The 230686-nt window shown below is 52.8% G+C and carries 183 protein-coding genes, 4 tRNA genes, 4 pseudogenes, 1 CRISPR repeat array and 1 other annotated feature (1 of these 193 cut by a window edge); of the genes and pseudogenes, 96 read left to right on the top strand and 95 right to left on the bottom strand.

Translation table 11 applies throughout. The annotated features are described in order from the left end of the window. The 9 genes from X474_RS02680 to X474_RS02645 all read right to left on the bottom strand — a co-directional run. A protein-coding gene (locus X474_RS02680) for an AAA family ATPase (RefSeq protein WP_044346560.1) crosses the window boundary here: on the bottom strand, positions 1 to 2583 show its 5' portion. It extends 516 nt beyond the left edge of the window; only the first 2583 of its 3099 coding nucleotides appear in the window; the start codon lies at positions 2581 to 2583; its stop codon lies beyond the left edge, outside the window. 651 nt (positions 2584 to 3234) lie between these two features. After that, complete coding sequence (locus X474_RS02675) at positions 3235 to 3792, bottom strand: GNAT family N-acetyltransferase (RefSeq protein ID WP_197281935.1); 558 nt, start codon at positions 3790 to 3792, stop codon at positions 3235 to 3237. Next, positions 3789 to 4889 carry a ribosome small subunit-dependent GTPase A gene (rsgA, locus tag X474_RS02670; RefSeq protein ID WP_044346559.1) on the bottom strand — a complete coding sequence of 367 codons (1101 nt, stop codon included), beginning with the start codon at positions 4887 to 4889 and terminating at the stop codon, positions 3789 to 3791. The genes X474_RS02675 and rsgA overlap by 4 nt, the downstream gene beginning before the upstream one ends. A 703-nt stretch (positions 4890 to 5592) precedes the next feature. After that, on the bottom strand, positions 5593 to 5697 hold the full coding sequence (locus tag X474_RS25945) for a MetS family NSS transporter small subunit (protein WP_156360584.1): 105 nt from the start codon (positions 5695 to 5697) through the stop codon (positions 5593 to 5595). Positions 5698 to 5708: 11 nt separating this feature from the next. After that, complete coding sequence (locus X474_RS02665) at positions 5709 to 7196, bottom strand: sodium-dependent transporter (RefSeq protein WP_044346558.1); 1488 nt, start codon at positions 7194 to 7196, stop codon at positions 5709 to 5711. A gap of 967 nt (positions 7197 to 8163) precedes the next feature. After that, positions 8164 to 9372: an aldo/keto reductase gene (locus X474_RS02660; protein ID WP_044346557.1), complete on the bottom strand. Its 1209-nt coding sequence runs from the start codon at positions 9370 to 9372 to the stop codon at positions 8164 to 8166. A gap of 153 nt (positions 9373 to 9525) precedes the next feature. Beyond that, a complete protein-coding gene (locus X474_RS02655) occupies positions 9526 to 10104 on the bottom strand; it encodes a TetR/AcrR family transcriptional regulator (RefSeq protein ID WP_044346556.1) in 579 nt (192 codons plus the stop codon). 945 nt (positions 10105 to 11049) lie between these two features. Continuing rightward, a complete protein-coding gene (locus X474_RS02650) occupies positions 11050 to 17250 on the bottom strand; it encodes a vWA domain-containing protein (protein WP_044346555.1) in 6201 nt (2066 codons plus the stop codon). 397 nt (positions 17251 to 17647) lie between these two features. Beyond that, on the bottom strand, positions 17648 to 19009 hold the full coding sequence (locus X474_RS02645; RefSeq protein WP_197281934.1) for an aminotransferase-like domain-containing protein: 1362 nt from the start codon (positions 19007 to 19009) through the stop codon (positions 17648 to 17650). 227 nt (positions 19010 to 19236) lie between these two features. Between X474_RS02645 and X474_RS02640 the strand changes: the two genes are divergently transcribed. From X474_RS02640 to X474_RS02615, 6 genes are all read left to right on the top strand, one after another. Beyond that, positions 19237 to 20382 (top strand): aminotransferase class V-fold PLP-dependent enzyme, encoded by a 1146-nt coding sequence (locus X474_RS02640; RefSeq protein WP_197281933.1) that lies wholly within the window; start codon positions 19237 to 19239, stop codon positions 20380 to 20382. Between the two features lie 468 nt (positions 20383 to 20850). Beyond that, entirely contained in the window at positions 20851 to 21810 is a 960-nt protein-coding gene (locus X474_RS02635) for a PAS domain-containing protein (RefSeq protein WP_082464091.1), read from the top strand. A gap of 12 nt (positions 21811 to 21822) precedes the next feature. Then, the gene (locus tag X474_RS02630) at positions 21823 to 22698 is read left to right on the top strand and encodes a sigma-54 interaction domain-containing protein (protein WP_269433147.1); all 876 of its coding nucleotides are present in this window, start codon (positions 21823 to 21825) and stop codon (positions 22696 to 22698) included. A 428-nt stretch (positions 22699 to 23126) separates the two neighbouring features. Then, complete coding sequence (locus X474_RS02625; RefSeq protein WP_044346553.1) at positions 23127 to 25691, top strand: molybdopterin dinucleotide binding domain-containing protein; 2565 nt, start codon at positions 23127 to 23129, stop codon at positions 25689 to 25691. A gap of 14 nt (positions 25692 to 25705) precedes the next feature. Beyond that, positions 25706 to 26407, top strand: a complete 702-nt coding sequence (locus X474_RS02620) for a 4Fe-4S dicluster domain-containing protein (RefSeq protein WP_052514771.1) — start codon at positions 25706 to 25708, stop codon at positions 26405 to 26407. 71 nt (positions 26408 to 26478) lie between these two features. Continuing rightward, complete coding sequence (locus X474_RS02615; RefSeq protein ID WP_156360583.1) at positions 26479 to 27150, top strand: TorD/DmsD family molecular chaperone; 672 nt, start codon at positions 26479 to 26481, stop codon at positions 27148 to 27150. Positions 27151 to 27779: 629 nt separating this feature from the next. On the opposite strand, the gene X474_RS02610 is transcribed toward X474_RS02615, so the two are convergent. Then, a complete protein-coding gene (locus X474_RS02610) occupies positions 27780 to 28412 on the bottom strand; it encodes a DUF2867 domain-containing protein (protein WP_052514770.1) in 633 nt (210 codons plus the stop codon). A gap of 247 nt (positions 28413 to 28659) precedes the next feature. After that, positions 28660 to 28857, bottom strand: coding sequence for a transposase (locus tag X474_RS02605; RefSeq protein WP_197281932.1), 198 nt, complete (start codon positions 28855 to 28857; stop codon positions 28660 to 28662). Positions 28858 to 28971: 114 nt separating this feature from the next. Here X474_RS02605 and X474_RS02600 point away from each other — a divergent pair, with 114 nt between their 5' ends. From X474_RS02600 to X474_RS25940, 8 genes are all read left to right on the top strand, one after another. Further along, positions 28972 to 29247: a hypothetical protein gene (locus tag X474_RS02600; protein WP_052514769.1), complete on the top strand. Its 276-nt coding sequence runs from the start codon at positions 28972 to 28974 to the stop codon at positions 29245 to 29247. A 737-nt stretch (positions 29248 to 29984) separates the two neighbouring features. Next, positions 29985 to 31328 (top strand): dicarboxylate/amino acid:cation symporter, encoded by a 1344-nt coding sequence (locus X474_RS02595; RefSeq protein WP_044346550.1) that lies wholly within the window; start codon positions 29985 to 29987, stop codon positions 31326 to 31328. Between the two features lie 49 nt (positions 31329 to 31377). Continuing rightward, positions 31378 to 31593 carry a Rid family hydrolase gene (locus X474_RS27140; RefSeq protein ID WP_353743121.1) on the top strand — a complete coding sequence of 72 codons (216 nt, stop codon included), beginning with the start codon at positions 31378 to 31380 and terminating at the stop codon, positions 31591 to 31593. 130 nt (positions 31594 to 31723) lie between these two features. Beyond that, positions 31724 to 32725 carry a D-cysteate sulfo-lyase gene (cuyA, locus tag X474_RS02585; protein WP_044346549.1) on the top strand — a complete coding sequence of 334 codons (1002 nt, stop codon included), beginning with the start codon at positions 31724 to 31726 and terminating at the stop codon, positions 32723 to 32725. Positions 32726 to 32850: 125 nt separating this feature from the next. Continuing rightward, positions 32851 to 33549 carry a cysteate racemase gene (gene cuyB / locus X474_RS02580; protein ID WP_197281931.1) on the top strand — a complete coding sequence of 233 codons (699 nt, stop codon included), beginning with the start codon at positions 32851 to 32853 and terminating at the stop codon, positions 33547 to 33549. 120 nt (positions 33550 to 33669) lie between these two features. Beyond that, positions 33670 to 35388 (top strand): transporter substrate-binding domain-containing protein, encoded by a 1719-nt coding sequence (locus tag X474_RS02575; protein WP_052514768.1) that lies wholly within the window; start codon positions 33670 to 33672, stop codon positions 35386 to 35388. Beyond that, a complete protein-coding gene (locus tag X474_RS02570) occupies positions 35360 to 36790 on the top strand; it encodes a sigma-54-dependent transcriptional regulator (protein WP_044346547.1) in 1431 nt (476 codons plus the stop codon). The genes X474_RS02575 and X474_RS02570 overlap by 29 nt, the downstream gene beginning before the upstream one ends. Positions 36791 to 37723: 933 nt before the next feature. After that, complete coding sequence (locus X474_RS25940; RefSeq protein ID WP_156360582.1) at positions 37724 to 37900, top strand: hypothetical protein; 177 nt, start codon at positions 37724 to 37726, stop codon at positions 37898 to 37900. Positions 37901 to 38470: 570 nt separating this feature from the next. On the opposite strand, the gene X474_RS02555 is transcribed toward X474_RS25940, so the two are convergent. Next, on the bottom strand, positions 38471 to 39079 hold the full coding sequence (locus X474_RS02555; protein ID WP_044346544.1) for a ZinT/AdcA family metal-binding protein: 609 nt from the start codon (positions 39077 to 39079) through the stop codon (positions 38471 to 38473). Between the two features lie 336 nt (positions 39080 to 39415). Here X474_RS02555 and X474_RS02545 point away from each other — a divergent pair, with 336 nt between their 5' ends. Further along, positions 39416 to 40456 carry a helix-turn-helix domain-containing protein gene (locus X474_RS02545; protein WP_082464087.1) on the top strand — a complete coding sequence of 347 codons (1041 nt, stop codon included), beginning with the start codon at positions 39416 to 39418 and terminating at the stop codon, positions 40454 to 40456. A 59-nt stretch (positions 40457 to 40515) separates the two neighbouring features. On the opposite strand, the gene X474_RS02540 is transcribed toward X474_RS02545, so the two are convergent. From X474_RS02540 to X474_RS25445, 4 genes and pseudogenes are all read right to left on the bottom strand, one after another. After that, positions 40516 to 41172 carry a DUF6064 family protein gene (locus X474_RS02540; protein WP_052514766.1) on the bottom strand — a complete coding sequence of 219 codons (657 nt, stop codon included), beginning with the start codon at positions 41170 to 41172 and terminating at the stop codon, positions 40516 to 40518. Positions 41173 to 41865: 693 nt separating this feature from the next. Continuing rightward, the gene (locus X474_RS02530; protein ID WP_197281930.1) at positions 41866 to 46230 is read right to left on the bottom strand and encodes an autotransporter domain-containing protein; all 4365 of its coding nucleotides are present in this window, start codon (positions 46228 to 46230) and stop codon (positions 41866 to 41868) included. A gap of 690 nt (positions 46231 to 46920) precedes the next feature. After that, positions 46921 to 47613 carry a TetR/AcrR family transcriptional regulator gene (locus X474_RS02525; protein WP_082464086.1) on the bottom strand — a complete coding sequence of 231 codons (693 nt, stop codon included), beginning with the start codon at positions 47611 to 47613 and terminating at the stop codon, positions 46921 to 46923. Positions 47614 to 47870: 257 nt separating this feature from the next. Further along, positions 47871 to 48921, bottom strand: a pseudogene (locus X474_RS25445) (IS3 family transposase). Beyond that, positions 48528 to 48644 (bottom strand) — a sequence feature (AL1L pseudoknot). (Overlaps the previous pseudogene by 117 nt.) Before the next feature lie 77 nt (positions 48922 to 48998). Between X474_RS25445 and X474_RS02505 the strand changes: the two are divergent. Continuing rightward, positions 48999 to 49493 (top strand): MFS transporter, encoded by a 495-nt coding sequence (locus X474_RS02505; protein ID WP_082464085.1) that lies wholly within the window; start codon positions 48999 to 49001, stop codon positions 49491 to 49493. 691 nt (positions 49494 to 50184) lie between these two features. Then, positions 50185 to 51054, top strand: coding sequence for a class I SAM-dependent methyltransferase (locus tag X474_RS02500; RefSeq protein ID WP_044346536.1), 870 nt, complete (start codon positions 50185 to 50187; stop codon positions 51052 to 51054). Between the two features lie 513 nt (positions 51055 to 51567). Here the strand turns inward: X474_RS02500 and X474_RS02495 are convergent. Together X474_RS02495 and X474_RS02490 are read right to left on the bottom strand one after the other, a co-directional pair. Beyond that, a tRNA-Glu gene (locus tag X474_RS02495) sits at positions 51568 to 51645 on the bottom strand. A gap of 9 nt (positions 51646 to 51654) precedes the next feature. After that, positions 51655 to 51730 (bottom strand) — tRNA-Lys (locus X474_RS02490). A gap of 228 nt (positions 51731 to 51958) precedes the next feature. Here X474_RS02490 and X474_RS02485 point away from each other — a divergent pair. The 9 genes from X474_RS02485 (at position 51959) to X474_RS25935 (ending at position 59569) form a co-directional block, all read left to right on the top strand. After that, positions 51959 to 52417: a thioesterase family protein gene (locus tag X474_RS02485; protein WP_156360581.1), complete on the top strand. Its 459-nt coding sequence runs from the start codon at positions 51959 to 51961 to the stop codon at positions 52415 to 52417. After that, positions 52414 to 52764, top strand: a complete 351-nt coding sequence (locus tag X474_RS25440; protein ID WP_044346534.1) for a 4Fe-4S dicluster domain-containing protein — start codon at positions 52414 to 52416, stop codon at positions 52762 to 52764. Before X474_RS02485 ends, X474_RS25440 begins: the two co-directional genes overlap by 4 nt. Further along, a complete protein-coding gene (locus X474_RS02475; protein WP_231688278.1) occupies positions 52757 to 53896 on the top strand; it encodes a 2-oxoacid:acceptor oxidoreductase subunit alpha in 1140 nt (379 codons plus the stop codon). The genes X474_RS25440 and X474_RS02475 overlap by 8 nt, the downstream gene beginning before the upstream one ends. After that, positions 53896 to 54738 carry a 2-oxoacid:ferredoxin oxidoreductase subunit beta gene (locus tag X474_RS02470; protein WP_044346531.1) on the top strand — a complete coding sequence of 281 codons (843 nt, stop codon included), beginning with the start codon at positions 53896 to 53898 and terminating at the stop codon, positions 54736 to 54738. Before X474_RS02475 ends, X474_RS02470 begins: the two co-directional genes overlap by 1 nt. Beyond that, positions 54735 to 55346 (top strand): 2-oxoacid:acceptor oxidoreductase family protein, encoded by a 612-nt coding sequence (locus X474_RS02465; RefSeq protein WP_044346529.1) that lies wholly within the window; start codon positions 54735 to 54737, stop codon positions 55344 to 55346. Before X474_RS02470 ends, X474_RS02465 begins: the two co-directional genes overlap by 4 nt. 610 nt (positions 55347 to 55956) lie before the next feature. Further along, the gene (locus tag X474_RS02460; RefSeq protein ID WP_044346527.1) at positions 55957 to 56709 is read left to right on the top strand and encodes a YkgJ family cysteine cluster protein; all 753 of its coding nucleotides are present in this window, start codon (positions 55957 to 55959) and stop codon (positions 56707 to 56709) included. Beyond that, on the top strand, positions 56709 to 57467 hold the full coding sequence (locus tag X474_RS02455; RefSeq protein WP_052514761.1) for a YkgJ family cysteine cluster protein: 759 nt from the start codon (positions 56709 to 56711) through the stop codon (positions 57465 to 57467). Before X474_RS02460 ends, X474_RS02455 begins: the two co-directional genes overlap by 1 nt. A gap of 239 nt (positions 57468 to 57706) precedes the next feature. Beyond that, positions 57707 to 58843, top strand: coding sequence for a 4Fe-4S dicluster domain-containing protein (locus tag X474_RS02450; RefSeq protein ID WP_044346525.1), 1137 nt, complete (start codon positions 57707 to 57709; stop codon positions 58841 to 58843). Positions 58844 to 59338: 495 nt separating this feature from the next. Continuing rightward, positions 59339 to 59569, top strand: a complete 231-nt coding sequence (locus X474_RS25935) for a hypothetical protein (protein ID WP_156360580.1) — start codon at positions 59339 to 59341, stop codon at positions 59567 to 59569. 405 nt (positions 59570 to 59974) lie between these two features. Here the strand turns inward: X474_RS25935 and sucC are convergent, their stop codons facing one another. After that, on the bottom strand, positions 59975 to 61138 hold the full coding sequence (gene sucC / locus X474_RS02435; RefSeq protein WP_044346520.1) for an ADP-forming succinate--CoA ligase subunit beta: 1164 nt from the start codon (positions 61136 to 61138) through the stop codon (positions 59975 to 59977). A gap of 80 nt (positions 61139 to 61218) precedes the next feature. Then, the gene (locus X474_RS02430) at positions 61219 to 62772 is read right to left on the bottom strand and encodes a thiolase C-terminal domain-containing protein (RefSeq protein WP_052514760.1); all 1554 of its coding nucleotides are present in this window, start codon (positions 62770 to 62772) and stop codon (positions 61219 to 61221) included. Positions 62773 to 63203: 431 nt separating this feature from the next. On the opposite strand from X474_RS02430, the gene ahbA reads away from it, so the two are divergent. Further along, entirely contained in the window at positions 63204 to 63650 is a 447-nt protein-coding gene (gene ahbA, locus X474_RS02420) for a siroheme decarboxylase subunit alpha (protein ID WP_044346517.1), read from the top strand. 145 nt (positions 63651 to 63795) lie between these two features. On the opposite strand, the gene X474_RS02415 is transcribed toward ahbA, so the two are convergent. Genes X474_RS02415 through X474_RS02405 form a run of 3 tightly spaced genes read right to left on the bottom strand, consistent with a single transcriptional unit; the run spans position 63796 to position 68391 of the window. Continuing rightward, positions 63796 to 66351 carry a tetratricopeptide repeat protein gene (locus X474_RS02415; protein ID WP_044346516.1) on the bottom strand — a complete coding sequence of 852 codons (2556 nt, stop codon included), beginning with the start codon at positions 66349 to 66351 and terminating at the stop codon, positions 63796 to 63798. A gap of 21 nt (positions 66352 to 66372) precedes the next feature. Beyond that, on the bottom strand, positions 66373 to 67785 hold the full coding sequence (gene selA, locus X474_RS02410) for an L-seryl-tRNA(Sec) selenium transferase (protein WP_044346515.1): 1413 nt from the start codon (positions 67783 to 67785) through the stop codon (positions 66373 to 66375). 45 nt (positions 67786 to 67830) lie between these two features. After that, positions 67831 to 68391, bottom strand: coding sequence for an NUDIX hydrolase (locus X474_RS02405; protein ID WP_044346513.1), 561 nt, complete (start codon positions 68389 to 68391; stop codon positions 67831 to 67833). A gap of 128 nt (positions 68392 to 68519) precedes the next feature. Here X474_RS02405 and X474_RS02400 point away from each other — a divergent pair, with 128 nt between their 5' ends. Continuing rightward, positions 68520 to 68981 (top strand): chemotaxis protein CheX, encoded by a 462-nt coding sequence (locus X474_RS02400; protein ID WP_044346512.1) that lies wholly within the window; start codon positions 68520 to 68522, stop codon positions 68979 to 68981. A 124-nt stretch (positions 68982 to 69105) separates the two neighbouring features. Here the strand turns inward: X474_RS02400 and X474_RS02395 are convergent, their stop codons facing one another. After that, a complete protein-coding gene (locus X474_RS02395) occupies positions 69106 to 69408 on the bottom strand; it encodes a YggT family protein (protein WP_044346510.1) in 303 nt (100 codons plus the stop codon). A gap of 156 nt (positions 69409 to 69564) precedes the next feature. Between X474_RS02395 and X474_RS02390 the strand changes: the two genes are divergently transcribed. The 3 genes from X474_RS02390 (at position 69565) to X474_RS02380 (ending at position 72443) form a co-directional block, all read left to right on the top strand. Beyond that, a complete protein-coding gene (locus X474_RS02390) occupies positions 69565 to 70278 on the top strand; it encodes a PilZ domain-containing protein (RefSeq protein ID WP_156360579.1) in 714 nt (237 codons plus the stop codon). Between the two features lie 174 nt (positions 70279 to 70452). Then, positions 70453 to 71787 (top strand): glycerate kinase type-2 family protein, encoded by a 1335-nt coding sequence (locus X474_RS02385; protein ID WP_044346508.1) that lies wholly within the window; start codon positions 70453 to 70455, stop codon positions 71785 to 71787. 194 nt (positions 71788 to 71981) lie between these two features. Then, positions 71982 to 72443, top strand: coding sequence for a chemotaxis protein CheX (locus tag X474_RS02380; protein ID WP_044346507.1), 462 nt, complete (start codon positions 71982 to 71984; stop codon positions 72441 to 72443). 88 nt (positions 72444 to 72531) lie between these two features. On the opposite strand, the gene X474_RS02375 is transcribed toward X474_RS02380, so the two are convergent. From X474_RS02375 to X474_RS02340, 8 genes and pseudogenes are all read right to left on the bottom strand, one after another. After that, on the bottom strand, positions 72532 to 73851 hold the full coding sequence (locus X474_RS02375; protein ID WP_044346505.1) for a TRAP transporter large permease: 1320 nt from the start codon (positions 73849 to 73851) through the stop codon (positions 72532 to 72534). Between the two features lie 2 nt (positions 73852 to 73853). Continuing rightward, positions 73854 to 74357, bottom strand: a complete 504-nt coding sequence (locus X474_RS02370; RefSeq protein ID WP_197281929.1) for a TRAP transporter small permease subunit — start codon at positions 74355 to 74357, stop codon at positions 73854 to 73856. Positions 74358 to 74581: 224 nt separating this feature from the next. Then, positions 74582 to 75682: a TRAP transporter substrate-binding protein gene (locus X474_RS02365; RefSeq protein ID WP_044346503.1), complete on the bottom strand. Its 1101-nt coding sequence runs from the start codon at positions 75680 to 75682 to the stop codon at positions 74582 to 74584. Between the two features lie 474 nt (positions 75683 to 76156). Beyond that, entirely contained in the window at positions 76157 to 76630 is a 474-nt protein-coding gene (locus X474_RS02360; RefSeq protein WP_044346501.1) for a hypothetical protein, read from the bottom strand. A gap of 235 nt (positions 76631 to 76865) precedes the next feature. Further along, positions 76866 to 77717: a 3-methyl-2-oxobutanoate hydroxymethyltransferase gene (gene panB, locus X474_RS02355; RefSeq protein ID WP_044346500.1), complete on the bottom strand. Its 852-nt coding sequence runs from the start codon at positions 77715 to 77717 to the stop codon at positions 76866 to 76868. 137 nt (positions 77718 to 77854) lie between these two features. Continuing rightward, positions 77855 to 78256, bottom strand: a pseudogene (locus X474_RS26720) (ketopantoate reductase family protein). Positions 78257 to 78280: 24 nt separating this feature from the next. After that, the gene (locus X474_RS02345) at positions 78281 to 78490 is read right to left on the bottom strand and encodes a hypothetical protein (RefSeq protein ID WP_044346498.1); all 210 of its coding nucleotides are present in this window, start codon (positions 78488 to 78490) and stop codon (positions 78281 to 78283) included. Between the two features lie 133 nt (positions 78491 to 78623). Then, the gene (locus X474_RS02340; RefSeq protein ID WP_156360577.1) at positions 78624 to 78791 is read right to left on the bottom strand and encodes a hypothetical protein; all 168 of its coding nucleotides are present in this window, start codon (positions 78789 to 78791) and stop codon (positions 78624 to 78626) included. A gap of 908 nt (positions 78792 to 79699) precedes the next feature. On the opposite strand from X474_RS02340, the gene X474_RS02330 reads away from it, so the two are divergent. Both X474_RS02330 and X474_RS02325 read left to right on the top strand, forming a co-directional pair. Further along, a complete protein-coding gene (locus X474_RS02330) occupies positions 79700 to 80560 on the top strand; it encodes a bifunctional 5,10-methylenetetrahydrofolate dehydrogenase/5,10-methenyltetrahydrofolate cyclohydrolase (RefSeq protein WP_044346493.1) in 861 nt (286 codons plus the stop codon). 17 nt (positions 80561 to 80577) lie between these two features. After that, on the top strand, positions 80578 to 81213 hold the full coding sequence (locus tag X474_RS02325) for a cyclodeaminase/cyclohydrolase family protein (protein WP_044346492.1): 636 nt from the start codon (positions 80578 to 80580) through the stop codon (positions 81211 to 81213). Positions 81214 to 81295: 82 nt separating this feature from the next. Here the strand turns inward: X474_RS02325 and X474_RS02320 are convergent, their stop codons facing one another. From X474_RS02320 to X474_RS02310, 3 genes are all read right to left on the bottom strand, one after another. Beyond that, on the bottom strand, positions 81296 to 81670 hold the full coding sequence (locus X474_RS02320; RefSeq protein WP_044346491.1) for a RidA family protein: 375 nt from the start codon (positions 81668 to 81670) through the stop codon (positions 81296 to 81298). 244 nt (positions 81671 to 81914) lie between these two features. Continuing rightward, on the bottom strand, positions 81915 to 83822 hold the full coding sequence (gene selB, locus X474_RS02315) for a selenocysteine-specific translation elongation factor (RefSeq protein WP_044346490.1): 1908 nt from the start codon (positions 83820 to 83822) through the stop codon (positions 81915 to 81917). 352 nt (positions 83823 to 84174) lie between these two features. Further along, positions 84175 to 84636, bottom strand: coding sequence for a response regulator (locus X474_RS02310; RefSeq protein WP_044346631.1), 462 nt, complete (start codon positions 84634 to 84636; stop codon positions 84175 to 84177). 357 nt (positions 84637 to 84993) lie between these two features. On the opposite strand from X474_RS02310, the gene ruvX reads away from it, so the two are divergent. From ruvX to X474_RS02285, 5 genes are all read left to right on the top strand, one after another. Then, entirely contained in the window at positions 84994 to 85434 is a 441-nt protein-coding gene (gene ruvX / locus X474_RS02305) for a Holliday junction resolvase RuvX (RefSeq protein ID WP_044346489.1), read from the top strand. Next, positions 85431 to 86441, top strand: a complete 1011-nt coding sequence (gene mltG, locus X474_RS02300; RefSeq protein WP_044346488.1) for an endolytic transglycosylase MltG — start codon at positions 85431 to 85433, stop codon at positions 86439 to 86441. The genes ruvX and mltG overlap by 4 nt, the downstream gene beginning before the upstream one ends. 191 nt (positions 86442 to 86632) lie before the next feature. Beyond that, the gene (locus tag X474_RS02295; RefSeq protein ID WP_044346486.1) at positions 86633 to 87238 is read left to right on the top strand and encodes a TetR/AcrR family transcriptional regulator; all 606 of its coding nucleotides are present in this window, start codon (positions 86633 to 86635) and stop codon (positions 87236 to 87238) included. Between the two features lie 84 nt (positions 87239 to 87322). Further along, positions 87323 to 88093, top strand: a complete 771-nt coding sequence (locus tag X474_RS02290; RefSeq protein ID WP_044346484.1) for an electron transfer flavoprotein subunit beta/FixA family protein — start codon at positions 87323 to 87325, stop codon at positions 88091 to 88093. Positions 88094 to 88154: 61 nt separating this feature from the next. Beyond that, a complete protein-coding gene (locus X474_RS02285) occupies positions 88155 to 89120 on the top strand; it encodes an electron transfer flavoprotein subunit alpha/FixB family protein (protein ID WP_044346482.1) in 966 nt (321 codons plus the stop codon). A gap of 345 nt (positions 89121 to 89465) precedes the next feature. Here X474_RS02285 and X474_RS02280 read toward each other — a convergent pair whose 3' ends face one another. From X474_RS02280 to X474_RS02265, 4 genes are all read right to left on the bottom strand, one after another. Then, positions 89466 to 90104 (bottom strand): hypothetical protein, encoded by a 639-nt coding sequence (locus X474_RS02280; RefSeq protein WP_044346481.1) that lies wholly within the window; start codon positions 90102 to 90104, stop codon positions 89466 to 89468. Next, entirely contained in the window at positions 90091 to 90867 is a 777-nt protein-coding gene (locus tag X474_RS02275) for a glycosyltransferase family 2 protein (RefSeq protein WP_044346480.1), read from the bottom strand. Before X474_RS02275 ends, X474_RS02280 begins: the two co-directional genes overlap by 14 nt. A gap of 88 nt (positions 90868 to 90955) precedes the next feature. Further along, entirely contained in the window at positions 90956 to 91738 is a 783-nt protein-coding gene (locus X474_RS02270) for a polysaccharide deacetylase family protein (RefSeq protein WP_044346479.1), read from the bottom strand. After that, entirely contained in the window at positions 91738 to 92853 is a 1116-nt protein-coding gene (locus X474_RS02265; RefSeq protein ID WP_197281927.1) for a glycosyltransferase family 4 protein, read from the bottom strand. Before X474_RS02265 ends, X474_RS02270 begins: the two co-directional genes overlap by 1 nt. Positions 92854 to 93159: 306 nt before the next feature. Between X474_RS02265 and rnc the strand changes: the two genes are divergently transcribed. The 21 genes from rnc (at position 93160) to ccsB (ending at position 120053) form a co-directional block, all read left to right on the top strand. Continuing rightward, a complete protein-coding gene (gene rnc, locus X474_RS02260; protein ID WP_044346477.1) occupies positions 93160 to 93888 on the top strand; it encodes a ribonuclease III in 729 nt (242 codons plus the stop codon). A 97-nt stretch (positions 93889 to 93985) separates the two neighbouring features. After that, complete coding sequence (locus tag X474_RS02255; RefSeq protein WP_044346476.1) at positions 93986 to 94894, top strand: MBL fold metallo-hydrolase; 909 nt, start codon at positions 93986 to 93988, stop codon at positions 94892 to 94894. A gap of 2 nt (positions 94895 to 94896) precedes the next feature. Further along, the gene (locus X474_RS02250; RefSeq protein WP_044346475.1) at positions 94897 to 95748 is read left to right on the top strand and encodes a LuxR C-terminal-related transcriptional regulator; all 852 of its coding nucleotides are present in this window, start codon (positions 94897 to 94899) and stop codon (positions 95746 to 95748) included. Positions 95749 to 95856: 108 nt separating this feature from the next. After that, positions 95857 to 96051: a hypothetical protein gene (locus tag X474_RS02245; RefSeq protein WP_044346474.1), complete on the top strand. Its 195-nt coding sequence runs from the start codon at positions 95857 to 95859 to the stop codon at positions 96049 to 96051. 442 nt (positions 96052 to 96493) lie between these two features. Further along, positions 96494 to 97576, top strand: a complete 1083-nt coding sequence (gene serC, locus X474_RS02240; RefSeq protein ID WP_044346630.1) for a 3-phosphoserine/phosphohydroxythreonine transaminase — start codon at positions 96494 to 96496, stop codon at positions 97574 to 97576. 411 nt (positions 97577 to 97987) lie between these two features. Continuing rightward, complete coding sequence (locus X474_RS02235) at positions 97988 to 99412, top strand: sigma-54-dependent transcriptional regulator (RefSeq protein WP_044346471.1); 1425 nt, start codon at positions 97988 to 97990, stop codon at positions 99410 to 99412. 265 nt (positions 99413 to 99677) lie between these two features. Continuing rightward, positions 99678 to 101426 carry a sensor histidine kinase gene (locus X474_RS02230; RefSeq protein WP_044346470.1) on the top strand — a complete coding sequence of 583 codons (1749 nt, stop codon included), beginning with the start codon at positions 99678 to 99680 and terminating at the stop codon, positions 101424 to 101426. 30 nt (positions 101427 to 101456) lie between these two features. Next, positions 101457 to 101897 (top strand): response regulator, encoded by a 441-nt coding sequence (locus tag X474_RS02225; protein WP_044346469.1) that lies wholly within the window; start codon positions 101457 to 101459, stop codon positions 101895 to 101897. A 9-nt stretch (positions 101898 to 101906) separates the two neighbouring features. Then, positions 101907 to 102290 carry a response regulator gene (locus X474_RS02220; RefSeq protein WP_044346468.1) on the top strand — a complete coding sequence of 128 codons (384 nt, stop codon included), beginning with the start codon at positions 101907 to 101909 and terminating at the stop codon, positions 102288 to 102290. Positions 102291 to 102400: 110 nt separating this feature from the next. After that, positions 102401 to 103678, top strand: coding sequence for a sulfite exporter TauE/SafE family protein (locus X474_RS02215; RefSeq protein WP_044346467.1), 1278 nt, complete (start codon positions 102401 to 102403; stop codon positions 103676 to 103678). 2 nt (positions 103679 to 103680) lie between these two features. Continuing rightward, a complete protein-coding gene (locus X474_RS02210; RefSeq protein WP_044346465.1) occupies positions 103681 to 104376 on the top strand; it encodes a hypothetical protein in 696 nt (231 codons plus the stop codon). Positions 104377 to 104466: 90 nt separating this feature from the next. Next, positions 104467 to 104892, top strand: a complete 426-nt coding sequence (locus tag X474_RS02205) for a response regulator (protein WP_044346463.1) — start codon at positions 104467 to 104469, stop codon at positions 104890 to 104892. 32 nt (positions 104893 to 104924) lie between these two features. Further along, complete coding sequence (locus tag X474_RS02200; RefSeq protein WP_044346629.1) at positions 104925 to 107534, top strand: PEP/pyruvate-binding domain-containing protein; 2610 nt, start codon at positions 104925 to 104927, stop codon at positions 107532 to 107534. Positions 107535 to 107816: 282 nt separating this feature from the next. Next, positions 107817 to 109115 (top strand): 3-deoxy-D-manno-octulosonic acid transferase, encoded by a 1299-nt coding sequence (locus tag X474_RS02195; RefSeq protein WP_156360576.1) that lies wholly within the window; start codon positions 107817 to 107819, stop codon positions 109113 to 109115. Beyond that, entirely contained in the window at positions 109112 to 110317 is a 1206-nt protein-coding gene (locus X474_RS02190) for a hypothetical protein (RefSeq protein WP_052514758.1), read from the top strand. The genes X474_RS02195 and X474_RS02190 overlap by 4 nt, the downstream gene beginning before the upstream one ends. A 25-nt stretch (positions 110318 to 110342) precedes the next feature. Continuing rightward, positions 110343 to 111515, top strand: a complete 1173-nt coding sequence (carA, locus tag X474_RS02185; protein ID WP_044346461.1) for a glutamine-hydrolyzing carbamoyl-phosphate synthase small subunit — start codon at positions 110343 to 110345, stop codon at positions 111513 to 111515. Between the two features lie 56 nt (positions 111516 to 111571). Continuing rightward, entirely contained in the window at positions 111572 to 114802 is a 3231-nt protein-coding gene (carB, locus tag X474_RS02180; protein ID WP_044346460.1) for a carbamoyl-phosphate synthase large subunit, read from the top strand. A gap of 159 nt (positions 114803 to 114961) precedes the next feature. Next, complete coding sequence (purF, locus tag X474_RS02175; protein WP_044346458.1) at positions 114962 to 116386, top strand: amidophosphoribosyltransferase; 1425 nt, start codon at positions 114962 to 114964, stop codon at positions 116384 to 116386. Next, positions 116387 to 117376, top strand: coding sequence for a KpsF/GutQ family sugar-phosphate isomerase (locus tag X474_RS02170; protein WP_044346457.1), 990 nt, complete (start codon positions 116387 to 116389; stop codon positions 117374 to 117376). A 357-nt stretch (positions 117377 to 117733) separates the two neighbouring features. Next, positions 117734 to 119074 (top strand): cytochrome c biogenesis protein ResB, encoded by a 1341-nt coding sequence (gene resB / locus X474_RS02165; RefSeq protein WP_044346456.1) that lies wholly within the window; start codon positions 117734 to 117736, stop codon positions 119072 to 119074. Between the two features lie 157 nt (positions 119075 to 119231). Continuing rightward, positions 119232 to 120053 carry a c-type cytochrome biogenesis protein CcsB gene (gene ccsB, locus X474_RS02160; protein WP_044346455.1) on the top strand — a complete coding sequence of 274 codons (822 nt, stop codon included), beginning with the start codon at positions 119232 to 119234 and terminating at the stop codon, positions 120051 to 120053. On the opposite strand, the gene X474_RS02155 is transcribed toward ccsB, so the two are convergent. Beyond that, complete coding sequence (locus X474_RS02155) at positions 120010 to 120219, bottom strand: hypothetical protein (protein ID WP_044346454.1); 210 nt, start codon at positions 120217 to 120219, stop codon at positions 120010 to 120012. The genes ccsB and X474_RS02155 overlap by 44 nt on opposite strands. A 219-nt stretch (positions 120220 to 120438) precedes the next feature. Here X474_RS02155 and X474_RS02150 point away from each other — a divergent pair, with 219 nt between their 5' ends. After that, positions 120439 to 121074: an MBL fold metallo-hydrolase gene (locus tag X474_RS02150; protein ID WP_044346453.1), complete on the top strand. Its 636-nt coding sequence runs from the start codon at positions 120439 to 120441 to the stop codon at positions 121072 to 121074. Positions 121075 to 121202: 128 nt separating this feature from the next. Further along, a complete protein-coding gene (locus X474_RS02145) occupies positions 121203 to 121721 on the top strand; it encodes a TlpA family protein disulfide reductase (RefSeq protein WP_044346452.1) in 519 nt (172 codons plus the stop codon). Positions 121722 to 121847: 126 nt separating this feature from the next. On the opposite strand, the gene acs is transcribed toward X474_RS02145, so the two are convergent. Continuing rightward, entirely contained in the window at positions 121848 to 123965 is a 2118-nt protein-coding gene (acs, locus tag X474_RS02140) for an acetate--CoA ligase alpha subunit (RefSeq protein ID WP_044346627.1), read from the bottom strand. A gap of 681 nt (positions 123966 to 124646) precedes the next feature. Continuing rightward, positions 124647 to 125261, bottom strand: coding sequence for a hypothetical protein (locus X474_RS02135; protein ID WP_156360575.1), 615 nt, complete (start codon positions 125259 to 125261; stop codon positions 124647 to 124649). 50 nt (positions 125262 to 125311) lie between these two features. Between X474_RS02135 and X474_RS02130 the strand changes: the two genes are divergently transcribed. The 5 genes from X474_RS02130 (at position 125312) to X474_RS02115 (ending at position 132253) form a co-directional block, all read left to right on the top strand. Next, positions 125312 to 129346 carry a coiled-coil domain-containing protein gene (locus X474_RS02130; protein ID WP_044346450.1) on the top strand — a complete coding sequence of 1345 codons (4035 nt, stop codon included), beginning with the start codon at positions 125312 to 125314 and terminating at the stop codon, positions 129344 to 129346. Between the two features lie 132 nt (positions 129347 to 129478). Then, positions 129479 to 129649 (top strand): hypothetical protein, encoded by a 171-nt coding sequence (locus X474_RS25930; protein ID WP_156360574.1) that lies wholly within the window; start codon positions 129479 to 129481, stop codon positions 129647 to 129649. Between the two features lie 99 nt (positions 129650 to 129748). Then, on the top strand, positions 129749 to 131053 hold the full coding sequence (locus tag X474_RS02125) for a solute carrier family 23 protein (protein WP_044346449.1): 1305 nt from the start codon (positions 129749 to 129751) through the stop codon (positions 131051 to 131053). A 118-nt stretch (positions 131054 to 131171) separates the two neighbouring features. Next, positions 131172 to 131786: a protein-L-isoaspartate(D-aspartate) O-methyltransferase gene (locus tag X474_RS02120; RefSeq protein WP_044346626.1), complete on the top strand. Its 615-nt coding sequence runs from the start codon at positions 131172 to 131174 to the stop codon at positions 131784 to 131786. Then, the gene (locus X474_RS02115) at positions 131774 to 132253 is read left to right on the top strand and encodes a TIGR00725 family protein (RefSeq protein WP_044346448.1); all 480 of its coding nucleotides are present in this window, start codon (positions 131774 to 131776) and stop codon (positions 132251 to 132253) included. The genes X474_RS02120 and X474_RS02115 overlap by 13 nt, the downstream gene beginning before the upstream one ends. 75 nt (positions 132254 to 132328) lie before the next feature. On the opposite strand, the gene X474_RS02110 is transcribed toward X474_RS02115, so the two are convergent. The 3 genes from X474_RS02110 to X474_RS02100 form a co-directional block, all read right to left on the bottom strand. Next, positions 132329 to 133639, bottom strand: a complete 1311-nt coding sequence (locus X474_RS02110) for an amidohydrolase (protein WP_044346447.1) — start codon at positions 133637 to 133639, stop codon at positions 132329 to 132331. Positions 133640 to 133643: 4 nt separating this feature from the next. Then, positions 133644 to 134942, bottom strand: a complete 1299-nt coding sequence (locus X474_RS02105) for an amidohydrolase (protein ID WP_044346446.1) — start codon at positions 134940 to 134942, stop codon at positions 133644 to 133646. 443 nt (positions 134943 to 135385) lie between these two features. Further along, positions 135386 to 136249 carry a 3-hydroxyacyl-CoA dehydrogenase family protein gene (locus X474_RS02100; RefSeq protein WP_044346445.1) on the bottom strand — a complete coding sequence of 288 codons (864 nt, stop codon included), beginning with the start codon at positions 136247 to 136249 and terminating at the stop codon, positions 135386 to 135388. A gap of 382 nt (positions 136250 to 136631) precedes the next feature. Here X474_RS02100 and X474_RS02095 point away from each other — a divergent pair, with 382 nt between their 5' ends. Continuing rightward, positions 136632 to 137285 carry a TIGR04211 family SH3 domain-containing protein gene (locus X474_RS02095; protein WP_044346443.1) on the top strand — a complete coding sequence of 218 codons (654 nt, stop codon included), beginning with the start codon at positions 136632 to 136634 and terminating at the stop codon, positions 137283 to 137285. Next, on the top strand, positions 137285 to 137848 hold the full coding sequence (locus X474_RS02090) for a hypothetical protein (protein WP_044346442.1): 564 nt from the start codon (positions 137285 to 137287) through the stop codon (positions 137846 to 137848). The genes X474_RS02095 and X474_RS02090 overlap by 1 nt, the downstream gene beginning before the upstream one ends. Before the next feature lie 9 nt (positions 137849 to 137857). Here the strand turns inward: X474_RS02090 and X474_RS02085 are convergent, their stop codons facing one another. Beyond that, a complete protein-coding gene (locus X474_RS02085; protein ID WP_044346625.1) occupies positions 137858 to 138298 on the bottom strand; it encodes a DNA polymerase III subunit chi in 441 nt (146 codons plus the stop codon). A gap of 147 nt (positions 138299 to 138445) precedes the next feature. Between X474_RS02085 and X474_RS02080 the strand changes: the two genes are divergently transcribed. The 8 genes from X474_RS02080 to X474_RS02050 all read left to right on the top strand — a co-directional run bounded on the left by X474_RS02080 (position 138446) and on the right by X474_RS02050 (position 144098). Beyond that, a complete protein-coding gene (locus X474_RS02080; RefSeq protein WP_044346441.1) occupies positions 138446 to 138817 on the top strand; it encodes a hypothetical protein in 372 nt (123 codons plus the stop codon). Continuing rightward, a complete protein-coding gene (locus X474_RS02075; protein ID WP_231688277.1) occupies positions 138756 to 139658 on the top strand; it encodes an HDOD domain-containing protein in 903 nt (300 codons plus the stop codon). Before X474_RS02080 ends, X474_RS02075 begins: the two co-directional genes overlap by 62 nt. A 143-nt stretch (positions 139659 to 139801) precedes the next feature. Continuing rightward, the gene (locus X474_RS26995; RefSeq protein WP_044346439.1) at positions 139802 to 140779 is read left to right on the top strand and encodes a DnaJ C-terminal domain-containing protein; all 978 of its coding nucleotides are present in this window, start codon (positions 139802 to 139804) and stop codon (positions 140777 to 140779) included. Between the two features lie 217 nt (positions 140780 to 140996). Beyond that, complete coding sequence (locus X474_RS25925) at positions 140997 to 141137, top strand: hypothetical protein (RefSeq protein ID WP_156360573.1); 141 nt, start codon at positions 140997 to 140999, stop codon at positions 141135 to 141137. A 96-nt stretch (positions 141138 to 141233) separates the two neighbouring features. After that, positions 141234 to 141938 (top strand): MgtC/SapB family protein, encoded by a 705-nt coding sequence (locus tag X474_RS02065; RefSeq protein WP_044346438.1) that lies wholly within the window; start codon positions 141234 to 141236, stop codon positions 141936 to 141938. A gap of 24 nt (positions 141939 to 141962) precedes the next feature. Then, positions 141963 to 142709 (top strand): DUF434 domain-containing protein, encoded by a 747-nt coding sequence (locus tag X474_RS02060; RefSeq protein WP_044346437.1) that lies wholly within the window; start codon positions 141963 to 141965, stop codon positions 142707 to 142709. Continuing rightward, positions 142702 to 143691 carry a hypothetical protein gene (locus X474_RS02055; protein ID WP_044346436.1) on the top strand — a complete coding sequence of 330 codons (990 nt, stop codon included), beginning with the start codon at positions 142702 to 142704 and terminating at the stop codon, positions 143689 to 143691. The genes X474_RS02060 and X474_RS02055 overlap by 8 nt, the downstream gene beginning before the upstream one ends. Continuing rightward, positions 143688 to 144098 (top strand): hypothetical protein, encoded by a 411-nt coding sequence (locus X474_RS02050; RefSeq protein ID WP_044346434.1) that lies wholly within the window; start codon positions 143688 to 143690, stop codon positions 144096 to 144098. The genes X474_RS02055 and X474_RS02050 overlap by 4 nt, the downstream gene beginning before the upstream one ends. A gap of 4 nt (positions 144099 to 144102) precedes the next feature. Here X474_RS02050 and X474_RS02045 read toward each other — a convergent pair whose 3' ends face one another. Beyond that, positions 144103 to 144771 carry a histidine phosphatase family protein gene (locus X474_RS02045; RefSeq protein WP_052514756.1) on the bottom strand — a complete coding sequence of 223 codons (669 nt, stop codon included), beginning with the start codon at positions 144769 to 144771 and terminating at the stop codon, positions 144103 to 144105. Positions 144772 to 144969: 198 nt separating this feature from the next. On the opposite strand from X474_RS02045, the gene X474_RS02040 reads away from it, so the two are divergent. After that, positions 144970 to 145950: a DUF1573 domain-containing protein gene (locus X474_RS02040; protein ID WP_052514755.1), complete on the top strand. Its 981-nt coding sequence runs from the start codon at positions 144970 to 144972 to the stop codon at positions 145948 to 145950. A 637-nt stretch (positions 145951 to 146587) separates the two neighbouring features. Further along, entirely contained in the window at positions 146588 to 147874 is a 1287-nt protein-coding gene (locus tag X474_RS02035; protein WP_197281926.1) for an agmatine deiminase family protein, read from the top strand. 223 nt (positions 147875 to 148097) lie between these two features. Here X474_RS02035 and rpe read toward each other — a convergent pair whose 3' ends face one another. The 12 genes from rpe to X474_RS01975 form a co-directional block, all read right to left on the bottom strand. After that, entirely contained in the window at positions 148098 to 148757 is a 660-nt protein-coding gene (gene rpe, locus X474_RS02030; protein ID WP_044346431.1) for a ribulose-phosphate 3-epimerase, read from the bottom strand. Positions 148758 to 148835: 78 nt separating this feature from the next. Beyond that, positions 148836 to 149768: a calcium/sodium antiporter gene (locus X474_RS02025; RefSeq protein WP_044346430.1), complete on the bottom strand. Its 933-nt coding sequence runs from the start codon at positions 149766 to 149768 to the stop codon at positions 148836 to 148838. A 415-nt stretch (positions 149769 to 150183) separates the two neighbouring features. Beyond that, positions 150184 to 151725 carry an L-piperidine-6-carboxylate dehydrogenase gene (amaB, locus tag X474_RS02020; protein ID WP_044346429.1) on the bottom strand — a complete coding sequence of 514 codons (1542 nt, stop codon included), beginning with the start codon at positions 151723 to 151725 and terminating at the stop codon, positions 150184 to 150186. A gap of 237 nt (positions 151726 to 151962) precedes the next feature. After that, positions 151963 to 153120 carry an iron-containing alcohol dehydrogenase gene (locus X474_RS02015; protein ID WP_044346428.1) on the bottom strand — a complete coding sequence of 386 codons (1158 nt, stop codon included), beginning with the start codon at positions 153118 to 153120 and terminating at the stop codon, positions 151963 to 151965. 67 nt (positions 153121 to 153187) lie between these two features. Further along, positions 153188 to 154156, bottom strand: a complete 969-nt coding sequence (locus tag X474_RS02010; RefSeq protein ID WP_044346427.1) for an ABC transporter ATP-binding protein — start codon at positions 154154 to 154156, stop codon at positions 153188 to 153190. 33 nt (positions 154157 to 154189) lie between these two features. Continuing rightward, positions 154190 to 155209 (bottom strand): ABC transporter ATP-binding protein, encoded by a 1020-nt coding sequence (locus X474_RS02005; RefSeq protein ID WP_231688276.1) that lies wholly within the window; start codon positions 155207 to 155209, stop codon positions 154190 to 154192. After that, positions 155202 to 156068 (bottom strand): nickel transporter permease, encoded by an 867-nt coding sequence (gene nikC, locus X474_RS02000; RefSeq protein WP_044346426.1) that lies wholly within the window; start codon positions 156066 to 156068, stop codon positions 155202 to 155204. The genes X474_RS02005 and nikC overlap by 8 nt, the downstream gene beginning before the upstream one ends. An 8-nt stretch (positions 156069 to 156076) precedes the next feature. Further along, a complete protein-coding gene (locus X474_RS01995) occupies positions 156077 to 156994 on the bottom strand; it encodes an ABC transporter permease (RefSeq protein ID WP_044346425.1) in 918 nt (305 codons plus the stop codon). Between the two features lie 111 nt (positions 156995 to 157105). Further along, positions 157106 to 158623, bottom strand: coding sequence for an ABC transporter substrate-binding protein (locus tag X474_RS01990; protein WP_044346424.1), 1518 nt, complete (start codon positions 158621 to 158623; stop codon positions 157106 to 157108). A 215-nt stretch (positions 158624 to 158838) separates the two neighbouring features. Then, complete coding sequence (locus X474_RS01985) at positions 158839 to 160245, bottom strand: M20 family metallopeptidase (RefSeq protein WP_044346423.1); 1407 nt, start codon at positions 160243 to 160245, stop codon at positions 158839 to 158841. Positions 160246 to 160302: 57 nt separating this feature from the next. Beyond that, positions 160303 to 161091 carry an IclR family transcriptional regulator gene (locus X474_RS01980; protein WP_197281924.1) on the bottom strand — a complete coding sequence of 263 codons (789 nt, stop codon included), beginning with the start codon at positions 161089 to 161091 and terminating at the stop codon, positions 160303 to 160305. Positions 161092 to 161393: 302 nt separating this feature from the next. Then, positions 161394 to 162185, bottom strand: coding sequence for a TrmB family transcriptional regulator (locus X474_RS01975; protein WP_044346421.1), 792 nt, complete (start codon positions 162183 to 162185; stop codon positions 161394 to 161396). Positions 162186 to 162669: 484 nt separating this feature from the next. On the opposite strand from X474_RS01975, the gene X474_RS01970 reads away from it, so the two are divergent. After that, the gene (locus tag X474_RS01970; protein ID WP_082464079.1) at positions 162670 to 163551 is read left to right on the top strand and encodes a DMT family transporter; all 882 of its coding nucleotides are present in this window, start codon (positions 162670 to 162672) and stop codon (positions 163549 to 163551) included. Positions 163552 to 163562: 11 nt separating this feature from the next. On the opposite strand, the gene rsmB is transcribed toward X474_RS01970, so the two are convergent. From rsmB to X474_RS01830, 26 genes are all read right to left on the bottom strand, one after another. Next, positions 163563 to 164897, bottom strand: coding sequence for a 16S rRNA (cytosine(967)-C(5))-methyltransferase RsmB (rsmB, locus tag X474_RS01965; protein ID WP_044346420.1), 1335 nt, complete (start codon positions 164895 to 164897; stop codon positions 163563 to 163565). Beyond that, positions 164897 to 165844, bottom strand: coding sequence for a methionyl-tRNA formyltransferase (gene fmt / locus X474_RS01960; protein ID WP_044346419.1), 948 nt, complete (start codon positions 165842 to 165844; stop codon positions 164897 to 164899). Before fmt ends, rsmB begins: the two co-directional genes overlap by 1 nt. Then, positions 165841 to 166353 (bottom strand): peptide deformylase, encoded by a 513-nt coding sequence (gene def / locus X474_RS01955; RefSeq protein WP_044346418.1) that lies wholly within the window; start codon positions 166351 to 166353, stop codon positions 165841 to 165843. The genes fmt and def overlap by 4 nt, the downstream gene beginning before the upstream one ends. A gap of 246 nt (positions 166354 to 166599) precedes the next feature. Beyond that, a complete protein-coding gene (locus tag X474_RS01950; protein WP_044346417.1) occupies positions 166600 to 167730 on the bottom strand; it encodes a two-component system sensor histidine kinase NtrB in 1131 nt (376 codons plus the stop codon). Between the two features lie 416 nt (positions 167731 to 168146). After that, positions 168147 to 168593 carry a flavodoxin family protein gene (locus X474_RS01940; protein ID WP_044346415.1) on the bottom strand — a complete coding sequence of 149 codons (447 nt, stop codon included), beginning with the start codon at positions 168591 to 168593 and terminating at the stop codon, positions 168147 to 168149. 79 nt (positions 168594 to 168672) lie between these two features. After that, positions 168673 to 168894: a hypothetical protein gene (locus X474_RS01935; protein WP_044346414.1), complete on the bottom strand. Its 222-nt coding sequence runs from the start codon at positions 168892 to 168894 to the stop codon at positions 168673 to 168675. A 361-nt stretch (positions 168895 to 169255) separates the two neighbouring features. Beyond that, positions 169256 to 170707: an acetate--CoA ligase family protein gene (locus tag X474_RS01930; RefSeq protein ID WP_044346413.1), complete on the bottom strand. Its 1452-nt coding sequence runs from the start codon at positions 170705 to 170707 to the stop codon at positions 169256 to 169258. Then, positions 170704 to 171909: a hypothetical protein gene (locus X474_RS01925; RefSeq protein ID WP_044346617.1), complete on the bottom strand. Its 1206-nt coding sequence runs from the start codon at positions 171907 to 171909 to the stop codon at positions 170704 to 170706. The genes X474_RS01930 and X474_RS01925 overlap by 4 nt, the downstream gene beginning before the upstream one ends. 399 nt (positions 171910 to 172308) lie before the next feature. After that, positions 172309 to 173715, bottom strand: coding sequence for a sigma-54-dependent transcriptional regulator (locus tag X474_RS01920; RefSeq protein WP_044346412.1), 1407 nt, complete (start codon positions 173713 to 173715; stop codon positions 172309 to 172311). Further along, complete coding sequence (locus X474_RS01915; protein WP_197281923.1) at positions 173673 to 175421, bottom strand: PAS domain S-box protein; 1749 nt, start codon at positions 175419 to 175421, stop codon at positions 173673 to 173675. The genes X474_RS01920 and X474_RS01915 overlap by 43 nt, the downstream gene beginning before the upstream one ends. Before the next feature lie 347 nt (positions 175422 to 175768). Further along, complete coding sequence (locus X474_RS01910) at positions 175769 to 176002, bottom strand: MoaD/ThiS family protein (RefSeq protein ID WP_044346408.1); 234 nt, start codon at positions 176000 to 176002, stop codon at positions 175769 to 175771. Positions 176003 to 176014: 12 nt separating this feature from the next. Then, the gene (locus X474_RS01905) at positions 176015 to 177850 is read right to left on the bottom strand and encodes an aldehyde ferredoxin oxidoreductase family protein (RefSeq protein WP_044346406.1); all 1836 of its coding nucleotides are present in this window, start codon (positions 177848 to 177850) and stop codon (positions 176015 to 176017) included. A 34-nt stretch (positions 177851 to 177884) separates the two neighbouring features. After that, positions 177885 to 178586: an ABC transporter ATP-binding protein gene (locus X474_RS01900; protein WP_044346405.1), complete on the bottom strand. Its 702-nt coding sequence runs from the start codon at positions 178584 to 178586 to the stop codon at positions 177885 to 177887. Then, entirely contained in the window at positions 178579 to 179313 is a 735-nt protein-coding gene (locus X474_RS01895; RefSeq protein WP_197281942.1) for an ABC transporter ATP-binding protein, read from the bottom strand. The genes X474_RS01900 and X474_RS01895 overlap by 8 nt, the downstream gene beginning before the upstream one ends. Then, positions 179310 to 180281 carry a branched-chain amino acid ABC transporter permease gene (locus X474_RS01890; RefSeq protein ID WP_052514754.1) on the bottom strand — a complete coding sequence of 324 codons (972 nt, stop codon included), beginning with the start codon at positions 180279 to 180281 and terminating at the stop codon, positions 179310 to 179312. The genes X474_RS01895 and X474_RS01890 overlap by 4 nt, the downstream gene beginning before the upstream one ends. Positions 180282 to 180290: 9 nt before the next feature. Continuing rightward, positions 180291 to 181154, bottom strand: a complete 864-nt coding sequence (locus tag X474_RS01885) for a branched-chain amino acid ABC transporter permease (RefSeq protein WP_044346403.1) — start codon at positions 181152 to 181154, stop codon at positions 180291 to 180293. An 80-nt stretch (positions 181155 to 181234) separates the two neighbouring features. Next, positions 181235 to 182428 (bottom strand): ABC transporter substrate-binding protein, encoded by a 1194-nt coding sequence (locus X474_RS01880; RefSeq protein WP_044346402.1) that lies wholly within the window; start codon positions 182426 to 182428, stop codon positions 181235 to 181237. Between the two features lie 69 nt (positions 182429 to 182497). Next, complete coding sequence (locus X474_RS01875; protein WP_044346401.1) at positions 182498 to 183823, bottom strand: aminotransferase family protein; 1326 nt, start codon at positions 183821 to 183823, stop codon at positions 182498 to 182500. Then, positions 183820 to 184653, bottom strand: coding sequence for a beta-keto acid cleavage family enzyme (locus X474_RS01870; RefSeq protein WP_044346400.1), 834 nt, complete (start codon positions 184651 to 184653; stop codon positions 183820 to 183822). The genes X474_RS01875 and X474_RS01870 overlap by 4 nt, the downstream gene beginning before the upstream one ends. Before the next feature lie 81 nt (positions 184654 to 184734). Continuing rightward, a complete protein-coding gene (locus X474_RS01865) occupies positions 184735 to 185526 on the bottom strand; it encodes an IclR family transcriptional regulator (RefSeq protein ID WP_052514753.1) in 792 nt (263 codons plus the stop codon). 299 nt (positions 185527 to 185825) lie between these two features. Further along, the gene (locus X474_RS01855; protein ID WP_044346397.1) at positions 185826 to 186992 is read right to left on the bottom strand and encodes a pyridoxal phosphate-dependent aminotransferase; all 1167 of its coding nucleotides are present in this window, start codon (positions 186990 to 186992) and stop codon (positions 185826 to 185828) included. 5 nt (positions 186993 to 186997) lie between these two features. Then, positions 186998 to 188281: a TRAP transporter large permease gene (locus tag X474_RS01850; protein WP_044346396.1), complete on the bottom strand. Its 1284-nt coding sequence runs from the start codon at positions 188279 to 188281 to the stop codon at positions 186998 to 187000. Further along, positions 188278 to 188853: a TRAP transporter small permease gene (locus X474_RS01845; protein WP_052514752.1), complete on the bottom strand. Its 576-nt coding sequence runs from the start codon at positions 188851 to 188853 to the stop codon at positions 188278 to 188280. Before X474_RS01845 ends, X474_RS01850 begins: the two co-directional genes overlap by 4 nt. A gap of 106 nt (positions 188854 to 188959) precedes the next feature. Further along, positions 188960 to 190045 (bottom strand): TRAP transporter substrate-binding protein, encoded by a 1086-nt coding sequence (locus tag X474_RS01840; protein WP_044346395.1) that lies wholly within the window; start codon positions 190043 to 190045, stop codon positions 188960 to 188962. 382 nt (positions 190046 to 190427) lie between these two features. After that, positions 190428 to 192047: an amidohydrolase gene (locus X474_RS01835; RefSeq protein ID WP_052514751.1), complete on the bottom strand. Its 1620-nt coding sequence runs from the start codon at positions 192045 to 192047 to the stop codon at positions 190428 to 190430. 98 nt (positions 192048 to 192145) lie between these two features. Beyond that, the gene (locus X474_RS01830) at positions 192146 to 193519 is read right to left on the bottom strand and encodes an FAD-binding oxidoreductase (protein WP_044346394.1); all 1374 of its coding nucleotides are present in this window, start codon (positions 193517 to 193519) and stop codon (positions 192146 to 192148) included. A gap of 430 nt (positions 193520 to 193949) precedes the next feature. Here X474_RS01830 and X474_RS01820 point away from each other — a divergent pair, with 430 nt between their 5' ends. Continuing rightward, positions 193950 to 194288, top strand: a complete 339-nt coding sequence (locus tag X474_RS01820; protein ID WP_052514750.1) for a DUF3147 family protein — start codon at positions 193950 to 193952, stop codon at positions 194286 to 194288. Positions 194289 to 194352: 64 nt separating this feature from the next. Further along, positions 194353 to 195221: a CRISPR direct-repeat array (repeat unit 28 nt; unit sequence TTTCTAAGCTGCCTATGCGGCAGTTCAC). A gap of 233 nt (positions 195222 to 195454) precedes the next feature. Here X474_RS01820 and cas6f read toward each other — a convergent pair. The 6 genes from cas6f to cas1f are packed head-to-tail and all read right to left on the bottom strand — an operon-like array spanning position 195455 to position 203687. Further along, positions 195455 to 196018 (bottom strand): type I-F CRISPR-associated endoribonuclease Cas6/Csy4, encoded by a 564-nt coding sequence (gene cas6f, locus X474_RS01815; RefSeq protein WP_044346392.1) that lies wholly within the window; start codon positions 196016 to 196018, stop codon positions 195455 to 195457. Positions 196019 to 196021: 3 nt separating this feature from the next. After that, the gene (gene csy3, locus X474_RS01810; RefSeq protein ID WP_044346391.1) at positions 196022 to 197056 is read right to left on the bottom strand and encodes a type I-F CRISPR-associated protein Csy3; all 1035 of its coding nucleotides are present in this window, start codon (positions 197054 to 197056) and stop codon (positions 196022 to 196024) included. A gap of 24 nt (positions 197057 to 197080) precedes the next feature. Next, positions 197081 to 198028, bottom strand: coding sequence for a type I-F CRISPR-associated protein Csy2 (gene csy2 / locus X474_RS01805; protein WP_044346390.1), 948 nt, complete (start codon positions 198026 to 198028; stop codon positions 197081 to 197083). After that, entirely contained in the window at positions 198021 to 199367 is a 1347-nt protein-coding gene (gene csy1 / locus X474_RS01800; protein ID WP_044346389.1) for a type I-F CRISPR-associated protein Csy1, read from the bottom strand. Before csy1 ends, csy2 begins: the two co-directional genes overlap by 8 nt. 22 nt (positions 199368 to 199389) lie before the next feature. Continuing rightward, positions 199390 to 202713 carry a type I-F CRISPR-associated helicase Cas3f gene (gene cas3f, locus X474_RS01795; protein ID WP_044346388.1) on the bottom strand — a complete coding sequence of 1108 codons (3324 nt, stop codon included), beginning with the start codon at positions 202711 to 202713 and terminating at the stop codon, positions 199390 to 199392. Then, entirely contained in the window at positions 202710 to 203687 is a 978-nt protein-coding gene (gene cas1f, locus X474_RS01790; RefSeq protein WP_044346387.1) for a type I-F CRISPR-associated endonuclease Cas1f, read from the bottom strand. The genes cas3f and cas1f overlap by 4 nt, the downstream gene beginning before the upstream one ends. Before the next feature lie 1095 nt (positions 203688 to 204782). Between cas1f and X474_RS01785 the strand changes: the two genes are divergently transcribed. From X474_RS01785 to X474_RS01770, 5 genes are all read left to right on the top strand, one after another. Next, positions 204783 to 208727, top strand: a complete 3945-nt coding sequence (locus X474_RS01785; protein WP_044346386.1) for an autotransporter domain-containing protein — start codon at positions 204783 to 204785, stop codon at positions 208725 to 208727. A 213-nt stretch (positions 208728 to 208940) separates the two neighbouring features. Then, entirely contained in the window at positions 208941 to 209108 is a 168-nt protein-coding gene (locus tag X474_RS25920; protein WP_156360572.1) for a hypothetical protein, read from the top strand. 123 nt (positions 209109 to 209231) lie between these two features. After that, a complete protein-coding gene (locus tag X474_RS01780) occupies positions 209232 to 210056 on the top strand; it encodes a class I SAM-dependent methyltransferase (RefSeq protein ID WP_044346385.1) in 825 nt (274 codons plus the stop codon). A 245-nt stretch (positions 210057 to 210301) separates the two neighbouring features. Next, complete coding sequence (gene mrcB, locus X474_RS01775; RefSeq protein WP_044346384.1) at positions 210302 to 212590, top strand: penicillin-binding protein 1B; 2289 nt, start codon at positions 210302 to 210304, stop codon at positions 212588 to 212590. Then, positions 212587 to 213066, top strand: a complete 480-nt coding sequence (locus X474_RS01770) for a tetratricopeptide repeat protein (RefSeq protein WP_052514749.1) — start codon at positions 212587 to 212589, stop codon at positions 213064 to 213066. The genes mrcB and X474_RS01770 overlap by 4 nt, the downstream gene beginning before the upstream one ends. 475 nt (positions 213067 to 213541) lie before the next feature. Here X474_RS01770 and X474_RS01765 read toward each other — a convergent pair whose 3' ends face one another. Both X474_RS01765 and X474_RS01760 read right to left on the bottom strand, forming a co-directional pair. After that, positions 213542 to 213988 (bottom strand): hypothetical protein, encoded by a 447-nt coding sequence (locus tag X474_RS01765; protein ID WP_044346383.1) that lies wholly within the window; start codon positions 213986 to 213988, stop codon positions 213542 to 213544. Positions 213989 to 214244: 256 nt separating this feature from the next. Beyond that, positions 214245 to 215380, bottom strand: a pseudogene (locus X474_RS01760) (IS3 family transposase). Positions 215381 to 216335: 955 nt separating this feature from the next. Between X474_RS01760 and X474_RS01750 the strand changes: the two are divergent. Both X474_RS01750 and X474_RS01745 read left to right on the top strand, forming a co-directional pair. Beyond that, positions 216336 to 217775, top strand: coding sequence for a hypothetical protein (locus tag X474_RS01750; RefSeq protein ID WP_156360571.1), 1440 nt, complete (start codon positions 216336 to 216338; stop codon positions 217773 to 217775). A gap of 22 nt (positions 217776 to 217797) precedes the next feature. Continuing rightward, positions 217798 to 218700, top strand: coding sequence for a DNA adenine methylase (locus X474_RS01745; RefSeq protein WP_044346380.1), 903 nt, complete (start codon positions 217798 to 217800; stop codon positions 218698 to 218700). A gap of 435 nt (positions 218701 to 219135) precedes the next feature. Here X474_RS01745 and X474_RS01740 read toward each other — a convergent pair. Next, positions 219136 to 219212, bottom strand: a tRNA-Met gene (locus X474_RS01740). Positions 219213 to 219494: 282 nt separating this feature from the next. Here X474_RS01740 and sucD point away from each other — a divergent pair. Genes sucD through X474_RS01715 form a run of 5 tightly spaced genes read left to right on the top strand, consistent with a single transcriptional unit; the run spans position 219495 to position 223980 of the window. After that, positions 219495 to 220370: a succinate--CoA ligase subunit alpha gene (gene sucD, locus X474_RS01735; RefSeq protein ID WP_044346379.1), complete on the top strand. Its 876-nt coding sequence runs from the start codon at positions 219495 to 219497 to the stop codon at positions 220368 to 220370. A 29-nt stretch (positions 220371 to 220399) separates the two neighbouring features. Beyond that, positions 220400 to 221434, top strand: coding sequence for a glyceraldehyde 3-phosphate dehydrogenase NAD-binding domain-containing protein (locus X474_RS01730; protein WP_044346378.1), 1035 nt, complete (start codon positions 220400 to 220402; stop codon positions 221432 to 221434). 32 nt (positions 221435 to 221466) lie between these two features. Next, positions 221467 to 222042: a GNAT family N-acetyltransferase gene (locus X474_RS01725; protein ID WP_044346377.1), complete on the top strand. Its 576-nt coding sequence runs from the start codon at positions 221467 to 221469 to the stop codon at positions 222040 to 222042. Between the two features lie 24 nt (positions 222043 to 222066). After that, the gene (locus X474_RS01720; protein ID WP_044346376.1) at positions 222067 to 222696 is read left to right on the top strand and encodes a hypothetical protein; all 630 of its coding nucleotides are present in this window, start codon (positions 222067 to 222069) and stop codon (positions 222694 to 222696) included. 12 nt (positions 222697 to 222708) lie between these two features. Continuing rightward, a complete protein-coding gene (locus X474_RS01715; RefSeq protein WP_044346375.1) occupies positions 222709 to 223980 on the top strand; it encodes a glycosyltransferase in 1272 nt (423 codons plus the stop codon). 17 nt (positions 223981 to 223997) lie between these two features. Here the strand turns inward: X474_RS01715 and X474_RS01710 are convergent, their stop codons facing one another. Then, positions 223998 to 224861, bottom strand: a complete 864-nt coding sequence (locus X474_RS01710; RefSeq protein WP_044346374.1) for an HDOD domain-containing protein — start codon at positions 224859 to 224861, stop codon at positions 223998 to 224000. A gap of 377 nt (positions 224862 to 225238) precedes the next feature. Here X474_RS01710 and X474_RS01705 point away from each other — a divergent pair, with 377 nt between their 5' ends. The 4 genes and pseudogenes from X474_RS01705 (at position 225239) to X474_RS25430 (ending at position 230589) form a co-directional block, all read left to right on the top strand. Further along, positions 225239 to 226891, top strand: coding sequence for a putative bifunctional diguanylate cyclase/phosphodiesterase (locus X474_RS01705; RefSeq protein WP_197281921.1), 1653 nt, complete (start codon positions 225239 to 225241; stop codon positions 226889 to 226891). A gap of 93 nt (positions 226892 to 226984) precedes the next feature. Beyond that, positions 226985 to 227070, top strand: a tRNA-Ser gene (locus X474_RS01700). Positions 227071 to 227167: 97 nt separating this feature from the next. Next, complete coding sequence (locus X474_RS01695) at positions 227168 to 229141, top strand: DUF6538 domain-containing protein (protein WP_052514747.1); 1974 nt, start codon at positions 227168 to 227170, stop codon at positions 229139 to 229141. A gap of 479 nt (positions 229142 to 229620) precedes the next feature. Beyond that, a pseudogene (locus X474_RS25430) lies at positions 229621 to 230589 on the top strand (IS481 family transposase). Positions 230590 to 230686 lie beyond the last annotated feature (97 nt).

Here is a 230686-nt window from a genome sequence, read left to right as displayed (position 1 = left end):
GGGCCAGATGCGGTCTATTATTTTTTCCTGGCTTACCGAACGGTCCGGCGTGCGCAAAAGGCAATCCAGCAGCATGCTTTCCTTGCCCGGAACATCGGCCAGATCGATAAAGACATCCGGCGCGTCAAGGCAATAAAGCCTGCCTTCGGCCAGGCTGAGGCGAAGCCTGGGAATGGTTTCTCCGCCGGAAATATAATCCATGCCAAAACGTTTCCTGTAAAGCTTCAGGGCAAATTCAGAGGGCTTCTTTATGTTCTTGAAATAGAGCTCCAAAAGCCTTCTCACCATGAAGCCTTCCCAGTAGAAAAAATGGTAATTTTCCACAGAACCCATTATCTCAAGCATGCTTTTAACATCATCAAGGGCCTCTTTTTCTTTTCCCTCAAGCAGACGGGCATGGGCTCGATAGGCATGGGCCTGGGGCATGAAGTACCTGTCTTCAGCAGCCGCCAGCCTCTTAAGTACAATTTTAAAAACCCGTTCAGCCTTTTTGAATTCTCCTGAAATCCCCCACACACTACCGGCCACCAGATGATTGAGCAGAATAAACAACACCCCCCCAACCCTGGCGCGCAGATGCATGGATCTGGAAACAGCCGCCAAGGCGGCCTCTTTTTTACCCAAAAAGGCATATGCCAGGGCTATGTATTGATGACACTGACTGGCTATATGGTTGGTTTTCTTGACCAGGTCTGAAGCCAACGCCTTATTGGCCAACTCCAGAACCCCGCTGAAATCGCCCTTGGCCATGAGCATATCCATGTCCCAGATATAATAGAAAGCTCCCATGGCCGAATTTTTCACCATGATAGCCTGCTTTTTAAAAAGCTCATCTCTAAGGGACCAATAGTCTAAAAAATAGCCCTTCATCATGGAAAAATTGGTGTAGCTCAAATAGCAGATAAACTTGGTGCTGGGATTTACAGTGGGAGAATTAAGGTAAAGATAATTTTTCTGCTGGCGCAAAAGGGACTCTTTAAGATACCCCCTGGCACTTTTGGTATAGATCCTGGCTACGGTAATACCAAGGGGCACGCTGCCTTCCGAATGCGACCTGAAAATTTCCTCTGCCTTTTCGGCAAATTTATCGGCCAGACCATAATCAGCCATGGTGTAAGTGACACTGAAGCAGATCAGATAAGAGCAGGCTCCGGCCAACATGGCCGTGATTTCCTTTTGCTCTTCTAAAAGGGCAAACAGCTCCATCACACGTTTGGTCACCCTGCGCAGCTTCCAGAGGTTGCCGTGAAACAAAAGCTGATAATTAATCAGCCCCAGACCGGCCAACAGCTCGGCAAGGTTTTCTTTTTTATCCCCGGCCATTTTCCAGGCGGCTTCCAACAATCTTAAGGCCTGTCCGGGGTTTTGATGCAATTTTTCGTTTCCCCATAGGGCCAAAAGCAAAGGCTCCTCATTTACGATATTCTCCGGGAGATGCTTAAGGGCCTGAACCACCAGGGAAAGCCGGTTCATCAACATTAAGTTGGAACCATGGATATAAAGAGCCTTTTTCAATTCGGCAACGTCGCCCGAGCGGGCCAGCAAGTCCAGGGCCTGTCCAAGCTGTCCGTTTCTCAAAAACCATCCAGCGGCCCTTACACAAAACAGACGGCTCCTATTTTCCACAATATTACGCAGGCAGGCCTGTAAGAGATGATGCATGCGGAGAAAATCTGAACCGTCCTGCCTGTGGTTAGTTATAAAACATCCCTTATCATAAAGAGTCTTCAAGGCCCGGCTTGCCGTGTGCAATTCAAGCTCTCCCAAAAGGGCCAGGGGAATATTTTCCAAAAGGGAAACGTCCACCAGGGCATCGGCCTCTTCCGGACTTAAAATACCGAGGCATTGGGAGTTGAAATAATTATCCAGCTCGGAGCCGGGAGCCAAGCCTTGCCGCCTGTCCAGCTCGTTTAGCTCGGTGCGTAAAAGAGAGAGCCCGAACGGCCAGCCTTCTGTAATGGCAAGTAGTTTCCCAGCTTTTTTATTGTCAAGATCCAGACCATAGGCTTGGCGATACAACAAAAGGACCTCGGACTTGTCAAAGGCCAGAGTCTGGTTCGAGATCAAAACAGATTCGTTACGCCTGAAAAGCAGGCCCTGCTCGCCGGGCAATTGGGAGCGGCTGGTTATTATCATGGAAAGGCAGTGACCAAGATGATCAAACAGGAGCCTGAGCCCTTTGAGTGAATGAGGCGCTTTTAAAAGGAGATGAGCATCCTCAAGGAGCAATACGGTTTTTTGCAGAGTCTTCTCAGAGGAAATACTCTTGAGCATCTCAGGCAAAAGAAGCAATAATTCATCCTGGGATGGGCAGGAGCATACAGCCTGGATTATCTCGGTACCGTTCAGGCCGGGGGTGTGCAAGGCAAGATTGGAAAAAAACTTTTCCATGAGGTTGACCAGGGCGGCATCGTTTTTGTCACACTCAACCAGGCAGACGGTCTTATCCAATTGATCGGTCACCTGCCTGGCCAGGGTGGATTTGCCCTGACCGGCCTGAGCCTCGATGAGCAACAGCCTGCGTCTGCCGTCAATGAAAGGCTCACAGAGATTTAAAACCCTTTCCCGCTTCACTTGCCGCATATCAGCTCCACTTTATCCGATCCGCCGGCCTTTGAGAGATACATGCCTGATCAGCTCACAATTTGGGGTCGTTCACCCGGGGTCCCCAAAAATCGCAGATTTTTAGGGGTGGCACCCGGGGTCCCCAAAAATCGCAGATTTTTAGGGGTGGCGCCCGGGGTCCCCAAAAATCGCAGATTTTGGGCACCTGAAAACCCTGTATTGAGTATTTAAGAGCATTATTACTTAATACCATTCCAATTAAGAAAAAAATAAGATTTCAAGGCCAAATTACTCTTGTTTTTATAAACCTTATCTTAAATAAGTTATTCTACTTACGGGAAATAAGAAAAAAGTATGATCAGCCAATAAGATTGATTAATCACGGAGCAAGGAACAACCAAATATCAACCAGACGCCTTGCAAGCTTTGCAAAAACTCATGCAAGGCTACTTAATCGGCTGCCGAAGCAATACAGGCAACCTCTTACAGGTCTTCTGAAAGCCTAATTTACAAGACGCACAAGCGTCCTTTTTTTTAGCGAAACAGGTGAGGCAAGAATGGCCCCTTGCCAAGGCTTGTAATTTCAAGCAATGGCATCCACAAAGCCCGGAAGGCCTTTAGAGGCAAGTTGAAACTGCCGGGCCTGTTCAAGGCCCGGCAGTTTTTTTATCAAGAACTCACGGCAAAGGCCTGGTGAAACAAAACCTCACCTCGGGGCAGTTCACCCTGCAGGCAAAGGGCCATAAAATTCTCTTTGGGAGCATGTTCAAAAGTTAAGCACGATTCCGCCTTGAAACCGAACCTGTCGTAAAACAGGGGATCGCCAACCAGTACGCAGCCCTTACCCTTTATTTGCCGGAGGGCTTGCAGGCCTGCCCGAACGAGTTTGCTTCCGATCCCCTGCCTTTGATATAGAGGAGCAACCGAAACGGGCCCCATGCCGTACCAGGACTGGTCCCTTTCCCCGATAATCACCTTGGAAAAGGCAATGTGCCCGGCTACTTTGCCTTTTTCTTCCGCCACCAGGGATATGGCCAGGTCACCCTGTTCACGCAGGCTCCTGATTATAAGGTGCTCCGTCTGCCTGCTGTAGGGATGATCCTTAAAAGCGGCCCTGGTTATCTCCTCTATTGCCTGATAATCTTCTTGGCTTTCCGGCCTTATCTTCACTTTGCATTCCATGTCATCCAATTTGCCTTGCGCTAAAACCATTGCAATAAGCATCATCGGTATTTCCTGCCTTTCTTGATGCCCCTGACTTTCAGGCTCACCTCTTTCCAGCGCTCCTTTTCCAGGCGGTCAGCGCTTTTTTCCTGTCTTTGCCCCAGAAAATCCATTTCCCGCTTCATCTTGTGATACGCATCCAGGCGGTCTTGCCCCAGCTTTTGATCAGCCACCGCCTCAAGCACCCGGCAGCCGGGTTCATGGGTGTGGGTGCAGTCTGTAAAGCGGCATCCTCCGGCCAGGGCTTCAATCTCCGGAAAGGCGCTTCTGACTCCGTTTTGAGTGTCCCAAAAGGCTATTTCCCTGATACCCGGATTATCGATCACCATGCCGCCTTGGGGCATGAAAACCATGTCCCGGCTGGTGGTGGTGTGCCTGCCCTTGCCCAGGCTTTGGCTCACCTGGCTGGTAGCCTGAATCTCCCTGCCGCTGAGCCGGTTTACCAGGGTGGATTTCCCCGCTCCGGATGAGCCCAAAAGGGCAATGGTTTTGCCTGGTTTTAAATAGTCAGCCACAAGATCCAGGCAGGCCCGGTCGTAAAGGGAGACCAGGAAAACCGGCACGCCAAAGGCAATGCCTTCCACCTCTTCCTTGAATGGTTCAGGGTCTTGTTGAATATCGGCCTTGGTCAGAACAATCGCCGGATTAATCCCGCAGTTATAGATCAAGCTGAGATAACGCTCCATGCGACGCAAATTGAAATCCCGGTCCAATCCGCAGACTATAAATACCGTATCCAGATTGGCGGCAATAACCTGGCCGGTTTGGGCCGCTTCGGTGTTTTTACCCCGGCTGCCGGCCGCTCCACGGGTCAGGGCGTTTCTGCGGGGCAGGACATGGTGGATAACCTTATCCCTCACCAGAACCCAATCACCCGTCACCGGCCTTACGCCGTTTCCCTGATGGGCCATTCTGCCAGCCAGAGTGGCCAGGCACTTTTGCACAGGCCCCCTTATCTGGAACAGGTTTTTGTTGATTCCAATCACCCTGGCGGGAGTCAGGGAGTTATCTTCCTGTAATTCAAAATAGTTTTGAAAATCCTGGTTCCAGCCCAGGCTGACCAGAGAATCATCATTCCAAGAATTGAACTCTGAATTCATTGTTCGCACCCTTGATTATTAACCGGCTTTAGCAATGGCCGAGGCCTCGGGGCTTGGCCCGAAATTAAAACCCCAAACCGATCAAGGAGCGCCTAACCGCAGGCGGTAATTCACCACTGGCGCCTTAATCAAAATAGAGCCCGCAGGTGAACCTGCCCCGGATAAACCAAACCGGTTATGAACTTAAATTAATTTGAAAATTTTAGAGCGAAAGCGAAAGAGTCGCTGAAAAGGAATAGATTCCCTTTACCCAGACTGCGGATACAGCTTGGCTATGGGTTTTAACAGGCTGGAAAGATTAATAAATGGATCTCACACCTTGCAGGGCAAGGCAAAATCAATAATCCACCGGCCGGTCTACCCCTTGGCAGCGATCTTGGCGGCAAGCTCTATTGAAATGCAGAACATCAAAATCTCCTTTGAAATGGTTTAGCCAGGGATAATACCAGAATCTTTGCTAAGAAAAAGGGGAATTAATAGATTTAGCTTAGAAAATGTTTTTCACAAATCGTACATGCCGTGAAACATATCCCAGTAACTGTTTAACTGCACAGTATAAAAAAGCGCGCCCCCCTTTTTCCGGGAAGCGCGTTTTTTTGCTTCACTCCCCCGGTCAAGGGGGAGTTTTTTCAATTGCCCTGTTATTTGTGCATCCGGCAAAAGCTCGGGCATAAGATCCCTGCCCGAGAAGATGAGAAAGGCTTTATTGGGCCTCTTTTTTCTTGATGGCGATTGCGATGCATACCGCAGCCCCGCCCCAGGTGATTCCAAGGCCAACAAGCATCATGAAAATAGCGGAAAATGACATGGAACCCTCCTTTACATACCTTGGGCTGATTTGCCCTTACCCAGGCCAAATTTCTGAATAACCACACCAATCACCAGGATGCCTATAACCGGCGCCCACCCCAGGGAGGCCAAAGCTTCCTGAGGATACTTGCCGTAGGGGACGGTTATGTCTTCAACCAGGTTCATGATGCTGATTATGCCAAGCGCCAAGGGAGTAAGGATCTTAAGGCAATAAATCCACCAGGAGCCCACCGTAAAGTCGCTGATTTTGTTAATGTGTTCCTGGAAGTCAACCAGGCGGCAGAACCAGGCGATGAAAATGATCTCCACCAAGCCACCGGCCAGAACGCCAAAGTTGTTGATAAAGTGGTCCACAATATCGAGAACCAGAAGACCGGCCCGGGTGGTGAATATGATGCTGAAAAGAAAACCGATTAAGCAAAAGACACTCACCGCTTTTTTGCGGTCAAAGTTGAAGCGGTCGGTAAGAGCGGCAACAGAGACCTCACAGATGGAGATCAAGGAGCTCATACCAGCGAAAACCAGGGCCAGGAAGAACAAAGTTCCAAAGAACACCGGCCAGGGAAGGCTGTTGACTGCCTTGGGAATGGTGATAAAGGCCAGCCCCACACCGGAGCTCACCACCTTGTCAATGCCCACACCCTGATGCTGGGCCATGTGCCCCAAAACCGAGAAGACTAAGATACCGCAGAGGATGCTGAAACCACAGTTGGCGAAACCGGTGATAAAGGCGTTGTTTGTGATATCCGATTTCTTGGGCAGGTAGCTGGAATAGGTGATCATAATGGCAAAGCCGATGCTCAGGGAAAAAAAGATCTGACCATAGGCGGCAATCCATACATTGATGTCTGTCAGCTTGGAAAAGTCCGGCTTGAACATCCAGTTCACCCCCTCAAGGGATCCGGGCAGGGTGACGGCCCTCACGGTGATGATGATCACCATGACAAACAAAAGAGGCATAAGGATCTTGGAGGCGATCTCAATTCCCCTTTTGACGCCCTTGAACAAAACAACCCAGCATATGGCCCAGGCGGCCAACACAGAGGCAAAAACCGGCCAGCGAATACCGGCGGGATTCAAAGGAGAATCCGAGAGCTCAAGATAAGTCTTAAAGAAATAGGCGCCGGTGTCCGCACCCCACCCCTGATTAAAGGCAAGGAGAAAATAAGAAATGGACCAGCCGACTACCGCCACATAGTAAATGCAAATGGTAAAGGAGACCAGAATCTGCCACCAGCCCAGCCACTCCCAACGCTTGGAAAGGCGGGAAAAAATCTGATAAGCAGAGCCTCTTATCTTGTGGCCCATGCCGAATTCCAAAATCAGAAAAGGGATTCCGGCTGTAAGCATGGCAAAGAGATATGGAACAAAAAAGGCCCCTCCGCCGTTATCGTAAGCCACATAGGGAAAGCGCCAGATATTGCCTAACCCGATAGCTGATCCAATGGCTGCAAGCACAAAACCCGTACGGGTTCCCCATTGCTCTCGTTTCTCCATTTATATGATCCTTATAATATTGGGTTAATATACCAAGATAATTCCAGACATAATATAGGAATAATCTTATCGTTAAACTCTTCAATATTTTTATTTATTATAGTACTTTAAATCGACGATTTCTTAACTGTCAATAAAACCAAAACCCTACCAACCAAATTATAAAAGTTGTAAAATTTGATTATTGGTGACCAAACTGGGTCTGACGGCGGACCTCCCAATCCGCTTAAGACCCGTAATATTACCGGCTAATTCAAAACTGAACAGCCTAAAACTGCCCTATTTTTAAAACGGAGAAGATGAATAATTTGAATGGTGGGATCGTTTTATTGAATAGATATCAAAGGATTAAGCTATGTATATACAACTTATTATAAATATTAATATAAAAATAATCCCTTTTCAAAATATCTATACCATATCCGCCTTATTTTCCGACAATCTTACTCATTTTTAAAATCAAAAAGCTATATTGAGTTTGGTTTTTCAAGGAAGCCGGTCAAGACAGGAAGTCATAGTTTACTTTTTAGATAAAATATGTAGTGCATAGTAGTATATTACTATCTTTAATACGGTTTTGAAATTCAACCATCAACTACGCACCCAAAACAAACAAATCTATTTTGCCTAATCTTAATGGGGTTAACAGGGCTGGCAGATATTTTTCCCAGGAGAAATCCAGTAATAAAACAACAAAATAAATACTGAGCTCAGTTTTATCATCAAAAAGCAACTAGCCCGAAAGAGACGCAGACCTAATCAGCACACGATTTCGTGGGTCGTCACCCGGGATCCCAAAAATCTCCGATTTTAGGAGTGTACTCGGGGTCCCCAAAATCTCCGATTTTAGGGGTGTTAAATACGCATGGCCATAAGCCGTACCGGAACCAATTTTTTTGATTTTTCCGGCACGGCTTATTCATATAGTGGTTAAAAAACAACAACAAAACAGCTCCAGCCGATCGGTTCAGCGGCTTTGTTTTTTCCTGGTCTTCATCATCCGTCTGCCGAGCCAGATCATGGGTTTTGCCAAGGCCCCCTCCATATCTCCGCTAACTTCCTTAAGCAACTCCGGAATTGGCAGGTTTTGGGGGCATTTTTCCAGGCATTTGCCGCACTGGACGCATTGAGAGGCCAGGGAGGTTTTTTCCGTCACCATCCCGCCATTCTGGAACAGATACATCATCCTGGCCGATTTATCCTTAAAGGCATGCTTTGAATTGTAAAAATCAAAGCAGCTCGGGATATTGACCCCTGCCGGGCAAGGCATGCAATACTGGCATCCAGTGCAGCCGACCTTCATGACCCGCCTGTATTCATCGGCAACTTCCCGAACCAGGTCCAACTCCTGTTCCGATAAAAAATCCGGGCGCATCTCATCAGCCAGCCGGATATTCCTTTGGATATGCTGATCATCATTCATTCCCGAAAGGACCACCGTAGCCTCAGGCTGATTCCAGACCCAGGATAGAGACCATTCGGCTGGCGATTGCTTGCGTTTTGCCCTGTTCCAGATTTTCTGCACCAAAGGAGGCGGGGTTTTGGCCAGGTTCCCCCCGCGCAAAGGCTCCATGATCATCACGGCCATATCCTTGGAAGCCGCGTAGTGAAGCCCCGCAGTGCCTGCCTGGTTTTGGGTGTCCATGAAGTTGTACTGAATCTGGCAAAAGGTCCAGTCATAGTCATCGACAATTTGGTTGAAATCCCCGGAGAGCCCGTGAAAAGAGAACCCGGCGTTTAGAATTTTGCCCTGGCTTAAGGCTTCCTCTAAAAATTCCATAACCCCGTGTTCTTTGGAGCTCTCCCACAATCCTCCGTTTAAGGCGTGAACCAGATAATAATCAATTCGATCGGTCTTTAATTTGCCTAACTGTTCATCCAGGATTTTGTGCATGCCTTCTTTGGAATGAGTCATCCAGTGGGGCAATTTGGTGGCCAGCTTGACCTGGTCACGGCAGTTATTTTGGGAAAAAACCTTACCCACAAAGGATTCCCCTCTGTTGTTGTGATAGGGGTAGGCGGTGTCAAAATAGTTCACCCCCTGTTCAAGGGCGTAAAGCATCTGCCTTTCCGCCGGTTTTTGATCAATGCCTCCCATCTTGCTGGGAAGCCTCATGCACCCGTAACCCAGGATGGAAAGCTTATCTCCGTTTTTAGGCACCTCACGGTATTGCATCTTAAAAACTCCCTGACAAGGTCATGGCTTGTAAAACGGGTCACTTGTCCGTTACAGCCTCTAAAAAAGACCCATGAGCCTGGATCCGGCGCTTGGTCTATACTTATAATCGAACGTTCGTTATTAAAAGTAACAAAAAAATTTTGCTCTTGCCTAAAGCTTTATGGCATCCCAGGCCATGTCAAAGGCCAATTCAAGCTTTTGTTCATCCATCTCCATATCCATATCCAGACAAAAACGGGGATTGGCCAACTGGGAAAGAGGCTTGAAAATAAAGGCCGCAATGATGAATATATCCACATCCTTGATGATTTTCTGCCGAATGCCCGCATTGATCACATTTATAAAGGGGGTGTACTCTTTTTCTATGAGATTCTTATCTACAAGGGAGCTGTAAGGAGAATTGGAAAACTGCTCCATATAGTCATAAGCTTCCCGATTGTTTGAAATATATTCAAATACACAGTACCAGACGTTTTTTATGATGTCCCTTATGGGAAGGCTCCGGTCAAAACCCTCAAGAAGGGCTCCGGCCAGCCCCAGCTTAAGCTCCACATAGGTTGAAACCAGAAGATCTTCCTTGTTCTCAAAAAACACATACAAGGTGGAAGGGGAGACCCCGGCCTCTCTGGCGATTTTGGATACAGAGCTGGCGGCAAACCCTATCTCATTGACAAGTTTCACGGTTGCCTTGAAAAGGGCCTGTCTTTTTTGTTCGTCCTTGGTTCTCATGCCCCTAAAAATAAAACGATCATTCGATTATGTCAAGTACTGTTTGGGGCCCCGGTCTGAAATCTTTACAGGCGGGTTGCACCGCATCGGACACGCCCCCCCATGTCCTGTCATTAAGAAAAAAGCCTTGCGTATCTAAGGTTCAAAGTTAATGTCATTCAGCTATTTTCAGCGAGACAAATTAAGCGTACAGTAAAAATCACTTAGAGCTGATTTTGGTAATCACCCTTCAGGGGCCTTGCAAAGAGTCTCGATAGTCTTTGGGCCTCAGACCGCAGAGCCCGCTTACGGGCAATAAAGAGGAGATTACGATATGCTCGCCAGGTTTTGTTTTTTAGTGTGCTTCCTTTCCTTTTGCCTTATTTTCCAGCCACCCTGTGCCTTATCGGCAGATCCCACCCCACCCTCCGGCCAGGAAGAATCAGGAGAAGACATCGGTACAGTGCCCTTGGTTCCACCGGAAGAATTTGAAAATACGAAAAATGCCTGAAAGCAAACAGGGCGATATGCGACAAGGACTACGCGCAATGTCAAAAAGAGCAGCAGTCAGCGAGCCCTCATCCCGGTTTCAGCTATTGCCTGCAACAAAAACTAAGCTGCCTGAATACATGCAAATCGGATTACAAGGCCTGCAAAAGTGATTGCACTCAAAACTACACACCCGGTTGTTCAAAAGCTTGCAGAAAAACAAGAAGAGCCTGTGACCAAAAATGTGAAAAAGAAGGAAACGACTGCACCCTGGCGGCCGTGGGGCTCAAACCGGTCAATCAACCCAGGATCAATTGCAGGCAGAGATGGGAAGATTGTAAAAAAATAGCTGAAGACCTGTGTAAAAAGGTTCCCACCAATCCGGGAAAAAGAAGATAAAAAGCAGGGGAATCGGGACGCTCCGATTCCCCTGCTCTAGCGGTCTAACCAAAAGGCTGTCTTTGCGCCCTCTTTTACTTAACGCATATGGGCGGTTTCCTTGGCAGCCTTGAAATAAAGGGTCACTGCGTCACCAAAGCCGTTGGCAAATCCCAGCACGCTTTTTACGCCGTCACCTTTAAAATCACCTCCAGCCAGGGAATAACTCATTCCCTTGGCCAGGCCCGCGCCCCTGGCAAAATCACCGTTTATGCAGCCGCTCATGCCCAGGCCTATATCGATAGTGCCCGAGACCATCTCGGCATCGCTCATACCGTCCTTAAGCCCCTTCATGGCGCTGACCGTGCTGACCCCGCAGGCAATAAGGCCCGCGATCTGCTCCGCCCTTTCCAGGACCTTGTCATAGTCTTCCACATTCAGGCTCACAGCCGCTACGGTAAGCTCACTGAGCCCCATGCCCGAGAAAAAGCCCACTGCATATTGAGCGCCTTCTCTGATCAGGGTGTCGATTATTTTGTTCTCGGTCATGGCCCCATGCATGCCGTTGGGCAGCATTGAAACCGTTTCATAGGTCTTGGGGTCCACCTCCAGCCAAATGGGCCTGCCGTCATTTTTAAGGGGATAAAGCCAGACATTTTTGCTCTTTTTCAAACGGGCGATAATGGCGGAATCCGTACCCCGCTCTTTTAAGAGCTTTATCATATGCTTGTTTTTCCCGGGCATGATGATGGCGATCTTTTGCCCCTCAACTCTGAACCACTGATCCATCAGGCTTTGCGCGCCGGGGGTTACAGCCGCCTCGGCCTGAGCATTGACAAAGCCGCTGCCCGCCTTAAAGGCCCGAACCTGGTTTTTATTGCCATAAACATCAGCAGCCGCGCGACAAAGATCCAAAGAGCTGATCAGTTTGCCTTCCGGGGTCTTTTCCATCATGGCCAGGATGATCCTGGGGGACTTGTTGCGGGCAGCCGAGACCTTTAAACCCGCCTTGAGTCCAGCCTCGGCCCTGCTCTGCATGCCCAGGAAAGAATAGATCTTGGCCCGGTTGGCCCATTGCAAACGGGAAAAGCCGGAGATCTTATCTATGTTGGCCAGGCGTCGTTTTTGCTCGGCTTGTAATACAGCCAGGGCCTTTTCCGGCAGGTCCGGGGCGGCAAAGCTCACAGTCAGAAAAACGTCTTCCACCTTTTGGCCGGTCTTGAACTTGAAAGTCAGGGGGTCCGGGCTGCCCTTTAAGTCGCTTAATTTAACAACCAATTTTTTGGGAATGATCTTGTTTTTAATTTTACTGTCAGTCGTTTTCACACCTTGGGGGGTGGAAGAATAAGCCCGTACCACCTTGTTGCCCCTTTGGTCCCTGGCCAGGGCGAACCAGAAATCCAAGGGCATGTTGGCGGCATGCCGACTGGAGTAGGATTTTGAAAGCAGTTTAAGCTTTTTCCCCTTTTTCCCGGATGAACCGCTCAAGGCGGAGCCCATGGAGCCCATCTGGGTTACTTTGCCCGCAGGTGCGTCTTCATAATAAAGGGTAAGCGTCACATCGCTGTTAAAGCTGCCCGGAAGGGATATCTTCTTTGGCTTATCGGTTTTAAGCAGCCCGGCCAACTCGTCGGAAGGCTTAAGAAAAGGAAGCACAATATCCCTGTCCTCACCCTTTTCCCGCCATTTCAGGTAAAGGGCCTTTTTATGACGCAGGGGCACACCCTTGGCCCTTTGGACAAGTTCTTTTTTACCGGCGCTGGTCAGGGGATAATAACCGGCCTCCACCTCAACATTCTTGCGCCTGATATAGGGAGTCAAAAAGGCGAGCCAGTCGTACTCGCTGCCCCAGCCCTGGGTAAAGACTGCTTCAGCCGAATAAATCATGCGTTCGTGATAAGCAGGCACCCAGTCCACACCGGCCAGGGCCTTGACCGCCGCGTCAAAATCCTTGATTTCACCGATAACCCGGCCGCCGCTTAGGCTCACAGGCAAGGGCGGCACATCCCGGGCCGGCTCCTGCTCCTGCTCAAGGGAATAAATCTTCTTGGCAACAGACCGGTTCAGCTTGGCCTGGTTTAATTTCTCCTGCCGCACCTTGGCCAAAAGGTTTTTAAGCTTTTGATCCACTGCCTGGCCCTTGACCTCAAGCCTCTTTGCCATCAAGTATGAATCTGGTTTTTTCAGCCCGGGCGCCTTGGCAGGATTCACCTTACATTTAAGGTCATTGAATATAGGCGAGATAAGATAGACATCACCTTTGGTGTCGACCTTTGCCGGATCAAACAAAAGCAGGCAGCGCCTTTTATCACCGTCTTTCACCAATCCGTCGCAGCCAAGCAGGCGGTTGGCGGATTCGGAACCGGCAAAAGAAAACTTCCTTGAATTGTCTGTTGCCGCCTTGGAGCCCGCAAAGCCGCCCAAACCCTTTTTTTGGGCCGCATTGCCCATGACCTTGGTGCTTCTGCCCCGAAAATTTTGGGTCGGCGCATTGGACAGGGCCAGGAAATTCCTCATACGGGTGGCGCTGCCGTCTTCCTTATCCTTCAAGGTCAGGTCCACCAAAAGTCTTTTCCGGTTGCGGCCGTCAAGGCGCTTGGTTGTGATCACCTTGTTTATGGTGAGGGTAATGCCCTTAGCCTTGCCAGTGGCCAAGACGGTATCCGCCTTTACCGGGCCCTTTTCAGCCTCTTTGCCCAGGGCAATGCGCTTATCCTTTCCCTTTAGCTCCACCACCAGTTCCATAGGTGCGTTTTTCAGGGCCTCGGGCACCTGGAAAACCAGACGGAAACTGTTTTTAGAGCCCGGAGCCAAGGAAATGCTGTCATAGATGCCCAGGGGCGCTTGGGCGCTCAGCTCATGGGGAGCGATGACCCAGTCGCCCTTTTGGGTTTTGATATGCAGGGAAAAACGCTTGCCCGGATCGAGCTTTAACAGGGCGTTGACACGGCTCACCAGTTCCAGGCCCAGCACTTCAAACACACTGTCTGGAGGGGCTTTAACTCCCATTAATTCCGGGCGAGCCTCCCTGGCTGTCACCTTGAGGCTGAAGGCTTGGGACAATTTGGCCGGGGCCTTGGCAGGCAAGGCTGCCAGATCTTTTTGGCCGTGCTCCATCACCCCTATGAGGGGGAGGTCAATATGCCCGTAATCCTTGTCATAAAAATGCAGGGAAAGGGCCTTTATGTTTTCGTTGGGAATGTCAAAGGCCAAAACACCTTTCTTATGGCCGCCGCCGGGGATATCCAGGGTTTGGGAGTCGATCTCGGTCAAAGGCTCTTCCAAAGCCCAGGTAATGGGGTGAAAGGGAATTTCATGGGTGTTGTTAACCCTGATGAACAGGTGGTTCTTAAGGCCGGGAATACGATAAGTGGGTATGGCCTTTTTGGTCTTAAGCCGGTCGTTATTGGTTTCAAGCCAGCCGCTGGGGTGATTGGAGCCGTCATCCAGCACAACAACCTTCTGACTGGGCAGGATATTGGCCAAGTCCAGATCCAGCACCAGAAACTGCCTGTCTCGGGCAGTGCCCATGCCCTTAAGCCGGTCAAAAAGCACGGCTCGGGAAAGCTCCATGCGCATGGCCCGGTTGGCTGCGAAAACCGGCTTTTCATCCCGGTTGACAAGGGAAATAATTTTCTTGACCCGAACCTCCTTCAGGGGGAGGTCATCGCCGTATATGCTTGCCGCGGCGGTTTGGTTGTAGCTCTTGCGATCCACATCCAGGGGCTGGATGGTGTAACTGATATCCTTGATTTTGTTTTTTTCCGCGGAGACCAAAACCGGCATATCCACCTTTTTATGGCCCACTGCCGCAAAAAGGCGTCCGGTTTTGGCGTCGCGACGGTTGAAACGCACCTCAACTGTGTTGGAAACGGCTTTTTTCCCGTCTTTGTCCTTTTTTATTTGCTCGGTAAGGGCGAGCACCCTGTCCCGGATCTTATTCGCGTCCGAGCTGACAAAGGCCTCCCCGCCGCTCAATTTGGCCAGGCCGCCAAGCGCCTTCACCACCTTGGGGCTTTCCCACATGCCGAGCCAGAAGCATTGCACCCCGGCCTCTTTAAGGGCCATGAGGTTGGCGTTAAGCTCTTTTTTCTGGTCCTCCGTAAAATTAAAGGCATCGCCTGCGGCATCTGTCACAAAGACCAGATAGCGCCGGGAAGAGGGAAGCACCAGGCTCAGGGCCAGGGAGCGTTTCACCGCGCCCAAGATATCCGTGCCGCCGCCTATCTTTATCTTGCCGATTCCGGCCAGCATCCTGGACTTGTCCCTGGTGATCACCTGCGGGGTCTTCAACTCATGGGAAAAGGTGCTGAGCTGCATGAAGGTGTTGTCACCCAGGCCCTGAACACTCTTGGCCAGCATTTCCTTAAGCTGCTCAAAACGATAGCCGCAACCCTCACAATCCTTTTTCATGGTGCGGCGCAGATCCATGGACCCGCTTACGTCAACCATGAAATTAACCACCGGTTGGGAGCCTTGCGTGGTCCTTTCACCGCGCTTAAAGGTAATGCGAAAGGCGGAAGACAGGTTGCTGGCAATATCGGCGAATATGGCGGCCAATTTTTCCTTGCTCTCACCCTGGTAATAGGTGGTTTTGGTGAGCCGGGCCATGGCCTGCAAGGTTGCGGTGTCGGCCTTTTTGCCAAAGGCAATGGGGTATATCGGCAGGTTGGTTCCCTGCACGCTTTTCATCATCTGGTTGAAATCGGCCTTGGATCCACGGGCCGTGTCATTGTAGTTGGCGTCCTTGCCGTCGGTGAACAGCACCACACTGGCCCGGGACTTTCCCTTTAACAGTTTTTGGGCCTCAATTACCGAGTCATAAAGGGCCGTGGCTCCGTTTGCCTTGATTCGGCGCAATTTCTTGATTAACTGATCCCGGTCCTTTGCCTTTACAGGCTTCACCTTGGTGTCGAAATCCACCAATGTGATATTTGCATCAGGGGGCAGAAGCTTGATAAAGGCCTCCACGCTTTCCAGAGCCTGCTTCATGGTTCTTTTCATGGAGCCTGAGGAATCCAAGAGGATCACCAGGTTGATTGGTTCGGACAAACGCTCGACCGACTCCACCTGGCCTGCGATGCCGCCCGCCTCAAAAACCGAAAAATCCTCCTTTACCGGCTCAAGGCCCTTGACCAGATTGGAAAGGGAGATATCCACCCCGGCCTTATCCTTGCCCAGGGGGTTAACTTCATACACGGCCATGCGGCTTGCCGCGCCTCTTTGGCCGTTCTTTTGCGGTTTCATCTCGCTCAAGGCCAGGGGCCAGTTCACGGTCGTCATATGGTTGGCCAAAACCGGAACCAAATTGGTGCGCAGGTTGTTTATGGCAAAGGAGTAATATCCGTTGTTCAACCAGTAAATCGCATCGCCGTCGGGCAGGAGATCTCCGGTGGGCTGGTAGCTTCCGCCGATATATCCCTTGGATTCCAGGTCCGGCAGATCGGCGAGGGCGTTTTTGAGCTTGAACACCCCCGGTTTGGGCGACAGCTCCCCCAACTGAGGAATCGTATAGTCACTTTTGCGCAGGGTTATCCTGACCTTGGTTTTTTTCTTGGCTTTTATGGGTTTAACCGTAAAGATATGCGGTGCGCGGTAGGGGTCCAGGTCGTAGATGCCGTATTTTTTATAAAACCCGGCATCAACATCCAGCGCGGTTTTATAGCGTATCCGGGGCGAGGCGTCTTCCAGATCGTTTTGAGCGCTGACCTTCACGCCCCGGCCTTCCAGGATTTCAATATCCAGGGTGTAGTAATGCCTGCCGTCAAAATCAGCCCTGAAAACCAGTTCTTTTGGCATATCAGGCCTGGCGGGATCAAACCCCACCTCCGCGCTTAAACCGGGAGCCAGCCTGGTTTCTACATATAGAAAGAGGCGAATCTCCTTGTTGCGGTTTTTCACCAGCTCCAGCCAGGCGGTGCGGTTGGGATGGGCCTGATCTATTATCCTGGCCAAAACCAACTGCTTATCGGCAAAAAGAACCTCACCGCCCAGCTTGTCCGTCTCTTGCAGAACCTTGGCTATGGCCGCGTCCCTGGCCTTGTTATCTGCATATTTGGTGCGCAGGTCCCACCTTACGCCATACCACTTTATGGACTGTTCCCGGCCGGAAACATCTTTATAGTTCAGGGTTCCTTTGCTGTTCTCCAAATGAGAGGCAACCCTATAGCCGCCAAGCCCCAAAGCACCATAGGGTGGTATGGCCCCAGTCTTGGCAAGGCTGGTTTCCGGTGCAAACAGCAACATGGCAAGCAGGGTGATCTTAAGCGCAATCCTAAACACACAGAGGTGGGTCTTCATTTTTTCGCTTTCTGATTTTTAGGGCTTGAACCTGAATTGCACCGGCAACACCCATATTACGGGCGCTTTTGCGGTGAATTCTCATTAAGCACCAATAGAGGTGACAGCCTGGATTTGAAGTCTACAGTCACTTCAAATCCAGGTTGTCAGACCGAATAAGCGCGGAAACCCAAACAAGCATCTTTTACTAAAGACAAACTGTTCAAAAAAATTTTACAGAAAAAATAAGCCCGGGCATCTCTTTTATTGATCTGACCTTTGGATATTGTAGTCCTTGCTCTGCCCGGAATACACTATTTGAACTTTATTCAATGTTTTTAGACTGTGTTTAATAGGTGGTGTTACCTGTGTTTGGCCCAAAAAATATAAAGTGATGGCCTATCATCGCCTCACGGCTTCACAGCCTGTCCGACTTAGGTTGCAGCTCCTTTATAATTAGCCGTATCCTTTGCAGGGCCGCTTCCATGGTCCGGCGATTGCGAGGCGCACCAATACAGAGCCTTATTCCCGCAGGTGTTTTGCCTGAGTTTTGGTCGGCCGCAAACTGGCCGATCGGCGAGGCCAGAACCTGAGCTTCGGCCAGGGCCTCAATCACCCAGGCGGTGCGAACCGTCGGCAAAAGCGGCAATACAACGTGCATGCTGCGCGGATCGGTTATCACCTTCATTCCATCAAAAACCCGGCGCACAATGGCTTGGCGCTTGAAGACCTCCCGGCGCTTGGCTTCGACAACAGTTTCATATTGCCCGTTTTCAATCAGCCTGGTCGCCACAGACCCCATCAAAGGGGTGGACATCCAGACCGAAGCACGTTGGGCCTTATCTACATGACTTGCCATCTTGGTTGGGGCGAGGAGATAACAGACTCTCAGGCCGGGCGCCCAACTTTTGGATAATGTACGAGTATAAAAAACCTGTTCAGGAGCCAATTCCGAAAGCGAAGTGGGTGGATTTTCCAGCAGAAAGCCGTATGCGTCGTCCTCAACGGCAAAGACCTTCCGCTTCCTTAAAACAGCGGCGATTTCCTTTCTGCGCTCAAGCGGCATGGTGATCGAGGTCGGGTTCTGGATATTGGGCATGCAGAAAAGGGCGCGAATCGGGGTCTTTTGAAAAAGCCGATCAAGAGACTCGGGACAGATGCCCTGGGCATCGCCTTCCACTTCCACAACCTCCAGCCGCAATAATTCGCATACCAGGCGTACAAGCGGATAGGTGTAAGGCTCCACGGCAACGATCTGCCCGGGATGACAGCAGGCCAACAAGGCCAACATCAATGCATGCTGCCCCCCACAACAAATCGTCAGCCCTTCGTGGCCGGGCAATTTGGCATCACGCTCGGCATTCAGCCATTTCCATACGGCTCGCCGATCATATTCCGCGCCTGCGTTTTTCCTGTATTCGAGAACATCGCAGTCCCCGTCACTTATGGTTTCTTGCACCGCCCTGGCAAAGATTGCCTCCTGCTCCGGTAAAACAAGATGGTTTCGGCTGAAATCAACCAGACCCTGCGACGGACTGGACAAAGCGAACTCAACCGCCCGGGCGTCTGCATTCATCCGAACAAAAGTGCCGCGCCCGACTTCTCCCACGGTCAGCCCCATGGCATCCAGTTCGGCAAAAACCCTGGTGGCGGTCCCCAATGACAATCCGTGTTCAGAGGCCAATTGCCTGTGCGTCGGCAGACGGTCTCCGGGTTTCAGCCTTCCGGTGCGGATATCCTCGGCCAATTTGGCTACGATTTGGCGAAACTTGCTGCGCAAGGTCATTCCTTTCGATGGTTTCTTTTGCCTCCAGTTTGATACATACAACACTTTGCATCAATTATGGGATCTGATTTTCTTGATTTTGAAATAGTAATTTAGAGTATTTAAGAAATAAAATTGTCATATATACAATGTTTTTATTGACTTATCCTATTCAGTGCAATTACTGTTTTGTATCAAAAAAAGCCCAAGGAGCTTATCTTTCCTTTTGCTTGGAGGGTATTTTGGCCAACATTGAATCACAAAGAAATCTATTCGATATCCCGCCGGATATTTCCTACTTCAACTGCGCTTACAATTCGCCCCTGCTGGTTAAGGCCGGTGATGCTTTGGTCAAGGGCGCATTGTCCAAACGCCACCCATGGGATCGCAAGCCCAATGATTTTTTCGATGATGCGGAGAAATTCCGCAAGCTCACCGCCAAGGCCTTGGGGGGAAATCCGGAGTGCTTTGCAGTGGTGCCTTCGGCCAGCTATGGCTTGACTGCGGCAGCCCGCATTCTTGAGGACCACATGGGCAAGGGCGATGAGATTATTGTGCTGGAGGAGGCTTTTTCATCCAATTACCTGCCCTGGCTGAGGCTAAGCCAGGTAACTGGCGCGCGCATGGTCGTGGCCAAAACGCCAACCGATCTGAACTGGACCCAGGCTGTGCTTGACCGGATAACTCCCCAAACCAAGCTCATTGCGGTCTGCAACTGCCATTGGACCAACGGGGCTTTGTTGGATCTGGTGGAGATCAAAAAAGCCGCGCAAGTGATGGATGCCTATCTGACCTTGGATGTCACCCAATCCCTTGGCGCAATGCCTTTGGATTTTGAAGCTGTGCGGCCTGACTTTGCCGTAGCCTCAGGTTATAAATGGCTGCTTTTCCCCTATGGACTGAGTCTGTTTTATGCGGACCCGAAGTGGCACCATGCCAGGCCTCTTGAGGAAACCTGGATCAACCGTGATGGAGCGGAAATCTTTGAAAAACTTACCAACTACTCGGACGTTTACAAACCCGGAGCACGACGCTTTGAAATGGGGCAGAAATGCATTCCGTCCCTGCTTCCCGGCGGGCTGGTTGCGCTTGAGCAGCTGGGCGGTTGGGGCGTTGCCAATATCGCCGCTTCCCTGGAAGAGATCAACGACAGAATCGCTTTAGCTCTCCAGGAAATAGGGTTGACACCGATCCCCAAAAAGCATCGCAGCCCCCACATTCTGGGAGTCTCTTCGGACCAAGGCCTGCCGGATGAACTCATCCCCCAGCTGGCATCAAAAAACATCTTCATAAGCCGCCGCGGCAGCAGTCTTCGCTTTGCGCCGCATCTGTATATAAATGAAAACGATCTTGATCGATTGTTTGAGACCCTCAAAGCTGTTTTTTGATAAAAAAGCAGGGCTCCCCACCTGGCGAAAAGAATATGGGCTTCACCCTGCCTGACTGAAAGCGATCAAAGCGCAAATCTCGCAAGAGATTTGCGCTTTGATCGTTCATAAAGTCCTTCCGCACTTGGCCAGATGTCAGTTGGCAAAAACTTATTTTTGTCAACTGGTTAGAATTACGTGCTTTAAAAGGATATCTGTTCGGCGGACGATAATTCTGGGTGCCTGAAAATCTCGAATTCGGAGGATATTTTCCTGCCCCGCCCTCAGGCTGCTTGTCAACAGACTGAGAGGTATTTACTTGGCTTCCGTGAATAATGCTTATGATGAACCGCTCTTGAGCAGCACAAGCCAAAGACCGGTTGACAGGAGATGTTTAGTTGTTGAAAATAATATTGTGAAAAATAGCGCACACATGAAAAGGGACAACTTTTTTGTGCAACATGTCCCGGATTATGACGGCGGTGATGCATGTATACTAATGGTGGTGATGCTGCGGATTCGGCAAATGGTCCTGATATGAAGGCATCTCCGGTGGCTGACAAGGCGACCGGTTGCAAACTGAAGAACCGGACTTTTCGAAGTGTCTTCGAAAACACCGGAACCGGAACGATCCTCATCGAAGATGACATGACCATCTCCTTGGCCAACGGCGGCTTTGAAGCCATCACCGGCTTGCCCCGCAGCATGGTCGAAGACCGGATGAAACTTTTCGATTTCGTCCATCCGGACGACAGGGAGCGGCTGAGGCAATACCACCTGGGACGCCGCCTGAGCCGACAGGTTCCCATTGATTATCAATGCCGCATAACCAGCCCTGAGTATGGGCTGCGCCACATGGCCGTGCGGGCCCAACTGATTTCCGGCACCAGCCGGAGCGTTGTGTCTTTCATGGACATTACGGATCTGGTCTGCTCCAAGCAGGCCTTGGAGCGCAGCGAGCAGAGGCTGACCGCCCTGATGGACAACCTGCCGGGCATGGCCTACCGATACGTGGTCGACGGGCAGTATGCTCTTGAGTTTGCCAGCAGGGGTTGTTTCCGGCTGACCGGCTACCGGCAGGAACAATTGACCGGAGGAAAAGGCCCCAGCTATGCGGACCTGATTCATTCCGATGAACGCAACACGGTTCTCGCCACAGTGGAAAGCGCGTTGCGGGTGGAAAAATCGTTTCAGGTGACCTACCGCATCCGGACCGCCGGGGGTGATGAAAAATGGGTTTGGGAAAAGGGGGGTGGCGCCTATTCCAAGCAAGGTGATCTTGTGGCCGTGGAAGGTTTCGTGACCGATTTCACCCAGCACAAGGAAATGGAGCAGGAACTGCGCAGGCGGGAAGCTCAGTTAAGGAGTGAAAACGAACTGTTGCGCTCTCCGGAGGCCGGAGTTTTAACCTTTGGTGATCTGGTCGGAAAAAGTGAGCCGATGCGCTAGGTTTACCGCCTCATCCAGCAGTCGGCCGACATGGATGCAGCCGTGGTTATCTACGGCGAATCAGGCACCGGAAAGGAATTGGCCGCCCGCCATATTCACCGTTTGAGCCCTCGCTCAGGGGGACGGTTTGTGCCTGTAAACTGCGGGGCGGTTCCCGAGGCCATCTTTGAGAGCGAATTTTTCGGCTATAAAAAGGGAGCCTTCAGCGGAGCGGAAAAAAACACCGAAGGTTATCTGGATGTGGCTGACGGCGGAACCCTGTTTTTGGACGAAGTGGGGGAAATCAGCCTCAGCGGGCAGGTAAAGCTGCTTCGGGTAATCGATGGCAGAGGCTATACCCCGGTGGGCGGACGCCGGGAGAAGCACCCGAACCTGCGCATCATTGCCGCCACTAACAAAGATTTAAAAAAGTTGGTTGAAAACGGTGATATGCGAGAGGATTTCTTTTTCCGGATTCATGTTTTTCCCATCACCATGCCGCCTTTGAGGGATAGGAAGGAAGACATACCCATTTTGATCGACTGGCTTATCCGTTCCAGCGGTTTTCCCGCCGCACCTCCCCCCGGCGGAGACGCCCTGCGCCGTCTGTTGGCTTATGACTGGCCGGGCAATGTCAGGGAGCTGCAAAACATCATCCACCGCTACATGAGCACCCGGAACCTCGATTTTTTAAGTACCAATGATAGGCCGGCGCCTGCGCCGGCCGAGGATCCGCCCACCCCCGGTCAAGAGGCCCAGACACTGCGTGCGGCGGTGCACGAGTTTGAACGCCGCTACATCCGCAGGATCCTTGACCGGCACCACTGGCATCGTGCAAAGGTGGCCAAGATACTGGGTGTGGACCGCCGGACCCTGTTGCGCAAAATCCGAACCCTTGGCATAGACTGACCTGGCCACGGCGAGCCTCTCAGAGGCCCGCCTTAAAGCCCCTTGTCCCATCGCACCAGCCTCGAGGGTGCCTGTAACACCTGCCCGCCAAGGATGCGTCTATTGGGGACTTTTTTGTCCTGTTTCTCTATATTCAATTAAAATCCCATGGTTATGATGCACACCTCTCCCTGACGGGACTTTTTTGTCCCGTCCTCCCTGCTCCAGCTTTCTGGACAAAATCCCAAGATAGAGAACATTTAATAAAATCAAATAGTTAAAATAATGGCATATGCCTTGCTATTACATTTGTATGACCGGTTCGCAAAATGGATAGCGGGCTCCGGATGCAAAGGAGATCGGCGGTAGGTCGGATTCAAAATCCGCCAACAGGACCCCGCACCAAGAAACGGCAACGGAATAGACCCAATTTAAACAGGAGTGACGCAATGGATATTTCAAGGCGTAGATTCATCACGGCGGGAGCTGCCGGCCTGGTGCTGTCTTCGGGATTTCCCTTTCGGAACCTGAGGGCCGCGTGGGCGTTTGGCGAACATCCCCAAGAAAAGCTTCCGTATCGGATCACCAAAAAAATACCTCAGGTCTGCGCCAGGGCATGTGAGGCTGATTGCGCCTACAACGTGGTGATGGCGGTGGATCCGGCCACAGGCCTGGAGCGGGCGATCACCCTGGAGGGACGTCCGGAAGACCCGGTCTCCCGGGGGAAATACTGTATCAAGGGGCTGGGGTTCGTTGATTCCATCTACAACCCCGACCGGCTCATGGTCACCCTCAAGCGCACCAATCCCAAACGGGGCATCAATGAAGATCCCGGCTGGGTGGTCATGAAGACCGAGACCGCGGTGAACGAATTCATCGACCGGCTGAAAAAATATAAACCCGAAGAAATGGTCATGTGCTCACCCGGCGACCCTTATACAAACCGGCTGGCCCAGTCAATGGGAGTGACCCGGGCCGACCAGCGCACCGAATGCTTTGGAACCCACTACTACATCAACTGCCTGACCGTGACCAACCCGCCTAATGCCGTGTATTCCAGCACCTATACACCGAGCCACCATATCGCGGGCTATGATTTCATTGATTCAAAATACGAAATCTGGTTCGGGTTTGATTCCTTTTCCAAGGTGGGCAAGGCCGGGGTGCTGAACCACTTGGCGGAAAGCAAGGCCAAGAAGTGCAAGCGGGTCATGTTCAACCCCCTCAGAACAACCCTTGCCGATTCCTTTGCAAGTGAACAGTATGATATCCGCCCGGGGACCGATCTGTCCGTGGCCTTGGCCATGATCCGGATCATCGTGGGGGAAAAGCTCTATAACCGTCAATTCATGACAAAATCTTCCGACGCACCCGCCCTGATAGATGAGAAAACCGGTCTTCATCTGGAATCGGACGACGGACGCTGGCTGGCCTGGTCAATATCAGGCAAAAAGGCCATGAACATAGACGAATGCAAAGACCCGGCTTTGGAGGGCGGGCCCTACACCTTCACCCTTAAGGGTAAAAGGGTCACAGCCCGGCCGGTGCTCGCGCATCTGCTGAAGGGTGCTGAAGGCTGCACTCCCGAATGGGCGGAAGGCATCAGCGGGGTTCCGGCGGCCGACACAGCCCGTATCGCCAGGGAATTTGCAGCGGCGGCCCCCCGGGCGTTTGTCCCGGCGCTCAAACGCGATGCGGCCGGGCCCAATTACGCCAACTCATGGAAATTGCGTCACTGCATCAACATCATGAATTTCCTGACCGGGGCCATGGACCATGAAGGCGGAGTGCTGCTTCTGCACGATGTCAAGATTCCCTGGCTGGATGATGTCGCCCCCTTGCGCAAGCCCTATCCGCCCCAGCCGAAGAACCCGGCCGACGGACGAAACAACTTCCCGGTAACCTGGGACATTTACAAAAACAAGGACTTTTCCGCCCCGGGCCATTACGGAACCTTGGGCTACCAACTGTACAACGGCGTCCAGACCAAGGTGGTTTTTTTCCGAAATCCCCACCGGGGGCTCTTCGCCATGATCCAGCCCCAGATGCTGGAAGCAGCTTTGGAAAAAATGGAGCTGGTGGCGGACTGGAACCTTTATTTGGATGATCTGGGCTACTGGTGCGACTATGTCTTTGCGGCGGGTCACCAGTACGAGGGGGGCAAGCTCGATCTTCGCCTCTACTACCCCAAATATCCCTGCCTGGTCGGCGGTTCCGCAGTTCAGAAATCGCCCGGCGACCAGATCGGATGGGGGACCCTTGCCAAGAAAATCGGCCTGGAGCTGGCCCCTGACTATTGGACCACCGACGGCAGCCGCGATCCGGCCAAACTGATCAAGGACACCCGCTCCGATGAGGCGGTCAAGGCGGTTGGCGCGGCCTCCAGTTACAAGGAATTCATGGAAAAGGGCGGGTTCTGGATCGACAAGTCCAAGCCCTATGAAAACTACGGCAACATCACTAAGCTCAGCTTTGGAGCGCCCCATGGCCGGGTCCGGATCTATGTGGATGAATTCGTAAAGGCCGGATACGACCCCACCCCGCGTTGGACCGAACGCTGGCACCAGCCCGAGGGAGAATACAAGTTCTCCCTGCTCGTAACCCGCGCTCCCTGGATAATGCATGCCGATCCCAATTTCATAAACAACCCGATCCTGAAAATTCTGACCGAGCGCAACTTCATGGACTGCGTCTGGATCCATCCGGAAAGTGCAAAAAAAGCCGGTATAGCGGAAGGAGACAAGGTCCTCCTGGAGAACAATCCCAAGTTTATGACCCAGCTGCCAAGACCGGTTTTAGCCAAGGCCCATCTCACCGAAAGGGTGAGCCGAAACTGCGTGCTGACCTTCCACGGCATCGGGCACCGGGCCAAAAACCTGAGATATGGCGGCAAGGGCTGGGGGTATCGGGACGGGGATCTGGTGCCTCAGAAAAACCCCAAGCTTGTCAAGAAATACGACGCCACCGGTATGGGCTGGGTCGAAGACGTCCACGTGAAAATCAGTAAAGCATAGGCAGGAGGCTACTGATGAAAGAATACGCCATATTACTCGACAGCACTTACTGCACGGGTTGCAATACATGCATGTACAAGTGCATCCAGGAAAACCGGCTCGAGGACCCGGCTTCCCGCGGGCTTTTTCGCACCTGGGTGCAAATCAATGATCACGGCCTCTACCATCACCGGTGCATGCATTGCTCGGACCCGGCCTGTGTGGCGGCCTGCAAGGAAGCCTGTGGTGACAAGCCGGCCCTCACCAAGTCGGCCTACGGACCGGTTCTTTACGATGCCAAGTTGTGCATAGGCTGCGGTGGATGTGAGGATTCCTGTCCGTTTGAAGTTCCGCATCTAGACGATGCGACCAACAAGATGGTCAAGTGCAGCATGTGCGCCCACCGGATTCAAGAGGGGCGTGTGCCCGCCTGCGTGGAAGCCTGTCCCACCAACGCCATGGTCTTCGGCGAATACAGGGACATTTTAGCCAAGGCGACCGAACGGGCCAAGGCCCAGAAGCTCAAAATATACGGCCTCAAGGAAAACGGCGGGGGACACTTCCTGGTGCTGGCTCCCGAGCCGATCCAGGCCGGATACCCCAAGGTGGCCCTTAGCCCGGTGAAGGGCAAGCAGGTTGCAGGCCTTGAGGTCAAGACGCCTGCCCTGCTCGCCCTGGGCATAGGAGGATTGAAAAAATTCAGCGACAGGCGGAACCGGATCGAAACTGAGGAATAAATAACACCCCCGGCGATTCAGTCTCCGGCAAGGAGCTGAACCCCGAGGGCGGCAAGTGAAAGGTTTTGGGAATGGATGCCGTTTGTGAGCGGATAGAAATGGTGGATGCCGGTATCAGAGGCAATCTATACAACGGATTATCCCGCGCGCTCAATTATCCGGATGCGGACCTGGTGGCTGATCTGTGCTCCGGCAGCTATTGCTCCTTCATGGCCGAAGCTATAAAGGAGCTTGGAATGGACGCCCTGGCCGCCCGGACTATGGCCCTTGGCAAGTGCTATTCCGAATCGGATCTTTCGGCCGCCGAGCAGTTGCTGCGGCTTGAGCGGGAGTACACACGGATGTGCTTTTCGTCCAAACCGCGCCAGGTATATCTTTTTGAGTCGGTCTATAAGGAAGGCAAGCTGCTCCAAGAGTCAACCTTTCAGATCGCACGCCTTTATTACGATGCCGGTTTGAAGGTCGAGGAGCATTTCCAGCTGCCCCCGGATCACATCGCCGTGGAGCTGGAATTCATGGCATATCTCTGCTTTCATGAAGCCAAAAGCAACGGAAATAATGACAAGGAACGGAAACAGTATGCCAACAGCCTTCAGCGGATCGTTCTGGAGAGTCACCTGGGCCCCTTTTCCCGCGCAGTGGGAGAAAAGCTAGCAGAACATGCCGATAGTGAATTTTACCGGCTCGTGGCCCGCACCTTAAAGGAGCTTTTTGCCCAACCCCAGGGTTATGCCGGGGCATGAAAACAAACGGCTGTTAAAAGTGTTCCCGGCAAAGGCGGAATAAGTTTGGACAAAATGCAGGCCTGAATGGGTCTTATTCAACCCGGACAAACTTCCGTGGGGGAAGGCCTAAAGGCTTGCTTATTGGAATGGATCGGACAAAAAAAGTTCGCGCGATCATCGGACAGCCGGGGGAGGGTCACCCTTTCCGGGTCACGGCGCCTCCCCCACGCTTCACTTAATGCCGTATCAGGCTTAATCGTGCTCGGGCTTGGTCTGGGAGTTTGGGGCTGCTATGGCTTGTGGGGAAGAGCCGGAAGAAACCCACCATTGGGTTGGGATATGTGAAGCTGTTGATGGTGGTTGGAGCGGTGGTGGGGGTGGACACCGCTTCTCCTGGTGTTTTGCGTGGGGCGAAGCAATGTATATCCCTTGGGGGCTGTCATATGCCTAGCTACTTTACTAGTCATGATTCAGCACCTCCAGGAAGTGCCATCGCTTTGATAAATAACTTTGGAATTATCCTCAATCTTGGGTGTAATTAATTAGTTGGGCGAAAGACTTTATAGGGTTTTATCCGATGCCATATTATCTTAAGCCTTACTGACTTTCTCTGAAACAAAGGAACCGCCCCACTTAAAACCGAAAAACTATTCGGTCACATTTCGTGCTTCCCAATGTTCCATGCACTTTCTAAAAATATAGGGATAGACTATGAAATGACGGAATGGTCGGATGCAGCGCATGTAAAACGCACTTAGAATGGTCCGATGCTTAATGTAGACCGCGAGGCGGATCTTCCACTTCCCTTCCCCAGAGGGAGACCAAGCATAATGCATTAATGTATGCTCGGTGGAATTGGAGAGTTCGTGGAGCGTTTCGTCAGCAAAGGTATACACCGGTCTGAAGTCCATAAAGTCTTGCGTTGAAATGTCCATCGCCCGTTCCGGCGTGTCCTTCTCAAGATCGCTTTCCTGCAAACGATCCCGAAGGCTCTTTTCCCGGCAGCCAGGGATAGGATAATTATGCAAATTATTATCAATGCCGAATAAAGTCCCGAAAAACTTTCGCACCTTGAATAGCATTCCAGTCAAGGAGTTATCAAAAATACCCTTCATCATAGGCTCAATGGCGGATTTTTGAAACAAATGCAAATCGACCCCGTCGTTTACACCGAATTCGTAAGGGAACTCCCAGGTATCCTCAAGTAAAAAATCGGAAGCCAAAGAACGGACTCTCCAGTTGAATTTGGTGTGCGTAGAAGCCGCAGCAGTAAAATCCATAGTTGTTTCCTTGTATTATAATAGGGCGTTACTCCGAAATTATGCGGCAGTCGCAGCTCTACCTATTCCATGAGGCCCCTTGTAGCTTTGGTAGCCACGGACGTGTATGCCGATAAGGCCCTGAAACCACCTCTTTGCTTTACTTGCCGATAATTGTGTTGAAAACCGGGAAGTGATGTCTATCCCACCATTTTTTGCGCATAGTATTCCACTCTCAATCCCCCTGTCAATCCTTAGGGGTTACGTTTCAGCCAGTTCCAAGAGCCGCCCTGAATTGATAGGCCAATGGAAACGACGAGGCCACGTGGACCCACCAGCGGCGGCCATGGTAAGAAATGCGCAATGCGGCTTTGACGATTCTGCGGATCAACCATTCCATGGAACGTTTGACCTCCTCGCCCTTCAAATGAAACTCCCTGATAATATGCAGCAGGTTGTAGGCCAAGACCCCCATTTTTAGCCGGGCTTGGTTGGCTTAAAAATACGGTTTTCAAGGGTAAAATCGGCATACATTTGCTTGAGCTTTCGATTTTCCTCCGCAAGCTTTTTAAGCCGTTTGATGCGCAAGGTCGTAGTTACGGCTATATACCCCAAGCCCAGGGCCAGAAAGCCTCGCCTTGAAAACAAGGTCTACCCTTTTTTGTTAGGGGATATGGTCATTGATCGGCCCAGGCATGTGAAGCGCGCCGATATCGCTTACATTCCCATGCGCCGGGGCTTCATTTATCTGGTTGCGGTAATGGACCGGTGCTCGCGTCGGGTGCCTTCCCGGCGTGTTTCCAACACACTGGAAACGGATTTTTTCGTGGCGGCCTTGATCGGTAAAAATCTTTAGTTGGTTTTATATTTTCAAGAAGGAGGTCGGATAAAACATTTTGATGTTTTTAGAAGATTTTCGAAATTTATTATCCGGCTCAAGGCGCCCACAGTCAACAAGCAAAAACCTCCGTCAATTATGATGAGCTCAGTCAAATTTTTAATGTGACAGCATGGCGCTTTGCCGGGATTTTGCGAGCCTCTTTCAGGGATAAACAGGAAAAGAAGTTTAAAAATCGTAAACGCTAAGTAAAAAAGTGGTTACTAAAAAACAAACCATGGCTTTTCCCATTAATCTCTGCTCCCTTAAATCACACTATTGTTACAGACTTTGGTACTATTTTTTCATGTGATGTAAATTATAAAAATTGATAAAATTTAATGTATTATTTAAAATCTCGAAGGAATTTTCATTACATCAGCTCCCCCCTATAACCAACAGAAGGTTATAACCTGGAATAAATTTAACAAAAAGCCTTTATTGTCAATGAGTTTGTTGACATCTACTGTTTAGAAACCGCCTAAAAGTTATACCCCTTTTTTTACTTTTCGCCCCCTCTATTCGCTATAAATTATTAATTTTATTATATTTTTTTGAGCAAGTTAATTTTGGCACTAAGTTTGCTGTTCTAGCTCATAGTTTTTTTGTGGTGTTTGCTTTTTCCGCTTCAGTAGTGATGGTTAACAGTTTGGGATAACAAGAAAAAATCCTACACCAGCTACATGTGATTTTTAAAATTAAAAAGAGGAAGAAAAATGGCAAAACAAAAACCAAAAGAAAAATCAGGCCTCATGGGTTGGTATTTCCATACCAGCTTACTACTTAGAATTTTTACCGCTCTCATTCTTGGTGCTGTCGCCGGTATAGTTATTGGTCCGGAGATCCAGTGGGTTAAACCTTTAGGAGATATTTTTGTAAGACTGCTGAAGATGATTGTAATGCCGGTGGTTTTGTTTACACTGGTAGTCGGATCGGCCAGCATTCATCCTTCCCGATTAGGCCGAATCGGATTGAAATCTTTGCTGCTCTATGTCTTTACATCTGCGCTTGCAGTAGGTATCGGGGTTTTGTTTGCCAACCTCTTTTCTCCCGGACAGGGTCTTCAGTTGGCCTCCTCTGCCGATATGACGGGAAAAGCATTAAATGCCCCCTCACTTATCGATACATTTTTAAATATCATCCCCACCAACCCGTTTAACGCGATCTCCTCAGGTAAAATTTTGCCAACTATTCTGGTTGCAATAATATTCGGGATGGGCGTCTCCCATTTGCGCGAAAGTAAAGATGAGCGGATTAAAAAGGCAGCCAACACCGTATTCTCCCTTTTTGAAGGCGGTGCTGAAGTCATGTACAAGGTCGTGGGCTGGGTTCTGGAGTATGCACCGGTAGGGGTTTTTGCATTGATTGCCGTTGTGTTCGGAAAACAGGGAGCACAGGCATTCGGACCATTGGCCATTGTCACCATAACGGTTTATTGTGCATTTATTTTTCATGCCTTCTTGGTATACGGAGGCATGCTCGCTTTCTATCGCATTAATTTTTTCAAATTTCTTCTTAATGCCAGGGCCGCCATTGTTACAGCTTTCGTGACCCGCTCTTCCGGAGGGACCCTGCCGGTGTCCATGGAAGTAGCTGAAGAAAAGCTCGGCGTATCCAAAAGTGTATATTCCTTTTCTCTGCCGTTAGGTGCCACGCTCAACATGGATGGAGCCGCAATTTATCAAGGTGTTTGCGCTATTTTTGTCGGCCTTGCCATTGGCCTCCCCCTCACCTTCAGCCAGCAGATGACAGTTATCGTAACCGCAGTATTGGCTTCCATCGGCTCTGCAGGTGTTCCCGGCGCCGGGGCAATCATGCTTCTGATGGTTCTTGAGTCTGTGGGGTTGAAAATCGAGGCAGGTTCTGCAGTTGCAGCAGCCTATGCAATGATTCTGGGTGTCGATGCACTTCTCGACATGGGAAGGACCGCTCTCAATGTCACCGGCGACCTTACTGTCACCTGCGTTGTTGCCAAGACGGAAGGCGAATTGAATGAACAAGCATGGGTCAACGGTGATGAACTGAAAACCGCATCTTTTTCAACAGATACGGTAGAGTAGCAAACTCATTATCCATAACCACAGGATAAAAACATGACCCAGGCAGACCATTTCTACCGAGAGAGCCCAAGCCGCCATGGAACCTTATTCCCAGGCAATTGTGAATCGGGGGTTTGTTTTACCCATTGCCCCTTTGATGGGAAAAATACCGGAAAACGACATTGAAAAGCGGGCTCACATTGTTTTGAAAAATTTGGCCGCAATTGCCAAAACAGCAAACACCAGCCTGTGGAAAGCTGTAAAGACGACGGTTTTTTATAACTGATATTTCAAATTTCCAAACGGTCAACTCCGTTTATAGCTAATGCCTTAAAGGACCATTTACGGTGCGGACATTGAAACCGAAGACGTTTTAGAACGTTTAACCTACAACATAACATTTAAGGAATTAAAAAATGAATTACACACAATTTCCCAGACGCAATTACCTTCAAGGCCCAACCCCGATAGAAGAAATGCCCGCTTTAAGCCGGGTTCTGGGCGGCGAAGTCAATCTCTACATAAAAAGAGACGATCTGCTGCCCGGCTCCGCAGGGGGCAACAAAACACGTAAACTTGAATTCTGCATTGCCGACGCCATGGAGAAAGGGGCGGACACCATCATCACGTGTGGGGCCGTCCAATCCAACCATTGCCGCCTGACCGCATCATGGTCTGCAAAAGAAGGTTTGGATTGTCATCTGGTTTTAGAAGAACGCGTTAAAGGGTCTTATAAAAAAGAGGCGTCAGGCAATAATTTTCTGTTTGAACTACTGGGCGTCAAAACCATTGAAGTTGTCCCAGGCGGTTCTGACATGATGGCGGAAATGGAGAAAAAGGCCCAAGAACTCAAAGCGGCTGGTAGAAGCCCTTATATCATTCCCGGCGGCGCATCCAATGCCATTGGCGCCACAGGTTATGCCGTATGTGCCGAAGAAACGGTGAATCAGTTAAACGATATGCGTTTGAGCATTGACCATATTGTTGTCCCTTCAGGGTCCGCAGGCACCCATGCCGGTATGGTGGTCGGTATGACTGGTGTTAACGGCAATATCCCCATCAGCGGCATGAACGTTTCCCGGCCAAAGGATGTCCAGGAAGAAATCGTTCACAAGCTGGCCGTGAAAACAGCAGAGCGGCTGCATGTCAAAGGCGGTGTGGAAAGGCAAGACATAGTCTGCTATGGGGATTATGTCGGCCCCGGCTATTCTCTTCCCACCGACGCCATGGTGGAAGCGGTCAAACTGTTTGCAAATCACGAGGCCATTCTCCTGGACCCGGTTTACTCTGGTAAAGCTGCTGCCGGGCTCATTGATCTGGTGCGCAAAGGGGTATTTCCCAAGGACAGCAACGTGTTGTTCCTGCACACCGGAGGTTCTCCCGCCCTTTACGCTTATCTGGACACCTTTAGGAAATAAAGGTCGATAAATCTAAGATCCATGCAAATACGCCTGATACCCGGATGGACCCGTCATCTGACAATTCCAGTTAACATCCGTCCGGGTATCAGGATGAATTGCTCCCAGACAGGAGAATGGAAAAAATGGAAGAAAAAATCGCAGGTATTATCGGGGGCATGGGACCTGAAGCAACGGTTGATCTCATGCAGCGGATTATCCGGCTGACTCCGGCTGATGATGATATCGACCATGTCAGGTGTATCGTGGACAACAATCCCAAAGTACCTTCACGAATCAAAGCCATTGTTGAAGGCTGCGGTGAAAGCCCTGCTCCTGAGATGGCGGATATGGCCAGACGTCTTGCAATATGGGGAGCAGATTTTCTGGCCATTCCTTGTAATACGGCCCATTTTTACTGGGATACCGTTCAGGCTGCCGTGGATATTCCTGTCATCAACCTTATTGATCTGGTGGTTTGCGCAGTAAAAGAAAAGCGGCGTCCATGTAAAAAAGTAGGGGTGCTTGCCTCTACGGCCGTATTAATGACCGGGCTGTATGAAAAAAGATTCAAGAAAGAGGGGATAGATGTTGTCTACCCGGAAGCCGATGAACAAAAGGCACTGCTAAATGTAATTAAGGCGGTGAAGGCGGGAGATCCTTCATCTAATGTTGCCGAAAAATTCAAAGCCATTTGCCAGGGAATTCGGTCTCGGGAAGTTGATGTATTGATAATTGCCTGCACTGAGTTAAGCGTTATTTCCGCCGGAAACATGGGATGCGAGGTTGTGGATGCAGCCGAAGTTCTGGCAGCCCACATTGTTAAAAAAAGTAAAGAGGGGTAGGGTTGATTGAAATTTTAGTTATCCTTTATACACAAAGGGCAAAAGGTTGGCTGCCAGCACTGAATCTTGCATAGTGATCAGAACCGGGGATAGTGACTTGCAAAAAAAGTAAAAGGTAAAATGGCCAAGATCAAACGACTAAGTTTTGGGGTAATCCTATCCGTTTTATTTCTTTTTTCTTGTCCTGCTTTTGCTGAAATAAAAACATCGCATATCAGAACCATCACCGTTGGGGGTGATTTCTATTACCCTCCCTATGAATTTTTAGATGATGATGGGCGCCCCACCGGATATGCTGTGGAACTTACCAAAGCCATTGCTGAAGTAATGGGAATAAAAGTTAAAATTCGCTTGGGGCCCTGGGGTAAAATGCGAAAGGAGCTTGAGGAAGGCAAGGTCGACGCACTTCAGGGCATGGTCTACACCGACGAAAGGCAAAAAAACTACGATTTCACGCCCCCCCACGCCATCATTCATCAATCCATTTTCCACAGAAAAGGGGACGCCCCTGCCCCGGATATGCAATCTCTGAGTGGAAAGGAAGTTATCATCCAGAATAAGGGGTCAATTCACGATACATTTTTAAACAGCGGAATGAATGTCACCCTCATCCCTACTGACACCCATGCTTCGGCGTTAAGGTTGCTGGCATCCGGTAAACATGACTATGCGGTGGTAGCCAACCTTCCTGGTCAGTATTTAGGGAAAAAGCTGCAACTTTCCAACCTGGTCATGTCCGGAACTCCCATTAAAAGCTTCCGATACTGTTATGCCGTAAAAAAAGGAAATGTTGAACTTTTAGCCCTTTTAAATGAGGGACTATCTATCCTGAAGAATACAGGTAGGCATCAAAAAATTTATGAAAAATGGTTCGGAGTATACGAACCCAAAACCATTGCCTGGACGTTGATAATCAAAACCAGCCTTGTGGTCATCATACCGCTGGTTTTGATTCTAGCTGGAGTGATGTACTGGAACCGTACATTGAAAAGGGAAGTGGCCATTCGAACCAATGAAATATACCAGCAGCAGCAACAGCTTATCCAGGCAGACAAGATGTCGACCTTGGGGATCATGGCCTCGGGGGTGGCCCACGAAATCAACAATCCCAACAGCCTTGTGCTGCTCAACACCCCTATCATTAAGGATGCCTTTGAGGATATGCTTCCTGTCATGGATGAGTATTACCGGTACCATCCCGAATTTACTCTGGCCGGTTTGGATTACGACCGGCTCAGGGATGAATTGCCCGAAATAATTTCCGAGATGCTGGCAGGGGCCAAGAGAATCAAAGGGATTGTCGAAGACTTGAAAGATTACAGCAGGATTGAAGACACCAAAGACATGGCCCCCATAGACATAAACAATATCATCGACACCAGTATCCGTTTAGTGGAAAGCCATCTTAAAAAGGCAACCGATAATTTTAAATTCATCCGTGGAAAAGAGTTGAAACCTGTAATGTGCAACATACAGAGGATTGAACAGGTTATCGTCAACCTTCTCATGAATGCCTGTCAGGCGCTTACTTCAAGGCAGCAGTCCGTTATTATCAGTTCTTATAATTCCAGGGATGGCGCCAGTGTTATAGTCCAAATCCAAGATCAGGGAGCGGGCATTGCGCCGGAACATATCGGGCATCTGACCGACCCTTTTTTTACTACAAAACGAAACTCCGGCGGAACAGGTTTGGGACTTTCTGTATCTGCCAATATCGTCAAGGAGCACTCAGGCACTTTAACTTTTGAATCCAATGCGGGAAGGGGCTCCAATGTGCGCCTTTCCATACCTGTGAAGGAGTATCCTGTCAGTGAAAAAAAAGTTATATCCTGCATTTAAAATCCTGCTTGTGGATGACGAACCGCCCTTCCTCAGGAGCCTGAGTCTCACACTGGAAAGGCTCGGTGGAATCAATAATGTTGCGTTATGTCAAGACAGCCGGAAAGTTCCTGAAATTATAGATCAAGGTGGAATTGGGCTTATTATCCTGGATCTGAATATGCCCGGCCTTTCCGGCAGGGACATACTTGAAATCATCAGCCGTGACTACCCCGAGATCGGGGTCATCATCATCAGCGGCATCAACCTGATCGAAAATGCTGTGGAATGCGTGAAGCTGGGGGCGATTAATTACTATGTAAAGACCACGGAGGAAGACCGTCTGGTCAGGGGGATATCAAGGGCCATTCAATTCATTGAAATGCAGCAAGCCCACCAGGAAATCCGCAAACGCCTTTTGGGAAAATCCCTGGACCACCCGGAAGTTTTCAGGCGAATCGTGACAAATGACAAAGCCATGAAATCCATTTTTCAATACATTGAATCCGTAGCCCCTAGTTCCCAACCGATTCTCATTACAGGAGAAAGCGGGGTAGGCAAGGAACTGATCGCAAAAGCCTGCCACGAACTGAGCGGCGATGACGGCCCCCTTGTGTGCGTGAATGTGGCAGGCCTGGACGACACAATTTTTTCAGACACTCTTTTCGGCCATGTGCCCGGAGCCTATACCAGCGCTAACCACCATCGGGTGGGTATGATCGAAAAGGCGGCGGGAGGAACCTTGTTCCTTGATGAAATCGGAGACTTAAGCATTCCTTCTCAGATTAAACTCCTGCGCCTTCTACAAAATGGAGAATATTACCCACTGGGCAGCGATAAACCCAAAAGGCTTAAATCAAGAATCATTGTAGCCACTCATCAGGATTTAGAAAAGAAAGAGGCTGTCGGAGAGTTTCGAAAAGATTTTTATTACAGGCTGTATACCCATCATGTAGACATTCCTCCCCTGCGTAATAGAAAAGGTGACATCCAAGTCCTCCTAAATCATTTCATGGAGCAGGCCAGCAAGGCCATTAATAAAAAAATTCCCACTTATCCAAAAGAGTTGCCGACCCTTTTATCAAACTACAACTTCCCGGGGAATATCAGACAGCTTCAATCCATGGTTTTTGATGCCGTAAGCACCCACAAAGGCGGGGTGCTCTCACTGGATTCTTTTAAAAAAAAGATGGGGAAAATGACTTATCCCGTTAATCTACCAATCGACGAAAAGGAAGACCGCAAGTGTGTGTTCAGCCAATCTGAGCCGCTTCCCAATATTCGCAAAGTTACAGACATGCTTGTACTTGAAGCCATGCATCGTGCGAAAGGAAACCAGTCGATTGCCTGCCGTCTGATTGGTATTTCCCAGCCGGCCCTCAGCAAAAGATTGAAAAAGCTCGGCCAGGCCGGGAATAGATAATGACACTGTGAAAAATAGGCTTATTAACCTTAACAAATTCATTGAACAAACTGAGCGTATACGCTTTGATGGGTGAGGGTCACTCGAAATATGGCAAACCGGCTTAGGCAAAATCAAAGATCTGGCCGCAATCTCTGGAGTCAGATTTTGGCTTTCAAAATAAGTAAGTTGCGACCACTTTTTTATTAAAAAACTATATCGTCTTGGAACGCCCCATGAGCACCGGCATTTCTATTTTTGGGGGATTGGAATCATTCCAATCGCCTTGAAAAATCGGAATACCAATTGATGACTGGATATTTAATAAAATAGTTGATACTTTCTTCTGGATTGCCCGGAAATTGCCTGTTCTGGGGCATGATTATTTGATCTATTATCGGTACATCATTAATTAATTTAAGACGATTGATCAGGTCATTTTCAATTTTCTTCAATCGCGGGATACAACATTAGGGCCTGAAAACTGAATCCCTGACTCCACGCCATATGCCACAAATGAAGATGCCAACAAAAGCAAGACTGAAATTAACTGGCCATACCAGAAAATCAATGCCGCCAACCTATACATGAAAACAGCTGGATTCCGCCTTTCTCCCTGGCGGGTGGCCCGAAGCCGGTAGGCAGGATCACTTGCCAGCATATCCTGCTTTTTGTAAGTTTATATCCCGCTCTGCGCCCCTGTCTTTATGCGTTTTTTGTCACAATGTATATGGAAGAAGGAAAGGCTATTCAACCATATTATCCCCAATGACTCACAGCTCAGTTCCCACCCAAAAGAACCGATGATCGAAAATTATCAAGATAAGCAAACGCCTTTTGTGCTAAAGCTAGCTGTGGCGAATCGCTTCGATTTGCAAACACTTGTATTGCCTTACCTGAAAAATGGTTTGCCCGAAGTTTCATTCTGATAATCAAGTTAAGGCTGAAATACACATGTTCAACCGACTGGGTCTGTTTCTGATACTGCTGATTACATTCATGGCCAATTGCCCAATCAATCCCTCGTTGAGCCAAGCCGCCGACTTTCTGGGCGAGGGTGCCCAAGGCGGCGGAAACAACATTACCATCAAGGTGGGCGACACGGTGGGCTCCTGCGTCGTCGGCAGCTAAAACCAGACAAACGGCAGCGGAAAACACTTAAGCAGGGTGGACACTATCTAAGGTTCTTACAATACAGGGGCGGACGCACAGGACGGCAACAACCTTCAGCGGATTGTTCTGGAGAGTCACCTGGGCCCCTTTTCCCGCGCAGTGGGAGAAAAGCTAGCAGAACATGCCGATAGCGAATTTTACCGGCTCGTGGCCCGCACCTTAAAGGAGCTTTTTGCCCAACCCCAGGGTCATGCCGGGGCATGAAAACAAACGGTTGTTAAAAGTGTTCCCGGCAAAGACGGAATAAGTTTGGACAAAATGCAGGCCAGAATGGGTCTTGCTCAACCCGGGCAAACTGCCGCAGAAGGAACCCGAAGGGTTTGCATATTAAAATGGGATCTGGGCAGCCGGGGAAGGATCACCCTTTCCCGGCTGCCACAACCACCGGGCATGCGCTTGCCGCAGGCTCAAATTTTCCGCCCTGAATGCAAATTGTTTTATAAGATCCCAACCTCACCTGGTCCGCTCACAGACCCATGAGTTCCGGACCGGGCGGGACTTGCTTGCGTGTGGTTTTGGTTCATCGGGTCACGGCAGAAGGCGCGCCAAGAGTTTAGGATCCGTTCCCTTTCTAAACTCCTTGACATCAACATTAAGTGGCAAAAAAGTGGGCCACCAATACTCGATTTCAGGGCCGATAATCGCCTTGAAAGATTTATTGGAATACCTGAAGTGGAAATGAGGGACCCCTTTGTTATGTTGGTGGGGTTTCATCATCAAAAGGAATTTATAAGGGGCATCCTTGGTGTCGGCCGTGAATCCATGCCAGGAAAATTTCATCTTGCCGTAGGAGTCGGATTTTTCACCGGCATATGTGTAGGCTCTGGTAAGGGGTGAGGATGCTTTATCCAAAGGATAAAAGGTGATGGAATTGCCCTTGATCTTAATTTTGCCAAAGTCCGTGCGGAAAGTGCGGGCAAGGTGGGCTTTGACTTGCTCTGAAGTATAGGATTTACCTTTTACGGCGGCTGCTTTTGCCGTGTCCCGGTAAAGGGGCTGCATATCCGGATGCCGGATCAAGGTGATCCGCGAGATGTATTCCCCCTGCCAGGGGGAGAGATCTGTCACCAAAGTAGCGGCAACAGCGGTGGCGGATATCAAAAGTAAGCTCAAAAGTAAAAGAATAACGCGTTTCATGTTTTCCTCCATTTAGTCAGGCCGGGCCTCTCGGAAAAGCGGGAACCGAGAGTTCGGGATAAGGCCGATTTCAAGCGGCGGCCTTGCCCGAAGAGGCCTGTTTGGATCTAAGGCTCATTACAACCAACCCTGGCTGTTCTCAAACCGGTTTTTCTTTTCAATTGCTGATTCTGGGCGAAAAAAAGACAGATCATACCAATCCGTGAAAATTCTTTTGCATCTGCTGAAAAAACAACCGTCGATCTTTTTGTTTTTACAAAAACAATAATATAATTACGATTCAAACAGTTTCCGGCCGCGCCCGCCCTGGCGAGGCCCAAAACAGGTGGAATCAGCATGGCGTCTTCTTCAGCTTATGGTGTTCTCATGGCCCCCTCCGGACCCGGGGGAGCGCTGACTTCTATTCACCCGGCAGAACGGTCCGGCAACAGCATAACCTGGCGTCTACCCCCGGAGCTGGGAAGCGGGCATTTCAAAACCGAATGCCTGCCCTATGGGCTGACAATGACCATCAGCCGGTGCAGACTGAATAACGGACTATATGCCCGGCTTATGGACGACACAGACGACCTGGCCCTGGTATTCACCCTCAGGGGCCGATCCCTGAATATTAATTCTTATTTTAAGCAGGGCGTTGAAATGGAAGCCGGATTCAACTGCCTCTGCTGGTTTCCGGACCCGGAAACAGTGCGCCAGGCCCCCAAAGGGGAGTGCCTCGAAGCCGTTGCCCTCACCATTCCCCTGGACAGGCTCGCATGCTCGGGCCTGATCGAACCCACCACCCATAGCCTCTGGGAAACACTGAAAAAACCTCGGGAACGCCAAGATGCCTTCTGCTTTGTAAAAAACATCAATTCCCCGGCCATGGATTATGCTTTAACCCAAATCCTGCAATGCCGTTATCAGGGGCAGGCAAGGCGGCTTTTCCTGGAAGCCAAGGCCCTTGAACTGTTTGCCCTGAAATTGAACATGCTGACTGAAGCGCCCGGGCAGGTGGAGGGCGTGAGCGGCCAGCTAATGCAAAACATCCTGGCTTGCAGGGATCTATTGCTCAAAGACCCGCGGAACCCTCCTTCCATCCATGATCTGGCCCGGGCCGCAGGCATGTCGCACCCCAGGCTGATCAAGTATTTCAAAATTGTTTTCGGCTGCTCTCCCTTTGAACTGCTGCGCCAAAAACGGCTGGAATGGAGCCTGGAACTGGTGGCGGCAGATGATTTGAGCCTGACTGAGATCGCCTATGCAGCCGGATATGCCAATTCAAGTCATTTTTCAAAGGCTTTTCTGGACTATTATGGAATTCAGCCCAGCCGCTACAGAAAGGAAACAGCCGGGAATCCTTTCTATTCACTCCCAAGCCCCGAGTCCGCCGCCTGACCCGCAATTCTTAATCCAAGGGATGCCATCCGGCTCGGGCCGGAATACAGGCTCCCGAATCAGGCCGGTCTTGCGGTGTTGGCGATCTTCCTGTTTTTTAGCAAAATCGCGACAGTGCAGCTTATGCCTGTGATCAGTTCAATCGAATCTGCCATCACTCCAAGCTTAAGGACCGCAATCATCCCGGTAAGGGACCAGAGAAAGGGAATAAAAATCAGAACGGGCCGGATCAAGGTCCGGGTCGACAGTAAATACCCGAATGTAAATATGGTTAAGGGGCATGGCTCCGGAAAGACCGGGGCCGCGGGAAAAGTATGCCCGGTAATATTGCCCACAATGGGATAAATAAAAATAGCCGTGAACATCAACGCCAGACCGGCCTTTCCGGAAAGGCCATAGCCAATGCCAAAATCCGGCGGCTTTTTGGCGCAGGCGGCATGGATAAGCAGCAATGCCTGAATCGGAAACAAAAGGCCTTGTAGCGAATAAAGCACTGGCGACAGCCCAGCCGCCTCATAGGTAAACAATACGAGCCCATTCCAGGCCCAGAGAAAGGCAAGGATCAAAAGCGAAATCCTGGATCTTTGATGATAGCTGCCAAAAAACAAGGCTATCACCGCAAACCCGAGCCCAAAGCCCAGGTAAGGAAAAAACTGCACTTGCGAGTGATACATTTCAAACATGGCGAAAAAGGGATTTTGCGCAGGAATATCCATGATTCTTTCCTTTTGCTGTTCAGGGACCTGTTATTACAGTGGTTTCAAATGGCCCGATCAATTAACAACCCATTTTAAAACTTCCCTGGCGCAGTGCTTTTATCCCATGAAAATTCATTTACATTTCGTGAAAAAACCGGACGGGTGCGGCCAAGGGAACAAGGTAAAGCATGAAGCCGTCATGGGCTTTCCGGGCGCATTTCTCTGGCCGCAAAGGGAATCTGCCAATGGCTGGAACGATTGACTGAAACTGAAATAGAGGAATCCTGCGGTGTGCTCCATAGACATACTTATCAATTTGGTCGAAAGCTTTTTCTCCTTTCCCCTCAGGCCATCAACAGTCCGGAAAACAGGCAACTCCATGGAAGCCCGGTTGACGTCCTTGGTGCTTGATAAAGTTTTCGCCCTTTATCTAAAAGACCCCTGGCGGGCAAAACGAACAAAGCGCAAATCCCGCAAGAGATTTGCGCTTTGTGAATTGACCTGGCGTCCCTGTTCTGAACACTCTCTAAATTTGGCAGACAGGTTTAATTGTCCAGCCATGAATGGTGACCAGGTGAGAGGCATCCGTTCTCAGCGGCTGCCATCCGTATTGTCAGAAAAACCATAGAATATTATAATTATTACCAAGGCATGCAATGGCAAACCTCACACATGATGCTGATAAGCCACATACGAAGCTAAAACCCGCCGTCACCAACTGATCTTCAGGCCGGCGCTAAGCGTCTGGGCGTTATAGTCGTCGGCATAGGTTAAGCTGTAGTCGGCAAAGAGATCCAAACCGGGGCGCATGGCGAGTGAAACGCCTGCCTCTATAAGCGCAAGGTCGGATAAAAACTCCGCGCCGGATACATTGAAAGGCGCCGAGCCGCAGCCCATGAATGACGCATCCAAAGAGGGGCGGTCGTCGCCTAGGCGGTGTTGCCAGGAGATTCCCAGCCTGGGGAGCAGTTCCCAATCACCGGCTTGGATGATCCGGGTGGCGCTCAGGCCCAGGCTGAACATGGTTGAGTCCGTGTCGCGGTCGGCGATGTCCAATCCCAGCCAGCCCGCGCCGCTTTCGCTGAAGCCTTCTTCCGCCAGATGCTGATAATCCAGACCGGCCACCGGCTCCAGAAGCCATTTTTCCACCCGCAACTGATAGCCCAGAGCCAAGCCCGCGTCATAGAGATCGGCATCGAAATCTCCCTTGGCATCGGCGGAAAAACCGCCGAAGTTCATGGGCCTGGTGGCGCTGTTTGCAAAACGGGAATAGGAAATCGTGACAATGCCGAAAAAATCTTCGAACCCGGCGCGGGCGTAGAGCCCGGTGTGCATGGCCTCCATGTCGCCGTCATAGCTGCCGCCGCTCCAGGAAAGATCCGTGCGCGTGGCTCCGGCGGCCAGGCCCAGCACCAGCCAGTTGTCTATAATGTAGTCCGCGCCAATGGCCGCGCCGCCGGTGGTCTGGCCCCGGCCCAGGTAGCCGCCGGTTTCGGTTTGATCGGCCCACAGGCCCATGGCCCGGCCCCACATGCCCCAGCCCCGGGGCATCTGCCCGGAGGTCGCACCCAGCTGAGTGACCTCGGACGCGGCCAGTTGCACCAGGCCGTCTGAATCCCGGGCCGCGGCCAGGGAGTATGCCTTGCGCCGCCCCAGCTTGCGCAGGCGGCGGGTCATGGCCCTATCGAACAATGCCCCGGTGTTCAGCGAGGCCGCGCTGAAGGCGGTGTACATCTCGGGATTCAGCGCGTTGACGATTTGGCCGATCTGGTCCGCTGTCAGGTCGAAGTCCATGGAGAGCAGGAGCTTTTCCATGTTGCCCGAGGCCAGGGGAACCAGTTTGTCCAGGCCACGGCCGGTGTCCATGGCGCCGCCGGTGACAAAAGACCCATAGGATTTGCGGTTGATCACGAGATTCAGGCCTTCGCCGGTGTTGGCCTGGTCGAGGCTGAGGACGGCTGAATTTAGCTGGCTGTCGATGGTGTCGAAAAATCCGCTTACCCCACCATCGGCCTTGATAATACTCCAGAAAAAGCCGTCGGTGTACAGCGCCCTTGGGATAGCGGTGGAGACGGCGCCGCCGTTTATGGTGATGCGGCCTGATATGTTCAACAGGTCGCACAGGCCGGTGCTTTCCAGTTCCGCCACCAGGGTCGAGCCCGGCTCGAACACCACCGAGCTTGCCACGTTCAAGGTGCCGATGGAATTGCCCGGGCTCAGTATGCCGGTGTTCTGTATATCGGCATGAATAGTGCCGGAGCCGCCCAGGAAGCCGGAGTTGTCCAGCCTGGCCGTGGTAAGCGTGCCGTTGACCACCATTCTGCCGAAGTTGTCCGTGCCGCCGTGGACAGTGGCCGTGCCCGAGATGACGGCCTCACCGGAGTTGTTCAAGCTGCCCGCGCTCAAAGAGCCCCCCACATTCAAATAATTGGAATTTACAACCGGGCCTCTTATGGCGGCGCTTCCGCTCAGGTAGGCAGTGCCGGAGTTGTTCAGGCTGCCCGCGCTCAAGGAACCACTTGATCCCACGGTCAGACCGCCCGGGTTGCTCACCGCGCCGTTTATAACGGTAGATCCGTTGATGGTGGCAGTGCCTGGGTTATCCAGGCTGGCCGCATGCAAAGAAGCGCCCGAGGCCACATTCAGGCTGCCGGAATTGCTCGCCGCGCCGCTTATCTCGGCAGAGCCGTTTATGATGGTAGTGGCGGAGTTATCCAGGCTGGCCCCGCTCAAGGAACCACTTGCTCCCACGGTCAGACCGCCCGGGTTGCTCACAGCGCCGTCTATAACGGTCGCGCCGTTAATGGTGGCAGTGCCTGAGTTATCCAGGCTGGCCCCGCTCAAGGAACCACTTGATCCCACGGTCAGGCCGCCGGGGTTGGTCACAGCGCCGTCTATAACGGTAGAGCCGTTGATAGTGGCAGTGCCTGAGTTATCCAGGCTGGCCCCGCTCAAGGAACCACTTGATCCCACGGTCAAGCCGCCGGGGTTGGTCACAGCGCCGTCTATAACGGTAGAACCGTTGATGGTGGCAGTGCCCAGGTTATCCAGGCTGGGTGCGCTCAAGAAACCGCCCGGTCCAACGGTCAAGTCGCCGGGATTTACCAACGCGCCGCTTATCTCGGCGGTGCCGTTTATGTTGACCGTGCCGGAAGTGATTGCCAAAGCGCCCGCGTTAAGGGTGCCAACCACGGTCAGGGTGCCGCCGTTGACCTGGGCGGTGTCCCCTCCCAGGTCCCAGTCGCCGTTCAAGGTGAGGTTGTGGGTGGCGTTCACCGCGTCATTCTCAAAGTTGATCACCCTGGGGTGGTTCCGGATCCAGGCGCCGCCGGAGTAGATTATGGTGTCGTTGCCGCTGCCGCCGTCTATGTTGCCGCCCACCGTTTCAGGGCCGCTCTGCATGGTCACGGTGTCGTTGCCGTCCGCGGCCAGAATGCTGCCGCCCACGCTGCCGGAGTTGGTTATATTGTCATCCCCGCCGCTGGAGCCCGCGCCAATGTTTTTGCTGCCATATATATTAGTTGCCACGGTGCCGCTGTTTATTATGGTGTTGCCGCCGCCGCTGGTGTTGTCGCCTATGTTGCGGGTGCCGACAATTTCAAGCAGCACCGTGCCGTTGTTGATTATGGTGTTGCCGCCGCCGCTGCTGTAGTCGCCTTCGTTGTGGCTGCCGTTAAGGTAGGTGGTGGTGCCGGCGTTGTATATGGTGTTCCCGCCGCCGTTGCTGTAGTCGCCTTCGTTATGGCTGCCGTTAAGGTAGGTGGTGGTGCCGGCGTTGTATATGGTGTTGCTGCCGCCGTTGCTGTAGTCGCCTTCATTGTGGCTGCCTGTAATTTGGTCGGTCACGGTTCCATAGTTGTATATGGCGTTGGAGCCACCGCTGCTTTTTTCAGCTTCGGTAACGCCGCCTCCATAGTTATGGCTGCCATATATGCTATCCCCGACCGTGCCGCCGGAGTAGTTGTATATGGTGTTGGAGCCGCCGCTGGAGCTTGCCCCCTGGTTTTGAGAACCGTAGATGTAGTTCAGCACGCTGCCGAAGTTATGGATTGTATTGTCGCCTCCGTTTGCGTAAAGTTCAAAGTTGCGGCTGCCATAGATATTGCTGCCATCTCCCGCTACCGCACTGCCATCACCAACAATACCATAGTTGTATAGGGTGTTGGAGCCTCCCGAAGCATACTCAGTCCTATTGTAATTGCCATACAGGTCGTCGCCGATGGTGGCAAAATTGTAGACGGTGTTGAAGCCGAAGTAGGCTCTGGAGGTATTGGATACGGCATAAATATCACTAGTAATGGTGCCGTAGTTGTATATTACATTTGATCCGCCGTAGTGGTGGTCAAATTTGGTGGTATCTCCATAAATGAACCTGGCTGTGCCGTAATTATAAATGGTATTGAAGCCGCCGGAGCTGTAATTACCCAAATTTCTGCTGCCGTATATAGAGTCAACCGAATGATAGTTGTTTATAGTGTTCGACCCGCCGGAGCTGTAATTACCCACATTTCTGCTGCCGTATATATAGTCCGCCGAATGATAGTTGTTTATAGTGTTCGACCCGCCGGAGCTGAAATTACCTATATTTCTGCTGCCGGATATAGAAGAGTTAGCCGAATGATAGTTGTTTATAGTGTTCGACCCGCCGGAGCTGTAGTCTCCGTGGTTATAGCTGCCGTATATATAGCTAACCGAATGATAGTTGTATATGGTGTTTGAGCCTCCGGAGCTGTATTTTCCGCGGTTAAAGCTGCCATCTATGCTCCAAGCAACCGTGTCATTGTTGTATATGGTGTTTGATCCGCCGGAGCTGTAATCCAAGTCGTTATAGCTGGCGTAAATATGTTCTATATCACCAGAGTTTGTTATACGGTTGCCGTTGCTGCTGGCGCCTTTGTAGCCCCCCGTAACCGTGCCATTGTTTATAAAGGTATCGCTGCCGCCCTGGGTCATGTCCACATCGCCGTTTACGGTGGCTCCGACATTGTTGGTGAACTGGTCGTCGCCCGCGCTGCCCAGCCAGTCGCCCGCCCCGGAGTAGTCATAGGGGTTGCCAGAGTCCGGGTTGGCGCCCACCTCGGCTTGGGATGCGCAGGGGAAGGCTAATAATAAAAATATAACGATAAATGGTAACGCTTTGATTGGGGGGTTGGGTGAAGATAAAAAGCTGGGAAAACAAGATGTAAAATGGCTGCGCAGAACATGGAATCCGGCGGAAAGTAGAATTATAACTTCCATTATCAGTAAATCCAGTATAGTCAAGTAATAGAATTATTGCCGACCTGTTTAGAATAGCCCCAGGCAGAAATCATTGGAGACAGACGGAAGTATCTACCTAAGTTCGAAATAGAGTCTAAATTCAACTGTGAACAGAGTCAACATTTAAATCCAAATTAAATACTAGTAGGATAAAGGGGTATCCTGCTTATAAAAAATACATAAAGCCATCTAATTTTCCCGGAAGCTGGACCAAAAGCGGCAAGCGCGGTCGCGGGAACGCGCTCCGGCACGGCGCGGGGATTCTATAACAAGGAATCAACTGAATGTGTGAGAATTGCTTAAAAATCAAACAAGGTGCATTTGGGCGGGCATGGGTCAGCAAAAATTCACCTGGTCGCCGCGAGTGCTCGAACAACCATGAATTTAACCCTGTCGCCCGGGCGGGCTCCTGATGCACCGGCAGGTCGGGACCTGCTCAAAAATTTAACCAGACAAAAGCAGCCAATGTTTCTACTGTTGAACTACGTTTGGGTTAACGCGGCCTGGTCATGTGGCGTCTGAATCAGCCGGTTTGGGTGCAAGGCCTTGCAGAAGCGCCTCAACCATCTGGTCCAGGACGAGCCCGGCTTTTTTTTGCAGCGTGCCCGCCTTGTCGGTGGTCATGATCGGCACCCCTTGTTCTTGTTCATCGGTTTGCAGTTGGCCGTCCACCAGCAGCCTGGCCAAGCCGTGCATGCCGGCCCACAGGATGTTGGCTAAGACCTGGGGGTCGCCCTGTCGTATTACTCCCTGTTTTTGGCATTGCAATACCGTTGCCCCTAGAACCAGGTTGGAACGGTGCACCGCGGCCCTAAGGGAGGGTTTGCGGGCCTGACCGGCCAGCTCGGAGCTGAACATCAAACGGAACATATTGGGAAATTCCTGGGCAAAGTGTACATAGGCCCTGCCCAAGGCTGCCATGGTGGTCTGGGCGTCGGGCCCGGCCTCTTCCACGATTTTACCGTATCTATCGGCGATGGCGTTGAATCCGTCTTCGGCCACGGCACACAACAAATCATGCTTGTTGTCAAAGTGGCGGTAAGCCGCGGTGCGGGACACGCCCAGGGCCTGGCCCAGGCCCCTCATCGTCACGGCTGAGACGCCCTTTTTACCAATAATATTAAGGGCCTCAGAGATAAGCGCCTGGCGCAGAGCACCATGATGATATGTTTTTGTTTTGGGCATAATGATTCGACACATTTATCATGCTTCCAAAGTTAACCAATCCAACCTTGGAAGGTTCTATAATTACCACAAAATTTAAATTATACGCTTTTATTAAGAGACCGCCCTCACGAAAGCGCAACCAGCATGGATGCGGCCTTGACATAATCTTACCCATCAAAAACGGACAATCATCTAAGCGGCATAGTGTGATCCCGAGAGGCGCCCTCCCCTCTGGCGAAAAGGTTTAAAATTGAACCGCCCCGGGAAATCCGGAGAGGTTTTTGTTTGAGTCAGGCCACCATGGTCTGACCCTGTTTATCCTGATAATACATATATTCCATCTCGGCAAGCGGGACATTTCCGATTGGCTCCAACAAGCACCGGTTGTTGGAGCCAATCCACCCAAGCCAGAGTGGCGAATTCCACGGCCTGGCGATGCTTCCAGGGGCCTTGTTTGTTGATCACTTCAGTGCCGATAACCGATTCGGCCATGGCGTTGTCAGCGCTAAGGGGCAGGTCTGTTTTGAGCGAATTTGATAGCCACCAGCCCACTATCATGCGGGCAAATAAATCGATGATAAAGGCCACGTAGGCGAAGGCAAGCCAGATCGAAACATAGGTGAGATCGGCGATCCACAGCTCATTGGGACGCTCGGCCGTTAAGTTGCGCCGGACCAAGTCGGTCGGACAAAAAGCGTCATCTTCCGGCCTCGTGGTCCTAACCTTCATGCCCCTCACTGCACCGGTCAGACCCATTACTCCACCGTACACCGGGCCACTTCTATTTCATCACGAAGAAGCAGGCGCCATGCCTTGCGCGCTCCATAAACCCGGAAGTTATCATTCCACACCCGGCGTATCTCAGTGCACAGATAGGCATCCCGCTTGGCCCTTTTCGGCAGGCGCTTAAGATAGGCCTGTCTGGCCTTGTGCTCATAGTAGACCGGCGGGGCGATCGGCAGCATCGCGCAGATCGGCTCGACCCCGTGGACCTGGCGTTGATTGTCGATAAAGGAAACCATCACTTCCGTAGGCGGTCGAGCTCCGCCTGGGCGAAAAACGCCGACGCTTGGCGCAGTATCTCATTGGCCCGCCGTAGCTCACGGTTCTCACGTTTCAGTTGCTTGAGCTTTTCACGCTCTGATGTTGTCAGACCGGCGCGAAGACCCTGATCACGCTCGGCTTGCCTCACCCAGCGTCGCAGGATCTCGCAGGTGCAACCCACTTGGGAGCTATCGAACTGATGGCTGACCACTGCGTGCCGTACTCCTCCTGGTGCTCAAGCACCATACGTACAGCGCGATCCTTCACCTCTTTGGGATATCTCTTGCCTTGTTCCATGACCCCATCCTCTCAAACTCTGAGGTCTCCGGCAATACCGGGGCGGTTCATACTTCTATATCTGCCTTGTCGTCGGTATGCTGGTATCCAAATTAACAACACAGAAAATGATTGATGCTGGCAAGCATCGTGTGCTGGTCTATGCCAGTTTAGTGATTTCAATTTCAACAATGACCAGCTATGCATTTCTGACAACTGGAATACATTTACTTATTGCTGCATTACTTTTTGGGGTTGGCTATGGTATTTTACAGCCGCTTTTTCAAGCTTTTGTTTCGGGAACAACCTCGATCCCAAAACGCGGAGTGGCAAATACAACCTATTTGCTGTCTTATGATATTGGTATCGGGATCGGTACCCTCATGATGGGCTACCTGCAAGAAACCATCGGGCTGTCGATCGGATTTGCTTTAACTGCGGTAGCATACGTAATCGGAGGGTTCATTTACGCAGCATATGTGGATCGTTATTATATTGAGTTAAAATGCAATCCCGGTGTTCATAGCGGTCGTTCTGATTTATTGTCACAATACCTCAAACGGATTATCTGCCAGACGAGGGGCTTGAGTTGACACCTTGTCAGAATTAGAGGGGTGATTTATTTCCTGGATTAACGCCAAGTTATCCAAAATAAGGAGAATTAAATGACCACCCAAAAAAAACTGATCAAACGCAAAAGCGACAAATATGTCTATCGTTGAAGGGCAGAACACCTAAGCCGTTGGATTTGACTGGCTATAGTAGTGTTTTTCCATCCCCCCAAGAAAAAACAGGCATTTCTTCCCAAAACCGCCTTGACCGTGTTCGGTAAGATAGACATCCCCGGCCTTTCAGGACACGAGCGTCTCAAAACTTATCCTTACTACAAAAAAAGCTAATCCACCGCCACGACCACATAGAGAATCATACTTATGATAACGGCCACCATCAGTATGTCCTCAAGGCGGCCCAACCCGATTCACCCACTACCGGCTCAACTATAATCGTCTCTGGCTGCTCAACCACGGTCGGGTTACTTGTGCATTGGGCTGGCTGCAATCATCTGTTCAAGAAGAGAAAAAATATTATAATCTATTTCACCCACTAGTATATGGTATAAAGTATGCATAAACCATTAAATAAAAGGGGGGATGCTATACGCGAAGTGGTGAATTTAAAACCAAGATGATCAGTAGTAAACAAGACTAATTCGCGGTTTGAGCGGCAGAAACTTGCATTGCTTTGCTCAGGCAGGCCCCACAAAACTAAAGGCGCGGGGGAACAATGGAAGTTCTGTCACCGATACTGCGCTGCCCTGATTGTCTAAGCAGCGATTTAGCCGTAGCCACCGACCGATTTGTTTGTGATAAGTGTCACCGGAATATAAAGTATATTGACAAAATCCTCGACGCCCGCCCTAAATCCCGCATCCGTTTACCTCTATTGTATGAAGATAAACACTATTTGAAATGGCAAAACATGTGGAGGGAGGGACACGACTATTCTTACAGATCCAGTGGTCCGCTGAGTTGGATTCAAATGGCTGGTCATCGGATTATTAGCAATTGGAGGCATGGTCAGTCCAGCAATTGGCTGCTCGATATCGGCTGTGGAGATGGAGCTCATCTTGATTTTTGTGGCGATGTTGAAACCTATATCGGACTCGATATGGATATGGAGACCCTCAAATCGTTTTCCATCCGTGAAAAAAGCGGCCCCGGTGATCATTTTGCAGTAAGGGGAGACGCCTACAACCTGCCCTTTGATAATAATATTTTTGATACCATCATTTCCGTTTACAATTTAGAGCATCTCGCTTTTCTCGATCTATGTTTGGAAGAAGTGTGCCGGGTTCTCACGGATTATGGCAGCTTTTATATAAGCATTCCCAATGAGGGCGGTCTGGCATGGGGCGCTGGTAGATGGCTGAGCTCCAAAAAGCATTTTGATTCCCTGAGCCTAAATTATGATCGCTTGATCGAGATTGAACACATCAATTGTATCTGGCAAATCGAAAAGGCCGTAAAGCGATATTTCAAATCTATTAAAATACATCGCTTTCCGCTGAGAGTTCACAGCAGGCATCTTAACTTGATAACTACATTGCATTGCCAAAAGCGGTTATTTAATTCGAGCCTAAATAATCTGGGTTAAAAAATAGGGGGCTCACAAAGGGTGCCAGGTTGCTGGTGCCTTTTTCGGTATTCCCCTTATAAAAAAAGCTTATCCACCGCCACGACCACATAAAGAGCCACAGCCGCAATCATTGTCCAGAAAACGGTCCAGTCCATACCTTTTCCCCTTCTACTACCAGCTTGATGAGCATGGCGAGAACACCACCGCCCGGCAGCGTGCTCACAGGCTGCCGGTTGGATATCAAAAGAAGGTCAAGGACGGGTGGAAGGAATACCCTGGCCTTTGCCAGCAGGCCGGGGTTGAACCGTGTTGAGCCGTTCGGTTATCAAGATATCCGGCATTCAATGGCCAGGTACTTGAATGACGTTCAAAAAATGGGGATCAAACGGGTTCAGTAGATACTGAGGCGCCAGAGGCAGACCACTACCGAGATATATTTAGAAGGAAATTACACTGACGCAAGGCCCGATATTGAGCTGCTTGCTCAAAAAAATAGGCTAGCCAAAAGCGGCTAGCCTATTGATATCTATTTGGCGTCCCCAACGGGATTTGAACCCGTGTCGCCGGCGTGAAAGGCCGGTGTCCTGGACCTGGCTAGACGATGGGGACTTATTTTGTTGGTGGGCCGTGCGTGGCTCGAACACGCGACTCTCTGCTTAAAAGGCAGATACTCTACCAACTGAGTTAACGGCCCAACCGGTTAGGATTTGGTTTCTTACCATGACCTTTGGGGGGTGTCAAGAACCCAAGTACTTTCTTTTTATACACCTTTATTTTAGTAGACAATTTTGTTTTTGGGTAGAAAAACTACGCATCTTGTCCTTGCAGGGCTCCAGGGGGAACGCTAAACTAGGAGGACCGTGAAGTTGAGCGGAAGAAATTGGTTTTGGATCTGTTTTTACTCCATGTTTCGGTGCAAAATATGGAGAAAGAAAGGCATGCGGCCCGAATGGAGGACCGGATGGGGACCAACGCTTCGATTCGACCCGGACTAAAAGGAAAGGCCCGAGCCCTGGTGCGACAAGAGGACTTGGCATCCTCCTTTGGCAACCCTGGTGTGGAGGTTTTATCCTCCATGACTTTAATGACCCTCCTGGAAAAGGCTTCTTTGGCCTGCGTGGAGGTTTTTTTGCATCCGGACCAAATGTGCGTGGGATCCCGCATGGAGATGGACCACCTGGCCCCCACCCCGGAGGGCTTTACCGTGACCGCTTCGGCGGAATTGGTCGAAACCAAGGGCAGCAAGCTTGTTTTTAACGTCAGCGCCCAGGATGGGCGGGATCAGGTGGCGCACGGGGTCCATGTGCGTTTTCTGGTTGACCGCGCCAAATTCCTGGATTCCGTGGCGGCCAAAAAAGCCGCCCAGGGAGGCGAAAATTGAGCGCCAAGAAAGCCTCGGCCAAAGGAGACAAGGTCGAGAGCAAAGTGAGTCTGTACCACGCTTGGTGCAAGCGTTGCGGCAACTGTGTGGCATTCTGTCCCAGAAAGGTGCTTGAGTCCGATGAGTGGGGTTATCCCTATCAGGCTCAGCCCGAGCGCTGCATTGCCTGCGGCTTGTGCGAAAAGCTGTGTCCAGACTTCGCCATCACTGTGGGGAAACCCACAGATGGCGAAAAAGAAAAGAAAAATGCGCCCTCACCCGGCACACCCGGCTCGAATGTGAGCCCAAACCACAGTCCTGAAAGGCTGGCCCCCATGGCGGCCGATGGGGAGGAGAACGGTGCCTAAAAGGCAGCAAGCCCGTTTGATGCAGGGCAACGAGGCCATCGCCTATGGAGCCCTGGCCGCAGGGTGTGACTTTTTCGCGGGCTACCCAATCACCCCTGCCAGCGAGATTACCGAGATCATGAGCCGGGAATTGCCTAAAAAAGGCAATCCCTTTATTCAAATGGAAGATGAAATCGCCAGTGTGGGATGTTGCCTGGGGGCCTCACTCACCGGGCGCAAGGCAATGACCGCCACCAGCGGCCCGGGCTTCTCCCTGATGCAGGAAAACCTGGGTTACGGCTGTATTGCCGAGATTCCCATGGTGCTTGTGAACGTGATGAGGGCCGGCCCCAGCACCGGGCTGCCCACCAACGTGGCCCAGGGCGATGTGCAACAGGCCCGTTGGGGCACCCACGGCGATCATCCGGCTATCGTGCTCTGCCCCTCCAGCGTGGCCGAGTCCTATGAGCTGACTGTCTTGGCATTTAACCATGCCGAACGCTACCGCACTCCGGTTATCCTGCTCTCCGACGAGACCGTGGCCCACATGAGGGAAAAGGTCTCCCTGCCGAAGGACAAGGATATTGAGATCATAAACCGCCGCCAGCCCACCGTGCCGCCGGACTGGTACACACCGTACAAAACCGACGGTTCATTGATCCCGAGGCTGGCCGACTTAGGCGAAGGCTACCGCTACCATGTCACCGGCCTGGTGCATGACGAGCGGGGCTTCCCCACCCGCAGGGTAGACGAAGTAGAACCATTCTATAATAGGATGTTCGAAAAAATCAGCCGCCACTTCAAGGATCTGCAATACACCAAATCCTACTCCATGGAAGATGCGGACCTGGCGATCATTGCCTATGGCTGCACCGCCAGGAGCGCCAGGGCGGCTGTGCGCATGGCGCGCGAACGGGGCATCAAGGTGGGGCTGTTGCAGCTCCTTAGCCTGTGGCCTTTCCCCCGCCAGGCGGTTGAAATGGCTCTTGAAGGCAAAAAAGCGGTGATTGTTCCCGAGTTGAACATGGGTCAGATGGCCCGTGAGGTCAAGAGAGTCAACGCCGGTCGCACCAGCGTTTACCGGCACAGCAAGATGGACGGGACCATGATCACCCCCGATGAGATCCTTAGCCGTATGCGGGAGGTGCTGTAATGGCGGCTTTACCTACAGATAAGCCGGTCTACAAGTGGTTGCGGCACGACAAGAAGTTCCCCCACGTCTGGTGCCCGGGCTGCGGCCTGGGGATCCTCTTGGGCTCCTTGGTGCGCGCCTTGGATATGACAGAACTCACTAAAGACGAGGTGGCCCTGGTCTCCGGCATTGGCTGCACCGGCAGAATGCCGGTCTATGTGGATGTGGGCAGCGTACACACCACCCACGGCAGGGCGCTCACCTTTGCCACCGGCATCCACCTGGGCAATCCCAAACTGAACGTGATCACCATCATGGGCGACGGCGACGCCACGGCCATCGGCGGAAACCACCTGATCCACGCGGCCAGGCGCAACCTGAACATCACCGCGGTGATCGTAAACAACTCCAACTACGGCATGACCGGCGGACAGTACAGCCCCACCACGCCCATGGGCGCCAAGGCGACCACCGCCCGCTACGGACATATTGAACCGGCCTTTGACATCTGCGCCCTTACCGCCACGGCGGGTGCTTCTTTTGTGGCCCGCTCCACCGTGTTCCATGTCAACCAGTTGGACAAGCTCCTGGCCCAGGCCTTTACCCATTCGGGATTTTCAGTGGTTGAGGTCTTGAGCCCCTGCCACACCAACTTTGGCCGTCAGAACAAACTGGGCAGCCAGATTGATATGCTTAAATCCTTTAAAAAGCGCGGGGTCAAGTTGGAGCGCTATAACGAGCTCCCCGAAGCCAAAAAGAAAGAATCCTTTGCCACAGGCGTTTTGGTTGACCGCGAGCAGGAAACCTATTGGGACGCCTTTCAAAGGATCTGCGAAAAGGCGGGCAAGGAGGGCAAAAAATGACGGCTCAAGGCAAAAACACCTTGCCCCAGCCAAGGGTCGAAGTCCGTCTGGCAGGCAGCGGCGGCCAGGGACTGATCCTGGCGGGACTGGTGCTGGCCGAGGCATGCGGCCTTTATGACGGGCGCAAAGTCGCCATGGTGCAGTCCTACGGCCCTGAAGCCAGGGGCGGAGCCAGCAAGGCCGAGGTCATCATAAGCGACGAGGATATAGATTATCCCCTGTGCAACCGGGTGGATCTGCTCCTGGCCCTTACCCAGCAGTCGGCAGACACCTATTGCTGGGATTTGAATCCTGCAGCCTGGATGATCGTGGACGCCGACCTGGTGACCCATCCCCCCAGCAGCCGGGCCATCAAGTTGCCCTTTACGGCCATGGCCAGGGACAAGCTTAAAAAGCCCATGGTGGCCAATGTCATCGCCTTGGGCGCCATCTGCGAGCTTACAGACCTGGTAAGCAGAAAATCCCTGGAAAAAGCCCTTATGGCCAGGGTTCCCAAAGGCACCGAGGCGCTCAACAAAAAGGCGCTCAGCCTTGGGGCCAAAATGGCCAAGGATTATGCCGAGATCGCCGAACCGGAAATGCCCGAACCCAGTGCAGCGGATATCTGACAACCGCACACTCATAATCTGCAAGCCCGGACCAAGGGCCCAGGCAGAGTCCTGACCCAAAAACGCCCACCATTTCTTTAAGGAATGGTGGGCGTTTTTTTATTTGGTGTTTTGCCCCCAATCGTGCATTATGCCCCTACCTGGTTTGTGAAATAGTGCAATCTTCATGATACGCGAAAGGTTGCCTTTCTCTAATGGGCTTGCGAACAGAGACAAAGTCCTGGCATGTGAATTGACCCTAGCGATAAAGGCTGGTATAAGCCTTAGCATGTGCAAAAAAGTACTAACGGCTTACAGATAAAGCCCTCCCGGGTTTTGTGAAAGGTAAGCCGGTAAAGTGTAATCTTACTAACTTATTAAAATTATTAATAATATTAACACTAACACCGAAATGACCCGTCATTCGGGGTCCCCAAAACTCGTAGAGTTTCAGGGGTGTTCATTCGGGGTCCCCAAAACTCGTAGAGTTTCAGGGGCCGTTAGGGAGGCCCAAAAACTTGAATTTTTGGGTATATCATTAACCCGCAACAGGCTTGTTTGTAAACGAACCTGCACTAAGTCTCTAATCCCCTGCCTTCAAAAAGGGGCAAGGGAAGGTCGAGGATGGATCATGACACAAGAGAAAAAGGCTCTAACACTTGAAGATCATTTCTGTTTTGCCTGTCACAGCGGCCTTGAATGCTATACTTCCTGTTGCCGGGATGTGAATATCTTTCTCACCCCCAATGATGTCATCCGCATGAAAACCGCCCTTGAAATGACCTCCACCGAATTCTTGAAAAAATACACCGATGTGGTGGTGGTCCCTGATCGGCACCTTCCCCTGGTGCAGCTCCGCATGAATACCGAGGACAACAACAAATGCTTTTTTGTTCGCCCTCACGGCTGTCTCATCTATGCCCACCGCCCCTGGGCCTGCCGCATGTTCCCCCTGGATGAGGCGGGAGCCGGCGGTTTCAGTGTAATTGCCACCGGTGACCGCTGTCATGGTCTGGTCAAGGGCGACGACTGGCAGGTAAAGTCCTGGCTTAAAGACCAGGGGGCCACCCAGTCCAAGGAATCCGACGGAAGCTATGACGCCCTGGCCGCCCATGAATTCATGCGCAAACTGGATATTGAAAACCAGCAAATTCTGAACATGATCATCACTGCGCTCTATGATGTAGACGGCTTCAGAAAGCTGATCTTTGAATCCAGCTTCCTGGATAAATTCGAACTGGACCAGGAAAGAATAGATATCTGTAGAACCGAAGACGTGGCCATGTTGGACCTGGGCTTTGATTGGGTTAAATTCGGGCTGTTGGGCCAAAAAACCCTCACGGTCAAAGAAAGCGCCATCAAGGCGGCCAAGGAAGCCGGCTAGTGCTGCCGGACAAACGGGACAAAAGATTCAGCGAGCTGGGAGAAGATGGTTTCACCTTTGCCTGCAATCCCCAGGTCTCCTGTTTCAACCAATGCTGCCGCAGGCTGAATCTGGTGCTCACGCCCTATGATATTTTGCGTCTGCGCACTCACCTTGGCATCTCCTCGGATGAGTTTCTGGAAAGATACGCGGACGTGGAGCCAGGGCAAAACGGCTGGCCTCAGGTGAAGCTCAAAATGAACCGGGACGCAGAGGGGCTCTGCCCCTTTGTTTCCCTGGAAAAAGGCTGCACAGTTTATCAAGACAGGCCCGGAGCCTGTCGCACCTACCCCCTGGGGCGCGCCACCAGAAAGCAATATGACGACTCTCTCGAGGAATCATTCTTTCTGGTCAGGGAAGATCATTGCCAAGGCTTTTTAAAAGGGGCAAAATGGTCCCCGGAGACCTGGACCAAGGACCAGGGTCTTGAGACCTATAATCAGGTGAACGATCTCTTCCTGCCCCTTATCACCCGTCAGCCGGTGGATGCAGACAGTGAGGTGATAGCCAAAAAGATGCGCATGTTCTTTCTGGCCTGTTACCGGCTGGAGGCCTTCCGCGCGCTGGCCAGCCAAGGCAGGATGACCCAACTTTTCGATATCGAGCCTGAACGCATGCAGGCCATTGGTGAAGACGATCTGGAACTCCTGAAATTCGGTTTTGATTGGCTCAAATTCTCCCTGTTTGGTGAGCCGACCATGCGTCTGAAGGACGCCTAGCCGTTTGCAGACACCGGTTTCAAGGCCGGGAAGCTTTTTTTAAAAAGACCTCTCGGCTTAGTTAATAGATGGACAAACTTGATTTTTTCCGAGGTCGTGGTTTATGCTTGATTAATTTTTCACAAAGTCTTATAAAGTGAGGACCGAAAACCAAAGATACCGAGGGAGACACTTAGATCCAGCGGAATATAGGGGTCTTTTTCGGGTCTTTCGTGCCTGATCAGATTAGGAGAGATGGGATGAGCGCAAAGGTATATCCGAATCTGCTGAAAGAGCTGAAGGAATTTGGCTTGGAGGATGCGGGCAACTGTTATCACTGCGGTAACTGTACGGGTGTGTGTCCCCTGTCCACCGAAGATACACCATTTCCCCGCAAAATCGTGCGATACGCCCAACTGGGCCTTAAAGACAAAATTCTGGAATCGCCCGAACCCTGGCTTTGCTACTATTGCGGCGAGTGTTCGGACCTCTGCCCCAGGGGAGCGGACCCGGGTGAGACCATGATGGTTATGCGCAGGTACCTCACCTCCCAATACGACTGGACCGGGTTTGCCAAAAAATTCTACACCTCTGAAATCTTCGAGATCATGGCCGTCTCTATTGTGGCCATTTTAGTGGGCCTGGGCTTTGTCTTTTTTGCCAACTGGGGAGCCTCCCATGATGTGGTGCAGCTAAACACCTTTGCGCCCAACTGGATCATTGAAATCCTGGACTGGATCATGGCCGTGGTCTTAAGTGCGGTCCTTTTAAGCAACGTATACCGATGCGCTCAAATGGTGACCAAAGGAGAGCTTAAAAAGATTCCCATAAGTTTATATCTGGCCAAGGCCAAGGACCTTTTGATCCACACCGTGACCCAAAAGCAGTTTTCCAAATGCGAAGACCGCAAACAGTGGATCATTCACCTTTTGATCATGACCGGTTACAGTTCGGTCTTTTTGATGGTGGTGGTGGGGCTGCGCTGGTTCCAGCGTGATTCCGTGATAGACCCCGAGTGGCCCACCATAAGCGTTCTTATGACCATAGTCGGCTACTATGCCACCGCGGCGATCATGTACGGCACCACCTACGCCCTTATCGGACGCATCAAAAAAAGCAAAGCGCCCTATAAGAACTCCCACGGCACAGACTGGATGTTTTTGGCATTGTTGCAACTAACCACCCTAACCGGCATCCTGGTCCACGCCTTTATCTTCCTGGGTTGGGCATTGCCGGTATACATCATCTATGTCATCCACCTGATGGTGGCCATACCCATGCTGGTCCTGGAAGTGCCCTTTGCCAAATGGGCTCACCTGGCCTATCGCCCGGTAGTGCTCTTTTTGACTCAGGTGCAAAAAGAATACGCCGAACAAAAAAAGCAAAGCCAAGCCTAGCTGTTTGAATGGCAGACAGGGATGCCACGAGGCGGCCTAAAAAGGCCGCCTCGTTTAGCTTGCTGACAAAGTCCTCCTGGACATTGTCAGAGGCCACTTGGCAAAAACGCGGTTTTGCCAAGTGGCTCGAATTACTCGTCTTAAGAAATCCTCGCAATTCGGCGGGCCGTCCATGGCCCGCGTTCAGGCTGTTTGTCAACAGCCTGACGAGGCGGCCTAAAAAGGCCGCCTCGTTCTTATTTACCGCATCTTAAAAAAACGTGTGGTACATCCCCCCTGAATTGAAATGATATAAAAATTAAAAATTTATTATCATTAGCATTTTTATTTATCAATTGCCTTTGGTTGCGCGGCTCCATTGGAACCGGTAAAAACCTTGCCTCCAAATCCAGCGCTAAAATCGCCTATCAGGCGCCAAAGGTTAGCGATATTACGGAAATATTCCAAAAAAGTACAGATAAGGCTCCCAGGGAAACCATTTATGGCGGGCTTATAATGCCAGACAAAATAAACGGTAAAATGCCGGCGATTGTAATAACGCATGCCTCGGGCGGGGTTTTCCCCTGGCGGGAATTGGCCATGGCTGAAAAACTGAATAAAAATCAGATAGTCGCCTTTATACCTTATAGTTTTGAGGCCAGGGGAATTGCCAATACCAACCAGACAGCGGGAACCGACATTACCTTTGGCATGCGCCTGGCCGACGCATTCAACGCCTTGAAATGACTCGACACCCGCCCTGATATTGATGCCGGTAAAATCAGTATTATGGGTTATTCAAGCGGGGGAGTGGCATCTCTTTTAAGCGGTGAGAGGGCCATAATCAATAATCTTTCCCCTAAGGGTTTATCATTTGTCTCCCACGTCAATATTTACACAACCACCATTATTATTTTTAAAGATTCTCAACCCAACCAAGCCCCGATGCTCTTTTTAGTGGGGGAAAAAGACGATATATGTCTGAAGTCACGGAATTTTTCAAAAAAAGCCTGGCAAAATAAAGTGGGCGTCTCCCATGAATTAACGCCTTGGCCTAACCCCGATTAAAAATAAAAAAGAGCCGTCCCTTTTTTGACACGGGACGGCTCTTTTCAAATCCTGTTTCAGGCCCTTAAGGCTCTGAATTCTCTTTTACCCGTTAACCACCTCGGCCACCTTGTCCGCGGCCTCGCTCATGGTTCCGGCGGTGGTGAAGTCGAGCCCGCTTTCATCCAGAATGCGGCGGCCTTCTTCATGATTGGTGCCTTCCAGGCGCACCACCAAAGGCACCTTCACATCCATCTTCTTGGCTGCCGCCACCACGCCCGCGGCCAGAGTGTCGCAGCGTAGGATGCCGCCGAAAATGTTAATGAGAATTGCCTTTACATTGGGATCGCCTAAGATGATCTCAAATCCCCGGCTCACCATCTCTTCATTGGCTCCGCCGCCTGCGTCCAAGAAGTTGGCAGGTTCGGCCCCGGCCATTTTGATCACATCCATGGTTGCCATGGCCAGGCCGGCGCCGTTCACCATGGTGCCCACATTGCCTTGCAGGCGGATGTAGTTAAGGCCGTAGCTCTTGGCCTTAAGCTCCAGGGGATCGGTCTCCAGGGGGTCTTTCAGCTCGGCGATCTCCGCGTGCCTGAAAAGGGCGGAATCGTCAAAATTGATCTTGGCGTCCAAGGCAATTAGATCCCCGGCCTTGGTGACCACCAGGGGGTTGATCTCCACCAGGGAGGTCTCTTTTTCCCAGGCCAGGGTGGCCAGGGACTGAATCAACTTAGCCCCCTGCTTAAGGGCCTCTCCGCTTAATCCGCAGCCAAACAAAAGCTTGCGTCCCTGATAGGCCCACAGGGGAAGTCCGGGTTGAATATGGGTGGTGAATATCTTCTCGGGGGTCTTCTCGGCCACGGCTTCGATATCCATGCCGCCCGCCGGAGAAGCCATAACCAGGAGTTTTTCAGCACTCCTGTCCAGCACCACGGCCAGATAAAGCTCCCGGTCGATATCTGTGGCTTTTTCCACATAGACCTTGCGCACCAGCTTGCCCTCACCCCCGGTCTGGTGGGTGACAAGCTTCATGCCGATCATCTTTTCGGCCGCGTCCCTGGCCTCCTCGGCATTTTTAACCACCTTGACGCCGCCGGCCTTGCCTCGACCACCGGCATGAACCTGGGCCTTGACCACAACCGGGCCGCCACCCAGGGACTTGGCAACCTCATAGGCCTCGTCCGCACTGGTGGCAATTCCGCCTTCTGGCACCGGAATGCCGAAGCTCCTCATCAACTCCTTGGCCTGATACTCATGTACGTTCATGGTGTGTATCCTCGAATGTTCATTAAGAGAATGGAGTTTGGCAAGTTTATACCAGCATCCCCCGGGCTTCAACCCAGTCTTTATTCGGCTTGCCTCTCCTTGTCACGGTTTATGCGCCTGCGCTTGAATCTGCGGGCCAAAACAGGCAGGCTTCGCCACAGATCGCGAGCCTTGAGCCAGGGCACGGCCAGATCGCTCACAGCTCTTGCCTGGTAAAATCCCTTTTGCAGCTCCAGCACCACCTTGCCACCCAAAACCGGGTTTTCCCCGGCCTTGAGATGGGCCAACGAGCCCCACCCCGCCTTGGTTCGCACCAGGCCCAGTCTTAAGGGGGCCTCAAAGCCCTCGGGAGGGTTGTGCAACACAGTATGCGAAAGCAGCCTGCCGTGAGCCTGGCCGGGCGGCGGTTCAGGCCTGGCCCGAGTCAAGGGAGCCAGGGCAGGGGCAAAACTGGGCTGCCAGGGGCCTTCCTCGTCTATTTCCCTGGCAGCCAGGGTCAATATGCTCACCAGGTTATTGTTCCCCAATCCACCTATGGACTGGGTGAGGGCCACCTGGGGTTTGAAACCAAGCCGTTGCGGCTTTTCCACCTCTCCTGTAAGCAGCCAGCAGGCCTCAACCACCTGGGCCAGGCCCGACGCGCCCACCGGATGCCCCCTGGCCTTCAGCCCCCCTGAGCAGTTGATGGGTATCTCGCCGCCCACACTGGTGCGGCCTTCCAAGGCTGCCTCCAATCCCCCACCGGGAGGAAAAAAGCCCAGGTCTTCAGAGCCTATCACCTCAAACATGGTAAAGGCGTCGTGCACCTCTGCGAAATCCACCTCCTGGGGATTTATGCGGGCCATGGCATAGGCCCTCATGGCAGCCTGGCGAGTGGAGTTGAAGCTGGTGAGGCTGCCCCTTCGGGTTACTGCCGATGAGTCTGTGGCATGTCCCACCCCGGCCAGCCTGACCGCCCCCTTTTCCCGGCTCAAAACAACCGCCGCCGCCCCGTCAGTGATGGGGGCGCAATCATACAGGCAAAGCGGGTCGGCCACCTTGCGGGAGCTGAAATATTTCTCGGGCGTTATCTCTTTCCGGAACTGGGCATAGGGATTAAGCGCGCCCCTGGCGTGGTTTTTCATGGCAACCATGCACAAACCTTCCAGGAGCCGCTCTTCGGCCATGCCGTGGGCCTCGGCATAGGCCCTGGCTATGAGCCCTGCCAAACCGGGCATGGAAGCCCCGTACCGGCGTTCACCCTTATCTATGACCTGGGCCAAAAGCCGGGTGGCGGCCTTGGTGGAAAGGCCTGTCATCTTCTCACCCGCCACCACCAGAACATTGGTACAGTACCCGCTGGCCACCGCAAAAAAGGCGCTCTCCAGGGCCCCGGCCCCGGTGGAGCTGGCGGTCTCCACCCTGGAGCTGGCCGCACCGCTTATATTCAGGCGATCGGCCAAAGACACGGACAGGTTGCCGTCACCGGTAAAGCCTTCCGGGTTCATCACACCAAGGTATACGGCGTCCAGCTCTTTAACCCCGGCCTGATCCATGGCCCCTTTCGCAGCTGCGGCCAGGAGATCAACCAATGACTCCCTGGATCTGCCAAAAGGGGTCAGGGCAGCACCGGCTACATAGACCGGTTGAGGCATGGATAAACACCTCCTTTAAGAATCAAAGCCATAAACTTTGCGAGCCAAGCGGTTTTGCCTTCACTATAGGACATAAAACACCAAAAGACCAAGGTTCATCTCAGATGTCATCCATAAAACCTTACCCATGGCAACCTGTTGATCTGTAAAGTAAAATAAATATTTTACCCACTTCTGAAAAAAGAAGAGGCAATTTATCAGGCAGTTTGGGCGAAGCGGTTTTCTATTGAGCGGGGAGTTTGGCCCGCAAAACAAAAAACTTTGCAACCCGTTAAGGTTGGCTTGCGGAAACCAGGGTCATGGGGCATGCTTGGGTAATGAAAAAGGGCTTAGGTCCCGGCATCTGGCCCGGGGACGCCCTGTTAATTATATTCCGGCCTTGGCCCTTAAAAAAGCCGACAACCCAGGGGAAGCCAGGAAAGAAATAAAAAATGGATCAGACTGACAAGGCTATCTTACGCGAGGTGCAATCCAACCTGCCCATATCTGAAACGCCTTTTCTAGATTTGGGGCAAAAACTTGGGCTTAGTGAAGAAGAAGTGCTGTCCCGGCTGGCAGGCCTTAAAAAAAGCGGTGTAATCAGGCGGATCGGCGGCAATTTCCAGAGTTCCCGACTGGGTTTCACCTCCACCCTGTGCGCGGCCAAGGTGCCTTCTGAAAAACTGGACCAGTTCGTGGAAGCGGTGAACGCCTATGATGAAGTGACCCACAACTACTTGAGAGACCACGAATTCAATGTCTGGTTCACCTTTATCGCGCCTTCCATGGATTATATTGAAAAATCCCTCAAGGCCCTGGCCGAGAAAACCGGGGTTAAGGATATTTATTCCTTCCCCTCCAAAAAACTTTTTAAAATCCAGGTGGACTTCAAGGTCTGAAGGGCTGTTTGACAGCCAGGGCCGCCCCGGAATTAAAAATATCCGCTATAAGCTATTTTCTCAGTCAGCTGAATTTGGCGCGCCCGGCCATTTGCTTGCGGGCAGCCCACCTGATTTTGGCAAAGGCGATATCTCGGGGCCGGCCTTAACAATCATCAGCCAACTTTTCAAGGCCGGTCTTGGCAGCCTCCAGTTGGGGTTCCAGGGAAAGGGCCCTTTCATATTCCTTGCGGGCCAGTTTCAGGTCTCCCCGCAAGGCCTCCAGGTCAGCCCTTTGCACTGCCATATAAGGGTCTTTCCCATATTGGGAAACAGCCTCTTTCAATAGGCCGGAGGCTTCGTCCAAACGGTCCAGGGAGACCAGGGCGCGGGCCCAGACCCTTTGATGCCGAGCGCTCTCGGGTTCCAGGGTGGAAGCCCGCTTGGCCAGGGAGAGGGCGATTTCCAGGTTGGCCTTGCGGTCCAGGTAAAGGCCCGCCAGGCTGGAAAGGGCCTGGGCGTCGTTGCCGTTGGCCTTGACTGCCCGATTGAACGCCTCTTCCGCCTCTTGCAAATGCCCGGCCGCGGCCAGGGCCTCGCCCAAACGGCGGTGCACGGCCTGACGGCAGCCCGGACTCTTGACCGCGCTCTTGAAATTTTCCAGCGCCTCTTGCAGCCTGCCCTGAGTCTGGGCCAGGCAGCCAAGCTGGAAAAGGGTGTCTCCATGTCCCGGATTGATCTCCAGGCTCTTTTCCAGATTGCCCCTGGCCTGCTCCAGTTTACCCTGACTCATCAGGGCATAGCCCAGGTTGTAATAGGCCATGAAATCTTCCGGCGCGGCGGCCAAGGCCTTTTCAAAGCATTCCAGCGCCTTCTGAGCCTGGCCCAGATGCCCGTAGCACACCCCCAGGGAGTTCAGAACATTCACCTCCGAGGGGTCCAGTATCAGGGCCTTTTCATATTCAACCACAGCCTCTGATATGCGGCCCTGGCTGAAAAGGGTGTCCCCGCTTATGTTCAGACTCACCGCGTCAAAGACAACTACGCAAAACGGCTCTAAAAAGCCGGCGTGCACCAAGGCTTTGGAGGCGCAGTCCATGATCTCCCAGGCCTCAAACCCCGGACAGGGGGCATAGGAAACCCCGGCCCGCAAGGGACGCTCCATGGCCTCTCCCACCTTGCCTATTATCTCCTGCACCTGTTCCCTGGCCTTATCAGCGCTCATATCCGGGAAGATAAGCCCCAAGGTGTCAGGGGCAAAACGACCGGCATGACAATCTTGGGGCAGGTCCTGCTTTACAGCCTCGGCCAGGGCGCTGACCAATGAATCCGCGCCGACCACCCCGCAAACCTCGCGCATGCCCTCCAGGCCCTCCAGCTGTATGAGCGCCACGGCAAAACGCTCATTAATATCGCATACTGCCCGATAGAGAGCCAAAAAGGAACGGTGCCCGGAAAGGCCGGTCACCTCGTCCAAGACCACCTTTATCTTGTGCTTGCCAAGGCTGAGCACTGTCTCGGGCCTGGCTTCCAGGGCGTCACTGCTCTTTTGGCCCAACCTCTGAAGCCGGTCACCGGAACGCAGGCTGAAGGTCGGGTCCAACAGGGCCGTGACCTCGGCCACGGAATGGTTTTCCCCCACCTTCACAACCAGGATTTCGGCCTTGGCCAGCACAGGGTCTTTTCCCGAACGCAGGCCTCCGGGCAACACCTGGAAACGCTCTCCGTCGGTCAACCCGTGAATGCGGCCCAAATCCACCAACACCCGGTTCATGGGCAAAATCTCAAGCAACCTGCCTGCCTTTTCCACAATCTCGCCAAAAAAGAGAATCTCGTCCCTTTCCAGGCGCGATGCCACAGCCAGGGCCCGAACCGCCCTGGCCTTCAGCACAGCCGCGGCCTCCAGGGCGAGCCCCCCGCCTTCCCATGATCCGGAATCCACAGCCGCGGCCCCGAGCCTGAGCCTGGCCCGCCAGGGCTCCCTTGCCGGAGTGGCAAGATCCAGGGCCTCCACAGCCCTTTGCAAGAGCAAGGCGGCATCCCTGCCGGTGGCGTCGCCTCCTTCCAAAAGCACATAAAAGGTGGCTCCGCTTCGGGCCGCGGCCAGGGCCTGGGGCAGGGTTTCCTTTATCTTCTTGGCCACGCTCACCACAACCTTGTCCCCAAAGAGCCTGCCGTAGCGCTCCCGCAACAGGTTGATCCCGGCCAATTCCACGGCCAAGAGGCAATAACCCTTTTCACCCTGCTCCTGATCCAGGGCCGGTCTTTCAACGGAACGGGAGGGGGAGAGATTGGAAAGGGCATTGGTGAGCGCCTCGTCCAGGGCGAATTCATTGGCCAGACCGGTTATGGGATCGGTCTCCGCCAAAAGGCGCAGGCGCACCATCTCCAGGGAGGCGTCCATCAGCGAAGCTAAAAAACCGTTTACTGCAGGATGCAGCTGCTCCGCCGTCACCTGCCAGGCCACCACCAGGGCCAGCACCTGGCCTCCTTCAATAAGGGGGACAACCAGTCTGGCCCCTTTTTCATCATAAACCGCCTTGCCCTTGGCCGCGGCTCGGGCCAAGGGGTCCGGAGAGGAGGCATCCGCGTTGGGCGGCATCATCAGGTCCACCCTGCCCACAGACAGGGCCCGTCTGAACAAAGGCTTGAAGGTCTCTTCAAACCTGAACAGATCATCGGAACTCAGACTGTCCTTGACGCCCTGAATTTTCGTGACCAAGGCTTCCCCTCCCCTGTTTTTTTATTCGGCGGATTGCTGAACCGCCTGTTTGACTGCCTCGACGATGATATTCGCATCCCCTTTTTGCAGGGTGCGTACGTCCAAAAGAACCCGGCCGTCTTCCAGACGGCAGATAACAGGCTTGCTAAAGGCCCTGAAATGGGATTCCAGCCTGGTGGCGCTGAGACCCTTTACTCTGACCCTCACCAACTTGGTCCGGGGCTCGGCCAGGGGCAGGGCCCCTCCGCCCACCCGGCTGACACCATTTTCAGTCACAGCCTCCACTTCGTCCAGGTTCAGATTGTTGATGCGGCGGGCCAAAGCGGCGGCCCGGGCGGTCAACTCCCTGTAGGTGGATGAAATCATCCTCAAGGTAGGTATTTCAGCCAGGGCCTTGCTCTGATCCCGGTAGAGTTCAAGGGTGGCCTCCAGGGCGGCCAGGGTGAATTTATCTATGCGAAAGGCCCGGTTCACCGGATTCTTCTTGAGTTTTTCCACCAGGTTTTTATCACCCAGAATAATACCGGCCTGGGGCCCGCCCAAAAGCTTGTCTCCACTAAAGGTGACAATATCCGCCCCCTGTTTAAGTGAATCCAGCACCGTGGGTTCGGTGGGAAGGCCCAAGGTGGCAAAATCCACCAGGCAGCCGGAGCCCAGGTCCTCCATCACCGGCAGATCGTAGCGCTGTCCCAGCTCCTTGAGCTCGCTCAGAGGCACCTCTTTATGAAAACCAACGATGGCAAAGTTGCTGGTGTGAACCTTCAGCAAAAGACCGGTCTCTTCGGTTATGGCGTTCTCATAGTCGTGGAGGTGAGTTTTATTGGTTGCGCCCACAGCCTTTAAGATAGCTCCGCTTCTGGCCATAACATCCGGAATGCGAAAAGAACCGCCTATCTCAACCATCTGCCCCCGGCTCAAGACAACCTCTTTGCCGACCGCCAGGGTCTGCAGGGCCAGATAAACCGCGGCTGCGTTGTTGTTAACCACAAGCGCCGCCTCGGCGCCGGTGAGTTCCTTTAAAATGCCTTCCACATGGCTGTAACGGCTGCCCCTTTTGCCTTTTTCCAGGTCATATTCCAGGTTGCTGTAAGAAATATTAAGCGCAAGCAGCCTTTTCAAGGCGCTTTCCGCCAAAAGTGAGCGCCCCAGATTGGTATGAACCACAACACCGGTGGCATTCACCACTTCCCTTAAACTGGGACGGGCCAGTTCCCTGGCCTTTTGAGCGGATTTGTCAGCCACAGCCTCCAGGGCAAGATCCTCCGGAGCAAGGCCCTTATCAGCCAAAATGACGTTTCGCAGTTCATCCAGATGCTCTCGCACCGCCTTTAGCAAAATCACCTTGGGCAGTTCCTTCAGCATGGCTGTCATTAAAGGATGGTCCAACACCTGGTCTACTTTGGGCAAGGCGGATAAGAGTTTCTGGTCTTTCATATTTATTTAACCTCACATAAATCGGTTTCTTTCCCACAAGACTTACTACACAGCGGGTTCAACAGGCAAGCTTCCGGGATATTTAAGCCAGTAGAGGGCCAGGGCTGAGACCACCAGGCTATGGTCGATCCGGCCTTGACTTACCAATTCCGGAAGGTTCTGCAAGGGTTCTTTCTGCACTTCTATCTGTTCGGTGTCTTCGGGTCTGGCCTCACCCTCCTGCCAGGCGTCAAGAGCCAAAAAGGTGTAACAGCGGTTGTCAAACAAAGCCGGGTTGGGATTCACTGAACCCAATTTTAACCAGTTGTCTGATACAAACCCTGTTTCTTCCTTAAGCTCCCTGGCGGCGGCCTTTTCAGGCGACTCGCCGGGATCGACCATTCCGCCGGGTATTTCCAAGGTTTCAGCGCAGATACCGTGTCTCCACTGGTTAATCAGAACAACTTTACCATCTTGGGTTACAGCCAGGACATTGACCCAGTCCGGCGCATGCAGGGCCACGTAGTCGGCAGGTTCGGCGCCGGGAAGCCTGCGGACCACATTCTCCACTGTAAGAACAGGGTTTTCATATACCAACTTTGAACCCAAATTTTGCCATTTTTGCAATACTAACCCCCTTAAGCAGACCGATGCCCTTGTATTGTTGGTTTTGAGATGCTAATTCTTTTATTATAAAAAAGTTCAATTATCAGAGAATCATAGTTGATTATGATCTCCGGCCGAGGAAACATCACATGAAAGTCGAATACATCAATCCCTTTCTGGATGCAACCATCAAAGTGCTTAAAACCATGGCCTTTACCGAGGCCACGGCGGGAAAGCCCTATGTCAAGAAGGCTGATGAAGCCAAAGGAGATGTCACCGGCATCATAGGCATAACAGGGGACGTGGGAGGATCCTTGTCAATAACCTTCACTGCCGACTGCATCTGCAATATTGTCTCAAACATGTTTGGTGAAACCATCAAAGAGGTCAACGACGAAGTCAAAGACGCGGTGGGCGAACTTACCAACATGATCTCCGGCGACGCCAGAAGGGTGCTTGATGACATTGGCCTGAAACTGGTGGCGGCCATACCTTCGGTTATCAGCGGAAAAAACCACTCCATCAAACACATGGTGAAAGGACCGGTGATAGCCATCCCTTTCAGCACCCAAGCAGGTAATTTTACGGTTGAAGTGACCTTTAACCAATAGGCAAAGGCGGTCTTTTAAAGACCGCCTTTGGCGCACCGAATCAATTTTTCCCGGGTTCTTGCGGCAGCCGGTTCAACTGAAAACCGGCTTTGAGGGATAAACGAACCTCAATCCTGAAACAAGACTACTGTAAAGGCCCCAGCGCCTGACCTATAAGCAGGTTCTGCAGTCCGCCGATCAATACATGCTGCACAAAAATGATCACGAAAATCAGGATCATGGGTGCGATGTCTATCCCGCCGAAAAAAGTGGGGATAAAACGCCTGATACGATAAAAAACCGGTTCCGTGACCCCGTAAAGAAAACGTACAATGGGGTTGGAAGGATCCGGATTGACCCAGGTTATCACCGCCGAGGCAATCACGATCCACATATAGGCGTTTAATATCATGCTCAGGAAATCAAGTATTCTGATGAAAAAAACCATTAACCTGCACCTTCTCAAGAAAACCTTGCGGTTTTTATTTATTTAATTACAACCATGACTCAGCCGGGTTTTTTTGCAAAAGGCTGAAAAGCATTTATCAAAAAAGTGGCACCTTCAAAAAAGAAAAATAAGACACGCGGACTGCCAAAGCAAGAGGTGCTGAAAAGTGTTTGTCTGCGCCCCGGCCGACAGGTTGATATAGTTGTAGCAATTGATCTGGAAAAAAACTATATCGACACCAGGCCCAGCATCCTCCATGACCTGCATCCCTCGGGCCGCCTTATACTTGGGCAGACCGCCCCGCCGCTTGCCCAAAGGTATATAGGCCGGGAAATCGAGGTCACTTTTCTGGCCAAATACAACCTGGAGCCGGGCGGCGTATGGGTCAGGGTGGGGTATAAAACCCAGCTTTTAGGGATTTTTGAAAATTACCGTTTATCCCAAACCCTTACAGAACCCGTACTGGTGGTGGACCAGCCACAAACCCTTGAACAGTCTACCTTAAGGCTGGACTTTCGCCTAGTTCCGCCGATGGATCAGGATCTGCACCTCTACCTCTGGCCGGAGCAGATAGAACTGACCATTGTTGATATTTCCCTGGGCGGAGTGCGCTTTTCTCATGATCGTACAATGGCCTTTGAACTCAAGCAAAGGATTTCGGTCTGCATAGAGAGTGAAGGCTGGTCACTTGTCAGCGATGCCGAGGTGGTTAGGACCCAAAACCTCCAGGAAGCCGGAAAACCAAACCTTTACCACACGGCAATTCACTTTGAGGACCTGGACCAGGCCAGGAGAAAACAGCTTTCCGAGGTTTTGCATCGTTTATTGCGCTTCAGGCTGGCCCACCGCTCTGGTATGCTTGAAAAATAAAATCCTGTCTATCCGGCGAGGTGTACACCTTAAGCAAAACGCGCCGCATCGCATGCGCATAAACAGCCGGGCAATATGCCAAACCCGAGTTGCCAAAAGAAGATGCAGCCCTTTGCAAAACCAAATCAAAGGCGCCTTGCCCCTTGACCCTAAACCTCCAGTCAGGAACAAAAAATGAGCAAAAAAGATCTTCGTAAAGACGCCAAAATGATCCTGGATTCAGCCTTGGAAGCGGTAAACCCCTATAACGCCGTAAAAAAGGCGATCCAACTCAATGGTTCCATACTGAAGGTTCAAGACCGCGAAATAGACCTGGACAATTTTGACCGGATTGTGGCCGTGGGAGCGGGCAAGGCCGGGGCGCCCATGGCAAGTGCGCTGGAGGATATTCTGGGCGACCGCCTGAAAAGAGGTTTGGTGGTGGTGAAAGACGGGCATCTAAGCCCCACCAGGCTGATTAAAGTAACTGAGGCCAGCCACCCGGTTCCCGATGCACGGGGGGTGGAGGCGGGCAACCGTATAGCCGAGCTGCTCACAGAGTACGCAGGGCCCAATACGCTCGTGTTTTCCCTGATCTCCGGCGGGGGCAGCGCGCTTTTGGTCAGCCCGGCAGAGGGGATAACCCTTTCCGACAAGCAAAAGACCACCAGCCTTCTTCTGGCCTGCGGCGCCGATATTGTTGAGATTAACACCATACGGAAACACTTGAGCAAGTTAAAGGGAGGCGGCCTGGCCAGCCTGGCCACCCCGTCCCGGGTTGTGAGTCTGATAATAAGCGACGTGGTCGGCGACCGGCTGGATTCAATCGCCTCCGGCCCCACGGTCGCGGATCACTCCACCTGGCAGGACTGCCGGGAGATTCTGACTAAATACGATATCTACGGCCAGGTCCCAGAGGTGGTCAGAAAGCGCATTGAAAAGGGGCTGGCAGGTGAGCTTCCGGAAACTCCCAAACCCGGGGACACTATCCTGAAAAAGGTGGGCACCTTTATTATTGCCAACAACAGAGGCGCGTTGAGTCATGCCAAGGCCAAGGCCGGGGAGCTGGGTTATAAGACCCTTGTCTTGAGTTCCACCATAGAGGGAGAAACCAAGGAGATCGCCCGCATGCACACCGCCATTGCCAGAGAGATAGTAGAGGCCGACCAACCCCTCTCCCCTCCCTGCGCGGTGATCACCGGCGGCGAAACCACGGTCAATTTAGGAGATTCCACGGGTAAGGGCGGGCGTAACCAGGAGTTCGCCCTGGCCGCGGCCCTTGAGATTGCAGGATTAAACAATCTGCTCGTTTTAAGCGCCGGTACGGACGGAACCGATGGCCCCACAGACGCGGCCGGAGCCTGGGCGGACGGGGAGACGGTTGAAAGAGCCCTTGCAAAGGGTATGAAGCCAGCCGAATACCTGGCCGAGCATGACGCCTATAATTTCTTCGCCCCTTTAAAAGACCTGGTCATAACCGGCCCCACCAAGACAAATGTCATGGACATCAGGTTAATGTTAATTGCTTGAAAGGAAAAGAAAACTTTTAAAACCCGGCTTAATCCACCTTGATGACCAAACTGGTTTTTGAAAGTTACTCCTTTACACCACAAATTCTCGGGATATATAAACTTATTTGTGAATCAAGTTTCAGTTCCTTCTTGATCTGAGTTAACCCTGCAGTTGAGCCGCCCCATGCGCTTAATCTCTGATGAGGTGATAAAGTGGACGTCAGATATATCAACCCCTTTTTAAGCGGAGCCATGGAAGTGCTGAACACCATGGGAGGGGTTAGCCTTCAGCCAGGCAAACCCTACATCAAAAAAAATGCCAAAGCCATGGGCGATGTTTCCGGAATCATAGGCATCTCAGGCGAGGCGGTGGGCTCGCTTTCGGTCTCTTTCACCTTTGGCCTGATCAAGGCAGTCATGAAAAACATGCTGGGTGATGATATCACCCAGGTAGACGACGATGTCAGGGACGCAGTCGGCGAGATCACCAATATGATTTCAGGATCAGCCCGTAGAGTGCTGAGCGACGAAGGACTTAGCTTAAAGGCCGGCATCCCTTCCATTGTGGACGGCAAGGATCACACCATCAAGCATCTGGTCTCCAACCCCACCCTGGTGATCCCCTTTGACAGCCCGGACGGCAAAGTGGTGGTTGAGGTCTGTATGGATTCCTAAAGGCCGCCCAAGCGCCAAATCAATTTCTCAGGCATAAAAAAACCCTTCGGCCAAGGCCGAAGGGTTTTTTGTTTAAAGCACATAAAGCTTATTTAAAAAGCACTCCCGGCAGCCAGGTGCAAAGTTCCGGGAAAACCACCACCAGCATCATGCCCGTAAGCTGAATAGCCACAAAAGGTATGATGCCTTTGTAAATCTGAGTTGTTTGAACTTCCGGCGGGCAAACCCCTTTTAGATAGAACAGGGCAAATCCAAAGGGAGGGGTTAAGAACGAAGTCTGGAAGTTGAGGCAAACCAGGATGCAGAACCACATGGGGTTTATACCCAGGTGGTCAACAATAGGCGCCAGGATAGGCATGATGATGAATGTGATTTCAATGAAGTCCAGGAAGAAGCCCAACACGAAAAGGACTCCCATAACCAGAATCATCACGCCCCACACTCCACCGCCAAAACTGCTCACAAAATGCTTTAAAGCGGCATCACCGCCTAAGAAGCGGAAGACCAGGCCAAAAGTGGTTGCGCCCAGAAGAATGAGAAAGGCCATGGAGGTGAACCGGGTGGTTTGACGCATCACATCCTTTAATACGTCAAGGCTCATTCTTCCCCGGACAACAGTCAGAAGCATGGCTCCCAGGGCGCCCACACTGGCCGCCTCGGTCGGAGAAGCAACACCCAAAAAGATGGAGCCGAGCACGGTGAGAATCAAACCGGCGGGAGGCAAAAGCGCCTTGAACACTCGGACAGTCAACTCCTTGGGAGTAATGCTGGCCATCTCTTCATCACTGAGCCCCGGGGCCGACTCAGGGTGACGCCAGGAGTAAATTAAAATATAGGCAATGTAAAGCCCCACCAACATCAAACCGGGGATTACGGCGCCCATGAAGAGCTCCCCCACGGAAATGCCCATGATGTCCCCTAAAATAACCAGGGAGATGGAAGGGGGAATAATCTGGCCCAGGGTGCTGGCCGCACAGATGGTTCCTGTTGCCAGCTCTGTGGAGTATTTCCGTTTCAACATCAGGGGAAGGGAGATCACGCCCATGGTGACGACGGTGGCTCCCATGATTCCGGTGGAAGCTGCCAACATGGCTCCCACCACCACCACGGATACCGCCACACCGCCCCTGATACGGCCAAACAAAAGGGCCATGGTGTCCAGAAGGTCTTCAGCCAAACCGGAGCGATCTAAAAACACACCCATGAAGATGAATAACGGCACGGCAACCAGGGTGAAGCTGCTCATCCTTCCCCATATACGCATGGGCAACAGGGTGAAGAAATCCAGTCCAAAACCCAGCAATCCGAAAACCAGGGCCAGGCCGCCCAGGGTGAAGGCCACCGGATAACCGATCATAATGAATACGGCCAGGGCCACAAACATGAGAAAAGGCAGAAACTCGGCCATGACTATTTCTCCCCTTTCTTGATAATCTGTATATTTTTAATGATTTCGCTAAGACCCTGCATTCCGACAAAAACAAAGGTCACAGGTATTACGGTCTTCAGGATATAACGTCCGGGCAGTCCGCCGGGGTCGCTGGAACCTTCCAGCATAGCCCAGGAATCATGAACAAACGGTATGGAGGCCCAAACCACAAGCACGCTGTAGGGCAAAAGGAATAAAAGCGTACCGAATATATCTACCAAGGCCCTGGTGGTTGGTTTGTATTTTGCGTAAAAAATATCCACCCTCACGTGGCCGTCATGGAGCAAAGTCCAGGCGCCGGCCAGCATGAAGTTGGCCGCGAACAAATGCCATTCCGCCTCCTGAATCCAGATGGAACCGGCCTTGAATATGTAGCGCATCAGCACATCATAGACTGTCACCAGAACCATGATCAGGGTCAGCCAGGAAACGGCATTGCCCACCTTCTCACTGAAGGCATCTATGAATCTGACAAAAGATTGCACTTTAAAACTCTTTTCTTGAGAAGCAGGGGAATGCCTCTGTCTCAAAAGCGACGGCCCATTAATCAAAAAAAACCCCAGACCAGCCAAGGCCCGGGGCCTGAGCCACCGCCATGATAAAGGACCGGCAGGCATATTTAAAAAACCTTTGCGGCCCAATGCAACAAACAAGGGGTCTGCCGCAAAAGGCGAAAGACCCCTTGTTATCAGCTCAGTTCAGACCGGCATCAGCCTTTTTGGGCCAGCCTCAAGGCATCGATAAAGGCGTATTCGGAATGATCCATCCAGTACTCGTACCTGGAGCGGAAGTCTGTGATTGAATCATAGACCCTCTTGAATTTAGCGCTCTTTTTGCTCTCTTCAGCCATTACTTCTTCGGTGATGGTGTAGAGCTGTTTCATGACGTCATCAGGGAACTTGCGCAGCTTCACGCCGTCATTGTCCACCAATTCCTTCAAAGCCTTGCCGTTTTTGGCGTCAGCCTCGGCCAAAGACCAGCTCACGCTCTCGGCGCAGGCGGTCTGGACCATCATCTTGAGGTCTTCGGGAAGTTCATTCCAGGCTTTCAAGTTGACCACAAAAGGCACTGTGGTGGCTGCTTCATGCCAGGCCGGATAGTAGTAGTACTTGGCTGCCTGCTGCAGTCCCAGGCGCTGGTCATACATGGGGGAAACCCACTCCGTGGCGTCGATGACCCCGCGCTCCAAGGCGGTGTAGACCTCGGAACCAGGCAAGTTGACCACGTTGACGCCGGCCTTGGCCATGACCTTTCCGGCCAGGCCGGGGATGCGCATCTTAAGGCCCTTGAGATCGGCCAAGCTTTTAATTTCCTTACGGAACCATCCACCCATCTGAGTGCCTGTGGAGAGCATCATAATGGGGTGCATGTTAAAGGGTTTGTAAAACTCTTCAAAAAGCTTCATTCCGCCGCCGGAAATGAGCCAGGCCATTTTGCCGCGGTGGGGCATGCCAAAGGGATAGTCTGAATAGAACTGGGTCTCAGGGGACTTGCCGGCATACCAATAAGGGGCTGTGGAACCACACTGAACCGCCATACCCTGGCTCACGGCGTCGAAAACCTCCATGGCTCCAACCAATTCGCCGGCGGCAAAGACATCAATTTTGAGGCGGCCACTAGTCATCTGCTCCAGCTTTTTGGCAAGCCTTTCGCAGCTGTCCTGCAGGATAGGGTATTTCGGAGGCCAACTGGTGACCATTTTCCAGTGGAAAGTATCTTTGGCTGAGGCTTTGGTGGTTCCCAAGGCTGTAGCTGCGCAGGCTCCCGCTGCTCCCATAGCCACCTTGCCCAGAAAATCGCGTCTTTGCATTTGGTACTCCCAAGTTTTTAATAAGCAAAAAAATGATACACTGTCTCAAGTAATGAGAGTATGATCATCCTTGCAATGGGAGTCAAGTGTAATTATGGCAGAAATTTATATTTAGTTTCGCAAAATTGTTAGGTTTTTTATTTCTTTTTACTAAAGAAGCAATAACTGAAAAGTAATTACTTTAGTATAAAATTAGATATGTTTCTTTTATCCAGATCATTTTTTTAAATTTCTAAAATTTATTAATATCTAAAATAAAAACATCAATCACTCCGGGGTAATAACCGATAAAATTTTTATTAAACCAGTTGTCATGGAGTCTATCTTTTATTTTGCCATTAATTTTATTGAAAAATACTGACAATAAAGAAACTACTTGAGACTACTTTGCTTAAAAAAAGGCGAGCCTTAACGACTCGCCCAACTCGCCGATAAAATCGACTGCTCATTAATAAGTAGCCACAAACATCTCAGCTATTTCATTTTTATCTGTCCCACATACCAGTACCCATCTTTTTTTATCAACTTAACCGGCACTTTTGACAAACGTTTGGCCATTCCTTCCGCCATGGCAACAAGCATATCTTTCTGCAGTTTATTTTCTGCTTTCGGCGCCATAAAACCAATCAAGGCCTTTTTAAGTTTATCCTTGTCAAATAAAACATTTACAACCGCAGCATCGTCATCGATCTTTTCATTCTCCACTTTTGTAAATGCCTTGCCCATGCATATCATACAGCTTTTCTGGTTTTTTGAGAAACCAGATATTTTACTTCTGGCTTCGGGTAGATAAAAATCGCCTAATTTTTCAAAATCCCCTTCTGCCAGACAAGCGAACATCTTTTCAACCTTTACAGCCGGAGAATCGGAAGTTCCGCAGCCTGTGGAAAGCAAGGTGACAAGCAAAAGAAAAATTATGGCCGGTAAAACGGACCTTTTTAATTTCATAACCCTTCTCCATTAATTGAAATAGTTTTACATATAAGATTGAAACCTAGACGTTTGAGAGGCCTTTGAAGTGACAAAAAAATAGGAGCAAAGCAGTCGCAATGATTTACTCGGTAAGCGATTTGAAATTCTATAGCGGTATAGAAAGACTGGAAGAAAAAAACCGGCAAGGACATAAAAATCCTTGCCGGTTATAGAAACGAACCTGCCCAGGCCAAGGGCAAGTTTTTATTTCTTAGTCTTTGAGTCTGGCTTTCACCTGCTCCAGGGCCTCGTCACTGATGGTGAAGGAATTCTCGGGTCCGGGGAAGGTCCCCTCCATCACCTCGGTGCGGTAGTTCTTGAGGGCGTCCAGGATAAAAGGCCTGATCTGGGCGTATTTTCTGACAAACCTGGGGGTGAACTTGTCGAACAGGCCCAGCATGTCGTGGGTTACCAGAACCTGGCCGTCCACATCCGGACCGGCGCCGATGCCGATCACCGGGATCTTCACGGTCTCGGCGATGATCTTGGAAACCTTGTGCGGCACTGCTTCCACGATCAGGGAAAAGCAACCTGCTGCTTCCAAAGCCTTGGCGTCTTCAATGATCTGGTAGGCGCTCTCGGCGTTCCTTCCCTGGGCCTTGAATCCACCCAAGGCGCTGGCGGTCTGGGGGGTCAGGCCAATGTGACCCTGCACCGGGATGCCGGCCTTGACAATGGCCTCCACCGTGGGGGCAAAGTCAACTCCGCCTTCCAGCTTCACGCAGTCACAGCCGCCTTCTTTCATCAGGCGTCCGGCATTGATCACAGCGTCGCGGATGGAGGTGTTGTAGCTCATGAAAGGCATGTCACCGACCACAAAGGCGCTCTTGCAGCCGCGCATGACAGCTTTGATGTGATGGATCATCTCGTCCATGGTGACCTGGCTGGTGCCGTCAAGGCCCATAACCACCATGCCCAGGCTATCGCCGACCAAGACGATATCCACCTCGGCCAGATCCATGATCTGTCCAAAGGGATAGTCATAGGCGGTGAGCATAACAAGTTTGCGTCCGTCTTTTTTGGCCTGTTGCAAATCCATTATGGTGACTTTTTTGCGGCTCATGTGCTTGACTCCTAAAATATTACAAGCTTTTGGGGAGAAACTCCCCGGACATACTTCCCTTTTCCGGTCTTTGAACCAGAGTTGGGAAGTACTTTACCGAAGGAAGTCCCTTTCGCCAAACTAATTGTCTTTGTCAACTATTTTTTTTGCGTGAATTTTCGATTTTTACGCTCAAGGCTCAACACAAGTTGTGTTAACCATCGATTTACCGGAGCAGACATCCCCAGGCGCCTGGCCTGACTCTCCTTCACACCGTTTATGATCTCAACCTCTGTCCGCTTGTTATTGGCAAGATCCTGCAGCATGGAGCTTAAGTTGTCTTTGGTTTTACGGGCCACCTCTTTCACGGCCTCTGCCATATCATTATAAAGGAAATTAATTCCAAGGCGACCAGCAACTTAAGTTGCCTCTTCCACAGCCAGTTTGATTAAAGCCCTGGCCCGGAGGATATACAAAGGCCTGCCGTTGGGAACCTCAAAAAGAGCGGTCAACGGAAAAATCCCCATATTTATCACCAGTTTGGTCCAGACAAGGTCCATTACTGAATCCGAGAGATTCACACTTCAAACCTGCCCCTTGGTAAATTCCTGCCAATGCCTCGCAAAGACCGGCAGACCCACCCGGCTGAAATGGGCCCAGATTGGTGAGGGGCAGGCCCCGCCGTGACGCACCTTGCCCTCTGCCAACAGGGTGCCCCCTCCCAAAACCCTTTCCGGCCCCAGAGCCCCGGCCAGGGTCTCCAAGTTGCCGGCACCGTTCCGCAGGGCAGGCAAAAGGGCTTACCCGGGATATATTCTTTAAGCTCCCCGGTGCCCAAGTCCGGGAAACCACCTTGGGAAAGGCTTGTCTCACCCCTGAATGGTCCTTAAAAATAATTCCCTTTTCCAAAAGCCTGGCCGCACGGTCCTAATTGTGATCCCAAAGGGCTAGATCCTGACCTGTCAAGGAAAGCCCGACCACCCACAAAAGCCCCGCTACGCCAGGGCCCATAGCAGCCATGCGCATGATTTTCCAGCTGATCCGGATGAACCAGACCCTACAGGACAGAAAAGTCCGGCCCTGCCTCCACGTCATGCCGAAACTCCCCAAACCAAAATCCAGGTGAGTCGCCAGGTGTAAACCGCCCATTTCGGTGGGCCGTCAGGCCTTTTCCAGGCAGCCTGACGGTCAATTAAAAGGGGTAAAGGCCACAGACAAAAGAGGCTTTTGCCATGATCCCCTCCTTATTTGATTGTGACGAGCCTTGGCCCGGGTCTCAACAAAAGCGGCCGGTCTGATCCCGCTCCAGCTGTGGGTGCGGGTCAACTGCCCATACATTGAAACAAAACCGGGTCTGCCGCCTCTGGTCGGCCCAGAATGCCATACAGGCTTTTTATATCAAGCCTATAATTACCATCTGTATTTAGGAAAAATTTCAGACCCCATGTTCGTCAATTGTTCAAAATCTTTTTCCATAAGATGGAATTACCTGCCCGCTCAAGGGCAAGCTTAAATTAAAAATAATTTAGACCAGTTAAACAAACATAAACCATTTAAATTTGCTATTGTGGGCTTTCTTATCAAGTCAAACCAAAACAAGCACGGCTTTTGGCTGGCAAAAGCTTGTGATATATAGACCAACAAACAAGTCTCGGCTAAAGACAAAATACAGCCTTTCACCCGGCAGGGACCCGAGCCTTGGCGGACCCTTCTGGTATTTATTCGGAATATTTACCAGTAAATCCCTTAGCCAACGCGGTCTTTACTTTCTGCCAGGTTTAAAAGGGGCGAGACTGCTTTCCCATTACCCCAGTTTTTGGGGGAGGCGCGGGTTTTTAAAACGGATTCCCGCGTTTTCAAAAAAACATTGACAGGTTGCCTGAGCTGTGATGTTTTGAGATGCGCCGGTAAATCCGGCGCTTTCAAACACAAGGATAATCCAGGATTCCCTGGCTGGCCTTTTCAAGGCAGCTATTAGCCAAGTTACAGGAAAGGAGAGGGGCATGGCAGCGGAACTTATCAAAGGTTTGCCCATAGCCAAACAGATTCGGGAAGAGATCACCAAAAACGTAGAGGGGCTTAAGGCCAAAAACGTATCGCCGAAACTGGCGGTTCTTTTGGTGGGTGATGACGAGGCCAGTGTGGTCTACGCCCAGTCCAAGCAAAAGGTGGGCGGAAACCTGGGCATTGAAGTGGATTTGAAAGTCATGCCCGCCGACACCGAAGAATCGGTGATCTTGGATCAGATCAAGGCCTGGAACGAAGACAAGGACACCCACGGCATTTTAGTGGAACTGCCCTTGCCCAAGCACATCACCAAAGAAGCCGTAATGGAAGCCATCGACCCCAAAAAGGACGTTGACGGCGTTCATCCGGTTAACCGCGGCTACCTCATGGGCGGCCAGGAGCACCTGGCCCTGATCCCGGCCACTCCCCTGGCCTGCGTGGCCCTGGCCGAAAGGGCGGGCATTGAGCTTAGCGGTAAAAAGGTCACCCTGGTCGGCAGGGGCGACACAGTGGGGCGTCCCCTGGCCAGCCTCTTGATCAAGAGAAACGCCACCATCACCGTGTGCCACACCAGAACCGTGGACCTGCCCGGTGAATGCCAAAATGGCGAAATCGTGGTCGCCGCCGCCGGATTCGCCGGCTTGGTGAAAAAAGAAATGATCAAGCCCGGCACCGTGGTGATCGACGCGGGCATCAACCCCACCCCTGACGGAAAATCCATCTGCGGCGACGCGGCCCCCGATGTGGCCGATGTGGCCGGTGTCATGACTCCGGTTCCCGGCGGCGTGGGCTCGCTCACCACCACCATCATCATGGAAAACCTGCTCAAGGCCGTTAAACTGCAGGGCCTGGCCTAGGAAAAAAGGAGACAACTATGTCAGACCGCGTATATGGCAAGACAGTCAATGAATTCATAGCCGAAGCCATGAGTTCCAGCCCCACGCCCGGCGGCGGCAATGTCTCGGCCGTGGTGGCCACCTTGGGCGCTTCCATGGTCTGCATGGTCGCCAACCTGACCATAGGTAAAAAAGCCTATGTCGAGTTTGAGGACCAGGCCAAGGAACAGGTCGCTAAACTAAGCGAGATCATTGAGCGCTTGAAAAAGCTGACCAACGATGACATGGAGGCCTTTGACCAGTACATGGCCGTTTTCCGCATGCCCAAGTCCACGGACGAGGAGAAAAAGGCCCGGGCCGAGGCCATGCAGGCCGCAGCCAAAAACGCCACCAACGTGCCTTTGGATATTTGCAAGACCTGCGCCGAAATCGTGAAAGAGGCCGCCAAGCTGGCCCCCTATGGCAACAAAATGGCCATCAGCGATGTGGGTGTGGGCGCCATGGTGGCTGAGACCGCCCTTAGAAGCGCCATGCTCAGCGTGGACATCAACCTCCCCTCCATCAAAGACCAGGACTTTGTTGCCCAGGTCAAGGCCGAAAGAGCCAGACTTTTTGTGGAGGCCGAAGAAAACAAACTGCTGGCCCTGGCTGACGTTAAAAAACGCATGGGCTAAGCATCTTTTTGTCCGAAGGTGAAAACGGCCGCTCCTTTATGGAAAAAGGAGCGGCCGTTTTTTATTAACAAGGCTTTTTCTGTTAGGCCTCTGCAATAGCCTCGATCTCAACCAGACCGCCCAAGGGCAAGTTGGCCACCTGGAAGGCTGAACGGGCGGGCGGGATTTCCTTGAAGAAGGTGGCATACACCTCGTTCACTGCCGCGAAATCCTTAATGTCAGCCAAAAAAACTGTGGTCTTGACCACTTTATCCAGGCTGGAGCCGGCCTCGGCCAGGATGTTTCCCATGTTGGTCAAAAGGGTCTTGGTCTGTTCCTGCACATCACCCTCCACCTTGCCGGTCTCGGGATTGATGGCCAGCTGGCCGGAGCAGAAAACGAAACCATTGGATTTAACGGCCTGGGAGTAGGGTCCGATAGCCGCAGGGGCCTTATCAGTCTTGATCTGTTCTTTCATCTGAAAATACCTTTCCTTATCTGGTCCGGCAAAACCGCCAGGGCCTTGTTTTAATTATTCCTTGCGGGCCTTCAGCGCCCAACGAAGAAGAAGCGTTCCGTATGGTTAAACTTTTTTCCACACAGTTATTGCATACTGGGTATATAGACGTGAAAGCAAGTCTTTGCCAGCAACAATTTTGCCAAACACGCATCATCCCCCAAGCCACCGGCAATGGAAAATCAAATCCAACCTTTTTGATTGCTCAGCTTCTTTTGCGCAATATACGCTCTTCTCCCACCCGCATGGTGAACAGGCTGGTGTCAAAGTACTCCAAAAGGGGAATCAGATATTTACGGGAAAGCCCGGTGAGATCCTTGAATTCGGGGGTGGTGATCCGCTCGTTTTCCTTCAAATAATCACCCAAACGGGTTTTAATCTCATTTAAGGATTCATGGTGGTAATAAAGGTCTTCCTTCACCTTCACCAACACGCCTTCATCCACCATATGGCGCAACAATTCCTTGGCGTGCTTAAGGTCGTCGCCCTCCACCACCTCTCTGGGTCTGGGCGGAGTAAAGCCGCCTTTTTCAATGGCGTTGAGCAACTTTTTCTTCAAGGCCTCTTCATCCTCGGCCAGGCGAACCTCATGGCCAGGCAGGCGCAATATATCTTTTTCCGCCTTTAAGGTGTTCCCATCAGTCATTTTTTTCAAAATGTAATTAAAGAGCTTGGGTGAAATATCCCGGCCGAGGCGCTGCTTAAGCTCTTCCTTGGAAATGCCGGGTTTAAGGGGATTCAGATGATGATACTCACCGACCATGTTTTCTGCGTTCTCAATCAGCCCGGCTAAGACCTTGGCTTCCAAGAACACCCCGTTTTCCTTGTCGAAACGCACCAGCTCCTGTTTGGAGAGCATATCGGACAACAAATTATTCAAAACCTTGGAGCCAAGATTGGTCAAGGGCAGAAGCTCCTTTAAACTCATTCCCTTGGCCTCGGCCAAACGCACATGCACGATTATGCGGTCTTTGGGGTCGCCGGAACGCAAGGTCTCCAGGTCGGCCATCACCACGGGCTGGTTGCGTTTGTGACGACCGGGATGGGGATGCAGGATATGACCGCCCGCAATGGTGGTTACAGGCGAATAGGAACGCAAAACCAGGCGGTCGCCTGCGGCCACGGCCACCATATTCTCCAGCCTGAGCTGACAAAGCACCTTTTCACCGGCGGCCATCTCATCCCTGTCCAGAAGCATTATTCGGCCCATGATCTCACTGGAGCCGGTATGAAACCTGATCGGGGCCCTGTGTTTCAATGGCCTTTGCATATCTTCCAGAGCAGTCAGCTCCACATCAACCCATAGAGAAGGAGTAAGAACCCCGCTTTGGCTAAGTACGTCACCCCGGTTCAGATCGCTTTTGCCAAGCCCCTGCAGGTTAATGGCGGTGCGCTGCCCCCGGCGGGCGATCTCCACCTCTTCATTGTGCACCTGAACGCCCCTGACCTTGGCCTTGACCCCCTGGGGCATGACCTCGATTTCCTGGCCCAGCTCAACCTTGCCGTCAACCACGGTGCCGGTGACCACGGTGCCGAAACCCTTCATGGTAAAGACCCGGTCCACAGGCAAACGGAAAGGCCCCTGGGCCGAGCGTTCGGTCATCTCCCCGGCCAGCCGGTCCAGTTCCGCCTTTAATTCATCCAGACCCTGGCCCGTGGTGGAGGATACGGGCAGCACGTTGGCCCCTTCCAGAAAGGTTCCTTCCAGATACTCGTTCACGTCTTCGGTGACCAGCTCCAGCCATTCCTCATCCACCATATCCACTTTGGTGAGGACAACCAGGCCCTTTTCCACCCCCAAAAGAGAGCATATGTCCATATGCTCCCTGGTCTGAGGCATCACGCCTTCATCAGCGGCAATGATAAGCGCCACCATATCTATTCCCGCAGCCCCCGCCACCATGTTCTTGACGAACTTTTCATGACCCGGAACGTCAACTATGCCCAGGCGCTGACCTGAGGGAAGATCCAGATAGGCAAAACCCAATTCAATGGTAATGCCCCTTTTCTTCTCCTCTTTGAGTCGGTCTGTCTCAATTCCGGTAAGGGCCTTTATAAGGGTTGTCTTGCCGTGGTCAATATGGCCGGCCGTTCCCAGGACGATCTGCTTCATGAATTAATTTCCTTATGTATTCGGGGCGCATGAATTTACAAGTCTTTTACTGCTCGGGCAAGGTGTCCCAAATTGCCTTGCGGCCTTTCGGACCTCTTGACCAGACAAATATATGGCTCTGAGGCAAGCCTAGTCAAGCATAGCGCTTTTTACAGCCGATGCGGAATGGGAATAGATCACCTTTCCGGCTGATAATGCAAAATCACGCAAAGGGATTCCGTCTTCCCCTCAAGCGAAGCGAAATTAAGATCAAACGGAAGTGAAAAGAATAAAGCTTCGCCCTAAACACCTTTCCCCGGTTACAGGGAAGCTCTTTTTTGAGCGGTAATTAAAGGGGCGGCTATGGAAAAAATCAGTCCCGGGACTCGAGCCTCTTGACATCGGCGGCAAAATCCGGGTCCTGCATCAGCTTCTGGGCAAAAGAAATGTATTTACTGGCAATGGCCCTGATGGCCAGTTGCAGGGCATAGCGCCTTACCGGTTTTTCAAAGAGATGGTTCACCCCGGTGGTGATGCACAGGTCAACCACATCGTCACTGGCCTGACCGGTGATGACCACTGTATCCTGCGGGGCCATGGGGTAATGCAACTTAATCTCGTTTATAAAGTCAAAGGCGCTTTTGTCGTTTAAAAAAACGTCCAGAATAAAAATAGCCACGCTGGTGTCCCGCTCAAAACAATAGGTGCGGGCCTCTAAAAAATCCGTAAAGGTATGAACGCTTCCCCAATCATAGAAAGAGGTGACGATCTCCTTTAAGACCCGGCACACAATGGGATCATCATCCAGGATTATCACATCCAGATACTGGGCCATGATTTGCACACTCCCCGCCCTCTGAACAAGGGCACTTGGCGGAAAAACCGGTTAAGCAGCCCAAGGCCGGTTCCTGAACAGGCCCAAAATCAGGGCCATAGTCAAAGTCTGCAACCTGTTAGTTAAAATTTTAGCATGGTTATCCCGTCTGTATAAGGGGTTATATAATTTAGCACTCAAACGGTAACCTTTTCCGTTGATGACGCCTCCTTGAAGAAGGGCGCAACTTTCACCGAAAACGCCCTCAAACAAAGGGCATTACCGAAATCACCTGGCTTTCGACCTATTTTTCAGATAGATATGAATTTGAAAATTTCACAACTTGTCGCCTGGAAATGAAATCATCATAATAGCCTAATGCCTCTGCAAACCAAAACCCGCATACTGGCCCTCGACTACGGCAAAAGCCGTATAGGAGTGGCAATCAGCGATGAAACCGCCTCAATTGCCCTGCCCCTTTGCGTTCTGCCCCAAATAAACCGAGACAAGGACCTCAAGGCCATCAGGGGCCTGATCTTGGAACACGAAGTGGCGCTGATCGTCATGGGCCTGCCCAAGCGCTCGGAGAGTGAACTGGGCCCGGCTGCCGAGCATATTATGCGTTTTGGCAAGAGGCTGGAGCGTTTCTGTGGCCTGCCCCTTGAATTCATAGATGAATTTGAGACCACTGTGGAAGCGGAGCAGGTGCTTTTAGAGGCGGATGTTTCCCGCCAAAAAAGGCGCCAGGCAGTGGATAAGCTGGCTGCCCAAGTGATTCTCAAACGCTACCTGGATGCCCATAAGGAACCTGAAGCGTGAAAAAGAAACTGCTCGTCCCCCTGATTATCCTGACCTTATTGCTATTGGCCGTTTTTGCTTTTCTGATAGCCAAGCCCTTGATCCTGGATCATAGATGCGGCACTGAAAAAACCGAAATAATCGTGGAGGTGCCCCAGGGGCTCGGCATCAGCGCCATTGCCAAATTACTTGAGGAAAAAAAGGTCACAGACTCGGCCAGCCTGTTTGTCATAGCCGCCAGGCTAAGCAATCAGGCAGGGTCCTTAAAGGCCGGTGAATACTCCTTAAGCCCGCATTTTACCAATCGCCGGATTCTAGAGGCCCTCACTCGGGGCAAGGTGCGGTTGCATCAGCTAATCATACCCGAAGGCTTTAATTTAAAGCAAATCAAGGCTCGCCTGGCCGCCTCGGGGGTGATCAATATGACCGGAGCCGACAATCTCTTTACCGACCCGGAATTCATTGCCGCCCTGGGCATCCGGGCTCCCAGCCTGGAGGGTTTTTTGTTTCCGGACACCTATCTCTTGCCCAAGGGGGTCAAGGCCAGGCAGGTCCTCACCATTATGGTCAAGCGTTTCACGGCCAAATGGAACAAACTCGCCCAAAAGGGAAATGCTTCCGGCCTCTCCCGCCTCCAGGTTGTCACCCTGGCCAGCATAATAGAAAAAGAAGCCAGACTCCCGGAGGAAAGAAAACTGATTTCAAGCGTTTACCACAACCGCTTGAAAAAGGGCATGCGCCTGCAGGCAGACCCCACGGTGATCTACGGCATACCCGATTTCAAAGGTACGCTCACAAAAAAGGATCTGGAATATCCCTCGCCCTTTAACACCTATCTGCACAGGGGTCTGCCGCCCGGCCCCATCTGTTCCCCAGGCCAGGCAAGCCTGGCAGCGGCCCTGGAACCCGCCAAGACTAAATCCATCTATTTTGTAGCGAAAGGCGACGGCAGCCATTACTTCAGCAGTAACTACCGCGAGCATAGAAAGGCCGTACGCAAACTGCGCAGGTATCGGAAAAACCATTGATTACACTCTATGTAATCGCAGATCAGGAACAAGGTTTTTCTTGCCATTTTTTACGGCCTCGGGTTATAGTGCCAACCTTGGCAAGGGTGAAAAAGCCGTTGACAGATACTTTATGGCGTGCTAGTGATTTGAATGAATAGTCATTCATTATAACCAGCCAACTCACCCTTTTAAAACGGGATTGAAAGCCCTTGAGCCAATCATCCAAGAAAAACAGTGATAAACATCGTAGAATCATCCAGGCGGCGCTGAAAGTATTTGCCAGAAACGGGTTTTACAACTCCAAGGTCAGCGAGATAGCCCGGGCAGCCAAGGTGGCCGACGGAACTATCTATCTGTACTTTCAAAATAAAGACGATATTCTGATAAGCCTGTTTGAAGAAGAGATGGCCGCCATCTTACAAAAAGTCCGCCTGGCGATGAGCGACTATGATGATCCGGTGGAAAAACTGAAACAATTTGCCTTGAACCACCTGCGTCTGGTGGAAGAACACAAGGAATTGGCTGAAATTATTCAGGTTGAGATACGTCAGTCTTCCAAATTCATGAAGGAATACAAGGTTATCCAATTTGGAGAATACCTTAATCTTATCAGCGACATAGTCAAGGAAGGGCAGGGAAAGGGCGTTTTCAGGCAGGATGTAAAGCCGGGAATCTTCAAAAGGGCCTTTTTCGGAGCCTTGGACGAAATGAGCAGATATTGGGTGCTGTCTCCGGTTAAGAAATATTCCATAGAGACAGCGGCAACTGAAATTAGTTCCTATTTCTTAGATGGAGTTCTATTGGTTCGGAACTAATACGTGTCGCCACCGACCGCCCACGGTTGCGATAACACAAGTAGTTCCCTCCAACGTAGCAGAAACAGGAAGGAGGAGCTCACCGTGAACATAGTGGTGTGCATAAAGCAAGTACCGGACACCGAAACTCAAATCAAGATCGCCTCAGACGGCAAAAACATTGACGCCTCGGACATCAAGTGGGTGATGAATCCCTATGACGAATTCGGCGTGGAAGAAGCCTTGCGCATTAAGGAAGCCCAAGGCGGCGAAGTAACGGTTGTGGGCGTAGGCCCCAAACGGGTCACAGAGGCTTTGCGCACCGCCCTGGCCATGGGCGCCGACAAGGCCGTTTTAGTGGAAGACGATGATATCTACGGCGCAGACCCCGTGGGTGTAGCCAAGATATTGGCCAAGGCGGTTGAACCCTTGAATCCGGACCTCATTTTCTTTGGCCAGAGGGCGGTGGATGATGACTGCGGCCTGGCCGGAGCAGCCTTGGCCGAGTTCATGGACCTGCCCCAGATGGCCGTGATCAACAAGCTTACCGTGGAAGACGGCAAGGCAGTGGCCACCAGGCCGGTGGAAGGCCAGACCCTGACCCTGGAGGCTTCCCTGCCTGCGGTGGTTACCGCCCAAAAGGGCCTGAATGAACCCAGGTACGCCAGCCTGCCGGGCATTATGAAAGCAAAGAAAAAACCTTTTGAGACCAAGACCCTTGCGGACCTCGGCATGGAAAGGGATGACAAAATAGAAGTCATCGCCCTGAGCCCGCCGCCTGAGCGTGCGGCAGGCCGCGCCATTGAGGGTGAGACTCCCCAAGAGCTGGCCGCCGGATTGGCCAAGGCCCTGCGGGAAGAGGCCAAGGTCATTTAACAGGTTTTTTTGTTTTCCTGAAAAGGGATCGCACCTTTCGCCCGGAAGGAGTTTATATAAAATGGCAGATGTTTGGGTTATAGCCGAGCACAGGGACGGCGAGTTCCGTAAAGTAACGTTTGAGGCTGCCGGAGCCGCGCAAAAGATAGCCGCTGATCTGGGCGGCGAAGTCGCGGCCGTGGTCTTGGGCCAGGGTATGGCCGATAAAGCCAAAGAACTGGGTAAATACGGCGTGGCCAAAGTTTTCCATGCGGATAACGAGGCCTTTGCCCAATACACCACAGACGCCTACAGCCTGGCCTTGGCCGGGATCATCAAGGAAAAAGCCCCCAAGGCAGTGCTTTTCGGGGCCTCCATGCAGGGTAAGGACCTGGCCGGACGCCTGGCCGCCAAACTGGACGCAGGCGTGGCCGTGGACTGCACCGCCATCAAAGTTGAAGACGGCAATCTGATAGCCACCCGCCCCATGTATGCGGGCAAGGTCTATGCGGACGTAAGGATCGCAAGCGACCTGCAGATAGCGTCATTGCGCCCCAATGTCTTTGAAATAGCCGAAACAGGCGGCGAAGCGGTGGTTGAAGAATTCAGCGCCGAAGTCGCCGAGATCAAAGCCCAGTGCACCAAAGTGGAAAAAGAAGAAGAAGGCAAGGTGGATCTTACCGAGGCCACCATTATTGTCAGCGGCGGCAGGGGCATGAAGGATTCGGACAACTTCGCCATCCTGGAAGAGCTGGCCTCCCTTTTGAACGCCGCTGTGGGCGCTTCCCGTTCCGCGGTGGACGCGGGTTGGCGTCCCCATGGCGACCAGGTGGGACAGACCGGCAAGGTTGTCACCCCCAACCTCTATATTGCCTGCGGCATCTCGGGAGCCATCCAGCACCTGGCGGGCATGGGTTCCTCCAAGGTCATCGTGGCCATCAACAAAGACCCGGACGCACCGATTCACCAGAAAGCCGACTTCTCTGTAGTTGGCGACCTGTTTGACGTAGTCCCGGCCCTGACCGAGGAATGCAAAAGCGCCGGCTAGAAAAGCTTCGACCAAACAACCAGGCCGTTCCCTTAAAAAAGGGACGGCCTTTTCTTTTTAAAATCCATTCCCCTGCCCATACCTCCGCTCAAATGGGCCTGGATGGCCTTTGAGCTTCCCTCCCCCGGACCTGAAAAAACAAAATCCCCAATTCGAATCCGCCACACGTCTTTACCACCGCTCTTCCCGGATCCCCAAAGTGCTCAAAATTCCAGTGGGTAATCTTGCCGTTCTCTGAAGTGCCTTGACATTTCAGGGTGCTCTTACGGGGTCCCCGGAAAATCGCAGATTTTTGGGGATGTACTTACGCGGGGTCCCCGAAAATCTTTGATTTTGGGGGTGTGCCTAAGGTCCCTCCACCCTGATGGGTGTCACAACAGTGTGGCTCTTTTTGCCCAATAAATCCCGAATAATGGTCTCCACTTTGTATTCTCCGGGCGGCAGGCCCGAAAGGCTGTAGGTAAAGGTAAGGGGATAACGGTCTGGAAACTGGGCTGTCTCGCCTTCAAAACGGCCCACAGTGCGGCGGCCGCTGACCACCCTGCCCCAGGCATCGACCATATTGAAATCCGCCACCAGGCGGTAGCGATACTTGCCGGTGTTTTTATCCTCTTTGACCACAAACCCCACAGGCTCCAGATAAAGAATAAGTGGTTCGCCGGGGCGGAAGACGTTATCCACCCGGGGGATGAAGCGGCCATAGCCCGCGGGCTGGGCAGCGACCAGATGCACGTTCACCGCTGTAAAGGGAAACCTGCGCCAGGCCTCGGCCGTGGCCTTGCGCAAAGCGGCCAGGGTGGCCGCCGGTTCCTTGGCCAAAAGGTGTTTTTTGGCTTCCTCAATATATTTTTCAAAGCCGTCCACTGGGCTTAAATTCCGGGCGTACCCAAAAACGGAAAAGCTGCAAAGCAAGAAAAATACAAGGCATATAATTGCGCAGATGCGGCTGAGCGGAGCGAAAAAACTTGAGCTACTCAGTTTCATGTTTTTGGGCCCCTCCTTTTTTCATCTCCCACAATCTGGTGTATTTGGTGAGGGTGTAAAGAGATTCCATGCGCGCGGCCAGATAGCCCTGAAAACCGTCCAAAAAACCTCCGCGCAAGAGGTACCGGTTGAAAAAGCTCCAAAACCCGTGAAACCAGGCGTCCAGGGGGGTGGTCTTTTTACCGGAAAGATGCATCTGACGGGCAGCCTGTTCACTGTAGGTCTGCATGCGGCTTATATACTCACCCACCGTGTCATAGGAGTAGTGCTCCACATAACCCGGCAACCTGCCCACCTTGCCTTGGACCTCAAGCCTTTCATGGACCTGGCGCTTGGCCCAGCCGCCCTTTCCCCTTTGAAACAGCCTTAAGTGATGCTCCGGAAAAAAACCGCCGTGCCTTAAAAAGCGGCCAAAGAAAAAGACCTTAAAAGCCAGCTCATAGCCTGCGTATTCTCCTGTTTTATCCTGCTTCAGGGAATTCAGGGAAGCGGCCAGTTCCGGATCGACCAGTTCGTCGGCATCCAGAAAAACAATCCAGTCGCCGGTGCACATATCCATGGCGGCGTTTCGCTGGTCTGCGTAACCAGTCCAATCCCTGGACCGAACCTTGGCGCCCGCCTCCTTTAAAACGGCCAGGCTGTTGTCGGTAGAACCGGAGTCCACAGCCACCACTTCATCGGCAAAGGCCGAAACCGATTCCAGCCAGGCAGGCAGGTTTTCCTCTTCATTTCTACAGATCAGGGCAGCGCTCAACCCGGGCATGGCAGGTCATCTCCTATGCTTGCTTAAATTAAGCCTTTGGGAACCTTTTTTTAGCATCCGCCAGGAAAAAATCTTTGGCAAGATCAAATCATAAACGGCTTTTAGCCCGGGAAAGCTTGATGCGGAAGTCCAGGCTGTCGTCAGCCCTTTTCACTATTATTCTGGGAAGTTCAAAGGGAGGAGTCGCTGACCCGGCTTTCCCCGGCCTGGTGGTGCAGGCTAAGTCGAATCCAGCCTCCCTTGCCATATCCGCGGCTTTTTGATTATAGGCCCCAAAGGGATAGCTGAAAACACGGGCAGGGCTCCCCAAAAGACGGGTAAGGTCCTTTTGACAGCCTTTTATCTGCTCCGCCAGTTCGGCCTCATCTAAAGTGGTGAGATTCAAGTGATCCCTGGTGTGGCCGCCAAACTCGACCCCCTGATCAGCCAAATCCAGCACCTGTTCCCTGGAGAGCATGGCCTCTTGGGGCTCCCCCTTGCCCAGGTCCCAGCGGTTGGATCCGCCTATCTCTTTGGTAACCAGAAAAACCGTGGCGCTCATGCCCCGCTTTTTTAAAAGGGGCCAGGCATTGGTGAGGAAATTGTCATAGCCGTCGTCGAAACTGATCACGCAAGGTTTGGCAGGGGCATCAGCAGAAAGGGCCCGGCTTAAGGTGACCGCCTGAAAACCGGCTTTTTGAATGATATCCAACTGCCGGGCAAAACAACGGGGAGATACCCTCAATTTGGGCAGGGGGGTGCCATTCAGTTCATCGGTAATGTGATGATACATGAAGATGGGCACACCCTTTAAAGCGGGCCGCCACCAGGTGTAACGGGCTGAAAAACCCAATCCGGCCAGGGCGGCCGCCGTCCAGATCAGGCCCTGCATCAGGCGTCTTCCCGTTTCTTGACGCCGAGATCGGCATAGACCTTTTCTGTTGCGTCGAGCATGACTTTCTTGGAATGTTTTTTCATTACCAGCTCCCGGCCCGCCCGGCCCAGGGAAGCGCGCAGGTCCGGATCATCCAGGAGCCTTGAGACCCCGGCCAAAAGGGAGTCACTGCTGCCCGGTTCAACCAAAAGGCCCGTCTTTTCATTGAGCACCACCTGGGCCACGTCACCTGCGTCAGCCGCAACCACAGCCTTTTGACAGGCAAACTGCTGTAAAACCGCCTGGGGCACTCCTTCCGCCTTATCACTGGCCAAAACACAGACCGTGCACAAGGGCAGAATGCGCTCCACGTCGTTTCTGTGACCGGTCATTATTGCTGCCGGGCGCAGGCCCTTATCATCAAGGTAACCGTTAATCCGTTTCCAGCCCGGACCGTCGCCCACAATCAAAAAGCGGGTGTCAGGCCTTTGGGCCAGCAGGTCCCTGGCCATGGCGCAGAAAAGGTCGTGCCTTTTCCAGCTCCTTAGAACCGCCACCATGGCAACCACATTCCGCCCAGGCTCAAGCCCCAGCTCGCGGGCCAATTCAGGGTCCGGCTCTCGCGGGGCAAAACGCTTGGCGTCAACACCGGTGGGCACGGACGTGACCCTTTCCGGAGGCAGGCCGTAGTCCTCCACCAGATGGCGGCGGATGCTCACTCCGGTGGTGGTCACCGCCTGGGGCAGTTTATAAACAATATTCAAGGGGTTTTTACTTACCGGAACACTCAGGTGACGGGTGCGCACACATTTTATACCGGCCAGTCTGGCCGCAAAACCGCCCAGCCAGGAATCCACCGAGGAATGGGTGTGGATGATATCAATCCCCTTGGCTTTTATCAGGGCCACCAGTTTGGCCAGGGCGTTTATATCCCAAGGGCCTTTCATGGCTATGGGATGAAACACAAGCCCCGACTCCTGGGCCCTTTTGCGCAACTTGCCTTCCGGGCAACCGGCCAATTCCACCTCATGGCCTCTTTCAGCCATTCCCAGGCATTCATCCAGTATGCGGATCTCCTGCCCGCCCCAACCATTGGACCATTCGGTGTGTAATATCTTGTAAAATGATGACATATTGCCTTTTTTCTGATAAATCCGCGCAACCGCCCCAGGAGACCGTTGACATCGAAGCATTGGCCGCTGATACTTTGGCCAGGCCGGTTTTAAAGCCCGGCCGGTAATTTTAAACCGAAAAGCAGCCCTTTTTTGGCTTAATCGGGGCATGAAAGCCTCTGCAAGCGGTAAAAAGGTGCTGTAATTTAATAACATCAAACCCGGTGACCGCAAGCCCATAATAATGGAGGCATAAAGCTTCTCGGTTGCCCGTGTTTTCGTCCTCCCGGCTGGCCAAGTCCACACAGCCGGGTAAATGGAGGCCTGATGGACGACGAACGACAAGAGGAACTGGAAGAGTTGGCAGCTCTTTTGGGGCATAAATTCAATGACCTGGAACTACTCGCAACCGCCATGCATCATTCTTCCTATGTGCATGAGCACGCAGACCTGAACCTCGAATCCAACGAGCGCCTTGAATTCCTGGGCGATGCCGTGCTGGAACTCTGTGTAACCGAAATGCTTTACCAGAGGTTTCCCGCTGCATCAGAAGGCAGACTCAGCAAAGCCAGGGCCAGCATGGTCAATGAACATCGCCTGGCCGCAATTGCCCGTTCACTCAATCTGGGCGGCTTTCTACTCCTCGGAAGGGGAGAAGAGATACAAAGCGGCTCCAACAAGCCGAGCATTTTGGCCGACGCCCTGGAAGCTGTTCTGGCTGCAACCTACCTGGATGGGGGCCTTGAAGTCACTGACGCTATAATCACAAGGCTCCTTGGCCCCTATGCCGAAGGAGCCATAGCCAAAGCCCCGCAAAAGGACTTCAAGACCCGCATCCAGGAATTTGTACAGGAAGAGCTGCACGTCACTCCACGCTATCAGCTTCTGGAAACCCAGGGCCCTGACCATGATAAGACCTTCAGGGTGGCCCTTTCCATTAAAAGTGAGCGCGTGGCCAGGGGAGTGGGCAAATCCAAAAAGGAAGCCGAGCAAAATGCAGCCCGCAGATGCCTTGAGCTCATAGAAAAAGAAGGAACGGATTTCCTGGCGAAGTAGGCAACCATCCCGGAGCCTTTACCAAAAGGCTCCGGGATCTCCTTTTTTCTGCAGGCTTTTTTAAAAACAACCTTTAGGAATATCCAGGGGATAAAAGGTGATCATAAGCAGCACAGGCAAGGTATGTCCGGGTTTCCATGTATTGGGACACAGCGCCACCCCTTCTTATCTGGCGGAGGCTGAGACCCCGGCCCTGTTTGACGCGGGCTTCACCTGTCTGGGACCTGCCTATGAAGAAGACATAAAAAAAATCCTCGGCCCCCAAAAACCGGGGATCATTTTTCTCACTCATGTGCATTTCGACCATTGCGGGGCGGTAAGCTACCTCAAAAAAGTCTTTCCCGGACTTAAGGTCGCAGCCTCCCAAAGGGCCGCGGAGATCATGTCCCGGCCCGGCGCAATAAAACTCATGACCAAACTGAATGAAAACGCCACCCTGGAAGTGGAGAAATGGCATCCCGGACTGGGCCGGGATATTGCCTTTCTGCCTTTTCAGGTCGATATGGTTCTTAGTGAGGGAGACGAAGTCAAACTGGGTCGGAATACAACTGTAAAGGTTTTGTACACCCCTGGGCATACCTGGGATTTCTTGAGCTTTCACCTGAAGGAAAAAGATATCCTCATAAGCTCCGAAGCCACCGGCTGCGCAGACGCCACCGGCTACATAGTCACGGAATTTTTGGTGAACCACGCCAAATATCTGGAGAATATAAAAAGAGCGGTTGCCTTGAAGCCCAAAATGCTGTGTCAGGGCCACAGGCGGGTTTACACTGATGAAGATGTAGGCGAATTTTTAAAGGAATCGGAAAAAGCGGCCCTGGACTACAAAAAATGGGTGGATCGGCTTCTATTGGAGCAACAGGGGAATATCAAAAAAGTAATGGAGCAGGTCAAGGCAGCGGAATATGACCCCTGCCCCCAGCCCAAGCAGCCTGAGCCTGCCTATCTTTTAAACCTTGAGGCCAGGGTAAGCCACCTTGCCCGGGAACTGGGTTTTGAACCTTGAGCATGGAATCCATTGATAAAAGTATTCTGGACTCTATAAGCGCCCATGTGGCCATATTGGACAAAAGCGGCCGCATTCTCCAGACCAACCGGGCCTGGAATGATTTTCACCTCAAAAACGCCCCCAAAGGAGCGGTGCAAACTCCGGACATGAACTACCTTGCCGTCTGCGAAAGCGCCACCGGGCCGGGAGCGGAAAAGGCCCGTGAGGTGGCATTGGGCATAAAATCCGTGGCCCGGGAAGAGATAGATGAATTTGAGCTGCAATACGACTGTCACGGCAGCGGAGTCAAACGCTGGTTCAACCTGAGAGTGACCAGGCTCAATGCTCCGGGGCAGCCCAGGCTGGTGGTGAGCCACGAAAACATCACCCAAATTAAGACAGCGGAAGAAAAAATCCTGCAAAGGGAGGTAATGCTCAAAGATCAGGCCCAAAAACTGGAGCAGGCCAACTCGGCACTGACTTTCTTGCTGGATCAAATCAAAAAAGAGCGCTCAGAGCTGGAAGAAAAGGTGATGGCCCAGATCAAACACCTTGCCCTTCCCTACCTCAACAAGCTGGCAAGCTCAGACCTCAGCCCCGAGCAAAAAGCCCTGGCCCGGGCCGCCGTGGAAAACTTAAAAGAGATTACCAGCCCTTTTGCCCGCTCCCTTTCCTCGCGTTTCCTGGGGCTTACCCCCACCGAAATCCAGGTCGCCGGACTGATCAAGGAAGGACAAACCAGTAAGGAAATTGCCGAAGCCCTTAACACCTCCCCACGTACAGTGGATTTTCACCGCGCCAACCTGCGGCGCAAACTGGGGCTTAAAGACCGCGCCCAAAACCTGCGCACTTATCTCCTCTCCCTTGCCTAATACCAGTTTTTACCTGTTATTTTACCGTCAATTTACTGGTTTTTTCTTTAGGCTCTGATCTGGCAAAATTTAAATCTATAAGATCAGAAAACCAAAAAGGAGGACCATATGCATTGCACTCTGGCCAAAATAGACGAATCGTCTTTGGAACAAATTAAAAACCTGGAAAAAAAGACCGGAAAAGTCGTGTTGGCTTATGCCTGCCAGCAGGCCAACGCCGCAAATTTAAGCGCTGACCAGGTCAGCGAACTTCAAGGGCTGGAGAAAAAACTGGGCATGACCCTGGTGGCCCTGGACGCTTAGGTTAAACAACTAAAAATCCACTATTATCGCCGGTTTTACCCCCTTTTCCCCCTAACGGGCGGGGCAGGGGTTTAACCGGCTTTTCTCTTTCTTTTACTGGAATTAGCAAGTTTAGGGTGGACTTCTTTATTTAATAGGGGTAGTTGATAGTATCCGGTTGCGGCATTTGGAATGCCCGTATCCGCACAGGTAAGGCCTGTTTTGGAAAGCAAAAGGATGCGTCTCGCGTCCTTAGCTTGCTCACAAAGTCCTCCTGGACTTTGTGAGATGCCAGTTGGCAAAAACGTGGTTTTGCCAACTGGATCGAATTACTCGCCTTATGAAAGGCTCGCAATTCGGCGGGCCGTCCATGGCCCGCGTACAGGTTGTTTGGCAACAGCCTTGGGACGCGTTTCGCGTCCCTTTTGGGTTCATTTTTTTTTTGCTTTCAAGGGATATTGTCATGAGCACACGCGTATTCAATTTCAATCCCGGCCCCGCCACCTTGCCTTTGCAGGTCCTGGAAAAAGTCCAGGCGGAAATGCTCGACTACAAAGGCACTGGAATGTCCATAACTGAAATCAGCCACCGCTCACCCGAGTTCGACGCTGTAGTAAATTCTGCAGTAGCCCGGGTTAAGCGTCTTTTGGGCCTTTCAGACGACTTTACCGTGCTCTTTTTACAAGGTGGAGCCTCCCAGCAGTTTTATCAGATTCCCATGAACTTGTGTCAGGGCAAGAAACCGGCCTATATCAACACCGGCACTTGGTCCACCAAAGCTATCAAAGAAGCCCAGATCCTGGGTAAGGACCCTGTGGTTCTCGCCTCTTCCGAAGATAAGGGTTTCTCATATATTCCCAAAGAATATGAAGTGCCCAAGGATGCGGCTTATCTGCATTTCACCACCAACAACACCATCAAGGGCACCCAGTTTCACACCTTCCCCAAGGCGGATGTGCCCGTGATCGCCGACATGAGCTCGGATATCATGTCCAGGCCCTTTGACCCCAAACCCTTTGGCCTGTTCTACGCAGGCGCCCAGAAAAACTTAGGCCCTGCCGGTGTCTGCCTTACGGTGATCAGAAACGATATGTTGGAAAGGGTGCCCGAGGACATCCCCACCCTTTTACGCTACACCACCCAGGCCTCCAAAAACTCCATGGCCAACACCTGCCCCTGCTTTGCCATTTACCTGCTTGAGCTGGTCCTGGCCTGGTTGGAAGAGGAAGTAGGCGGGCTTGAAAAAGCCGAAGCCAGGAATCAGAAAAAGGCGGGCACCGTATATGACGCCTTTGATAAGAGCGGCGGTTTCTATAAAGCCACAGCAGCTCCCGAGGATCGCTCCCTGATGAACGTGACCTTCCGCCTGGCCAATGAGGACTTGGAACCGGTCTTTATCAAAGAAGCCGCGGAACAGGGGCTTAAGGGCCTCAAGGGTCACCGCTCGGTGGGCGGCTGCCGCGCCTCCATCTATAACGCCATGCCCCAGGCAGGCGCCGACGCCCTGGCCGACTTTATGGCCGACTTTGCCGCCAAAAACGGCTGACAGGGGCGTAGCGTCGGGGTGGTTAGAACTTCCCCGACCCGCTTGACAGGCTTCTTGCAGGCGGCCTTATGACACCGGAAAAATAACGCACCATGAAAAACCCCGGCTTTTTTAGGTAAAAGCCGGGGTTTTTCTCTTTGGGCCCTTTATTCTCACAAAGCCAACCATCTCCCAATACCCAGTATTACCGGCTTTTTAAGCAAAGAAGATCCCCTAATGCTCTGTTTTTGCCTCCTATTCCCTTGGTAAAAGTGATTGAGAATTTTTTCATTTAGCGTTGTTTCACCCAACTCCATTAATGGTATAAAAGAAACTGATCAAATTAAAACAAAGCTCGACTAGTTAAGTATGGATCCGAGCCCGTTTCCCTAGCGGCGGGCGAAGACAGTCTTTTTCACCAAGGAGGGCCGCATGGCCAGAATCCTGGTCGTTGACCCGGATGACCGCAGCCAAAAGAAGCTGGAAAGGCTTCTGTTTGACCATGGCCACAGGGTCTTCACTACTGATTCCGGCGAGTCGGCAGCCGAGATGATGGCCGAGCGTCGCTTTGATCTGGTGATAATGGCCCAGAACCTGCCCGGGAAAAAGGGTTTAAGCGCCTTTGACGACCTGCACCGGATGGACCCGAAACTGCCGGTGATCATAACCAGCCGTCACGGGACCACCGACGAGGCTATCGAAGCTGCCAAGCTGGGGGTTTTTGACTATGTCCTCACCCCCATACCCCAAAAGGAAATCCTAAACCTGACCAGGCAGGCGCTTGAGGCCGGGGAGTTCTCCCGCACCCAGGTGAGCATGGATCAGGGCCCGGCTTCCCTGAACCAGGTTGCCCTGGTGGGGCGCTCCAAGCCCATGCAGGAGATCTACAAATCCATTGGCCGGGCAGCCCCCACAGACGCCACCGTACTTGTCAGGGGAGAATCCGGAACAGGCAAGGAACTGGTGGCCAGGGCCCTTTATCAGCATTCCACCCGGGAGGGCAGGCCCTTTATGGTGGTCAACTGCGTGGCCATACCGGAGACGCTTTTGGAAAGTGAACTCTTTGGCTATGAAAAAGGGGCCTTTACCGGAGCAACCACCAGACGTCTCGGCAAGATGGAACACGCCAGCGGGGGTACTGTTTTTCTTGATGAAATAGGAGACATGCCTTCGGGCATACAGGCCAAGATACTCAGGCTTTTACAAGACCGCACCATAGAAAGGCTGGGCGGGCAAAACCCCATTCCCGTGGATGTGCGCATCATAGCCGCAACCAACCGGGATCTGGAAACGGCCATGAAGGAAGGGCGTTTCAGGGAAGACCTTTATTATCGCCTCAATGTGGTCTCCATAAACCTGCCCCCTTTGCGCAAACGCCCGGACGACATCCCCATCTTAAGTGAATATTTCCTGGCCCGTTTTTCCGCTTCCCTGGGGGTGAGAAATCCGGGGATCACCAAAGACGCGGTGGCTCTTTTGTGCGGCCACTCCTGGCCGGGAAACGTGCGTGAACTGGCCAATGTCCTGGAAAAATGCCTTATTTTCAGCCAAGGCCGCACCATAGGCGAGGAAGATGTAAAGGGCCTGGCCCTGGGAGATCCGGCGGGCAAGGGAGTCCCGGTGGGTTGCGACGAGGCGGTGCGCAACTGGGCCAGATGGAGCATGGCAGCCGGGGAGGGCAATCTGCTGACCCAGATGACCGACCATGTGGGTAAACTCATTGTGGCCGAAGCGCTTAAGATCACCGGAGGCAACCGCACCAAGGCATCCAAGCTTCTGGGAGTCTCCAGACCCACGCTTTTGGCCAAAATGTCAAAATACGGTTTACGCGATGAGACCTATGTCATCATGGATTGATAACACATTTGACACCGGTGTAAAAAAAACAGACACCATTTTTGCAAACACCCACCCGCATCCCGACTCGATGAAAGCTATCTCCCGGGCAGATCACACCCGAGACAACTTACGCAAATCAGTAACGTTTTTTAAGCGTTACCCTGGATATGAGCCGATATTCGCCCCCGACAGGGGGATTCAGGCACAACCGTTGCAAATGTTTTCCACAGAGCCGGAAGCTTGTTTTCAAACCCGGCTGCTTTGGAGGTTTTGATAAACAATCATGTTCTCAGACACCGAAAAAGCCAGGAGCGCCGTCGCCCCTTTGAGGAGGAACCTGGTCCTCATAGTGGTGGTGGTCTCCCTGATTCCCTTGGCCCTGACCGGCTTTATCATGCTGGAGGAGTTTGGCAAAGCCTATAAGGCCAAGGTTTTTGATCACCTGCGAGAGCTGGTGCAGAAGCACAGCCACAGCATAGATTTATTTTTAAACGACCGTTTGGCCAACATAAGGGTTTTGTCCCGCTCCTCGGCTCCGGAAAACCTGGCCAACAGCACTTTCCTCAGGCAAAAGCTGGGGCTGATGCGCGAAGAATACGGCGCGGTTTTTGTGGATCTGGGGCTGGTTGACACCAAGGGAATACAGGTGGCCTATGCCGGGCCCTTCAACCTAACCTTGGCCGACTATTCCCAGGCTGCCTGGTTTAAGGAAGCCCTTGGCAATGAGCTTTATATTTCCGATGTTTTTGCGGGTTTAAGGGGCACCCCCCACTTTATCGTGGCGGTGCATAAAAAATGGGGCAACAAAACCTACTTATTGAAGGCCAGCATTGATTTCGAGGCCTTTAACGCCCTGGTGGCCAACATAAGACTGGGGGAGACCGGATTCGCCTTTATCCTGGACCGGCAGGGAGAATTTCAGACCAAGCCCCGCTTTGAAGTTATTTTAAACCGGGGGCCGTACAACGACTTATTAAAGGGCAAACTTAACCCGGAGCGCATCCCCGTGGTATTGAGGCCGGATGCCTTTGGACAGGAATCCATCTTTGCCATGGCTGCCCTCAAGGGGGGAGAGTGGGTGCTTTGTCTGCAACAGGAAGCGCAAGATGCCTTCACCCATCTGCAGTCGGCCAGAAGAATGGCCCTTTACATCTTCCTGATAAGCGGCGTTATCGTCATTCTGGTTTCTTTTCTGCTCTCCCGAAAGGTGTTGGAACATATTCACCAGGCCCAGGATCAAAAGGCGGTAATGAGCCGCTCGGTCATTGAGGCCGGGAGGCTGGCCTCCATCGGCGAGCTGGCCGCGGGCATTGCCCATGAAATAAACAACCCGGTGGCGATAATGGTGGAAGAAGCGGGTTGGATTGAAGACCTTTTAAGCGACGGATATGAAAACCAGGCCGAAAACATGGACGAGATAAAGCGGGCAGTGGGGCAGATCCGCACCCAGGGGGACCGCTGCAAGGAGATCACCCACAAACTTTTGAGTTTTGCCCGCAAAACAGACCCCGCCCCCAGCCAGGTGCAGGTTAACCTGCTGGTGGAGGAAGTATTGGGGTTATTGACCCAAAAGACCCGCTACGCAAACGTAAAGCTGGAGACTTACCTGGCCCAGGGGCTTCCGCCCGTGATGGCCTCACCGGCCGAATTGCAGCAGGTGCTTTTGAATCTGGTAAATAACGCTGTGGATGCCATAGGTCCCGGCGGCGGATATGTAACAGTGCGAACCTCTCACCAAGACGGTCAGGTGCTGATGGAGGTGGAAGACACGGGTGAAGGCATCCCCGAGGCCAATCTGCCCAGGATATTCGATCCCTTTTTCACCACCAAGCCGGTGGGCCAGGGAACCGGATTAGGACTTTCGATCTGTTATGGAATAGTAAATAAATTAGGGGGCACCCTGAGCCTTCGCAGCAATGTCGGGCAAGGCACTTCCTTTACGGTGAATCTTCCCGCCCATGGCGGGGAAGCGGCAACCGAGGAAGACAAAACCGGAAAAAAAGCCCCCACTTATTCCCCTCGCCAGGCGTGAGGGAGACCCTGACTTAATGGAGGTATCGCAATGGTTAAGCCTTCAGTTCTACTTGTCGATGACGAGGCCCCTTTTGTTGAAACCATGGCCAAACGCCTGGACAAAAGGGGAGTAAGTGTAAGTGTGGCCTTAAGCGGCCCCGAAGCGCTCAAAATCATCGACGACGGCGGACCCAGCAAGATAGACGTTGTGATCCTGGACGTCAAAATGCCAGGTATGGACGGACTGGAGACTCTGGCCGCCATAAAGGCCGAGCACCCCACCCTGGAAGTTATCATGCTGACCGGCCACGCCACGGTGGAAAGCGCCATTGAGGGCATGAAAAGAGGTGCCTTTGACTACCTCATGAAGCCCTGTGACATGGAGGTTCTTATCTCCAAAGTGGAAGAGGCCTGCCGGAAAAAACGTCTGCACGAGGCCAAAATACTGGAAGCCCGCGCCCAGATGATCGCCCTGAGACGCGGCGACTAGAGGTATTACATGACCGCCTTAGCAAAAAAGATACGGTTGCTCTTGGTGGACGATGAAGACGGATATTTAGAGGTTCTTTCCAAGCGCCTGAACAAGCGCAACCTGAACGTTACAGCCATCAACAACGGGGCCGAGGCAATCCAGGCCCTAAGAAAAAACGACTATGACGTGGCTGTGGTGGACCTCAAAATGGAGGACATGGATGGCATAGAGGTTCTCAAGATATTCAAAAAAATGGATCCTTCCCTTGAAGTCATCATCCTGACCGGTCATGGCTCAGAGCAGGCGGCCAGGGAAGGGATCAACATGGGAGCCTTTGACTACCTTACCAAGCCCTGTGATTTAAAGGTGCTCTTGGAAAGGATCGAGGCGGCCATGCAAGCCAAAAATTAATAAAGCGGCCCTCCCCAAGGCGCCAGGGGCGGGTCCGGTTTGAGCCATTACAACGTAAAACGGGTTAAATCCCGTAAGAACGCCCTAGCTATATCTGGAGGTGAGTGGATATGAGTTTCTTCAAGCAGTGGGGCCAGTTCATGATGGCAGGAGCCAGGGCCCACGCCAAATGGGAGTTGGATGTCTCCCGCACCATTACAGGAGACAAAAAGCGCCTGGCCATTCTGGGACTGTTAATCATACCCATTATCATAGGCGGGGTCGCCTTTGCAGACCCCATTGTGGACAACCTGCCCGACGTGCTGGGAGGTAAAAAGGCATATAGCCCGGCCTTTTATTCCCTGGGCATCTTTTTAGCTTCCATTTTGATCGGCTTGGGCGCCGGCCTGATTACCGGCTGCATCGGCGCCGGCGGCGGTTTCATCATCGCCCCCGCCCTGATGAGCGCCGGCATCAAAGGCATCCTGGCAGTGGGCACCGACCTTTTCCACATCTTTGCCAAGGCCATCATGGGGAGTGTGATCCACCGCAAACTCGGCAATGTCAGCGTGTCTTTGGCTCTTATCTTCTTGATTGGAGCCATTGGCGGGGCCACCACCGGCGGTGTTATCAACCGGACCCTTTATGAAATCAACCCGGTTTTAAGCGATGCCTTTATTACAACCATCTATGTTCTGATGCTGGGCCTTTTGGGAGCCTATGCTCTACAGGACTTTTTAAAGGCCCGCAAATCCGGCGACTCGGGTTCGGCCCACGGCGGCGGTGAAGGCGCCGAGCTTGGCAACCTTCCCCAGAAACTTCAGGGCATGAACATCCCCCCCATGGTCACCTTTGACCAGAACCTGGTCCCCGGAGGACGCCGCATTTCAGCGATATTTCTTGTAGCCAGTGGTTTTCTGGTGGGCTTTGCCGCGGCCATCATGGGTGTGGGAGGCGGATTCCTGACTTTCCCCATCTTTGTATATGTGTTAGGCGTTTCCTCCATGACCACAGTCGGCACGGACATCTTCCAGATTGTCTTTACCGCGGGTTACGCGGCTGTGAGCCAGTACGCTATCTACGGCTTTATCTTCTACACCTTGGCCATGGGCATGCTTCTGGGTTCCCTTTTGGGCATCCAGATCGGGGCCATGGTCACCAAGGTAGTGCCCGGAATCACCATCAGGGGCTTTTACGCCATGGCGGTTCTGGCCGGTTTCGTAAACCGCATCTTTGCCCTGCCGGGCAAACTGGGCGAAATGGAGATGATAAGCATCAGCAAAGGCACTGCCGCCACCCTTGACTCCATTGGCGTATGGGCCTTTTTCGTGGTCATCGCCATGTTCGGAATCTGGGTCATAGGCACCTTTGTGGCTCACATCAAAAACCTGCGCGGGGTGGAGGTGTGATCATGGCGGCACGCAATAACAAAAAGAAATTAATCCTCGGCTTTGCCATGCTGGTTGCCTTTGCAGTGGTGCTTTTCGGCCTGTTCACGCCTCTGTTCAATGGTCATAACGGATTGGAATACTTAGACGCCCTGTACAACTCAATCTCCAAGGCCTCGGCCTATTACATCCCGCAAGTCAAAAAGGAAAGCCAGGCCTTCAGCGGCAAGGAAATCAACCTCACCCTTAAAATGGGTAACGAAAACCAGGCCATGAGAACCGCCATGCTGCTCGAGGCTTCCGGCGGCCAGGTGACCAGGGAAGCCGAGACAGTAAAATTCAAAGGGGATTTCGGGGCTGTTTTAGCATCTTGCATAACCGACTCGGACAATATGTTCCACAACAAGGGTAAAGAGCTCGAAACGCGCTACAATAAAAACGGAAAGCTAATGCTCTATGCCTGGTGGGCCACCTTAAAAGAAGTGATCAAGGACTTCAACCGCCAAAAGCAGTTTACCAATGCCAAATTCACCGGCACGCTTCAGAAAAAAGTGGTGGAATGCGCCTATAACTACTATGGAATAACCCCTCAGAATATTGGGGACCGCTGGGGTATTGTGCTCTTCTCCCTGATATTCTATGTGGTGTACACGGTATGGTATGGTTATGCTGTGATGTTCTTATTTGAAGGAGCCGGATTCCAACTGGAAGCCCATTAAGCCTAAATTTCTATCAAACAAATCACCTTTTCCGCCGACCGGGGCAACTGGTCGGCGGAAAAGGCGCTTTTCGAAAAAAAGAGTGCAAAAGTGCAAGGCATCAATCTCCTGGTAGTGGATGATGAAAAGGATTTCATTGAACCCCTTTCCAAACGCCTCACCCTGCGCAAAATCAATGTGCTCACCGCTCACAGCGGGGAAAAGGCCCTGGAAATCCTTGCGGACCAGTCTGTGGATGTGGTGCTCCTGGATGTGATGATGCCGGGAATGGACGGCATTGAAACCATCCGAGCCATGAAAAAAGCCCATCCCCTTTTGGAGGTGATCCTGCTTACCGGTCATGCCAGCCTGGAGGCCTCTATTCAGGGCATGGCCCTGGGCGCTTTTGATTATCTCTTAAAACCGGTGGCCCTGGATGAGCTGGTCTACAAGATAGAAGACGCCTATCGCAAACGATGCCTTCAAGAGGACAAGATCAATTGCCTTAGGGCCAAGGCCAAAAAGACCGAGCCCTAGTGGGTTCAAAGAGGATCGGCTGTGATTTTTCCATGAAAAACCTTTTGCTGAAACTGGGCTCCATTATTCCGGGCCTGAAAAAAACATCATCAGGCCCCGGTCTCAGCCAAGAAGAACTCACCGCCGAATTCCGTTCCCGTTACCACAATTTCAAACTGCTTCTGGCGGCCAACAACAAGGCCTTGGAGCTGATGGCCGAGCTGGAATCCGCCCTGGTCGGAGACCGCGTCTATGGCATGAGCTTTATCCGCGGGGTCTGCACCAGCCTGGGTGTAAACGTTTTTCAGATGATCAATCTGATGAACGAACTGGCCCCGGAAAAATACCAGGTGCTTTTCGAGCGCCACCAGGAGATCCAAAAGGCCATAAACCAGATTCTGGCCCCCAAGCTTCCCTCGGAACAAGGTGAATTGATACTCGACCTGGATCAAGTCACCAAAAATGAAGCTCACCTGGTGGGCAACAAAATGGCCAACTTAGGCGAGGTCAGAAACCGTATCGCCATACCCACTCCGCCGGGTTTTTGCCTTACAGCCCGGGCTTTTCACTTTTTCCTTTCAAAGAACAACCTGATCGCGGAAATAGACCGGCTTTTGCAGAGCGCTGTCCTGGAACGCATGGACGACCTGTTCAAACTTAGTTCTCAAATTCAGCAAAAAATCGTAAAAGCACCGGTTCCGGAGGAGATGACCCGTCAGATAGAAGATGCCTACGCCCGCCTGGAGAAACAGGCAGGCAAGGGAGTCACCGTCTCCCTGCGCTCCAGCGCCCTGGGCGAGGATTCGGCCAAGGCCTCTTTTGCCGGACAATACGCCAGCCACTTAAATGTCAGCCCCCAACACATCCTGGACACCTACAAGGAAGTGGTGGCCAGTAAATACACCCCCCAGGCCATGCATTATCGCCTGATGAGGGGAATCAGGGATTCGGACGTGGCCATGTGCGTGGGTTGCCTGACCATGGTCGACGCCAAAAGCGGAGGGGTGGTTTATACGGCCAACCCCCTTAAGGACGGGGACGACGCTATCCAGATAAACGCCACCCTGGGCCTGCCCCGCTCCGTGGTCGACGGCAGAACCCAGGCGGATTTGTTTGTAGTCGAAAGAGGCGAATCCCTTACCATCAAAGAAGAAAGCATCGTCCAGAAAGACACCGCCTATGTCTGCTATCCCGAAGAAGGAATCTGCCGCCTCACCCCCACCGGTGACGAGGCCAAGGCCCCCTCGTTGACAGAAAAACAGGTGCTCGACATTGCCCAGAAATCCCTGACCATGGAAAAACACTATGGCTCATATCAGGATGTGGAATGGGCCTATGACCATGAGGGCAATCTCTTTATCCTGCAAACCAGGCCCCTGGGTCAGTCGGAAGAACCGGAAAAACCAAAACAGGAAGTGCCTGTCAAGGCTGAACCTTGGATAAAGGACGGGCTCAAAATAAGTCCCGGTTCGGCCTTTGGCCCGGTTTATTGGGTGCGAAAGAACAGCGACGCCATGCGCTTTCCGGACCAGGCCGTTCTGGTGGTTGAGCAGCCCTCCCCCAGGTGGGCTGCGCTGTTGGGCAGAGCGGTGGCCGTGCTTTCCGGAACCGGCGGCATGGCCGGTCACCTGGCCACCGTGGCCAGGGAATACCGCCTGCCCGGTGTCTTCAACCTCAAAGATGAACTGGACAAACTGGAAAACGGCATTGAGATAACTGTGGATGCGGATCAAGGCCGGATCTTTAAGGGCCTGGTTGAGGAGGTGCTTCAGAACACAGAGCGCCGCCAATCGCTTATTCAGGGCAGCCCGGTCCATAAAACCCTGGAAAAGGCCTTAAAGCTGATCACCCCCCTTAACCTGCTGGACCCGGATTCCCTGGCCTTTAAGGGGGCCAACTGCCAAACCTTCCATGACCTCACCAGATTCTGCCATGAAAAATCAGTGCAGGAGATGTTCAACTTCAACAAGGAAGACCAGTTCGCCGCCAAAGCCAGTAAACAATTGCACTACAAGGTTCCCATGCAGTGGTGGATCATTAACCTGGATGACGGCTTTAAAGAGGAGGTCAACGGAAAATATGTAAAGCTTGACCAGATAGCCTGCACCCCGCTTCTGGCCCTTTGGGAAGGCATGGTGGCCATTCCCTGGCAAGGCCCCCCTGCGGTGAGCGGCAAGGGCTTTGCCTCTGTGATGTTCCAGGCCACCACCAACCCGGCTCTGGCCACACCTTTCAAGACCTCCTTTTCCAACAAGAACTATTTCATGATCTCCAGGTATTTCATGAACCTGCAATCCCGTTTCGGTTTCCATTTCGCCACGGTGGAGGCCATGGCCGGTCCCCGGCTCATGGAAAACTATCTCAGCTTTGCCTTTAAGGGCGGAGCGGCAGACCTTAAAAGAAAACACGCCAGGGTGCAGTTTTTGGCTGAAATCTTAGATGAGTTGGATTTCAGGGTCTCTATAAAGGAAGACACCGCCCAGGCCAGGGTGGAGCAAATCTCCCTTGAGGATATGGAGATGAGGCTGAGGGTGGTGGGATACCTCTTAATGCACACCAGGCAACTGGACATGGTCATGACCGACCCCAAGGCGGTAACTCATTACCGAAACAAGATGAATAGCGATATAGAGAAAATCAACCGGCAATTTAAGTCTCACTAAACCATTGTTCTGCTTGAGAAAGAAAAAACAGCATTTTTTATTTTTCATTCCCTTTCAGTCCGGGGGAGATTTGCATATTCAGTCGGAAAGCTGTAAAGTATCCCGTCAAATAATCGCCCGGTTCTCCAGAGAAATCCCTCACGCCAAAGCCGTGGGGGCGATTTGTGTAAAGGCCCGGGTGATAAAGTACTCCCATGCTCGGCCCGGCCGTTTCCCCAGGGCCCGGGAGAACATACTCTTAAGGCCAGGGCCTTGTGGGGCTGGCTCATCTTGGCATCCAAAATGAATCCATCATTTTTACTATATAATCTGGCTGCTCTAAGCGGTGCGGCCCTCTTGCCTCCAGTCTGGCTGGCCAGTCGTTTAAGCGGACGCTTCAACGAATTCTGGCCCAGAATCGGGCTTTACAGCGCGCTTCCCCCAGCCCAGCCCGGCCCCAGAGTCTGGTTGCAGGCGGTGAGCGTGGGGGAAGTGGCCGTGGCCAAGGCCTTAGCCGATGAACTCCTGCAAAAGATCCCCAACTTAAACCTCACCATAACCAGCAGCACACCCAAGGGGTTGGAAGAAGCGACAAAAGTGCTTGGCGACCGGGCGGTTATCGCGCCCTTTCCCCTGGACCTGCCCTGGGCCGTGGCAGCCGCCTGCCGCAAGATCAGGCCCCATGTCTATGCTTCCCTTGAAACCGAGATATGGCCCAACCTGCTCACCTGGCTTAAAAACCGGGGCGCAACTTCCCTCATGCTGAACGGCCGCTTAAGCCCCCGCAGCCTACCGGGCTACCAAAAGGCCGGACCACTCATGACCTACAGCCTGGGGCACTTCAAACGCCTTAGCATGATCACCGAAAAAGACGCCGAAAGGATTATAAGCCTGGGGGCCGACCCAGAGGCGGTTACCGTGGACGGTAATGCCAAATACGCAGGACTTCTGGATAAAGTAGACACCGACAAAGTGAATGACCTGAAACGGGTCTTTAATTTGGAAAAAGCCCCTTTACTGGTGGCCGGTTCGGTGCGTTCGGGAGAGGAAACACCGGTTATAAGCGCTTTTAAAGCGGTTTTGGCAAAACATCCCCAGGCGGTTTTGGCTATTGCCCCCAGGCACCTGGAAAATTCAGCCAAATGGAGCGCTGCGGCCAGGGCGGCCGACCTTTCAGTGGAACTCTGGTCCGGGCTCTCCCCCGAAACCCCGCGCAACCCTGAGACAAAGGTGGTGGTGGTTGATGCCATGGGGCTTTTATTCTCCCTCTACGGCCTGGCCAAGGCTGCGTTTGTGGGGGCCAGCCTGGTGAAGCTCGGCGGGCAAAACCCCATGGAGGCGGCTGTCTGGGGGGTGCCGGTCTGCTATGGGCCGGATATGGACGATTTTACTGATGCGGCCCGGGCCCTGGAAGAGGCGGGAGCTTCTCAAATGGTGGAGAATCGGGAGCAACTGGCCCAAACCTGGAACCAGTGGCTGAACAACGAAATTTCCCGACCCGGCCAGGCCGGGGCCCAGGTGGTGGCCCGCTGGTCCGGCGCCGCTTCCAAGGCGGCCCAGATCATACAAAGCGAACTGTTAAATCAAGGTGTATATAGATGAAAATCCGGGATTTTAAAAACCCTCCACAAGTCAACACAGAAGATCTTTCAAAGCTTGAAGTAAGACTGAGTGAAGAAACCCTCCAGGCAGTGGATCACGCGGCCCAAACCTGGATAAAACGTAAAAAAAACAATGAAAAGGTTGTGGTGGCCACTGGATCCGGCCCCAATGTGCACGAAGGAGTCACCACCCTTTTGGCTGAGCTGGTCCGCCTGGACCTGGTGGACGGCATCCTCACCTCCAGCGCGGTGGTGGGCCACGAAATGGCCGGAGCCCTGGAAAGGGTGCGCAGGGTGGATGGAGTTTTATTGGGCTACCCGGCCGAGGTGTTGCCCACAGACGGCAAGGTCGAGGCCGCCCTGGCGCCGGAACAAGATCTGGCCATGATGCAAAAATACGTGCCCCTGGACATGGAGCTGTACCGGCGCTATCTCGAGACCCCGGGCAACGAAATTACCAAGGTGGCAGGCAACCTAGCCTATCCCACCGGTTATTTTATTGAAAAAATGGCCCGTCATCTGGAGGTCAAGGCCAGGGCCAAGGGGGTTCCCTTGGAAGAAGTGGCCGGACTGGCCGCGGACCCGCGCACCATGTTGGGGGCCTGCGCCCGAAAGGGGCGTCCCTGCCTGGTGACCGTGCCCCAGCTCATCGGCAGCGGTCAGGTGGGTCTTGCCATCGGCGACAGTATATGCCTTACAAACCGCTGCTCCAGAATTGCCCACACCCTTTCCCAGGCCGGGCTTATAATAGAAAGTGGCGTTGCCCTGACCCAGGAAATCCATGACGGTCCCTTTGAGCTCTACACGGGTCATGGGCACTGGTCCAGGGAGATGGGCATACAAACCTACACCCTGGCTGAAAAATCCCTGGTCCGCATTGACCTGGACCCTGCCCTGAAACAGGTCTGGGAAAAAGAACGGCAGAGCCAGGATGTGGGAGAAGCCATTGACAAGGGAAAACCCAAGGCTGTTTCCATGGGGGTTCCCTTCCGTATGGAGATGAGCGGATTTGCCCGTCTGCCCGGCTCCTTGCCGGTCCTGGGCGACCTGGGCGTAGTCTGGCCCCTTTTGGCGGATCGGGTGGCCCGTGGCCTGGGGATAGAGCTTGGCTTCAGAAGCTACAAACAGGGCACTGAACTGGGCGAAGCTATCCGCTCCTATATTGTGAATGAAATCAGGCCCATTAATCCTGAAATTGACTGATAAACTGGCTGAAGGAGTCTCAAGCATGGCCAGAAAAGCACTGCTTGCCTTGGAAGACGGTTCCCTGTTTCCCTGCCGCACCTTTGCCGGATCCGGGGAGGTTAAGGCCGAAGTATGTTTCAACACCAGCATGACCGGATATCAGGAGGTGCTTACAGACCCTTCTTATAAAGGTCAGATGGTGACCATGACCTACCCCCTTATCGGCAACTACGGGGTTAACCAGGAAGATGTGGAGAGCGTGGCCGTTCAGGTGAGCGCATTTCTGGTCAAGGAATATTGCCCTCTACCGAGCAACTTCCGAGCCACCGCCAGCCTGGCCCAATACCTGGAAGAGGCCGGGGTGATGGGGGTGGAGGCCCTGGACACGCGCATGCTCACCAAGCACCTGCGCACCAAAGGCGCCATGCAGGCGGTGCTTTCCACGGAAGACCTGGACCCGGAAAGCCTGGTGAAAAAGGCGGGTCAGGGGCCGGGAATGGTGGGAGTGGACCTGGTCCAGGAGGTCTCCTGCGCCAGGCCCTATATCTGGGAGGAGAACCGTATAGGAGAGGTTCTAGCTCCCGGAGAAAAACTCACCCGGGAATTTGCCTTCAAGGATGCGGGCACCAAACCCAAAGTGGTGGTTATTGACTGCGGGGTCAAATTCAACATCCTGAGAAGGCTGACCCACAGGGACTTTCACCTGGTGGTGGTTCCGGCCAAGACCAGGGCCGAAGAGATTCTCGCCCTTGAGCCCGATGGCGTGTTTCTCAGCAACGGCCCCGGTGATCCCGCAGCAGTGACCTATGTGGTGGAAACCGTAAAACAGCTCATGGGCAAAACCCCCATCTTCGGCATCTGCCTGGGGCATCAGATGATCGGCCAGGCCCTGGGGGGAAGCACATTCAAACTCAAATTCGGACACCGGGGGGCAAACCAGCCGGTCAAGGACCTGGCCACCGGCAAGGTGGAAATCACTAGTCAGAACCATGGGTTTTGCGTGGATGCTAAAACCATTACCGACCCGGATGTCATGGTGAGCCACCTTAATCTCAATGACCACACCCTGGAAGGGCTCTGTCACAAAGAGTTGCCGGTCTTCTGCGTGCAATATCACCCCGAAGCCAGCCCGGGCCCCCATGATTCAGACTATTTATTTGACCGCTTCCGAAAAATGATGCGGACCGGCAAGCCGCCTGTGGTGGATGCAGCCTGAAAAAGGCGCTAACAGGACAAAATTTTGTCAAAAACCCTGAAGGCAAGTGTTGAGTTATGCCTAAACGCGAAGACCTCAAAAAAATCATGATCATCGGCAGCGGGCCCATTGTCATTTCCCAGGCCTGCGAATTTGACTACTCCGGCGTACAGGCGGTCAAGGCGCTTAAGGAGGAAGGGATTGAGGTTGTATTGATCAACTCCAACCCGGCCACCATCATGACCGACCCTGAGATGGCCCACCGCACCTATGTGGAACCCATTACTCCCGAATTTGTGGCCGAAGTCCTGAAAAAAGAGCGGCCCGACGCGCTTTTGCCCACCTTGGGGGGCCAGACAGCCCTGAACACCGCTCTGCAGGTGGCTGAAACCGGACTTTTGGAAAGACTCGGTGTGGAGATGATCGGGGCCTCGCCCGCGGTCATACAAAAGGCGGAAAGCCGCGAACTTTTCCGCAAGGCCATGGAAAATATCGGCCTCAGGGTGCCCCAAAGCGCCATCTGCCGCAACCTGGAAGATGTGCGGCAGGCAGGCGCTGATCTGGGCTTCCCCCTGGTGGTGCGTCCCGCCTTCACTCTGGGCGGCACCGGCGGCGGTGTGGTCTATAACATGGAAGACTTGGAAAATATAGCCTCCCAGGGCCTTGACGCCTCCCTAACCACAGAGGTCATGGTGGAGGAATCCATCTTGGGGTGGAAGGAATTTGAGCTGGAGGTGATGCGGGACAAAAACGACAATGTGGTGATTGTCTGTTCCATTGAAAACTTGGACCCCATGGGCATTCACACCGGCGACAGCATCACCGTGGCCCCGGCCCAGACCCTGACCGACCGCGAATACCAAAAGATGAGGGACGCGGCCATCGCCATCATGCGCGAGATCGGGGTTGAGACAGGCGGCAGCAATGTGCAGTTTGCGGTAAACCCGGCAGACGGCGAGCTGGTGGTGATTGAGATGAACCCCAGGGTCAGCCGCTCCTCCGCCCTGGCCAGCAAGGCCACCGGCTTCCCCATTGCCAAACTGGCCGCCAAGCTGGCCATTGGCTACACCTTGGATGAATTGGCCAATGACATCACCCGTGAGACCATGGCCAGCTTTGAGCCCACTATCGACTATTGCGTGGTAAAGGCCCCACGCTGGGCCTTTGAAAAATTCCCCGGCGCAGAGGACATCCTGGGCACGGCCATGAAATCCGTAGGCGAAACCATGGCCATTGGCCGCACCTTCAAGGAATCCCTGCAAAAGGCCCTGCGCGGTCTGGAAATTGACCGGGCCGGGCTTTTGGGCGACGGCAAAGACCCTCAAGATTTCAACAACCTGCACCAAAAACTCACCACCCCCAACAGCCTGCGCATCTTCTGGGTGGCCGTGGCCTTGAAACAAGGGATGGGGGCCGATGAGATCCACAGGCTTACGGGAATTGACCCCTGGTTCTTGTATCACATTGAAAAACTGGTGGAGTTTCAATCCGAGCTGGAACGGACAGGAGCTGAACTGGGGCTTGAAGGCCTTTCCGAAGAGACGCTCCGCCAGGCCAAGGAATGGGGTTTTTCGGATCAGCAGCTTGCCATGGCCCTGGGCTGCGAAGCTTCGGCCGTGCGCTCGCGCCGTAAAGAACTTCAGATCAATCACACCTTCAAGCTGGTCGACACCTGCGCGGCGGAATTCGAGGCCTATACACCTTATTTTTATTCCACCTATGAGTCGGAAGACGAATGCCGCCCGAACAGCAAGAAAAAGGTGATGATCCTGGGCGGCGGCCCCAACCGCATAGGCCAGGGGATCGAGTTTGACTACTGCTGCGTGCACGCCTCCTTTGCCCTGGCCGAACTGGGCATCGAGTCAATCATGGTCAACTCAAACCCGGAGACCGTCTCCACGGACTATGACACCAGCGACAAGCTCTATTTCGAGCCCCTTACCATTGAAGACGTGCTTAACATCATAGAAAGCGAAAAGCCCGACGGCATCATAGTCCAGTTCGGAGGCCAGACACCCTTGAACCTGGCGGTGCCCCTGGAAAAGACAGGCGCCCCCATCCTGGGCACCTCCCCGGATGCCATTGACCGGGCCGAGGACAGGGACCGGTTCAGCGAACTTTTGAAGATGTTGGGCTTAAGGCAGCCGGATAACGGCACCGCCTTCAGCGAAGATCAGGCAGTAACGATCGCCGAACGCATAGGTTATCCGGTGGTGGTGCGCCCCTCTTATGTACTTGGCGGCCGGGCCATGGAGATAGTCTTTGACCAGAAATCCCTGGTTCGCTACATGCACACCGCGGTTCAGGTAAGCGGCGACCACCCGGTCCTGATAGATAAATTCCTGGAAGACGCAGTGGAAATCGATGTGGACGCGGTGAGTGACGGCACAGACTGCGTGGTGGCCGGAATCATGGAGCACATCGAGGAAGCCGGGGTTCACTCCGGCGACTCGGCCTGTGTGCTGCCTCCCCATAACCTGAAGCCCGACATGGTGGAAGAGATCAAAAAAGCCACCCGGGATCTGGCCTTTGAGCTGGGGGTCAAGGGGCTTATGAACATCCAATTCGCCATTAAGGACGAGCTGCTCTACCTCCTGGAGGTAAACCCCAGGGCCAGCCGCACGGTTCCCTTTGTCTCCAAGGCCACGGGCGTGCCCTGGGCCAAGGTGGCCACCAAGGTCATGACCGGCTTGAGCCTTGCCGAACAGAAAATAACCGAGACTCCCTGGCCCAAACACATTTCGGTAAAAGAAGCGGTCTTCCCCTTTGTGCGCTTCACCGGCGTGGACCCGGTCCTGGGACCGGAAATGCGCTCCACCGGCGAGGTCATGGGCATAGATTCAGACCTGGGCATGGCCTTTGCCAAGAGCCAGATCGCAGCAGGCCAAAAGCTCCCCATCGGCGGACATGTCTTTTTAAGTGTAAAAGATGCGGATAAACCAAAGTTAGCGCCTTTGGCCACCCAGTTTCACCGCCTGGGCTTTACCATTTTGGCCACCAAGGGCACTGCGGAGCTTTTATTCAACCAGGGCATCCCCTGCATGCCGGTCTACAAGGTCAGCGACGGCCAAAGGCCTCATGTGGTGGACTTGATGATCAACCGCCAGGTGGATCTGGTCATCAACACCCCCGGCGGCAAGGACCCTCATAAAGACGCCTATAATATCAGGCGCACCGCGGTGGAAAGAGGCCTCCCCTATGTGACCAACATGTCTGCGGCCGAGGCCACGGTGCAGGCGGTGGAGGCGCTTATCAAAAGCGACAACCTGAGTGTAACGGCCTTGCAGGATTACCAAAGTGACGGATAATGGATAATAAAAACCTGAATAGTTTTTTGGGCTCCACCCGGAAAAACCAAGCCGTGCATCCAGTAATAACTGGACTCTTGAGCTTTTGGTGATTATTTTGGTGGCGAAAACGAGTTTTTTCTCATTTTATAAAAGCCACCGTTTTTTACAGGAAAGACTATGTGCAATCTTCTTAAAGAAGAGTCTTCATATGACAGCCCCAAAGAATACTGTGGAATCTTTGGGGTTTTCGGCCACCAGGATGCGGCCAGACTCACCTACTACGGCCTTTACGCCCTGCAGCACCGCGGGCAGGAATCTGCCGGCATAGCTGTATCCGACGGAGAAAACGTCACTGAAAAAAGAGGCATGGGCCTGGTGCCGGACGTATTCCAGGAAAGGGATCTGAATCGTCTCAAGGGCCACGTTGCCTGTGGGCATGTGCGCTACTCCACCACCGGCTCCTCGGTGCTGGCCAATGTGCAGCCTTTTATTATCCACTTTGCCGGGCATACCGTATGTCTGGGCCATAACGGCAACCTGGTCAACGCAGCCGAGCTGAAAAGACGCCTGGAAAGGGAAGGCAGCATCTTCCAGACCACCATGGACTCGGAAGTGGTGATGCATCTTTTGACCAGGAATATCCATATGGGCTTTGAAGACGGCCTGGTCGACTCCTTAAAGCAGCTGCAAGGCGCCTTTGGCTTTTTGTTCATGACCGAAGACACCCTGGTGGCGGCAAGAGACCCCCACGGCCTGCGCCCTTTGTGCATAGGCGTTTTGGAGGGCGGCGGCTATGTGGTGGCCAGCGAAACCTGCGCCCTGGACCTTATCGACGCCACCTACCTGCGCCAGGTTGAACCGGGCGAGGTGGTCTTTATAAATAAAAAGGGCTTGAGAAGCGTCAAACCCTTCCCCCAAAAGCCCACCCGGCAGTGTATTTTCGAGTTTGTGTATTTCGCCAGGCCGGACTCCGTGGTCTATGATCAGACGGTCTATGAAGTGCGCAAGCGTCAGGGGGCCCAGCTGGCCAAGGAATATCCCCACCTGAAAGGTGATCTGGTGATGCCCTTTCCGGACAGCGGCAACTACGCCGCCCTGGGTTTCGCGGCGGCCAGCAACCTGCCTTTTGAGATGGGCATGATAAGAAACCACTATGTGGGGCGCACCTTTATCCAGCCCACCCAGGATATGCGCAGCTTTGGGGTGAGGGTGAAACTTAACCCGGTGCGCGAGTTGATCAAAGGTAAAAAGGTGATCATTGTGGAGGACTCCATTATCCGGGGCACCACCACAGTGGGCAGGGTCAAAAACATCCGCGACGCAGGAGCCACCGAGGTTCACATGGTGGTTTCCTGTCCTCCCCACCGCTTCCCCTGCCACTATGGCATAGACTTTTCCACCAAGGGTGAACTCATAGCCAGCAAGCACAGTGTAGACGAAATCGCAACCCTGCTGGGACTTGATTCACTGAACTATCTCTCTCTGGAAGGACTTCTGGAGAGCAGCCGAACCGATCACGGGGGCTTCTGCACCGCCTGTTTTGACGGTAAATACCCTGTGCCGGTTGGTGAAAACCAAGGCAAATTCTGTTTGGAGAAATAATTGACCGATATATTGGCAACCGCCCGCAACGTCCTCACCATTGAGGCTGACGGCGTAAGAGGGCTTATCGACCGCCTGGGCCCGGACTTTATCAAGGCAACGGAAATGATCCTTGAGTCCCAGGGCAAGGTAATAACCACAGGCATCGGCAAAAGCGGTATTGTGGCCAGAAAAATCATGGCCACCTTAAACAGCACCGGCACCACCAGCCTTTTTCTGCATCCAGTGGAAGCCCTGCACGGCGACTTGGGCATGGTGGATAAAAACGACGTAATTTTAGCCCTTTCCAACAGCGGCGAGACCGCCGAACTTTTGGATCTCATTCCGGCTCTCAAAGACGGCGGGGCAAAAATCGTGGCGCTCACCGGAAACACCCACTCCACCCTGGCCAGGGTCGCGGACGCGGTTCTGGATTGCCATGTGGAGCGGGAAGCCTGCCCCCTGGGCCTGGCCCCCACCACCAGCACCACCGCCACATTGGCCATGGGAGACGCCTTAAGCGTTGTTTTGATTGAAAAACGGCGCTTTAATGCCGAGGACTTCCGACGCAGGCATCCCGGCGGCCATCTCGGCGACCGGCTCAGCCTCAAGGTGAGCCAGGTGATGGAGCCCATGGCCAGCTCTCCCACAGCCGGGCCCAATGATCACCTGACCCAAGCCATCAAAATCATGGACAAAGGTGATATCGGCACTGTGCTGATTCAGGATCAAGGCTATCTCAAGGGCATCTTTACGGACGGCGACCTGCGCAGGCTGATCTTATCCGGCGGCACTGTGGAAAACACCATGGTCTACGAAGTTATGACCGCAGACCCCTTCCGCCTGCATCCGGAAACCATGGCAGCAGACGCCCTGCACCTTATGGAAGAGAAACTGATCAGCGCGCTCCCGATTGTGGACCACGAAGACAAGCTCTTGGGCATTGTCCACCTGCACGATCTTCTGGGACGTGGTCAGGTAAGCTTCAATTCCCTTACCTACAGGGACTGAAAAAACAGGGATCTGTTCCCGGGCCGGCTCCAGGCAATCTGTCTGCGAACCAAGGGCGCCGGCTTAAGCGGCTCCTGCTTAGGGCGCCCAAAGACCTTTGTTTTTCGGATTGGTGTATAAAACGGCCTGTGAACCCGTAAGGCGTTCTCAAGGTGTGTGTTAAGCCGCTTGGCAAAAAGCCGAGTCCTTGCCAAGCGGCATACGCCGTATTAAAGGCAGACTTTGTCAGCAAGCTGAAATGCCTGACTTATACAGGCCCCTGCCTTGCCATATTGAAAGCTCCATGGTAGGGTTTTTCTTCAGCTATTGGGACAGGCCTTTGCCTTCAACCTGTCTAAAGGGTCATAAGGAATCTTGGTGAAAGGCAAAAATTCATCTGCCATGCAAAAATTCTGGAACTTTCTGGCCTCAGTCAAACTGAGCTTCTTTCTGCTTTTGATTCTGGCGGCCATGTCGATTCTGGGAACCGTCATCCCCCAGAATGAGCACGCCTCAGTCTATATCAACCACTTTGGGCAAGCCCACGGCGGATTCATCCTGGCGCTCGGCTTGGATGACATGTACCACACCAGCTGGTTTCTCACCCTTATGGCCGCATTAGGAGCCAACCTGGTGGTTTGTTCCCTGGACCGTCTACCCAAAACACTTAAAATAATAAAAAAAGATCCCAATGAAGAGATCAACCGCAAGCGTAAGGCAGATGAAACTTTAAGCATAGAGGCGGGAGCGCAGGAGACTGCGGAAAAGGCTGCCGCCCTGCTCAAGGTCAAGCTGGGCAAGGTTTTTCAAAACACCCGGCCCGAAGACCAGGCCCGGTTGCTTTTTGCCCAAAAAGGAGCCTGGTCCAGGTTTGGCGTATATGGGGTGCATTTCAGCATTCTGATTATCTTCGCCGGTGCGGTGGTGGGAAGCATCTGGGGCTTTTCCGGCCGGGTCAACATAAGCCAGGGCGCGACGGTATCGAGCATCTCCCTGAATAACGGCAAACCCCACAAGCTTGGTTTTTCAGTGCGGCTCGATAAAACCCAGACCACTTATTATCAGAAACACAAGAACATGCCGAGTGAATATCGCTCGGACGTGACCTTTTTAAAAAAAGACCAAGAGGCGGCAAACGCCGTACTCAGGGTCAACCATCCGGCTGAATTCGAGGGTATTGTTTTCTACCTCTCCACCATAGGAGAGTCTCCCCAAAAGCTTCTGGTCAAATTCACCCGAGACGGCAAGACCCAAGAAGTCAGCCTCCTGCACAGAAGATGGACCGACCTGCCCGGTGGGGGCAAGGCCGGGGTGATGGAGTTCAGAAAGCATATTCATATGGGCAAAATGTACTCGGGCCCCTTTGCCCGCATTGCCTATCTTCCCGGAAACAATGAAAAACCCGTGGTATTGCCCGCCTTCAAGGGCAAGGGCATGCCCTCGAAGGGACCGGTTGAATTCGATATTGTCGAAGCCAAAACCGCTCCTTACAGCGGGTTTTCGGTAAAATACGATCCCGGCGTCTGGTTCATATGGGTGGGCTGTACTCTGATGGTTTTGGGTTTTTTTGTCACCTTCTACAGCTCGCACAAAAAAATGTGGATCAGGGTTATTCCCAAAGGGGACGATTCCTGCCGGGTGGAGATATGCGCCTCAGCCAACAAAAATAAAATCGGAGTGAAAAGGCTGGCCCAGAAACTTGCCCAAGCCCTCAAGTAGGCAAATTGTATCCGCGAAAAAGCGGAGATAAACCGGCCGCCAACTGTTTTCCAGACAGGCTGCCGCCGGTTGTCGAATTAACCAACTAAGCTGAAACACGGCTCTTTCCGCTCCAAGGGCAGAAGGGCCCGTTAAGATCAATAGGAGATTTGCCCACGTGGAAACTATCAGTTACCAACTGCTCGCGCCGGTGACCTTCGCCTATCTGGGCGCAGCGGTGATTTACCTTTGCTACTTGGTCATGAAAAGAGAAACACTGGGCAAAACCGCCACAGCCCTGGCCTGGATCATCTTCCTGGCCCACACTGTGGCCATAGCCACACGCTGGCTGGCATCCCATGACCTTGGCGTAGGGCACGCACCTTTCTCAGACCTCTTCGAATCACTGGTATTTTTTGGATGGACCCTGACCCTGATCTATCTGGTCATAGAATGGCGGACCGGCATGAAGCGCCTGGGGGCCTTTGCCATGCCGCTTGCCTTTTTCGCCATGCTATATGCACTTAAGCTGGACCCCACCATTAAGCCGCTTTTACCGGCCCTTAAATCAAACTGGCTCATAGCCCATGTAATCACCTGTTTCCTGGGCTATGCCGCCTTTGGCATTTCCTTTGCCATTGCGGTGATGTTTTTCATGACCGGTCAGCAAAAAAACCCAAATACGCCCAAGGCGCTTCTCTTGGACGACCTGATCCACCAGACCGTGGTTCTGGGCTTTATAATGCTCACTGCGGGCATTGTCACAGGCTCCATCTGGGCCAACTCGGCCTGGGGCTCCTATTGGTCCTGGGACCCCAAGGAGACCTGGTCCTTGATAACCTGGCTCTTTTATGCGGCCATGCTGCATTCCAGATTCATGAAGGGCTGGCAGGGAAAAAGGCTGGCTGTCTTTTCCATAGTGGGGTTCTGCGTGGTTCTGTTCACCTACTTTGGGGTCAATCTTCTTCTTTCCGGCCTGCATTCATATGCCACCGGTTAAGGGGCAGATGACAGACCGGGGCCTTGCAAAGGGCGGCAGGACTTTTCACCACCTTGCTATAACGCTTTAAAAGAGCCAGCCTCTGGCGTACAGGCAGGCTGAAATACAGCCTTGAACACATCAGGCCGGCCAGAATTTCCCTTTTTGGATTTGCAGCCCAGGTCATTTCAAGCCTCTTTTGGTGCATTGATTGGAATTTAAAAGCCTTAGTTAAATAATCGGTGTTTTCAAGCCGGCCCTTAAGTAAAAAAACTAAAAGGCCCGCCCTTTTCCCCGGTTGACTCGAAACAAAGGCTCTGTTAGGAGTAGAGAACCTCGGTTAATGGGCCTTCTCAGGCCCGGCTAAGCCCTTTATAAATCTCAAATGTTTTGGGGGAGACGCCAAATGAAGATTATCCAGATGTTGGTTGGCCAAATGGCTGTCTACGCTTACCTGATCGGCTGTGAGAAAACCGGCAAGGCCGTGGTCATAGACCCGGCAGGCAATGAAGAACAGATCACGGCCAAGGCCAAAGACGAGGGGCTGACCATAGTCAAAATCTTAAACACCCATGGCCATGCGGACCACACCTGCGGCAACGCACTGATGAAAAAACTCACCAATGCGCCCATTTTGGTTCACGAGGCAGACGCGCCCAACCTGCAAAGTGCGCATAACGCCGAATTCACCCGCATGCTGGGAGCCGAAGTCACCCCGGAGGCGGACGAGACCTTTAAACACAACGACTTTATCGAGGTCGGGGAAGAAGTAAAGCTGAAGGTGATCCACACTCCCGGCCACACCCCCGGCTGTGTGTGTTTTTTCACGCCTGGCCATGTATTCACCGGCGACACCCTTTTTGTGGGCGCGGTGGGCAGAACAGACCTGCCCGGCGGCTCCTTTGACCAGATGTTCAAATCCATTCAGGAAAACATCCTCACCCTGCCGGATGAAACAGTGGTATGGCCGGGACATAACTACGGCCCTTACCCCAAATCCACAGTGGCCGCCGAGAGGCAAACCAACCCGTTCCTTCGCTAAAGCGATAAAGCCCGAGGTTTTAATCAAAAGCCTCGGGCTTGGCCAAGAAAGCTGGTTTTGCTAAAATCTCTTCATAACCCCTGCCTTTTGCGGGAGCCATAACAAACACACCCCCCTAAGGGACCGACATGAAAAAACTGCTGATTTTAACACTTGGAATTTGTCTGCTGACTTTTTGCGGAATCCGGGGGCAAAACGCCCAGGCCCTGGTCAAGGAGGGAAAAGCCCTTCCCGAAATATCATTGCCGGACACCGAGGGGCAGACCCACAACTTAATTGAACTTACCAAAGACAAGGTGAGCCTGATTGTCTACTGGTCTGTTTCCTGCCCCCATTGTCGGGTGGAGATGCCCAAGATGCTTAACCTGGCCAAACAGCTCACCGGCAATCCCTTCACCTTGATCATGGTCAATGCAGACGGGCCGGAGATGAAAGGCGCAGCCCTTAAGATGGCAGAATTCTACGGAATTCCCCAGCCTTTGCTTCTGGATAACGGACCCAGAGACACCATGCCCCTGGCCGATGCCTTTGATCTGGTGGCCACTCCCAGCATCCTGGTCTTGGACCGCCGGGGCAAGATGATACATGCCCAGGAGGTCGAAGCCGATATGGATAAGCTGAAAGAGGCCATTATCCAGGCATTTTAATCCAACTTGACTGAACCAAAAAAACCGGCCGCCTTTTGCACAGAAAAGGCGGCCGGTTTTTATATGCCGTAACCACCCGGAACCTGTGACAATTCCGGGTAGTGTCTGTAACCTTCTAAGGAATTATTATTTCTTTTTCAGCATCACGCGGCAGTCGGCCACAGCGCAGCCCTTGCCTTCGGGGTAGACGATCAAGGGGTTGATATCCAACTCGTTGATCTCCGGGTTTTCAGCCAGCATCTGGGAAACCCTCAGGATGCAGTCTTTCACAGCGGCAATATCGGAACGGGGGTTGCCGCGCACGCCTTCCAGGATCTTGTAGGACTTCACGCCCTTGATCATGGCTTCGGCGCTGGATTCCCACATGGGGGCCAGGCGGAAGGAAACGTCCTTGAAGACCTCCACCAGGGTGCCGCCCAGGCCGAACATCACGATGGGGCCCATCTGGTCGCGGGAACCGCCGATGATAACCTCGACGCCCTTACCGGCCATCTGCTCCATGTAGACACCCTGAATCTCGGCATCGGGGTTGTAATTCTTGGCGTTGGCCAGGATCTCGGCATAAGCGGCCTTGGCCTCTTCCAGGTTGTTGATCCCCACCTTCACGCCGCCGGCATCGGATTTGTGAATGATCTGGGGAGAAACAATCTTCATGACCAGCGGGAAGCCCACTTCCTTGGCGGCTTTTTCCAGCTCGGACTCGTCTTTGGCCAGCTTGTTCTTCAAGATCGGCAGGCCGTAGCAGGAGAGCAGGGTGTTGGCCTCGTGCTGGTGCATCACATGCTCTTCTTCTTTGCCCATGGAGTCCATGATCATGTTGTGACCCAGCTCGCAGTTGGCCTGCACGTGCTTGCTCTTGCGGCCCTCGGCCTCCAGCTTGGCTCTCCAGTTGGCCATGGCCGCCATGGAGCGGACCGCGGCTTCGGGGAAGATGTAGTTGGGAATGCCGTTTTTCTGCAGATATTCCGCACCTTCGCTCACATCCACGATACCCATGAAGGAGCAAAGCACCGGCTTGTCGGTGTTCTTGGCCACCGCAGGCACGATCTCGGCGGTTTCGAGGATATCGGTCATGGCCTGGGGAGTCAGGATCACGATTGCGCCGTCCACATTGTCGTCTTCCAGCACGTCGGCCACGGCAGCCTTGTAACGCTCGTGGGTGGCGTCACCGATAACGTCCACCGGGTTGTTCAAGGAAGCGGTGGGGGGCAGGTGCTCGGCCAGCCTTTTCTTGGTTTCGTCAGAGAACTGGGCCAGCTGAAGGCCGTGGCGCACGGCCGCGTCGGTGGCCATGATGCCGGGGCCGCCGGCGTTGGTCACGATGGCGATCCTTTTGCCCTTGGGCGGAGTCTGGGCGCTGAAGGCCTGGGCATAATGGAACAGCTCGCCAATACCCTCAACGCGCTGGATGCCGCTCTGCATGAAGACCGCGTCATAGGCGGCCTCGGAACCGGCCAGGGAGCCGGTGTGGCTGCTGGCGGCCTTGGCGCCCTCGGGGGAGGTGCCGCTCTTAAGGGCCAGCATGGGTTTCTTGGCTTTCCAGGCGATCTCCCTGGAAATCTCGATAAAGCGCTGACCGTCGCTGATGTCTTCCAGGTACATGAGGATGACCTGGGTGTCGTCGTCGTCGCGCAGGTATTCTAAAAGGTCGCACTCAGTGACGTCGGCCTTGTTGCCAAAGCTGATGAACTTGGAGAAGCCGATGTTGCGGCCCGCGGCCACGTCCAGAACCGAGGTGCACAGGGCGCCGGACTGGGAGATAAAGGCTATGTTGCCTTTCTTGGGGATCTGGTTGGAGAAACTGGCGTTCATGCTCACTGCGGGATTGGTGTTCATCACGCCCAGGCAGTTGGGGCCCACCAGGCGGATGCCCTTTTCCTTGGCGACCCTGGCCAGATCCTTTTCCATCTGCACGCCTTCGCCGCCGATCTCTTTAAAGCCGGCAGTGATGACCACGGCGCCCGTGGCGCCTTTTTCCGCGGCCTGCTCCATGGTGGGAATGACGGCGCCGGCGGGGATGACCATCACGACCATTTCCACCTGGTCAGGGATATCCAACAGGGATTTATAGGCTTTTACGCCCATTATCGAAGGGGATTTCGGGTTAACAGGGTAGAGTACGCCCTGGTAACCCCCGGTAATAAGATTGCTGAATACAGACTGTCCCACACTGCCGGGACGGTTGGTAGCCCCTACCACCGCAATGGACTTGGGGCTGACTATGCTTTCAATTCCTTTTAACATGTTTTCCTCGCAGGTGTGTTTGTTCTTGCTTGGGCCCCAACCCAAAAGGGCCTTTTGCGGGATAAAATTCCTTTTCCTCTATAGTGCCGCGCGCTCAACCTGAAAAGTCCAGGCCAGGAGCATATAACCGGAGTAACGTTCCGGATTAATCTGGCTGTTCTACCTTTAACGAAACAGCAGGACCTTGCGTTTTTCCCCAATAAGCCCAAAAAATGCGAAGACGGGCAAACTTGGATCTGCTCGTTCTTGACCTTTGGCGGTTGTTCCAAAAGAAAAGACGTATAGTACCGTCCAATTCCCGCAACTGAATTGTTTTGGATGAATGCTTACGCATTTGTAAAAGATGGGAAAATATACGGTAAGAGGCTTTTATCTCCTTTGACTGGGCGTGAAGGTAAAAAAAACAAAATGACTGCTTTTCAAAACCTGATATTAGCCAACAAACCACTTTCAAGGCTCTGCTTAAGTGTCGTTATTTAATTGTCACCATACTCCTGCAAGGTTGGTTTCCAGGACGAAAACCCCTTGCAGTGCGCCTTAGCGCTATTCCATACTGTTACTCGCTAATTTACACCCCCCTATGATTTTTTCCACAAACCAAGGGGGGTTCCTGGTTTTTTTTTGCTGCAATATCCCAGTTTTAACATCTGGTCTTAGTAGAGATAGGTGTTTTTTAAGACCCTATTGCGGCAGGTTTGCCGCATCGGAGCGTGTTTTTCCCGTCAGGTAAAGCACAATCACTGCCGCAGGGGGAATATCTTTCTTCATAGGATTTTCAGAATAAAAATTATCTAATTTATGGGCCAATTGCTGAAGAGTTAATCCCTTTAACTTTTCCAGGGATTTCTCTGTGGTTTTTGGGGCTACCCGGGCATATTGCAGGGCATCGATCACGCCTCTTAAATAGGAAATTTTTAACAGGTTGCCCTGTTCGGAATTCTCCAAATGAGGCCAGGCGTCGGCTGACAAAAGACGCAGTTGTTCCGTTTTTTCTACAGGATTAATAATGAAGCCCTGCTTTGCCCAAACCGAATTGGAAAAACATAATGCAAGCAGAAGCGAGATACTTAAAGCCAAACAAACCGGCCCAATAACCGTCTTCCGATAACCTGTAAATCTCCGGCAAGAACAAGAACCGCTAGGCCTTTTTTTTCGCGGACTCAATTCGAAGAATTCCGTCAAACCAAAATAAATTAAAATCTTATGTAATCTTGACAAGTTCACGATGAATAATAAAAGGGCTGATTTTTGCGATACACTGTTTGGGCAATCCACAAACCTTACCTCTGAGGCCATTTTCATGGTATCCTTTCTAACATGCTCAGATAATGGATAATTATATTCACATGCAGCAGATAAAAAGCAGCATAAACCATCTCGTCCAAGAGAGCGAGGCCTTCGCAAGTCGGCTGGGCAATTTCCCGGAATTCTCCGGGAACAGCTCCCGCGCCGACCTTGCGTCTGTCAGGGTGCAGGGTTTGAGCCTTGAATCCTGGGTGGAAAAGCTCTGGCCGGACCTGAACCTCTGCGAATCCCCGACTCTGGATCAGGGCCTGTTTAATAAACAAGCCAGTGATCTGGCCCAAAAAATATCAGACAGCCAAGTTGAAATCCAAAAGGCCGAACTCAAGGCGGATAAGGATCAGTCCGGGCTTCAGGGGGAGCTGAATCAGGCGCGTGAAAAACTCGCCCAAGCAGAAAAAAGGCTGAAGGGCCTGGCCGATGAGTTGGAATCCTGCCGCAACCAGGCGCTTTTAAGCCAAAAGACACAAGCCAAACTGATCTTTGAAAAGCAAGCCCTGGACCAATGGCTCAAGGGCCTTCGCCCCAAGGGACTTACAGGTTTCATGGACGCCTCGGGCGCGGAGGTGAAATCCGCTGCCATAAAACAGGCCACCAGCCGGCAAAAAACCCTGATCCAAAAAGCCGCCCAGCATAACGAGCGGCAAAAAACAATCAAATTCAATCTTACCCAAATCAGGCGAGATCTGGACCATGCCCGGCGGGACCGGGAAAAGGCCGAATCTCTGGTTTTTGATATAAGAGTCAGGCAAAAAAAACTTTCGGCCAGGATCGGGCAGGAAGAAAAAGACCGTGCCCAAAAAACAGCCCGACTCAAGCCTCATCAAATAAAGCTGGATGCCATAAACCGGTTTAAAACCACTCACGGCAGACTGGTCAACCGCTTAAGCCTGGAACTGGCGCCCTTTATCACCCACGCGGAGCCGGAACCGACCCTTTCGCCCTTAAACGGCCTGGAAAACTGTATTCAGGCAGGAGACTTGGCCTTTCAAAGGCTTGATCGGCTGCATAACCTTCTCCTCAGGCTGGGAGCCCACCTAAAAAGCGATACAGACCTGGTGCCGGAGCTGCTGAAGACCCAGCGCAAGCTGAACAAGGAGATAAATAAACAAACCGACGAGCTTACCGAACTTCTGGCCAATCTCCAGGATGCAGTTTCCGAAACACCTGACAGAAATCAATATACCGCTCTTCTCTCCACTCTCATGGCCAGGATGGAGAGGCTTTTGCCTCAGGCCAGGGAGACTCAAAGGGATCTGGACCAACTGAGGCTTCGCCTTTCCCGCAACCTGGAACGTGGGCGCAACTGGCAAAAAACCTGGCGTCAGTCCGGCAAGGAGGAAAGGGCTCAACTTGACCAGGCCAGGGCCATGGTGGAAGAGCTGAAGCAGGAAAGCGCCTCCACCGCCGAGGTTGCCGATCTCTTGGCCGGGCAGGCAGGCCAGGCGCTGACGGCCTTGAAGCCGCTGTTTTTAAGGGAACTGTTGCCGAGTCTGGCAGGAATTATCCAGAAGATATCCTCCCTTAACACAAGATCCGGCAGCCTTGAAGAACATGCCCGAGAGCTGGCCGAACGCATCCCCCAGCCCAGGGGCGGCAACCTGGCCAAGACCCCCCTTGCCTTAAAACCCCACTCGGCCGCCTTACGCCGTTTAAGTGGAAAAAACATATTACTGGAGGAACTGGAGGCCGCCCTGGACACGGCCCGCCGCTGGTGGGAAACAACCAGCGGAGAAATGATGCGGGCCATCATCCAGCCTCTTCAGGAAAAAACCAGAAAGCTGGATACAGACCTGAATCAGGTAAGCCTGGAAAAAACCAGGCTGGAGAAGGAAAAGCGGCATAAAGAAGAAGAATCCCTCCGGCTTTCCCGCCAGTTAACCGAAAAGACCGGCCAGGCGGAAAAGGCCCACCAGGAGCTTACCAGGACTCGCAGCCTTGCCCAAAACCAGGAACAGGATTTAAGGCAATACCAGGCGCAGGTCAAAAACCTCACAGAAAAACACAGGCAGACATCGACCGCCCTGAACCAGAATCTTGAGCTCACCGAACGTTTGCAGGAAAAACTGGTCTCCACCGGCCAAAGGGCCAAATATCTGGACCAGAGACTTAAATCCGTAGAGACCGACTATAGCCAAACCGCATCGCGGCTTTCGGAAAACCAGGCTCTTTCCCGTGACCTGGAGGAGCGCCTTTCAAGGGCGGGCCGCCTGGCCGAGGATCTGGCTGACCGACTGGACCAAAGCCGCCGACTTTCCAAGGCTCTTAAGTCCAAGCTGTTGGAAAAGCATCACAATCTGCGCCATGCCAACCAGGAGCTAAAGGAACTTGATTATCTGCGCACCTATTCCGCTGAGCAGGATGATCTCCTGGCCCAGACCAGGGCCGAGCTTGAAGCGGCCAGGTTAGAGCAGCAAGAGGCAAAGAAGAGCCTTATCCAGGCAGAGATAGCCCGGGAGGAGAGTTTAAAAGAGCTGGCCAGGGAGAGATCGGCCCGGGCCAGGGAGGCCCTGGACCTTTTGGGCGGCAAGGCCCTGGCTGTTGAGCTGGCGGCTTCGGAGAGCGAGGCCGGGCGCTGGGTGAATCTGGCCCAGGATCTGGCTCTGGCCCTGGTCTTGAATGGTCAGGCCCATGAGGAGCAAACCGCCCGGCTGAGGGAGCAACTGAACCGGCTCGCCACCGAGGCGGCCCAATTAAAGCGCCAACTAAGCCAGGTCTCAGGTCTGGTAAATCGCACTCCGCTCGCCGATTCCGCGGTTGGGGTGAGGGTTACGCCCCTGGATCCCGACCAGATCTACCAGGCCGTGACCAGACTGGGCCGGGCCAGGGAAAGTTTGCGGCGCATAGGGCGCTCCACCCTGGGCCACTGGGCCTTGATAGCCGCCCTTACCTCGAGCCTGGTGCTGGTTCCCCCCAGCGCGCCGAGCAAGGCCACCAGAAGCGAGACCCCCATTACCGAGCCCAAGCCCCTGACCCGCTCCATTGTCCAGAAGATAGACCAAGCCCCCCAGTTCCAGGTGCCGGTCAGCACCCGTATTCTGGACGGCCCCCTGGGCCGGGGATCACTCACCCTGGATCTTCTGCCGATCAAGGACCAGGCCACGCCTTTGCCTCCGGCGGTCAAAACCCTGCTTAATGAAACCGCAGGCAAATCAGGCCTGAGCCCCAAGGTGCTTATGACCAGCGCCCGGGCTATTTACGCGGGCCAGGAGGTGGTGGATGCCAATGTACTTGGCGAAATCACGACCATTGCCAACAATCTGGCCGAGCGCCATCCACTTATATTCAGAGAGCTGGCCCGAAAGGGGCTGCCGGCCAACACAGCCGACCTGACCACCCTGACGCCTCTGGTGGAAAAAGGGCAGCATCTTTTCATGGACCGCCTTTATCGTGAGTACCGCTCCCTGGGGTTCAGCCCGGAGGAGGCCCTGGGAGCCTTGGCGGCCAATGAACGGGCCATAGCCAACCTCAAGAAATTGCAGCCCCTGCCGGGAAAAATCTCCGGCAAGGTCACACCCTTGAGTTCCGTGGAACAACTCAAGCTGGGGCCCTTTTTAAAGCGCATGGTTCCCTACATAGAAAGCAGGCTCAAGATATTTCTGCGCCAGAGGGGCATGGTCTTTTCCGGCGATATCAAGCGCTATGCCAACAACCTGGCCTTTGACATGTATTGCGCGGCCAAAAGGTTCGAGGTTCCCCTCACCTTTTTGCTCTCCATCGCCCACCAGGAAACCTGGTATGCCAATGTGCTAGGCGACCAGAACCGCTCGGCCAGTCCCTTCCAGATATTTGAACCCACCAGAAAACTCATCAGGATATCCATGAAAGAGGCCGGTTTTGTAGCCCCGCCCGCAGGCATAAAACTGGAAAGACATCTGACCATGGCCACCTACATGGCGGCTTTTCATGTCAGAGAGCTCATGGCCGGAGCCGTCAAAAAAACAGCCCTCAGCCTCAGAGGCAAAGTAGACTCCAACCGGGTCATGCTGCGCTACAACGGCTCCAAGGCCTATATCGAGCAGGTGGCCCTGCGCCAGAAACAGCTCTCCAAATTCATGCGTTCTAAAAAAGACACTTGAGAGAAGCCGCCTGTCTTTGCAGATTGACCAAACCCCAACAAGCATGCTAGGACAAAAAGGGTTTCCAGCCTTGGCTGGAAAAACCTGTCTGGGTGAATCAAACCCGGAAGACCCATCAGTGGAGGAGCTTTGATGAACCGGGATGCAAAAGACCAAAAACCGCAAAATGAGATGGACACCACCGGCGAACTCTGGGACTCAATTGCCGAGGACCTCTTAACCCAGGGGGCTCCCTGCCAGGAAACAATTGAAAAGCTGGTGGACAAGGCCTGCCGCCAGCCCCAGGCGGGAAAGAAAAAATAAAGTAAAGGGGGGGATGGATAAGAGAATCTCAAAAAAGATTCGGCTTATCTTTCTTTTAGAAAGTCAGGCCACACTCCCGTCCGGAAAAAGAATCCTGATTTGGCTGAAACAGAAAAAAGCGCCCTCGCCTCTTTGGACCAATGGCCCAAGCCGGGTGAGATGCTGGTCTTGTCCCTGCAATGGCTGGTGGTTATCATGCCCGGCATCCTGGTCCTGGGCAAGGTGATAGCCACGGCCCAGGGCCTGGATTCACAGGAGAGCGTCTCTTTTTTACAGCGCCTGCTGTTGGTTATGGGGCTGGTCCAGGCAGTGCAGATCAGCAAGGGCCATAAACTGCCCGGAGTGGTGGGGCCTTCGGCTGTTTTACTGGTCGGCATTTTGAGCACCCTCTCAAGCGGAGTGGGAGCGGTTTACGGAGCCATGGCAGCAGCAGCCCTGCTCACTTCCCTGGTGGGATTAAGCGGCCTGGCCGCCAGACTCAGCAAGCTCTTCACCCGCCCCATCCTGGCCTCCACCCTGGTCTTGATCGCAGTCACCCTTTCTCCGGCCATGCGGGATCAGCTCTTCAGTCAGGCCACCAAAGGCGGCCCCATGATCTCCTTTGCCTTTGGCTTTCCCTTGTGTTGCGCCATGCTCTGGGGGCAATACCGCCTGAAAGGCCTTTTATCCTCGGCCAGCCTTTTATTGGGAGTTATTCTGGGCTCAATTCTTTATCACCTGTCACCCCTCTCAGATGCTCCTTTGCCCTCCATCCTGGCCGCTCCTCTGGCAGGCCTGCCGACCCTGCCCGGTCACGGCCTCATTTTTGACCCATCGGTCATACTTTCCTTTTGCCTCTGCTACCTGGCTCTTATCAGCAATGAACTGGCCGCGGTAGAAGCCACCGGCGAAGTCTGCCGGGCCACAGCCATGCCGGGCCGTCTTAACCGGGCGCTGGTCACCGGTGGTCTGGGAGGCATTCTGGCAGGCCTTTTGGGGGTCCCCGGGCCTGTAACCTATTCAGTGAGTCCGGCTGTGGTCATGGCCAGCCGCGCCAAGAGCCAATGGCCCCTTTTACCGGTGGCCCTGGCCCTTTGCCTGATGGCCTTTTTCCCGGTGGGCTTGAGTTTGTTTGCTCTCACCCCCGAACCTGTGGTGGGCGCGGTTATGCTCTACCTCATGGCAGGTACGGTCTTTGCCGCCATAAACATCCTCACCGGATCCAACGGTCCGCCCAAATGGCGGGAGGGGGTTGTGGTGGGCCTGGCCATGGTGGTGGGGCTTATGGTGGCCTATCTGCCTCCTGAGATTAAGCAATCTCTGCCCCCTTCACTGCGGCCGATTCTGGCCAATGGTTTTGTGGTGGGCCTGGTCTCGGCCCTTTTTCTGGAACACCTGATTTTTCGTGACAAAAAAAGAAGGTAAAAACATTTTATACTGTCTCCTCCGGCCCGTCATTTTCAGCGAGTCCTGGTATTATTTGCGCCAGGGAGGTTTTGTGGTGAGTCTGATTGCAAATGATTACAGTGTGCGCAGAAGACGCATGGTGGAAGAACAGATAGTCCGTCGGGGAATAAAGGACCAAAGACTCCTTAAAGTGATGAAGGAGATCCCCCGCCATTTCTTTGTGGACGAGGCCCTGGCTGTCCAGGCCTATGGTGATCACCCCGTGAACATTGGCCAAGGGCAGACCATAAGCCAGCCTTATATCGTTGCCCTGATGACCCATTCCCTGGGTTTATTGGGCAATGAAAATGTCCTGGAGATAGGCACCGGCTCCGGCTACCAGACCGCTGTTCTGGCCAAGTTGGTGGACTGGGTTTATTCCATTGAGCGCATAACCGAACTCTCCAGAAGGGCCCAGACCGTACTGGAGAAACTGAAAATTTTCAATGTCAACCTTACTGTGGGTGACGGCACCAAGGGCTGGCCGGAAAACGGCCCCTATGACGCCATTATCGTAACCGCCGGAGCGCCGGTTCTGCCCCAGGACCTGACCTCCCAACTGGCCCAGGGCGGCAGACTGGTTATTCCGGTGGGTGACCGTCATTTACAGACTCTTTTGCGCATAACCAGGAAAGGCGGCAAGCTGATCAAGGAAGAACTGGGAGGCTGTCGCTTTGTGGACTTGATTGGAGAATACGGATGGAGAAGATAGCAAAAGCGCGCCTGATAAGTGTGATCGGAGCGGGCAGCGAGGCCGCCGGGGCAGATGAAGCGGCCTGTGAAACAGCCCGTCAGGTGGGGCGGCTTTTGGCTGAAAAGGGCTGGGGAGTGGTCTGCGGCGGTTTAAAGGGAATCATGCGGGCCGTTTGCCAAGGGGCCAGTGAAGCCGGCGGCCTTACCGTGGGGATCATCCCGAGCACTGATGCGGCAGATGCCAACCCGTATTGCAAGGTGGTTGTACCCACAGGCATGGGCCAGGCCAGGAACCTTTTGGTGGTTCTTTCCGGCAAGGGAGCCATTGCCATCACCGGCAAGGGCGGAACCCTAAGCGAGATCGGCCATGCCCTTAAAGAGGGTAAACCGGTTGTAAGCCTTATGAGCTGGGATTTCCCGGGTGTCACCCGAGCCGCCGACGCGGAAGACGCCGTGGAAAAAATCCTGGCCGCCGTGGAAAAATAAAACAGGCTCCGGGGAAAGAGCAAAGCCGCCGTTTTCACGGCGGCTTGCTATAAAAAATTTTACTTTATCAACAGTTTATCCCTTGGCCACCTTTTGGGCCATTTCCCTCACCTTGGCCATGACTTCAGGCAGATCCACAGTCAGAATCTCGCCGTCCTTTACCACCTGACGACCGTTTACCAGAACCTGACGCACATCACTTCGCCTGGCCTGGTAGGCCAAGGTGGAGGCGGGATCGTGGCTCGGGGTTAAGTGCGGGGCCTTATGATCCAAGATCACCAGGTCGGCCGCATATCCCGGCAACAAAGAGCCGCAGACCTCGCCCAGGCCCATGGCCCGGGCCGAGCCGTTCATGGCCATGCCGCAGGCCTGAGCCGCGCTCAAGGCGGCCGGATCGGCATGGGTGAGCTTGGCCAGGCGGGCGGCAGTGCCTATCTCGCCGATCATATCCAAATCATTGTTCGAGGCCGCGCCGTCTGTGCCGAGACCTGCCGTGATCCCGCAGGAAAGCCAGTCACCCACCCGAGCCTGTCCCGAGGCCAGTTTAAGGTTGGATTCCGGGCAATGCACCAGGGCGACCTGATTTTCAGCCAAAAGTTCAAGCTCGCCTTTATCCAGCCACACTCCATGGGCTCCCAGGCTCAAGGATTTCAAAAGCCCCAACTTCTCAAGATGCCTCACCGGTGAAAGGTGGTACTTTTCCCGGACCTGCTCCACCTCGGCCCTGGTTTCGGAAAGATGGGTAAACCAAAGGCAACCCGCATCCTGCGCCAGCCCGGCCGCTGCCTCCAGGGTTTCGGGCGAGCAGGTGTAGATGCTGTGAGCAAAAAGCGCGGGCGTTATCAAGGGGTCCACCCCTTGCCAGGCCCGGACATAATCCCCCACAATCTTGATTTTCCGGGAAGGATCGGAAATGCCGGGAGCCGGAAAGTCAATCACCGCATGCCCCAGAACCGCCCTCATGCCAGCCTCTTGATAGGCCCTGGCCACTCCGTTCATGCAGAAATAGGAATCCTGCACGCAGGTAACTCCGGCCAGGAGCATCTCAGAGGCGGCCAAAAGGGTGCCGAGGTGGGTTGTCTCATCTGTGATCCATTTGGCTTCTGCCGGAAACATCACCTCAAAGAGCCATTTTTCCAGGGGCAGGTCGTCACTCAATCCCCTGAAAAGCACCATGGGGCCATGGCAGTGCCCATTGACCAGGCCTGGCATGATCAGCCCGCCCTCTGCGTCTATCTCCCTTTGGCCCGCAGTCCGGGACTCGTCCTCGCCACCGCAGAACAGAACCTTGCCTTGGCTTATCTCCACCCTGCCCCTGGGCCAGAACTTATCCGGCGCGGCCCACAAGGGACCGCCCTTGACCACCAGGTCACATTTATCAGTCATAACTTTACCCCCTAAGACCGACGGCGTATTCCAGTGCCTTGGCCGTGATCTCCGCCTCGTCCAGTTCAGTGAATTTCCTGTCCTGCATAAGCACCTTGCCGTGACAAACGGTATGCCTGACATCGGACCCCCTGGCCACATAGATCAACTGACTCACCGGATTGTACATGGGAGTCATGTGCGGGGTGTCCGTATCCACCACAATCAGATCGGCCAAGGCGCCGGGTTCTATGCGGCCCAGATCGTCATGCCCAAAGACCCTGCCCCCCAAACTGGTGGCCAAGGAAAGCACCTTCTCCGCCGGAGCGGCTGTGGGGTCCAGTTTGTGGGCCTTATGCAGCTTGGCGCAGGAATCCATTTCGCCCAAAAGATCCAGGTCGTTGTTGCTGGCGCAACCATCGGTGCCAAGGCCCACGGCCACTCCCCGGGCCAGCATCTCATCCAGGGGCGCAACGCCGCTGGCCAGCTTCATGTTCGATTCCGGGCAATGGGCCACCCTCACCCCGGCCTCGGCCAAAAGCTCTATCTCCTGATGATTCAAATCCACCCCGTGATCTATCCAAAGCCTGTTATTCACCAGGCCCAGGCCCTTAAGGTGCTCCAGGGGGCGCTTGCCGTATTTTTCCACTATGCCCTGGGTCTCAACCTTGGTCTCGGCCAAATGGATATTCATATCCGCGTCCAGGTCTCCGCAGATTTGACCGGCCTTTTCCAAAAGCGGGGGCGAGCAGGTGTAGGTGGCATGGGGCATTACCGCACCGGTAATGCGGGGGTGATCCTTATAATTCCGAATCAGTTCACGGGTCAGGGCGAAACCGTTTTCCAGCTCGCCATAAGAAGGAGAGGGAAAATCATAAATAACCTCACCGATCACGGCCCTGAGACCGGCCTGATCAGCAGCCCTGGCCGCCTGGGGGGCAAAAAGGTACATGTCGCAGAAACTGGTGACCCCGTTTCTGATCATTTCCAGGGCCGCCAGCATGGAGCCCCAATAGACCGCCTCGGCTGTCAGATTTTGCTCAGCAGGGAAAATATGATCCGTAAGCCAGGTCTCCAAAGGCAGGTCGTCGGCCAGGCCGCGCAATAGGGTCATGGCCGCATGGGTGTGGCTGTTTATAAGCCCCGGCAGGATAAGCCCGCCCCCGGCGTCCAACTCCCGGCTTGCCCCATCTGCCGGCTGATCCTTTTCCGGTCCGCACCAGGCGATGCGCCCCTCTGAGATCAAGACACTGCCTTTTTCAATCTGAGTGCCATGCCGATCCATGGTCAAAATAGCGCCGTTTTTTACTAAGAGGTCATGCATACGGTTACTTCTCCTGCTAATGAAAACACCCTTACGGGTCATTGAATCCAGGGGGATCCACCATGCGGTGTAGGGGATAAAGCCTTTCTTGATTTTTCCCTTTCCTAATTTAACAAAAATGGATTTGTATAAATTCTAAATATTACATAGAGCGGCATTAAATGTAATTTTACCGGGCTCTCCTCCCCCTTTGCCCTCAAAAATTTCGCAGTTGAGTGTGGAGCCAAGGGTCCCCGGAACTCTCGGATTTTGAAGGCTTTTACTCTAAATTTTTCAAGGAAACAAGACCTGTTGGAGGAGCATGACCCGGCTGAAGGCGTCATTCAAAAATATGCTCCCAACCCGGAAAAAATGAAGCGGCTTATCCTCAAGGGGCAGGTTCAGGTGCGGCGGGTTGATCGGCGGCGGGCCCTTTTTTAAAGGCCCGCCGGATTTAAAAAAGGCTATTTTTTGTAATCGTACCAACCCTTGCCGGTCTTGCGGCCCAGGTTGCCTGAGCGCACCGTGTTTTTAAGCAGGGTGGGAGAAACCCATTTCAGTTCCTTGTTCAGTTCATCATAGAAATAGTCGGCCACGAACTTGCAGATGTCGATGCCTGTAAAATCCATCAGCTCAAAGGGGCCCATGGGATAATTCAAGCCCAGTTTCAAGGCCTTGTCCACATCTTCCCTGGAGGCCACGCCCTCTTCCACCAGCTTGACCGCCTCCAGCATATGGGGGATCATCAGCCGATTCACGATAAAGCCCGGGCTGTCCACCTTGACCTCAACCGTTTCTTTTCCCATCTTCTGAGCCAGCTCGCTGGTCACCTTAACCGCCTCGTCACTGGTGGCATAGCCTCTTATGATCTCCACCAGCTTCATAAGGGGAACCGGGTTGAAGAAATGCATGCCAACCACCTTTTCGGGACGCTTGGTGGCGGCCGCGATAAGGGTTATGGACATGGAGCTTGTGTTGGTGGCCAAAATCACCTCGGGCCGGCAGACCTCGTCCAACTCGGAAAACACCTTTTTCTTGAGATCCAAGTCTTCTATAACCGCCTCAACAATAAAGTCCGCCTCGGCCAGGTCGGAGACCTCGGTGGTTCCCTTGATACGGGAAAGGACATCCTGTTTTTGCTCTTCAGTGACCTTGCCGCGCTCAACCCCCTTGGAGAGGAATTTGTTTATGGAAGCCAGGCCGCGCTCGACAAACTCTTCCTTGATATCGCGCATAATAACATTAGCCCCGATCTGGGAGGCCAGTTGGGCGATGCCGTTGCCCATGGTCCCGGCGCCAACAACTCCGATTGTCTTGATCTCGCTCATGATTCCTCCTTCGCAAAAACGGTTGTGAATCTTTCTCAAAAACCATTAGTAAGGCCGGGTGTTTTCAGCACCCTTAGGCCTCCATTGCACACAAGATCGGAATCCTCCGGTGAGGGGATCGGAGAAAGGCAGTCCCTTAGACGGTTGCCTACATGCTCATAGCATTACGATAAAAAAAGGTCAAATCCAGTTGAATAACCGGAGTACGGGGAAATCAAAACAACAAGCCGGGAACTTTCAAATCAAGTTAAACTAACCAATAAAAGCATTGATTTACAGATTATTGCCCTTTTAGACGCCAATTGACTATAATCTTTCAGTCTGTTAATTTTGCCACATAACATCTGTTACCAACCCTCTGAGCCTCAAGGAGTCTTTAGGCATGTTCCACTGCCGCACGGCGCTTTTAACCATTGTCGCCCTTTTTCTTTTGAACCTTCCCGCTTTGGCCGGGGAAACTCAATACATAACCGACCAGCTCAAAGTAACGGTGAGAACCGGCCCCAGCCTGGAAAATAAAATTGTGCATGTGCTTTCTTCGGGCGATATGGTGGTCATGGTTGAAAAGGGTGAAAAGGGCTGGGCCAAGGTCCGGCTGCCCGACGGCACCGAAGGCTGGATGAAGTATCAGTACCTGCAAACCGAGCAGACTGCAGGCCTCAAGCTAAAGGCCCTGAACCCCGAAGATAAAGAGGACCTTACCACCCGGTTGACCGAGCTTACCCAGGCCAACCAGGAACTCACCAACCAACTTGCCGAAGCGGAAAAACAAGAGGCCGAGACCAAGGAAAAGCTGGAGGCCCTGACCGTCAAGTCCCAGGGCGTGCTTGACCTGCAAAAGGCCCATGAAAACTTAAAGCAGGAATTCAAGGCCCAAACCGCCAAAATTGACGAAATGACGACCGAGGTGGATTCCATTAAATTCAGCAGTAACCTGCAGTGGTTTTTAGCCGGGGCGGGGGTGCTTATCCTGGGCTGGCTCATAGGCTTGGCCATGGGAAAACGAAAAAAACGCTATTCCTCAAACATCTACTGATGAAAAAAATAAAGCCGGTTACTCTTATACTGCTGGCCTTGATCATCGCCTTGGCCCCCTTGCCCTGCCATGGGGGCCAGGCCGAAATATGCGCTGTCTTACTCCAAAAAACCACCCTTAAAGACCTGCAGGGCAGGGTCAAAACAGAACTCCCCGCCTTCACCCCCTTAAAATTGATCGCTCCCAAAGGCCCCGACCTTCATGTAATCAGTCCTGCGGCGGAAAAGGGCAGACCGCGGGAAGGTTATATACCTGCGTCTTCGGCTGTCTTGGTTCCGGGCCGAGCCTCAAGCCATAAAAAACGCCTGCTCAGAATAAAAAAAACGATCCTGCCGCAAAAGGAAAAAATCCGCCTGGCCAAGGGCATTATCAGAAAAGGCGACACCTTTCCCCTGGTGGAGATGGCCTGGGGCAAACCCCAACGGTCTTTTATGGTTAACTATTTTTCGGATGAAGAGCACTATGTTTATTTCAGGCCCGAGGGAAAGGTTCTTCTGCGCTTTAAAGGCGGATTTCTTTCTCCGCCCCTGCCGGAAAAACACTCTGACAAAGCCAAGCCTTGAAGATTTGATTTAATTCAGGTGAGTTGTGTGCATAAGCTGCATGCCGCTGTTTTTCAACTCGCGATAACGGTCGCGGGCTTTTTTCAGTTCCGGGCCGTCTTCGGCGGGTACAAACTGAATGACATGCTTAAAACCGCCGGTAAAGGGAAGTTCCGGGATATAAAGCGAGATCAAAATTTCGGCCTGGTTGCGATTGGAAGCTTCCCCAAAACAGATAAGCACCGGCTCTTGTTCCGCACCTTCTTCGGTCATAAGGCCATGGGGAACAAAAGACACCGGGTCAAACTCCCACAACAGCCGGTCCATCTCCCTGGCCTGGGTTTCATCGGCGCACAAGATAAGAACCCTTTCACCCCCGGCCTGGAGAGAGGCGGCGAGCCTGGCGCAGGCCTTTTCCGGGGCTAGCCCCACTTTTGCCAGATTCACAAACTCATGCCGAACCGCATCCATCACAAACAAACACCTCTTTGTCTTAAAATTACCTTAGCAGATCATAGCACAGCCCGGCCTCCTTACAACCCCGTCTTGTTAGCTTATCCGGGGTTTGCTAAATTAATTAAAGGGATAAACCATAGACGCTAAACAAAAGGCAAGGGCATGATCAAGGTATCCATAAAAAACCTGAAACCGGGGCACACCCTGGCCAGGGATGTGGTTCGCCCGGACGGGGTGACGCTTATTCCGGCGGGAAAAAAACTGGGCGCATCAGAAATCCGCCTTTTGGAAAGGCTGGATATTCAGTTTGTCCTCATTGAGGGTGAGGCCTTTACAGACGCAGGGGAAAGGGAAAGATACCTGAGCCGGGAAAAGAAAGCGCTTGAGCTTCGTTTCTCCAGGGTGGAAAACGACTCCATCCTCATGGCCATTAAGGAAATTTTCCGTAAAAACCTGAGGCAAAGAATTTTTGATGAAGACACCTTTGCCCAGGCTCCCTCTTCCGGGAAAGGCAGGCCGGGTCATGACGGTTGAGACCAGGGATGCCAAAAAACGGATTCAGTTTTTGAAAAGTCTGCCCACCCTACCCGGCATGCTGGATCAGATCAGCCGGGCCGTGGAATCCCACCGCTTTTCCGCCTCTGATATTGGCAAGCTCATCAGCAAGGACCAGGTTCTCACCGCCAAGGTGTTGAAACTGGCCAACAGTGCGTTTTACGGTTTTTCCCGCAAGGTGGGATCATTGACCCAGGCCCTGGTGCTTTTGGGTTTTGAAGTGATAAAGGGGCTTATCCTCACCTCGGCTGTGTTTGAGATGATGAAAAAAAAACAGTTGGGCCTTTGGGAGCATTCCCTGGCCGTGGCCCTGACCACCGGCCTGGTGGCTGAGATGAGCCCCGCCATAAAAGAACGCAGGGAAGAAATAGCCCTGGCAGGCCTTTTACACGACCTGGGCAAGGTGGTGATCCAGATTCAACTTCCCCATGACGCCGAATCAGTAGCCGAGTTGATTGAAGTGGAGGACATGGGAACCGGGCGGGCCGAAGAGGAAGTGTTGGGCTTTAATCACTGTCAGGCCGGAATGTGGCTGGCTGAAAGCTGGAAACTTCCCCTTGAGTTGACTGAACCGATTCGCTGGCATCACACCCCCCTTGAAGCGCCGAATGCCTCCCTGGCCGCGGCAGCGGTGCATCTGGCCGATATCCTGGTGAAGGGTTACGGGTTTACCACCTCGGAAAGCGTGTATGTGCCCCCCTTGCAAAAGCAGGCCCTAAAACATCTGGGGCTGAATTTGAAAGCCATTGAAACCGTGATAAAAATGATGCCCGAAAAACTGGGGCCGGATGTGACCGACTCCAGCCTGGCCCCTTTTTGAGTAGCCAACTAGGCAACAACACGTTTTTTTCTAAAATCCGGCTTTCTTGACACTATCAGGGGAGAGACTTATATTGAATCCCAGAGCAAGATGTTAAGCATTTACCACTGAATCATTAAACTTTTTTTATCGAGTAGGCACTTATGGCGGAAGACTATTACAAAACTCTGGGTCTGGAAAAATCTGCAAGCCCCACTGAAATCAAAAAGGCCTACCGTAAGCTGGCAATGAAATATCACCCTGACCGCAACAAGGGTGACAAGGCGGCCGAAGAAAAATTCAAGGCTGTGAACGAGGCCTACGCCGTCTTGAGTGATGAACAGAAACGCAAGCAATACGACGCCTTTGGCAGCCAGGGATTTAAGCAGCGCTTCAGCCAGGACGATATTTACCAGGGAAGCGATATAGCAGATATCCTGCGCGAAATGGGTTTGGGTGGGTTTTCCCGCTTTTTCTCGGGCAGGGGAGGCCCTCAGCCCGGCGGCGGCGGCGGTTTCAGGACCTACACCTTCACCGGACAGGGGCCGGGCCAGGCCCAAGGCGGAACCCAGGGGTTTGACTTTTCCCAGGGCTTTGGCGACGCAACAGCCCAACCCATGAAGGGAACAGACCTGATTTATGAGCTGCCGGTAAGCCTGGAAGAGGTGTTTCACGGAGCCAACAAGATGGTCTCCTACCGCAGGGGCGGAAAAATGGAGCGGGTCAGCGTCAAGATACCCGCGGGCATAGCCACGGGCCAGAAGCTGAGGCTCGGCGGCAAGGGAGAGCCCGGACCGGCAGGGGCCCAACCGGGGGACCTTTTGATCCGGGTGAGGGTGCTTGAGCACAGCTCCTACAAAAGGGAGGGCGACGACCTGGAATATGAAAAGGAAATCAATTTCAGCCAGGCCGCCTTGGGAGACAAGGTGGAAGTAACCACACTTGGCAACAACAACCTCTCGATCAAGGTGCCCAAGGGAGCCCAGAACGGCTCCAGGTTGCGACTCAAGGGTCAGGGGCTGCCCCGGTTCAAGGGTTCGGGCCGAGGGGATCTTTACGTGAAACTAAAGGTGAAAATCCCCAAAAAGTTGAACTCCAGGCAAAAGGAACTCCTGCAGGAGCTGGCCAAAGAAGGGCTTTAAGCCAAAAGCCGTTAATCCCGTTCATTTTGTGATCAGCCCCGGCAGCAGCCGGGGTTATAGCTTGCTGACAAAGTCCTCCTGGACTTTGTCAGATGCCAGTTGGCAAAAACGTGGTTTTGCCAACTGGCTCGAATAACTCGCCTTAGGAAAGGCTCGCAATTCGGCGGGCCGTCATTCGGGGTCCCAGAAAAATTTAAGATTTTTCAGGGGTGTGTCCATGGCCCGCATTCAGGTTGTTTATCAACAACCTGAGCCCCGGCAACAGCCGGGGCTTTTATTATTTAGCCGGAATGTCATGAAGCGGCTCCGTGCAAAAGGCCATAAAAACAAGGCAAGTAAAATCAAGACAAGACCTTAAGGGGCCAGGCCGGGTAAAATAACCATTATCGGGGGTCATACTATACTCCGTTTTAATTAGGTATAAACCAGGCGGCTCCCGGTAAGGCGGCGAAAGATGTTTACCCAAATACCCTCCCAAGAATTGATCATGATCGGCCGCATTGCCCTGGCCACCATCTTAGGCCTCTTTATCGGCCTGGAACGGGAACGCCACAGCAGGGCGGCGGGCTTGCGCACCTGCATGATGGTTGCCATGGCCGGAGCCTTGGTGATGAGTCTTTCCATATACTTAGGCACCAGCTTTTCCCCGTTTGGCGAGGAATCGGTGTTTCGCATCGACCCTGCCAGGCTGCCCTCCTATGCCCTGGCGGGCATGGGTTTTCTGGGGGCGGGAGCCATAATCCAGGGCAAACGTTCGGCGATCGGCATCACCACGGCCGCAGCCATGTGGACCTGCACCGGAGTGGGACTGGCGGTGGGAGCCGGACTTTACCTGCCTTCCATTGCTGCGGTGTTATTGACCATTTTGGCCCTCACCATCATGCGGCGCCTGGAGCTTTTAATTACCAGGTCCCAGTTTGTCACCCTTACCGTGGAGACCGAAGGCACAGACCCGGACGACCTTATCCACGAACTCTTCAAGGAGTACAGGGCCAACCTTAACTTCACCGGCCGGGAACGCTGCCTTGAAAGCAACCGGGTGATCTTCACCTATTCCCTGGCTATAACCTCCGGCCGCAAATGGCAGGGAATGCTGAAGAGCCTGGAGGAAATGCCCAAGGTGCTCTGCTACAGTTGGCAGCAGTCAGAGGTGCCCTAACCTGAAAAAAGCGGCTTAAGAACCATGAACAGGGAAAACCCGCCAAGGCGGCCGGAGTTCAGGCCGGTAGATAAAGACCTGGATAAGGCGGCAAGAGATTTACGTTTTTTATTATCCAGGGGCTATCCCAGGGAACGGGTCTTGACCCTGGTGGGAGACCGCTATACCCTAACCCGCCATGACAGGCACATTTTAAGGCGGGGCGTCTTTGCCCCCTTGGCGGCCCGAGCCAGAAAGGCGAGGCTTATCGGCCTTGACCGCTTGGCCGGCGCCAGAGTGGGGGTGGATGGCCACAACCTGTTAATAACCCTGGAGACCGCTCTCAAAGGTGGACGGCTCATTTTGGGCGACGACGGGGTTGTGCGCGATATTGCCGGGGTGGGCAGCTCCCATAAACCGGGAGAACTCACCCTGTTAGCGGCTCAGCTCATGCTCGCGGCCCTGTCCGGGGCCTCGGCCGTATATATCTGGCTCGACAGCCCGCTGAAAAAAAGCGGGGAGCTGGCCGGAAATTTACGCCGCATGCTTGCCAGAAACGGCATGACCGGAGACGCCCGGGCAGTGCCGGTGCCGGAAAAAGAACTTTTTAAGCACAAAGGACCGGTTGCCACCAGTGATTCGGTTTTACTGGACCAGGTGGACCAGCCGACAGACCCTGTGGGCGACCTGATCCAAAACCCTGAAAAAATTCTGACCCAAGCCGACCTTTCCCCGGAGTTAACGGCAAGGTTCTTGGCTCTTCGCTTGGAGGTATTTTTACCTGATGAATGAACCCCCCACCCCCAAATCCAAGGCCCTGGGCCTGTTTTCAGGCGGCCTGGATTCCATACTGGCCTGTCTGGTTTTGAGAAGGGCCGGCGTGTATGTGGAGGCTGTAACCTATACTTCTCCCTTTTTCGACGCCCAGGCGGCCCGGGCCTCGGCCAAAGCCAACCGGATTCCCCTTAATGTGGTGGATATATCTGAGGAACACCTGGAAAAGGTTGTTAAAAATCCCCGCTACGGCTATGGCTCCCATATGAACCCATGCATAGACTGTCACGCCTTTATGCTGGAAAAGGCCTGCCTTATCCTGGAGGAAAAGGGGTTTGATTTCCTGTTCACCGGTGAGGTGATGGGACAACGGCCCATGAGCCAGAACAAACAGTCCCTGGCCACAGTGGCCAAAATGAGCGGATGCAAAGACAAGATCCTAAGGCCCCTTTCCGCCAAGCTGCTGCCCGCCTCGCCCATGGAGAACCAGGGCCTGGTGGATCGGGAAATGCTGCTCGACCTTTCCGGCCGGGGGCGCAAGCCCCAGATTGCCTTGGCCGAGGAGTTTGGAGTCACCTCCTACCCCGCCCCGGCCGGAGGCTGTCTACTCACGGAACCGGGTTTTTCAAACCGGCTCAAGGATCTTTTTGAACACACCCCCCAGGTGGGGGCCGATGAAATCCGCTCCCTTAAACACGGCAGGCACTTACGCCTTTCGCCTGAGGCCAAGCTCATGGTGGGGCGCAACCAGGCCGAAAACCAGATCATGGAAAAACTGCCCGAATCAGGCGCAGTGAAAATGCACGCCTTCAGCAACCCTGGCCCCCTGGGGCTTTACTGGGGACCCGAACAAGGGCAGGAAATGGACTTGGCCCTGGCGATTGTGGCTGGTTATGGAAAATTCAAACCAGGGGAAAAGGTGCGCATGTTTATTGAAGGCAAGGAGCCCAGGGAAGTGACCCCCTTGCACCGCCGCAAGGTTCAAGGACTTTTACTTTGAGGATAACTTTTGAATCAGACCGCCTGATCCGGGCCTCCGGGCCCGAGGTCTGGGCTGTCTTCATGGAGCAGGTGGGACTTTCAGGCCTGGACCCCGGCCTGGCCGGTACAGGTTTCTTAACCTTTGCCCCCCTGGGATTCAATCTCAGGGTAAAGGCCCGGATCAAAAGCCTTGTCCCCGGTGAATCCCTTGTATTGGAGGGCAGGTGCCTGGGCATAAACACCACCCAGAGCTTCAGTCTCATTGCAAAGAAAAAAGGGACCTTAATGGTCTTTCAAGAAGAACTCAGCGGCTGGCCCCTGGCCCTGACCGCTGTTTTCACAGACCTTAAGGGCCAGGGCAGGCTTAATCAGGCCTGGCTGGCCCGCCTGGCCGGGTTGGCGGAAAAACCCACCCCATCTCCCTGATGGCTCAGTTTTTTTTCTGATTCTCCACGGACTGGTTGAAACTGCGCAACACAGGTATGCCGTCGTCAAAGATATCTATCACATTCAGACAGGCAAACCCCTGATCCAGGCGAAAGAGGTTTTCCAAAGGCACACCCAAAAGTTCGCAGAGAATCACCCGGTTCACCCCGGCATGCCCCACGAGGCAGATGTTTTCATGATTGTGTTTCTCAATCATTCGCCAAAAGGCAGGCATCACCCGTCCCACAAGATCCTCGATAGACTCTCCCTCTTGTATGCGGTATCCGGTCAAGTTGTTCATCCGTTCTTCCAACTCACCGGGATATTTTCGCTTTATTTCCGAAAGGGTCAGGCCTTCCCAGTTCCCCAGGTGCAGTTCCCTGAAATCCCGGTTCTGTTCCGTTCTTGGTCTGGGCTTTTGCCGCTTGGCTATGGCATCTGCCATTAACATTGATCGTTGCAGGTCACTGGTGTAGATGGCGGCCAGCTTGTGAGTGGACATATAAGAGGCCACCGGCGGAATCTGCTCCCTGCCGGCCCTGGTAAGGGGCACATCCGTATGCCCCCAGACCTTGCCGTCTGTCCAGCCGGTTACTTCCGGATGACGCCAAAGATAAACCCTGGTGCTCACCATTTCCGGAAAAGCCGACTTTCCTCTTCTGCGAATTGCCATTAAACGCCTCCTGGACGCAAAACCCGGTCCGTGCTATTTTTCAAAGGTGTATTTTCATTTTCTCAAGGGGAGCTGCCCTAAGAGTTTTGAATAACGCCGGTATCCCTAAAACAATTATAATAGGTTCGTCGCCGTTATGAGCTGGGAACCTTTTTTCCAAAGGCTCTTAGTCAACCATAATCACCCGAAGGAGTTAAGATGTCCAGGCTGGTTTACGTAATGCTCGTTCTGGCTGCGTTTTTCTCGCTTTTTGTCGGAGCGCCGACTCAGGCAGCCAAGGGACCGGATATTCAATTCGACCAGACTGAATGGTCTTTCAACCAATTGAAAGAAGGGCAAAAGGTCAAGGCGGAATTCACCTTTACCAATAAAGGCGATATGAACCTTATCATAGACAAGGTCAGCCCTTCCTGCTCCTGCACCGTGCCGAGTTTTGACCGGGTGGTCAAACCGGGAGAAAAAGGCGCGGTTGTGATCGACCTGGACACTGAAGGCATAACCGGAGCCTTTCGCAAGACAGCGGTTGTGGCCACCAACGACGCCTCCAAACCCTTTGTCACCCTGGTGATGATAGGCGAAACCCAATCCCGCATTAAAGTTGACAAGGGACGCCGAATCAAGGTCTCGGGCTGCCTGGGCGCCGATGTGAGCACCACCGCCACCCTCACGGACCCGGACGGAAAAAACATCCTGATCGCGGGGATTGAAAACCCCATGTCAGACTACCTGGAGGCAAGTTTAAAGGCCCATCCCGGCGGCAAGGCCTACACCCTGACCCTGAGGGTTATAGCCGACTCGCCGATTAATTTTGCCGGTCCCATTTTCTTCAAGGTGCCGGGCCAGGGCAAGATAAGCCTTTATGTGGTGGCCGAGGTGAGGGGGCCCTTTGCGGTTCAGCCCCATGAGGTCTATTTCGGAGGCCTCACCCAGAACGGCTACGCCCCCACCAGGACCATCCTGGTGCGCAAGGACTGTGCTGAAAAACTGGTCCTGCAAAACCTTGAATACAACAAAGACCTGTTCGAAATCAAAGAGACCTGGCAGAAAAAAGACGCCAAGCTGCTTTTGGAGGTCAAGCCTTTAATGGACAAGCTGGCCAAGGGCCCTTTTCAGGAGACTATCTCCATCCAGGCCGAGGGCAAAGCCTTTGCCGTACATTTAAGGGGCGTGGTGCGCTAGTCATCTTTACACCAAGGCAGGGTTAATTTAGCTTGCTGACAAAGTCCTCCTGGACTTTGTCAGAGGCCACTTGGCAAAAACGCGGTTTTGCCAAGTGGCTAGAATTACTCGTCTTAAGAAAGCCTCGCAATTCGGCGGGCCGTCATTCGGGGCCCCCGAAAAACTTAAGATTTTTCAGGGGTGTGTCCATGGCCCGCGTTCAGGCTGTTTATCAACAGCCTGATTGCTCCCATTATTTAGAAAAAATACGGCTTTACAATTTACAGAACCACACAACTATTGAAAAACCTTCAAACCTTCCCCCCAAATAGCGGTGCAACCTGATTCATTACAGAGGTCCAGTCTCGTGGGCCTCTTTTTTATCCGGCATTCAAAATTAATTGAAAAACTCAAAATTAATCGATCTCTTTTTAGCCTCTTTAAAAGCCATCCCTATTCCTCTTGATATCAATACAGCTTAACAAGTCACAAGTAATTTTATTTCAAAAAATGTGTTTAATTTCGGGGCATTTCACCGCCCATGTCAAGGCCGTTTGAATAGCCAGGGCTTTACGGCCTTGACACGGGCCGCCAAATGCCTTATCCACGGAAATTCAAACACCCCATTTTGAACTCTTATCCAAAATAAAGGATGCCCATGTTTGGAAAATTAAAAACCATTTCGCTAGCGGTTTTATTTTTGTTGATTTGCCTGCCGTGGACAATCCACGCAGAGGAGAATGGCATGTGGAGATTTCCCGGTGAGTTTGAGCCTCATAAGGCTGTTTGGATGGGGTGGCTCAGCAAGGAATATGTCAAAGGACATAAAACCGATTCAGCCCTATTGGAAGTGGTCAAGGCTTTAGCCCCCACGGTAAATGTCCGTATATGCGTGCCTGATGACACCCAAAAAAACCATGTTCGGAAAATACTGGCCGGCACGCAACTTCCCATGGATAAAATATCATTTTACCTAATCCCGTTTACCTCGCTCTATTGGCGGGATTTTGGCCCTATTTTTACGGTGAATGAGACCGGTGGAAAAAGTATCGCGGATTTCAATTTCAATCTGTGGGGCTACCATTCCGACACCCATCCACATGCGCGAATGATGGAAAAAATAGACCGCACTGTAGCCGAATCCATGGGCCTGCCCAGCCGCATGACACGCTTGGTCAGCGAAGGAGGGGCGCGTGAGCTGAATGGAAAAGGCACGATTATTCTAACCGAAGCCTGTGAATTCCAACGCAATCCCAACCTGTCTCGCGAGGACTTGGAATCCGAAATGACCCGGATGCTCGGTGTGACCAACTTTATCTGGCTTAAGCAGGGAACAGTTGACGACGACCCCATGAACCAAAGCTCACTGCCTGGTCCGGGCGGTGTCGGCAGGTCATACAGAAGTGGTTCGGCCAATAACCACACTGACGAATATTGTCGTTTTATTGCACCGGATACAGTGCTTCTGGCTGAAGTATCAAAGGAAGAAGCAGCCAAAGGGCCAGTGGAAAGGGAAAATCGGCGCCGGATGGAAGAAAACTACGCCATCTTGAAAAAATCCACAGATCAAGACGGCAACCGGTTAAAAATTATCCGTATTCCAATTCCAGATCCCATCTATGTAAAAGCGCAACCTACGGACGAAGCCTATTTGGTTCAGCAATCCTCGCCTAACTATCGAGACGGCACGGTTCTCCCTCACGGCAGCCCGGTGCTGCTGGTTCCGGCATTGAGCTACTGCAATTTTTTGATTTCCAATGATGTTGTCGTGACTCAGAAGTATTGGAAAAAAGGCATGCCGGAATCCATCAAGAAAAAAGACGAAGCTGCACTGGCCGTATTACAAAAGGCATTCCCAAACCGAAAAATTGTTCCCGTCCACAGCCTGCCGATCAACTTGGGCGGCGGGGGAATTCATTGCTCCACCCAACAACAGCCTGAATAAGGGAATCACAACTAACGAAATCTGCTCACCTTTAAAGTCAAACAACAAAAAAGGGGCAAACCGGGTCTTTTGGCCCCGGTCTGTCCCTTTTTTCGTATTGATGCTGTTAGAAAGGCGGGTGGTTCCCGGGCCTTGGCCGGATATCCAAGACCTTAATACCTGTATTAGTTATGCCAACCAGGAAATCCCCGGCCAACACCCATTCGCCTCTGATGTTTAAAAATTACACCCCGGCTGCGTTCCGCATCTCTTCCATGGCGGCCTGGTAGCCGTCTTTATGGCCAAATACGCCTGTACCCGAGACAAAAACCGTGGCCCCGGCCAGGGCGGGGTCTTTTATGGTCTCGGCCGTTATGCCCCCGTCCACCTGGATCGGTACACTAAGGGAGCGCGCATCCAGCATCTCTTTTATGGCCTTGATCTTGGCAATGGATGAGGGGATGAATTTCTGCCCGCCAAAACCGGGGTTCACGCTCATCACCAGGATCATGTCCACCATATCCAGGACATACTCAATGGCAGCGGGAGAGGTGGCCGGATTCAAAACCACACAGGATTTCTTGCCCAGCTCTTTTATACGCCCCAGGCTGCGATGCAAATGGGTGCAAACCTCTGCGTGCACGCCAATGAAATCAGCCCCTGCCTTGGCATAATCCTCCAGATACTCATCCGGGTTGTCGATCATGAGGTGCACGTCCAGGGGAAGGTCCGTGACCTGCCTGACCGCCTTTACAATCGGCGGCCCCAGGGTGAGGTTCGGCACAAAATGGCCGTCCATCACATCCACATGTATATAATCAGCCCCGGCCCGGCTCACAGCCTTAACCTCTTCACCCAGGCGGGCAAAATCAGCCGAAAGAATGGAAGGACATATCTTGACCATGGCATCCTCGCTTTTTTTCCGAACAAATCTTCATTATGCAGCCAGGGGACCATTTAAGCGGGCCGGGTGATCAACCCTTTATTGCACTCCGCACAACCTGGCAATGTAGACCACGAAAACCAAGAGAAAAATAACTCCAACCTGTTTGGAGAGCATCTCTTTTTGCACAAAAAACCATAAAAGCAGGCTCGCCGCCAGCATAAAAGGCAAACCGGTTGAGACCACGCTCGGGCTCACCGGCAAGGGGGATATCAAAGCGGGCACACCGGCCACCAAAAAGGTGTTGCAGATATTGGAGCCCACCACGTTTCCCACACTCAGGTCATCAAAGCCCTTTTTGGCCGCAGTCAGAGTGACGACCAACTCCGGCAGGCTGGATCCCACCGCAACCACAGTCAGGGCCAGGCGGGAGGTGTCGCTCAAACCCAGAAGGTCTGTAATCTTGATCACCGCCTGGACCGTATAGTCAGCGCCCAGGTAAATCGCCGCCCCGCTGGCCACCAGCCAGACCGGCACAGTCCATTTCAGCTTTTCGGTTCGGTCCCTTTTTGACTCCTCACGCTGACGGCGCACAATGGAGACCGTGAAAACCAGGTACATGGAAAACAGGGCTCCGCCTTCCACCCTGCCTATAGTGCCGTCCATGGCCATGATCGTAAGGATCAGGGCCGAGGCCATCATAACCGGCAGATCGCTGCCCAGCATCTGGGAAGATACATTCACTCCCCTGAAGGCCAGAGCCGCCGCGCCCAGAATAAAGGTGATATTGGCCAGGTTTGACCCAACCACGGTTCCGGCCACAAATTCTCCTGCCTGGTTAAAAACCGCAGACAGGCTGGCCGCCAATTCGGGAAGAGAGGTGCCCAGGGCGACCAAGGTGACACCTATAATCAGGTCTGAAATTCCCAGAACCCGGGCGATGTGGGCGGCCTTTTCCACAAAGATATCCGCGCCCTTTATTAAAACCGCCAGGGCTGCCGCCAGCACCAGGGACCAAAGCAATAAGTCCATATTGCACGCATTTTCAAATCAGAAACAATTTCACATTATACGGCAAAAGAGCTATTGCCGAAAAGCTCCACCGCGTCCACACAGCACCAGCTCCCTTGATCTTTCAAACCAAGGGAGCTGGTTACATTATACGGATGAAGTTGACAAGGCGCAGCCTTAATCCGAGAGCCATGTACGGTGCATCAATACACCGGGCATCCTGATGTTTCGGCAAAAACGTGGTCTTGCCAGAGCATTAAAATTGCCTGTCTGTTTCGCTCTCAATTTAGGGGCCGTTATAGGGCCCCCGAAAAATCACAGGTTTTTCGGGGGCGTGTTCATGGCCGGCTTCAGGCCTTTTGAATTGCAACCAACAAAAGCCTCTTCCAACTATTTAAACTGACTGCACATTCTTGATTATCAACCAACGGCGGCCTCAATCCAGGTCAAAGGAAATTCCCTGAGCCAGGGGCATCTCCGAACTGTAGTTGATGGTGTTGGTCTGTCTGCGCATATAGGCGCGCCAGGCGTCTGAACCGCTTTCCCTGCCTCCGCCGGTGTCTTTTTCCCCGCCAAAGGCCCCGCCTATCTCAGCCCCGCTGGTGCCGATATTGACGTTGGCAATGCCGCAATCGCTGCCCGCGTGAGACAAAAAGGCCTCGCTGTATTTGAGGGAAGTGGTGAAAACCGCAGATGACAGACCCTGATCAACCCCGTTATGCAGTTCCAGGGCCTGATCAAATTCATCGTAGCCCACAATATAGAGAATCGGGGCAAAGGTCTCGTCCCGCATTACGGCAAGGTCCTTGGGAGCTTCCACCAAGGTGGGTTCAACATAAAACCCGCCTTCCAGGCCCGTTACCGAGGCCAGGCCGCCGCCGTAGATGATCTTGCCGCCGCCTTCCTTGACCCTCTTCAAGGCGGCCATCATATCGTCCACCGCCTTTTGGTCGACCAAAGGCCCCATTAGCACGCCTTCTTCCAGGGGGTTTCCTATGGGCACCTGAGCGTAGGCCTTGGCCAGGGTGCCTATGAACTTATCCTTGACCGAGTTATGCACGATTATGCGCCTGGTTGAGGTGCAGCGCTGGCCCGCTGTCCCCACCGCACCGAACAGAGTGGCCCTTATGGCCATATCCAGGTCCGCGTCTTCGGTTACTATAATCGCGTTGTTTCCGCCCAGCTCCAAAAGGCTCCTGCCCAGGCGGGCGGCCACGGCCTGCCCCACCTTGCGCCCCATAGCGCAACTGCCGGTGGCGCTGATCAAAGGCAGCCTTTTGTCGTTGATCATCTTTTCACCCACCTGGCTGCCCTTGCCTATCGCCAGGTTGAAAACGCCTTTCAGCCCATGGGCATCCAGCACAGGGGCCAGAATATTCATAATCGCAACCGCGGTGAGCGGAGTTTTGGAGCTGGGCTTCCACAGCACCGTGTCTCCGCAGACCCCGGCGATGAGGCTGTTCCAGGACCACACCGCCACCGGAAAGTTAAAGGCCGTGACAAGGCCCAGAACCCCCAGGGGGTGCCATTGTTCATACATGCGGTGGCCGGGGCGTTCACTGTGCATGGTGAGCCCGTAGAGCTGCCGGGAAAGACCTTGGGCAAAGTCGGCGATGTCTATCATCTCCTGGACTTCCCCCATGCCTTCCACCTTGATTTTGCCCATTTCAAGGCTGACCAGCTCTCCCAAGGGCTCCTTGAAGCGCCTCAGTTCATAGCCTATATCCCTCACCACCAGCCCCCTTTGGGGAGCAGGAGTGAGCCGCCATTTTATAAAGGCCTCCTGGGCGGCCTCAACCACCTTTTCATAGTCTTTTTCATTGGCCTGTTTAACAGAGGCAATGGCCTTGCCGTCTATGGGCGAGTAGGATATCAGCTCTTCGCCGCCGGTTTCGAGCCAGCCTGCCTCACCTCCGACCGAAGCCCCGCTGTTGACCTCTTTTATTCCCAATTTCTTAAGAAAGTCGTACACAAGCATCCTCCTTATTCCAGGCCGTAAGGCTCATTGCCGTTTTTAAACAAGGTGTTTTCAGGGCCCCCCGGCCTTGAAACCCGGTGCGATTTGATATGCCCGGGGAGCTGTTTGTTAAAAAGCCGTTAAACAAGTATAGGCCAAATGGGGCCTTGCTTAAACCCTTGGCAGGCTAAAAGCAAAAGCTCCGGCCTGCCTCAATGCATAGCAACCCAATCCGGAACTTGGCAAGACAAATCAACCTCAGGCCAAGGCGTTGTAAAGGGCCTCGATTTCCTTGGCATCGGCCTTTCTGGGGTTGCAGGTGGTGGAAAACTGGGGAAAAACATCATCCACCATCTGAGGATTCAGCTCAAAATTCTTGATCCCCGCTTCCCGATAATTTTTAGGCAGCCCGATTTCCCGGAAAAGGTCCTTCACCGCCTTCACCGACAAGTCGGCGGCGTCGGCTTGGGCCAGATTATCAATGCCGTGGCCCAGGGCCCTGGCGATATTGGCAAATTTATATTGGGCCTCAGACAGGTTGAACTCCATGATAACAGGCAGGTAAAGGGCGCAGGCCAGACCGTGGCCGAGGTGGAAATAAGACCCCAAAGGCTCGCCCATGGAATGGGCCAGGCCCAATCCGCCGTTGCTGAATGCCTGACCGGCCAGACAACTGGCCAATAGCATTTTCAGCCCCGCCTCCCGGTTCCGGGAATCAGCCACAAAATCCGCCAGATTTTTGCCGATCATCTCTATGGCCGCGATGGCCAGGGCATCGGTTATGGGATTTGAATTCAGGGAAACATAGGCCTCCACCGCATGGGTCAAGGCGTCTGCTCCCGTTTCCGCCGCCACCGATGCGGGAATGCCCGCGATCAACTCTGGATCCAGCACCGCTCCCAAGGGGGCCAGATGCTCTCCCCTGATCGCCATTTTCTCTTTTTTCACAGTATCTGTGATCACACTCACCCTGGTGACCTCGGAACCGGTCCCGGCAGTGGTGGGTATGGCGTATAGTGGTGCGATCGGCCCTTCCACCGGTTTTCCGTCTCCATATTCCCGCAAGGGAACTTCTGAAACCATGCGCACGGCCAGGCCCTTGGCCGCATCCAGGGAGCTGCCGCCTCCCAGTCCGATCACCGCACCGGCCCCTTTTTGCCTGGTAAAGGCAAGGGCCTCTTCCACCACCTCGACCGGAGGGTCGCTGACCACGTCAGAGAAAACCACAAAACGCCTGCCCGCCTTTTCCAGGGCCGTAGTCACTTTATTCAACAGGGCGGTCCGGGCAATGCCCTGGTCCGTCATCAGGGTGTAGACCTGGTCATCGGGAAATTGTTCCACAAAATCGTTCAGGGAACCAGGGCCAAAAAGTATGCGTCCGGGGCTTAAGTGCTGTCGGACAATATCTGCGCTCATTATTCTTCCTCCTCAGGATCTTAGGCCTTTTGCCAAGCTATCCATCCAACTTGCGGCACCTTATGTTTTAACACAAATGGCAGTGAACCAAGTGACCCGAAGAAACACTGACCCCAAAAGGCTCTTGTTCCCTGCACTCGGGCATGCACTCGGGGCAGCGGGGATGAAAGCTGCATCCCTTGGGCGGATTAAGGGGGCTGGGTATCTCCCCAACCAGGGGAATAGCCTTGAGCTCATATTCCGGATCAGCCACCGGTACGGCGGATAAAAGAGACTTTGTGTAGGGATGCCTGGGGTTTCGGAATAACTCCCCGGTGGGAGCCGACTCCACGATCCGGCCCAGGTACATCACGGCCACCTGGTCGCAGATATGCTCCACCACCGAAAGATCATGGGAAATAAACAGATAGGTGAGCCCCATCTCCTCCTGAAGATCGGCCAGGAGATTCAGGATCTGGGCCTGGATAGAGACATCCAGGGCCGAAACCGGCTCATCGAGCACAATGAAATCAGGATCAGGGGCCAGGGCCCGGGCAATACCTATGCGCTGCCTTTGGCCGCCGCTGAACTCATGGGGATATCTGCGGGCCTGTTCCCGGGAGATGCCCACCTTTTTCAGGAGTTCAAGGGCCCTTTCTTCGCGGCGGCCTCCCTTGTAAAGGACATGGGTCAAAAGGGGCTGGGACACAATGTGGTCCACCCTCATTCTGGGATTTAAGGAGGCGTAAGGGTCTTGATACACGGCCTGTATGCGCCTTCTGAAGTTCTTGAGACTCTTTCCGCTGATAGCGGCGATATCCTCGCCCAAAAAACGCACTTCACCGTCGGTGGGGTCCAGCACCCTTAAGATCACCTTGCCGGTGGTGGATTTGCCGCAGCCCGACTCGCCCACCAGGCCGAAGGTGCGGCCCTTTTCTATGCCAAAGGAAACCCGGTCCACCGCCTTTATCCAGGATTTTCCCTGTCTACTGAAGAATCCCTCGCGATGGGGGAAATATTTTTTAAGACCGCTAACCTGTAAAACCGTTTCAGACATGGCCGGAAACTCTTTCCCTGGACAACCGGATTATTAAATTCCAAGGGCCGGGCCGGGTTTGAAACACCTGACCAGGCGGCCTTTTTCGACTTCGGAAATAGGTGGCAAAGAGATCCCGCATTTTTCCACTCTTATGGAACAGCGTGGGAAAAAACGACAGCCCGAAGGAGGGTTCAGAAGATTCGGCGGCTGTCCTTTTATGGCAAAGAGCCGCTCTTTTTTGCGGCCCAGCCTGGGGACCGAGGCAATCAACCCCTGGGTGTAGGGATGCAAGGGAGATTTAAATATGCTTTTCACATCCGCCTGTTCCACTATCATGCCGCCGTACATCACCGCCACCTTGGTGCAGAGTCCGGCCACCACCCCCAGATCGTGGGTGATGAAAATTATGGCTGTGCGGGTTTTCGCCTGAAGCTCCTTCAAAAGCTTGAGTATCTGGGCCTGGATCGTCACATCCAGGGCAGTGGTGGGCTCATCGGCAATGATAAGGTCGGGCATGCAGGAAAGGCACATGGCTATCATGGCCCTTTGCTTCATGCCCCCGCTGAACTGGTGGGGATACTGTTTCAAGCGTCTCAAGGGAGAAGGAATGCGCACCATCTTAAACATCTCAATCACCCGGTCCCTTAATTTCCCGCCTTTTAACCCCTGATGCAGAATAAGGGGCTCTGAGAGTTGATTTTCCAGGTTAAACACAGGGTTAAGGGATGTCATCGGGTCCTGGGGAATCATGGTCAATTGGCTTCCCCTGAGGCTTCTCATCTGGTCTTCGCTTTTTTCAAGCAGATCTTCTCCCTTAAACCAGATATTGCCCCCCACCACCTTGCCCGCGGGTTTCGGCACCAGTCCCAGCACTGAAAGCGAGGTTATGGTCTTGCCGCTGCCGGACTCGCCGACCAGGCCCAGGATCTCCCCCTGATCCACCTCCAGGCTCACCCGGTCCACAGCCCGCACCACGCCCTTGGGGGTGAAGAAGCAGGTTTCCAAGTTTTCAACCTTTAAAAGAACGTCTCTTGCCAATTCAGCCACCTTGCCCTTTTTGGTTTTAAGCACCCTGCATCTTTCTTTTGCGCTTGGGGTCCAGAATATCCCGCAGCCAGTCACCAAAGAGATTGGTCCCCAGAACGACCAGCATTATCGCCACCCCGGGGAAGGTGGCCAATTGCCAGGAAACCGAAAGATAGGCCCTGCCGTCTGCCAGCATGCCTCCCCAGGTGGGGGACGGCGGCTGCACGCCGAGCCCCAGAAAGCTCAGCGCCCCCTCAAAAATGATCATGCGGCCCATATCCAAAGTGGCCATGACGATTATGGTGTTAACCACATTCGGCAGGATGTGAAAAAAAAGAATCCGGGGCATGGAACAGCCGTCAACCACGGCCAGCTCCACGAATTCCTCATGCTTGACGCTTAAGACCTCACTTCTCACCAGGCGGGCATAGGTGGCCCAGTTGCACACCGCCAGAACTATGATGATGTTTTTGGTGCTTGGTCCCAGGGCTCCTATAATGGCGATGGCCATTAAAATAAACGGCATGGCCAGCTGCATATCCGTGAGGCGCATGATCAGGTTTTCCACCCAGCCTCCCAGATAACCGGCCAAGAGCCCCAGGGCCGTCCCCAGAATAAGAGCAAGGGCAACCGAGGCCACCCCCACCACCAAAGAAACCCGGGCTCCGTGGATCAGGCGGCTTAGAACATCCCTGCCCATGTTGTCTGTACCCAAAAGAAATTCCGGACTGCCTCCTGTTTCCCAGGCCGGGGGAAGGAGGGTTTGCCTAAGGTCCTGACTCACCGGATCATGGGGTGCGATAAAGGGCGAAAAGGCCGCGGTAAAGACAAACAGGAATAGAATCAGCCCTCCGGCCACGGGGAAATGACGCAACTTATTGATTTTTCCAATAACCGTGGACATCTGTCACCTTAGTTGTAGGTAATGCGCGGATCGATGAAGGAATAAAGGATATCGACCAGAAGATTGATAAGAATGAAAAACAAAGACATCAAAAACACTGCGGCCTGAACCACCGGAAAATCACTGGTTTGGATGGCCCCGATCGCCAGCCTGCCCATGCCGGGCCAGGCAAAAATGGTCTCCGTAACCACGGCTCCGCCCAAAAGACGCCCCATGAACAGGGACACGATAGTTATCACCGGCACCAGGGCGTTTTTAAGGGCGTGTTTCAAGACCACGGACTTTTCGTGAACCCCTTTTATGCGGGCGGTGCGGATATAGTCCTTATCCAGCACATCCAGCATGGCCGAACGGGTTAGCCGCATAATGGCGGCCAGGGCGTAAAAACCCAGGGTGGCCGCGGGCATTATGAGGTGTTCCCAGCCTCCCCTGCCGGAGATCGGAAGCAGCTTGAGCTTCACCCCAAAGAACAAAATGGCCATGATCCCCAACCAAAAGCCAGGAGCAGCCTGCCCGGAAAGGGCCAGCACCCTTAAAACGCGGTCCAGAACCGAATATGGCTTTACGGCCGAGGCAATACCAAGGGGTATGGCAAACAAAACCGCAAAAAAAATCGCGGCCAGGGAAAGCTCCACCGTGGCGGGCAGATGCTCCCAGACCAGTTCAAAGGCAGGGGTCTGCATCTGTAGCGATTGGCCGAAATCGCCTTGCACCGCCTTTTCGACAAAACGGAAATACTGCACCATAAGGGGCTGGTCCAGGCCTATTTCATGGCGAAGGGCCAGTTGCTCCTCTTTGCTGAATTCGTCATCCACCAAAAGCGCAGCCGGATCACCCAGGACATTGGTGATCACAAAAATTACCAGGGTTATCCCCAAAAGCATTAAAACCGATTGAAAAAGCCGGTTTAAAATGTATCGCACCATGAGCGCCGTCCATGCCCACCGTCAGGAAAAACTCATTTTTATAAGCTTAAAGCACCCTGCCGGGAGGCCTCCGCCCGGCAGGACCGGGCAGAGCCTGTTAAAATCGGAAAATCAGCGGACCGTTACCTGATTCAAGTCAAAAAAATCATCGGAACGGGCCTTGAAACCGGCAACCTTGTCTGAAACTCCATACACATTCACCAGGTTGAACAAAAAAAGCATGGGGCATTTTTCATGAGTGATCCTCTGGATCTCATGGGCTGTCTGATAGCGCTTTTCACGGTTCAGCTCAGAACGCATCTTGGCCACCATCTCATCCATGCCCGGATAGGTGAAATACGAGTAAGTTGCATTTGAAAGCAGGAAGTTAACCATGGAGTCCTGGTCCGCATAGGCATAGCCGAAGCCGATCAGGGCGATTCCCTTCATTTTGTGTTTGATATAGGTGCGGAAGTATTTCTGGGTCTCCATGACCTTGAGTTTGGCCTTTATCCCCACCTGGGAGAGCTGGTCGGCTATGGCCTGGGCCACTTCCTTGTCCATGGGGTAACGGCCGCTGGGGGAATAGACATTGAGTTCAAACCCGTCGGCATAACCCGCCTTTTTCAAAAGCTCCATCGCCTTGGCCGGATTATATTCATAAGGGGCTATGGACTTGTCCACTCCGGCCACTGTGGGAGGGGCGGGCAGGCCCACCGGGTTTCCCAGACCGCTCATAATGCCGCTTATGATCCCCATTTTATCAATCGCATAGTTGAGGGCCTGGCGCACCAGGGGATTTTTCAACTCTTCCACATCCCTGGTGTTCATCACCATGAAAAGGGTCCTTGAAGCAGGCACCTTTTGTATGTTCAGGTTGGGGTCTTTTTCCAATTGGGGAATCAAAAAAGGCGCCACATGGGTGGCGATCTGAATGCCGCCGGCCCTGAGTTCCGCCATGCGGGCCGCCATCTCCGGAATAGGCCTTATAACCACCCTTTTCACCTTGGGCGCTCCCAGGTAATAGTCGGGATTGGCCTCCAGAACCATTCGATCCTTCCTGGACCAGCTCACAAATTTAAAGGGACCCGTGCCCATGGCTGTCTTGGCAAAGGGGTTTTTACCGTTTTCCTGAACCCATTTTTTAGAGACCACCCTCACGAAAAAGGCCACCCGATTTGGCAAAAGGGAATCCGGGGACTTGGTTATGATGTCAAAGGTATGATCATCTATGACCTTAACTTCCTTGAAGTTGGCATAACGGGTGCGGAAACGGCATTTGTTGGCAGGATCCTGGATGCGTTCAACCGTGAACTTCACATCCTCGGCCAACACGGGATAGCCGTTATGGAATTTGGCGTCTTTGCGCAGATGAAAACGCCAGGTGTTGTCATCTATGATCTCCCATTTTTCCGCCAGGGACGGAGTCAGTTCTCCGTTGGGTCCAAAGGAAATCGGTGCGTCATAAAGCAAACGGCTTACGATCAGACCGTAGGTGACCCAGGCCTTCATGGGGTCCAGAGAAGAGGTCTCGGCCTCGGTGCCTATCACCAACTCCCCCTTGGGCCCTGCCGAGGCGGCCTGTCCCTGCCCCACAAGGAAGAGGCCTGCAATTAAAAGACAGATGCATAACCTGAAGATGCGAACCATTGGAACCCTCCTTTAGTAGGGTGTTGAAAACGCCCTGTTATGCGAGCCATGGAAACACCCCAAAAATGCCAAAGCATTTTAGAATGATGGCCCGCCATATCGCCCAGACTTAGAAAGTAAGCGATATGAGCAAGTTGAAAAAGCCAAGGACGGCTTTTTCAACACCCCGTTAATACTGACTTTAGGCTCTGAATCCCCCCATTTTCCGTTTCCCGTTAAGCCTGGCTTTCCCCCAGATCCCAGAACAGCCCGGCCATTATGCCCAGGGCCTCGCGGTACACCGAAGCCAGGAGATGCTCATTGGGTGCGTGCTGGGAGCAGCCGGGATAGGAATGGGGAATCCAGACCGTGGGCATGCCCAAGGTATCGGTGAAAACGTCATTGGGCAGTGAACCGCCCACATTGGGCAGGAAAACGGGATTTTTGCCGGTTGTTTTTCGCACCGAGGCCATGGTGAGCCGGGCCCAGGGATTATCAGGGTCCAGCCTGGTGGCCTGGCAGATGCCCTGGCCATGGCTGGCGGTCAGGGTGTCATCAGAAGTGGGTTTTACCAAAACCCGCTCAAAGCCGTTTTTATCAAGGCGCCTGCGCACCGCCGGTATGAACTCTTCCGGCCTCTTGCCCTTTACGAAACGAATCTGCAAGCGGGCGAACGCCTTAGGCGGTATGGCGTGAACCGGTCTGGCCGGGTTTCCGGTCTCAAAGGCCAACACCTCCAGGGCGTTAAAGGCAAAGACCTTCTCCGCCTGGGTTAATCCGGGTTCTCCCCAGGACGGATCCTGGGCCGGACCGTCCACCCCCAGATCTTTCACCTCGGCCAGCACCTCCCTGTCTCTGGGAGAAATGGAGTCCGGCCTCATTTCCGGAACCTGTATCACCCCGTTTTTATCGATCAAACAGGAAACTGCATTGGCCAGTATGGTGCCGGGATTAGCCAGGAGGCCGCCCCAGTTTCCCGAATGGTGGCCTCCCTCGCGTAGGTCCACGATAAGGTCGAAATTCAAAAGCCCCCTGGTGCCGCCGCAGAGCATGGGCTGTTCCGGCTTTAACCTGGGGCCGTCGCTGCCGATCAGCACATCGGCCGCCAGGTAGTTTTTTTCTTTTTCGCAGACCGCATAAAGCCCCGGAGATCCCATCTCCTCGCCCATGTCGATCAAGACCTTTAAATTAAAGCCCAGCCTTCCCCGGGCCTTGAGCACCGCTTCCAGGGCGGTGAAGTTAAGGGCGTGCTGGCCCTTGTTGTCCACCGCGCCCCGGCCGTACCAGCGGTCTCCCCTTTTGGTGAGCCGCCAGGGGCTCAAGCCCTCTTCCCATTGATCATCCAACCCCCGGACCACATCCCCATGGCCATAGGTCAGGATGGTGTCAAGGCCCGGGTCTTCCATCCTTTGAGCGGCCAGCATGGGCAGGCGGGGCAGGACCGGGTTATCCAGTATGCGGCACTCAAATCCCAGCCTTTTGAGATTGGGGATCATCTCATCTTCCAGATAAGACCTGATCTCCTTTTCCCTGGCAGGATTTTGACTTTCCGTGGGCAGGGCAACCCTTTTGGCCAGAAGTTCAAAAAATTCTCCACTATCAAAAAACGCCTGTGCATTTAAAATGGCTTTTTCTCTACTCACCAAAAACCTCCCCGGGGCGCAACAATCCCAAGCTCAGAACAAACCAGATAATCCTTATCAACTGCGGTCGGCCAGATTCATGCGTTCAGGCGCGCAGCCGTAAAGGCTCGATATCTCAGAAGCCGTCTCCATGACCTGGCGGCTCAGCCCATCGACTTTGGCGGGGTCTTTAAGCCGCTCGGGAATGGAAAAGAGGCTCACCGCACCGCAGACTTCTCCGTTTTGCTTGAAAAAAGGCGCGGCCAGGCCCATGCCGCCGGTGACCAGCTCTTCATTTTCCAGGGCATAGCCCCTTTGCCTGACCCTCGTCAGCTCATTTTTCAGCCCCTCAAGGTCGGTGATGGTTTTTGGCGTGTTCTGGGTGAGTTCAGCCTGCTCCAAAAAGGCCGCCAGGTCTTCCGGGTTCAAACTGGATAAAATGGCCTTGCCCAGGGCAGAGGCATGGGCAGGGAGTTTGGGCCCCAAAAGCCCGAACACAACCGGCCTGGCCTGGGGAAAGCTGGAAGAATGCACCAACTCCACATCATGGCCGTCCCAAAGCGCCAGATGACTGGTCATGGCTGTTTTGCGGGAAAGGTAGCGGGCAGGCCCGGCCGCCTTTTGATGGATATCCACTATATCCGGCTGAATCATGGCAAACTCGAACAGCTTCAAACCCAGGCAATACTTTTTGGTGGACGGATCCTTTTTCAGCATTCCCGCCTTGACCAGGGTGGTGGCCATTTGATGGGCCGCTGATTTGGACATATCCATTTTTTGAGCGATCAGGCTTATTCCCAGCCAAGTCTCCTGCCTGGAAAACAGCTTCAGCAGGTTCACCGCCCTTTCAACAGATTTGACGCTCACCATCCCTCCAGATTTGTTCGTTATTACAAAACTTATTTTTATGATAACGAACATAACTTTTTTCTCTGTCTTTTGTCAAGCAAAAACCAAGCATGGGGATTGGCTAACCAGTTAAACCGGTTTAAGGCATCAAGGGTTCGGGTGCACTGAAAACCGGCAAAAACCGGTCTTAACCAGGCAACCCAAAAAACAGCAAAAGACCCGGACGACAGGCTGATAAATCAGCAATTTGCCGGTTAAGTGGCAGTATTAATTTAAGAAAATAAAAAAAGAATATTAATGAAAGGCAAACCTGTGTTATATCAGTCGTCTGCTTTTATCAACTGATAAACGGCCTGTTCTTCAGGTGTGAGAAACTCATTGCAGTCATAAAGCTTGTAAAGATAATAGTGGTAAAAATCGTGGCGCACACTGTCCCGGCTGGTGCTGACAAACCAATAATTCCTGGTCCAGTTCACCAGGGGATCGACATGGGAAGAAAGAGGGAAATTGCCGACCAGAGCTTCTTTGCGGTCGGCAATTATATCTATGATTCTGCCGCCCAAAACCTTAATCAGACGTTCGCTTTCCGGGTGCTCCACTTGGATGGCAAACCGTTTGCCGGGCCTTCCCAGCGACACATAGCGCAGGGCCACTCCCCTTTGTTCGGCCTGTTCCAGCTCCGGGTCCAGCACCTCTCCCTCAACCGGAGTCAGGCGGATATACAGCTCTTTTTGAGCACTTTTTATCATTTGCCTGGCCTTGATCAGGATATGATCCTTGCCCTTTATGGTCCAGACATAGTCATAACCGGCCCCTTTAGCGGTATTATTGGCCAGGTGGTCCTCAACTGTCTTGATATTCTCTTGAAAACCGGATTTAAGCCTTTTCAAAAGCTCACGGGGAGGCAAGGGCGCGAAAAGCCCCTCCTGAATCTCCACCACCAGGCCCTTGCCCGCCATCTTACGCAGCACGTCATAGATTTTGGAGCGAGGTACTGCGCAGTTCCTGCTTAAGGTGGAACCGTTTGTGGGATTATCATTCAACAGGGCAAGATAGCAGTTTATCTCGTACTTGGTGAATCCCAGGGATTTAAGGCTTTCAAAGACTCCCAATAAAACATCTTTCTTGGGATTGAATGAGGCTGTCTGGCCTGCAATCTTAAATTAATTAACCGATTCAGGCGGTCCCCCCACCCGGCCAGACAGCCATGTTTGATACCACTAAGGTAGCAACAATTTACGCCCTCAATTGATGCCAAGTCAACGTTTTTTTCAAAGGATGATATTTTTTGTAACAATTATTCCAATTAGTTACTAAATTGACAGTTTTAGTCCTGTTCCGAAAACCGTAAAAGCGTTTCTTTCAATACTATGAACAAGGCTTAAAACAGGCCCGTAAACTAATTTTCAGATACTTTTCCACTTTTTCCATTAACTGTTTTCTGCAAACGGATTTCTCCAATGCCCTTGTTTTTCATTTCCCTTGACTGAAAAAAAAGTAAAGGATACTTTGCCAATTCGGGAGCGTTGCATGGTGCGTCCTGCACCTCGCGGCGGCCTCAATTCAGTAACCTGTCTATCTGCAAGGGAAAGCTAATTGAACACCAAAGCCCTCAAAGCAGACTCGCTCTTGCTTATCACCGCCATGATCTGGGGCGCGGCCTTTGTGGCCCAAAGAATGGGCATGGATCATGTGGGGCCGTTCACCTTTAACGGGGTGCGCTTTGCCCTGGGGGCCCTGGCCTTGTGGCCCTTGATTCTAAAGAAACCGGGGCGTCTGACCTGGGGCGGGGATCTGCCGGTGTTTTTCCAAAAAAGACCCGTTCTCTGGGGAGGAGCCCTGACCGGGGCGGTGCTTTTCTTTGGCGCCACCTTTCAACAGGTGGGACTGGTCTACACAACCGCGGGAAAAGCCGCCTTTATCACCGGCCTTTACGTGATTCTGGTGCCGCTGGTCGGGCTTTTCTGGGGTTACAGACTGGCCTGGGGAGGCTGGGTGGGGGCTTTTCTGGCCCTTTTGGGCCTTTACTTTTTAAGTGTCACCGAGGAGCTTACCCTTTCCCCAGGCGATCTTTTGGAGTTATTAGGCTCTTTTTTCTGGGCCGGTCATGTGTTGATTCTGGGTTGGCTCTCACCCAGGATTGATGTGCTGCGCTTGGCTGCGGCCCAGTATGTGGCCTGCGCCATATTGAGCCTGGCCACCGCTCTCTGGTTGGAGCCCATCACTATCCAGGGATTGACGGGGGCGGCAGTCCCGATTTTATACGGTGGCATCATGAGTGTGGGAGTGGCCTACACCCTGCAGGTGGTGGCCCAAAGAGAAGCCCCCCCTGCCCATGCTGCCATAATCCTGAGCCTGGAGACGGTCTTTGCCGCCCTGACCGGCTGGTTGATCCTGGATGAAGTGCTTTCGGCTCGCTCCCTTTTGGGCTGCGTGCTTATGTTCGCGGGCATGCTGTTTGCCCAGCTGAAATCATAACACCCTTTAAATCAAGCTTTTTTCCTGAGCCTGGCCGCAAAAAAGGCATCGCTTTTCTGGCGATGGGGCATGGTCCGGAAAAAGCCGTCTTTGGTCCAGCAATCCTTTGTGTACTCGTCCGGTGCGGGCTCAAGAGAAAACTCGGGGTGGCTTTGTAAAAAGGATTCTATCACCTCTTTATTTTCTTCTGGCATCATGGTGCAGGTGCAGTAAAGGGCCGCGCCGCCGGGACAAAGCATTTCCGCCGCCTTGACCAGAATTTCGGACTGGAGTAGGGCCAGGCGTTTGGGATCTTGGCTTGATCTGCGCCACCTGAGGTCGGGCCTGCGCCCGATCACCCCCAGGCCGGAGCAGGGTGCGTCTATGAGTATGCGGTCATAGAGCATTTGCTTGGCATCGAGCTTATCCGCCTCCGCTTTCAGCACCCGCGCGTTTTTCACCCCCAACCTGGCCAGGTTTTCCTTAAGGGCCTTTACCCGACCGGCGGAAGGGTCCACACAGACAAGCTGCCCCTGGTTTTTCATCAACTCGGCCAAGTGGCCGGATTTTCCGCCTGCCCCTGCACAGAGATCCAAGACCCGCATACCCGGCTCCACCCCCAAAAGCCTGGTCACACAGGTGGCGGCCGGGTCCTGGGCCTGCCAAAAGCCCTCGTCAAAGCCCGGCAGGCTCATCACCCCGCCCTTAAGGCCCTTAAGCACCAATACTTGCGGGTCCAAGGTGTGAGAGGTTATTTCCTTGGCATGATCCGCCAAAAGCCCGGTCAGAACCTGGGGAGAGGTTTTAAGGGTGTTGGCCCTGATGGTGGGCGCGGGTTTTTCCTGGTTGGCTTCGCACCAGCTTTGCGCCTCTTGTTCACCCCAAAGGCTCACCAGCTCGTTGACCAGCCACAAGGGATGGGAATAACGAACACTTAACCATTGATTTAAGTTGGTTTCGGAATTTGGCAGCTTGACCTTTTTTCTGCCCCTGTCCAGCCCCCGCAGACAGGCGTTGACCAGGCCTTTGGCCTTTTTGGCCGGGCCCTTTTTGGCCAGCTCCACATAGGCGTTCACCGAAGCAAAGGTGGGAGTTGACAGAAACTCCTGTTCATAGGCTCCCAGGCGCAGAATTAAAAGCACCGGCAGATCGAGACTTTCCAAAGATTGGCGCAAAAAAGGCTTGAGCAGGTGGTCCAGGTAAAGCCGGTTGCGTAAAACCCCATAGACCAGATTGGTGGCCAGGGCCCTGTCCCGCGGCTGGGCCTTGGCATGGGCGGCCAGATTCCGGTTAAGCACGGTCTCCAGGCGCTGGGGGGTTTTTTCAAGTCTTAGCAGGGTGTCAAAGGCCAGGCGGCGAGGTTCCATTATTCTCCCAGGCAAAAGCCCTGTTTGTCACGCAGACCGTGGATAAAATTGCGGGCCTCCATGCGGCGTTTACCGGCCGCCTGGACCTGGCCCAGACCCAAGGCCCCTTGGCCGCAGGCCACCCAGAGCATATCGGGCCTCTCCATCTGGGGAGGCAATACAGTGCCGGGTTTAGCCTTGTGGTCAAAGTCGCTCAAACAGGTGGGGGCAAAAAGCCTTAACTGTTTTTGGTTCAGGCTGGTAAAGGCGGAGGGCCAGGGGTCCATTCCCCTGACTTGTCGGTCAAGTTCCTCGGCGCTTTTATTCCAGTCCAGAAGCCCGTCTGTTTTTTTCATTACAGGCGCATAAGTGGCCTTGCCGCCATCCTGGGGCGTCCACGTTGCCTCGCCTTTCCAAAGGGCTTCCAAAGTACGGGGCAAAAGATCGGCAGCCAGGGCCGAAAGTCTGTCGGCCAGGCTTCCCGCAGTCTCCTGCATATCTATAATCAGCTCTTCCTGCATGATGATATGGCCTGTGTCCATGCCCTGGTCCATCATCATGGCCGTCACTCCCGTAGTATCAAAACCCTGGATTATGGCCTGGTTAATGGGAGACGCCCCCCTTAAAAGGGGTAAAAGCGAGGTATGCAGGTTCACACAGCCCAAGGGAAAGATATCAAGTATCTCCTTGGGGAGGATCTGGCCCATGGCCATAACTACACAGGCCTGGGCGTCAAGGCTCTTAAGCTCTTCTTTAAGGGCGGCAATCCTCTCGGGCTGAAGCACCAAAAATCCCAGGTCATCAGCCTGGGCCGCAACCGGGCAGCGCCTTACTTTCTTACCCCTGCCGGCAGGGCGGTCGGGCTGGGTGACCACGCCCTTAACCTGCCAACCTGCTTTGGAAGCGGCGGTCAAAGTCGGGCAGGCAATATCCGGAGTGCCCATGAAAACCAGGGTCTTTGCTCTCATGCATCACCCTTTTTCATCTTTTTCAAGCGGCGCTTTTTATATAAAGAACGCTTCAGGGAACTTACATAATCTATGATCACCGTGCCTTCCAGGTGATCTATTTCATGCTGCAGGCAGGTGGCCAGCATGCCCTCCGCCTCCAGGCGAATCTTTTTACCCTCTTCATTCAGGGCCTCGACCACAACCTTGGCGGCCCGGGGCACCTCAACCGCATAATCCGGCACCGAAAGACAGCCCTCCTCAATGCAGGAGCTGCCCTCTTTGGAGACTATGGTGGGGTTGAACAGGCACGCAGCCTCGGCCGCATCCTCGCCGGGGTTTAAGTCAACCACTATCAAACGGATGGAACGGCCAACCTGGGGTGCGGCCAAACCGATTCCCGGAGCCTCGAACATGGTGTCGACCATATCATGGGCCAGGGTGATGAGTTCATCGTTTATCTCGACCACATCTTCGCACTTTTTGGCCAGCACGGGATCAGGATAAGTATAAATAGGAATAACAGCCATCTTGGCTCTCCATCATTAAATCATAAAGCCGGTTCACAACCAATGGCCCCAAAGGGCGCATCCTGCCAACAAAAACCTTATCTTACTGGTTATATCCGGCTATTTCGACTTTTCACGAAATCAAGGCCCTTAAAAAAAGGCTTAACAGCCCCATATGGAATTAAAAATCGGGGAAGAAGCCAATCGTTTCAAAAGCATTCATTGTACTAGTAATATAACCACCCGGGTCAGGGGTTCAAGCCCGTCTCAGGATTCATTTCCCTGTTTGGGCCTGGCAGGCAGGGCCACCAGCACGGTTGTGCCCTCTCCCACCTGGCTCACGACCTTGATCTTGCCGCCGTGATCCCTGATTATACGGCGGGCCAGGGGTAAACCCAGGCCCGTTCCCTGTTTTTTGGTGGTGAAAAAAGGAGTGAAAAGCTCTTTTTGGTGTTCTTCGGGTATGCCGTGGCCATTATCCCGGACCTCGAGGATAACCCCGCCCCTGGGCCAGGGAGCGACCTCTACCTCCACCTTGGGTTCCTCTTTGGCGCAGGCCTGCACCGCATTGTTAACCAGATTGATCAGAACCTGGCGTAAACGGTTTTTGTCGGCCATAACCTTTGGCACGCCCTTGTTGCATAAAAGGCTCAATCCGTTGGCGGCTTCTCCCAGTGAGGGCGTCATCAGCTCCAACACCTGGGCAGACTCCTGACACATATCCAATTCTTCAAACTGATAACGGTAGGGTCTGGAAAGGTCGCTGATTTCATTTAGCAGACTCTCCAGGCGGCCCACCTCTTCCAGGACTATCTCCAGCTTTCGCTTGCCTTTTTCACTTATATTCGGCTCCCTGGTCACTTGTCTGGTAAAGCCGCCGATCAGGGCCAAAGGCGTTTTTATCTCATGGCTCACCGTGGCCACCATCTTGCCCACCGCGGCCAGGGCCTCGGCCTCCTGCACCCTTTGGGTCAGTGAGCGTTCCGCACTCAGATCCCGCATTATGGCGGTGAAAAGCATGCGCCCGTTTTCCGACACCCCGCCGCTCAAGCTGATGGAAACCGGAATTTTGGCACCGTCGCGTTTTTCAATCGTCACCTCGGCCACAGTGCCCATCATGCGCGGGTGGCCGGTTCTCAAATATTTATTCAAAAATTTACGATGTTGTTCCCGGTATTCTTGAGGTATCAGGATATTTAAATCGCCGCCCATGATTTCGCTGCGCTGATAGCCAAACAGCTTTTCCGCCGCTTTATTCATAAAGACAACTTCGTGGTTCTCATTTATGGAGACCACTGCGTCATCCGCTGTCTCTATGATCCTGCGGTACTTGTCCAACTCCAGGGCCATGGCCTTGAAATCGGTTATGCTATTTGGATCACCGGCGCTTTTAGTCATGAACTGGCCTCATTGGGGCGGGCGTGCACTGGGGAAGCCTCTTAAAAAAAGGCCCCCCGGCCCGGACCGCACATGGCCCGAAAGACCACAAAAAGCCATCTTTTTCATGTGGCCCAAGCCTGCCCGGTTTCAAGGGCAGGGCAAATTAAAAACCAAAGGCTCTGTTTATGGACGAAATAAAATCGGCCTTTTTTTACAAAAGCCTTCAGTTTTTCCCAAACCTCTTAGTCTTTTTCTAGCATGACACTTGATTTTGGGCAAGGGGCGGGAATAAGCCGAATCTAAGCCCACGGGCCGTAAACTTCACCGAACCCCTCAAAAAACTTACTTGTTACTATTATAAAAACAAGGGCGCAAAAAGGTGGGAAAAAACCGGAAGGCCCTTTAAGAGAAGCCTTCCGGCATTTATCAAAAAATCAGACGGGGAGTTTGACGCCTATGGATTTGCCATAGTCCTGCCCTGATTTAATGGCGTCGGGATTGTCGATATCACCTTCCAATATATTTAAGGAGCCCAACTCGGTCATATCCATCTTGTAAACAAACTGCATGGTGTCGAAAATGTATTTGGGCGCGTCGCCGCTGTGGGTGTAGGAGCCAAAGGAGCCTCCCACCTTGCCCACCAGGTTTAAGTTTTCAGCCTTGAACAAAAACTGTTTCATGCCGCCGGTCATGTCCCTGTGATAGGTGGGGCAGCCGAATACATAGGCATCATATCCTTCCATGGCTTCGGCATCTTTGATATCACTTATTTTTTTCAATACCGGCTCATGGCCGCTCATGCGCAGACCTTCCGCTATGTACCCGGCCACTTTCTCGGTGTTGCCCGTACGGCTGGTATAAGCTACAAGAACCTTTCTCACTTGGCCCCCTCCTTGTTTTCAGGGTTTTTGTTTTTATCCGTTGCTTCCGATTAGAAATAAAGGCCCTTTCGGCCGGGAATCAATGCTCCTCCGGCCATTTTTCGACCAGCCTTTCCTCTAACAGAAAGCAGAATCTGTCCGTCTTTATCTCCTTACCGGTCACCGGACACTTAAGGGTCACCTTATGTTCCGTCACCTCTTTGACCAGCCAGTCACCTCGGCGCGGGCCCCTGGTGAGGTTGATCTTCTGCCCGGCTTTTAACTCAAAGGGTTCAAAATAAAAGACCCATTGCTTATCCATATCAAACCTACTTGCTAATAAGAATTATTACTAGAGTAACCTTATTAGTAGTTTTACCCAAGACATTTGTCTAAAAGAAAAATAATTTTTAGTGGAGCTTCCTATTTCACGATAGCTTAAGCGATACCATAGAGCAAGTAGGCTATTTAACCATCAAACATTATCAATAAATAATTGCTTGCATAAAGACAGGGTGCGAGGAATTGCCTGAAATGGAAAAACAAGCCCATTGGCAAATCCGCGTTTTTGCCAATGGGCTTTTCCTGAAAAGTTGGGCAGGCCGGACCCCATGATAGAGGTCCGACTTTGCCCTTGGGTCTCCCCCCGATCAGTCGACCCTTTTAACTTTTAATTTCTTTTGTTATGAAGCCTTCTTCACCTCTTTGGCCTTTTCCTGAAAGCTCTCCTGGATCTTGGCATAGCGGCGCAGGGCCACCATGGCGTCGACTGCCTGCTCGGCCCAACGATAAGCCGGTATGCCGGCCTCGCGCAGGCGCAGGATATCCCGGTCGCACTCGGCCCCGCCCTGAAGCTGGGCAATGATGGGCTTGTTCAGGTAGCCGAAGCTCTTCTTGAGATCCAAGACCGCATCCGTGATCGCCGCCACATCGGTGATCGCCGTGGGGCAGGTGGATACCATGACGCCATCCACATTGGGATCACGGATCGCCTGTTTCAAGGCGCCCTGATATTGGATATGGTTGGCCGTGCCCGCGATATCCACCGGGTTCAAAGGAGAACCAAAGGCGGGCATGTAGGCCCTGATGCGCTGGGCCAGATCAGGAGATATATCCTTCAGCTCGCGCATGGGCATGCCGCTTCTTTCGAAGTGATCGCAGGTAAGCAACCCGCTGCCGCCGCCGTTTGTGATCATCACCACATTGTCGCCCCGCAAAGGAGGCATCATGCCCAAGGCAAGGGAGATATCCAAAAACTGCTGCCAGGTGGTGGCCCGGATTGCGCAGGCCTGCTTAAAGATCCGGTCGTAGTGGCTGTCGCCCGGTCCGGCCTCGCTGGCGGTGTGGGCCATGGCAGCCTTCACGCCGATCTCGCTTCCGCCGACCTTAATCGCCACCACCGGCTTATTGGGAGCAACCTGACGGCTGGCCTCGATAAAGGCCTCTTCACTGTCCAGGCCCTCGATATAGACCGAAACGCACTTGGAGTTGGGGTCCTTGCCCGCATAAGCCACAAATTCACTGAAGTCCACATCCGCCTTGTTGCCCAGGCCCACAAAGAAACTCATGCCAAAACGGGTGGTCTGGGAGGTTCCCAGGGCGGCCAGCAGGTTGGCGCCGGACTGGGAGATCATGGCCACGGGGCCGGCCACGGGCAGATAGGGAATAAAGCCGCAGTTGAAGTTGGAATAGGGGCTCCCCATGCCGAGGAGGTTGGGGCCGATCAAGGGCAGCTTGTTGTCCCGGCAGTACTGGGTCAGGCGGTCCTGCAGATCACCCCTGCCCACTTCCTTGAAACCGGAAGAGGCCACGGTGACCAGCTTGACCTTTTTCCTTACGCAGCTTTCCAGGATAAACTTGATCAAGTGAGAAGGCACCGCCACAAAAGCGAGATCCACTTCCATATCATCGGGAATGGCATCCACTGTGGGATAGGCCTTGAGCCCGTGCACCGTATCGGCCCTGGGGTTTACCGGCACAATGCGGCCCTTGAAGTTCCAGTCCTTAAGCCCTTGAATTACTTGATAACCGACCTTGCCCGGGTAACGGGAGGCACCCACCACCGCAATGGTCCTGGGATTCAAAGCGTACTTCAGGCTCTCAACAACATAGTCGCGCACTTTGGTGGTTTTCACTTCTGCACCTCCCGGTTCCCCGTGAAGTTCAACAGGAAATCATCGGTGAACACGCACTCTTCCCAAAAATTGTGCTGATCGTCCAGACGGCAGACCCAGCGGCGAAACTGACGGGTGACGTCTGTCTCCTTGATCTCCTCAACCTCGCCGTATTCCTGGATCTTGGCCCTCAAGGCTTCCACATCCGTGGTCTGGTTGCAGGCCCAAAGCCCGATGTCATAGAAGCTGTCGGTGTATTCCCAGACAGAATCAAAGTCTTTTTCCTGGGCCAGTTGATCAACGATTTCGGCTTTTCTGTGGCAGGGGGTGATCTGGAACAGGCGCACCACAAACATGCGGTAGGTCAGGCCCAGCTTTTGCCAGTTGGTGAACACCAAAGGCACCAGGATGCGTTTTTGCTCGATGATGCTCTTAATGCCGGCGAGCATGTCTTTTTCGTCAAAACCGGAGATATCGGCCAGGGCCTTGAAGTTGAAGTAATCTTCCACAGGCCGTTTCTTGTTGATCGCCGCCAGGATCTTGATGTCTGTGGCGTCAAGCTTGTCCTGCACCTTGGCCAGCTTATCCATATGCTCTTTGGACCAGAAGAATTCCCGGTACATCTCGCCCGGTGAATCCCACATATTCATGGAGCTTTCGCGCACATCCCGCCTCACAGGGCAAAGGTGCACGAAATCCACCTCGGGCCGGTTCTTCCAGGGCTCGATTACGTCGGCCAGAAGGTTGTCCAAAACCCTCATGTGGTCGCCGTTGTAATAGTCAAAGTCACCGCCGGTGGTCTCAAAACCGGTGCAGATGGGATCTTTGTCCTGGTACCAGTCGGTGAACTCTTTTTTCACCTCCGGCGGAGTGCCTTCCTTTAATTTGACCAGCCAGTAATAAAGGCCCCAGCCATAGACCTGGGTGGCCGGGTTCATGACAAGCATGATCAGGTGGTCGTGGTACATACGCTGGATGCGCGAGTCCAACTCCGCCTTGGGGATCTTGGTTTCCTTGGCAAGCCAGTCCAGATTAAAGACGTCGCTTTTCAACTGGTAGGCGGATTTGGCGATGTTGTAAGCCGCCATCTCCGGGGCATCCAGGGGTACAATCCCCGGTTCCAAAAAGGCTATGCCCCGGGGGGCAAAACGGTATTTGCCCAACCACTTTTGGCAGTCCGGTCCGCCCAGTTCATAGGGAATCGAATCAGGTTTATTTGCCATTACTCGCTCCTTTGCTTGGTCCAAAACCATTACACCGAAGGTAAAAACCTGGTGGAAGCTTGAGACACCCTGACCGGCGATCTTATATCCCAAGGCGCAAGGCCCAATGCCCCGGCCCGAAAAAGAACGCCCGGTCTGGCCCTGGATATATACAAGGGCCGTGCCAGGCTCAAAAAGCCCCAAGTAAGTTATCTTTTCTTATTAATTACGGAGAGTTGGAGATAGGGTCGAAAAGTATACCAAAACTGTTTAAATGCGTGGATTTTACGCCTTGTACAGGCCGGAAATCATAACTATCTGTAAGCACGGCTAAAAAAGTAATGCGTGCTTTACACGCATATGCGTGAAAAGCACGCATCCAACCGGCGGAGAAAACCGCCTTATTTTTTTTCACCACCATCAGGCATTGATATCCAGGGCCTTGAGATAATGGGTCAGGGAATGACGGGATATACCCAAAAGTTCGGCAGCCTGTTTTTTGGTGGCCCCCCTGGCCAGGGCCTCCTTTATCAAGGTGGCGGTGAGCTGGTTCAAGGTTTCTTTCAAGTTGAGCCCATCCTCGGGAAAACGCACCTCAATAAGGGACTGATCTGTCTGGGTTACCGGGGAAAGATCAAACGAAGCCAATGACTTGGGTCCCAGGGCCACATGGTTGATCACGTCATAGCTGCTGGCCTCCAAAAGGCTGCGCTCCAGCACATTGCGCATCTCGCGCACATTGCCGGGCCAGTGGTAGCGCTCAAGAGAACCTAAGGCCTCGGGCCCCAGGCGGGGTACATTTTTTAAATCCATCTCATGGGCCAGGCGCATCAGAAGCTCCTTGGCCAGGATGGTTATATCGCTGGTGCGCCTGCGCAAGGGCGGCATATTTATGACCAGTACATTCAAACGGTAGTAAAGGTCCTGGCGAAACTTCTTTTCCTGGACCAGCTCTTCCAGATCCTGGTTGGTGGCGGCGATAATGCGTGCGTTCACCTTGATATTGGTCTCGCTGCCCAGCCTGCGCACCACCTGGGTGTCCAGAAAGGTCAGGAGCTTGGCCTGCAGGGCCAGGTCCATATCCCCTATTTCATCCAGTAAAAGGGTGCCCTGGTCCGCCATCTCCAAAAGCCCCCTTTTGCGCCCCTGGCTGCCGGTGAAGGCTCCGGGTTCATAACCAAAGAGCTCTGACTCCACCAAGGAAGGCGCTATGGAAGCACAGTTTATCTCAAAAAAAGGCCCATCCGCCCGGCCTGAATGCTCGTGAATCCAGCGGGAAAGGTGGTTCTTGCCGGTGCCGCTCTCCCCGGTGAGCAAAACCGTGGCGTCACTGTCCGTGGCCCGGTGGGCCTCGTCCGCCACCATGCGGAAGGCAGGGGAGCGGTACTGCTCGATTGTGATCTCCGAAGATCCCGGCAAGAGCCTGGATTTCCGCCTCAGCTCCTCCACCTCTTCGGTGAGCCGCCTGGCTTTCATGGCGTTTTGCAGGGAAACCAAAAGGACATCCGGCTCCACCGGTTTGGTGAGGTATTCAAAAGCCCCCAGCCTGGTGCTCTCCACCGCGGTTTGGATGGAACCGTGGGCGGTCATCATAATATACTGGGCATGGGGATAGGTTTGCTTGAGCTCCCGCATAAGCTCGACCCCGTCCGTGTCGGGCAGGCGGATATCCAAGACCATTACATCGGGATAAAAAAGGGCTGCCTTTTGCCGGGCCTCTTCACCGGTGAGAGCGGTTTTTGTATCATATCCCTCTGAATCAAGCAGCTTTTTCAGAAAACTGATCAGATGCTGTTCATCGTCCACCAGAAGTACGGTACCTTGCATTTACTCACCTCGGGTTCAAGCATTGCCGCATAGTAATTCAGGTTGTAGCGCTGGTAAACCGGGCAGTCCATGCAGTCGCGCAGGCCGCCCAGGCCAAAGGAGCATTCAGCCTTGTGCTTGAGCCAGCACAGGTCGTTGTCCGCCACCTGACAGTTGTGGCAGGCGTCTTTTTTCTCCGGCAGTATGGTGTAACAGGGCGGCCGGTCCCCCACCGGCAGATATGCGGTGAACGAGGCCCCGCTTCCGGCCTCGCTGGCAACCTGCAGCACTCCGCCCTGGGCCTCTATGATGTCATGGGCAATGGAAAGCCCCAGGCCGGTCCCCTTATTTTTGGTGGTGAAAAAAGGCAGGAAGACCTGGTCCAACTGATCCCTGGGGATGCCAGGCCCATTATCGGAAACAGACAAAGCCACCACCTGGCCCGGGAAACCGGTGAAGAGCTGGTCGATCTCCCCATCGCTCATAAGGCAACTGGATACTCTCACCACTCCGCCGGGCTCAAGCACATCAAAGGCGTTTATCACCAGGTTGCCGAAAAAACGGCGAAAGGCCTTGGTGTCAAAACTGATCACAATGGGCTCGTCCGGGTTATCCATCTCAAGCCGCACCTTCTGGGCCCTGCCCAGAGGCTCAAATGAAATGGCCACTTCCTGGACCAGGTTCTGCAACACAACCGCTTTGGTCTGGAAATGGTCTATGGCCGCCGCGCTGAGCAATCCCGAGACCAGTTGGTTCACGTTCCGGATTTCGCTCACCACAGTGTCCAAGATCACCCGGTTTTCATCATTGGCGTTAAGCCCCCGGTTGATCAACTCCAGTCCGGTGCGGATCGTGGCCAGGGGATTTTTGATCTCATGGTTGAGTCTTGCGGCCAACTCGCCCACATAGGCCATTTGTTCGGCCCTGGTGCGCCTCTCTTCTGTACGTCTTAAGTTTTCCTCGGTGCGTTTGCTTTCGGTTATGTCTGTGATAAAGCCTTCCAGATGCTTTAAGCGGCCTTCGGTGTCAAACACCCCGCCTCCCTGTTCCCAGACCCAACATTCGTTTTTGTTTTTTTGCTGGATGCGATACTCCAGCCGCCAGGGCCTCTGGTTGCCGAGGCATTGGTTTATCACCCTGTGCACCCTGCCCCGGTCATCGGGATGAATCAGGCCGGCATAGGAAACAAAACGCCTTTCTATAAGGTCTTCAGGTAAAAAGCCGGTCAAATCCTTAACCCCCGCGCTGACAAAAAGCATGCTGTCATGATCCCGGCGGCAGCGATAGACCATCCCGGGCAAATTACTGATTAAATTTACAAATTTACGCTCATTATCCCTAAGTTCCTCTTCCGCCATCTTACGCTCGGTAATATCGTAAAAGGCTAAAAAGACACAGGGCCCATTCTGCCAGTAAACCTTTTCCATGGAGAGCAATACAGGTATGCACTCGCCCTGACGGTCTTTGAAAAGGGTCTCGTGCTGCTCCGGGGTCTTGAGCCCCCTTAAATTGTCCTGGAATTTACGTAAGGTTTCGGCCCGTTGGCCAGGAAAGACAAGCGAACTCAGCTCAAGGTTAAAAAGCTCTTCCTTGGCATAATTCAAAATACGCCCGGCTGGAGGATTGGCGTAAATGATCCGGGCATTTACATCAGCCACCAACATGCCTTCAATGGAGCTTTCCACCAAGGCCCGGTAGTTTGAACCAAAGGAAGCAAAATCCTGCATCACAAGGCCCCTCCCCCCGGTCTTTGCCGAAATCATTTAAGAAATCTTTGGCGCTGAACAATCAATCAGAGCCCGAAGCAACCTGTCTTACCAGAGAAACCGATGTTTCAATTTGCAAAGACCTGCTAAAGCCTTACAACAAGCTTGGTTCGGGCACAAGGGTCTGCCCATAAAAACCTGCGGATATTAAGAGACTAAAGTGAATAGCTGATCAGGGCCTTTTCAGGGGCGACGCCCCGGCCGGGACGGCTGTTTCAACCCCGCTTTCCCAAGCCAAAAAAACCGGGCGCGGAATCTGGTCCGCGCCCGGCGCCGTCAGCTTACAGGCAATCTACTCCCAGGCTTTGTCAGCCGCCTTCCAAAGGCGGGAACACAGTCAAAAGATCATCCTGGGACAATTCCCTTTCAGGTTCGACCACCCTGCCGTTTAGCAGGGCAACCTTTTTTTCCTCAGGCTTTATACCCAAAGCGGCAAAGGCTGCCCCAACCGTGGCCCCGGGAGGCAATTCAAGGCCAAAGGGCTGCTCCTTTTGGGGCGCCCTGTCCTTGAAAGTCAGCAGAAGTTTAACCTTTATCAGCATAGACAACACATCTCAGGCCAGCCCCAGTTGGCCCAGCTTCTCCGGGCTGGGAACCCCGTCCTGGGTCCAGCCCCTTAGGGTGTAAAACTCGGTCAGCATCTCTTCCAGGCGACAGACCATGCCCTTGGCCGGGCCTTCGGGCACAGGCTCGGAAAGCATGCGCGGGGGCAGGGTGTCCTGGGCCCTCTTAAAACCGGCCCGGTTCAAAAACACCCTTTCCGCGTTAAATATGCGCTCCCCGGCCCGGCAGACCTCATCCATAGAATAATCCAAGCCAGTGGCCGCATTCAAAAGGTCTTTTATTCCTTCGGGCTTAATGGTCTCATCGGGGAGCACAAAGTTCCTCACCGAAAAAAACACGCAAACCCCGGCCGCGTCTATGACGCAAAAGACATCCTGCCAATCCTTGATCAACTGGGGCTTTCCCTTGATGCTCAAGGGGTCCACCAATTTAGGCACCCCCAGGATCTCGATATAGGCCGGATCTCCCCGCATGTGAGAAGCGCCTATGGGGCTGGTGGCATAGGCCAGGCCCATGCCCTGCTCCCCCCTGGGGTCGTATCCGGCAAACTCCTGGCCCTTGGCCACCATGGCAAATTCAGGATGCCCGTAATGGGTGGCCAGGCGCAAGGATCCCAGCCCCAGGAGCCTGCCAAAGCCCTTTCGCTCGCCGGTCAGGCGGGTCAGCTCCACTATGGCCGGGGCGTCGCCGAACTTAAGCTCCCGGTTCAAGCCCACATCCTCGGCCGGAATCAGGCCCTTTTCACTCATCTCCATGGCGCAGGCAATGGTGGCCCCCATGGTTATGGTGTCCATCCCCATTTCGTTGCAGATGTAATTGGCCTTGGTCACAGCGGCCAGGTCATCCACCCCGCAGTCGCTGCCAAAGGCATAAATGGTTTCATATTCAGGGCCTTCACCCTCACCGGCATAAGGGCCGTCCGGCACCTTGGTGCCCCTGCCGCAGGCTATGGGGCAGGCATGGCAGGCCTTGGCCTGGGTCAGATAGGTGTCGGTAAGGGCCTCGCCGCCCACACTGTCCCATTTTTCAAACTGGCCGAACTGAAAATTTCTGGTGGGAAAAACTCCGACGTTCTGGGTGCCCACAGCGGTGATGGGGGTGCCCCACTTTCTCAGGGGAACCGGGCCGCCTGCAAAGGATTCTTTAAACCCCTTTACAAAACCTTTGGCCAGCTCCTTGAAGCCCTCGGGATCGGCCAGATCGACCTTGCCGCTTCCCTTAACCACCACGGCCTTCAGATTTTTCGAGCCCATCACGGCACCCACCCCGGAGCGCCCGGCGGCCCGGTGCTTATCGTTCATTACAGAGGCAAAAAGCACTCCGTTCTCACCGGCAGGGCCGATCAGGGTGGTTCTGGCCTTTAACAGGGTCTCTTTTTTGAGCACTTCGTCGGCCTGGGGGACCTCCATTCCCCAAATATGGCTTGCGTCCCTTAACTCGGTTTTTTGATCCTCAATCCAAAGATAAACCGGCTTTGTCGCCCTGCCGGTAAACAGAATTGCGTCCCAACCCGCTTTTTTCAGCTCACTCGGGAAATGCCCCCCTGAGTTGGAACAGGTTATGGCTCCGGTCAAGGGGGATTTGGTCATGATCATATATCTGGCCCCGGTGGGGGCGGTGGTGCCGGTCAAGGGGCCTGTGGCCATTATCAGCTCATTTTCCGGGCTCAAAGGGTCCACCAGGGGGTCGACCCGATCCAAAAGCAGTTTTATACCGAGCCCCCTGCCGCCGATATAGTCCCGGGCCAGCTTTGGATCCAGGGGCAAGGTTTCAAGCTCCCCCCCGGTCAAATCCACCAGCAATATCTTTCCGCACCAACCCTTCATTTAAACGTCTCCTTTTGCCTGGCCGGGGCCAGGCCTACAGGCCCAGATAGGCCTCTTTCAAGCCCGGGTCTGCCAGCAGATCGGCCGAAGCTCCCTGCCTTGAAAGGCTTCCGGTCTCCAGGAGATAGGCATAGCTTGTGTTCCTCAAAGCCATCTCCACCGACTGCTCCACCAAAAGCATGGTGGTTCTTTGCCTGACCTTCTCCAAAACCCGGTAGATCTCCTGCACAATCACGGGAGCCAGGCCCAGGGAAAGTTCATCCAGGATCAAAAGTACGGGCCTGGACATAAGGGCCCGGCCTATGGACAACATCTGCTGTTCTCCGCCGGAAAGGGTCCCTGCCCTTTGGTCCAGGCGCTCTTTTAAAACCGGAAACAGGCTCAAGACCTCTTCCATGGTCTGGTCCAGCATTTTGCGGCCCCTGGGCAGAAAGGCCCCCATCATGAGGTTGTCCTGCACATTCATATCCGCGAACATGCGCCTTCCCTCAGGCACCACAGCCACGCCCAGGCGGCTGATTACATGGGGCGGCTGGTTCTGGATCTCCTCGCCGTTTAACAGCACCTTGCCGCTCGTGGCCTTGAGCAGACCGGTTATGGTCCTTATGAGGCTGGATTTTCCGGCCCCGTTGGCCCCCAGAACCGCCACAGACGAACCCTGGGGCACTTCAAGGGATATGCCGCGTAAAACCCGGTTCTCTCCTATGCTTGCCTTTAAGTCTTTTACCTCAAGCATCGGCCTGCTCCCCCAGATAGGCCTCTATCACCGCCGGGTCCTGACAGACCACACCCGGCTCGCCCTGACAGATGAGTCGGCCCATATCCAGCACCAAAACCCTTTCGCATACGCTCATGATCGCACCCATGATGTGTTCGATCCAGACCACTGTCATCTCGTATTCATCCCTAATGGACTTGATCAGCTTCAACGCATCCTGCATCTCCATGGTGTTCAAGCCCCCCAGAACCTCATCCAAAAGAATCAACCTGGGTCCGGCCGCCAGGGCGCGGGCCAACTCCAGGCGCTTTTTATCAATGAGATTAAGGCTTTCGGCCAGCCATGCCTCTTTTCCGGCCAGGCCGGTTACCCCTAATAGCCGGGCGGACTCCTGTTGCCTTGCCTTGCCTTTTAAATTCGGCTGATTCTCCAGTAGAGGCACATATACATTTTCCAGGCAGGTCATGCGTCCAAAGGGTCTGGTCACCTGAAAAGTGCGGGATATACCGGCCTTGCAGGCCAGATCCGGCCTCAGGCCGGTGATCTCCCTGCCGTCCCATAAAACAGAGCCCCTGTCCATCTGAATTGCGCCGGTGATCAGATTGAAGAGAGTGGTCTTGCCCGCGCCGTTGGGCCCGATAAGCCCCAGGATCTCCCCCTGCTCCACCCTGAAACTCACCTCGCTTATGGCCTGCACCCCTCCGAAACGTTTACAGGCGTCTTTGATTTCCAAGAGGCTCATCATTCACCCCCCTTTGCTCCGGCCTTTTTCCACCAGTCGCCGACCAGCCCCACCAGGCCCTGGGGCGCAAAACGGGCAAACAAAAGAGCCACGCAGCCAAAAACCAAAATGTGATATTTGTCGCTGAAATGCCTTACGAATTCGCTTAAGACCTCCAGTAGAAGCGCTCCCACCACAGGCCCGGCCAAAGTGCCCAGACCGCCGATTACCGCCATGGCCAGCACATGGAACATGAGGTCCAGGGAAGGGATGTGAGGGGTTATCAAAAGCAGGTAATGGCCATAAATTGAACCGGCCAGCCCTGCCATGGCCCCTGAGATCACAAAGGCAAAGACCCTGGCCCTGGTTACGTTGACGCCCAGGGAGCGGGCCGCGGTCTCATCGTTTAAAACCGCCCTGAACTTAAGCCCCATATCGGAGTTGACCAGCCAGGCGATCAACCCCACCATGGCCACGGCCACCGCAAGCATCAGGTAAAAGGCGGTGATCTTGGAATAAGGGCCGATAATAAAGGGGACCTTGAGCCCCATGGTGCCCCTGGTGATCTCATATTCGTTTTGGATCACAATACGCACTATCTCGGAGAACCCCAGGGTGGTTAGAGAGAGGTAAATCCCGCCCATGCGGATGCACAGGGCTCCCAGGGCCAGGGAAAGCAGCGCGGCCATGGCCACGCCCAAAGGCAGGCCCAAAAGGGGATGCAGCCCAAGTTTGGCCGAGAGTATGCCCGAGGTGTAGCAGCCGATCCCGGCAAAGGCGGCATGGGCAAAGGAGACCTGTCCCGTATAGCCCGCCAAAAGGTTCCAGGAAGAGGCCATCATCACATAAAACAAGCCCATTATGGCGCTGTTGAGCCAATACGGCCCCAGGGTCAGGGGCAGAAGGGCAAACACCGCCAGACAGACAAGCCAGGGGGTGAACCCCGTCAAGGCCGGCTTGTTCCCACTTCCTATAGTTGTCGCTGCCTGCATGCTCACCCCCTAGATTTGTTTCTGGCCAAAGAAGCCGGTGGGCCGGAAAAAGAGCACCAAGATCAGAATCACGAACCCGAACAGGTGCTTGTATCCGCTGGAGAGGTAGCCGACCCCCAGGTTCTCCACAATGCCCAGGAGTATGCCGCCCACAATACAGCCGGAGAAAGAGCCGAGCCCGCCCAGAATCATCACCACAAAGGCGGTTAGCGAGACACCCACCCCCACTGTGGGGGTCACCGGAAAGACCGGGGTCAGGATCACGCCCGCCAAGGCGGCCAGCACGCAGCCCAGGCCAAAGGAGAGCATATTCACCCTGGCGGTGTTAACCCCCAGCATGGATGCCATTTCCCTGTCCATGGCCACGCTCCTTATCACCCGGCCCAGCCAGGTCTTGTGCATGACGACCATGAAAAGGGCTATCAATACGGCTGATGCGGCAAAGGAAACCAGCCTTTGATTGCCGTAATAGAAAAGCCCGAACAGGTTACTGGCCCCGCTTACCCAGTTCGGAGGCTTGCTCGGGAAGGGGCCAAAGATAACCAGATAGGCATTTTGCAGAATTATGTAAAGAATAAAGGTAATTATAAGAGAATACAGTTCGTCGCCGTAAGTGGGGCGGATCAAAGTGCGCTCCACCGCGAGGCCCACGAAAAAAACCAGAATCACGGCAATCAGCATGGAGGATATGGGGTCCAGACCGGCTCCCTGGGCAAACAGGGCGCTGAAATATCCGGCCAGTACATAGAACTCGCCATGGGCAAAATTGATAATACCCATGATGCCCACAATCAGGGTGACGCCGAGCGCGGCCAGGGCATAGGTGGTTCCCATAACCACCCCGTTGGTCAAATAGAGCAGCAGGTCTTCCATGGACCTGTCTTCCTTTCCTTGGCGTTAGGGTGGCCGGGAGGCCGCCTTTAAGGCGATCCTCCCGGTTTTTCATATTTTTTTTACTTCTTAAGATCGCCGGTCTTGCCCGAAAGGGGATAGACCACCACCTGTTTTTTGTCCTGCCACTGGATGATCAGCATGGGCGGCTGCCACTGGTGATAGGCATAGGAGCCCTTTTCAGTGCCGAATTTCACCATGCCCGAAGATACTTCCAGGTTGGTCTTTTCCAAAGCGCTGACCAGCTTGTCGCCGTCTGTGGATTTGGCCCTCTTCAAGGCGTCTGCCGCGATCAAAATCACATCGTAGATGGAGCGGGATTTGTAATCCGTGGGAGCCTTGCCGAATTTCTTGCGATAGGCCTGGTCAAAATCCTTGGCCACCTTTGTGAGCATCACCTTTTCGTGCATGCGGGAGACAAACAGCTCCAGGTTGCCGTATTTACCCACAGTGTCCCAGAACTGGGGCCACAGGGAAGGAGGACCCGCGCCTTCCAGCAAAAGGGCCTGGCCGGGAATCATGCCTACTTCACCGGCCTGGGCGATCAGGTAATGCACGCCAAAGCCATAGACAAAGGCCAGGATCAGGTCCGGCTTGAATTTCTTGACCTTGTTCAGCTCGGCATAGTGGTCCTGGCTCTTGCGCTCGGTGATTATGGTCATGAACTCAATGCCGGCCTTTTTCAAAGCCACCTCGGCCAGGTCCTTGATGCCCATGCCCCAGTCGGTGTTCTCGGCAAAGATCGCCACTTTTTTGAACTTGTAGTCCTTGACAAAGCCGATGATGTTTTCGTTCACCACACCGCTGTTGCAGGGACCGGCCCTGAAGACATAGGGGTAGTTTTTCTTGGTGATGTCGTCATGCCAGGCCTCGGCAATGATCAACGGCACTTTGTAGCGGTTGGCCACATCGATCTCAGCCAGGGCGGCGGAGCTGTGGGACTCGCCGAGCACCATGGCGACTTTGTCCTTGGTGATCAGTTTTTCAATGCCGCTGGCCGCCTTGGCCGGGTCTCCGGCCGTGTCCTCAAACACAACCTCAACCTTTTTACCCAAAAGACCGCCACCGGCGTTGATCTTCTCCAGGGCCAGCTCAATGCCCTCTTCAAAGGCCGTGCCCGTGGCGGCTGCGCCGCCGGTGCGCGGACCCACCACCCCGATCTTGACCGTATCCGCGGCCAGGGCCACGCCAGCCATGCCCCAGGCAGCCACGGAAATCACAGCCAAAAGACACAATACTTTTTTAAGCCTGTTCACGTTCCCTCCTTTTCCAACAGGTAAAACCTTGGATAATCGAGGGATCAGATCCCTCGCCCCCTCTTTTGCCTATACTCCCAGCACATGGTTCAAGGCCCCTTTGAGGGCTGAAACCAGCATATCCATCTCCGGTTCATTGATTACAAAAGGCGGGGCCACCACCAGGCCCTCGCCGTCCTTGCCCGCCAGACCCAGGGATTTGTAAAGGATCACCCCATCTGAAAAAAGCTTTTCCCAGACCATTTCCAAAACCAGGGCGGAACGGTCAAAGGGCTTTAAGGTTTCCTTTTCCTTGACCAGCTCCACGCCCCACATCATGCCCAGGCCCCGGATATCTCCGACATGTGGGTGATCACTTAAGGCGTGCTCAAGCTTGGCCCCCAGGATCTCTCCCTTGTCCCGGGCCCTTTGCACCAGATCCTCATTTTCCAGAATCTTCACTGCGGCCAGGCCAGCGGCAGCGCAGGCCGGGTGATGGGAAAAGGTGCCCCCATGCACAAAACCGCCTGTTTCCACCACTAGGCTGTAATGCTCTTCCTGCACCCCCACGGCCGAAAGAGGCAGGGCGCCTCCGCTTAAGCCCTTGCCCAGGGTGACCAGATCAGGCGATATGCCGTAATGTTCACTGGCAAACCACTTGCCGGTGCGCCCCATTCCACTCATCACCTCGTCCAGAATTAAAAGCACCCCGTAACGATCGCAGATCTCCCTGATCTTGGGCCAATAACCTTTTGGCGGCGGATAAACCGCCAGGGTGGCCCCGCTCACCGTCTCGCCGAGAAAGGCGGAAACCGTCTCCGGTCCCAAATTCAGGATCTCCTCTTCCAGGGCCTCGGCGCACCTTAAGCCGCAGGATTCGGGTTCAAGCCCATAGGAGCAGCGCAGGCAATAGGGCGGCGGTATGTGAATTGAATCCTTGAACATGGGCGCAAAAGGCGTGCGAAAAGAGGTGCGCCCCGTGGCGGCCAGGGCCCCCAGGCTGAGCCCGTGATACGAGCGCCACCTTGAAATCAGCCTGTGCCTGGACTCTTCGCCCCTGGCCAACTGAATCTGTCTGGCCAGCTTGATCGCCGTCTCCACGGCTTCCGACCCGGTGGTCATAAAATAAAACCGGCTGATTCCCAAAGGCGCATGGGCGGCCAGGGAGGTCGCCAAGTCCTCCACCACCTGGGTGGTGAACATGGTGGGATGAAAATAATAGCCCTGGCTGAGCTGCTCCATCACAGCCCGGGCTATTTCAGGCCGGGCATGGCCCAGGTTCACCACCACGGCCCCGCCCGAGGCATCCAGATAGCGGCGGCCGTAATTATCCAAAATAGTCACCCCTTCGGCGCTTTGAGCGGAAGGCAACAGACCGCTTGGCTTCCTGTGAAAAACATGCCCCGGACGGATCATGACCCGCCCCCTTTTCCGGGCTTAAGGCCCAGAATATCCCTGGCCTGGTCAGGCGTGGCCACCTCACGCCCTAAAATGCGGCTTATCTCCACAATTCGTTTGATCAGCCCGGCATTGGTGGCCAGTTCACCCTTTTTGAAATAAATGTTGTCTTCCAAGCCAACCCGCACATGGCCGCCCATCAAGATGGCATGCACAGCCATGGGAAGCTGGGCCGCCGCCACACCGCTGACACTCCAGGTGGAGCCTTTTGGTAAAAACCCGGTGAGATGAACCAGATGCTCTATGCGGGCGGGCATGGCCCCTTTGAGCCCCATGACAAAATTAAAGTGCAAGGGGCTTCGCAAAAGGCCTTTTTCCCTTAATGCCAAGGCGTTATGAAGCATGGCCAGGTCAAAGACCTCGATCTCCGGCTTGATATCCAATTTCAGCATTTCCCCCGCCAGGGCCTCGATGAGATCAGGGGGGTTCACATAGGCGCTATTGGGAAAATTCACACTACCCGTGGAAAGCGAGGCCATCTCCCCTCCGACCGAAAGGCGCTGCAAGCGGCTGGCAGTATCCGACCCGGCCCTGCCGCCGGTGGATATCTGCATGATCATTTTGGCCTTTCCCTTAAGCGCATCCACAACCTCTTTAAAACGCCTGGGATCGTCTGAGGGGTTTTCCTGTTCATCCCTGGTGTGTATATGCAGGATAGATGCACCGGCCTCTTCGCAGGCCAGGGCGTCTTTGGCTATTTCTTCCGTGGTCACCGGCACATGGGGGGTCTGTTTTTTCTTTGGAACCGATCCCGTAGGAGCTATGGTTATAATAAGTTTTTCGCTCATTTCATCCTCGGCAATACAGGTTTCTGATTTCAAATTTATCTATGATTTAAAATAGTTAGCCTACTGAAATGAAAAAGTCCCTTATGTTTGACCTGTCTTCATGGAGCTTAAGGCCCTTTGGATCTCACGGGCCGTGGCCATGGCCAAAGGCGCCAGCCTTTCCACCAGATCCCGGCGGCTGACTCTCCTGGTGGGCACAGCGATATTAAGGGCGGCCAGGGCGTGACCCTCCGAATCCTTGATCGGAACCGCCACACTCCTAAGCCCCACGGAAAGCTCTTCGTCGTTCACCGAATAACCCTGTTTGCGCACCCGTCCCAATTCTTTTAAAAACTCCCGTTCATTTTTAAGGGTGCGATGGGTTATGCGGTTGAATTCATAACCATCCAAGATCCTGTCCAGCTCATCTTTGTTCAAAAAAGCCAAAAGGGATTTGCCCATGGAGGTGCAATGCAAGGGCAGCCTGGAACCCAGCTGCAGGTCAAAAGGCAGGATGCGTCCGGTGTTATTGATCCGGACCAGGTACATGAGCTCGTTTCCCTGCAATATGGAAAGGTTGACCGTCTCTCCGGTCTGCTGAGCCAATTTTTCCAGGTAGTGTTGCGCCACCTGTCGCCAGCCCAGGCTCGATATGGAGGCATTGCCCAGGTAAAGCAGTTTGGGGGTGAGCAGAAAACGCCGTTGCCGATCGCGGATGATAAAGCCAAGTTCACTCAAGGTGAAGCAGATGCGGGTCACAGTGGCATTGTTGGTGCCTGCCCGCCGGGAAAGCTCGGCCAGGGGCAAGGGCTCGCCCGACTTGGCCAGGGTCTCCAGCACATGCATTCCCTTGGCCAGGGATTTTAAAAAGTAGCGTGCATGATCCGCGCTCACTATTCTCTCCCCAGCAATAAATAGTTTACACATGGCGAAAATATATTTTACTATGCGCAGATCATAATACGTATTAACCCCTCAAGTCAATAGGAGATAAAAAGACCATTCCGGAAAACCAATTTCAAAGCAGGCTTTGATCTTTGAAATGGCTCGCTTGGATTGGTTTTAATTTTTTGAATTATTCGTTTCAGGGTTGAAAAAAAGAAACTTGCAAAAAGCTCCAGGTTTTTAAGCAAACCGGCCAGGGGCCCTTTGGAAAGCACCCTGACCGGTTTGTAATTAAACCTGATTTCCCGTTACTTAAGGGCCTTGCAAAAATCAGCCATCTTTTCCAAAGCCAGGGTGAGGTCTTTTTCACTTACTGTGCAGGCCAGGCGCACGCAATCAGTGCCGGAGGGGCCAAACCCGCTGCCCGGAACCACAACCACCTGCTTTTTATCCAAAAGCTCAAGGCTGAAAGCCAGGGTGTCGTCTGTCAGTTCCTTTATTGAGGGGAAGATATAAAACGATCCCGCAGGCTTGTGAACCTTGACCCCATCCATGGCGCTCAAGGCCTCATAGGCTATATCGCGCCTTTTTTCAAAGGCCCGGGATATCTCGAGCCAGGTCTCCTCAGGCTGGTTCAAGGCGGCCAGGCCCGCCCTCTGGCTGACCGAACTGGGGCAGGAGGTGTAGAAGGTGGTCACCTTGAGCACGCCCGCTATCAGCTCCTTGGGTCCAAAGACCCAGCCCAAACGCCAGCCGGTCATGGCAAAGGCCTTGCTGAAAGAGCCAATCACCAAAGTTCGTTCCGCCATGCCCGGTCTGTTGTAAATGGAATCATGCTTTTGGTTGTCAAACACAAACCGGTCGTAGACTTCATCTGAAATGACCAGCAGGTCATGTTTTTTCACCAGCTCGGCGATCTGATCCAGGTCTTCTTTCGGGATCATGGCCCCGGTGGGGTTGTTGGGGCTGTTAAGTAAAATCGCCTTGGTTTTGGGGGTGATGCGGCGCTCTATCTCCTCGGGCTTTACGGTAAAGCCGTCTTCAAAAGTGGTGCGCGCATTCACCATGACCCCGTCTGAAAGCGCTATCATGGCCTTGTAGGCCGGGAAATAGGGCTCCGGAACAATGATCTCGTCGCCCGGATCAAATATGGCGCGAAAACTGCCCACCAAAGCCCCCATGCCGCCTACGGTGAGCATGATATTCTCACGCTTGAGCTCGCCGCCGTAATTAGGGTTGAGGTAAGCGGTCAAGGCGTCGAGCAGTTCGGGCTGTCCCTGACTGGCGGTGTAGTGGGTATAACCGGCCAGGGCGTCTTCCAGGGCGGACTGACTTACCGGAGCAGGAGTGTGAAAATCCGGTTCGCCGATGCCCAGGGAAATCACATTCTCATATTCCGTGGCCTTGGTGAACATCTCCCTGATGGGAGAGGGCTCGACCTGGCGCACAGTGCGGCAAAGTTTCTTTTCCTGCATATTTATCACCTCATGTAGCCCAACCAGGTGGGAATGGCCAGGATGATGCCCGGCACATAGGTCACCAGCAAAAGCACCCCGAATTCAAGTGCCAGAAATGGAAGCACGGCTTTGGTTATGCGGGAAAGGCTGAGCCCGGTCACCCCGCAGACCACAAACAGGCACACCCCCAAAGGCGGAGTCAAAAGCCCCACCACAATATTCAAAACCATCACCAGGCCGAAATGCAAGGGCTGAATTCCCACAGCCGTGGCCACGGCCAAAAGCGTGGGAGCCAGAATAATGATGGCCGCCCCGCCTTCAAGGAACATGCCGATAAAGATCAAAAACAGGTTTATGAAAAGCAGGATCATATAGGGGTTTTTGGTGATCTTGAGCATGACATCGGCGATCTGCTGGGGAATCTGCTCGGCTGTGAGCACCCAGGCGAAGATGTTGGCCATGCCGATGATCAAAAGCAATACCGCTGTGGTGACCCCTGAATTGATGAATATCTCGGGCAGGTCTTTTAGCTTAAGTTCCTTGAATACAAAGATTCCCAGGAGAAAGGCATAAAAAACCGCCACAGCCGCGGCCTCGGTGGCTGTAAAGATTCCGCCCAAGATGCCGCCAAGAATGATTATGGGAGCCAAAAGCGCGGGAAAGGCCCTGACAAAGGACTTGACTGATTGACTGAACCCCATCCAGCCTTCTTCCCTGGGAAAGCCCCGGCGCACAGCCAGATACCAGGAGTAGGCCATCATGGTGAATCCCAGCAAAAAGCCGGGGACCACGCCCGCGGCAAAGAGCCCGCCAATGGAAAGGCCCGTGGTCACGCCCATGATCACCATAAAAATGGAAGGCGGAATAATGGGGCCCATAGTTGAAGAAGCGGCGGTTACCGCGGCCGAAAACCCGGCGGGATAGCCTTTTTTGGTCATGCCCGGCACCAGGATTGTGCCCATGGCGGCCGCGTCCGCCACTGCGGATCCGCTTATGCCGCCAAAAAACATGGAAGCCACGATATTGGTGTGGGCCAGGCCGCCGGGGATGCGCCCCACCAGGGCATGGGCAAAGTCAATGAGCCTTTGGGTGGTGCCGCCTTTATTCATAAGCTCACCGGCCAGCACAAAAAAGGGAACAGCCATCAAGGGAAAGCTGTCCACCCCGGTAAAGGTGCGCTGGGCCAGGACCAGAAGCGGCACATCCATCATCCAAAGGGCGGTGAGGCTGGTTATACCCAGGCAAAATGCCACAGGTATGCCCAAGGCCAGGGTAACCAGAAAAACAATTCCTAAAATAGTTATCATTTGGCTTCCTCCCCAGTCTGGCAGGAATCCCCGGTCTTGGAGCCTTCCAAAGTGGCGGCGGCCAGATTGGCCCGGGAACCGGCCGGGGTGGGCCAGCGGTCCTCCAGCATATCGGCGAAAATATCCAGAATCATCATCAAAGCGCCGATCGGAACCGCGGCATAGGGAAAGAGCATGGGAATCTCCAGCGCCGGAGACAGCTGGTCATAGTTAAACACAGCCAGCTCCACGCCCTGCCAAAACAAAAAGAACAAAAAGGTTCCGATGGTCACCTGCACCAGGGGCACGATAAAGCGGTCATAGCTGTTTTCCGGCAAACGCTCCACCAAAACCCTGACCCCGATGTGACGGCCCTGGCGCAGTGCAACCACCGCGCCCAGAGCGCCCATCCAGACCATAAGGTAACGGGCCGCTTCCTCGGACCAGGAGATGGATTCATCCACCACATAGCGGAAAAACACCTGCACCAAAATGAGGATGGTCATGGAGAGCCCCAGGACCAGGAGCATTTTCTTGCAGAACCGGACCTGACCGTTGGCCAGGCGGTTTATATAAAAGGAAAGGTTTTTCATTTAATTTACCCTGGAGGCCTTTTGCCTCGGCCCTGGCAAAAACAAAGGGGAAGGGGTGGCCTTGAACACCACCCCCTGCCCCCGAATTCAGCAGACCAATAAGGCCTTATTTAATTTTCTTGTAAAGTTCCTGGGCCTTGTCAATGTGCTGTTGCACAATGGCGTCGGCCTTGTCGCCCACCTTGACCTCTGCGACCTTGGCAGCCTCTAAAGCTCCGTCGACCCATTCCTTGCCGATCTTGCCCTGGATAAACTCCAACCCGGCGGGCTGGGCCAGTTTGCGGAACTGGGCCAGTTCCTCAGGCGTGGGCTTGTAGACCTGCATACCCTTGGCTTTCAACTTATCCAGGCCCTCCCTGTTGGCGAGTTGGCTGAATCCGGCGTGGGTCATGACCATGACCTTGGCTGCGTCGGCCACCACCTTCTGCTGCTCAGGGGTGAGTTTCTTGTTATAGAAACGGTCGTTGATAAAGATGAAAAGCGGGTTGTAGAGGTGACCGTCCAAGGTCATGTACTTCTGCACCTCATAGAACTTCATGTCGTAGATCAGCACAATGGGACATTCCATGGCGTCGACCACGTTCTGCTGCAGCGCCATGTAAAGTTCGCCAAAGGGAACCGGGGTGGGGTTGGCGCCAAGAGACTTGACCATGGCCATGTGGGCCGGATTCTCCATGGTGCGGACCTTAAGTCCTTCCATGTCCTTGGGAACCTTGACTTCCCGCACCCCGTTAGTGAAGTGGCGGTAGCCGTTTTCGGTGATGCCCAGGATGCGCACGCCGGTCTTTTTCAAGAAGGCATCTTTGAATTTCTCGGCAAAAGGAGACTCAAAGACCTCCCAGGCAGCCGGGGCGGAGGATACGAAATAGGGGATATCAAAGGCCATGACCTCCTGGAAAAAGCCGGGGACCGCGCCGGATGAGAGGGTGCCCATCTGGATGGTGCCCATCTTGACGCCTTCCAGGGCCTCGCGCTCATTACCGAGCTTGCTGGCGTGGTAGGCCTTGACCTCCACCTCGCCGTTGGTTCCCTTTTCCACCATGTCCTTGAAGATAGCCACAGCCTTGACTGTTCGGTTATCCGGGCGATCCGGACCGGAGTTGGCCAATTTTATGGTAACCTTGGCACTGGCAGCGACGCTGAAACAAAGCGCCAGGGCCAGGGCGAGCATAAGCACTGTCAATTTCTTCATTTGACTTTCCTTTCATGTAAGCGAACAACCAAGGCGGGCAGTACCCTATAAGGAGCTTTGCCCTGTCCATTTATTCTCGCGGCTTGGCCGGACGAAACCGTCTACGGGAGATTTCGAAAAACAGCGGATCCCAAGGCTGTCCCCGGAATCAGATACAACTGCGGCCTTCTTGCAAAACCCCCTTAGCTTACCACGGAAATGCCAAAAAATAGCTGGTTGCGCTGGGTAAGTCAAGGTTCCAAAATTTTCTCCAAGGGAAAAGTTTAAACCTTAACCACCAGTAAAAATTTATATTTTGGCATCTTTTCAAATCTCTTGCGTTTTTTCAATAAAAAATCGGCCATGATAAGGCCTTAAGCCTGGCTGAAATTCGGGTCTTTTTTTACTCAGCCTGGTGAACCACCCTGCCCTCAAAAACGGTAAAGCGAATTTTAAGCCTGTGCAGGTCTTCCGGCGGGCAGGTCAGGATATCTTTATCCAACACCACCAGGTCCGCCATATATCCCGGAGCCACCCTTCCCAGCTCTTTTCCGGCATTATGCAGAACAGCCGGTTTTTCGGTATAGGCTTGCACCGCTTGGGCGGTTTTGATTCTCGATTCGGGATGCCAGCCGCCTGCCGGGGTGTTGTCGAGCCGCTGCCTGGTTACCGCCGCCCTGATCCCCAAAAGCGGGTCGGGAGAACAGACCGGGCAGTCCGAGCTGAACATGGTAGGCACTCCGCAAGCCAGGATATCCTTTAAAGCATAGGTGTAGCGACCCCTTTTGCCCACGCTTTTATCCACAGTATTAATATCCAAAACCAGATTCGGCGGGGTGAGGCAGGCGGCGATCGGCAGTCTGCCGAGCCTGGGCAGATCATCGGGATGGATATTCTGCACATGCTCTATGCGGTGGGGCAAGGCCGGGCCGGAGCCTCCGAGCAAGGCCGGCGCGGCTGTTTTTTCAAATACGCCTATGACTTCCCTGGTCGCCCTATCGCCGACCGCGTGGATCATAACCGCCAGTCCGGCGGCCTGGGCCTTGGCCACTTCCTTTTCCAGATCCGCCGGGTCGATCAAGGGCATACCGGTTTGGCCATCCAGATAAGGCTCGAGCATCCAGGCGGTGCGGCCACCCATGCCGCCGTCACTGAAATACTTGATATGCCCTATCTTGAGCCGATCACTACCCAGGCCGGTGCGCAGGCCCAAGGCCACCGCTTCATCAAGCTGATTGGCGGCCAGGCTCACCCAAAGACGCAGGTCAAGGAGGCCCTTTTCCTCCAAGCGTCTGGCGGCCCGCAACATGGCCGGGCCGTCTGTGTCATCCATGAGCCGCACATCCTGCAAAGCGGTTATGCCCAGGGCATGGGCCGCCTTGACGCCCTTTTCCAGGGCATCCATCACCTGTTCGTCTGTGGAGGCCGGAATCTTATCCCTTATAAGATTGATGGCCAGCTCCCTTAAGACTCCGGTGGGAACGCCCTTGGCGTCTTTTTCTATGCGCCCTTCGGCCGGGTCCGGGGTCTCCGGACCAATGCCTGCCCTTTTGAGGGCCATCGAGTTCACCACAGCCAGGTGAAAATCACAGCGCCACAGGGCCACGGGCCGGTCCGGGGCAACCCTGTCCAAGTATTCCCTGGTCGGCATTATGGGCTCGGGCCAGTCCACTTCGTTCCAGCTGAAACCCAAAAGCCATTGCCCGGCAGGCATATCGGCCTGGAATTCATCCAGCTTTTGCAGGAGATCATCCAGGCTGGCTGCCTGGGAAAGGTCCAGTTGGCTGCGTTTTAAGGACCACTCGTAAAAATGCAGGTGCGGATCAAAAAACCCCGGTAAAAGCGAGCCCCCGGCCAGGTCTATGACCATGGTGTTCGCACCCATCAGGGGCCTTAAATCCCGGCTTTCACCCACAGCCAGAATCCTGTTCCGTCTGATGGCAACAGCATCTTCCCGGGCAAGATTTTCACCCCGGTCAAAAACCCGGGCATTTATAAACAAAAGGTCCGCTTTAAGGCTCATTTTCAAATTCCCCTAAAAAGCCGCCATAAAAAAGGCCCATTTCTTATGGGCTTAGTTAAGAAAAGTTGGGCCTCTAAGGGTGAGGCCCCTTTCACCTGCTAGACACTCATCTTGTCAGGATTGAGTATATTGTTGGGATCAAAGAACTTCTTAAGACCCCGCATGGTCTCCATGGCCGCCTGATCGTGTTCAAGGGACATATAGGGTGCCTTGTCCATGCCTATGCCGTGTTCACCGGTGAGGGTGCCGCCCACCTCGACCACCTTTTTAAAGAGCTCCTTGGATGCGGCGTGCACCCTTTTCACTTCTTCTTCATCCGTACCGTCAAAACAGATGGTGGGGTGCAGGTTGCCGTCTCCGGCGTGGCCCACGGTTGCGATGCGCACCTTGTGCCTGGCGGCCAGGTCATCCAGATAGGCCAGCATATAGGCCACCTGGCTCATGGGCACGGCCATGTCCTCCACCAAAAGGGCGTTGCTTATGCGGCTGATCACCGCATAGGAGGATTTACGGGCCAGCCAAAGGGACTGGGCCTCTTCATCGCTGGCTGCCTTGCGAACCTCCAGGGCTCCGTTTTTCTTGAAAAGATCTATTACCTTTTCCAGCTGATACTCGGTCTCGCCCTGGGTGTAGCCGTCTGTCTCCACCAGGAGCATGCCGCCGACCTCGGGCAGGCCCATGTCGCTGTTCTGGTTTATGGCAACCAGGGTGGCGTTGTCTATTATCTCCAGAACGCTGGGGATGATGCCGCTTTTCATGATATCGGTGACAGCCCGGCCCGCCTGTTCCATTTTGTCAAAGGTGGCCAGGGCGGTTGAGTTGGCAGTGGGCCTGGGGTTGATCTTAAGGGTGATCTCGGTGACCACGCCCAGGGTGCCCTCACAGCCCACGAAAAGCTGGGTGAGGTTATAGCCTGACGAGGTCTTCATGGTGTTGGAGCCGGTGCGCATCAGCCTGCCGTCGGGCAAGGCAACTTGCAGGCCCAGCACATAATCCTTGGTGGTGCCGTATTTGGCGCCTTTCATGCCGCCCGCATTGGTGGCGACGTTTCCGCCCAGGGTGGCCACCTTGCCGGAGGCCGGGTCCGGGGGAAAGAAAAAGCCGTAAGGATCCAGGGCCTCTTCCAGGGCCGCGTAGACCACACCCGGCTGGACCACGGCCAGTCGGTCATCCAGGCTGACCTTCAAGATCTTGTCCATGCGCCCCAGGTCCATGACCAGGCCGCCTTGGACCGGCACGGCCAGGCCGGTCAAGCCGGTGCCCGCCCCGCGCGGGGTGACCGGAATTTTTTCCCGGTTGCAAAAGGCCAGGATGGCGGCGACCTGTTCCGCAGTCTCGGGCCAGACCCCGGCCTCGGGCCGATTTTTATTCAAGGAAGCATCTGAAGAATAGGAGACCAGGTCGATAAGGTCTTTGGTCCAAAGATCCTTACCAACGGTTTTTTCCAAAAAATCGTAGAGCTTTTCAGACATGTATCAATCCCGCGCCCCAAGGGCTGGTCAAGGTTCTATAAGGAAGGCTGGAGGCTTTTTATAAAAAGTTACCAGCGCGGTGGGCCACGGACAAATCTTGGCACCCCCCTGCCAAATCCTTTAAAGGGCTGACCATGGCTGAATCACTGAAGCTACACCCGAGAGTTATGAGCCGCAATACCCCGCAAACCAATAAGCCGGCCAAGGACCGGTTAAACACCTTTTTCATCTGCCCTGACCGGGCTTGCCGGTATTCAGTTTCGGCTTATTTATATCTGTTATTAATAATAAATGTTTTAAACAAGGAAATACAGGGGCATTCAAGCATAACCATCAAACCTGGCGCCCCTTAATAACAACCCGGCTTGCTCTGTGCTAAATTTAAAATCAGTCTCTTTGCCAAACTCCCTTTGCAAAAAACGGAGCCGTCATGCTGCAAACCATAATCAAAATCGGTTTAAGCCTCTTGATTATCCTTTTGGCCACCGGCGTGGCCAAAAAATACCCCCCTCTGGCGGGATTGATAGGGGTGATGCCCCTTACCGGAGCCCTGGTCTTCTGCTGGATTCATTGGGAAAATCAGGGCGACACGGACCTTATGATCCAAACCGCGAGCGCCGCCATCTGGGGCATAATCCCCAGCATTCTTTTCTTTGTGTGCCTTTTGGGTGTGCTTAAGGCGGGCTACTCCTTTTACAGCGCCTTCACCCTCTCCGCCGCAGTATGGATCTTGGGCGCAGTGGGGCATCAGTATTTTTTGAGGGGGTAGAAAGGGGAGGGGCTGCCTGTCTAGCAATTGATATCTATTGGAAAATTTAAAGGTAAAGATAATTTTTCTAAGCTGCCTATGCGGCAGTTCACCATATACGCTGGAGTCATGACCTGCGTCTGGTTTTCTAAGCTGCCTATGCGGCAGTTCGCACGTATCAATGTCGCGACTGTTCCGGCCCCAATTTCTAAGCTGCCTATGCGGCAGTTCACGCATGCAAAGCGCAAGCGGAAGCCGCTTTTTATTTCTAAGCTGCCTATGCGGCAGTTCACGAAGCCTTTTTACAGCAGATCAAGGCACTGGTTTTCTAAGCTGCCTATGCGGCAGTTCACGAAGCCTTTTTACAGCAGATCAAGGCACTGGTTTTCTAAGCTGCCTATGCGGCAGTTCACGGCCTGGTTCCACCCCTGCACCTGGTCCACCATTTCTAAGCTGCCTATGCGGCAGTTCACTCGGCTTCGCGCATGATCCCAACCATTTTTTGCTTTCTAAGCTGCCTATGCGGCAGTTCACACTGCCGTATGAATCATCGCCATCACTCATGCTTTCTAAGCTGCCTATGCGGCAGTTCACCTTGGGCGTGAGCTGTCTTACTTAATCAACAATTTCTAAGCTGCCTATGCGGCAGTTCACTTAATGGACACTTATACGCTCTAGTACATCCCTTTCTAAGCTGCCTATGCGGCAGTTCACGTTTTCGAATTGATGATTCGGGCGGAAAATTATTTCTAAGCTGCCTATGCGGCAGTTCACGTTAAGGCTTTTGATGCACTTCCGTCTACCATTTTCTAAGCTGCCTATGCGGCAGTTCACACGGCGATACGCAGTTATCTACATCGTTCGTATTTCTAAGCTGCCTATGCGGCAGTTCACGGGAAAACGATCACGAATTAGTCGCTCCTACCTTTCTAAGCTGCCTATGCGGCAGTTCACTAGAGCTGTTTTCAGCTAAGCTATTAATTTAAAAAGATTTACATCTATTTAAGCTCAAAAAACCCTTTTTTTTAGCCTGTTTCTAATATACTGATTTTAAATAACTTTTTTTGAGCCGCAAAAAAAGGGTCAAAAATAAATCACAAACTCACAAATATTCCGACTTTTCTTTGCCGCTTTTTCTTTGACTTTGCATCTGGGCCCCCGCCTTTTCAAGCGGGGGCGCAGGTTAATCAGAACCAGGGAACCGTGGCTGTGCTGCTAAGGCCATAAAGGCTGAATTCGCCCGTTTTGGGTTCAGGCTCCAAGGGAAGATGCTCTATGAAGAGCCTGAATGACCTGCCGGTGCTTGCGCTGCGCAAGCTCACAAAGGGCAGCGTTAATCTCTGAGCCGCGGTTTCTGGGATCAGCTCCCTGGCTTGCTCCAGGGATATATTTTTTCTTTTGGCCAGTCTTCTGCGCAGGCGTTCGGGGTTGCTTTTGGCCTGCACCCTGCGCACTATGCGGTGCATGGTTTTGGGGGGAACCGGCTCGATTTCGCTCAACCGGGTGTGATCGCGCATACCCAAAAGCCAGTTCAAGGACATGAGGCTTTCCAAGTTTCCGGCGCTTCCGTGCACCCGCAAAACAGGGCCCATGCCCACAGCCTCTTCCTCCACCCGGGGAAAGCTCACCCCTATCTGCCTGCTGCCCTCGGCCACCAGGGCCTTGTGCAGCTTGCTGAAAAGGGCGCTCATCAAGACCGTGGCCTGAAACTCCGGATCCGGCAATATGGTCAGATCAATATACCTGTCCATGGCTCAGTCCTTTTCACCGAACACACCGCCACGAATCAGGGTTGCCATGACAAAATGTTTTTGCTGGTCACTGGGGGACTGGTCCCTTAGCACCCAATTATCCAACAGGCTGTAAAAATCCATCTTTTTCTTGGGCTGGCGATAAGCCTTGCCCTGGGAAGTCACCGAGCCGTAAGGCTCCACCGCAATGGGGCCCAGGCCCTGGTCGTCTTCATACCAGGTGTCTATGGTGCGCAGGGCATTGCCCACCTTTTGGGAGTGCAGGGCGGCAGTGGTTAAAACGCTGTACAGGGTCTTGCTTTTCTGCCCTTTGGCGCTGCCTTTATCAAGTATCAATTCCTGGGAAGGAAACACCTCCTGGCCCCCACCCATGCGGGCATGGGCCGTCACTTCCAAAAGGGCGTATTCCCGGCCGCTCAACCCCTTTTCAATCACCTGGGCCAGTTCTTCCACCTTGTCAAAATCCCCTTCCGGAATAATAAAATCCCTCAGGGAATAGTTCAGGGAATTGAAAAGCCATTCCCCTTTTATTTCACCATTTTTAAGGTGCTTAACCCGCACCTCCACCTCTTCGGAGCTGATGCGGTTGCGCCACAAAAAACGGCCATTGGCCAGGTTGACGGCATAACGCCTGGCCAGGGTCATAAAGCCCTGGTCCTCCACATAAGAGGCAACGGTGTTCATTAATTTTTCACGATACTCGGCATTGTTGCAGGCCGAGGGTGTGCCGGTCCCGCCCAGCACCCTTAAGGAGAAGCGCACCCTAAGGGTGTCTGCATCCGGGGCCAGGGTGGCCACATCCACTCTCTGTAAATTGGGGCTTTGAATGGAGGCGTCCAGCTTGGCCGGGTCCTGTTCCTTGGTGTTAAGCCGGTTGGAGATGGTGCCTCTTATTGATTTTTCATGCACAGTCACCGAAGGCCAGGCTTGTTCAGAATCTCTTTCTGCCCATTGACCGGCATAGAACAACGCGTCTGAAGGATCGAGCTTGCGTTCAAAAGCGAGAACCGAGGCGGTCTTTAAATTTGTCTTGGCCATTTATCGCGCTCCTTATATGTGGGATCAGTTAATTTCCGGTTGCGTGAACAGATAAACTCCGGCTTGCGGGTCCGCCTGGTGATGCCAAAGGAGTTCCTGGGGGTAGTCCAGGCGATGGGGGCTCACCCATTCGCCCAGGGAATAAAGGCATTCCACAAAACGAAAAGGTGTTTCCGGGTCGCGGGTGTTTTGCACCTCGCCCGGCGCGTATAAAGGGGAGATGGCCCCGTAGCCGATGGGCAAGGGGACCAGCCAGCCGGGCCTGGTTCGGGAGGCCTGCCAGGTGACCTTTTCCGGGTCTTGGGGATCTTCCAAAACCGGGTCCACATTCAGGCGCACCAGTTCCAAAAGCGCATCCAGGGAGGTCGCCCGGGGGTTTTGTTGCCTCATCTCCTCAAGGTGCTCTTCCAACACCCGGTGCCTGTTCATAAGGGCAAAGCCCGGCAACATCTTGCGCCTGAACTTGCGGAATTGCTCCTGGTCTCCTTCCAGGTAGCCGCTCAATTCCAGGTAATCCGGCCTGAACCTTTTGTGGGTCCCTGGTTCCAGCAGGCTGCCCCCGGCCAGACGTCTGGTCAAGGCCTTTTGCAAAACCTGCTTGGCCAAGAGTTCGCCGTCTTCCTGGTCCAGGTCACCCTGCACCCCGATCAAGAGGCTCACTTCCAGGTGGGCCCTGCCTTCTTCCACAGTGCCCATGGGCTTGCCGTCTTTGCCGACCGGATTTCTGGTCAGGCAAAAACGGTTGTGATACCTGCCTCCCGGCCTATAGGTCTGGGGTTCAAAGGCATGACAAACAATGCCCACCCCGTCCAAGGCAATCTCCGGTTCCGCCAAATCCCTATGCAGGGCATGCACCCAGCCCGCAAAGGCCGAAGGAGGGGGAAAGCCCCAGGTGAGCGGCCCTGAGACTGCGTTTGCGTTTTGCACGCGCAGATGGGGCAACAAAATGAGTCCATCCAGATCCTCAATCATGGCTCAACTCCTTTTTGAAGCCTTGCAAGGCCTTTTCCATGAGCCCGGTCCACTGTTCATGCTCATCCTGCCCCAGGGGAAGACGCTTCTTTTTAGTAAAATTAAGCTGTTTGTTAAGCCAGTTGCCAAAACGGTCGGCTATTTCCTTTTGCCACTTGCCGATTTTTCTCTGGTCCTTAAATGCCTGGTCCGTCTCTGCCCGGTCCGGGTCCAGCCAGAGCTTTTCCGTCTGATCAAGGGTGCAGGCGGGGTCTGCGCTCCAGCCGGGATCAAGCTGTTCCATTTCAGCCGCGAACTGCAAGACCTCATCCACTATAAGATCCACCAGTTTGGCCCTGCCTTGGCGGATATGCATGTTGTTGTAGTCTGTACTGCGCAGGTAATCGGACAAGGACTTGTTAAGGCTGCGCACCGAAGCCCGACTGCTGAACCAGCGGCCAAAGATGGTGCTTACCCCAAGGGGCGCTTTGATTTCAGGGCTTTTCCAGATCGGCGGTTTGGATGATAAAAGCCAACTTTCCCCGTGACGCTCGCTGTTTAACTGGCTGATGTTTTGAGGTTTGGTGCCCCCAAAGGCTTGAACCGCCATATCCGGATAATCGGCATAGCCGTGGTCGCAAGTTTGATTCTCCCGCTTTGCCTTGCGGGCCTCTTTGGACTCTTCGGAAAAGCGGTCTTCCCTCATGCGGTTGTAAACCACCTGCACCAGACTGCTGGGGAACAAAGGAGCCAACAGATGATAACCGCCGTCTTTCAGCGGGAAATAAACCTGTTTGGCCAGTTTGTGGCTGGCCATATCCCGGCCGGAACCGGTTATACCGGCAAAGGTCCGGGACCAGGATTCTGCCTGTTCCCGATCATCAGACAAAGCCTTGATAACCGCCGGGTCTTGATCCAGGATATAGCCCAAAAGGCTGCGGCCCTGGTGTTCCTGTTTTAAAAACTTGTAAACATCCAAGGCAGCGGCATTGCCCACCACATCACCTGTAAAATCCTCCAGGCAATTGGTCCCGACATATGCCTCAGGCACATGGGCATGATCCGCCTTGAAATAAAAATTACTGCCCCTGGCATTGGGGTGGGTGTATTTAAGGGCATGGCTGACCAGCTGAATCTGCCCCACCCTTTTGGCCGCGTCTTCCAGCCAATTTTTGGTTAAAAATTTTTCTAAAATCTTTTCCCGTTCTTCTTGCAGCTCCCCCCTTTTTTCAGGGTCTATTTCCTTGGCAAGCTTTTTATCATGAACTTCCAGCTTGGGGGCCAAACGCTCTTGTATGAACCCCTCAACTAAAGCCCTTAAGGCCTGCACTTTTTCCTGGTCTGGTGGTCCATTGGCCATTTAGCTTTACCTTTCCCTGTTTTTATTTTTGGCGGCGCAGCCCCAGGGCCGGGTTGTAGAACCAGTTTAAGTTTTCTTTTTCTTCCGGCAGTTCAAACCTCCCGAACCTGCGGGCGCAGACAGCCGGGTCCATTTGGGTTTCCTCGGCCATATCCGGCAAAAGATCCATAAAGTCATAACTGTTCCAAAGGCTCACATTGGGGGCCAGGGTTAACTCAGCCTCATGGAACAGATTATTCACTCTGTTGATTCCCCCATCCCTCAAGAGTTCACAAAAACCAGGCTCTTCTGTATCCGCATCTGGAATAATCGCATAGGGAACCCTTGGAAAAGGGTCATATCTAAAGGGTTTGGCCCGTTGCATTTCCCCGCTTAAGTGGGCCCTGGTTGACCACCAATGGTTCACGGTAAGCAGGCGTTTTTCCGGGTCCCGCACCATCACGGCCTTGATATGCTCATGCTCCAGGTCGGCCAGGTTGTTTTGCGGGTCAAGGGGATTTCTGGAACTGATGCGGGGAATGGAGCTTATGGGGGTGTATTGCTCTTTGGTGAGCAGACCATTCAGGTCATGGCTTTTCAGCATGAAACCGTTTTTGTTTTCAAATCCCGGACGGGTGAAGGCTGGTTCTTGCAGGCCTTTTTTCAAATGAGTCAGGTTGGTTTCCCAGATATAGATATTGGGAAATCGGCAGATAAGGGCGCGATGCCGCCAAACCCGCCCGGCGAGCTGGATGATCGAGCGCAGGGAAGAGGGTTCGACAATTGCCCAGTCATAGTCATGGTCCCTGCCCACCTCTGCCACCGGCGAGGCCAGCACCACAAACAGGTGATCCTCCTCAAGGCTGTTGGCCAGAATTGCCCGCAACCAGGGAGCCTTAAATACCTTTTCCGGATCATGGCGGTTTAAGACCTCATCCAGAAAAAATTCTATTCTGGAACGCACGGCCAAGGGAAAGCGGGAATGATAGCAGCATAAATGCAGCCTGGTCCCGGGCTTGGGCCCCTTTTGCGCAATGGCGCGGGTCAAATCAAAGAGGTTATCAATATGAGCCAGGCGGATGAGCCCAAAGCTCACCCTTTTTGAGCTCTTTTTATCCAGGGTGTGGTAATTGGCATGGAGTTCTTGGGCATATTCAAGGTTTATCCGGGCAAGACGCTCCATAAGGTCTTCCGGATCGGTCTGATCCTGAGCAGAGGGGTTGTTTTGCCGCTCCTCTGGTTCAGGCTTCTCCAGTTTCAGAGAAACAATCCGGCCAATTCTGCGGGGCTCAGACTTTTTGCTTAAGTTTTCAACCCTTTTATCAACCCAGGCCTCATGCCTTATCATGAATTCTTCTGACTGGCTGAATTCTCCGGACCGGCTTTCATACTCGTCAAACCAGGCGCAGCAGACCTTGAGGGGCAGACCCGGGATGCCCCGATTTTTTTGAAAAACCGCCCTGCCTTGGCAATAGGCGCTAAATAGCCCCTCCACTAAAGCAGGCGGCAAGGTGGCCGAGGAAAGAAGCACCCGTCCCCCCAAAAGACCGGACCAGTGCACCAGCCTTGTCAGGGCGGGCAGATCCTCTATGCCAAAGTCATCCGGCTCGTCCAGGATAAGATCCGAGGTCAGGAGCCTCAGCATGGGGGCGATCTGGCGTCCGCCCCTTAAGCCTTCGGTGGCCGGCATTAAATGGTCTATGGTGCAGACCAGCACCGGCGCGCTCAAAAGGGCGGAGGCTCCACGGGTGTTTTTGAGCCAGGTTTTCAAAGGCCCTGAATCCAGGCTCCCCTCAAATTGCACATAAGTGTTTTCCGGCAGAAGATCCCGGTCGGATTCACTATCCCGGTTCTGCCTTTTTTTGCGCTCATACAGCTCGCGCACGGCCGAGCCCCCCACCAAAACAGCCAGAACATCCTGGGCCAGGCCAAGCCTTTGCCTCAGGGCCTCGCCTGTCTGCATGGTAAGGGTGCGCAGGCCCAGGGCAATGGTAAAGCGGGCCCCTTTTTCCTGGTCTGACAGGCCATAGATTATCCTGCCGTTGGCCAGGGTCTTTCCGCAGCCGGTGGAGGCCATGTTTATGCCGAAAAAACCGTGCTCCCTGGAGGCTTCCGCCAGGGCGCAGGCCAGGTCATGGGCCTTGTCCTGCCATTTGAATTTCCTGATTGAGCTGCGTTTTTTAAACCCCTTATGCCTGGCAATGCGGGGCAGGTTATGGTCCAGCCTGGGCAGGGCATGGGTGATCAGGCCGGTATTGGTCTCCACCCCGATAAGGTGCTCATCCAAAAACTGATTAAGCTCTCCGGTTTGGCGAATCGTGTTGGCATACAAGGTCTCTCCGGCCTGGCCCTGCACCCTAAGCCTGGGGTCCTTCAGGCTGGAGTAATAATGATCCGAGAGCATCAGAACCAGGCGGGAAAGGTGCATTACATAAGGGTCATCCAGCCAGTCGCCCTTGAATAGCACTTCATGACTCAACATGCGCCTGGCCAGTTTTTTAGCCCTTTTCTGCCAGGCCGGGCTGGTCATGCTTATGGAGCCTGCAAGGGCCCAACAATCGGCCAGGTTCTTTTGGGCCTTTTGGGCTTCTTTTTTATCCAAGTCATCAAAATCAAGGCGAGCGCCGTTCCAGCCAGGGGCTATCGCAGCGGGCAGGCGATTTAACTCTTTAATTATAATACGTTTTTTCTCTTTACTAAAATCCACAGGTAGACGGTGATGGGAAACGATCAGCCAAGCCACGCACTTGGCCATAGGCGGCAGGGATTTAAAGGGCTTCAATGTCGCACAAAGGCCGTCTTGTTGCACCTGATCGAGCCAGCTCAAATCCGGCGGTTCTTGTGACCCGGCCAGGCGGCTTAGCCAGGCGTGGTCATCATCTTTACCCACAAAGGCCTGAAAAATCCTTAAGCTCACCCATTCGTGGCGCAGGGCATCCGCCCGAGGCTTGGAGAGCTTTAATTTTTGCTGAAAGGCCCGCACAGCCTTGCCGAAATCGTGAAACAAGGCGGCCATGGCAGCCAAAAGGCGGATAATCTCCAGGGTGTGCCAGTCGTTTTCCGCATATGCAGCCAGAAGGGGTCTTGAAGTCGTGTTGGTGGGGCAAGCCCCCTGACTGTTAAAGCGGGAGGCATCGCCCACAATCCATAACAACTCACTTTGGTTCCTGCCCCGAATCCAATGGCAGGCAACAGCCGTATTTTTGCGGGCCGTCTTTTTAAGCAGGCTGCGCAAGGTTTCCAGGCCCTGGGCGGTTATGGCGGTCTGCCAGGTGCGCCTTCCCCTGCGTTCGGCAAATTGGTCTATTATTCTGCGGGTTTGTTTAAGGGCGTTTTTGCGGCATTCAGAGATGAGTATTACGTTCATGCTCCGACCCCGCCGATGGTCAGGGCCAGTTCCTTAAGCCCGTCTATCATCAGATCCAGGCATTTATTCCGGGTAAGGGAATCTATGCAATGCTCCCTGAAATCCCTTTCATCATCTCCTTGCATGGCGCTGATAAAAGCCAGGGGCAGGATAACCGCATCCTTGACCAGGTCTGCCGCGTCAAAGACCAAACCTCCGCGCCGGGTCTTTCCGTGCATAACCGCCAGGCCATGGGGCAGGCCCAAAACCCAGGCGGCAGTGGCCCCCAGGCCATAGGCAAGGTAGTTGCCGTGATCCAAAAACCGGTTGGCCGGATCTGTGCCGCTGCCTCTTTTTGAGCGGGTGAAGCTTCCATAATCTGTTGTTTGAGCGGCAATTTTAAAAAGATTTTTAGTTAGCCTGGCCTCGGCGATCAAAAGCCCGTTGGAATCTTGGGCATTAGCAATATCGGCTTCAGCGTTTTGCAGATAGGTGAGGAGTTGTTCTTGTCTTGGGTCAAAACCAAACTTTTTGAGATAGGTTTCGTCAAGCCATTGGGTTTTGATGTTCACAAGGCGTAAAGATTGCAGAAGCTTGCCTGCCTGAAGGCGCTTTTCCGTATCAAACCAAAAGCTTACCCAGGCTTGCAGGTACTCTGTGGGTCGATACTCGCTTTGAGGAGACAGCCAGGCAATATCCCTATCCCCTTCAGTTGAGCTGAACAGGGGCGTGCCCCCACCGCCGCTGAAACCGATCATCACCCCGGCCTTGCTTAGCTCCCTCACTGCGGCCTGGGTGATGGAAGTGCCTGAGCCCAGCAAAATGCTGGTGGTATTGGCAATGGGAATATTCCAATAAAGAGAGCGTTTTCCCTGTTGGGTGAGATATTCCACCCTGCCCCCTTTTACTAAAACCCGGCAATGTTCCAAATAATAAACATTAGCCCTTTTGGAATGCAAAATGGTCTTCATCTCGGAAGGGGCAAAGGGTTTCATGGCTGCCTGACCTTATGGAAATTACCTGTTTGATCAGAAAATAAGGACCAACCCGTCACACAATAAGCTATTTGCAATTATTCAGAACAAAACCAAATAACCAACAATTTAATCTGCCTTTTTAAATAACGTTTTGTCAAGAAAAATAAACCTGATTTTTATCCCAAATTCTACTCCGGAAAAACCTGATCAACATAGCAATAATATTACTTTCAGGTTGTTTCAGATAGTTAAAATACTATTTGAATTAAAAAAATATAAAAGTATTAAAATAAAAAAATATATGCCGATTTTTCACATCATTACTTGAGAATAAGAGTTTTATTTTCCACTTTTAAGCACATATTACTAAGAGAAAAAATTAGTTAATACTAAAATCTTTTTTGGTTGTCACAGCTTTTAAAGAAATACTTTTCTCAAATAAATACATCATAAAAAACCATATAAAATTGAACCTACTTAAAGTTAAAAATTCGAAATATTTTACACTACCGTTTTAAAGAATAATTAAATTATCTATCACACAAAACTATTTATACTTAATAGCAATTTATAGTTTTAAACTTAGGAAACATATCAAAATAAATATCATTTCTTAAAAATCAAAAATGGACTTATAAACTACGGGAATTAGTCTACATCAAACACCTAAAAAACAATATACTTTCGTTCATCATTATCTTTTTTCGATAATTCAGAATTCAGAGAAGAAAAAACTTTTCGCTTTTCACATGGCTTTCAGAAAAAAGCCGGGGCAAACAGCAACCAGGGTATAGCGGTAAGATTACCAATAGCTGACACCCCCCCCGCAACAAGGGCCAACCTACTGATTAAAAAACACAATTTCAGTCGATACTCCCAACGCCTTTTGAATCCCCCTTGACAATACAAACCCTATAGTTTTTAATACTTTAATCTTAGTTTTCTATTCGATGCTTATTTCCAAGGATAACAATCGGTCTACTTAATGAATTTATAGGACCTTATTCCATTCGGCGGTGAAAGCTCTTGAGGATTGTCATGTCATCCCACTTAATCGCCCCAAAAGTTAAAACCTATTGCTATCTCAAGCTTAAAAATTCTCTAAGCAGCCTAATGCATAAGGCGAAAAACCTGCTTACTTCCAAGGCAAAATACGCCAAATTATTTCTTATCATATTGATTCTATTCACCATTTACCCAACTACCGCTCTGACTGCAGATTTCATTGTCCCGCCTGATGTGGCAGGCGACTTAAACGGAACTAATGACAATGACAACATCACCATAAATGCGGGAGGTGGGGTTCTCGGTTTTATTAACGGCAGACAAGGCAGCGACCGTATAGAAAACCAAGGGCAAGTTGGTGATGATATCTATGGAATCTTGAATAACACCTCCGTTTTCAGCGGCTTTAACCGGATTATAAACGGGGGTGTAGTGATGGGTGATGTATACGGCAGCTTAAACCTGGTGGATAACAGTTCGGGCGGCGGAAACACCATCACCAATCAAAGTGGCGGAATTATAGGCGGCAGCATTTTAGGTTCATACAACATCGGCCTATACAGCGCATCTGTCCATGGAAACACCGTCACCAACTCAGGCACGGTCGATGATTTGCTCGGCTCATCCAACGAAGGCGATTACTCAAGCGGTGGGGGGCACACGGTTATCAACAATTTCAGAGCCATGGGTATTTGGGGAAGCGAAAACTACGGCAAATATAGCTCCGGTGGTAGTAACACTATCATCAACGATACAAGCGAGATTGTATTCGGTATATGGGGCAGTGAGAACAGCGGCGAACATTCCCAGGGCGGGGGAAACACGATCACCAATGACGCCCCGGTATTCCTTTTTCTCTATGGAAGTGACAACTCAGGCGACTATTCATCTGGCGGTGAAAACAATATCACCAACCAAGGTGTAGTAAATAATGAACTTATGGGTTCTTATAATTTCGGTCAATACTCTTCCGGCGGCGGGAACATCATCACCAACAACGGATTCGTAATCGGCGTAATTATCGGTTCCTTTAACGCAGGCCTGGGATCTTCAGGCGGGTCAAACAAGATATATAATTATGGCTATGTGCAAGATTACGACATCTACGGATCATATAATGACGCTGCAGGAACCAGCGGAGGTTCCAACACCATATATAACCACAACTATATTGATGGCTATCTCACCGGCACTTACAATGCCGGCGACGGTTCCAGCGGCGGCGACAATATCATCTACAACTACGGCGAAGTATGGTTGGATATCGAAGGGACATCCAACGATGTGGCCACCGGTACGGGCGGCGGCAACCAAATTTTCAACTATGGGACAGTATACGGCAGCATCTACGGAACCCACAACGTTGTGGCCGGTTCCAGCAGCGGCGGCGCAGGCAACACCATCACAAACAACGGCACGGTCAAGGGCGGGATATACGCCGGAGATGCGGACGATACGGTCCATATTCAGGCCAACTCCCAGGTGGACGGAGTGGTGGACGGTCAACAAGGAGCGGACCGACTTTACCTGGGCCTAGCAGGCACCTTAAGCCTGAGTCAATACAACTTAAAATACCTCAATTTCGAGCAGTTGGGCCTGGACATCACCTCTGTGACCACCCTTTTGGGTGGGCCTTGGACCTTTGACCTCGGCGTGATCATACACGACACCGGCACCCTTACCATGGACCAAGCCTTTACCAGTTCAACAGTAACAAACCAAGGCACAGCCACTTTTTCCGGCAATGCCACCGTGACAGGCGGGTTGACAAACACCGGCGCCCTGACCACCTTTGCCGAGTTAAACACAACCAGCCTTGACAACAGCGGAACCGCGAATCTGAATGGTCATACAATCTGTACAGTCTCTTTAACCAATACAGGCACTATTAACGGAAACACTTTGCTTAATTCCGGCACTGCAACCTTATTCGGAGATACAACCTTCACCGGCGGAATCACTAATTCAGGCACTTTTACCAATACAGGCACGCTCAGCGGAAACAGCCTTGATAACACCGGCACTGTTAATTTAGATGGAAACACAACCTTTACTGGTGAGATTACTAACTCGGGCTCTCTCGGCAACACAGGCAACCTGAATGGAACCACTCTTGTCAACTATGGCACCGCGAACCTGAGTGGGACCTCAGCCTTTACCGGTGGAATCACAAATTCAAATTACTTGGCCAATACCGGCACACTCAGCGCAAACAGTCTGGGGAACTCGGGCACCGCCAGCTTGGACGGAGTGGCCACTTTTACAGGCAATATCGCCAACAGGGGCACCTTAATCGCCAGTGGCAGAGTAAGCGCAAGCAACCTGATCAACCAGGGCAAGGCATTCATCACAGGCACCCTCTATGCCGGAAGCCTGACAAACTCGGGCTACACCAGCATAAGCGGCACAGCCAATATCAGCCGGAACACCACCAACTCGGGCGCCTTGAAAGTAAACGGCAACCTGAACACAGGGAGCTTGGTTAACACAGGCTCTTTAAGCGGAACCGGGGTGATTCGTTCCCAAATAAACAACCAGGGAACAATCAGCCCGGGCAACTCCATAGGCACGCTCTCGGTGGTAAACTCGGTAACCTTTGAGCCGGGTTCGATCTTACAGGCCGAGCTGGCCTCTGACTATTCCTGCGACCTGCTCAAGGTAACCGGCACGGTGACCATAAACCACGGGACCATCTCCACCAGGATTCCCCAGGTGTTGTATGAAAACGGCGCCTCCTGGAGCATCATCACTGCAACTAATGGGATTAACGGGATTTTCGACAATATTGACGACCAAATAAACTCCCAGGTCCTCAGCCTGACTCAAGGAGCGGATAACTCCGCATTACGCCTTGTCATAAACCGCAAATCATACGGAGACTTTGCCTCGGGCGGCGCGGCCGAAACCGGACGAAATCTCGACACCCTGGTGCCTTTTGCCCGCGGCGAGATGGCGGACCTGCTTTTGACCATGGACTTTGACCTGGACGCAGACCAGATAGGGCGGATTCTGAATACCCTTAGCCCTGAAATGTACACTGCCTTTACTGCGGCCTCGCTCAAGGCGGGAGGGCTTTTTGATCAAAGCATCTCCAGGCGGCTGGAGGAACTGGCCTTGAGGCAGGCCTTTTCCCTGAAGCCCAATCAAGCGGAAAACAGCCCAATTCAGTTGGCGGCCGCCGGAACAATTGCCCTGCCAACAATGGAACAAACCCCTCGGCAGGGTTGGAGCTTCTGGGGCAAGGGCCTGGGCCTGTGGGCGGATAAAGACGGAACCGACGGTTATCTTGACCGCAGCCAGACTACGGGCGGAGCCAGCCTGGGCGCGGATTATATGCTCACCAACCGGCTCTTGATCGGCCTGGCCGCCGGAGCCACCAGCACGGATCTCTCCTGGAACAAAAGTGATTATCAGGGAGATATCAATGCCATCCACACCGGCTTCTATACCCAGGCAAACCTGGAAGACTTCTTTGCACGCTTTGTGGCCTCTTATGCCCGCTTAACAAGCAATGCCAAAAGGCCGGTTGGTTTTCCCGGCATGACCAACACCACAGAGAATGATTTTGAGGCAGACCTTTACTCAGCCGGTCTGGCCCTGGGTTATCAGGCCCGTTTCGGAGCCTGGCTATTAGAGCCCTTGGCAGGCTTGAATTACCAACACTTGAACGAAGAAGGTTTCACTGAAAAGGGCGCGGGTCTTCTAAACTTGGATATAGCAACCCGGGAAACAGACTCCCTGCACTCCAACCTGGGCCTTAAACTCAGCAGGCTCTGCCGGTTCAATAACTGGGAAATCCTGCCCAGCCTGCAAATCTCCTGGCAACACAGGTTCAGTGATGAACGCCCCTCCCTGGATGCCAACTTCACAGACTACGCCTCAAACCCCTTTACGGTCCACGGCGCTGATTTCAACGATAACACCGCCATAGCCAACCTGGGCCTGACCGCCTCCTTAACCCAAAGCTTTCTCTTTTTCGCCGACTACCGCCTCGCCATGGCCGACAATTACCAGGACCAGGCCCTAAGTGCAGGCTTGATGGTGAGGTTTTGAGGGAGAGCAAGGTGAGCCCGGCTCACAGCGCTTGCGCGTTTAACTGTAGAAATTATCTAGTATAGAGCTATTACCAAGATGCTTTTAAGGTTGAACTTGTCTCATTAATTCGAAAAAAATCAATTTTGAGAGAGGCTTCGGAACCCTGCAAAGAGACCACTTTTTTATCCGCACCTGCCACCTTGGAAGCACCAAGGGGTGAAACCCGTCTCCATGCAAGCCACCCAAGAGGCTAGCCAAAATGCCGCTGAATTAAAGAAACACCAGACTAACGCGATAAAACTCCAGTTTGAAACAGGGAGCGATCAAAACATGGTGGATTTGCCGCAACTTTTATTAGGAGTATCTAACAAAAATAGTAATAGCAAATTTATTTCTTGACTATACCCCTAGCCATGAGTAGAAAAATTCTAAAGAACCTTGCATTTTTAGAGCTGACCGATCCGTGCAGATTTAGACGATGACGTAAGGCAGGGGATGTCATCTTTTTTTCGAGGAGGACATATGACCCAAAAAATATGCATTGAAAAAGGCAAGATACAGGAAACACTTTTGCTACCCTTATGGGGCCGGGCATTTGAAACACAAAAGAACGCCCCTCGGTTAATTGATAATAAAGCCGTTGAGATCATTAAAATGATTGAATACGATTTTTCAAATATCGAGAAGACCCAGGCCATGTCACAGCATGGCTGGGTGGCACGCAGCCTGCACACGGACAGAATGGCCCTTAAATTTGTGCAAGAGCATCCAGAGGCGACAATTGTCAATATCGGCTGCGGGTTGGACACCACCTTCAGCCGCATCGACAACGGAAAAATCATGTTCTATGAGCTTGACCTACCGGATGTTATTACACTCAGAAAAAACTTTTATGAGGACAACGATAGACACCAAAGCATTGCATCTTCATTTTTGGATACTGAGTGGTTTAAGGAAATAGCAATCCGGGATGGTTTACTATTTCTGGCCGGGGGTGTGTTTTATTATTTCGAAGAAGAACAGATAAAGGATTTTTTCGTTAAATCCGCGGATTATTTTGGGGTGTGTGATTTTTACTTTGATTCACTTTCGCCCATGGGAATGAAAATAGCCAAAAAGCAAGTATTAAAAAAAGGTGGGATGGGCATGTCCATGGATGGTGGATGGGGACTGAAACCTGTGCACTCCCTCGAAAAATGGGACAAGAGAATTAAAGTGATGGATGCAACGCCAATGTCAAAAGGTATGAAAAAAGGCGTGCCCCTGCCCTATAAAATCATTTCAACTATCACGGATATGCTTGGTATTTGCTCAATGGTGCATGTGAAAATCGATTCTTCTCTATAGCAGTGCGATGAAAAGCCAAGGACGGCTTTTTCAACACACTGCTGATAGAGGCCATCTCCTCCTTAAAAGACGGACAATGCTTCCATCATCATCACCTTCAGTTCGCCTCAGCTGTATTTTCTTAAAAAAAGTGGGTAATTATCTATATACGGATTATTCGACACCGGGGTTGAATGCGGGTAAGCTCTTCAAAAGCATACGAATTTTGAAGCCCGATATGCGGAATTTTTGACACCGGAAAGCTGATGCCCAAACGCAGAATATCGAAAAAACAGATTCTGATCATATGTTTCCTTGCAGGTTTGCTTCTCGCCGCAGTCTATACGATTCATCTGGACTCCATTGTGCGTGAGCGTTTTGAAGGAAAACGTTTTTCTCTGCCTGCCAAGGTTTATTCCAGTCCACTGGAGTTGTATCCAGGCCTTAGCCTGAGTCCCGATGAAATGGCTAAGGAACTTGCCCTTCTTAGATACCGTAAAACACCCCGGGCAAAAAAAACCGGCACCTACCGCTGGCAAGGCCGGACTTTGGAGATGGTGACTCGTCCCTTTGTTTTTACGGACGGCTCTCAAAAGGCGGTTTCCCTTGGTGTGGAGTTCCGGGGTGAAAAGGTGGAAAAAATCCTTGATCGCGCAACGGGAAAAACTCTTTCCATTGCCCGCCTGGATCCTCCCCTGATCGGTGGCATCTATCCCAAGAAAAAAGAAGACCGCATTTTGGTCAGGCTTACCGATTCACCCAAGCACCTGGTCAATGCCTTGATAGCCGTGGAAGACAACCGCTTTTTCTCTCATCATGGGATCGACCCCAAGGGCATCGGCCGGGCCATTTTAGTTACGGCGAGTGGTGATGAGGTGCAAGGCGGCAGCACCCTGACCCAGCAGCTGGCCAAGAATTTCTTTCTCACCCCCGAGCGCACCCTGAAAAGAAAAATAACCGAAATGCTGATGGCGCTCTTAATGGAGTTGCATTACAGCAAGCAAGAAATATTAGAGACTTATATAAACGAGGTCTACCTGGGGCAGGAAGGCGACAGAGCGATTCACGGGTTCGGCCTGGCCGCTTCTTTTTATTTTGACAAGCCCTTAAGCCAGCTCAACATCCCCGAGGCTGCTTTGCTGGTGGGCATGCTTAAAGGGCCAACCTTTTACAACCCGCGCAGACACCCTGAAAAGGCCTTGGCAAGACGCAACCTTGCCCTGGAGGAGATGGCCCGGAAAGGCTTTATCACCTCCAAACAGTTGGGTTTGGCCAAGGCGGCTCCCCTGGGGGTTGTTAAAAATCCGCCCCGGGGCGATTCCCCCTACCCCGCCTTTCTGGATTTGGTTTACCGCCAATTAAAACAAGAATATCGCGATGAAGACCTCCGTTCGGAAGGACTTAGGATCCTCACCACCATAAACCCTCGGGTGCAGCGCTCTGCCGAAAGGGCATTAAGCAACCGCCTGGCCAGGCTTGAAAAGGCCCGAAAACTAAAACGCGGAAACCTGCAAGGCGCGCTGTTAGTCACCAGCACCCAGGACGCCGAGGTGCAGGCTCTTATAGGCGGTCGCAATCCCCGTTTTGAGGGGTTTAACCGGGCTATTGACATGCGGCGGCCTATCGGATCGTTGATCAAACCGGCTGTCTATCTTACCGCTCTTCTGAATCCGCAAAAATACACCCTTGCAACCCTTTTGGATGACAGCCCGTTTATTTTGCGCCAAAAGGGATCCAAGGCCTGGTCACCCAAAAATTATGACAAAAGATTTCACGGCAAGGTTTCTTTGCGGAATTCCCTGGTCAATTCCTACAATGTGCCGACAGTCCGGCTCGGTTTGGAGGTGGGGGTCTCACAGGTGATGGATACCTTGCGGCGGCTGGGAATCGAACGTGATCTGCCTGAGTTTTCTTCAAGCCTGCTTGGGGTCAACGCCCTTTCCCCTCTTGAAGTCACCCAGGTTTATCAGACTATTGCCGGGGGTGGTTTTGGCACCCCCTTGAAAACCATCCGGGCGGTGATGACCAACCAAGGCGAACTTGTAAAAAGATATCCACTTAAGGTGGAGCAGAAGATCGATGAAGCGCCTATTTATCTGCTGACCAATGCCATGCAGGGTGTGGTTCAAAAAGGCACGGCGCATAATCTTAGCGACTATTTGCCGTCATCTCTGGATATTGCCGGTAAAACCGGCACCACGGACAGGCTTCGCGACAGTTGGTTTGCCGGTTTTAGCGGAGACCGACTGGCTGTGGTCTGGGTCGGCAGCGATGATAACAAGCCCACCGGCCTTACCGGTTCCTCCGGGGCCATGGTGATCTGGGGAGAGATGATGGCGAGCTTGAATCCAATGCCCCTGACCCTTACCCAGCCGGATAATATTGAATGGGTTTGGATTGACCCCAAATCCGGGTTGCGCAGCAAAAGAGAATGCCCCGGCTCCATGGAAATCCCCTTTATCACAGGGTCCGCGCCGACTAAATATGCGAAATGCGGCAGTGGCTCGCTGGGAGAATCCCTCGAAGCTTTCTTTGAAAGGATATTCAACCAATGAAAACCGCACCATATATCTGCGTTCTTATATCTGCCTTTTTCTTTTCTGGTTGCTCTTTGATGATGCCGCCAAGATTCCCGCCGGAAACCACGCCCGAAGCTCAAAAGGAGACTCAGCCGGAGACTCAATCTCAGGCTGGCCAGCCAAAACCACCCAACACCGCGGTGGTCGCTCTTCTGGATAAGGCGCATCTACAGTCTTCCACCGGCAACCCCGCGGCAGCCGGCGCATCTCTTGAGCGCGCCTTGCGCATTGAACCACGGAATCCGGTTTTATGGTCTGAATTGGCTAAAGCGCGCTTAGATCAGGGTAGATACCGTCAAGCAATAAACCTGGCCGCCAAGTCCAACTCCCTTGCCCGAGGCAAGGAAAAACTAAGAACCAAAAACTGGCGAATCATCGGCCGGGCGCGTAACAAGCTGGGAGACTATAAAGGCGCTGAAGCGGCATTTAAGAGGGCTGAACAGGGGAGGTAGGAGGGCGGCTCAACAGGTTTAGTGCCGTTGCCCCAAAGTGAAAACGAAACTTCCCTAATTCCTAATTGAATTGAGAGCGGCTTTAGGCTTGGGTAAATACTTGGCAAGCTGGCCCTCATCCGGCCTTTGTTCCGCGCACCCTGCGAAAAGTTGTCTTGTTAGTCTTTATTATCCGCCGCTTGAGCCAGGGAAAGGGCTTTTGGGGGCCGGCTATTCAGCGAGTTAGCAGCGCCCGAACAAACACTCTGCAGCTAAAGCTCCATACGAGGCCTTAACGGAAATGAACAGTAAACAATAAAGTCCTAACGTTGAAACCAATTTTGGGTAACTGGTCCCAACATTAGGACCTATCCCACCAGGGCGAAGGCGGTCACCATCGGATGAGCCCTATTTTCAACAGGGTGGCGTCCCTATTGGGCCACCACCTCCACAGGAATTCAGCAAAAAAATTTTAACCTGAAGCGGATTTTCCCGATTACCGTATTTTTCCAGGCGGATAACGTTTTATCACGTCCTTGTGCCATTTATACGGCTTTGACGTGTCCATATCCAGGCCTACATAGCCTTCGCTAAGGGTTATGCCTCCGGGCAATCTGGCCCCCACTTGCCATCCGCTGTTTGAGAACCAGAAATACACCCCCCGCCCCAAGTCAAAATACACCTGGACGCCGGGCCAGTAGCGGTATTGATGCTTGGCCCGATAACCATGCGCCGGCGCCCACGGTGGCGGCCCACCGCCCGGCTTGGTTGGAGCCCCCACAGTCGGACTTCCGACTGTGATGCCTATATTGACCCCGTTTTTGCCGGAATTCTTTTTGGCCTGTCCAGGCGGAATCCCCCCTGGCGGCTTGGCCAGGGCAGGTAAACTAAACACCAAGGCAGCGGAGATTAAAAGCGCCTTGACTAAAAAAAGCCTTTTCATATTTTGGCTCCCAAGGAGTCCCGTTTGTTTCAAGATTGGTCGTTAACTGCTCAATCAATCAAAGTTTTTCAAAAGCATCCTTGCTCATAACAAGTCTACCAAAGCTGTTAATTATCCACAAACGGAGGGTAGAACGTAATTTTTTAATATAGCAGTATATAAGCTTATTCTGGCCAGATGCATCTCGATTATAACGGTGCCCCCCAATTTTAAGACAGGTAGGCGGCGAAAATAAGGTTGAATTGGCCAGTCATTTTTAAGCCGCCTTTGGCAGTGCCCGAAAGTATGCCTCATCCGGGGTGTGGTCTTCCAGTGAGGAATGAGGTCTTTCGGAATTATAGAAACCAATCCATGTTGCCAACCCCTTTCTCAGCGAGCAGGGATCCGCATATTCGTTGATGTATACGCACTCGTACTTGAGCGACCACCACAGTCGCTCGATGAAAACATTGTCCCTCCAGGCCCCCTTGCCATCCATGGATATCTTGATGTCGTGTTCTTTCAGAAGCCCCGTGAAGGCAAGAGAGGTGAATTGGCTTCACTGATCTGTGTTGAAGATGTCAGGTATTCCGTAATCCCTGACGGCGTCCTCCACGGCGGCCAGGCAAAAATCAGTCTCCAGGGTGTTTGACAAGCGCCAGGAGAGGATCTTGCGGGTATGCCAATCCATGACGGCCACCAAGTGCATGAAGCCCCTGGGCATCGGCAAAAAGGTGATGTCGGCGGCCCAGACTTGGTTGGGTCGGTCAATAGCGAGCCCTCTCAGCAGGTACGGATAGACCGGGTGTTTCGGGTGTGGCCTGGTGGTTTTGGGCCGGGGATACACAGCCTCCAAACCCATCTTCCTCATCAGGCGGCGCACCTTTTTCCGATTAATGCCGTAACCCTTCCTACGCAGGTGGCTGGTCATCCGGCGGCTGCCGAAGAATGGGGCTTTTAGCCACTGCTCGTCTATCAAGCGCATCAGCTTCAGGTTTAGCGGCGATTCCCCCTTGCCGTGATAATAGAACGATGAACGGGACACCCGCATCAGGGCGAATTGCCGGGTGATGCTGAGCCGTCGGTGTTTGGGAGTTATCATGTCCAACCTCCGAGCGTGGCTCAACGTCCGAAGGCCTTGGCTAAAAAACCCCTCTCCACGGTCAGTTCGCCGATTTTGGCGTGCAACTCCTTTATACGGGCTTCCTGGTCGTCTTGCCGGGGGCTGCGGCCCCCCTTGGCAAAGGTGTCGGCCATACCGTCCATCGCCTGCTTTTTCCACTTGGTGATCATGGTGGGGTGGACCTCGTAACGTGACGCCAACTCGGCGATCGTCATCTCGCCCTTAATCGCTTCAAGTGCCACCTTGGCCTTGAAAGAGGCGCTGTGGGGTTTACGTTTGGCCATTTGCATCCTCCATCTTTCTCGGTCAATTCTACCTTAAGCACCTGTCCGACTTTTGGGGACCACCTCTAACGGCATGGGCTGGTCCTTCCATGAACAGTACCTTGCCCATGGCAAACCACGGCAGAAGGTTATGGATGATCCTGAATTCCGCCCTTTGGTTCAAAAGATTCATGCGGCGATAAGCCGATTTCAGGATGAGTGGGACCCGGAGCAGTGATCACTTTAGCCGCCAACACATAGATTGGGAAAGTCTGTTCAAACTTTTAACGGGTACTTTGAACCACTGTCGTAAAGCCCATTATTGACCGATACCGGGTTGAGGTCCCGCTTTTGGGCCGCCACATACCATTGAACATGGGCATTTCACCACGAAAACCGTGCTTCGGGGCCTATTTGGCCTCATATATGACCTGTCCGGCCTCCTAATAGTATCCGGGATCGGGTATCGGGGAAGAATTGGAAAATTTTAGCATAGAAACGATTATGTTTATTGACACATCGAAAAACATTGCCCGAATCGCATGGAGAACAATCCCGTTCAATCAGATATCATAAGTCCACACCCACGGGGTAATGAGGGGCTGCACAGGGGCATGGTGAACTGTGGGCAATCCAACTCCCATTAGTCAAATTGAACATTAAGCCTGGGAAGGGGGCCAGCACCTTGCTTGGAAAGGCCCTGAAGTGGATTCTAAGAGGCGTTCAAGTCCGACCGGGGGCACCGCCTTCTATTCATCCAAATAAAGGCTGGAAGTGTACAATGGGGCAACAAGCCTTTGTCGGGACTGATTGCAGGTTTGCAATAAAAGGCAAGTAGGACCAAAGAATGGAACCGTTTTTCCAACTTAATTGAACAATATAGGGTTTTCAGTGGCGCTTGGGGCTGTAATCGTGGCATTATGCTGGTGATCAAGCCTGTCCTGTTGATATCGTTAGCTATTCAGACTGTGGAGGGGGACCATTGGCTATTAATTACACTACTAAGCTCATCAAGGTAGGCAGCCTAAGATTAGATCCAAAAAATACCCGTATTCCCGTAGGTAACCGCTCAGAAGATCAGAGACAGATACTACACTGGCTTCTTGAAAATGAAAATGTGAGTGATTTAGCCAAAAAGATTGCTCGTAGGGGACTTTTCCCACAGGAACTACTGATAGCGGTGCAGGAAGGCAAAAAGTACATTGTCTTAGAAGGGAACCGGCGGCTTGCTGCCATCAGGCTCTTGATGGCCCCGGAGTTAGCCTCAACACCTCAGCAGGTCACAAATTATAAAAAGCTATCATCACAAACAGACCTGACTAGGTTGGGCAAACTGGATGTTGTTGTCGTTAATACCAGACTAGACGCTGCTCCGATCATTTCAGCAGTTCATACTCACATTCCCAAAAAACGATGGGATAGCCTTCAACAGGCCCAGTATTTCCGGGAATTAAGTGAAGAAGGTTTATCACCCGAAGAGGTAGCAGACAAAACTGATGAAACTCTTGGCCACGTGAGGAGTTTACTGCGGTCCGAAAAACTATACCAATTGGCACTTACCCTTGAATATCCAGAGGCAATAAGAAACAAAATCCAAAACCCAAGATTCCCGCTTACCACCTTAGAACGTTTTATCGAATCAACTCACGGACGAAAACTGCTAGGGATTGAACTGGATGACATATTAGGATTTGCGGGAAAGGTTCACACTGATAGATTCAAGGCCGTTCTGGCGCAAATAATGAATGATATTGTGACTGAGGACAGCTTTACACGACAGATAAACAAGTCTTCTGACTGGGAAAAATATATCGCCAAGGTAGAGGCCAAGTTACCAAAAACCAAAAAACGTGGCAAGTTTATTCCTGACGATATACTACCGGGAGGTAATTCCAGCCCTGGTCCCAAAAAACAACCTCCAAAACCACCGGCCAAAAGAGCACCAAGAAAGTCCAGAAGTGTTGTTCCTTACGGTTTTAATTGTACTTGTAAAAACCAAAAAGTACGTGCAGTCTTCAATGAGCTTAAGTCCATAAAGATCGAGTCACACCCAAACTCCACCGGAGTCATGCTCCGCGTCTTGCTTGATATAGCTTTATGGACATTTATAACCGAATACAAACATGATACAAAGGCTTGTGATTTTGCAGATAAAAATGGAAAACAGCGAAGAAACAACCCACAATGGACACCGCCCATTAAGAAATTGATCAGCTATTCGGTGAAAAACCGCATTTTTTCAGGGATGTCAGCAGATGGGTATAAGGCGTTAGGTTCACTTGCAGCGGGTGATGCGGATTACTTCATTACTATTGAAGGATTCAATGCTTTCACTCATAATCCCTTCGTTACCCCCACAGAGTCAGACATTCGGAAGCTATGGGAACGGGCAGAACCAATGCTTGAAATCATCCTTAGATAGGCATAAATGGAAGTGAGTTTAAATGTCTGAACCATATAGCCCACTTAGATATCCAGGCGGCAAGGCTAAATTATCACCATTTCTTATTCAAGTACTTGCCCATAACAGTATTGTCGAACCACATTACGTAGAACCTTACGCAGGTGGAGCCGGGGCTGCTCTGAGACTTTTATTTGAAGAATACGTCGAAAGTATCACCATAAATGATGCAGATTATCGTATCAGATGCTTCTGGGATGCCGTCACTGGTTACAATGAAGAGTTTTTAGATTTATTGACCAAAACCGAGGTTAGTGTTGCTGAATGGTACGAGCAAAGAAAAATTTATGAGGCTGGTAATGTAGAGGATATTCTAAAACTTGGATTCGCGACTTTTTTTTTAAACCGCACAACCAGATCAGGAATAATTCATAACGGGGGTCCGATCGGTGGATATGAACAAAACGGGAAGTATAAAATTAATGCCAGATACAATAGGGATCAGCTTGCCCGAAGGATTTATCGGATCGGGGCCTATGCCGATAGGATCAAAGTATCTGGGCTTGACGGTCTGGATTGTATAAAAGAAGTAAGTCACAGCCAAACCGCAGACCGTACTTTCATATATCTTGATCCACCATACTATGTGAAGGGGGCATCGCTATATATGAACAGATTTACCCATGTCCAGCATCAGCAACTCGCTGATCACTTACTTTCATCTAGCCATACTCCTTGGGTCTTAACCTACGATAATGTTGGCCCGATCAGAGCCCTGTATAATACACTTCCTCAAATCCAGTTTACGCTTGGCTATAGCGCGTATACTTATCGCGAAGGGAAAGAGGTATTAATACACTCAAACACACTTAACGTGCCTCAAGAAGCGGTACAATCCCTGCCAACGATTCACTTTAACACGTCAGGTGTCAAACATGATCTTTAGCTTTGACCATGAATAGCATTACCTACTCTGTCATCCACTTAAGGATCAATTTTGAGGTTGGATGCTGGACTTCGGTGGGAAGGTTACTGAAACCGACTCTAAACCATGTTCAACGGGATGCCCATAGACTGTCAGTCTATCAGAGGTGAGACTCATATATTCGAACGTGCAATATTTGGACTAGATGACAGGGAAACCGGCCTATGCGCAGTCACCAGTGGAAGCTTTCCTTTTGGCTAAAGCCTTGATTGGCATTGCTCCCTAAGTCCAAGAGCAACCATATCGCCTTGCCAGCATGCTCCCCACCTAAATAAACCGGTCGATAGACTTCAAATCACGGTTTTCCGTTCAACTGGGGGAAATGGTGGGGGAAAACCAATTTTTGAAAAATAAAAAAGGTCGCCGGCCGGCGACCTGCTTCTTGCTTTTTTTTAGTGGTAGCGGGGGGAGGATTTGAACCTCCGACCTTCGGGTTATGAGCCCGACGAGCTACCGAACTGCTCCACCCCGCGTCACTGGAGCCAACTATAGCGTCGAACCCCTAACCTGTCAATACGTTGAGAATTTTATCTGCAATCTATTTGTAACCCCACCGGCAGGCCGATCCATGGGGAATTTTCACGCCAGACGCCCGATCCACCTATTTATATATGGGCAAACCCACTACTTTATACAATTCAGACCAGAATAGAAGGCCTCGCGCCTTGAACCCCCATGAGCTGTGAGATAGACTGATTGCTCGTATATCTTCACCGCGTATACCCCGGCCTTGCCGGTTTGTTTGGAGGTTCACCATGAGCATTCTGGTTAATGAAAACTCCCGCATTGTGGTTCAAGGGCTCACCGGCAAGGAGGGCATGTTCCACGCAGAGAAGATGATCGAGTACGGCTCCAAGGTGGTGGCAGGCGTCACCCCGGGCAAGGCAGGGCAAAAAGCTCTGGATGTGCCCATCTTTAACACGGTTGGCGATGCGGTCAAAGAGACCGGGGCCAACGTTTCCGTGATTTTTGTACCGGCGCGTTTTGCGGCCGACGCCATCTGCGAGGCCAGCGAGGCCGGTGTGGATCTGGTGGTCGCAATCACAGAGCACATTCCGGTCAAGGATATGATCATGGCCAAAAACGTGCTCAAGGCCAACAACACCAAGATGGTCGGCCCCAACTGCCCCGGCGTCATCAGCCCGGGCAAATGCAAGGTCGGCATCATGCCCGCCTATATCCACAAACAAGGCAAGATCGGCCTGATCAGCCGTTCAGGCACCCTTACTTATGAAGTGGTACACCAGCTCACCCAAGCCGGATTGGGCCAGTCCACCTGCATCGGCATGGGCGGAGACCCAATAATTGGCCTGGACTTTTTGGCGCTGCTCAAATTATTTGCAGAAGACCCGGATACCGAGGCCGTGGTCATGATCGGCGAGATCGGCGGTGATGCCGAGGAAAGAGCCGCCGCCATGATCAAAGAAGAAAAATATCCCAAACCGGTCTTTGGTTTTGTGGCGGGGCTCACCGCTCCTCCGGGCAAGCGCATGGGCCATGCAGGCGCCATAGTAAGCGGCAGCAAGGGCAAGGCTTCGGATAAGATTGAAGCAATGGAAAACGCGGGTATAACTGTAGTTCGCAAACTGGGTGAATTCGGCGCGCAAGTGGCCAAAACACTGGCGGGCTGACCCTTTAACCAAAACAAAAATTAAAGCTCATGATCGGCATAGGACTAATAGGTTTAGGCCGGGTGGGCAGAGGCCTTTTCAGGGAAATCCTTTGCCGTGGCGGATATGAGGTCAGGGCCGTCTCCGAGGTCAACCCCCAAAATCGGGAGACCAAGGAGACGGCCGCCAATCTGGCCTATCTTCTGGCACATGACACCACCTACGGCCCCTGTAACCAGGAAATTTCTTGTACGGAAGGCAATATCCTGGTTAACGGGGCACAGTTGCGCCTTTTTCTCAACCAAGCCCCCCAAGACATAGACTGGGCCGGTTTGGGAGTAGAGGTGCTTATCGACGCAACCGGAGATCCCGGTTCTGTGGAAAAGGCATCAAGCCTGGCCCCGGAAAAGGTGAAAAAGGTTCTAATCACCAGAAGCGTGAATAAAGCCCAGGCCACCTTGGCCAGGGGGGTCAACTTTGATGACTACGATCCCCGGAACCATCACGCCATCTCCTGTTCCACCTGTACGGCCAACGCCCTGGCCCCCACCTTGAAGGTGTTGGACCAGGCCTATGGGGTGGACCAAGTCTCTGTTACCAGCGTACACCCCGCTTTATCCGGCGACTCCCTTTTGGATTCACCGGCCGGGGAATTTTCCGCCGGTCGCTCAGGCCTTGGTGTGCGTCCGGTGAACAGCTCCGTTCCCCGCACAACGGCTCAGCTCTTGCCTGAACTCGAGGGCAAAATCATGGCCATGACCCTAAGGGTTCCCACTTTGGTGGTGAACGCCCTTATGGTGGATGTGGTATTAAAAGACCCGCCTCAGAGCAAGGCCCAGGTGACGGAAATTTTCCAAACTGCCTCTCAGTCTGAGCTGAAAGATGTGCTATGCTTGGACCAGGGATTCTGCGGAAGGCCCAAGGTGGCAGGCGACTTCATCCAAACCACCTTTTCCGCAGTAATTGATAACAACTGGCTCGATCTCAACGGATCTTTTTTACGTATGCTGATCTGGCACGACAATGAATATGCCTATTGCTGTCGGGTGGTGGACACCCTGGAGGTTATTACGGGAAAATTCTAGTTCTTGCCTAAATTAGAATAAGGGAGGCCAGCATGCCGATAACCAAACACGGATACCCAAGGCCCATGATCTTGAAAGACGGCAGCGAGGTATGGCTGCGCCCCCTTGATTCCAAGACAGACGGAGACCAGCTGCTGGATTTCTACCGCCGCATCCCGGCCACAGACCGCTGGTATCTGTTAAACGACGTAAGTGACGAACGGATCGTAAGGGATATAATCTTAAACTATGATCCCCGCCTGGTTATCCCCATTGTGGCCACAGGTGAAGACGGGCGCATACTTGGCAAGGCCACTTTATACCGCTACTTTCCAGGCGCCAGGGGGCACATAGCCCGGGTCAGGGTGGTTCTGGATCCCTGGCAAAGGCATCAGCGCCTGGGCACTTACATGCTTCTGGATCTTATCCAGCTTGCAGTCAACATGGGCCTCACCATATTGGTTGCGGAATACATCAAGGGAATAGAAGACCAGGCCATCCAGGCCGCAGGCACTTTGGATTTTTTCGCGCAGGCGGTTTTGCCGAACCACGTGAAAGACCCCAGGGGCAATTACTATGACCTGGTCCTCATGGTTAAAAGGCTGCATCAGGGCTACGAGGATTATTAAACCGACCCAACCAAAGAAAGTTTGATGGCAAAGCCTGATAAAGAGATAGTCCAATCCTCCAAGGGCCCAATAGAGGTCCGTTCCTATGTAACGCCCGAATATATAGACTCCTGTGAACTGGACGAGGGCATAGGAGTCTTTCCCCAATACCGCTCCCTTTTGACCAGCAAAAAAAGCCTTAGAAGCCTGGCCGCGGAAAAAAAGAACAACCTTTGCCTTTGTGTGGATGAAGGCAACCATATTGTGGGCTATTGCGTGCGCAGAAAACCCCCTTCAGACGAACGCTGGGCCGAGATGGACCCGCCTTTACTCTTTGAAGTGCTGGGGGAAAACGCCAGGGGCTGGCGGAGTCATGGCCTGATGAAGCCCATGTTGCGGCTCATCTGCAATGAACCGGAAAACGAAGACCGCATTCTATATATTGTGGGATACACCTGGACCTGGGACATGGAAGAGACCCACAAGACCCTTCAGGAATACAGGGACACCATTATCCACCTTTTAACGCCTTATGGTTTCAGGCAATACCCCACCAATGAACCCAATGTCAGTCTCAGGGCGGAAAACCTTTTTATGGCCCGGCTCGGCGAAAACATCGAAAGGCCGGTGAAAAGGAACTTTACCAACCTGTTGTTCGGCATCAGGGAAGACTGACCTTAAAACAACATGCAAAACAAAAACAAAACAGATCAGGCCCAGTCTGAAACTATAAAAATCCTGCGCCTCATTGCCCGTCTTAATGTCGGCGGCCCGGCCCGGCTTATGGCCTGGCTTATGACCGGACTGCCCAAGGACCGGTTTGACCAAATACTTGTGGCGGGCAAAGTAGCGCCGGATGAAGACGACCTCGGTCCCTGGCTAAAGGAACAAGGCATCGCATACCGGATTCTGCCCCAAATGGGCCGGGCGATCAGCCCCTTTAAAGACATCTCAAGCCTCTTTGCCATAATCCGGCTTTTGATAAAGCATAAACCGGATATACTGGCCACAGAGACCTCCAAAGCGGGTTTTCTGGGCAGGGCGGCGCTCCTCGTCTATCGCCCCTGGGCCCGGCTCACAGGCAGGCCCCTGCCCAAGGCCATACACACCTTTCACGGGCACACCTTCAGCGGTTATTTCAGCCCGGCCAAGGCCAGGCTGTTTTTAGGGCTGGAACGCTTTCTGGCCCGGTTTGCCACCTGGCGGATCGTGGTGATCAGCCCTCTTCAATTCCGGGAAATATGCCATACCTATAAAGTTGGCAATGAAGAACAGTTCTTTACCCTGCCTTTGGGGATAGACCTGGGTCAATTCTCCCAACTGCAAAAAAACAGGGATATATTCAGAAAAGAACTGGGCATCAAAGAAGAGCAAAAACTCATCTGCGCGGTGGGAAGGGTGGCCAAGGTCAAAAACTACGGCCTGTTTCTTGAAGCCGCGGCCGAGCTGGCCGGGCTAAAGCCGGAGCTCTTTCAAAATTGCCTTTTCGCCATCATCGGCGGAGGGTTAGATGAAGATATGGAGCAGCTAAGCCAAAAGGCCGGGGAATTGGGCATCAGCGACCAGGTCATTTTCTGCGGCAACCGCTCAGATCCGGAGGCCTTTATCCCCGGTATGGATATTCTGATGCTCACCAGCCTGAACGAGGGCACGCCTTTGGCCATACTTGAGGCCGGAGCATGCGGAAAACCGGTTTTAGCCACCCGGGTGGGCGGAGTCACAGACCTTTTGGGGGAAGCGTCCCACCCCCAATTAGCACCCGGCTTATCTAAATTAGAGAGGGGACTGGGCGCGGAGAGCCAAAATTCAAAGGCCCTGGCCCAGGGTCTTGCCTGGATTTTGCAAAACCCGGATCAAGCCGCGGGCCTTGGCCTGGCGCTTAAAATGCATGTGGAAAAGCGGCATACCAAAGATGTGATGGTAAAGAGCCTGGCTGAGCTCTACCTCAAGGCAAACTAAAAAAAACCTCGTCCTAGTCAAACCGGCCTGTTTTGGGGCTCAACCATACTTTCCCAAAGGGAGATCACAGCTTGTTTGCGCTCCATAAGGGAATCATAGCATTCATCCACATCCGCCATTGTTAGGCGCAGACCGTCCAAGGCCTGGGTGTGGATGCCCATGGCGTCCGGCCGGTAGGTGCCGCCCAGACCGGTCATGCGGGCCAGGTTGTCCGCAATATGCACCACGGCGATCATATTGAAAAAGGGATGATAAGGTCTTGGTTTATGATGGCGCCCCAAGACTTCCGCGAACATTTCGGGCAATTTCCACTCTTGGCTTATGTGTTGCCCAACCTCCTGGTGGCTCATGCCCAGGACCTCTTCAGCCTCGAGCAAGAAATAACTCCGTTCCTTTATCAACCTTTTTAAAACAAGCATCTCATCCGGAAAAAACGCGGCTAAAATAACCTTGCCCACATCATGCAACAGGCCTGCGGTAAAGGCCATCTCGGCATCCACCTTGCCGGTTTTTTCAGCCACAATGCGGGAGGCCTCGGAAGCCAAAAGCGAGTGAAGCCACATTATCTCCGCCTCGCGGCGATCCTTGAATGTCTCGGGATGCATATAGTTCATCAAGCTGAGCCCCATGCAGAGGTTGCGCACCTCGTTATAGCCGATCGCCACCACAGCCCGGCTCACGGAAGTAATCTCATGCCTGAATCCATAATAAGGTGAATTGGCAACCGCCAGCAGCTTGGCGGTCAGGGCCTGATCGTGACGGATAATCTTTTCCAGATTTCCCACGGAAGACTTGGGATCATCCAATGTGGCTATGATCAATGCCAGGATAGTAGGTAAAGTCGGCAGGTTTCTGATTCTGCGTAAATATTTTTTAAACATGCGCCACTTTTCAGATCAACAGGTAAAAGACAATCGTATTACGAAAGGAAAATAGGTTTTTATTTTTCACTTTATATGATAATCACCTGAAAAACCATACAAGTCAAGGCGATACTAATACCCCTGATTAAAGAATAACTTGCCTGCTCTACCTGAAGCGTGATGAAAAGAAGTAGCCTGTCCTAACAATACTTTAGCACTATTAAGGGCCCTTCATTACCTTTTCTTAAAGGACAAACAACCGGACAATAGAGCTAATGAAAAAGCCTTATTCCTGGGATATACCGAAAAGCACTTTGCTTTTCCCTAATGATGAAGAATCTGGTACTAATGTATCTGCTTCTGAAAGCAGATTTAATGATCTACCCTATGGGGAAATGGCATTTAATCATTCTTTGGACGGCATTGCCGTTACCAACTCCAACTGGGTGATCAAAAAAGCCAACCCTTCCTTAGTGCGAATTTTGGGCTACAGCCTGGATAGCCTCACCGGTATGGACCTCACCCAAATGCTTGATCAGCTCAATGGGATGGATTTTCGCACCAGAGCCAAAAGGTCAATGCAAGACAGCGGCTGGTGGCAAGGCGGTGTGCGCTTTTGTCTGGCATACAATGAAAAAAAGCATTACTGGACCACCTTTCACCCCATATTGGATGCCCAGGGGAAAATCGACCATGTGATAATCACCCTTCGGGACCTTGAAATTCATCAGGCCTTGGAGGAAGGCGACTTTTCCGCTGTTCAATACGATGTTCTGACCAAGCTGCCCAATCGAACCCTTTTCCGGGATCGCCTTAAAGTGGCTTTGGCCACTGCGCGGCGTAATCAAGCAGGCCTGGCTGTTCTGTTCCTGGACCTGGATAATTTTAAAACCATAAACGACAGCTTGGGACATGCAACAGGAGACCATCTTCTCAAGGCCGTTGCCCAAAGGCTTCTTGAATGCCTGCGGGAAGAGGACACAGTATCACGGGTGGGCGGCGACGAATTTTTGGTGCTCCTGCCGGGAACCGAAAGCAAAGAAGCTGCCGATATTGTAGGCCGGCGCATCCTTCGCGCCTTTGAAAGGCCGTTAGTAGCGGAAGATCATGAGCTTTATACCAGCTTCAGCATAGGCATCGCCATTTTTCCCGAACACGGCAAGGATTCCGAAGGCCTCATTAAAAAAGCCGATATGGCCATGTATCATGCCAAGGAAAACGGCAAACATAAATGTCAGGTCTTCTGCAACAGTCTGCGCAACCAGGCCAAGCGGCGTTACCTGCTCGAGCAAAACCTGCGCAAGGGTTTTGAGCGTCAAGAATTTGTGGTTCACTACCAGCCCAAGGTGAAACTCTCTTCCGGCCTGGTCATGGGCATAGAGGCGGTCGCCCGCTGGCAAAGGCCGGAATTGGGCCTGGCCCCTCCCAGGGAGTTTATCCCCCTGGCCGAAGAAACCGGATTAATCGTTCCCTTGGGTGAGTGGATCCTTAAACAGGCCTGCATGACAGCAGACGGACTCCGCAGGGTTGGTCAAAAGGATCTTACCGTCTCGGTTAACATCAGCGCCCGCCAACTGCTTTGGCAACATGATTTTGTGGCCATGGTGGAGGCTGCCTTACAGGAGTCGGGCCTGCCGCCCCACGCGCTGGAACTTGAGCTGACTGAAAAAGTCATCATGCACAATATTGACGCCAGTATAGAGGTAATGGGCCGCCTGAAAAACCAGGGCGTGAAAATTAGCGTAGACAACTTCGGGACCGGCCTGTCCTCTTTGCGGTATTTAAAGAAAGCCCCCATAGACATAATCAAGATCGACCGCAGTTTTATCCAGGAACTCCCCAAGGACCCGTCGGTGGTATTGGGTATTATATCCCTGGCCAAGGAACTTGGGCTTACGGTAGTCGCCGCCGGGGTTGAATACAAACAACAGATGGAGTTCCTGTATGCCCATGGCTGTGAATTCGTTCAGGGCTATGCCGTAAGCCCGGCCCTGCCTGCCGAAACCCTGATAACCTTGTTAAAGCAGGAATCCTGGCGCCTTTTCTAGCCAATCCCTTTTTAATCACTTCCCTGAAGCCTATAACCAGTTGACGACCCCAAAACTCAATGGTACAGAGATAGGGCAAACAAAACCAGATGCGGAGGGATGGCCGAGTGGTCGAAGGCGGCGGTCTTGAAAACCGTTGACCGAAAGGTCCGTGGGTTCGAATCCTACTCCCTCCGCCAACATACCTTATCTTACTGCGTTTCTTAATAAATCAGTAAAAAACACCGCAAATTTGCTCAACTGTTACAGTTCCCTGTTACAGCGGAGTGAAAAATCATGTCCAAAATGGGCCGCCTGGTTCGTCGTGGAAACGTCTATTATCACCGTGCTTCCATCCCCGCAGACATCAAGGACACCTACCCCAAGAGTGAAGAGACTTTCTCGCTTAGAACCAGGGACTACCGGGAAGCTGTGAAGCTGGTGAGAGTGGCTGCGGTTGAGGTGGATCTGAAGTTTGAGGAACACCGAAGGAAAATAGCCGGGCAAAGGTTGGTTCAACAGGCCAGGGCTGTAGTTGAGGCTGAACAAAAGGCTAAGGCAAGGGTTAAACCTGAAGAAAAGCCCAAGCCTAAAAACAGCGAGAAAGCAAGGCCAAGGGCCAAGGAGTGTGAAGCGCCCAAGGCAAAACCACAGGCCAAGGCCGTTAGCAGTAACCCTCAAGACGGCGACAAAAAAACAGAAGGTGAATTCAGCTTGAAAAGCCTGGGAAATGGGAATATCACCTCATCTCACAGGTTTAATGATTTACCGTCCATCAGGATGCTATTGGGGGATGCACTTAGAATGCCTGAACTCACCATGGATCAGATTAACCAGATTGTTCACAACTTCATAGTTCGTGACCTTAACGAGTTTGAAAACTGGAAGATAGACAGGGAAAGGCCGCTCACTGAACAAGAAATTGACCGTTATTTTGATAACCTGGATGTTTGCGACTTTGTCATCATGGAACCGGTCAACTCCTCGGACTACACCCAGTTTCAGCATGTGGCCAAAGATGAGCTAAAACGAATCGGGCTGAGCCTGCCCACCTCTTCCCTCAGCTTCAAGCGGCTTGCCTGGGAACTCACCAAGGCAATTCAAAAAGTCAATAGAATCAAGATGGATAGGCTTCATGGTCGGTATGGTGATCAATACGCAGACCCCCAATATGGGTCATACCTGCCTATGGGAGAAAAAAAGCGAAAGTCCAAAAAGCCTGAGGTTGAGACAACCATCACCATGCGCAAGGCTGTGGATAAGTTCACCAAGCACAAGGTGCGAACTGGAGCCTGGAACAAGGGCACCATAATGGACCTCAACCCAAAAATAGAGCTTTTCCTGCAAGTTGTTGGTGAAAAGACCCTGGTCAGTGAACTTACCCTGCCCCAGGTCCGCAGGTATGCCAACAAGGTTTACGGCCTCTCCGGCAAAACCACAGGCAGTAAAATCACACCCAAGGCCATTATCAACCACTTTTCCATTATCAAGGCATTGTTAACTTGGCTGAAAGGTCAGGGATACGGCCTTAGAGATGGGCTTAAGGGAGTACTGGTGGTTGAGGGCAAGAAGCGCAAGCACTCTTCACCCATCAAGGCCTACACATCTCAAGACCTACACAAGCTGTTTGTGGAAAGCCGTTGGTATGCACAGGATCTAATTAACAAAAGACACCCTTCCAAGTTCTGGGTGCCGCTTTTGGCTCTGTTCACAGGAGCCAGGTTGGAAGAAATAGCACAGCTATTGACCGCAGACATCAGGCAGGTTGAAGGCATATGGTGCATGGATATCAATAACAACCTTCCTCCACAAGCAGGTAAGTCCAGGGGGTTAAAGAAGTCCGTAAAAACAGAAGCAGGAGAACGCAAGATCCCTCTACACCCCTTTTTGCTCGAGGATCTCCAATTCCTGGACTATGTGCAGGGTGTTGACCCCAACGGCAGGCTGTGGCCTGAGTTAAAGCTCAGCACAGCCAAGCAGAAGTACAGCTATGCCATAGGCCAATGGTGGAGCAGGTTGAAAAAAGAGGCAGGATTTGGCAATGATAAGAACTTCCATTCCCTGCGCCACACCTTTACAAACTGCTGTAAGCAAAGTGATATTGACCGGAGCAAAACCAAGGAGGTTTTAGGTCATGAGCAGCAGGATATAACCTGGGGAACTTATGCAGAGAAGTATTCGGTCAAGATTCTTTATGCAGATGTGATCAGCCGCATTGACTTTGGGGTGGACTTAACCAGCCTGAAGAATTCCAAGTTCGTTAAGAAATAACTTATTGCAATAACAGGATTAATTCAGAGGCAAAGAAAGGATGCCCCGAGTAAAACAACAGAGCTGGTGAAGTTTATCTTTGGTGTTTTAGCGTTAATAGGTAAGAAGAAAAAATAAATATTGTCAATTGGCCTTCAAATAGCCTTGCCAGGGCCATAGCTTATTAAACCCCATGATGAGCTATAGATAAAAACAGAAAACCTCACAGCGGGGCCATACGTAAGCCTGACGGGATTTATGGGTTAATGGAAGGTTTCTAGTTCAGGTGAACCATTTAAATTTGTGAGGTTTATCTGTGCCGCTTACAGATAAGGTCTTTCATGGCCAGCAGGCAAGGGTTTAAACCAAAGGGGCAGATGGCCCAAGGCACAGGGACAACAAACATGCTGTTAACCAGCAAAGCAAACACAGACATAACATGATCCTTTTTAGCTGTGTGATTCGTAGACATCCTTTCAATGTGGTAGAAAGGATGGATTATGGCTCCAGAAGCAATGAAACGACTGAAAGGGATAGAGGTTTATGAGGCTACGGGCCATGCTGGTCGAACGTGCCTCAAGTGCGGGATTACACATCCAACATTACGGAAATGGCAGATGAGGTATAAATCTGTAGGGCCTGCCGGGCTGGAAAACCGTAGCCGTCGTCCTGTTCGCTCTCCAAATCGTTAGCTTACAGAACAGCATGAGCATTGGATTTTGGGCTTCCGTAAGTCGCACCTTGGAGCCAGAAGGATTCAAAACGAGTTCATATGGCCTCATGTACTGAAATTGTCTCTGGCAACGATCCATAAAGTCCTAAGACGTAATCAAGTGTCTCAGCTGATCCGACCGCAACGAAGATCCCATCTCTAGCGCTATGAGCGTCCTATCCCCAGCGATAGGGTACAGATGGATACCATGAAGCTGAAACCTGGCCTGTATCAATACACCGCTGTTGATGACTGTTCGCGCTTTCTGGTTGCTGCTCTATATACCAGACGCACCGCTGCCAACACTCTGCATTTTTTAGAAAAAGTCATGGAATAAATGTCATTCCCGGTACAGCGAATCCAAACCGATCGAGGAGGAGAGTTTTTCGCCCAAAAAGTGCAAAAACAGTTGATGGATTGGGCCATCAAGTTCCGACCGGTAAAGCCGAGATCTCCGCATCTTAACGGTAAGGTGGAGCGAGTTCAAAAGACGGTACTTTATGAATTTTACGCTTTGTCCGATTTGGATGACCCACAATTACAGGACCGCCTTGATGAATGGGTATTCCACTACAATTGGCTCCGTGGGCACGGGAGTTTGGGGGGGAAGGCTCCTATCGACCGAATAACTGAACGAAGTTCCAAAACCCCTTTCACCGAAGAGGTCGAAGCTATGTACGATCCGGCAAAGGAACACCTCAGGGAAGCAAACTACTTCCTTGATCTTCAATTGTCAAAACTGAAACGATCTCTGTGAATCGCACAGATCAACAGTCTCTGAACTTTCCTTCTTGCTCACATTTACGTTTTTGGTTTGGATTTTGCCCGGGAGTTCGAGACTGTCTTGTTTTCTG

The sequence above is a fragment of the Dethiosulfatarculus sandiegensis genome (genome assembly GCF_000931935.2).
GTDB classification, from domain to species: domain Bacteria; phylum Desulfobacterota; class Desulfarculia; order Desulfarculales; family Desulfarculaceae; genus Dethiosulfatarculus; species Dethiosulfatarculus sandiegensis.
The sequence above is the reverse complement of the archived record's forward strand: the minus strand, read 5'-3'. Positions and strand labels throughout refer to the sequence as shown.

Excerpts from the sequence above, each read along its gene's own strand:
- X474_RS02210 (WP_044346465.1), top strand. The coding sequence starts at position 103,681 with ATGGCGGCACGCAATAACAAAAAGAAATTAATCCTCGGCTTTGCCATG.
- X474_RS02625 (WP_044346553.1), top strand. The coding sequence starts at position 23,127 with ATGGATATTTCAAGGCGTAGATTCATCACGGCGGGAGCTGCCGGCCTG.
- X474_RS02470 (WP_044346531.1), top strand. The coding sequence starts at position 53,896 with ATGGCGGCTTTACCTACAGATAAGCCGGTCTACAAGTGGTTGCGGCAC.
- X474_RS01895 (WP_197281942.1), bottom strand. The coding sequence starts at position 179,313 with ATGATGAGCCTCTTGGAAATCAAAGACGCCTGTAAACGTTTCGGAGGG.
- X474_RS01890 (WP_052514754.1), bottom strand. The coding sequence starts at position 180,281 with ATGCAGGCAGCGACAACTATAGGAAGTGGGAACAAGCCGGCCTTGACG.
- X474_RS25935 (WP_156360580.1), top strand. The coding sequence starts at position 59,339 with ATGCCAGACAAAATAAACGGTAAAATGCCGGCGATTGTAATAACGCAT.
- X474_RS01705 (WP_197281921.1), top strand. The coding sequence starts at position 225,239 with ATGGCATTTAATCATTCTTTGGACGGCATTGCCGTTACCAACTCCAAC.
- X474_RS02505 (WP_082464085.1), top strand. The coding sequence starts at position 48,999 with ATGCTGGTATCCAAATTAACAACACAGAAAATGATTGATGCTGGCAAG.
- X474_RS25920 (WP_156360572.1), top strand. The coding sequence starts at position 208,941 with ATGCAAGCCACCCAAGAGGCTAGCCAAAATGCCGCTGAATTAAAGAAA.
- def (WP_044346418.1), bottom strand. The coding sequence starts at position 166,353 with ATGGCTGTTATTCCTATTTATACTTATCCTGATCCCGTGCTGGCCAAA.
- mrcB (WP_044346384.1), top strand. The coding sequence starts at position 210,302 with ATGCCCAAACGCAGAATATCGAAAAAACAGATTCTGATCATATGTTTC.
- X474_RS01850 (WP_044346396.1), bottom strand. The coding sequence starts at position 188,281 with ATGATAACTATTTTAGGAATTGTTTTTCTGGTTACCCTGGCCTTGGGC.
- purF (WP_044346458.1), top strand. The coding sequence starts at position 114,962 with ATGTGCAATCTTCTTAAAGAAGAGTCTTCATATGACAGCCCCAAAGAA.
- X474_RS02015 (WP_044346428.1), bottom strand. The coding sequence starts at position 153,120 with ATGAGCGCAGATATTGTCCGACAGCACTTAAGCCCCGGACGCATACTT.
- X474_RS02615 (WP_156360583.1), top strand. The coding sequence starts at position 26,479 with ATGGATGCCGTTTGTGAGCGGATAGAAATGGTGGATGCCGGTATCAGA.
- X474_RS02310 (WP_044346631.1), bottom strand. The coding sequence starts at position 84,636 with ATGGCCCAGTATCTGGATGTGATAATCCTGGATGATGATCCCATTGTG.
- X474_RS01905 (WP_044346406.1), bottom strand. The coding sequence starts at position 177,850 with ATGAAGGGTTGGTGCGGAAAGATATTGCTGGTGGATTTGACCGGGGGG.
- selB (WP_044346490.1), bottom strand. The coding sequence starts at position 83,822 with ATGAAGCAGATCGTCCTGGGAACGGCCGGCCATATTGACCACGGCAAG.
- X474_RS02430 (WP_052514760.1), bottom strand. The coding sequence starts at position 62,772 with ATGCCTCAACCGGTCTATGTAGCCGGTGCTGCCCTGACCCCTTTTGGC.
- X474_RS02085 (WP_044346625.1), bottom strand. The coding sequence starts at position 138,298 with ATGGATGCGGTTCGGCATGAGTTTGTGAATCTGGCAAAAGTGGGGCTA.
- X474_RS02450 (WP_044346525.1), top strand. The coding sequence starts at position 57,707 with ATGAGCGCAAAGGTATATCCGAATCTGCTGAAAGAGCTGAAGGAATTT.
- csy3 (WP_044346391.1), bottom strand. The coding sequence starts at position 197,056 with ATGGCCAAGACAAATTTAAAGACCGCCTCGGTTCTCGCTTTTGAACGC.
- X474_RS02215 (WP_044346467.1), top strand. The coding sequence starts at position 102,401 with ATGAGTTTCTTCAAGCAGTGGGGCCAGTTCATGATGGCAGGAGCCAGG.
- csy2 (WP_044346390.1), bottom strand. The coding sequence starts at position 198,028 with ATGATTGAGGATCTGGATGGACTCATTTTGTTGCCCCATCTGCGCGTG.
- X474_RS02320 (WP_044346491.1), bottom strand. The coding sequence starts at position 81,670 with ATGAAAGAACAGATCAAGACTGATAAGGCCCCTGCGGCTATCGGACCC.
- X474_RS02155 (WP_044346454.1), bottom strand. The coding sequence starts at position 120,219 with ATGACCTGGGCTGCAAATCCAAAAAGGGAAATTCTGGCCGGCCTGATG.
- X474_RS02270 (WP_044346479.1), bottom strand. The coding sequence starts at position 91,738 with ATGCAGGGCCTGATCTGGACGGCGGCCGCCCTGGCCGGATTGGGTTTT.
- X474_RS02090 (WP_044346442.1), top strand. The coding sequence starts at position 137,285 with ATGAAAAAAATAAAGCCGGTTACTCTTATACTGCTGGCCTTGATCATC.
- amaB (WP_044346429.1), bottom strand. The coding sequence starts at position 151,725 with ATGCTTGTGTACGACTTTCTTAAGAAATTGGGAATAAAAGAGGTCAAC.
- X474_RS01835 (WP_052514751.1), bottom strand. The coding sequence starts at position 192,047 with ATGAGCCTTAAAGCGGACCTTTTGTTTATAAATGCCCGGGTTTTTGAC.
- X474_RS02620 (WP_052514771.1), top strand. The coding sequence starts at position 25,706 with ATGAAAGAATACGCCATATTACTCGACAGCACTTACTGCACGGGTTGC.
- X474_RS02600 (WP_052514769.1), top strand. The coding sequence starts at position 28,972 with ATGCGCAAGGTCGTAGTTACGGCTATATACCCCAAGCCCAGGGCCAGA.
- X474_RS02540 (WP_052514766.1), bottom strand. The coding sequence starts at position 41,172 with ATGGATATTCCTGCGCAAAATCCCTTTTTCGCCATGTTTGAAATGTAT.
- X474_RS01745 (WP_044346380.1), top strand. The coding sequence starts at position 217,798 with ATGTCTGAACCATATAGCCCACTTAGATATCCAGGCGGCAAGGCTAAA.
- X474_RS02655 (WP_044346556.1), bottom strand. The coding sequence starts at position 10,104 with ATGAGAACCAAGGACGAACAAAAAAGACAGGCCCTTTTCAAGGCAACC.
- X474_RS01925 (WP_044346617.1), bottom strand. The coding sequence starts at position 171,909 with ATGGCAAATAAACCTGATTCGATTCCCTATGAACTGGGCGGACCGGAC.
- X474_RS02220 (WP_044346468.1), top strand. The coding sequence starts at position 101,907 with ATGACCGCCTTAGCAAAAAAGATACGGTTGCTCTTGGTGGACGATGAA.
- X474_RS01915 (WP_197281923.1), bottom strand. The coding sequence starts at position 175,421 with ATGCAGGATTTTGCTTCCTTTGGTTCAAACTACCGGGCCTTGGTGGAA.
- X474_RS01695 (WP_052514747.1), top strand. The coding sequence starts at position 227,168 with ATGTCCAAAATGGGCCGCCTGGTTCGTCGTGGAAACGTCTATTATCAC.
- X474_RS02130 (WP_044346450.1), top strand. The coding sequence starts at position 125,312 with ATGCAGCAGATAAAAAGCAGCATAAACCATCTCGTCCAAGAGAGCGAG.
- X474_RS01990 (WP_044346424.1), bottom strand. The coding sequence starts at position 158,623 with ATGGTTCGCATCTTCAGGTTATGCATCTGTCTTTTAATTGCAGGCCTC.
- X474_RS02040 (WP_052514755.1), top strand. The coding sequence starts at position 144,970 with ATGTCCAGGCTGGTTTACGTAATGCTCGTTCTGGCTGCGTTTTTCTCG.
- X474_RS02665 (WP_044346558.1), bottom strand. The coding sequence starts at position 7,196 with ATGGAGAAACGAGAGCAATGGGGAACCCGTACGGGTTTTGTGCTTGCA.
- X474_RS02285 (WP_044346482.1), top strand. The coding sequence starts at position 88,155 with ATGGCAGATGTTTGGGTTATAGCCGAGCACAGGGACGGCGAGTTCCGT.
- X474_RS02035 (WP_197281926.1), top strand. The coding sequence starts at position 146,588 with ATGTTTGGAAAATTAAAAACCATTTCGCTAGCGGTTTTATTTTTGTTG.
- panB (WP_044346500.1), bottom strand. The coding sequence starts at position 77,717 with ATGAGCCGCAAAAAAGTCACCATAATGGATTTGCAACAGGCCAAAAAA.
- X474_RS02400 (WP_044346512.1), top strand. The coding sequence starts at position 68,520 with ATGAAAGTCGAATACATCAATCCCTTTCTGGATGCAACCATCAAAGTG.
- X474_RS02595 (WP_044346550.1), top strand. The coding sequence starts at position 29,985 with ATGGCAAAACAAAAACCAAAAGAAAAATCAGGCCTCATGGGTTGGTAT.
- X474_RS02265 (WP_197281927.1), bottom strand. The coding sequence starts at position 92,853 with ATGTCATCATTTTACAAGATATTACACACCGAATGGTCCAATGGTTGG.
- X474_RS02200 (WP_044346629.1), top strand. The coding sequence starts at position 104,925 with ATGAAAAACCTTTTGCTGAAACTGGGCTCCATTATTCCGGGCCTGAAA.
- carA (WP_044346461.1), top strand. The coding sequence starts at position 110,343 with ATGGCCAGAAAAGCACTGCTTGCCTTGGAAGACGGTTCCCTGTTTCCC.
- X474_RS01950 (WP_044346417.1), bottom strand. The coding sequence starts at position 167,730 with ATGACTAAAAGCGCCGGTGATCCAAATAGCATAACCGATTTCAAGGCC.
- X474_RS01900 (WP_044346405.1), bottom strand. The coding sequence starts at position 178,586 with ATGCTTGAGGTAAAAGACTTAAAGGCAAGCATAGGAGAGAACCGGGTT.
- cas1f (WP_044346387.1), bottom strand. The coding sequence starts at position 203,687 with ATGAAACCCTTTGCCCCTTCCGAGATGAAGACCATTTTGCATTCCAAA.
- X474_RS01770 (WP_052514749.1), top strand. The coding sequence starts at position 212,587 with ATGAAAACCGCACCATATATCTGCGTTCTTATATCTGCCTTTTTCTTT.
- ruvX (WP_044346489.1), top strand. The coding sequence starts at position 84,994 with ATGCCTCTGCAAACCAAAACCCGCATACTGGCCCTCGACTACGGCAAA.
- nikC (WP_044346426.1), bottom strand. The coding sequence starts at position 156,068 with ATGTCCACGGTTATTGGAAAAATCAATAAGTTGCGTCATTTCCCCGTG.
- X474_RS01935 (WP_044346414.1), bottom strand. The coding sequence starts at position 168,894 with ATGGATAAGCAATGGGTCTTTTATTTTGAACCCTTTGAGTTAAAAGCC.
- X474_RS02195 (WP_156360576.1), top strand. The coding sequence starts at position 107,817 with ATGAATCCATCATTTTTACTATATAATCTGGCTGCTCTAAGCGGTGCG.
- X474_RS02095 (WP_044346443.1), top strand. The coding sequence starts at position 136,632 with ATGTTCCACTGCCGCACGGCGCTTTTAACCATTGTCGCCCTTTTTCTT.
- X474_RS02145 (WP_044346452.1), top strand. The coding sequence starts at position 121,203 with ATGAAAAAACTGCTGATTTTAACACTTGGAATTTGTCTGCTGACTTTT.
- X474_RS02650 (WP_044346555.1), bottom strand. The coding sequence starts at position 17,250 with ATGAAGACCCACCTCTGTGTGTTTAGGATTGCGCTTAAGATCACCCTG.
- X474_RS01910 (WP_044346408.1), bottom strand. The coding sequence starts at position 176,002 with ATGCTGATAAAGGTTAAACTTCTGCTGACTTTCAAGGACAGGGCGCCC.
- X474_RS01715 (WP_044346375.1), top strand. The coding sequence starts at position 222,709 with ATGCAAAACAAAAACAAAACAGATCAGGCCCAGTCTGAAACTATAAAA.
- cas6f (WP_044346392.1), bottom strand. The coding sequence starts at position 196,018 with ATGGACAGGTATATTGATCTGACCATATTGCCGGATCCGGAGTTTCAG.
- X474_RS02120 (WP_044346626.1), top strand. The coding sequence starts at position 131,172 with ATGGTGGAAGAACAGATAGTCCGTCGGGGAATAAAGGACCAAAGACTC.
- X474_RS01725 (WP_044346377.1), top strand. The coding sequence starts at position 221,467 with ATGCCGATAACCAAACACGGATACCCAAGGCCCATGATCTTGAAAGAC.
- X474_RS25945 (WP_156360584.1), bottom strand. The coding sequence starts at position 5,697 with ATGTCATTTTCCGCTATTTTCATGATGCTTGTTGGCCTTGGAATCACC.
- serC (WP_044346630.1), top strand. The coding sequence starts at position 96,494 with ATGAGCACACGCGTATTCAATTTCAATCCCGGCCCCGCCACCTTGCCT.
- X474_RS01920 (WP_044346412.1), bottom strand. The coding sequence starts at position 173,715 with ATGCAAGGTACCGTACTTCTGGTGGACGATGAACAGCATCTGATCAGT.
- X474_RS02110 (WP_044346447.1), bottom strand. The coding sequence starts at position 133,639 with ATGACTGATAAATGTGACCTGGTGGTCAAGGGCGGTCCCTTGTGGGCC.
- X474_RS01710 (WP_044346374.1), bottom strand. The coding sequence starts at position 224,861 with ATGTTTAAAAAATATTTACGCAGAATCAGAAACCTGCCGACTTTACCT.
- X474_RS02065 (WP_044346438.1), top strand. The coding sequence starts at position 141,234 with ATGTTTACCCAAATACCCTCCCAAGAATTGATCATGATCGGCCGCATT.
- X474_RS26995 (WP_044346439.1), top strand. The coding sequence starts at position 139,802 with ATGGCGGAAGACTATTACAAAACTCTGGGTCTGGAAAAATCTGCAAGC.
- rpe (WP_044346431.1), bottom strand. The coding sequence starts at position 148,757 with ATGGTCAAGATATGTCCTTCCATTCTTTCGGCTGATTTTGCCCGCCTG.
- X474_RS25925 (WP_156360573.1), top strand. The coding sequence starts at position 140,997 with ATGGCCCGCATTCAGGTTGTTTATCAACAACCTGAGCCCCGGCAACAG.
- X474_RS02045 (WP_052514756.1), bottom strand. The coding sequence starts at position 144,771 with ATGGCAATTCGCAGAAGAGGAAAGTCGGCTTTTCCGGAAATGGTGAGC.
- sucC (WP_044346520.1), bottom strand. The coding sequence starts at position 61,138 with ATGAACGTACATGAGTATCAGGCCAAGGAGTTGATGAGGAGCTTCGGC.
- X474_RS02675 (WP_197281935.1), bottom strand. The coding sequence starts at position 3,792 with ATGATGCTTATTGCAATGGTTTTAGCGCAAGGCAAATTGGATGACATG.
- X474_RS02225 (WP_044346469.1), top strand. The coding sequence starts at position 101,457 with ATGGTTAAGCCTTCAGTTCTACTTGTCGATGACGAGGCCCCTTTTGTT.
- X474_RS02060 (WP_044346437.1), top strand. The coding sequence starts at position 141,963 with ATGAACAGGGAAAACCCGCCAAGGCGGCCGGAGTTCAGGCCGGTAGAT.
- cuyA (WP_044346549.1), top strand. The coding sequence starts at position 31,724 with ATGAATTACACACAATTTCCCAGACGCAATTACCTTCAAGGCCCAACC.
- X474_RS02275 (WP_044346480.1), bottom strand. The coding sequence starts at position 90,867 with ATGCCCGGGTTGAGCGCTGCCCTGATCTGTAGAAATGAAGAGGAAAAC.
- fmt (WP_044346419.1), bottom strand. The coding sequence starts at position 165,844 with ATGAGAGCAAAGACCCTGGTTTTCATGGGCACTCCGGATATTGCCTGC.
- X474_RS02460 (WP_044346527.1), top strand. The coding sequence starts at position 55,957 with ATGACACAAGAGAAAAAGGCTCTAACACTTGAAGATCATTTCTGTTTT.
- X474_RS02280 (WP_044346481.1), bottom strand. The coding sequence starts at position 90,104 with ATGAAACTGAGTAGCTCAAGTTTTTTCGCTCCGCTCAGCCGCATCTGC.
- X474_RS02525 (WP_082464086.1), bottom strand. The coding sequence starts at position 47,613 with ATGTGTCGAATCATTATGCCCAAAACAAAAACATATCATCATGGTGCT.
- X474_RS02330 (WP_044346493.1), top strand. The coding sequence starts at position 79,700 with ATGGCAGCGGAACTTATCAAAGGTTTGCCCATAGCCAAACAGATTCGG.
- X474_RS02465 (WP_044346529.1), top strand. The coding sequence starts at position 54,735 with ATGACGGCTCAAGGCAAAAACACCTTGCCCCAGCCAAGGGTCGAAGTC.
- X474_RS02080 (WP_044346441.1), top strand. The coding sequence starts at position 138,446 with ATGATCAAGGTATCCATAAAAAACCTGAAACCGGGGCACACCCTGGCC.
- X474_RS02325 (WP_044346492.1), top strand. The coding sequence starts at position 80,578 with ATGTCAGACCGCGTATATGGCAAGACAGTCAATGAATTCATAGCCGAA.
- X474_RS02375 (WP_044346505.1), bottom strand. The coding sequence starts at position 73,851 with ATGGCCGAGTTTCTGCCTTTTCTCATGTTTGTGGCCCTGGCCGTATTC.
- X474_RS02010 (WP_044346427.1), bottom strand. The coding sequence starts at position 154,156 with ATGTCTGAAACGGTTTTACAGGTTAGCGGTCTTAAAAAATATTTCCCC.
- cuyB (WP_197281931.1), top strand. The coding sequence starts at position 32,851 with ATGGAAGAAAAAATCGCAGGTATTATCGGGGGCATGGGACCTGAAGCA.
- rsgA (WP_044346559.1), bottom strand. The coding sequence starts at position 4,889 with ATGAATTCAGAGTTCAATTCTTGGAATGATGATTCTCTGGTCAGCCTG.
- X474_RS02055 (WP_044346436.1), top strand. The coding sequence starts at position 142,702 with ATGAATGAACCCCCCACCCCCAAATCCAAGGCCCTGGGCCTGTTTTCA.
- rnc (WP_044346477.1), top strand. The coding sequence starts at position 93,160 with ATGGACGACGAACGACAAGAGGAACTGGAAGAGTTGGCAGCTCTTTTG.
- X474_RS02340 (WP_156360577.1), bottom strand. The coding sequence starts at position 78,791 with ATGACGTGGAGGCAGGGCCGGACTTTTCTGTCCTGTAGGGTCTGGTTC.
- X474_RS01820 (WP_052514750.1), top strand. The coding sequence starts at position 193,950 with ATGCTGCAAACCATAATCAAAATCGGTTTAAGCCTCTTGATTATCCTT.
- X474_RS02395 (WP_044346510.1), bottom strand. The coding sequence starts at position 69,408 with ATGGTTTTTTTCATCAGAATACTTGATTTCCTGAGCATGATATTAAAC.
- X474_RS01785 (WP_044346386.1), top strand. The coding sequence starts at position 204,783 with ATGCATAAGGCGAAAAACCTGCTTACTTCCAAGGCAAAATACGCCAAA.
- X474_RS02105 (WP_044346446.1), bottom strand. The coding sequence starts at position 134,942 with ATGCATGACCTCTTAGTAAAAAACGGCGCTATTTTGACCATGGATCGG.
- X474_RS02360 (WP_044346501.1), bottom strand. The coding sequence starts at position 76,630 with ATGAAATTAAAAAGGTCCGTTTTACCGGCCATAATTTTTCTTTTGCTT.
- X474_RS02545 (WP_082464087.1), top strand. The coding sequence starts at position 39,416 with ATGGCGTCTTCTTCAGCTTATGGTGTTCTCATGGCCCCCTCCGGACCC.
- csy1 (WP_044346389.1), bottom strand. The coding sequence starts at position 199,367 with ATGGCCAATGGACCACCAGACCAGGAAAAAGTGCAGGCCTTAAGGGCT.
- X474_RS02245 (WP_044346474.1), top strand. The coding sequence starts at position 95,857 with ATGCATTGCACTCTGGCCAAAATAGACGAATCGTCTTTGGAACAAATT.
- X474_RS01765 (WP_044346383.1), bottom strand. The coding sequence starts at position 213,988 with ATGAAAAGGCTTTTTTTAGTCAAGGCGCTTTTAATCTCCGCTGCCTTG.
- X474_RS01870 (WP_044346400.1), bottom strand. The coding sequence starts at position 184,653 with ATGAGCGAAAAACTTATTATAACCATAGCTCCTACGGGATCGGTTCCA.
- carB (WP_044346460.1), top strand. The coding sequence starts at position 111,572 with ATGCCTAAACGCGAAGACCTCAAAAAAATCATGATCATCGGCAGCGGG.
- cas3f (WP_044346388.1), bottom strand. The coding sequence starts at position 202,713 with ATGAACGTAATACTCATCTCTGAATGCCGCAAAAACGCCCTTAAACAA.
- selA (WP_044346515.1), bottom strand. The coding sequence starts at position 67,785 with ATGAAAGACCAGAAACTCTTATCCGCCTTGCCCAAAGTAGACCAGGTG.
- X474_RS02500 (WP_044346536.1), top strand. The coding sequence starts at position 50,185 with ATGGAAGTTCTGTCACCGATACTGCGCTGCCCTGATTGTCTAAGCAGC.
- X474_RS02575 (WP_052514768.1), top strand. The coding sequence starts at position 33,670 with ATGGCCAAGATCAAACGACTAAGTTTTGGGGTAATCCTATCCGTTTTA.
- X474_RS02385 (WP_044346508.1), top strand. The coding sequence starts at position 70,453 with ATGAGCAAAAAAGATCTTCGTAAAGACGCCAAAATGATCCTGGATTCA.
- X474_RS01995 (WP_044346425.1), bottom strand. The coding sequence starts at position 156,994 with ATGGTGCGATACATTTTAAACCGGCTTTTTCAATCGGTTTTAATGCTT.
- X474_RS02365 (WP_044346503.1), bottom strand. The coding sequence starts at position 75,682 with ATGCAAAGACGCGATTTTCTGGGCAAGGTGGCTATGGGAGCAGCGGGA.
- X474_RS02190 (WP_052514758.1), top strand. The coding sequence starts at position 109,112 with ATGAAAATCCGGGATTTTAAAAACCCTCCACAAGTCAACACAGAAGAT.
- rsmB (WP_044346420.1), bottom strand. The coding sequence starts at position 164,897 with ATGGAACCTCGCCGCCTGGCCTTTGACACCCTGCTAAGACTTGAAAAA.
- X474_RS25940 (WP_156360582.1), top strand. The coding sequence starts at position 37,724 with ATGTTCAACCGACTGGGTCTGTTTCTGATACTGCTGATTACATTCATG.
- X474_RS02485 (WP_156360581.1), top strand. The coding sequence starts at position 51,959 with ATGGAGAAAGAAAGGCATGCGGCCCGAATGGAGGACCGGATGGGGACC.
- X474_RS01720 (WP_044346376.1), top strand. The coding sequence starts at position 222,067 with ATGGCAAAGCCTGATAAAGAGATAGTCCAATCCTCCAAGGGCCCAATA.
- X474_RS02100 (WP_044346445.1), bottom strand. The coding sequence starts at position 136,249 with ATGAGCGAGATCAAGACAATCGGAGTTGTTGGCGCCGGGACCATGGGC.
- X474_RS02025 (WP_044346430.1), bottom strand. The coding sequence starts at position 149,768 with ATGGACTTATTGCTTTGGTCCCTGGTGCTGGCGGCAGCCCTGGCGGTT.
- X474_RS01875 (WP_044346401.1), bottom strand. The coding sequence starts at position 183,823 with ATGATCCGTCCGGGGCATGTTTTTCACAGGAAGCCAAGCGGTCTGTTG.
- X474_RS02635 (WP_082464091.1), top strand. The coding sequence starts at position 20,851 with ATGTATACTAATGGTGGTGATGCTGCGGATTCGGCAAATGGTCCTGAT.
- X474_RS01830 (WP_044346394.1), bottom strand. The coding sequence starts at position 193,519 with ATGTCTGAAAAGCTCTACGATTTTTTGGAAAAAACCGTTGGTAAGGAT.
- X474_RS01885 (WP_044346403.1), bottom strand. The coding sequence starts at position 181,154 with ATGGAAGACCTGCTGCTCTATTTGACCAACGGGGTGGTTATGGGAACC.
- X474_RS02555 (WP_044346544.1), bottom strand. The coding sequence starts at position 39,079 with ATGAAACGCGTTATTCTTTTACTTTTGAGCTTACTTTTGATATCCGCC.
- X474_RS25930 (WP_156360574.1), top strand. The coding sequence starts at position 129,479 with ATGAACCGGGATGCAAAAGACCAAAAACCGCAAAATGAGATGGACACC.
- X474_RS02115 (WP_044346448.1), top strand. The coding sequence starts at position 131,774 with ATGGAGAAGATAGCAAAAGCGCGCCTGATAAGTGTGATCGGAGCGGGC.
- X474_RS02660 (WP_044346557.1), bottom strand. The coding sequence starts at position 9,372 with ATGCAATACCGTGAGGTGCCTAAAAACGGAGATAAGCTTTCCATCCTG.
- X474_RS02235 (WP_044346471.1), top strand. The coding sequence starts at position 97,988 with ATGGCCAGAATCCTGGTCGTTGACCCGGATGACCGCAGCCAAAAGAAG.
- sucD (WP_044346379.1), top strand. The coding sequence starts at position 219,495 with ATGAGCATTCTGGTTAATGAAAACTCCCGCATTGTGGTTCAAGGGCTC.
- X474_RS02610 (WP_052514770.1), bottom strand. The coding sequence starts at position 28,412 with ATGGATTTTACTGCTGCGGCTTCTACGCACACCAAATTCAACTGGAGA.
- X474_RS01855 (WP_044346397.1), bottom strand. The coding sequence starts at position 186,992 with ATGCAGGAAAAGAAACTTTGCCGCACTGTGCGCCAGGTCGAGCCCTCT.
- X474_RS02250 (WP_044346475.1), top strand. The coding sequence starts at position 94,897 with ATGGAATCCATTGATAAAAGTATTCTGGACTCTATAAGCGCCCATGTG.
- X474_RS01845 (WP_052514752.1), bottom strand. The coding sequence starts at position 188,853 with ATGAAAAACCTTTCCTTTTATATAAACCGCCTGGCCAACGGTCAGGTC.
- X474_RS02230 (WP_044346470.1), top strand. The coding sequence starts at position 99,678 with ATGTTCTCAGACACCGAAAAAGCCAGGAGCGCCGTCGCCCCTTTGAGG.
- X474_RS02150 (WP_044346453.1), top strand. The coding sequence starts at position 120,439 with ATGAAGATTATCCAGATGTTGGTTGGCCAAATGGCTGTCTACGCTTAC.
- X474_RS02075 (WP_231688277.1), top strand. The coding sequence starts at position 138,756 with ATGAAGACACCTTTGCCCAGGCTCCCTCTTCCGGGAAAGGCAGGCCGG.
- X474_RS01730 (WP_044346378.1), top strand. The coding sequence starts at position 220,400 with ATGATCGGCATAGGACTAATAGGTTTAGGCCGGGTGGGCAGAGGCCTT.
- ahbA (WP_044346517.1), top strand. The coding sequence starts at position 63,204 with ATGGATCAGACTGACAAGGCTATCTTACGCGAGGTGCAATCCAACCTG.
- X474_RS01780 (WP_044346385.1), top strand. The coding sequence starts at position 209,232 with ATGACCCAAAAAATATGCATTGAAAAAGGCAAGATACAGGAAACACTT.
- X474_RS01840 (WP_044346395.1), bottom strand. The coding sequence starts at position 190,045 with ATGAAGAAATTGACAGTGCTTATGCTCGCCCTGGCCCTGGCGCTTTGT.
- X474_RS02135 (WP_156360575.1), bottom strand. The coding sequence starts at position 125,261 with ATGGCCTCAGAGGTAAGGTTTGTGGATTGCCCAAACAGTGTATCGCAA.
- acs (WP_044346627.1), bottom strand. The coding sequence starts at position 123,965 with ATGTTAAAAGGAATTGAAAGCATAGTCAGCCCCAAGTCCATTGCGGTG.